Annotated in this window: 210 protein-coding genes, 7 tRNA genes and 3 rRNA genes (2 of these 220 cut by a window edge); 84 read left to right on the top strand and 136 right to left on the bottom strand. The window is 59.2% G+C overall.

All coding sequences use genetic code 11. From position 1 onward, the window contains the following. Positions 1–260 carry the 5' end (the start) of a sigma-54-dependent Fis family transcriptional regulator gene (locus ACM1ZW_RS05370; RefSeq protein WP_416740282.1) on the bottom strand. It extends 1654 nt beyond the left edge of the window, so only the first 260 of its 1914 coding nucleotides appear in the window; the start codon lies at positions 258–260; its stop codon lies off the left edge, out of view. 449 nt (positions 261–709) lie between these two features. On the opposite strand from ACM1ZW_RS05370, the gene ACM1ZW_RS05375 reads away from it, so the two are divergent. From ACM1ZW_RS05375 to ACM1ZW_RS05415, 9 genes are all read left to right on the top strand, one after another. Next, the gene (locus tag ACM1ZW_RS05375) at positions 710–2230 is read left to right on the top strand and encodes an aldehyde dehydrogenase family protein (RefSeq protein WP_017341015.1); all 1521 of its coding nucleotides are present in this window, start codon (positions 710–712) and stop codon (positions 2228–2230) included. 195 nt (positions 2231–2425) lie between these two features. After that, positions 2426–3796: an ethanolamine permease gene (eat, locus tag ACM1ZW_RS05380; RefSeq protein ID WP_253405119.1), complete on the top strand. Its 1371-nt coding sequence runs from the start codon at positions 2426–2428 to the stop codon at positions 3794–3796. Between the two features lie 198 nt (positions 3797–3994). Then, positions 3995–5389, top strand: coding sequence for an ethanolamine ammonia-lyase subunit EutB (locus ACM1ZW_RS05385; protein WP_017341017.1), 1395 nt, complete (start codon positions 3995–3997; stop codon positions 5387–5389). Positions 5390–5397: 8 nt separating this feature from the next. Continuing rightward, positions 5398–6222 (top strand): ethanolamine ammonia-lyase subunit EutC, encoded by an 825-nt coding sequence (gene eutC, locus ACM1ZW_RS05390; protein ID WP_416740283.1) that lies wholly within the window; start codon positions 5398–5400, stop codon positions 6220–6222. 114 nt (positions 6223–6336) lie between these two features. Then, positions 6337–6798, top strand: a complete 462-nt coding sequence (locus tag ACM1ZW_RS05395; RefSeq protein ID WP_017341019.1) for a GNAT family N-acetyltransferase — start codon at positions 6337–6339, stop codon at positions 6796–6798. A gap of 364 nt (positions 6799–7162) precedes the next feature. Then, a complete protein-coding gene (locus ACM1ZW_RS05400; RefSeq protein ID WP_017341020.1) occupies positions 7163–7819 on the top strand; it encodes a DedA family protein in 657 nt (218 codons plus the stop codon). A gap of 3 nt (positions 7820–7822) precedes the next feature. Next, positions 7823–8635: a zinc-dependent peptidase gene (locus ACM1ZW_RS05405; protein ID WP_414883002.1), complete on the top strand. Its 813-nt coding sequence runs from the start codon at positions 7823–7825 to the stop codon at positions 8633–8635. Between the two features lie 113 nt (positions 8636–8748). Beyond that, positions 8749–9276 (top strand): inorganic diphosphatase, encoded by a 528-nt coding sequence (gene ppa / locus ACM1ZW_RS05410; protein WP_003205933.1) that lies wholly within the window; start codon positions 8749–8751, stop codon positions 9274–9276. Positions 9277–9502: 226 nt separating this feature from the next. Continuing rightward, the gene (locus ACM1ZW_RS05415) at positions 9503–10255 is read left to right on the top strand and encodes a S24 family peptidase (protein ID WP_416740284.1); all 753 of its coding nucleotides are present in this window, start codon (positions 9503–9505) and stop codon (positions 10253–10255) included. A 434-nt stretch (positions 10256–10689) separates the two neighbouring features. Here the strand turns inward: ACM1ZW_RS05415 and ACM1ZW_RS05420 are convergent, their stop codons facing one another. From ACM1ZW_RS05420 to ACM1ZW_RS05445, 6 genes are read right to left on the bottom strand one after another with little or no spacing between them, the layout of a single operon-like run. Next, positions 10690–11505, bottom strand: a complete 816-nt coding sequence (locus ACM1ZW_RS05420) for a YfaP family protein (protein WP_416740285.1) — start codon at positions 11503–11505, stop codon at positions 10690–10692. 3 nt (positions 11506–11508) lie between these two features. Next, entirely contained in the window at positions 11509–13128 is a 1620-nt protein-coding gene (locus ACM1ZW_RS05425; protein WP_416740286.1) for a DUF2300 domain-containing protein, read from the bottom strand. Between the two features lies 1 nt (position 13129). Next, positions 13130–17695 carry an alpha-2-macroglobulin family protein gene (locus tag ACM1ZW_RS05430; protein ID WP_416740287.1) on the bottom strand — a complete coding sequence of 1522 codons (4566 nt, stop codon included), beginning with the start codon at positions 17693–17695 and terminating at the stop codon, positions 13130–13132. Next, the gene (locus tag ACM1ZW_RS05435; protein ID WP_416740801.1) at positions 17692–18342 is read right to left on the bottom strand and encodes a DUF1175 domain-containing protein; all 651 of its coding nucleotides are present in this window, start codon (positions 18340–18342) and stop codon (positions 17692–17694) included. Before ACM1ZW_RS05435 ends, ACM1ZW_RS05430 begins: the two co-directional genes overlap by 4 nt. Further along, positions 18327–20033: a DUF2138 domain-containing protein gene (locus ACM1ZW_RS05440; protein ID WP_416740288.1), complete on the bottom strand. Its 1707-nt coding sequence runs from the start codon at positions 20031–20033 to the stop codon at positions 18327–18329. Before ACM1ZW_RS05440 ends, ACM1ZW_RS05435 begins: the two co-directional genes overlap by 16 nt. A 51-nt stretch (positions 20034–20084) precedes the next feature. Then, positions 20085–20876: a YfaP family protein gene (locus tag ACM1ZW_RS05445; RefSeq protein WP_414878139.1), complete on the bottom strand. Its 792-nt coding sequence runs from the start codon at positions 20874–20876 to the stop codon at positions 20085–20087. A gap of 420 nt (positions 20877–21296) precedes the next feature. Here ACM1ZW_RS05445 and ACM1ZW_RS05450 point away from each other — a divergent pair, with 420 nt between their 5' ends. From ACM1ZW_RS05450 to ACM1ZW_RS05465, 4 genes are all read left to right on the top strand, one after another. After that, positions 21297–21539 carry an exodeoxyribonuclease VII small subunit gene (locus tag ACM1ZW_RS05450; protein WP_007894317.1) on the top strand — a complete coding sequence of 81 codons (243 nt, stop codon included), beginning with the start codon at positions 21297–21299 and terminating at the stop codon, positions 21537–21539. Beyond that, entirely contained in the window at positions 21536–22423 is an 888-nt protein-coding gene (gene ispA, locus ACM1ZW_RS05455) for a (2E,6E)-farnesyl diphosphate synthase (protein WP_017341030.1), read from the top strand. The genes ACM1ZW_RS05450 and ispA overlap by 4 nt, the downstream gene beginning before the upstream one ends. Positions 22424–22514: 91 nt before the next feature. After that, a complete protein-coding gene (gene dxs / locus ACM1ZW_RS05460) occupies positions 22515–24413 on the top strand; it encodes a 1-deoxy-D-xylulose-5-phosphate synthase (protein WP_017341031.1) in 1899 nt (632 codons plus the stop codon). 169 nt (positions 24414–24582) lie between these two features. After that, positions 24583–26466 (top strand): TonB-dependent receptor domain-containing protein, encoded by a 1884-nt coding sequence (locus ACM1ZW_RS05465; protein WP_416740289.1) that lies wholly within the window; start codon positions 24583–24585, stop codon positions 26464–26466. A gap of 151 nt (positions 26467–26617) precedes the next feature. Here ACM1ZW_RS05465 and ACM1ZW_RS05470 read toward each other — a convergent pair whose 3' ends face one another. From ACM1ZW_RS05470 to nrdR, 12 genes are all read right to left on the bottom strand, one after another. Then, positions 26618–27418, bottom strand: coding sequence for a cobalamin-binding protein (locus tag ACM1ZW_RS05470; protein WP_416740290.1), 801 nt, complete (start codon positions 27416–27418; stop codon positions 26618–26620). Then, the gene (locus ACM1ZW_RS05475) at positions 27418–27837 is read right to left on the bottom strand and encodes an MFS transporter (protein WP_414878142.1); all 420 of its coding nucleotides are present in this window, start codon (positions 27835–27837) and stop codon (positions 27418–27420) included. The genes ACM1ZW_RS05470 and ACM1ZW_RS05475 overlap by 1 nt, the downstream gene beginning before the upstream one ends. After that, a complete protein-coding gene (gene ribA, locus ACM1ZW_RS05480; RefSeq protein WP_008033730.1) occupies positions 27834–28451 on the bottom strand; it encodes a GTP cyclohydrolase II in 618 nt (205 codons plus the stop codon). Before ribA ends, ACM1ZW_RS05475 begins: the two co-directional genes overlap by 4 nt. 175 nt (positions 28452–28626) lie before the next feature. After that, positions 28627–29364, bottom strand: a complete 738-nt coding sequence (locus ACM1ZW_RS05485) for a substrate-binding periplasmic protein (RefSeq protein ID WP_416740291.1) — start codon at positions 29362–29364, stop codon at positions 28627–28629. Positions 29365–29388: 24 nt separating this feature from the next. Further along, a complete protein-coding gene (locus ACM1ZW_RS05490; protein ID WP_008033735.1) occupies positions 29389–29892 on the bottom strand; it encodes a phosphatidylglycerophosphatase A in 504 nt (167 codons plus the stop codon). Continuing rightward, a complete protein-coding gene (thiL, locus tag ACM1ZW_RS05495; RefSeq protein WP_017341036.1) occupies positions 29889–30854 on the bottom strand; it encodes a thiamine-phosphate kinase in 966 nt (321 codons plus the stop codon). The genes ACM1ZW_RS05490 and thiL overlap by 4 nt, the downstream gene beginning before the upstream one ends. Positions 30855–30872: 18 nt before the next feature. Then, complete coding sequence (nusB, locus tag ACM1ZW_RS05500; RefSeq protein WP_008033741.1) at positions 30873–31373, bottom strand: transcription antitermination factor NusB; 501 nt, start codon at positions 31371–31373, stop codon at positions 30873–30875. Continuing rightward, a complete protein-coding gene (gene ribE, locus ACM1ZW_RS05505; RefSeq protein ID WP_003228649.1) occupies positions 31370–31846 on the bottom strand; it encodes a 6,7-dimethyl-8-ribityllumazine synthase in 477 nt (158 codons plus the stop codon). The genes nusB and ribE overlap by 4 nt, the downstream gene beginning before the upstream one ends. Before the next feature lie 91 nt (positions 31847–31937). Next, a complete protein-coding gene (gene ribBA / locus ACM1ZW_RS05510) occupies positions 31938–33029 on the bottom strand; it encodes a bifunctional 3,4-dihydroxy-2-butanone-4-phosphate synthase/GTP cyclohydrolase II (protein WP_017341037.1) in 1092 nt (363 codons plus the stop codon). Positions 33030–33045: 16 nt separating this feature from the next. Further along, a complete protein-coding gene (locus ACM1ZW_RS05515; RefSeq protein WP_017341038.1) occupies positions 33046–33708 on the bottom strand; it encodes a riboflavin synthase in 663 nt (220 codons plus the stop codon). 46 nt (positions 33709–33754) lie between these two features. Continuing rightward, entirely contained in the window at positions 33755–34888 is a 1134-nt protein-coding gene (gene ribD, locus ACM1ZW_RS05520) for a bifunctional diaminohydroxyphosphoribosylaminopyrimidine deaminase/5-amino-6-(5-phosphoribosylamino)uracil reductase RibD (protein ID WP_017341039.1), read from the bottom strand. After that, on the bottom strand, positions 34885–35349 hold the full coding sequence (nrdR, locus tag ACM1ZW_RS05525; protein ID WP_003228656.1) for a transcriptional regulator NrdR: 465 nt from the start codon (positions 35347–35349) through the stop codon (positions 34885–34887). The genes ribD and nrdR overlap by 4 nt, the downstream gene beginning before the upstream one ends. A 128-nt stretch (positions 35350–35477) precedes the next feature. On the opposite strand from nrdR, the gene ACM1ZW_RS05530 reads away from it, so the two are divergent. From ACM1ZW_RS05530 to trxA, 3 genes are all read left to right on the top strand, one after another. Next, positions 35478–35942 carry a YbaY family lipoprotein gene (locus tag ACM1ZW_RS05530; RefSeq protein WP_031319153.1) on the top strand — a complete coding sequence of 155 codons (465 nt, stop codon included), beginning with the start codon at positions 35478–35480 and terminating at the stop codon, positions 35940–35942. Then, positions 35939–36595 carry a class I SAM-dependent methyltransferase gene (locus ACM1ZW_RS05535; RefSeq protein WP_416740292.1) on the top strand — a complete coding sequence of 219 codons (657 nt, stop codon included), beginning with the start codon at positions 35939–35941 and terminating at the stop codon, positions 36593–36595. Before ACM1ZW_RS05530 ends, ACM1ZW_RS05535 begins: the two co-directional genes overlap by 4 nt. Before the next feature lie 84 nt (positions 36596–36679). Beyond that, positions 36680–37552 (top strand): thioredoxin, encoded by an 873-nt coding sequence (trxA, locus tag ACM1ZW_RS05540; protein ID WP_416740293.1) that lies wholly within the window; start codon positions 36680–36682, stop codon positions 37550–37552. On the opposite strand, the gene ACM1ZW_RS05545 is transcribed toward trxA, so the two are convergent. Then, positions 37549–37896: a hypothetical protein gene (locus ACM1ZW_RS05545; RefSeq protein WP_017341044.1), complete on the bottom strand. Its 348-nt coding sequence runs from the start codon at positions 37894–37896 to the stop codon at positions 37549–37551. The two genes, trxA and ACM1ZW_RS05545, sit on opposite strands and share 4 nt — an antisense overlap. Positions 37897–38030: 134 nt before the next feature. Between ACM1ZW_RS05545 and ACM1ZW_RS05550 the strand changes: the two genes are divergently transcribed. The 4 genes from ACM1ZW_RS05550 to ACM1ZW_RS05565 all read left to right on the top strand — a co-directional run bounded on the left by ACM1ZW_RS05550 (position 38031) and on the right by ACM1ZW_RS05565 (position 41260). Continuing rightward, positions 38031–38615 carry a DUF2796 domain-containing protein gene (locus ACM1ZW_RS05550; RefSeq protein WP_017341045.1) on the top strand — a complete coding sequence of 195 codons (585 nt, stop codon included), beginning with the start codon at positions 38031–38033 and terminating at the stop codon, positions 38613–38615. A 137-nt stretch (positions 38616–38752) separates the two neighbouring features. Next, positions 38753–39463 (top strand): ABC transporter ATP-binding protein, encoded by a 711-nt coding sequence (locus ACM1ZW_RS05555; RefSeq protein ID WP_414878149.1) that lies wholly within the window; start codon positions 38753–38755, stop codon positions 39461–39463. A 1-nt stretch (position 39464) separates the two neighbouring features. After that, a complete protein-coding gene (locus ACM1ZW_RS05560; RefSeq protein WP_414883030.1) occupies positions 39465–40730 on the top strand; it encodes an ABC transporter permease in 1266 nt (421 codons plus the stop codon). An 11-nt stretch (positions 40731–40741) separates the two neighbouring features. Then, a complete protein-coding gene (locus tag ACM1ZW_RS05565; RefSeq protein WP_031319154.1) occupies positions 40742–41260 on the top strand; it encodes a DUF3299 domain-containing protein in 519 nt (172 codons plus the stop codon). 24 nt (positions 41261–41284) lie between these two features. On the opposite strand, the gene ACM1ZW_RS05570 is transcribed toward ACM1ZW_RS05565, so the two are convergent. Then, positions 41285–41458 carry a hypothetical protein gene (locus tag ACM1ZW_RS05570; RefSeq protein WP_414878151.1) on the bottom strand — a complete coding sequence of 58 codons (174 nt, stop codon included), beginning with the start codon at positions 41456–41458 and terminating at the stop codon, positions 41285–41287. A 23-nt stretch (positions 41459–41481) separates the two neighbouring features. Between ACM1ZW_RS05570 and ACM1ZW_RS05575 the strand changes: the two genes are divergently transcribed. Beyond that, complete coding sequence (locus tag ACM1ZW_RS05575) at positions 41482–42180, top strand: OmpW/AlkL family protein (protein ID WP_414878152.1); 699 nt, start codon at positions 41482–41484, stop codon at positions 42178–42180. Positions 42181–42252: 72 nt separating this feature from the next. Here the strand turns inward: ACM1ZW_RS05575 and ACM1ZW_RS05580 are convergent, their stop codons facing one another. Together ACM1ZW_RS05580 and ACM1ZW_RS05585 are read right to left on the bottom strand one after the other, a co-directional pair. Continuing rightward, entirely contained in the window at positions 42253–43182 is a 930-nt protein-coding gene (locus tag ACM1ZW_RS05580) for an NAD-dependent epimerase/dehydratase family protein (protein WP_416740294.1), read from the bottom strand. Then, complete coding sequence (locus tag ACM1ZW_RS05585; protein WP_017341052.1) at positions 43175–44059, bottom strand: sugar nucleotide-binding protein; 885 nt, start codon at positions 44057–44059, stop codon at positions 43175–43177. The genes ACM1ZW_RS05580 and ACM1ZW_RS05585 overlap by 8 nt, the downstream gene beginning before the upstream one ends. 219 nt (positions 44060–44278) lie before the next feature. Here ACM1ZW_RS05585 and ACM1ZW_RS05590 point away from each other — a divergent pair, with 219 nt between their 5' ends. Beyond that, positions 44279–48577, top strand: a complete 4299-nt coding sequence (locus tag ACM1ZW_RS05590) for a DEAD/DEAH box helicase (protein WP_416740295.1) — start codon at positions 44279–44281, stop codon at positions 48575–48577. A gap of 27 nt (positions 48578–48604) precedes the next feature. Here ACM1ZW_RS05590 and ACM1ZW_RS05595 read toward each other — a convergent pair whose 3' ends face one another. Next, positions 48605–50722, bottom strand: coding sequence for a mechanosensitive ion channel family protein (locus ACM1ZW_RS05595; protein ID WP_416740296.1), 2118 nt, complete (start codon positions 50720–50722; stop codon positions 48605–48607). Positions 50723–51033: 311 nt separating this feature from the next. Between ACM1ZW_RS05595 and ACM1ZW_RS05600 the strand changes: the two genes are divergently transcribed. The 5 genes from ACM1ZW_RS05600 (at position 51034) to ACM1ZW_RS05620 (ending at position 56378) form a co-directional block, all read left to right on the top strand. Further along, a complete protein-coding gene (locus ACM1ZW_RS05600) occupies positions 51034–52245 on the top strand; it encodes an MFS transporter (RefSeq protein WP_017341055.1) in 1212 nt (403 codons plus the stop codon). A gap of 132 nt (positions 52246–52377) precedes the next feature. Then, the gene (locus ACM1ZW_RS05605) at positions 52378–53304 is read left to right on the top strand and encodes a DUF72 domain-containing protein (RefSeq protein WP_416740297.1); all 927 of its coding nucleotides are present in this window, start codon (positions 52378–52380) and stop codon (positions 53302–53304) included. Then, positions 53301–54098, top strand: a complete 798-nt coding sequence (locus ACM1ZW_RS05610) for an endonuclease/exonuclease/phosphatase family protein (protein ID WP_416740298.1) — start codon at positions 53301–53303, stop codon at positions 54096–54098. Before ACM1ZW_RS05605 ends, ACM1ZW_RS05610 begins: the two co-directional genes overlap by 4 nt. Continuing rightward, complete coding sequence (gene clsB, locus ACM1ZW_RS05615) at positions 54095–55390, top strand: cardiolipin synthase ClsB (protein WP_414878159.1); 1296 nt, start codon at positions 54095–54097, stop codon at positions 55388–55390. Before ACM1ZW_RS05610 ends, clsB begins: the two co-directional genes overlap by 4 nt. Next, the gene (locus tag ACM1ZW_RS05620; RefSeq protein ID WP_017341059.1) at positions 55377–56378 is read left to right on the top strand and encodes a lysylphosphatidylglycerol synthase domain-containing protein; all 1002 of its coding nucleotides are present in this window, start codon (positions 55377–55379) and stop codon (positions 56376–56378) included. Before clsB ends, ACM1ZW_RS05620 begins: the two co-directional genes overlap by 14 nt. A 117-nt stretch (positions 56379–56495) precedes the next feature. Here the strand turns inward: ACM1ZW_RS05620 and ACM1ZW_RS05625 are convergent, their stop codons facing one another. From ACM1ZW_RS05625 to ACM1ZW_RS05635, 3 genes are all read right to left on the bottom strand, one after another. Further along, on the bottom strand, positions 56496–57254 hold the full coding sequence (locus ACM1ZW_RS05625; protein ID WP_017341060.1) for an alpha/beta hydrolase family protein: 759 nt from the start codon (positions 57252–57254) through the stop codon (positions 56496–56498). Next, entirely contained in the window at positions 57244–58353 is a 1110-nt protein-coding gene (locus ACM1ZW_RS05630; RefSeq protein WP_416740299.1) for a DUF3182 family protein, read from the bottom strand. Before ACM1ZW_RS05630 ends, ACM1ZW_RS05625 begins: the two co-directional genes overlap by 11 nt. A gap of 205 nt (positions 58354–58558) precedes the next feature. Beyond that, positions 58559–59554 (bottom strand): GlxA family transcriptional regulator, encoded by a 996-nt coding sequence (locus ACM1ZW_RS05635; RefSeq protein ID WP_416740300.1) that lies wholly within the window; start codon positions 59552–59554, stop codon positions 58559–58561. Positions 59555–59655: 101 nt separating this feature from the next. On the opposite strand from ACM1ZW_RS05635, the gene ACM1ZW_RS05640 reads away from it, so the two are divergent. Then, positions 59656–60210 (top strand): cysteine hydrolase family protein, encoded by a 555-nt coding sequence (locus ACM1ZW_RS05640; RefSeq protein ID WP_017341063.1) that lies wholly within the window; start codon positions 59656–59658, stop codon positions 60208–60210. A gap of 187 nt (positions 60211–60397) precedes the next feature. Then, positions 60398–62602 carry an OsmC domain/YcaO domain-containing protein gene (locus ACM1ZW_RS05645; RefSeq protein ID WP_416740301.1) on the top strand — a complete coding sequence of 735 codons (2205 nt, stop codon included), beginning with the start codon at positions 60398–60400 and terminating at the stop codon, positions 62600–62602. 70 nt (positions 62603–62672) lie between these two features. On the opposite strand, the gene ACM1ZW_RS05650 is transcribed toward ACM1ZW_RS05645, so the two are convergent. Both ACM1ZW_RS05650 and ACM1ZW_RS05655 read right to left on the bottom strand, forming a co-directional pair. Next, positions 62673–63200, bottom strand: a complete 528-nt coding sequence (locus ACM1ZW_RS05650; RefSeq protein ID WP_017341065.1) for a single-stranded DNA-binding protein — start codon at positions 63198–63200, stop codon at positions 62673–62675. A 9-nt stretch (positions 63201–63209) separates the two neighbouring features. Further along, positions 63210–64607 carry an MFS transporter gene (locus ACM1ZW_RS05655; protein WP_017341066.1) on the bottom strand — a complete coding sequence of 466 codons (1398 nt, stop codon included), beginning with the start codon at positions 64605–64607 and terminating at the stop codon, positions 63210–63212. A gap of 191 nt (positions 64608–64798) precedes the next feature. On the opposite strand from ACM1ZW_RS05655, the gene uvrA reads away from it, so the two are divergent. Next, positions 64799–67633 carry an excinuclease ABC subunit UvrA gene (uvrA, locus tag ACM1ZW_RS05660; RefSeq protein ID WP_017341067.1) on the top strand — a complete coding sequence of 945 codons (2835 nt, stop codon included), beginning with the start codon at positions 64799–64801 and terminating at the stop codon, positions 67631–67633. A gap of 66 nt (positions 67634–67699) precedes the next feature. Here the strand turns inward: uvrA and bfr are convergent, their stop codons facing one another. From bfr to tyrS, 56 genes are all read right to left on the bottom strand, one after another. Then, a complete protein-coding gene (bfr, locus tag ACM1ZW_RS05665; RefSeq protein ID WP_008030905.1) occupies positions 67700–68164 on the bottom strand; it encodes a bacterioferritin in 465 nt (154 codons plus the stop codon). A 149-nt stretch (positions 68165–68313) separates the two neighbouring features. After that, complete coding sequence (locus tag ACM1ZW_RS05670; RefSeq protein ID WP_416740302.1) at positions 68314–69768, bottom strand: catalase; 1455 nt, start codon at positions 69766–69768, stop codon at positions 68314–68316. A 202-nt stretch (positions 69769–69970) separates the two neighbouring features. Beyond that, on the bottom strand, positions 69971–70357 hold the full coding sequence (rplQ, locus tag ACM1ZW_RS05675; protein ID WP_007943777.1) for a 50S ribosomal protein L17: 387 nt from the start codon (positions 70355–70357) through the stop codon (positions 69971–69973). Positions 70358–70399: 42 nt separating this feature from the next. Beyond that, entirely contained in the window at positions 70400–71401 is a 1002-nt protein-coding gene (locus tag ACM1ZW_RS05680; RefSeq protein WP_003186012.1) for a DNA-directed RNA polymerase subunit alpha, read from the bottom strand. A gap of 22 nt (positions 71402–71423) precedes the next feature. After that, the gene (gene rpsD / locus ACM1ZW_RS05685) at positions 71424–72044 is read right to left on the bottom strand and encodes a 30S ribosomal protein S4 (protein WP_003210056.1); all 621 of its coding nucleotides are present in this window, start codon (positions 72042–72044) and stop codon (positions 71424–71426) included. A gap of 18 nt (positions 72045–72062) precedes the next feature. Then, positions 72063–72452, bottom strand: coding sequence for a 30S ribosomal protein S11 (rpsK, locus tag ACM1ZW_RS05690; protein ID WP_002555466.1), 390 nt, complete (start codon positions 72450–72452; stop codon positions 72063–72065). Between the two features lie 30 nt (positions 72453–72482). After that, positions 72483–72839 (bottom strand): 30S ribosomal protein S13, encoded by a 357-nt coding sequence (gene rpsM / locus ACM1ZW_RS05695; RefSeq protein WP_003186020.1) that lies wholly within the window; start codon positions 72837–72839, stop codon positions 72483–72485. A gap of 130 nt (positions 72840–72969) precedes the next feature. Next, complete coding sequence (rpmJ, locus tag ACM1ZW_RS05700; protein ID WP_002555468.1) at positions 72970–73086, bottom strand: 50S ribosomal protein L36; 117 nt, start codon at positions 73084–73086, stop codon at positions 72970–72972. 27 nt (positions 73087–73113) lie between these two features. Continuing rightward, positions 73114–74442: a preprotein translocase subunit SecY gene (gene secY, locus ACM1ZW_RS05705; RefSeq protein ID WP_008073883.1), complete on the bottom strand. Its 1329-nt coding sequence runs from the start codon at positions 74440–74442 to the stop codon at positions 73114–73116. Continuing rightward, entirely contained in the window at positions 74443–74880 is a 438-nt protein-coding gene (gene rplO, locus ACM1ZW_RS05710) for a 50S ribosomal protein L15 (RefSeq protein WP_007896782.1), read from the bottom strand. It lies immediately after the preceding gene. Positions 74881–74883: 3 nt separating this feature from the next. Beyond that, positions 74884–75060 carry a 50S ribosomal protein L30 gene (gene rpmD, locus ACM1ZW_RS05715; RefSeq protein WP_003186033.1) on the bottom strand — a complete coding sequence of 59 codons (177 nt, stop codon included), beginning with the start codon at positions 75058–75060 and terminating at the stop codon, positions 74884–74886. Between the two features lie 2 nt (positions 75061–75062). After that, a complete protein-coding gene (gene rpsE / locus ACM1ZW_RS05720; protein ID WP_007943782.1) occupies positions 75063–75563 on the bottom strand; it encodes a 30S ribosomal protein S5 in 501 nt (166 codons plus the stop codon). A 3-nt stretch (positions 75564–75566) separates the two neighbouring features. Continuing rightward, positions 75567–75917 (bottom strand): 50S ribosomal protein L18, encoded by a 351-nt coding sequence (rplR, locus tag ACM1ZW_RS05725; protein WP_017341069.1) that lies wholly within the window; start codon positions 75915–75917, stop codon positions 75567–75569. 10 nt (positions 75918–75927) lie between these two features. Then, on the bottom strand, positions 75928–76461 hold the full coding sequence (gene rplF, locus ACM1ZW_RS05730; protein ID WP_003176412.1) for a 50S ribosomal protein L6: 534 nt from the start codon (positions 76459–76461) through the stop codon (positions 75928–75930). A gap of 12 nt (positions 76462–76473) precedes the next feature. After that, entirely contained in the window at positions 76474–76866 is a 393-nt protein-coding gene (gene rpsH, locus ACM1ZW_RS05735; RefSeq protein ID WP_003186040.1) for a 30S ribosomal protein S8, read from the bottom strand. 210 nt (positions 76867–77076) lie between these two features. Beyond that, positions 77077–77382 carry a 30S ribosomal protein S14 gene (rpsN, locus tag ACM1ZW_RS05740; protein ID WP_003176414.1) on the bottom strand — a complete coding sequence of 102 codons (306 nt, stop codon included), beginning with the start codon at positions 77380–77382 and terminating at the stop codon, positions 77077–77079. A gap of 13 nt (positions 77383–77395) precedes the next feature. Beyond that, on the bottom strand, positions 77396–77935 hold the full coding sequence (gene rplE, locus ACM1ZW_RS05745) for a 50S ribosomal protein L5 (protein ID WP_003176415.1): 540 nt from the start codon (positions 77933–77935) through the stop codon (positions 77396–77398). Between the two features lie 22 nt (positions 77936–77957). Beyond that, on the bottom strand, positions 77958–78272 hold the full coding sequence (rplX, locus tag ACM1ZW_RS05750) for a 50S ribosomal protein L24 (RefSeq protein WP_003176416.1): 315 nt from the start codon (positions 78270–78272) through the stop codon (positions 77958–77960). 11 nt (positions 78273–78283) lie between these two features. After that, positions 78284–78652 (bottom strand): 50S ribosomal protein L14, encoded by a 369-nt coding sequence (gene rplN / locus ACM1ZW_RS05755; protein ID WP_002555479.1) that lies wholly within the window; start codon positions 78650–78652, stop codon positions 78284–78286. Between the two features lie 23 nt (positions 78653–78675). Further along, complete coding sequence (rpsQ, locus tag ACM1ZW_RS05760) at positions 78676–78942, bottom strand: 30S ribosomal protein S17 (protein WP_003176419.1); 267 nt, start codon at positions 78940–78942, stop codon at positions 78676–78678. 2 nt (positions 78943–78944) lie between these two features. Beyond that, positions 78945–79136 (bottom strand): 50S ribosomal protein L29, encoded by a 192-nt coding sequence (gene rpmC, locus ACM1ZW_RS05765; RefSeq protein WP_002555481.1) that lies wholly within the window; start codon positions 79134–79136, stop codon positions 78945–78947. Beyond that, positions 79136–79549, bottom strand: a complete 414-nt coding sequence (gene rplP, locus ACM1ZW_RS05770; RefSeq protein ID WP_007896757.1) for a 50S ribosomal protein L16 — start codon at positions 79547–79549, stop codon at positions 79136–79138. Before rplP ends, rpmC begins: the two co-directional genes overlap by 1 nt. Before the next feature lie 12 nt (positions 79550–79561). After that, on the bottom strand, positions 79562–80248 hold the full coding sequence (gene rpsC, locus ACM1ZW_RS05775) for a 30S ribosomal protein S3 (protein WP_003176422.1): 687 nt from the start codon (positions 80246–80248) through the stop codon (positions 79562–79564). Positions 80249–80261: 13 nt separating this feature from the next. After that, positions 80262–80594, bottom strand: coding sequence for a 50S ribosomal protein L22 (gene rplV / locus ACM1ZW_RS05780; RefSeq protein WP_003103908.1), 333 nt, complete (start codon positions 80592–80594; stop codon positions 80262–80264). Positions 80595–80607: 13 nt separating this feature from the next. After that, on the bottom strand, positions 80608–80883 hold the full coding sequence (gene rpsS / locus ACM1ZW_RS05785) for a 30S ribosomal protein S19 (protein ID WP_002555486.1): 276 nt from the start codon (positions 80881–80883) through the stop codon (positions 80608–80610). Between the two features lie 16 nt (positions 80884–80899). After that, a complete protein-coding gene (gene rplB, locus ACM1ZW_RS05790) occupies positions 80900–81724 on the bottom strand; it encodes a 50S ribosomal protein L2 (RefSeq protein ID WP_003210080.1) in 825 nt (274 codons plus the stop codon). 14 nt (positions 81725–81738) lie between these two features. Next, on the bottom strand, positions 81739–82038 hold the full coding sequence (gene rplW / locus ACM1ZW_RS05795; RefSeq protein ID WP_002555488.1) for a 50S ribosomal protein L23: 300 nt from the start codon (positions 82036–82038) through the stop codon (positions 81739–81741). Then, the gene (rplD, locus tag ACM1ZW_RS05800; RefSeq protein WP_007896707.1) at positions 82035–82637 is read right to left on the bottom strand and encodes a 50S ribosomal protein L4; all 603 of its coding nucleotides are present in this window, start codon (positions 82635–82637) and stop codon (positions 82035–82037) included. Before rplD ends, rplW begins: the two co-directional genes overlap by 4 nt. A 12-nt stretch (positions 82638–82649) precedes the next feature. Further along, the gene (gene rplC, locus ACM1ZW_RS05805; protein WP_003186059.1) at positions 82650–83285 is read right to left on the bottom strand and encodes a 50S ribosomal protein L3; all 636 of its coding nucleotides are present in this window, start codon (positions 83283–83285) and stop codon (positions 82650–82652) included. Between the two features lie 80 nt (positions 83286–83365). After that, entirely contained in the window at positions 83366–83677 is a 312-nt protein-coding gene (gene rpsJ / locus ACM1ZW_RS05810) for a 30S ribosomal protein S10 (RefSeq protein ID WP_003186070.1), read from the bottom strand. A gap of 156 nt (positions 83678–83833) precedes the next feature. Continuing rightward, complete coding sequence (gene tuf, locus ACM1ZW_RS05815) at positions 83834–85027, bottom strand: elongation factor Tu (RefSeq protein WP_052909674.1); 1194 nt, start codon at positions 85025–85027, stop codon at positions 83834–83836. A gap of 31 nt (positions 85028–85058) precedes the next feature. Beyond that, positions 85059–87164: an elongation factor G gene (fusA, locus tag ACM1ZW_RS05820; RefSeq protein ID WP_017341072.1), complete on the bottom strand. Its 2106-nt coding sequence runs from the start codon at positions 87162–87164 to the stop codon at positions 85059–85061. 30 nt (positions 87165–87194) lie between these two features. Next, positions 87195–87665, bottom strand: coding sequence for a 30S ribosomal protein S7 (rpsG, locus tag ACM1ZW_RS05825; RefSeq protein ID WP_002555493.1), 471 nt, complete (start codon positions 87663–87665; stop codon positions 87195–87197). 119 nt (positions 87666–87784) lie between these two features. Continuing rightward, positions 87785–88156 carry a 30S ribosomal protein S12 gene (rpsL, locus tag ACM1ZW_RS05830; RefSeq protein ID WP_002555494.1) on the bottom strand — a complete coding sequence of 124 codons (372 nt, stop codon included), beginning with the start codon at positions 88154–88156 and terminating at the stop codon, positions 87785–87787. Positions 88157–88372: 216 nt separating this feature from the next. Next, positions 88373–92572: a DNA-directed RNA polymerase subunit beta' gene (gene rpoC / locus ACM1ZW_RS05835; RefSeq protein ID WP_017341073.1), complete on the bottom strand. Its 4200-nt coding sequence runs from the start codon at positions 92570–92572 to the stop codon at positions 88373–88375. 64 nt (positions 92573–92636) lie between these two features. Then, positions 92637–96710, bottom strand: a complete 4074-nt coding sequence (rpoB, locus tag ACM1ZW_RS05840; protein ID WP_416740303.1) for a DNA-directed RNA polymerase subunit beta — start codon at positions 96708–96710, stop codon at positions 92637–92639. A 220-nt stretch (positions 96711–96930) separates the two neighbouring features. Next, positions 96931–97296: a 50S ribosomal protein L7/L12 gene (gene rplL, locus ACM1ZW_RS05845; RefSeq protein WP_017341075.1), complete on the bottom strand. Its 366-nt coding sequence runs from the start codon at positions 97294–97296 to the stop codon at positions 96931–96933. A gap of 80 nt (positions 97297–97376) precedes the next feature. After that, complete coding sequence (rplJ, locus tag ACM1ZW_RS05850) at positions 97377–97877, bottom strand: 50S ribosomal protein L10 (protein ID WP_007896629.1); 501 nt, start codon at positions 97875–97877, stop codon at positions 97377–97379. 198 nt (positions 97878–98075) lie between these two features. Next, positions 98076–98771, bottom strand: a complete 696-nt coding sequence (rplA, locus tag ACM1ZW_RS05855; RefSeq protein ID WP_003186095.1) for a 50S ribosomal protein L1 — start codon at positions 98769–98771, stop codon at positions 98076–98078. Then, the gene (gene rplK / locus ACM1ZW_RS05860; protein WP_017341076.1) at positions 98771–99202 is read right to left on the bottom strand and encodes a 50S ribosomal protein L11; all 432 of its coding nucleotides are present in this window, start codon (positions 99200–99202) and stop codon (positions 98771–98773) included. Before rplK ends, rplA begins: the two co-directional genes overlap by 1 nt. A gap of 117 nt (positions 99203–99319) precedes the next feature. Then, positions 99320–99853, bottom strand: coding sequence for a transcription termination/antitermination protein NusG (nusG, locus tag ACM1ZW_RS05865; protein ID WP_007896622.1), 534 nt, complete (start codon positions 99851–99853; stop codon positions 99320–99322). 9 nt (positions 99854–99862) lie between these two features. Continuing rightward, complete coding sequence (secE, locus tag ACM1ZW_RS05870; RefSeq protein WP_416740304.1) at positions 99863–100231, bottom strand: preprotein translocase subunit SecE; 369 nt, start codon at positions 100229–100231, stop codon at positions 99863–99865. 45 nt (positions 100232–100276) lie between these two features. Next, positions 100277–100352: transfer RNA gene (locus tag ACM1ZW_RS05875), tRNA-Trp, on the bottom strand. 53 nt (positions 100353–100405) lie between these two features. Further along, positions 100406–101599, bottom strand: a complete 1194-nt coding sequence (gene tuf / locus ACM1ZW_RS05880) for an elongation factor Tu (RefSeq protein ID WP_007896619.1) — start codon at positions 101597–101599, stop codon at positions 100406–100408. 84 nt (positions 101600–101683) lie between these two features. Next, positions 101684–101759: transfer RNA gene (locus ACM1ZW_RS05885), tRNA-Thr, on the bottom strand. A gap of 26 nt (positions 101760–101785) precedes the next feature. After that, positions 101786–101859: transfer RNA gene (locus ACM1ZW_RS05890), tRNA-Gly, on the bottom strand. 24 nt (positions 101860–101883) lie between these two features. Further along, positions 101884–101968, bottom strand: a tRNA-Tyr gene (locus ACM1ZW_RS05895). A gap of 142 nt (positions 101969–102110) precedes the next feature. Continuing rightward, a complete protein-coding gene (locus tag ACM1ZW_RS05900; RefSeq protein ID WP_017341079.1) occupies positions 102111–102551 on the bottom strand; it encodes a hypothetical protein in 441 nt (146 codons plus the stop codon). A 7-nt stretch (positions 102552–102558) separates the two neighbouring features. Further along, positions 102559–103308 carry a pantothenate kinase gene (locus ACM1ZW_RS05905; RefSeq protein WP_017341080.1) on the bottom strand — a complete coding sequence of 250 codons (750 nt, stop codon included), beginning with the start codon at positions 103306–103308 and terminating at the stop codon, positions 102559–102561. Beyond that, positions 103298–104257: a bifunctional biotin--[acetyl-CoA-carboxylase] ligase/biotin operon repressor BirA gene (birA, locus tag ACM1ZW_RS05910; protein WP_414884128.1), complete on the bottom strand. Its 960-nt coding sequence runs from the start codon at positions 104255–104257 to the stop codon at positions 103298–103300. Before birA ends, ACM1ZW_RS05905 begins: the two co-directional genes overlap by 11 nt. 134 nt (positions 104258–104391) lie before the next feature. Continuing rightward, positions 104392–104507: ribosomal RNA gene (gene rrf, locus ACM1ZW_RS05915) — 5S ribosomal RNA — on the bottom strand. A 155-nt stretch (positions 104508–104662) separates the two neighbouring features. Continuing rightward, positions 104663–107554 (bottom strand): 23S ribosomal RNA (locus ACM1ZW_RS05920). 236 nt (positions 107555–107790) lie between these two features. Continuing rightward, positions 107791–107866 (bottom strand) — tRNA-Ala (locus tag ACM1ZW_RS05925). Positions 107867–107894: 28 nt separating this feature from the next. After that, positions 107895–107971 (bottom strand) — tRNA-Ile (locus ACM1ZW_RS05930). Between the two features lie 82 nt (positions 107972–108053). Continuing rightward, positions 108054–109590: ribosomal RNA gene (locus tag ACM1ZW_RS05935) — 16S ribosomal RNA — on the bottom strand. Together the 16S, 23S and 5S rRNA genes with 2 tRNA genes alongside form the textbook arrangement of a ribosomal RNA operon. Before the next feature lie 552 nt (positions 109591–110142). Next, entirely contained in the window at positions 110143–111342 is a 1200-nt protein-coding gene (gene tyrS / locus ACM1ZW_RS05940; protein ID WP_414884048.1) for a tyrosine--tRNA ligase, read from the bottom strand. Between the two features lie 211 nt (positions 111343–111553). Between tyrS and ACM1ZW_RS05945 the strand changes: the two genes are divergently transcribed. Both ACM1ZW_RS05945 and ACM1ZW_RS05950 read left to right on the top strand, forming a co-directional pair. Further along, positions 111554–112972 carry a peptidoglycan DD-metalloendopeptidase family protein gene (locus ACM1ZW_RS05945; protein WP_414884045.1) on the top strand — a complete coding sequence of 473 codons (1419 nt, stop codon included), beginning with the start codon at positions 111554–111556 and terminating at the stop codon, positions 112970–112972. A gap of 3 nt (positions 112973–112975) precedes the next feature. Continuing rightward, positions 112976–114067: an anhydro-N-acetylmuramic acid kinase gene (locus tag ACM1ZW_RS05950; RefSeq protein ID WP_414879254.1), complete on the top strand. Its 1092-nt coding sequence runs from the start codon at positions 112976–112978 to the stop codon at positions 114065–114067. A 73-nt stretch (positions 114068–114140) separates the two neighbouring features. Here ACM1ZW_RS05950 and erpA read toward each other — a convergent pair whose 3' ends face one another. Beyond that, positions 114141–114491 (bottom strand): iron-sulfur cluster insertion protein ErpA, encoded by a 351-nt coding sequence (erpA, locus tag ACM1ZW_RS05955; protein WP_007906865.1) that lies wholly within the window; start codon positions 114489–114491, stop codon positions 114141–114143. A gap of 167 nt (positions 114492–114658) precedes the next feature. Beyond that, positions 114659–115693 (bottom strand): N-acetyl-gamma-glutamyl-phosphate reductase, encoded by a 1035-nt coding sequence (argC, locus tag ACM1ZW_RS05960; protein WP_416740305.1) that lies wholly within the window; start codon positions 115691–115693, stop codon positions 114659–114661. A gap of 135 nt (positions 115694–115828) precedes the next feature. Between argC and hemJ the strand changes: the two genes are divergently transcribed. The 6 genes from hemJ to coq7 all read left to right on the top strand — a co-directional run bounded on the left by hemJ (position 115829) and on the right by coq7 (position 120507). Then, on the top strand, positions 115829–116257 hold the full coding sequence (hemJ, locus tag ACM1ZW_RS05965) for a protoporphyrinogen oxidase HemJ (protein WP_017341087.1): 429 nt from the start codon (positions 115829–115831) through the stop codon (positions 116255–116257). A gap of 33 nt (positions 116258–116290) precedes the next feature. Beyond that, the gene (locus ACM1ZW_RS05970; RefSeq protein ID WP_017341088.1) at positions 116291–117259 is read left to right on the top strand and encodes an NAD(P)H-dependent flavin oxidoreductase; all 969 of its coding nucleotides are present in this window, start codon (positions 116291–116293) and stop codon (positions 117257–117259) included. A gap of 93 nt (positions 117260–117352) precedes the next feature. Next, the gene (locus ACM1ZW_RS05975; RefSeq protein ID WP_017341089.1) at positions 117353–118330 is read left to right on the top strand and encodes a DUF805 domain-containing protein; all 978 of its coding nucleotides are present in this window, start codon (positions 117353–117355) and stop codon (positions 118328–118330) included. 62 nt (positions 118331–118392) lie between these two features. Beyond that, positions 118393–119181 (top strand): SDR family NAD(P)-dependent oxidoreductase, encoded by a 789-nt coding sequence (locus tag ACM1ZW_RS05980; protein WP_017341090.1) that lies wholly within the window; start codon positions 118393–118395, stop codon positions 119179–119181. Between the two features lie 81 nt (positions 119182–119262). Continuing rightward, positions 119263–119601, top strand: a complete 339-nt coding sequence (locus tag ACM1ZW_RS05985) for a histidine triad nucleotide-binding protein (protein ID WP_017341091.1) — start codon at positions 119263–119265, stop codon at positions 119599–119601. Between the two features lie 258 nt (positions 119602–119859). Continuing rightward, positions 119860–120507, top strand: coding sequence for a 2-polyprenyl-3-methyl-6-methoxy-1,4-benzoquinone monooxygenase (coq7, locus tag ACM1ZW_RS05990; RefSeq protein ID WP_017341092.1), 648 nt, complete (start codon positions 119860–119862; stop codon positions 120505–120507). A gap of 100 nt (positions 120508–120607) precedes the next feature. Here coq7 and speD read toward each other — a convergent pair whose 3' ends face one another. Continuing rightward, on the bottom strand, positions 120608–121402 hold the full coding sequence (gene speD, locus ACM1ZW_RS05995) for an adenosylmethionine decarboxylase (protein ID WP_017341093.1): 795 nt from the start codon (positions 121400–121402) through the stop codon (positions 120608–120610). Between the two features lie 239 nt (positions 121403–121641). Next, entirely contained in the window at positions 121642–122064 is a 423-nt protein-coding gene (locus tag ACM1ZW_RS06000; RefSeq protein ID WP_007941657.1) for an OsmC family protein, read from the bottom strand. Positions 122065–122294: 230 nt separating this feature from the next. Between ACM1ZW_RS06000 and crp the strand changes: the two genes are divergently transcribed. Continuing rightward, positions 122295–122939 carry a cAMP-activated global transcriptional regulator CRP gene (gene crp / locus ACM1ZW_RS06005; protein WP_017341094.1) on the top strand — a complete coding sequence of 215 codons (645 nt, stop codon included), beginning with the start codon at positions 122295–122297 and terminating at the stop codon, positions 122937–122939. Here the strand turns inward: crp and ACM1ZW_RS06010 are convergent. The 14 genes from ACM1ZW_RS06010 to ACM1ZW_RS06075 all read right to left on the bottom strand — a co-directional run bounded on the left by ACM1ZW_RS06010 (position 122936) and on the right by ACM1ZW_RS06075 (position 138765). Next, a complete protein-coding gene (locus ACM1ZW_RS06010) occupies positions 122936–123637 on the bottom strand; it encodes a lipoate--protein ligase family protein (RefSeq protein WP_416740306.1) in 702 nt (233 codons plus the stop codon). The genes crp and ACM1ZW_RS06010 overlap by 4 nt on opposite strands. 154 nt (positions 123638–123791) lie before the next feature. Then, on the bottom strand, positions 123792–124628 hold the full coding sequence (gene trpC, locus ACM1ZW_RS06015; RefSeq protein ID WP_017341096.1) for an indole-3-glycerol phosphate synthase TrpC: 837 nt from the start codon (positions 124626–124628) through the stop codon (positions 123792–123794). Beyond that, on the bottom strand, positions 124625–125674 hold the full coding sequence (gene trpD, locus ACM1ZW_RS06020) for an anthranilate phosphoribosyltransferase (RefSeq protein WP_017341097.1): 1050 nt from the start codon (positions 125672–125674) through the stop codon (positions 124625–124627). Before trpD ends, trpC begins: the two co-directional genes overlap by 4 nt. Before the next feature lie 9 nt (positions 125675–125683). Further along, positions 125684–126277: an aminodeoxychorismate/anthranilate synthase component II gene (locus tag ACM1ZW_RS06025; protein WP_150634269.1), complete on the bottom strand. Its 594-nt coding sequence runs from the start codon at positions 126275–126277 to the stop codon at positions 125684–125686. 114 nt (positions 126278–126391) lie between these two features. Continuing rightward, a complete protein-coding gene (trpE, locus tag ACM1ZW_RS06030; protein WP_416740307.1) occupies positions 126392–127873 on the bottom strand; it encodes an anthranilate synthase component I in 1482 nt (493 codons plus the stop codon). Positions 127874–127944: 71 nt separating this feature from the next. Beyond that, positions 127945–128763: a phosphoglycolate phosphatase gene (locus tag ACM1ZW_RS06035; protein ID WP_017341100.1), complete on the bottom strand. Its 819-nt coding sequence runs from the start codon at positions 128761–128763 to the stop codon at positions 127945–127947. After that, on the bottom strand, positions 128760–129434 hold the full coding sequence (gene rpe, locus ACM1ZW_RS06040) for a ribulose-phosphate 3-epimerase (protein WP_008035979.1): 675 nt from the start codon (positions 129432–129434) through the stop codon (positions 128760–128762). The genes ACM1ZW_RS06035 and rpe overlap by 4 nt, the downstream gene beginning before the upstream one ends. Positions 129435–129513: 79 nt before the next feature. Continuing rightward, positions 129514–130662 (bottom strand): iron-containing alcohol dehydrogenase, encoded by a 1149-nt coding sequence (locus ACM1ZW_RS06045; RefSeq protein ID WP_416740308.1) that lies wholly within the window; start codon positions 130660–130662, stop codon positions 129514–129516. Between the two features lie 202 nt (positions 130663–130864). Continuing rightward, positions 130865–131689 (bottom strand): ABC transporter permease, encoded by an 825-nt coding sequence (locus tag ACM1ZW_RS06050; RefSeq protein ID WP_253552217.1) that lies wholly within the window; start codon positions 131687–131689, stop codon positions 130865–130867. A gap of 12 nt (positions 131690–131701) precedes the next feature. After that, positions 131702–132949: an ABC transporter permease gene (locus ACM1ZW_RS06055; protein ID WP_017341103.1), complete on the bottom strand. Its 1248-nt coding sequence runs from the start codon at positions 132947–132949 to the stop codon at positions 131702–131704. 196 nt (positions 132950–133145) lie between these two features. Further along, positions 133146–134189: an ABC transporter substrate-binding protein gene (locus ACM1ZW_RS06060; RefSeq protein ID WP_017341104.1), complete on the bottom strand. Its 1044-nt coding sequence runs from the start codon at positions 134187–134189 to the stop codon at positions 133146–133148. A gap of 44 nt (positions 134190–134233) precedes the next feature. Beyond that, a complete protein-coding gene (locus ACM1ZW_RS06065; protein ID WP_017341105.1) occupies positions 134234–135358 on the bottom strand; it encodes an ABC transporter ATP-binding protein in 1125 nt (374 codons plus the stop codon). Between the two features lie 280 nt (positions 135359–135638). Continuing rightward, positions 135639–136268, bottom strand: coding sequence for a response regulator transcription factor (locus ACM1ZW_RS06070; protein WP_017341106.1), 630 nt, complete (start codon positions 136266–136268; stop codon positions 135639–135641). 103 nt (positions 136269–136371) lie between these two features. Further along, the gene (locus ACM1ZW_RS06075; RefSeq protein WP_017341107.1) at positions 136372–138765 is read right to left on the bottom strand and encodes a PAS domain-containing sensor histidine kinase; all 2394 of its coding nucleotides are present in this window, start codon (positions 138763–138765) and stop codon (positions 136372–136374) included. A gap of 73 nt (positions 138766–138838) precedes the next feature. Between ACM1ZW_RS06075 and ACM1ZW_RS06080 the strand changes: the two genes are divergently transcribed. Beyond that, positions 138839–139828 carry an alpha/beta hydrolase family protein gene (locus ACM1ZW_RS06080; RefSeq protein WP_416740309.1) on the top strand — a complete coding sequence of 330 codons (990 nt, stop codon included), beginning with the start codon at positions 138839–138841 and terminating at the stop codon, positions 139826–139828. A gap of 69 nt (positions 139829–139897) precedes the next feature. Here ACM1ZW_RS06080 and ACM1ZW_RS06085 read toward each other — a convergent pair whose 3' ends face one another. Genes ACM1ZW_RS06085 through ACM1ZW_RS06095 form a run of 3 tightly spaced genes read right to left on the bottom strand, consistent with a single transcriptional unit; the run spans position 139898 to position 142354 of the window. After that, positions 139898–140665 carry a DnaJ domain-containing protein gene (locus ACM1ZW_RS06085; RefSeq protein WP_017341109.1) on the bottom strand — a complete coding sequence of 256 codons (768 nt, stop codon included), beginning with the start codon at positions 140663–140665 and terminating at the stop codon, positions 139898–139900. 1 nt (position 140666) lies between these two features. Next, positions 140667–141338 (bottom strand): N-acetylmuramate alpha-1-phosphate uridylyltransferase MurU, encoded by a 672-nt coding sequence (murU, locus tag ACM1ZW_RS06090; protein WP_017341110.1) that lies wholly within the window; start codon positions 141336–141338, stop codon positions 140667–140669. Continuing rightward, a complete protein-coding gene (locus ACM1ZW_RS06095; RefSeq protein WP_017341111.1) occupies positions 141335–142354 on the bottom strand; it encodes an aminoglycoside phosphotransferase family protein in 1020 nt (339 codons plus the stop codon). The genes murU and ACM1ZW_RS06095 overlap by 4 nt, the downstream gene beginning before the upstream one ends. 130 nt (positions 142355–142484) lie before the next feature. Between ACM1ZW_RS06095 and ACM1ZW_RS06100 the strand changes: the two genes are divergently transcribed. From ACM1ZW_RS06100 to ACM1ZW_RS06150, 11 genes are all read left to right on the top strand, one after another. Further along, the gene (locus tag ACM1ZW_RS06100; RefSeq protein ID WP_416740310.1) at positions 142485–145283 is read left to right on the top strand and encodes an LPS-assembly protein LptD; all 2799 of its coding nucleotides are present in this window, start codon (positions 142485–142487) and stop codon (positions 145281–145283) included. Continuing rightward, the gene (gene surA / locus ACM1ZW_RS06105) at positions 145264–146580 is read left to right on the top strand and encodes a peptidylprolyl isomerase SurA (RefSeq protein ID WP_017341113.1); all 1317 of its coding nucleotides are present in this window, start codon (positions 145264–145266) and stop codon (positions 146578–146580) included. The genes ACM1ZW_RS06100 and surA overlap by 20 nt, the downstream gene beginning before the upstream one ends. Then, positions 146577–147566, top strand: coding sequence for a 4-hydroxythreonine-4-phosphate dehydrogenase PdxA (pdxA, locus tag ACM1ZW_RS06110; RefSeq protein WP_017341114.1), 990 nt, complete (start codon positions 146577–146579; stop codon positions 147564–147566). The genes surA and pdxA overlap by 4 nt, the downstream gene beginning before the upstream one ends. After that, positions 147563–148381: a 16S rRNA (adenine(1518)-N(6)/adenine(1519)-N(6))-dimethyltransferase RsmA gene (gene rsmA, locus ACM1ZW_RS06115; protein ID WP_017341115.1), complete on the top strand. Its 819-nt coding sequence runs from the start codon at positions 147563–147565 to the stop codon at positions 148379–148381. The genes pdxA and rsmA overlap by 4 nt, the downstream gene beginning before the upstream one ends. A gap of 121 nt (positions 148382–148502) precedes the next feature. Next, positions 148503–148883 carry a Co2+/Mg2+ efflux protein ApaG gene (apaG, locus tag ACM1ZW_RS06120; RefSeq protein WP_017341116.1) on the top strand — a complete coding sequence of 127 codons (381 nt, stop codon included), beginning with the start codon at positions 148503–148505 and terminating at the stop codon, positions 148881–148883. Then, on the top strand, positions 148883–149764 hold the full coding sequence (locus tag ACM1ZW_RS06125) for a symmetrical bis(5'-nucleosyl)-tetraphosphatase (RefSeq protein WP_017341117.1): 882 nt from the start codon (positions 148883–148885) through the stop codon (positions 149762–149764). The genes apaG and ACM1ZW_RS06125 overlap by 1 nt, the downstream gene beginning before the upstream one ends. A gap of 33 nt (positions 149765–149797) precedes the next feature. Further along, positions 149798–150127, top strand: a complete 330-nt coding sequence (glpE, locus tag ACM1ZW_RS06130) for a thiosulfate sulfurtransferase GlpE (RefSeq protein WP_416740311.1) — start codon at positions 149798–149800, stop codon at positions 150125–150127. Between the two features lie 297 nt (positions 150128–150424). Continuing rightward, a complete protein-coding gene (locus ACM1ZW_RS06135; protein WP_017341119.1) occupies positions 150425–152347 on the top strand; it encodes a PrkA family serine protein kinase in 1923 nt (640 codons plus the stop codon). Positions 152348–152551: 204 nt separating this feature from the next. After that, positions 152552–153823 carry a YeaH/YhbH family protein gene (locus ACM1ZW_RS06140; protein ID WP_007980218.1) on the top strand — a complete coding sequence of 424 codons (1272 nt, stop codon included), beginning with the start codon at positions 152552–152554 and terminating at the stop codon, positions 153821–153823. Further along, positions 153820–155382, top strand: coding sequence for a SpoVR family protein (locus ACM1ZW_RS06145; protein ID WP_017341121.1), 1563 nt, complete (start codon positions 153820–153822; stop codon positions 155380–155382). The genes ACM1ZW_RS06140 and ACM1ZW_RS06145 overlap by 4 nt, the downstream gene beginning before the upstream one ends. Positions 155383–155445: 63 nt before the next feature. Then, positions 155446–156669 carry a multifunctional CCA addition/repair protein gene (locus ACM1ZW_RS06150; RefSeq protein ID WP_017341122.1) on the top strand — a complete coding sequence of 408 codons (1224 nt, stop codon included), beginning with the start codon at positions 155446–155448 and terminating at the stop codon, positions 156667–156669. Between the two features lie 90 nt (positions 156670–156759). On the opposite strand, the gene folK is transcribed toward ACM1ZW_RS06150, so the two are convergent. After that, positions 156760–157278, bottom strand: a complete 519-nt coding sequence (gene folK / locus ACM1ZW_RS06155; protein ID WP_017341123.1) for a 2-amino-4-hydroxy-6-hydroxymethyldihydropteridine diphosphokinase — start codon at positions 157276–157278, stop codon at positions 156760–156762. Continuing rightward, entirely contained in the window at positions 157269–157625 is a 357-nt protein-coding gene (gene folB, locus ACM1ZW_RS06160) for a dihydroneopterin aldolase (protein WP_008027044.1), read from the bottom strand. Before folB ends, folK begins: the two co-directional genes overlap by 10 nt. A gap of 74 nt (positions 157626–157699) precedes the next feature. Between folB and plsY the strand changes: the two genes are divergently transcribed. After that, positions 157700–158269, top strand: coding sequence for a glycerol-3-phosphate 1-O-acyltransferase PlsY (plsY, locus tag ACM1ZW_RS06165; RefSeq protein ID WP_017341125.1), 570 nt, complete (start codon positions 157700–157702; stop codon positions 158267–158269). 23 nt (positions 158270–158292) lie between these two features. Here the strand turns inward: plsY and tsaD are convergent, their stop codons facing one another. Further along, positions 158293–159318, bottom strand: a complete 1026-nt coding sequence (tsaD, locus tag ACM1ZW_RS06170) for a tRNA (adenosine(37)-N6)-threonylcarbamoyltransferase complex transferase subunit TsaD (protein WP_017341126.1) — start codon at positions 159316–159318, stop codon at positions 158293–158295. Positions 159319–159517: 199 nt separating this feature from the next. Between tsaD and rpsU the strand changes: the two genes are divergently transcribed. The 6 genes from rpsU to ACM1ZW_RS06200 all read left to right on the top strand — a co-directional run bounded on the left by rpsU (position 159518) and on the right by ACM1ZW_RS06200 (position 169024). Then, positions 159518–159733, top strand: a complete 216-nt coding sequence (gene rpsU / locus ACM1ZW_RS06175) for a 30S ribosomal protein S21 (protein ID WP_002551877.1) — start codon at positions 159518–159520, stop codon at positions 159731–159733. Positions 159734–160214: 481 nt separating this feature from the next. Then, positions 160215–162194 (top strand): DNA primase, encoded by a 1980-nt coding sequence (gene dnaG / locus ACM1ZW_RS06180; protein ID WP_017341127.1) that lies wholly within the window; start codon positions 160215–160217, stop codon positions 162192–162194. Positions 162195–162261: 67 nt separating this feature from the next. Continuing rightward, positions 162262–164109, top strand: coding sequence for an RNA polymerase sigma factor RpoD (gene rpoD, locus ACM1ZW_RS06185; RefSeq protein WP_017341128.1), 1848 nt, complete (start codon positions 162262–162264; stop codon positions 164107–164109). A gap of 121 nt (positions 164110–164230) precedes the next feature. Continuing rightward, entirely contained in the window at positions 164231–167977 is a 3747-nt protein-coding gene (locus ACM1ZW_RS06190) for a bifunctional diguanylate cyclase/phosphodiesterase (protein ID WP_414879263.1), read from the top strand. A gap of 15 nt (positions 167978–167992) precedes the next feature. Continuing rightward, a tRNA-Ile gene (locus tag ACM1ZW_RS06195) sits at positions 167993–168069 on the top strand. Positions 168070–168715: 646 nt separating this feature from the next. Beyond that, a complete protein-coding gene (locus ACM1ZW_RS06200; RefSeq protein WP_414880222.1) occupies positions 168716–169024 on the top strand; it encodes a DUF3077 domain-containing protein in 309 nt (102 codons plus the stop codon). Between the two features lie 65 nt (positions 169025–169089). Here ACM1ZW_RS06200 and ACM1ZW_RS06205 read toward each other — a convergent pair whose 3' ends face one another. Further along, positions 169090–169728 (bottom strand): peptidase M41, encoded by a 639-nt coding sequence (locus tag ACM1ZW_RS06205; RefSeq protein ID WP_416740802.1) that lies wholly within the window; start codon positions 169726–169728, stop codon positions 169090–169092. A 239-nt stretch (positions 169729–169967) separates the two neighbouring features. Here ACM1ZW_RS06205 and ACM1ZW_RS06210 point away from each other — a divergent pair, with 239 nt between their 5' ends. From ACM1ZW_RS06210 to ACM1ZW_RS06255, 10 genes are all read left to right on the top strand, one after another. Continuing rightward, a complete protein-coding gene (locus ACM1ZW_RS06210; RefSeq protein WP_031319160.1) occupies positions 169968–170429 on the top strand; it encodes an Lrp/AsnC family transcriptional regulator in 462 nt (153 codons plus the stop codon). Positions 170430–170686: 257 nt separating this feature from the next. Then, entirely contained in the window at positions 170687–172369 is a 1683-nt protein-coding gene (locus ACM1ZW_RS06215) for a flavin monoamine oxidase family protein (protein ID WP_414884032.1), read from the top strand. A 12-nt stretch (positions 172370–172381) separates the two neighbouring features. Next, a complete protein-coding gene (locus ACM1ZW_RS06220) occupies positions 172382–173176 on the top strand; it encodes a carbon-nitrogen hydrolase family protein (RefSeq protein WP_414880221.1) in 795 nt (264 codons plus the stop codon). A gap of 48 nt (positions 173177–173224) precedes the next feature. Beyond that, positions 173225–175651: a pyrroloquinoline quinone biosynthesis protein PqqF gene (pqqF, locus tag ACM1ZW_RS06225; RefSeq protein ID WP_416740312.1), complete on the top strand. Its 2427-nt coding sequence runs from the start codon at positions 173225–173227 to the stop codon at positions 175649–175651. A gap of 155 nt (positions 175652–175806) precedes the next feature. Then, a complete protein-coding gene (gene pqqA, locus ACM1ZW_RS06230; RefSeq protein WP_009045898.1) occupies positions 175807–175881 on the top strand; it encodes a pyrroloquinoline quinone precursor peptide PqqA in 75 nt (24 codons plus the stop codon). A 73-nt stretch (positions 175882–175954) separates the two neighbouring features. Continuing rightward, the gene (gene pqqB, locus ACM1ZW_RS06235) at positions 175955–176866 is read left to right on the top strand and encodes a pyrroloquinoline quinone biosynthesis protein PqqB (RefSeq protein ID WP_017341138.1); all 912 of its coding nucleotides are present in this window, start codon (positions 175955–175957) and stop codon (positions 176864–176866) included. A gap of 139 nt (positions 176867–177005) precedes the next feature. Continuing rightward, positions 177006–177758, top strand: coding sequence for a pyrroloquinoline-quinone synthase PqqC (gene pqqC, locus ACM1ZW_RS06240; RefSeq protein ID WP_017341139.1), 753 nt, complete (start codon positions 177006–177008; stop codon positions 177756–177758). After that, on the top strand, positions 177755–178030 hold the full coding sequence (gene pqqD / locus ACM1ZW_RS06245) for a pyrroloquinoline quinone biosynthesis peptide chaperone PqqD (protein WP_008024193.1): 276 nt from the start codon (positions 177755–177757) through the stop codon (positions 178028–178030). The genes pqqC and pqqD overlap by 4 nt, the downstream gene beginning before the upstream one ends. Continuing rightward, the gene (pqqE, locus tag ACM1ZW_RS06250) at positions 178002–179177 is read left to right on the top strand and encodes a pyrroloquinoline quinone biosynthesis protein PqqE (protein ID WP_416740313.1); all 1176 of its coding nucleotides are present in this window, start codon (positions 178002–178004) and stop codon (positions 179175–179177) included. Before pqqD ends, pqqE begins: the two co-directional genes overlap by 29 nt. After that, positions 179143–180969 carry a S9 family peptidase gene (locus ACM1ZW_RS06255; RefSeq protein ID WP_416740314.1) on the top strand — a complete coding sequence of 609 codons (1827 nt, stop codon included), beginning with the start codon at positions 179143–179145 and terminating at the stop codon, positions 180967–180969. The genes pqqE and ACM1ZW_RS06255 overlap by 35 nt, the downstream gene beginning before the upstream one ends. A 104-nt stretch (positions 180970–181073) precedes the next feature. Here ACM1ZW_RS06255 and ACM1ZW_RS06260 read toward each other — a convergent pair whose 3' ends face one another. Both ACM1ZW_RS06260 and ACM1ZW_RS06265 read right to left on the bottom strand, forming a co-directional pair. Further along, positions 181074–181232, bottom strand: coding sequence for a YqaE/Pmp3 family membrane protein (locus tag ACM1ZW_RS06260; RefSeq protein ID WP_007904205.1), 159 nt, complete (start codon positions 181230–181232; stop codon positions 181074–181076). A 207-nt stretch (positions 181233–181439) separates the two neighbouring features. Continuing rightward, positions 181440–182723, bottom strand: a complete 1284-nt coding sequence (locus ACM1ZW_RS06265; protein ID WP_416740315.1) for an aspartate aminotransferase family protein — start codon at positions 182721–182723, stop codon at positions 181440–181442. A gap of 169 nt (positions 182724–182892) precedes the next feature. Between ACM1ZW_RS06265 and ACM1ZW_RS06270 the strand changes: the two genes are divergently transcribed. After that, positions 182893–183813, top strand: coding sequence for a LysR family transcriptional regulator (locus ACM1ZW_RS06270; RefSeq protein ID WP_017341143.1), 921 nt, complete (start codon positions 182893–182895; stop codon positions 183811–183813). Between the two features lie 227 nt (positions 183814–184040). On the opposite strand, the gene ACM1ZW_RS06275 is transcribed toward ACM1ZW_RS06270, so the two are convergent. From ACM1ZW_RS06275 to bioB, 10 genes are all read right to left on the bottom strand, one after another. Then, positions 184041–185819 (bottom strand): acyl-CoA dehydrogenase C-terminal domain-containing protein, encoded by a 1779-nt coding sequence (locus ACM1ZW_RS06275; protein WP_017341144.1) that lies wholly within the window; start codon positions 185817–185819, stop codon positions 184041–184043. Between the two features lie 175 nt (positions 185820–185994). Next, on the bottom strand, positions 185995–187791 hold the full coding sequence (locus ACM1ZW_RS06280; RefSeq protein WP_416740316.1) for an acyl-CoA dehydrogenase C-terminal domain-containing protein: 1797 nt from the start codon (positions 187789–187791) through the stop codon (positions 185995–185997). A gap of 90 nt (positions 187792–187881) precedes the next feature. Next, a complete protein-coding gene (locus ACM1ZW_RS06285; protein WP_017341146.1) occupies positions 187882–189171 on the bottom strand; it encodes a GGDEF domain-containing protein in 1290 nt (429 codons plus the stop codon). Between the two features lie 277 nt (positions 189172–189448). Further along, complete coding sequence (locus tag ACM1ZW_RS06290; RefSeq protein WP_017341147.1) at positions 189449–191254, bottom strand: phenylacyl-CoA dehydrogenase; 1806 nt, start codon at positions 191252–191254, stop codon at positions 189449–189451. Positions 191255–191531: 277 nt separating this feature from the next. Beyond that, complete coding sequence (locus tag ACM1ZW_RS06295; RefSeq protein ID WP_416740317.1) at positions 191532–191828, bottom strand: pyrroloquinoline quinone biosynthesis protein PqqE; 297 nt, start codon at positions 191826–191828, stop codon at positions 191532–191534. A 120-nt stretch (positions 191829–191948) separates the two neighbouring features. Further along, the gene (gene bioD / locus ACM1ZW_RS06300) at positions 191949–192629 is read right to left on the bottom strand and encodes a dethiobiotin synthase (protein WP_017341149.1); all 681 of its coding nucleotides are present in this window, start codon (positions 192627–192629) and stop codon (positions 191949–191951) included. Continuing rightward, positions 192626–193450 carry a malonyl-ACP O-methyltransferase BioC gene (gene bioC, locus ACM1ZW_RS06305; protein WP_414880213.1) on the bottom strand — a complete coding sequence of 275 codons (825 nt, stop codon included), beginning with the start codon at positions 193448–193450 and terminating at the stop codon, positions 192626–192628. Before bioC ends, bioD begins: the two co-directional genes overlap by 4 nt. Further along, on the bottom strand, positions 193443–194174 hold the full coding sequence (locus ACM1ZW_RS06310) for an alpha/beta fold hydrolase (protein ID WP_017341151.1): 732 nt from the start codon (positions 194172–194174) through the stop codon (positions 193443–193445). Before ACM1ZW_RS06310 ends, bioC begins: the two co-directional genes overlap by 8 nt. Beyond that, positions 194167–195345 (bottom strand): 8-amino-7-oxononanoate synthase, encoded by a 1179-nt coding sequence (gene bioF / locus ACM1ZW_RS06315; RefSeq protein ID WP_416740318.1) that lies wholly within the window; start codon positions 195343–195345, stop codon positions 194167–194169. Before bioF ends, ACM1ZW_RS06310 begins: the two co-directional genes overlap by 8 nt. Positions 195346–195514: 169 nt before the next feature. Next, complete coding sequence (bioB, locus tag ACM1ZW_RS06320; RefSeq protein WP_416740319.1) at positions 195515–196570, bottom strand: biotin synthase BioB; 1056 nt, start codon at positions 196568–196570, stop codon at positions 195515–195517. A 90-nt stretch (positions 196571–196660) separates the two neighbouring features. On the opposite strand from bioB, the gene ACM1ZW_RS06325 reads away from it, so the two are divergent. The 5 genes from ACM1ZW_RS06325 (at position 196661) to rarD (ending at position 202477) form a co-directional block, all read left to right on the top strand. Then, positions 196661–197401 (top strand): ComF family protein, encoded by a 741-nt coding sequence (locus ACM1ZW_RS06325; RefSeq protein ID WP_416740320.1) that lies wholly within the window; start codon positions 196661–196663, stop codon positions 197399–197401. 97 nt (positions 197402–197498) lie between these two features. Further along, the gene (locus ACM1ZW_RS06330) at positions 197499–198263 is read left to right on the top strand and encodes a TOBE domain-containing protein (protein ID WP_017341155.1); all 765 of its coding nucleotides are present in this window, start codon (positions 197499–197501) and stop codon (positions 198261–198263) included. A gap of 58 nt (positions 198264–198321) precedes the next feature. Further along, on the top strand, positions 198322–200223 hold the full coding sequence (locus ACM1ZW_RS06335) for a PhoX family protein (protein ID WP_416740321.1): 1902 nt from the start codon (positions 198322–198324) through the stop codon (positions 200221–200223). 184 nt (positions 200224–200407) lie between these two features. Beyond that, positions 200408–201382, top strand: a complete 975-nt coding sequence (locus ACM1ZW_RS06340) for a serine/threonine protein kinase (RefSeq protein WP_416740322.1) — start codon at positions 200408–200410, stop codon at positions 201380–201382. Positions 201383–201589: 207 nt separating this feature from the next. Next, positions 201590–202477, top strand: coding sequence for an EamA family transporter RarD (gene rarD / locus ACM1ZW_RS06345; RefSeq protein ID WP_017341158.1), 888 nt, complete (start codon positions 201590–201592; stop codon positions 202475–202477). 215 nt (positions 202478–202692) lie between these two features. Here the strand turns inward: rarD and ACM1ZW_RS06350 are convergent, their stop codons facing one another. Continuing rightward, positions 202693–203211 carry a glycine cleavage system protein R gene (locus ACM1ZW_RS06350; protein WP_017341159.1) on the bottom strand — a complete coding sequence of 173 codons (519 nt, stop codon included), beginning with the start codon at positions 203209–203211 and terminating at the stop codon, positions 202693–202695. A 556-nt stretch (positions 203212–203767) separates the two neighbouring features. Here ACM1ZW_RS06350 and ACM1ZW_RS06355 point away from each other — a divergent pair. After that, positions 203768–205945, top strand: coding sequence for a malate synthase G (locus tag ACM1ZW_RS06355; RefSeq protein ID WP_416740323.1), 2178 nt, complete (start codon positions 203768–203770; stop codon positions 205943–205945). 161 nt (positions 205946–206106) lie between these two features. Here ACM1ZW_RS06355 and ACM1ZW_RS06360 read toward each other — a convergent pair whose 3' ends face one another. Beyond that, positions 206107–206553 carry a response regulator gene (locus tag ACM1ZW_RS06360; protein WP_414880208.1) on the bottom strand — a complete coding sequence of 149 codons (447 nt, stop codon included), beginning with the start codon at positions 206551–206553 and terminating at the stop codon, positions 206107–206109. Between the two features lie 254 nt (positions 206554–206807). Between ACM1ZW_RS06360 and ACM1ZW_RS06365 the strand changes: the two genes are divergently transcribed. The 8 genes from ACM1ZW_RS06365 to ACM1ZW_RS06400 all read left to right on the top strand — a co-directional run bounded on the left by ACM1ZW_RS06365 (position 206808) and on the right by ACM1ZW_RS06400 (position 215926). Then, positions 206808–208748, top strand: a complete 1941-nt coding sequence (locus tag ACM1ZW_RS06365) for a putative nucleotidyltransferase substrate binding domain-containing protein (RefSeq protein WP_017341162.1) — start codon at positions 206808–206810, stop codon at positions 208746–208748. Further along, positions 208745–209452, top strand: a complete 708-nt coding sequence (locus ACM1ZW_RS06370; protein WP_017341163.1) for a PolC-type DNA polymerase III — start codon at positions 208745–208747, stop codon at positions 209450–209452. Before ACM1ZW_RS06365 ends, ACM1ZW_RS06370 begins: the two co-directional genes overlap by 4 nt. 260 nt (positions 209453–209712) lie before the next feature. Next, entirely contained in the window at positions 209713–210231 is a 519-nt protein-coding gene (locus ACM1ZW_RS06375) for an RNA polymerase sigma factor (RefSeq protein ID WP_017341164.1), read from the top strand. Next, the gene (locus ACM1ZW_RS06380) at positions 210228–211199 is read left to right on the top strand and encodes a FecR domain-containing protein (RefSeq protein ID WP_416740324.1); all 972 of its coding nucleotides are present in this window, start codon (positions 210228–210230) and stop codon (positions 211197–211199) included. The genes ACM1ZW_RS06375 and ACM1ZW_RS06380 overlap by 4 nt, the downstream gene beginning before the upstream one ends. 179 nt (positions 211200–211378) lie before the next feature. After that, positions 211379–213823 (top strand): TonB-dependent siderophore receptor, encoded by a 2445-nt coding sequence (locus ACM1ZW_RS06385; RefSeq protein ID WP_416740325.1) that lies wholly within the window; start codon positions 211379–211381, stop codon positions 213821–213823. 72 nt (positions 213824–213895) lie between these two features. Further along, entirely contained in the window at positions 213896–215026 is a 1131-nt protein-coding gene (locus tag ACM1ZW_RS06390) for a PepSY-associated TM helix domain-containing protein (protein ID WP_416740326.1), read from the top strand. Continuing rightward, entirely contained in the window at positions 215023–215214 is a 192-nt protein-coding gene (locus ACM1ZW_RS06395) for a hypothetical protein (RefSeq protein ID WP_414880203.1), read from the top strand. The genes ACM1ZW_RS06390 and ACM1ZW_RS06395 overlap by 4 nt, the downstream gene beginning before the upstream one ends. A gap of 82 nt (positions 215215–215296) precedes the next feature. Further along, entirely contained in the window at positions 215297–215926 is a 630-nt protein-coding gene (locus tag ACM1ZW_RS06400) for a glutathione S-transferase (protein WP_414880202.1), read from the top strand. 211 nt (positions 215927–216137) lie between these two features. Here ACM1ZW_RS06400 and creD read toward each other — a convergent pair whose 3' ends face one another. The 4 genes from creD to ACM1ZW_RS06420 all read right to left on the bottom strand — a co-directional run bounded on the left by creD (position 216138) and on the right by ACM1ZW_RS06420 (position 220276). Then, positions 216138–217508, bottom strand: a complete 1371-nt coding sequence (gene creD / locus ACM1ZW_RS06405; RefSeq protein ID WP_416740327.1) for a cell envelope integrity protein CreD — start codon at positions 217506–217508, stop codon at positions 216138–216140. Between the two features lie 82 nt (positions 217509–217590). After that, entirely contained in the window at positions 217591–219018 is a 1428-nt protein-coding gene (creC, locus tag ACM1ZW_RS06410; RefSeq protein ID WP_416740328.1) for a two-component system sensor histidine kinase CreC, read from the bottom strand. Then, complete coding sequence (gene creB / locus ACM1ZW_RS06415; RefSeq protein ID WP_416740329.1) at positions 219018–219698, bottom strand: two-component system response regulator CreB; 681 nt, start codon at positions 219696–219698, stop codon at positions 219018–219020. Before creB ends, creC begins: the two co-directional genes overlap by 1 nt. Positions 219699–219772: 74 nt before the next feature. Further along, a complete protein-coding gene (locus ACM1ZW_RS06420; protein WP_017341175.1) occupies positions 219773–220276 on the bottom strand; it encodes an ATP-dependent zinc protease in 504 nt (167 codons plus the stop codon). A 249-nt stretch (positions 220277–220525) separates the two neighbouring features. On the opposite strand from ACM1ZW_RS06420, the gene ACM1ZW_RS06425 reads away from it, so the two are divergent. Then, positions 220526–221413, top strand: a complete 888-nt coding sequence (locus ACM1ZW_RS06425; RefSeq protein WP_017341176.1) for an acyltransferase — start codon at positions 220526–220528, stop codon at positions 221411–221413. A gap of 1 nt (position 221414) precedes the next feature. Here ACM1ZW_RS06425 and ACM1ZW_RS06430 read toward each other — a convergent pair whose 3' ends face one another. The 8 genes from ACM1ZW_RS06430 to glyA all read right to left on the bottom strand — a co-directional run. After that, positions 221415–221963 (bottom strand): DUF2780 domain-containing protein, encoded by a 549-nt coding sequence (locus ACM1ZW_RS06430; RefSeq protein WP_017341177.1) that lies wholly within the window; start codon positions 221961–221963, stop codon positions 221415–221417. Between the two features lie 169 nt (positions 221964–222132). After that, positions 222133–223332 carry a formaldehyde dehydrogenase, glutathione-independent gene (gene fdhA, locus ACM1ZW_RS06435; RefSeq protein WP_017341178.1) on the bottom strand — a complete coding sequence of 400 codons (1200 nt, stop codon included), beginning with the start codon at positions 223330–223332 and terminating at the stop codon, positions 222133–222135. A gap of 205 nt (positions 223333–223537) precedes the next feature. Further along, a complete protein-coding gene (gene purU / locus ACM1ZW_RS06440; protein WP_017341179.1) occupies positions 223538–224395 on the bottom strand; it encodes a formyltetrahydrofolate deformylase in 858 nt (285 codons plus the stop codon). A 200-nt stretch (positions 224396–224595) separates the two neighbouring features. Continuing rightward, positions 224596–225228, bottom strand: coding sequence for a sarcosine oxidase subunit gamma (locus ACM1ZW_RS06445; RefSeq protein WP_017341180.1), 633 nt, complete (start codon positions 225226–225228; stop codon positions 224596–224598). Between the two features lie 149 nt (positions 225229–225377). After that, a complete protein-coding gene (locus ACM1ZW_RS06450; protein ID WP_017341181.1) occupies positions 225378–228395 on the bottom strand; it encodes a sarcosine oxidase subunit alpha in 3018 nt (1005 codons plus the stop codon). Next, a complete protein-coding gene (locus tag ACM1ZW_RS06455) occupies positions 228392–228721 on the bottom strand; it encodes a sarcosine oxidase subunit delta (RefSeq protein ID WP_017341182.1) in 330 nt (109 codons plus the stop codon). Before ACM1ZW_RS06455 ends, ACM1ZW_RS06450 begins: the two co-directional genes overlap by 4 nt. A gap of 14 nt (positions 228722–228735) precedes the next feature. Beyond that, entirely contained in the window at positions 228736–229986 is a 1251-nt protein-coding gene (locus tag ACM1ZW_RS06460) for a sarcosine oxidase subunit beta (RefSeq protein ID WP_007947735.1), read from the bottom strand. A gap of 23 nt (positions 229987–230009) precedes the next feature. Next, on the bottom strand, positions 230010–230686 hold the 3' portion of the coding sequence (gene glyA / locus ACM1ZW_RS06465) for a serine hydroxymethyltransferase (RefSeq protein WP_416740330.1). The gene runs 577 nt beyond the window's last position; only the last 677 of its 1254 coding nucleotides appear in the window; the start codon falls outside the window, past its right edge — the gene reads right to left on this strand; its stop codon occupies positions 230010–230012.

Genomic DNA, 230686 nt, shown 5'->3' on the forward strand with positions numbered 1-230686 from the left:
GAGAGTTGCTGATGCAGGCTGCTCATTTCGTTGCCGGCGATGTGCAGCACTTGCTGCAAGCGCTCGCGGCTTTCAAGGACACGGCCATGCTCCAGCACCGTCGGCGCCATGGTCAGGGCGGGGTCGAGGTGATAGTCCTCAAGACAGCGCAGCCAGGACCGGGCGATGGACGGGTCGCTGCCGGGACCGTGCAGGTGGGATTTGCCCTGGGTCACGGTCAGCACTTGCTGGGCATGGCGACTCAAATGGTTGTCGTGCATTTCTTATTATTCTCTCCGAGAGCTGTGCTGAAACCCCACTAAGGAGCCTGGAACACATCCTGTGGCGAGGGAGCTTGCTCCCGCTCGAGTGCGAAGCGCTCGCCAAACCTGACCGGCAGACATATCCGGGGCCGCTTCGCAGCCCAGCGGGAGCAAGCCCCCTCGCCACACACGTTATCCGTGTGGCAATTGTGGTCCAGCATCCTCCAGCCATCGACCCAATGCAATGCTGGCAAGACCGCCCGGTCACAGGCTGTCCCACAAACGGCACAAAGTGTCACGGGCACCGTACCGAAAGCGTCACAGGCGCTGCCCGTCCGTCCGACAAAAATCGCGCAAAGCCTTGATTTGCCTGACCTGCAGGGCAGTGGCCCGGCCTTTGCTCTACGCTTAAAGCAAGCGCACAGGCGCTCTTCCTTACAAATACAAAAAGCCAAGGAGAAAACATCATGCGTTACGCTCACCCCGGTACTGAAGGCGCTATCGTTTCGTTCAAGAGCAAATACGGTAACTACATCGGCGGCGAGTTCGTCGCGCCTGTCAAAGGTCAGTACTTCACCAATACCTCGCCAGTGAATGGCCAACCGATTGCCGAATTCCCGCGTTCCACGGCCGAAGACATCGACAAGGCCCTGGACGCTGCCCACGCCGCTGCCGACGCCTGGGGCGCCACGTCCGCCCAGGCTCGCTCGCTGGTGCTGCTGAAAATCGCCGACCGCATCGAACAGAACCTCGAACTGCTGGCAATCACCGAATCCTGGGACAACGGCAAAGCCGTGCGTGAAACGCTCAACGCCGACATCCCGCTGGCCGCGGACCATTTCCGTTATTTCGCCGGTTGCATCCGCGCGCAGGAAGGCAGCGCTGCCGAGATCGACGGCAACACTGTGGCTTATCACATCCATGAACCACTGGGCGTTGTCGGGCAGATCATCCCGTGGAACTTCCCGATCCTGATGGCCGCCTGGAAACTCGCCCCGGCCCTGGCCGCCGGTAACTGCGTAGTGCTCAAGCCTGCCGAGCAAACCCCGCTGGGCATCACCGTGCTGATGGAGCTGATCGGCGACCTGCTGCCGCCGGGCGTGCTGAACGTGGTGCAGGGCTTCGGCAAAGAGGCCGGTGAGGCTCTGGCTACCAGCAAGCGCATTGCCAAGATCGCCTTCACCGGCTCGACCCCGGTCGGCTCGCACATCATGAAATGCGCCGCCGAAAACATCATTCCGTCCACCGTGGAGCTGGGTGGCAAGTCGCCGAACATTTTCTTCGAAGACATCATGAAGGCCGAACCGTCGTTCATCGAGAAAGCTGCCGAAGGCCTCGTGCTGGCATTCTTCAACCAGGGCGAAGTCTGCACCTGCCCGTCCCGGGCACTGGTACAAGAGTCGATCTACGACGAATTCATGAAAGTGGTCATGAACAAAGTCCTGCAAATCAAACGTGGCGACCCGCTGGACACCGACACCATGGTCGGCGCACAGGCGTCCGAGCAACAGTTCGACAAAATCCTTTCGTACCTGGAAATCGCCAAGGGCGAAGGCGCCGAACTGCTGACCGGCGGCAAGATCGAAAAACTCGAGGGCAGCCTGGCGACGGGTTATTACATCCAGCCGACCCTGCTCAAGGGCACCAACAAAATGCGTGTGTTCCAGGAAGAAATCTTTGGCCCTGTGGTGAGCATCACCACGTTCAAGGACGAAGCCGAAGCCCTGGCCATCGCCAACGACACCGAGTTCGGCCTGGGTGCCGGCCTCTGGACCCGCGACATCAACCGCGCCTATCGCATGGGCCGCGCCATCAAGGCCGGTCGCGTGTGGACCAACTGCTACCACTTGTACCCGGCGCATGCCGCGTTCGGCGGTTACAAAAAATCCGGCGTCGGTCGTGAAACCCACAAAATGATGCTCGACCACTATCAGCAGACCAAAAACCTGCTGGTGAGCTACGACATCAATCCGTTGGGGTTCTTCTAAAAACCGGGGGCGACACCGGTATTCCCGTGTCGCCCTTTCGATAGTCATCGCGGGCTTGCCCGCGATGGTGCCCTGAACGACAACATCAAATCATCGCCCTGCCGCTCTGGCACGGGCTTTGCGTGCCCGCTCTACAGGTAAATGCAGTTCCCGAAAGTCCAACAGATCAAACAATAAAAAAGACAGCGAGGACTTATGACTTCTTCCACACAGCTCAAACCCACACTCGGCACCCTGCATTTATGGGGCATTGCCGTCGGCCTGGTGATTTCCGGCGAATACTTCGGCTGGAGTTACGGCTGGGGCACCGCAGGCACCCTGGGTTTCCTCGTCACCGCACTGATGGTGGCGACGATGTACACCTGCTTTATCTTCAGCTTCACCGAATTGACCACCGCCATTCCCCATGCGGGCGGGCCGTTTGCCTACAGCCGGCGGGCCTTTGGCGAGAAAGGCGGCCTCATCGCCGGCATCGCCACCCTGATTGAGTTCGTCTTTGCGCCACCCGCCATTGCGATGGCCATCGGCGCTTATCTGAATGTGCAATACCCGGAACTTGACCCCAAGATTGCAGCCGTTGGCGCCTATTTCGTCTTCATGACCTTGAATATCCTCGGCGTCAGCATCGCCGCGACCTTCGAACTGGTGGTCACCGTTCTGGCCGTTGCCGAGTTGCTGGTGTTCATGGGCGTGGTCGCGCCGGGCTTCAGCTTCAGTAACTTCGTGCTCAACGGCTGGTCGGGCTCGAACGAGTTCACCATTGCCTCCATCCCCGGCATCTTTGCGGCGATCCCGTTTGCGATCTGGTTTTTCCTCGCCATTGAAGGCGCGGCGATGGCAGCTGAAGAAGCCAAGGACCCGAAACGCACGATTCCCAAGGCCTACGTCAGCGGCATTCTGACCCTGGTGTTCCTCGCGATCGGCGTGATGGTGATGGCGGGCGGCGTGGGCGACTGGCGTCAACTGTCGAACATCAACGACCCATTGCCCCAGGCGATGAAAGCCGTGGTCGGCAACAATTCGACCTGGATGCACATGCTGGTCTGGATCGGCCTGTTCGGGCTGGTGGCGAGCTTCCACGGAATCATTCTCGGTTACTCGCGCCAGTTCTTCGCCCTGGCCCGTGCCGGTTACCTGCCTCGCTCGCTGGCCAAACTGTCGCGCTTCCAGACCCCGCACCGGGCCATTCTGGCCGGCGGCGTGATCGGCATCGCGGCGATCTACAGCGACGGCCTGGTCAACCTGCAAGGGATGACCCTGACGGCGGCAATGATCACCATGTCGGTATTCGGCGCCATCGTGATGTACATCATCAGTATGCTGAGCCTGTTCAAACTGCGTAAAACCGAGCCGAACCTGGAGCGCTCCTTCCGCGCGCCGGGCTATCCGATCGTCCCGGGGATTGCGCTGTTCCTGGCGGTGGTGTGCCTGGTGGCGATGGCGTGGTTCAACCCGCTGATCGGCTGCGTGTTCCTCGGGTTCATGGCGGCCGGTTACCTGTATTTCCAACTGACCGCCAAGCAGCGCTTCGATGCGCCGGCGGATGCGATGCTCGAAGGCGTCTGAGTTGCACCGGCGCCGGGCCATGAGCCCGGCGCCTGCTTTATTGAAGTGCACGCAGTTCCTCAGTGGGAGCCAGCCTGCTGGCGATTGCGGCCTGACAGTCAGCATGGATTTCGACTGACACACTGCAATCGCCAGCAGGCTGGCTCCCACAAGGGTTCGGCGGTGTATTTGAGACATTTATAGAATCAGGAGGACACCGTGGCCACATTTGCCCATTCCGTCGGCGCCCAGACCTATCGCTTCGCCAGCCTGAAAGAGGTCATGGCCAAGGCCAGCCCGGCGCGTTCCGGGGACTTTCTGGCCGGCGTCGCCGCCCTCAACGATGGCGAGCGTGTGGCCGCGCAAATGGCCCTGGCCGATATCCCGCTGACTCATTTTCTGCAGGAAGTGCTGATTCCCTATGAGGCCGATGAAGTCACCCGACTGATCATCGACACCCACGACAAACAAGCCTTCGCCGCGGTCAGCCACCTGACGGTCGGCGGATTCCGCGACTGGCTGCTCAGTGACGCTGCCGACGAACAGAGCCTGCGCGCCCTCGCCCCCGGACTGACGCCGGAAATGGCCGCGGCCGTGTCGAAAATCATGCGCGTGCAGGACCTGGTGCTGGTCGCGCAGAAAATCCGCGTGGTCACGCAATTCCGCGGCACCATGGGATTGCGCGGACGCTTATCCACACGCCTGCAACCCAATCATCCCACCGACGAACCGGCGGGCATCGCCGCGAGCATTCTCGACGGTCTGTTGTACGGCAACGGCGACGCGATGATCGGCATCAACCCGGCCACCGACAGCATCGCCTCGATTTGCGCAATGCTGGAAATGCTCGACGCGATCATCCAGCGCTATGAGATTCCTACACAGGCCTGCGTGCTGACCCACGTCACCACGTCCATCGAAGCGATCAATCGCGGCGTTCCACTGGACCTGGTGTTCCAGTCGATCGCCGGCACCGAAGCGGCCAATGCCAGCTTCGGCATCAACCTGAACGTTTTGCAGGAAGGCTATGACGCCGGTTTGAGCCTGAATCGCGGCACCTTGGGGCAAAACCTCATGTATTTCGAGACCGGCCAGGGCAGCGCCCTGTCGGCCAACGCCCACCACGGCCTCGATCAACAGACCTGCGAAACCCGCGCCTACGCCGTGGCGCGACATTTCAAACCGTTTCTGGTGAACACGGTTGTAGGGTTCATCGGCCCGGAGTACCTCTACAACGGCAAACAGATCATCCGTGCCGGTCTGGAAGACCACTTCTGCGGCAAATTGCTCGGCGTGCCGATGGGCTGCGACATCTGTTACACCAATCACGCCGAAGCCGATCAAGACGACATGGACACCCTGCTGACCCTGCTGGGCGTGGCCGGGATCAACTTCATCATGGGCATCCCCGGATCCGACGACATCATGCTCAATTACCAGACCACCTCGTTCCACGACGCGCTCTATGCCCGACAAACCCTGGGCTTGAAGCCGGCTCCGGAGTTCGAACAGTGGCTGGCCAGAATGGGCATCTTCACCCAGGCAGACGGCAAGATTCATTTCGGCGACAGCCTGCCGCCCGCCTTCCGCCAGGCGTTGGGGCAACTGGGATGAGTGTCGAAATGGATAAACCGCCTGTTGATGCAGAAAATCCATTGCTGGCACTGCGGCGCCTGACCCCGGCGCGGATTGCCCTGGGCCGCACCGGCACCAGCATGCCCACCAGCGCACAGCTGGATTTTCAGTACGCCCACGCCCAGGCCCGGGACGCGGTGCACCTGCCCTTCGACCATGCCGGGCTCACCGCCCAATTGGCCGAGTGCGGATACGAAAGTGTGCTCCTGCACAGCGCCGCCGCAAACCGGGACACTTATTTGCAGCGCCCTGACCTGGGGCGGAAATTGAGCGATGAGTCGGCGCAAATCTTGCGCAATCATGCTTCAGCCCATCCCGGCGGCGTCGATCTGGTGATTGTCGTGGCCGATGGTTTGTCGGCACTGGCTGTGCACCGTCACACGGTGCCCTTCCTGGCGCGCATGCGAGAGCAGATCGAAGTCGATGGCTGGACGGTTTCTCCGGTGATTCTGGTAGAGCAAGGCCGGGTCGCGGTGTCCGATGAAATCGGTGAGCTGCTGGGCGCAAAAATGGTGGTGATCCTGATCGGCGAACGCCCTGGACTCAGCTCGCCAGACAGCCTGGGGTTATATTTCACCTACAGTCCAAAGGTCGGCCTGACTGATGCTTACCGCAACTGCATCTCCAATGTGCGACTGGAAGGCTTGAGTTATGGCATGGCGGCACACCGTTTGCTTTATTTGATGCGTGAAGCCTGTCGGCGGCAGCTGTCGGGGGTCAACCTGAAGGACGAAGCGCAGCTTCAGACGCTGGAGTCGGACGCAGGAGCGGACATCAAAGGTAATTTCCTACTGAATTCGTCGAAGGCCTGAACCGTTTCCGCATTGCGTTTCTCATTCGGTTTCAGGCAGGATCGAAACACGGCTGCCCGAGTGAGAACCGTTCGCCGTCAGAGCAAGACAGCCACTTGAAGACGAGACCTATCGATGCGGATTATTCAAGCGACCCTCGAACACCTGGACCTGCTGACCCCGTTGTTCGTCAAATATCGCGAGTTTTATGGTTCCCTGCCGTATCCGGACTCGTCTCGGGCGTTCCTCGAGAAACGTCTGCGCCGCAAGGAATCGGTGATCTACCTGGCTCTGGCCGATGACGACGACAAGAAGCTGATGGGTTTCTGTCAGCTGTACCCGAGCTTTTCGTCGCTTTCGCTCAAACGCGTGTGGATCCTCAATGATATCTACGTCGCTGAAGACGCCCGCCGTCAGTTGGTCGCCGACAATCTGATGCGCACCGCGAAAAAAATGGCCAAGGAAACCAACGCCGTGCGCATGCGCGTTTCCACCAGCAGCGACAACCAGATCGCGCAGAAAACCTACGAATCCATCGGGTTCAAGGAAGACACCGAGTTCAAGAACTACGTGTTGCCGATCAGCGACGAGCTGTAACGCCTCCACGCTGTGGCGAGCTCTTTGTGGCAAAGGAGCTCGTCGGATCGCCGCACCGTCCCGCTCGGCTGCGCAGCCGTCGTAAAATCGGCCAATGTAATTCCCTTGGCTGACCGCGAACCCAGGTTCTGGGAGTGCTTCGCCCTCCAGCGGGAGCAAGCTCCCTCGCCACAGGTGGTGTGTGCAGCCTGTCGGACTGTGATTTTCGAGACATCCCCCGCTACAAACTCGACGCGCTTTTCACTTTCCAGCCCGTATAATGCCGACCTTTCCGGCTTGTAAGAAAAACTACACCCATCTGTAGCCTTACGCGAAGTCATCCGCACAGGCCTGCCGAGTCGGGCCGTCACCACAGGTGCCCCCCATGGATTTCAACCCGCTCGACCTTATCCTGCATCTCGATGTTTACCTCGACTTGCTGGTGAACAACTACGGGCCATGGATCTACGCCATTCTGTTTCTGGTGATCTTCTGCGAAACCGGCCTGGTGGTGATGCCCTTCCTGCCGGGTGATTCCTTGCTGTTTATTGCGGGTGCCGTGGCGGCCGGTGGCGGCATGGACCCTGTGCTGCTGGGCGGTTTGCTGATGCTCGCGGCGATCCTCGGTGACAGCACCAACTACGTCATCGGACGAACGGCAGGCGAACGTCTGTTCAGCAATCCGAACTCGAAAATCTTCCGTCGCGATTACCTGCAACAAACCCACGATTTCTACGACAAGCACGGTGGCAAAACCGTGACCCTGGCGCGGTTCCTGCCGATCATCCGCACCTTCGCACCGTTCGTCGCCGGCGTGGCAAAAATGCCTTATCCGCGTTTCTTTGCCTTCAGCGTCCTCGGCACCATCCTTTGGGTGGGCGGCCTGGTGACCCTCGGTTACTTCTTCGGCAACGTTCCGTTCATCAAGCAAAACCTGTCGCTGCTGGTAGTGGCCATCATCCTGCTTTCGCTGGTGCCAATGATCATTGGCCTGGTCCGCAGCCGCTTCGGCAGCTCCGCCTCCAAAGCCGAACCCCGCTGAGCGATGTGGTCGCTCAGCGCCTGGCGTCGCCGGCGCATTCTCGCCAGACACCCGATTGCCGATGACATGTGGCAGCGGGTGCGCCATCACCTGAGTTTTCTCGACGGCATCAGCGCCGCTGAAGACCAATGGCTGCGCGAGGCCAGTGTGTTGTTCCTGGAAGACAAACACCTGACCGCCCTGCCCGGCGTCGAACTCCATCAGGAACAGCGCTTGCTGCTCGCCGCCCAGGCGCAATTGCCCTTGCTGAACCTGGGCGATCTGAACTGGTATCAGGGTTTTCACGAAATCGTCCTCTACCCCGACGACTTCCTCAGCCCCCAGCGCCATCGCGACGCCAGTGGCGTGGAGCACGAATGGGACGGCGAGCACAGCGGTGAGGCCTGGCAGCAAGGCCCGATCATCCTCGCCTGGCCCGGCGTGATGGCCAGTGGCGGCTGGGAGGGCTACAACCTGGTGATCCACGAACTCGCGCACAAACTCGACATGCTCAACGGCGACGCCAATGGCCTGCCGCCGCTGCACGCCGACATGCGCGTCAGCGACTGGGCCAGCGTCATGCAAGAGGCCTACGACGACCTCGACCGGCAACTGGAGTGCAACCCTGACGCCGAAACCGCCATCGACCCGTATGCGGCGGAAAACCCCGCCGAGTTCTTTGCGGTGACCAGCGAATACTTCTTCAGCGCTCCAGATTTGCTGCACGAGGCGTATCCTCGGGTGTATGAACAGCTGAAGCTGTTTTACCGACAGGACCCATTGGCCCGGCTGCGGCAACTTCTGGCCGAAGACCCGGTCTATCAGGCACGCGACTAAGGTCTACAAGACCCTTGGTGCATGGCATCGACGGCGGAATATGCCTATAATCGCCGCCACTTTTTGGTCAATCCGGCCAAGTGTTTTTGGTCAACTAACGGGGGCACCGCCCAATGAGCTACAGCAAGATTCCGGCTGGCAAAGACCTGCCGAACGACATCTACGTCGCGATCGAGATTCCGGCCAACCACGCGCCGATCAAATACGAAATCGACAAAGACAGCGATTGCCTGTTCGTTGACCGTTTCATGGCCACCCCGATGTTCTACCCGGCCAACTACGGTTACATCCCGAACACCCTGGCTGACGACGGTGATCCCCTCGACGTGCTGGTCGTGACCCCTTACCCGGTTGCTCCAGGCTCCGTCATCCGCGCCCGTCCGGTCGGCATCCTGAACATGACCGACGACGGCGGCGGCGATGCCAAAGTCATCGCAGTCCCGCACGACAAGCTGTCCCAGCTGTACGTCGACGTGAAGGAATACACCGACCTGCCACCCCTGCTGATTCAGCAGATCGAGCACTTCTTCGCGAACTACAAAGATCTCGAAAAAGGCAAATGGGTGAAAATCGAAGGCTGGGCCGGTGCAGACGCCGCCCGCGAAGCGATCACCAAGTCGGTTGCTGCCTATAAAGGCTGAGACGCCACTGGCCTTGCGCCACTGACGACTTGAAAAAACCCCGGTTGATCCGGGGTTTTTTGTGCGTGTTTGAATCAGCTTAAACAGCGCGTTTAACTGGCGGGTGCAGCGGTTTTTCCTTGTTTAATTCTTACCAAAGACGTCTTACATCAAGACTTAAATTTCACGTCAAATTTGAACGTTTTGTTGAATCAAAGCCTTATGCCGCGCGGCTAGACTCGTGTTTATGAAAAAGAACAAAACCTGCGGCCCACGATTCAGAATGCTCCTGAAAGAGGTCCAAATCACGACCACGAGATTTGCCGAATTCCTGGGCATTTCCGACCCTCAAACTGTCCACAACTGGTATTCCCGCGGAGTGCCCGACTACCGCATGGAGGATGTTGCCAGAAGACTCTCCGTGAACAGCGAATGGCTGAAAACCGGGGAAGGGCCAAAAGACGCCAGGGAATTACGTCTGGTCGACGACTCCGGCAACGCCTTCGACGCCCAGTCGATCCGCGGCACCTATCGGGTCATCGAACCCGTCGACATCGAACTGCCCTTTTACAAAGAAACGGCCATCACACCCGGCGCTGACAAAACCCACGTCATCAAAGACCCCAGCGAATCGATCCGCCTGCCACGCAGCGATCTCGACTCCCTGGAAATCAATCACGCCGACGCCATCTGCGCCCGGATGGTCGGCAACAGCATGGCCGAAAGAATCGAAGACGGCTCCATCGTCGCCATTGATCGCGGGCTCACGCAAATTGTCGACGGACAGATCTACGCCATCGAGCACGACGGCATGCTGCGCATCAAGTACCTGAGCCGGGTGCCGGGCAACGCGATTCGCATGCGCAGCCACAACAGCGCCGAATACCCGGACGAGGTCATCAGACCTCCGCAAATCGAAGAAGAAAACATCAGGGTGCTGGGATGGGTGTTCTGGTGGTCGACGCTAAACAAACGCAGGCCGCCGGTGCCATTCCTGTAACACTGCATTGTTTTCGTACGGATATGCTCACTTCCACTGGCATCACACGATCCCTGTGGAAGCGGGCTTGCCCGCGAAGACGGCAGAACATTCGCCTCAAACCCCGGATCAGCCACCCCATCCAAGGCATCTGGCAGCCCTGCCCCGCACACCAAGCTGGGAATTCTCCAAAAAAATCAGTATGCTGCGCCCCACATTTGCGCATCGACCCGCCCCGCGGCTCCGATCGCACCGACAAGGCAGATGATTTTCTCGCCGAGTCCCACAGCCGGACGCAAGATCCGGGTGTACGTTTTGAAGGCTGGCGCGGTTTACCAAAAATGAACCAAGCCAGTCCCCGAGAAGCCGGCCACAAGCCGGCTTTTTAATGTCCGGAAGAAAGCACGCAGCATCAATGCATGTAATGCAGAATCGGTCAGCGGCCTGCTGACCAATTATGGATAACTAAACCCCTTAACCAACGTCAACTCCCCCACCGCCCGCATCGGCACCAGAAAAGTCTCCATCTTCTCATTCGGCGTCCCCTCCTCCGTAATCACCGTCACCTGCGCCGTGGTCAGCGGTTGAACCGCATTTTCCTGCCCGTCCTCATCACTGCGATACCCGCCCCCGAAGTAATTCACATACACCAAATACTGCCCCTTGATCGGCGCTGGCATGGCAAAAATTTCCGGCCCATACCCCGTCGTCACGTCCACATCCAGCGCCGCACCATTCGGCACAACCCGGTCGCCATACCAGATGTGCGCCCCATCGGGCGTGACGAGGTGCAAGTCCAGATCCGTGCCGTCGCTGTCCCAGGCCAGCAACACGCGCAATTTCGCCGGGGTGGCGCCGCCACTGGCATTGAGAAATTGCGTGCGGTGGCGCTGCTGGCCATCGGGGCTGCGGACTTCGACGCTGTTGCTGCCGTTGGGGAAGGAGAACGGTCGATCGAAGCGGCCAGCGGAGTCGATCTTCAGCGGCATGCTGACGCCGTTGACGATCAATCGGCCGGGTTCAGTGGACTTGGGTGTGGCTTTGATCTGGCCGGTGATGCGTGCGGTGTTGGCCTGTCCTGCCGGCGTGTTCACCGAGGAAGCCGGGTAGTTGACAGTCTGGCGGAAGTTTTCGCCTTCGCCCCCGACTGCACCGGTGCGCCAGCCGCCGACGGGGGTGTCGAGTTTGGCGGCGCTTTCAGCCGCGGAAACCGTCGGCAACATGCAAACAGAACAAAGGAACAGGAAGACCTGTGGATAACGGAGTTTCATGGCCTATTCCAGCAAGAGGTGGCGGGCGAGCCCTTCAATGTAGGTTTCATCCTGGCCGTTGGGATGAGCTTCAAAAGCCAGGTGCAGGTATTCGTGGGTCAGGTCGAGGCGGTCTTGCAGCGACAGCACGCCGCGCACGTAGATGCGCTGACGCTCTCGGTCGACATAGGGGCTGCCGAAGGCGAGGCGGCAGACGGCGAACGTGCTGACTTCGTTGTAGCCGACCTCGCTGTCCAATCGCGCACGCCAGCCGCGGCGTTGGGTTTGCAGCCAGTCTTGCGCGGCGGGCAGCACGTCGCAGGAGGCGACGGGGTTGTCCCAGCGGCTGAGGCTGGCGCGCGGGTAGGCGTGCAGCAGGATGGCGTCGTAGCGTTGGCCGGCGTTGGCTTGCTCGACGGCTTGTTGCCAGGAGAGTTTGTCCGGGCCGGGTTGGTCGGAGTGGTAGGTGACGGTGCTGCCGGCGAGGACGAGGTCGCTGGTCCACGCGGCGATGTGGCGCGATTCGGCGGTGGCCGGGCGTGGTGCGACCCGCTGGCGACTGCTGCTGTCGTCGATGCTCAGGCAGTCGCCGTGGCGGGTGGCGTTTTGCAGCAGGTAGGTGCGAATGGCGACGGCCAGGGCTTTGGCGGCTTCGGCGGGTTCAGGTTTGGCTTCCCGTTGCAGCACTCGGGCGACGTATTCTTCGCGATCCAGACGGGCGACCAGATTGTCGCCCACCAAAAACAGCTCACCGTCGCTGTGAATATCCAGTTGATTGCCATTGGCGAATTCAACGCGATAGTCGCCCTGCAAAGGCCCGGAAGACACAACCCTATCCCCCGCCAGAACGCGTCCAATCGGATAACGAGAAAACAAGCCGACTTCAACGCAGCGCCCCGCATCCAACGGCCAATCAACCGGCAACACCGACGCCAACGCCTGACCGTAATTGCGCAGAACCATCTGACTGGTCCCGCGCCCACCGGCCCAGATCGGCGTGCCATCCACGGTCCAACCGGCAAACCCACCCTGACGCGACGATGGATCGTGATCACCCAACCAGCTCCAGGTTTTCACCCGCAACCGGCTACCGAGTTCGCCGACGACATTGCCGTCAGCGGCATTCAACACCACATCAAGCAACACCCGCCGCGCCTGATCCTGTGCGGGCATCACGGCCAACATTCGCAGTAGTTCCACCACCGAAACCCGCGTGGATGGCTGCAACGAAGGCAAGTCCAGCAGCCACTCGGGCGCTTTCCGTGCCTGCCAATACGTGCGCCAACCTGTGCCGGAAATACCCAACCGAGCAGGCTCAAAATACAAACCGCAGGACTTCACCAGCGCTTGATCACGTTCGATCTTGCCGCCCGCGGTGCAACAATAAACTTCTTCTTTCGACTGCCCGCGACATTCATACGCCGGCTCTCGGGCACCGGTGTCCACCAGCCAGCCGTAGACAAACAACTTCCACACACTGCCCAACGGCGTCTGCAAAGCGTCGGGCAACGGCTCGCGAGAAATCACCTGAGTCGGGCTCAGCGCCAGCAATTCACCCTTGAAGCCCAGTCGCAACGGTTCGTCCTGCGCTGTCGCCAGCGCAGGGATCAAACACAGCAGCCACCAGACCAAGCGTCGGGTCATGTCAGTTGACCGTGACCTGACCCAGCGCCGGTTTCTGTTCCAGAGCCTGATGCTGTGGCGCGTAGACCTGAGTGAAACGCACTGGCGGCAGGTTGAACTGGCCTTTCTGCGAGAAGCGCACCAGATGACGCAGACGCAACTCACCACTCAGGGCGTCCACCGGAATCGCATAAGCCATCTGACCCGGTTCGAAGCGCGCTTTCTCCAACGCGGACGGTTCGGTGCCAGCCTTGCCCATGAGTTTGATGCCCCACGTGGTGCGCTCGACATCGGCACCCGGCGGCAGCGGTACTTCGATCATCCCGTAGCGCAGTGGTTTGGCCGCTTTGCTGGTGATGATCACTTCGTCCAGATACAGGCTGTCGCTGGACAACGGCTTGCTGCCAACCACTTCGAGTTTGAAGGTGAAGGCCGCGTCACCCGGCACCAGACGCGACAGGCGACGGGTGATGGTCACGGCCATCGGATCAACCGGCGGTTGCCGGGTCTGGAAACTCAACGCTGCCCGCAACGGGCGCTCTTGCGTCCCGGTCAGCGACAACACTGCCGGTACGGGCGCAGCGCCCTGCCACGTCCAATACATCTCACCGGTATCACCGTAGTTTTTCTTCCAGCCGTCACCCGGTGCCAGTGCGATGGTCGGTGAAGCCTGCTCGATGCTGCGTTGCAACCAGGTCAGCGCCAACGCGCGCTCCAGGGTCGATTGCTGCGGCAACAGACGTTGCAACAAGGCTTGCGCGTGAGCCTGATCGAAGGCTTGCAACGACAGGTTCAACGCTTCGGCAAACGGCTGGGAACTGACCGCCAGACGCTGTTGCGCATCGGCCAATTGACGATTGAAAGCGTCAGGCAATGTCACCTTGGACTGACGAGCCAACGATGCCGTCAATGCACGCGCAGCCGCCAACCCGAGCGCCGAATCCGGATCACTCATGACGAGGCTGCCTTCGCCATCCTCCATCAGGTTCGCGGCGTTGCCCTCGCCCGCTTTCGCCAGATCATCCATCAAACCGCTGAGCAAGGTGTTCACCGGCAATTGCATCTGTTTGGCGAACGACAGGATCAACGCCCGTTGCAGCAGCGGCGTGTTTTTCGCCTGCTTCGAATACACCTCCAGCACCCGCTGCCAATGCTCCGGCGGCAGGCTCAGCTCCAGCGCTTTGCTGGCGTGCCAGTCGGCGTAGTAGGCGTACGCGGTGAGGAACGCGTCCGGCTCACCGTCCATGCCCCACCAGGTGAAGCTCGCCGAAGGCCCGGCCATTTGCACCAGGCGCAGACGGCTGTTTTGCATGATCAGACGCAAGCGATCGCGGATCTGCGGGTTCGACGACAAGGTCGGGTACGCGATGCTCAACGGCAGCAAACGACTGGCCGTCTGCTCGACGCCGCCGTACGGATAGCTCAGCAAATCGTCGAGCGCCGAGCGGAACAGCGCTTGCGGGCTGTCATCCAGACGCAGGCGAATGTCCGTTGCGTCCACCGGCAAGGTCAGCGGCGTGTCGCCGCTGGCCACGTCCAGGCTTTGGCTTTGTGTGACCTGCCAGCCTTCGCCGGTCGCGGTCAGGCGCACGGCCAGCGCGTCAGCGGTTTTGCCGTCCTGCACCAGCTCGGCGGTCCACTCGCCCGTGGCCAAGTCGAACGCCGGCAACGCGATGTAGTTGATGCCGTTGTTCAGCGTCACCGGCACCCGCTGTTCGGCACCGGCGAAATGAATCACCAGCTCAGCCTTGACCGGTTTGTCCGCCTGGCTGAAGGCGAACACACCGAGATCCGGCTTGTCGCCCGTACGGAATTTGCTCGGGCCGCTCCACTTCAGGTACAGCGGTTTTTCCGAGCGCACGAATTGCTTTTTCTGCCCGACCTGACCGTCATCGGCGATGGCTCGCGCGGTGATGCGCCAGCGGGTCAGCGAGTCCGGCATCTTGAAGGTGAAGCGGGTTTTGCCGTTGGCGTCGGTGATCAATTCCGGCTGCCATGCGGCGGTGTCGACGTCTTCACGACGTGGCCGCTCCAGCACTTTCACGCCTCGCTCGCTGCGATTGGCTTTGCCCGGCGCGCCTGGGCTGCCCGGCAACGCGACGTCGTAACTGATGAACGACAGACTGGCGCTGGTGCGCACGTTGTTGCGGCGTGGATGGTAGAAGAACTGGTCGATGGTCGGCGCGACTTCCGGTTGCAGCGCGTAGACCATTTCGTCGACCACGCTGACCGTCAGGTGCGCCGGAATCGGCTTGCCGGCGAATTGGGTGGTGAGGTCGACGGACACGGTATCGCCCGGTTGATACGCTTCTTTGTCGGTGGTGAAAGCCACGTCGATCTGCGGCGCAATCACCTTGATGCCGGCGTTCTGGAAGCTGTATTGACCGCCCTTGGTGTACAGAACCGAGAACGTCAGGTTCGGCGCGAAATTGTCCTTCACCGGGATGCGTGCTCGGTATTGGGTGTCGCTGAGTTTTTCCATCTTCAGCCAGTCACCGCCCTTGGACAGCAGCGCAGTCGCCTCGACCTTGTCCCGTTCAAGCGACAGCAGTGCATCGCTGACGGGCTCCGGGAAAGTGATCAGCGCAAGGGCTTCGTCGCCTGCCTTGTACTCGGGTTTGTCGAGGACGATTTCCACGGTGCCGGGCACGGCTTTGACGCCATCGCCGGTGACTGAATGGCCTGTGGCGCCGACCACGCGACCGTGGTCATCCTTCAAGGTCAGGTTGTAAGTGCCAGGGCGCTCGAACGCCAGCGTGAAGCCCTTATCGGATGCGGAAAGTTTGCCTTCACCGGTGCTCTGATCTTCCAGACGCACCCAGCTGTAGCCGCTCGGCGTGACCGCTTTGCTCTGCTCGCTGCCACCTTCGTTGGCGTAGCTGAAAACAACCTTGTCACCCACCGCACTGAAGCGCTGCGGCGCCCGCAGACTGAAACTCGCGGCCCCCCGGTCGATGAGGATTTCCTTGGTGGTCCTGACCCGATACGCCGCACCATCGCTGGCGAAAACGGTGAGCATGTAGCGGCTCGGTTTCTCGGCGGCGGGCAGGTCGAGGGTCGCGTTGCCTTTGGCGTCGGTGGTCAATTCGGTACTGGTCAGTTCCACCGGGAATTGCCCGAGGTATTGCAGCTCGTTATCGACCATCGACAGTTGCTGGGCGCGCAGGCTCAGGGTCAGTTTGGCATTCGCGACGGGCTTGCCGTCCGGGTACAGCAGCACCAGGCTGCCCTTGACCGGCTCGCCGGTGCGGTAATCCTGCTTGGCCAGGTTCAGCGAGATTTCGAAATGCGGCTTGATGTATTCGGCCACGCGGAAGGCGCTGCTGTAGGCCTGGTCCTTGTAGCTGAAACGCAGTTCATAACCGCCGGCCACGGCGTTATCCGGCAACTGGAATCGGCCTTGGGTGCCGGCCTTGGAATCAAGCTTCAGCGCCAGCGATTGCAGCGCCGTGCCGGTGGCATCGAGTACCGTCACGTTGACGACGGCAGCGGTCGGTGCCACGGAATCCCGGGCGTTCTTGAACTCGCGACCGACGATTTTCAGCGACACCCAATCCCCCGGCCGATACAGCGGCCGGTCGGTGAAAGCATAGAGTTTGGTGTCGTAGATTTCGCTGTCGTAATAGAAGTTCTCGGAGACAAACACCCCGCCCTCTTCGTCCTCGCCGATCACGAACGAACGCTCCGGACTGACGTGTTTCAGACGCAGCAAACCATCGGCGTCGGTGGCGCCACTGCTCATTACGCCGAGGCCATCGGTCCACAGCACATTCACCTTAGGCACCGAACTGCCTTCGTGTTTGCGCGCCGCCCAGACCAGCAGTTCATCACCGGCAATCTTGCTCACGGCCACGGTGTTGGAGACGAAGACCATGGTGGTCGCGCGGTACTTGCCGATCAGCGCTTCCACCAGATACAGCCCCGGTTTCAGGTTGCCCAACGGGATGTACACGTTGCCTGGCGCGACAGTGACGAACTCGCTGGACGAACCGGCCAGATTCACGCCTTCTGGTGGCTGGATCGGTTTGGCTTGCCACAGCGGATAACGGAACTGGCTGACCACCGGCAGGCCTGGAATCAGTGCGAACTGCGGCTGGGCGTCGTAAGGCGTTGGCGCGGCAATCGCGGTGCCCATCTTCAGTTCAGGTACTTCCTCGGTGACTTGTTTGCGCGACTCGTAGGAAAACGCCCGCTGCATCACGCGACGGGATTTGCGGTACCAGTTGTCCCACAGGTACGCGAGGGTGTTCGACAGACCTTCACCCTTGAATTGGCCGTCGCTGACCACGCGATGCAGGTTCTTCTGGCGCTTGAGGAAATCCAGCGGCTTGTCGATGCGATACACCCGAATGTCCGCGCCGCCGTAGGGCTCCATGCGGAAGCGGCGATAGTCACGGCCCGGCGCTTCGAGGCGCACCATCGCCTGCTCGTCACTGGCAAAACTGCTGTCCGCCAGCAGGAAAAAACTTTCACCGGCCACCGGCGTGTAGCCGCTCGGCTCGACGGTATCTTCGGCGTTCACTGCCGAAACAGGCAGGACCAACACCAACAATAGAGACAGAAAGCGCAGCATGCGGGCACCGGTCATAGGGAGAGAAAGTTCAGTCGATAGACGCCGATGAAGTTGGGGTTGGCTGCGTCGGGTATCCATCGGGTGTCCTTCCATGTCATGAGTTGCTGCAGGCTCGCGGATCGCATGCCGTTGTCAGTGGGGGTGGTGGTGCCGGTGTGATAGGCGATGTAGCGGCCCATCCAGATCATCAGGTGCTGGTCGTCGCCCTGATCGAAAAACATCAGGTCACCGGGTCGCGCTTGCGCCACGTCGCGGCCCACCAGATGGCTGTTGAACTGAATCAGTTTGATCGCGTTGACGTAAGGCCCGACCTTGCCGCCGCCCTGCTGCCATTGCTGGGCGAGGCCGCGTTGGGCGTCGCTCAGTTGCAGCTCCGGCGGCAGGTAGCGGTTGGACAGGCCATTGCTGCGCAGCCATTTGTCGTCATGGACTTTCAGCGCTTCGTTGGCGGCAAAACGCACCAGCCCCGCGCAGTCCTGCTGATACCAGCGCGGGCTCGGGCCTTGGGTCAGTTGCTCCTGGGCGATGCGCACGAACCAGGCGCGAAACACTTGGGATTGCTGCGGGTCGAGCGGCGCGGCGTCACTGGCAAATGCGCGACTGCCGAGCAACATCGCCAGCAGGCCGAGGCCTCGGATAAGTGCGGTCACAGGGCCTTCCATTCCAGTGGCAGCCATTGCCAGTGGCCGTCGGGCTCGCTGCCTTCCGGCAACGTCAGCGCGTATTTTCCGTAGCCACCGAGCTTGCGCAGCTTCGGGATCAGGTAAGTTTGCGCGGCGTTATAGAACACCGGTTCCATGTCCTGCGGCAGGCTGTCGAGGGTTTCCTGTTGCATCAGTTGCGCCATGGAATCCGGGCCGAAGTAGACCGGCATCAGCAGGTCTTTCGGCACCACGTCGGCCATCGGCGGGAAACGTTTGTCGAGGGTGCCGAGGGCTTTGTCCACCAGTTTGTCATCGAGGGAAAACAGCAGCGTCGAACCGTGGCGCGCCAGGCTGACTTTCATGAAGGCCTTGCCGGTGATCGCGTCCGGGTTCTCGGCATCCTTGGCTTTGTAAGGGCCGAAGTTGGAGCTGACCTGACGCTGCCACTGGTGGTGTTCACCTTCCTGTTTTTCCACCACCGGGAACGCGTGTTCTTCGACGTTGCCTTCATAGGCGCCGACCATCGAACCGAAAAGGCTGCCCAGGTCGCCGTCGAGTTTGGCGCTGTCATCATCGTTCAGGCTGGCCACCAGCAGCGGCGTGTACAGCCGCGAATCGGCGTACCAGCACAGGCCGGCAGCACCGGCCATGTGTTCGGTCAGGGCCTGGGCCACGGTTTCTTCGGCGCCGAGTTTCACCAGCAACGGTTTCTGTTGTTCGGCGGCGAGCGGTAGCGCCACACAAGCGCTGGCCCCCATCGGCATGGCTTGCCAGATCGGTTTGAAATCGAAGTCCGGCTGGTTTTCCAGTTCGTCCATGGCGAGGAAGCTGTGCCAGCCCTTGTCGTCCATATCGAAACGCAGGCCGGCGAAGTTCGGGATGAAACGCTGGTAACCCATGGCCAGGACGCTGGAATTGACCGAGAGGCGTTGTTTCACTTCAGGGGCGCGAGGTGGCAGGCCGAAGGCTTCGGGGAACAGTTTCTGCCCGCCAAGCAGTGCTTCCAGCGATTCAGTCGAGACCATGCCGGCTTCATCGACCGGACCGTGGCCGGTCTCGTAGAGTTTGGCCGGGTTGGACAGCACCACCAGTTTGTCGCCATGGGAGGCGAACAGCAGCGCTTTGCTGTGGTTGTAGGTGAGCTGATAAAGCGGCACCACATCACCGCCGACCTTGATCTCACTGAGCTGGGTCAGCTGCGAATCATCCAGCGCCACTTTCGCCAGCGGCTCCAGCACTTTGGCCAGACCACCACGATCCATCACCAACAAAAAGTCTTTCAGGCGGCCATCCGCCCCGCGCCACAGCGCTACGTCCGCCGGTTGATCGAAAAGCTGTTCAATCAGGCTGTCCTGCAACTTCAGGTCATGCTCGTAAATGATCCGGCGCAGACTGCCGATCAAGCCAAGGCGATCGGCATGGGCTTCGTAATAGAAGACGAAATCTTCGGTAAGGGTTTCCTTGAGGAACGGCACCGCCAGCAAGTCCTTGGGCAACTGGCTCAAGGAGTGGGTTTCGAGCAGACCGTCCGGGCGGCTCATGCCCAGTTTATCGCTGGCCAACTCGGCGGGCGGCGCCTTGGGTTTGTGCATGAACCAGCCAAGTCCGGCCGCCACGCCTGCCACAAGGATCAGCCCGCCCAGCAGCACAGGCCAACGCCGGGAGGGTTTGGCTGCGGGTTCGGCAGGAGAAACAGTGTTATCGCTCATGTTCACGCTCATGTTCCCAAAGCTCAGCAATTCATCCGTGGAGCGGGATGCTTAATAGTTGAAAGTCTTGACCAGCAGCAGGTCACCGATCGCGCGCAGGGGCACGATGAAGGTCTCGCGTTTTTCGTCGACGGTGTTTTCGTTGAGCACCAGATTGATCTGCGAGGTGATCACCTCGTTCTGGTTGCTGGTCTCATCGAAGTTATAGCCGCCGCTGCCGAAGTTGCCCCAATAGTTCACGTAAACCAGATAGGTGCCATGCAGCGGCGCGGTCATGGTGAACATTTCCGGGCCGGGGCCATCGACGCCGTCCGGGTCCAGGCCACCGCCGTTGCTCATCGCCGGGCGAGCCCAGAACGCATGCTGGCCGTCGGGGGTAATAATGTGCAGGTCGAGTTCAGCCTTCGGATCGTCCCAACCCAGCACCACGCGAATCCGCGCCGGGGTGCGCAGGTTATTGGCTTCGTAGAACTGAACGCGCTTGAGGGATTTGCCTTCGGCACTGCGCACTTCGACGCTATTGGAACCGGCGCCAAACGCGTACGGCCGGGCGAAACGTCCTTGGTCGTCGGTGTAGAGGTTCAATGGATTGCCGTTGACCGCCAGCGTGTGCGGCCCGCGTTGCGTGCCAATGGCCTTGAGCTGGCCCTGGATCATCGTGCGATTGCGCTGCACGCCCCGGTCGATGGGCGGCGTGGGATAGGCCACTTGTGGGTTTTCGCTGCGATCGAGCAGGCCGTTGTAGCGCCAGCCGCCCACCGGCTCCGACAGCTCGGCCGTCGGCTCGGCGCAGGCAGCCGTCGCGCAGACCCACCCCATCAGGCATAGAAAAAATGAACGCATGTGACGCCTCCTGCCATGCATAACGAAACCTTGCGCCTGATCCTCGGCGCGTTACAGATCCAAAAACTGCGTTTCGTCAGAAAGACCCGTGACTATTGGGTCGTAGAAGCCGCGAAGGTTAGCCATTTGGAGGATTTTTAACAATCGGATACATCTCGAATTGCGGGGGTTATCACGATGTTGTCAGGCGTGAGCCGAATAGCAGCCTTATTCGGCTTACAAAATGAGCCGAACAATTCTGTTCTCGCGGATGTATCCGAAACCCTGTGGGAGCTGGCTTGCCTGCGATGACGGTGTATCAGGCAGCGGGGGATTGATGGTGTACAACCAAATCCCCAGCTGACAACGGCCGCTCATTTGCCCATAACCCCCATGTCTGCTAGTGTCGCGCCGGTTTAACGTCAACCGGAAATCGCCGCCATGGCCCGTAAAAAAGCTGCACTGGATTTCGAACAATCCCTCGCCGACCTGCAAACGCTGGTGGAGCGACTGGAGAACGGCGAACTGTCGCTGGAAGACTCGCTGACCGCTTTCGAGCAGGGCATCGGTCTGACCCGCGATTGCCAGGCAGCGCTGGCCCAGGCCGAGCAAAAGGTTCAAGTGCTGCTCGAGCGTGATGGCGAGCTGGCCGAGGAACCCTTCGACGCGGATCAACCAGAATGATTGCAGCGTATTCGGCGACCAGCCAGGCCCGCGTCAATGCGGCACTGGAAACCTTGTTCAACGCGCCAAGCCCGGAACTCGCGCGGCTGTACGAAGCCATGCGCTACAGCGTGATGAACGGCGGTAAACGCGTTCGTCCATTGCTGGCCTACGCCGCGTGCGAAGCGTTGGGCGGCAAGGCTGAGCAAGCCAACGGCGCGGCCTGCGCGGTGGAGCTGATTCACGCTTATTCCCTGGTTCACGACGATCTGCCGGCGATGGACGATGACGATCTGCGGCGCGGCCAGCCAACCACCCACAAAAAATTCGATGAAGCCTGCGCGATTCTCGCCGGCGACGGTTTGCAGAGCCTGGCGTTCAGCGCCCTGCTCGACCCGCGCCTGAGCTCATCGGAGGCAGAGATTCGCCTGCAAATGGTCAGCGCTCTGGCGTTGGCGGCAGGCCCGGCGGGCATGGTCGGCGGCCAAGCCATCGACCTCGGTTCGGTGGGCTTGAAGCTCGATCAAAAAGCCCTGGAAACCATGCACCGGCACAAGACCGGCGCGCTGATCGAGGTCAGCGTCAAACTCGGCGCCCTGGCCAGCGGCCGTGCCGAGAAGGACGAACTGAAGTCCTTGAAGGCGTATGCACAGGCCATCGGCCTGGCATTTCAAGTGCAGGACGACATTCTTGACGTCGAAAGTGACACCGAGACCCTTGGCAAACGCCAGGGCGCCGACATCGCTCGCGACAAGCCGACCTACCCGGCCCTGCTCGGCCTCGATGCGGCCAAGGCCTACGCCCTGGAACTGCGCGACCAGGCCCTGCACGCGCTGCGACCGTTTGACGCGGCCGCCGAGCCGTTGCGCGACCTGGCCCGTTATATCGTCGACCGCCGCAGCTGACGGCGTATCCGCCAAAAAAGACCAACGCGTGGGCAGGGGCCGATGCATCAGGTAAACTGCCGCCTCTTCTATACCTATAACGATTCGCCTGATGCCCACGACGTTTCATGAGATTCCCCGCAAGCGCCCGACCACGCCCCTGCTCGACCGTGCCAACACGCCGGACGGCCTGCGCCGGTTAGGCGAAGCCGAGCTGGAAACCCTGGCCGATGAGTTGCGCCTGGAATTGCTCTACACGGTCGGTCAGACCGGCGGGCATTTCGGTGCAGGCCTGGGCGTCATCGAGCTGACCATCGCGTTGCATTACGTCTTCGACACCCCGGACGACCGGCTGGTGTGGGACGTGGGTCATCAGGCTTATCCGCACAAAATCCTCACCGGCCGTCGCGAGCGCATGGCCACCCTGCGCCAGAAGGACGGTGTTGCAGCCTTCCCGCGTCGTTCCGAGAGCGAGTACGACACCTTTGGCGTCGGCCACTCCAGCACCTCGATCAGCGCAGCGCTGGGCATGGCCATTGCCGCCCGCCTGCAGAACAGTGATCGCAAGGCCATTGCGGTGATCGGCGACGGCGCGTTGACCGCCGGCATGGCCTTCGAAGCGCTGAACCACGCGCCGGAAGTGAACGCCAACATGCTGGTGATCCTCAACGACAACGACATGTCGATCTCGCGCAACGTCGGTGGCTTGTCGAATTACCTGGCGAAAATCCTTTCCAGCCGCACCTACGCGAGCATGCGCGAAGGCAGCAAAAAGGTCCTGTCGCGCCTGCCCGGCGCCTGGGAAATCGCCCGCCGCACCGAAGAATACGCCAAAGGCATGCTGGTCCCCGGCACGCTGTTCGAAGAGTTGGGCTGGAACTACATCGGCCCGATCGATGGCCATGACCTGCCAACCCTGATCGCCACCCTGCGCAACATGCGCGATCTGAAAGGCCCGCAATTCCTGCACGTCGTCACCAAGAAAGGCAAAGGCTTCGCCCCGGCGGAAGTCGACCCGATCGGTTACCACGCGATCACCAAGCTCGAACCGGTCGACGCGCCGGCCGCTGCGCCGAAAAAGGCGGGCGGACCGAAGTATTCCGGTGTGTTCGGTGAATGGCTGTGCGACATGGCGGCGTCTGATCCACGCCTGGTCGGTATTACGCCGGCGATGAAGGAAGGCTCCGATCTGGTGGCGTTCAGCGAGCGTTTTCCGCTGCGTTATTTCGACGTAGCCATTGCCGAGCAACACGCCGTGACCTTCGCGGCCGGCATGGCCTGCGAAGGTGCGAAACCGGTGGTGGCGATTTACTCGACCTTCCTGCAACGCGGCTACGATCAACTGATCCACGACGTCGCGGTGCAAAACCTCGACGTGCTGTTCGCCATCGACCGCGCAGGTCTGGTGGGCGAAGACGGCCCGACGCACGCGGGCAGTTTCGATCTGTCGTTCCTGCGCTGCATCCCCGGCATGCTGGTGATGACCCCGAGCGATGAAAACGAACTGCGCAAAATGCTCACCACCGGCCACCTGTACAACGGCCCGGCAGCGGTGCGTTACCCGCGCGGCAACGGCCCGAACGCAACCATCGAAAAAGACCTGCAACCGATCGAAATCGGCAAGGGCGTGGTTCGCCGCCAGGGCAGCAAAGTTGCCCTGCTGGTGTTTGGCGTACAACTGGCCGAAGCGCTGAAAGTCGCCGAGACGCTGGATGCCACCGTGGTCGACATGCGTTTCGTCAAACCGCTGGATGAAGCGCTGGTTCGCGAGATTGCCGGCAGCCATGAGTTGCTGGTGACCATCGAAGAAAACGCGATCATGGGCGGTGCCGGTGGTGCGGTGAGCGAATTCCTCGCCCGGGAAAACATCCTCAAGTCGATGCTGCACCTGGGCTTGCCGGACAGCTATGTCGAGCACGCCAAGCCGGCGCAAATGCTGGCCGAGTGCGGGTTGGATGAAGCCGGCATTGAAGCGTCGGTGCGTGAACGCCTGGAACTGCTGAACATCTGACCCGCTGAATAAATGCAATACCTGTGGGAGCGAGCCTGCTCGCGATTGCGGTCTGTCAGTCAATGTAGATGTTGACTGAACGACCGCAATCGCGAGCAGGCTCGCTCCCACATTGGTTTTCTGTGCCCTTCAAAACTTGTATTCGCTTTAAAGCGTCAACGGACTGCCCATGAAACTCTCCCCCCTCGCCCTGACGCTGACGCTTCTGCCGTCCGGACACCTGCTGGCCGACACCTTCGAACGCGACCAGGCCCTGAAGCTGCCCGACGTGCTGATCAGCGCCAACCGCCAGGTTGAAGCCCGCAACGACAGCAGCGCCGCCAACACCGTATTCACCCGCGAAGACATCGACCGCCTGCAACCGGGCAGCGTCACCGACTTGCTGCGTAGGGTGCCGGGCGTGCAGGTCGGCCAAACCGGCGGGCGAGGCAGCCTGCCGGGGATTTACATTCGGGGGACAAAGTCGGCGCAGAGCCTGGTGCTGGTGGATGGTCAACGCATCGGCAACTCGACGTCCGGCGACAGCAACCTGCAACACCTCAACATCGAACAGATCGAGCGCGTGGAAGTGCTGCGCGGCTCCCGTTCGGTGATTTACGGCAGCGATGCGATTGGCGGGGTCATCCAGATTTTCACCCGCCGTGGCGTAGAACAAGGCCTGCAACCGCGTCTGCATATGGGTTTTGGCAGCAACCAGACGTGGGAGCGCAGCCTCGGATTATCCGGTGGCAATGAGCAAACCCGCTTCAACCTGGGCGCCAGCCTTGATGAAACCGCCGGGATCAATCGCACCCACGAGTCGTACCCGAGCGATGGCGATCACGATGAGTATCGCAACAAGTCGTTGAGCCTGAGCCTGAGTCACGCCCTCACCGATGACCTCGAAATCGGCGCCAACCTGCTGGATAACCTTGGCAAAAGCGCATTCGACAATCCGTTCGGCCGCTTTGATACCACCACGTTCAAATCGCTACAGCAGCAGCCTTACAACGAATTCACGGTGAGCAGCGTCAGCAGTTACGTCGACGCGCGCATCAACGACCTGTGGAAAACCCGCGTCGAATTCGGCCACAGCGAGAATCGCGAGAAGTCCTTCGACAAGCTCAGCGACGAACGCAGCGTGTTCAACACGTATCGCGACTCAGTGAACTGGCAGAACGACCTGACGCTGAACGAGCGCAACAGCCTGATCCTCGGCGGCGACTGGTACGAAGACCGCATCAACAGCAGTACCGCATTCGACGAGGACAGCCGCTGGAACCGTGCGGCGTTTATTCAGCATCGTTATCAGGCGGACAGCTTCTCCACGGAACTGGGCCTGCGTCGGGACCAGAACCAGCAGTTCGGCAGTCAGAACAGCTGGAGCGGCACGTTCTCCTTGCCGCTGAACCCGGACAACGACGTGCTGCTGACCTACAGCGAAGGCTTTCGCGCACCGACGTTCAATGACTTGTATTACCCGGGTTTCAGCAATCCGGACCTGAAGCCTGAAACCTCGAAAAGCTATGAGCTGCAATGGCGCAGTCAGCTGACCGATTTCAGCCGCCTCGAAGCCTCGCTGTATCGCACCGACCTCAAGGACGCGATCATCTTCGGCAGCAACGACCGCCCGCAGAACGTCGCCTCCGCGCGGATCAACGGATTTGAAGCGGCGTTGAAGCAGGAACTGTTTGGCTGGCAGAGCGCTCTTGGCGTGGCGATCATCGACCCGCGGGATCGCGACAGTGGCCACACCCTGGCGCGTCGCGCACGGCGGACGTTGAGCCTGGACCTGGATCGGCAGTTCGACCGGCTGGGTTTCGGCGCCAGTTGGCAAGCGGTGAGCAGCAGTTATGACGATGAGAACAATCAGCAGCCGTTAGGCGGGTATGCACTGCTGGGACTGCGCAGCAGTTGGGCGCTGAATCGTGAGATCAAGCTTGAGCTGAAGGTCGATAACCTGCTGGACAAGGGTTACAGCCGGGCGCTGTACAGCCATGACGGCAGCCAGTTTGGCTATCGTGAGGAAGGACGGGCGTGGATGTTTGGGGTGACGTGGACACCGGAGCTCTAAGAGCAACCCGATCACCTGTGGCGAGGGAGCTTGCTCCCGCTCGACTGCGCAGCAGTCGCAAAACAAGCTGACGCGATCCCACCTGAAGTAACGCACTGACGGATTTGGGGCCGCTTCGCAGCCCGGCGGGAGCAAGCTCCCTCGCCACAGGTCAGCGGTCCGGCGCGATGATGTGGCAAAGCTTCGCAGTCGCTTCGATCATCTGCCCACTCGGCCGTTCCAGGCCCTTGTCCAGCACCAACCGCAATTGATCCTGCGCCACCGCCGCCACCTGCGGCCAGGCCTTCCACGTCTCCAGCTGCGCCTGATCGCTGGCCAGGATCACCTCGGGATTACGCTGCAACACCGCCTCCACACTGACCTGCGGCGCGGGCAATGTCAGGTCGGCAAACACATTGCGCGCACCGCACACTTCCAGCGCATCACTGATGATCTGCCCGCCGCCGACGGTGTACAGCGGACGATCCCAGACCTGATAAAACACTCGTAACGGTTCGTCCCGTCGATAGCGCTGGCGCAGTGCATCGAGGCGCTGACGCAGATCGCTGGCCAATGAAACGCCACGCTCGGGACGGCCGAGCTGCAGGGCGATCGCCTCGATTTGCGCGGTCAGTTGTTCAAGGTTGTGCGGATCGGCGACGTAGGTCGGGATGTTCAAGCGCTTGAGTTGTTCACGCTGGGCCGGGCCGACGCTGCCGGGCCAGAGCAGCAGCAAATCAGGTTTCAGGCTGAGCAGCCGTTCCATGTCCAATTGGCCGTAGTGGCCAACGGAAGGAAGGTCCTTGAGTTCAGCAGGACGATCGCCGGCATCGAGCACACCGACCAGAAGATCGGCTGAACCCAGTTCAACAACGATTTCAGACAGAGACGGCGCGAGACTGACGACGCGTTCGATAGCAGAGGCCATGCCGCTGACGGCCAGCAGCAGAACCGCCAGCCCGATGCGGCGCATCAGCCGAGTTGACGCGGAATACGGTAGAGATAGAACAGCACCGTTGTCGACAGCGCCAACAGCACCAACGGCACCGCTTCGAGCCCGACGAACACCGCCAGAGCGCCAATCCAGGCAGGCAGGCCGGCCGCGAGAAACGCTGAACGGCGCTTAGCGGCGAGGGTAATCCAGGCGGCAGGCTCTTCAGGGGTATCGAGGGCTTTCTGGGTGACGATCAGCGCGTGTTTGTAGCCACCAAAAAACTTCAGGCTGACAAACATCGACGCCACACCGGCGATGAACAATGGCATCGCCAACACTGGCAAAAGCGCCTCGCCCTGGCCGAATACGCCGTTGATCACGAACAGCGGCACCAAGGCCAGCGCCAGGTATTGCCACCAGCTGACGGCCAGTCGCCGCCGCACCTGACCGCGGGTCACGCCCGGTCTACCTCGCCCTGATGCTCGTTGCCCATCATGTGGTCAAGCTTGCTGGCTTTGGTGGCCAGGTAGAGTTTGTTGTGCGGATTGTGGCCGGTGTGCAGCGGAACGCGCTCGGCAACCACAATGCCCATGTCGGTCAAGGCTTTGACCTTGCGTGGGTTGTTGGTCATCAGACGCAGGGATTTCACCCCCAGATGCTCGAGCATTGGCAGGCACATGGCGTAGTCGCGCTGGTCCGCGGCGAAGCCCAGACGCTCGTTGGCTTCAACGGTGTCGGCACCGCCGTCCTGCAATTCATAGGCGCGGATCTTGTTCAGCAGGCCAATGCCACGGCCTTCCTGACGCAAGTACAGCAACACGCCACGGCCTTCCCGGGCGATGGCCTGCAACGCGGCCTCGAGTTGCGAGCCGCAGTCACAGCGCTGGCTGAACAAGGCATCGCCCGTCAGGCATTCGGAGTGCAAGCGGCCGAGTACCGGGGCACCGTCGTCGAACTCACCGAGGCTCAGCACGACGTGCTCACGCCCGTTCTCTTCATCGAGAAAGCCGTGCATGGTGAATTGCGCAAAAGGCGTTGGCAGCTTGGAAGCGGCGACAAAAACGACAGGCACCGGTGTGCTCCTGATCAATAGGTACTGGAGATTCGCAGACGCGGCATTGTAACAGCACGTTCCTACAGACGCTTAGGCTGAATTATGGAGCATAACGATCTAAAAGTTTGATCCCCGCCCTGTTCTAGCCCTGTGGGAGCGAACACAGGAATCATCACCTGCGCAGGATCTTTGTTCAGTTCGAATCGAAGGGATAGGGTTGTTTCCAGCGTTCGAAGATCGGTTTCAGCCGGCCGTTTTTGACCAGCACCTCCATTCGCCGGTCGAACAGAGCCATCAACTCCCGCGCCTTGGGTGTATCGGCAAAGCACAGATACAGCGGCAATTCCGCGATGTGCGTGCGTCGGAACTGGGACGGATCCTTGGCCTGGCGGACGATGTAATCCACCTCGGTCAGCGCGTCGATGTAGAAATCGGCGCGGTCGTGGGTCAGCATCGACAGAATGCCAGTGCGCCGAACGACTTCGTTATAGCGGCTTATGTTGGGCAGGTAATTCTGGAAATCATAGCCGCGAACCCAGGCCAGTCGATAATTGCCCAGGGTCTCCGGGGTCGGCGCCGGGTTACTGGCCAGCCCCAGGGCGTAGATGTGATCGGTGTCGTAATTCCAACGCGGATACAGCAGGTCGCTGACTTCATCGCGATAGCCGCCGACACAGGCGTCCACTTCACCCCGCTGGGCCAGGCCGATGGCGCGAATGTAAGGCTCGGTGCGGATGTCCAGCTTGACCCCGGCCGGCTCGAAGACTTCACGCAGCACGTCCCAACCCAGACCATGGCCATCGGCGGCGGTGTAGTCTTCCCAGTCTTCGCTGGCCAGATGAATCACCGCTGGCGTCGTCACTGCCTCCCCCGCCAGGGCGAGGGAAGCAAACAGGGCGAAACCCGTCAGAGCCAACCAGCGTCGAGCCATCCTAGTCTCCTGCTTCGCCACTCATCAGGCGAAAATCCATACCAGCCCCTGCATCGCCAACCACGCGAACACCCCGGCCAATACGTCGTCGAGCATGATCCCGACGCCGCCGTGCACGTGCCGGTCGATCCAGTGAATCGGCCACGGCTTGAGAATGTCGAAGAAGCGGAACACCAGAAAACCCGCGAGCAACCAGTACCAGCCTTCCGGCACCAGCCAGAGAGTGATCCACATCCCGACCATTTCGTCCCAGACGATGCCTTCGTGGTCGTGCACCCGCAAATCGTCGGCCACTTTGCCGCACAGCCAGAAGCCGAACAGCATGGTGATGCCCAGCATCAGCCAGTAACCCCAGTCGGGCAGCATCTGCCACAACGGAATAAAGGGTAGCGCAACCAAGGAACCCCAGGTGCCCGGTGCCTTTGGCAAGGTGCCCGAACCGAAGCCGAACGCCAGGAAATGCCATGGATTGCGCCAGACCGACGGCGGTACGAACTCCGCCGGAACCTGTTTGGGATGATCTGTCACGGTGTCTCCCGAAAATGTTGATAGCCCCGGGTTTGCGGGGTGATGTCTTGTCCGGCAGCATCCAGCAGCACGACGCCCTGCCCCGTCACCACACGCCCGACCACATGAATTGGCCAGCCATCTGCCACCATCCGCGACAACTCGACGGACGGTAAGGTGAAGGCCAGCACGTAATCGTCTCCGCCGCTCAGGGCAGCGTGTTCGGCACCCGGTTGACCGAGGAAGGCCACTAAAGCCTTCGACAGCGGCAATCGGTCCCGTTCAACCTGAATGCCGACCTTCGACGCGAGCGCAATGTGCCCGCAATCGGCGAGCAGGCCGTCGGAGATGTCCAGCGCCGACGTCGCCTTGCCGCGCAATGCCTGACCCAACGCGAGTTGCGGTTGCGGCGACCAGTAATGCGCCAGCAACGGATCGGCGATGGCGGCTTCGGCAGTTCGCTGACCGAGCACCAGGGGCAAGGCCCCGGCGGCGTTGCCCAGCTCACCGCCGACACACAGCAAATCGCCGACCTGAGCGCCGCTGCGGGTCAGCGCCTTGCCTGCCGGCACGCGTCCGAACACTGTCATGGTCAGGCTCAACGGCCCGCGGGTGGTATCGCCGCCCACCAGCGCCACACCACAGCTCTGGGCCATGAGGCTCAAACCACGGGCATACGCTTGCAGCCAATCGGCGGTCGCCGAAGGCAAGGTCAGGGCAAGGGTAAAGGCGATGGGCGTGGCGCCCATGGCAGCCAGATCACTGACGGCTACGGCCAGCGAGCGCTGACCGAGCAGAAACGGGTCGCAAGGGTCTGCGAAATGCACACCGGCCACGAGCGTGTCGGTGGAAACAGCCAACTGCTCCCCGGCGGGAACAGCCAGCAAGGCGCAGTCATCGCCGATCCCGAGGGCAACGCCCTCACCGCCCTGCGCACAAGGCGCGGCGGCGAAGAAATTGCGGATCAGCTCAAACTCACCCATTGCGATTTCAAGCGCCGATCAGCGCTTGAACGCCTTCACTTCAGCTTCACGCAGACGCGGGGCCAGCTTGTCGAGTACACCGTTGACGAATTTGTGGCCGTCGGTGGAACCGAAGACTTTCGCCAGCTCGATACCTTCGTTGATCACAACGCGGTACGGCACATCAACGCGCTCGAGCAGTTCCCAGGTGGACAGGCGCAATACCGCCAGTTCAACCGGGTCGAGCTCTTCGATGGTCAGGTCGAGGCAAGGCTTGAGCGCGGCGTCGATCTTGTCCTTCTGCGCAGGAACCCCGTGGAGGATTTCACGGAAGTAGGCGCCGTCGACATCGCTGAAATCGTTATCGACCCGGAACTGCGCTTCGATCTCGTTCAGCGACTGCTTGGCCATGTGCCACTGGTACAGCGCCTGAGTCGCGAGCTGACGGGCTTCGCGACGCTTGACGCTTTTCGATGGCTTGCCGGCGTCCGCAGGCTTTGGATCGCGCGGGTTGAAACGATCGCTTTCGTCGCTAATCACTTGGCCTCCAACTGCGCCAGCAGGCTGACCATTTCCAGAGCGGACAGGGCAGCTTCGGCACCTTTGTTACCGGCCTTGGTGCCGGAACGTTCGATGGCTTGCTCGATGGAATCAACGGTCAGCACGCCGAAAGCGACCGGCACGCCGAACTCCATGGACACCTGGGCCAGGCCCTTGGTGCATTCGCCCGCCACGTATTCGAAGTGCGGAGTACCGCCACGAATGACCGCGCCCAGAGCGATGATGGCTGCGAACTCGCCCTTCTGAGCGACTTTCTGCGCAACCAGCGGGATTTCGAAGGCGCCAGGCGCACGGATGATGGTGATGTCGCTTTCGCTCACGCCATGGCGAACCAGGGCATCAACTGCACCGCTGACCAGGCTTTCAACGACGAAGCTGTTGAAACGGCCCACTACCAGAGCGTAGCGGCCTTTAGGGGCGATGAAGGTACCTTCGATGGTCTTCAGGGTCATTCGTTAGATCTCTTAAAGAGCCGGGACGCGTTTTCTACGCGTCCCTCAGTGATATTTGAACCGCGAATACAGGGCCGGGAACAACCGGTCATTATTCGGAGGGCACGTATTCTACAACTTCCAGATCGAAACCGGATATCGCATTAAATTTCATCGGCGCACTCATCAGGCGCATTTTGCGCACGCCCAGGTCCCGCAGGATCTGCGAACCGGCACCGACAATGCTGTAGGTGGTCGGTTTTTTCACCGGCGCGTGCTCCGCCGTTTCACGGATGTGTGCCAGCAACACGTCGCCATCGAGCGGGTGACCGAGCAACAGCACCACGCCGCTGCCGGCCTCGGCAACCGCGGCCATGGCGGCACGCAGGCTCCAGCGGCCGGGCTGCTTGACCATCAACAAATCGCGCAGCGGGTCCATGTTGTGCACGCGAACCAGGGTCGGTTCTTCGGCGCACACGTTGCCCAGGGTCAGGGCCATGTGCACGTCGCCTTCCACGGAGTCACGATAGGTCACCAGGTTGAATTGGCCCAGTTCGCTGTCCAGCGGCTGCTCGGCAATCCGCTGAACGGTACGTTCGTGGATCATCCGGTAGTGAATCAGGTCGGCGATGGTGCCGATCTTGATGTTGTGTTCTGCAGCAAAGGCTTCGAGTTCGGCGCGGCGGGACATGGTGCCGTCGTCGTTCATCACTTCGCAGATCACGCCGCTCGGCTCGAAACCGGCCATGCGTGCGAGGTCGCAGGCGGCTTCAGTGTGGCCGGCGCGAGCCAGGGTGCCACCGGCCTGGGCCATCAGCGGGAAGATGTGGCCGGGGCTGACGATGTCTTCAGCCTTGGCGTCTTTCGCGGCAGCGGCCTGCACGGTACGCGCACGGTCGGCGGCGGAGATGCCGGTAGTCACGCCAGTAGCCGCTTCGATCGATACGGTGAACTTGGTGCCGAAGCCGGAACCGTTGCGCGGTGCCATCAACGGCAGCTTCAACAGTTCGCAGCGCTCGCGGCTCATCGGCATGCAGATCAGGCCACGGGCGTGTTTGGCCATGAAGTTGATGTGTTCAGGCTGGCAGCACTCGGCGGCCATGATCAGGTCGCCTTCGTTCTCGCGGTCTTCGTCATCCATGAGGATGACCATCTTGCCTTGGCGGATGTCTTCAACCAGTTCTTCGATGCTATTGAGCGCCACAAGGCACCCCCTTGGGTCAGGATTTTAGGTAGCCGTTGGCGGCCAGAAAGCTTTCTGTGATGTTACTGGAAGTTGGCTCTGCGGCCTTGTCGCCCAACAGCAGGCGCTCCAGGTAACGGGCAAGCAAGTCGACTTCAAGGTTCACCCGGCGACCTGGCTGGTACGACGCCATGATGGTTTCGCTCAGGGTGTGCGGAATGATGGTCAGCATGAACTCGGCGCCATCGACCGCGTTCACGGTCAGGCTGGTGCCGTCGACGGTGATCGAGCCTTTATGGGCGATGTACTTGGCGAGTTCCTTCGGCGCACGAATGCGGAATTCCACGGCGCGGGCGTTCTCGGTGCGGGCAACCACTTCACCCACGCCATCGACGTGACCGCTGACCAGATGCCCGCCGAGGCGAGTGGTCGGGGTCAGGGCTTTTTCCAGGTTGACCGGGCTGCCGCTTTTCAGGTCGTTCATGGCGGTGCAGTCGAGGGTTTCGCGACTGACGTCCGCGGCAAAGCCATTGCCCGGCAGTTCAACCGCCGTCAGGCACACGCCGTTGACCGCGATGCTGTCGCCCAGCTTGACGTCGCTCAGGTCGAGCTTGCCGGTTTCTACGTGTACCCGCACATCTCCGCCTTTTGGGGTCAATGCACGAATACTGCCGATGGATTCGATGATGCCGGTAAACATGGAGTCCTCCTCGAGAACAGGGCCGTCGCGTGGCGCAGGCCGGAAATTATACGCTCGCCGCTGGCGCAGGAATGGCAATGACTCGCCAGTCATCGCCAACCGCGCGAATTTCAGTGATTTTGAGCTCGGGCGCGTCTTTCATCTGCGCCAGCGGCCAGTCCAGCAATGGACGGGCCGAAGAACCGAGGAACTTGCCGGCGATGAAGATCTGGAACTCGTCCACCAGACCTTGCTGGGCAAATGCCCCCGCCAGACGCGGGCCCGCTTCGACCAGCACTTCATTGACGCCGCGATTGGCCAGTTCGACCAGCAACTTGCGCAAGTCGACCAAACCATCGTCGCCAGCCACGATCAGGCATTCCGGACCGTTGGCGTATTGTTCTTCGATGGCCATGCAGGTGGCGACCAGCGCCGGGCCCGCCTTGAAGAACGGCGCGTCCAGCGGCACGCGCAAACGGCCGTCGATCAGCACGCGCAGCGGCGGGCGGCTCATGGCCAACGCAGTTTGCTCGGCGTCCAGCCCCAACTCATCCGCACGTACGGTCAAACGGGCCTTGTCGGCCAGCACCGTGTCGGCGCCGGTCAGCACCACGCTGGCCTGGGCGCGCAGGCGTTGAACCGCCGAGCGCGCAGCCGGGCCGGTGATCCATTGGCTTTCGCCGCTTTCCATCGCCGTGCGACCGTCGAGGCTCATGGCCAACTTGACCCGCACGAACGGCAAACCGTGTTCCATGCGTTTGAGGAAGCCTTGATTGAGCTTGCGCGCCTCGCCTTCCAGCACACCGCTTTCGATAACGATGCCGGCCTGAGCCAGACGCTGCATGCCACGACCGGCCACCGACGGGTTCGGGTCCTGCATCGCCGCGACCACGCGGGCGACGCCGGCATTCACCAGCGCATCGGCACAGGGCGGTGTATGGCCGTGGTGGCTGCACGGTTCGAGGGTCACGTAAGCGGTGGCGCCACGGGCCTTGTCGCCCGCCGCACGCAGGGCGTGGACTTCGGCGTGGGGTTCGCCGGTGCGCTCGTGCCAGCCTTCGCCGACAATTTGCCCGTCCTTCACGATCACGCAACCGACCCGAGGGTTGGGGTGTGTCGTGTAATAGCCTTTGCGCGCCAGTTCCAGGGCGCGGGCCATGTAATGGGCGTCGAGGATGGCTTGTTCTGGGGAGGAGGTCATTCTTTCACCGGCTCACGGGCCAGGCGATCGATCTCTTCGCGGAACTCGTTGAGGTCCTGGAAGCGCCGATACACGGAGGCGAAACGAATGTAGGCGACTTCGTCGAGCTTTTGCAGCTCGGCCATCACCAGTTCACCGACCACGAGGGACTTGACCTCGCGCTCGCCGGTGGCGCGCAGCTTGTGTTTGATGTGCACCAGCGACGATTCGAGGCGCTCGACACTCACCGGGCGCTTCTCCAGCGCACGCTGCATGCCGGCGCGCAGTTTTTCTTCGTCGAACGGCTGGCGGCTGCCGTCGGTTTTGATCAGGCGCGGCAACACCAGTTCAGCGGTTTCGAACGTCGTGAAACGCTCGCCGCAGGCCAGGCATTCACGCCGGCGGCGCACCTGTTCGCCCTCGGCGACCAGACGCGAGTCGATGACCTTGGTGTCGTTGGCACCGCAGAAGGGACAGTGCATGGTGGCAGGCAACAAAAAAAGGGAGGGCCATGGTAGCGCATCCCTGTGGCAAGACAAGCCATAGGGTTTGCGGTATACAGACTGGCTATAGAGAACGATCCATGGATTTCACCTTGCTGGAGCCGCAAATGTCCCTCAGACCGCTCGTATTGCTCAGCCTTTTCAGCCTGTTGGTGGCCTGCAGCAGCGATGCACCCAAGCCTCAGCCGCCGACGCCAGGGCCTGCCCCGCAGGCGGCGCAGAAGAAAGCCAAAGAGTCCGCCAACCTCGGCCCGCTGCCCGCGTATCAGCGTGAATTGAGTGGCACCCTGCAAGGTGTGCCGTCAGGCGCCGAAGTCGAGCTGGCGCTGCTGGTGATCGACGAAAAAGACCGCCCGCAGCAATTGCTCGCCAGTTCCAGCCTGATCGGCACCAATCAAGTGTTGCCGTTTCATCTGCGCTTCAACCCGGAATCTTTCCCGGTCGGCGCCCGCGTTGAACTGCGGGGTCGCGCCAGTCAGTCCGGCCAGCTGATTTTGCATCTGCCTGCGCAGGCCATCACGCAACCAACCACGCAGACATTGGGCCAGCTGCAATTCGTCAAAGCGCCATGATTGCACCGCTCGACCTGCAACAGGCATTAAGTGAATTGCTGGGTGACGCCCGGCTCGTCCCTGTCGCCTTGCCCGATACCGAGCTGAAACTCTGGCTGATCGACGGCGACAACATGGGTCGCGCCTTCAGCCCGGAAGAAACCCGGCGGATTCTGCATGAGCCGCCGTATTGGAGTTTCTGCTGGGCCAGCGGGCTCGCGGTGGCCCGTTATCTCGCCGACTTCCCCGAATGGGTCAAAGGCAAACGCGTACTGGATTTTGGTGCCGGTTCCGGAGTGGCGGGGATTGCCGCAGTCAAGGCCGGGGCGCTGGAAGTGGTGGCCTGCGACCTGGATCCGCTGGCGATTGCCGCGTGTCGGGCGAATGCCGAACTCAATGAAGTGGAATTGAGCTACTCAACGGACTTTTTCGCCGAGGCGGACCGGTTTGATCTGATTCTGGTGGCCGACGTGCTGTACGACCGGGCGAACCTGCCGCTGCTCGATGATTTTTTGAGTCGCGGACGGGAAGCGCTGGTGGCGGATTCGCGCGTGAGGGATTTTCGTCACCCGCTGTATCGACGCATCGACATACTCGAAGCGATGACCTTGCCAGACCTGGCCGAGCCTGAAGAGTTTCGGCATGTGAGCCTGTACCACGCCGCCCGAGCCTGATCGTTCCCACGCTCAGCGTTCCGACTTTCAGCAGCTCCCACCAAGCCTTATAGTGGCCCCATTCACGCTTCCAAGAGATCCCCCATGAGTCAGCAAACGCCGTACATCTTCGACGCCACGACTGCCGATTTCGACCAGTCGGTGATCGAGAACTCTTTCCACAAACCGGTGCTGGTGGATTTCTGGGCCGAATGGTGTGCGCCCTGCAAAGCGCTGATGCCGATGCTCCAGACCATTGCCGAGAGCTATCAGGGCGAGTTGTTGCTGGCCAAGGTCAACTGCGACCTCGAACAGGACATCGTTGCCCGCTTCGGCATTCGCAGCCTGCCAACCGTGGTGTTGTTCAAGGATGGCCAGCCGGTGGACGGTTTTGCCGGTGCGCAACCGGAATCCGCCGTACGGGCGATGCTTGAGCCTCACGTACAAATGCCGCCCCCCGCGGCGGCTGATCCATTCGATCAGGCCCAGGCGCTGTTTGACGAAAGTCGTTTCGCCGACGCCGAAGCCATTCTCAAAGTGCTGCTGGGCGAAGACAACACCAACGCCAAGGCACTGATTCTGTATGCCCGTTGCCTGACTGAACGCGGCGAGCTGGGTGAAGCGCAAGCCGTACTCGACGCGGTGAAAAGCGATGAACACAAGGCAGCATTGGCCGGCGCAAAAGCGCAGATCCAGTTTCTCGGCCAGGCCAAGGACTTGCCGGATGCCGCGGACCTGAAGGCGCGTCTGGCGCAGAACCCGCAGGACGATGAAACGGTGTATCAACTGGCGATCCAGCAACTGGCCCGTCAGCAGTACGACGCGGCGCTGGATGCGTTGCTCAAGCTGTTCATCCGCAACCGCAGCTACAGCGAAGGCTTGCCGCACAAGACCTTGCTGCAGGTGTTCGAACTGCTGGGCAATGATCACCCGCTCGTGACCACGTACCGTCGCAAGTTGTTTGCTGCGCTGTATTAAGCCGGGTTGATCCAGCTATAGAGCGGCGTATCCCCGCCGCTCGACACTTTCACCTCCGCGCTATGGCGTAACCGCACCAACAGGCGTTTGCCCGACGATGGGCTGCCCGTCAGTCCTTCCAGTTGCTCAAGCAAATCAGGCCCGCTCAATTGTCCGGCCTTGCGCAGCAAATCCTTTGCGATCTGCCACTGCGCATCGTCCTGATTGACCGGCTTCGCTGGCGCCACGCTGGTTTCAGGCTTGATCACCTGCAACTGTGCGCCGAGCCGCGCCCAGTCACCGTCGTCCATCTCCAGGGTCAAATCCACTGGCCAGTCGCCGATGCTTCCGCGTATTCGCAACATAAGTCTGCTCCTGCACATTTCTGACCCACATGCTCCCATGGGACTTGTGCAACGCCAAGCGGGCGGTCAAACTCTCAGCACTTTCGTTATAAGATTACATAACAGTTTATTCATTTTACTTCCGGAGACCCGCCATGCGTCGTCTGCTGCTCGCTTTGCCGTTTGCCCTGTTGCCGTTGGCTGTCGCCCATGCCGCTGATGAACATGATCATGAACATGAGCACGGCAGCCTTGGCGCCCACGAACATGGTGTCGGTCGCCTGAACGCGGCGCTGGACGGCCAGACCCTGGAGCTGGAACTGGAAAGCCCGGCGATGAACCTGGTGGGTTTCGAACACGCTGCCACCACCGACGCCGACAAGGCCAAAGTCGCCGCCGTCCGTACGCAACTGGAAAAACCGCTTACCCTGTTCAACCTGCCGAAGGCCGCCGGTTGTGTGGTGGCGACCCAGGAACTGGAAAGCCCGCTGTTTGGTGACAAACCGGATGCCGATGATGATCACGACGCCGATGCCAAAGACGAACATCACCACGATCACAGCGAAATCCACGCGCACTATCAATTCACCTGTGCGGCCCCGGGTGCCCTGAAAACCCTGGACCTGGCGAACATCTTCAACACCTTCCCGGCCACCCAGAAAATTCAGGTACAACTGATCAGCCCGAGCGGGCAGCAAGGGGTTGAAGTGACGGCCAAGGCGGCTGCCCTCAAGTTCTGACCCCAACACACATCCAAATGTAGGAGCGAGCCTGCTCGCGATAGTGGCGTAACAGTCACCATCAATGTTGAATGTCATGCCCCCATGGCGAGCAGGCTCGCTCCGACAGGGTTCACCACCAACCTGACCGGTTTCACATGACCCAAGCACTTATCGAACTGTCCGACCTGGGCTTCAGCTGGCCCGGTCACCCGCCGCTGCTGGACATCCCGGCCTTCCGCCTGGAACCCGGCCAAACCCTGTTCCTCAAAGGCCCCAGCGGCAGCGGCAAGACCACCCTGCTCGGCCTGCTTGGCGGCGTGCAGAAGCCCGATCGCGGCAGCATTCGCCTGCTCGGCCAGGAACTGACCGAACTCGGCGCCGGTGCGCGTGACCGCTTCCGCGTGGATCACACTGGCTACATTTTCCAGCAGTTCAACCTGCTGCCGTTTCTCTCGGTGCGCGAGAACGTCGAGTTGCCCTGCCACTTCTCCAGGTTGCGCGCCGAACGGGCAATCCAGCGCCACGGCAGCGTCGACCAGGCCGCTGCCACCCTGCTCGCTCACTTGGGCCTGAAGGATGAAAGCATCCTCGGCCGCCGCGCCGATTCGCTGTCCATCGGTCAGCAACAACGCGTCGCCGCCGCCCGCGCCTTGATCGGTCAGCCGGAACTGGTGATCGCCGACGAACCGACTTCCGCGCTGGATTACGACGCTCGCGAAAACTTCATTCGCCTGCTGTTCGCCGAATGCCGCGAAGCCGGGTCGAGCCTGTTGTTTGTCAGCCACGACCAAAGCCTCGCGCCGCTGTTCGATCGCCACCTGTCGCTGGCCGATCTCAATCGCGCCGCCACCCCGTCCGAGGTCTGAGATGTATTTGTTTCGTCTAGCCATGGCCAGCCTGGCAAACCGCCGCTTCACCGCGATCCTCACTGCATTCGCCATTGCCCTGTCGGTCTGCCTGCTGCTGGCTGTGGAACGGGTGCGCACTGAAGCCAAGGCCAGTTTTGCCAGCACCATCAGCGGCACAGACCTGATCGTCGGCGCCCGGTCCGGCTCGGTGAACCTGTTGCTGTACTCGGTGTTCCGCATCGGCAACGCCACCAATAACATCCGCTGGGACAGCTTCGAACACTTCGCCAACAACCCGAAAGTGAAGTGGGCGATCCCGATGTCGCTCGGCGATTCCCATCGCGGTTATCGGGTGATGGGCACCACCGAGGCGTACTTCGAGCACTACCAATACGGCCATCAGCAACACCTGGAACTGGCCGACGGCCGAGCCTTCGCCACCGACCCGTTCGAAGTGGTGCTCGGCGCCGAAGTGGCCGATGCGCTGCACTACAAACTCGGCGACAAACTGGTGCTGGCCCACGGCGTGGCGGTGATCAGCCTGGTCAAGCACGACGACAAGCCGTTCACCGTAGTCGGCATTCTGAAACGCACCGGCACCCCGGTGGACCGCACGCTGCACATCAGCCTCGGCGGCATGGAAGCGATTCACATCGACTGGCACAACGGCGTGCCGGCCCAGGGCAAAGGCCGGATCAGCGCCGATCAGGCACGCAACATGGACCTGACGCCACAAGCGATCACCGCGTTCATGCTCGGCCTCAACAACAAAATTTCGACCTTCGCGTTGCAGCGCGAAATCAACGAATTCCGCGGCGAACCCATGCTGGCGATCCTGCCGGGCGTGGCGCTGCAAGAATTGTGGAGTTTGATGAGCACGGCAGAAAAAGCCTTGTTCGTGGTCTCGCTGTTCGTGGTGCTGACCGGGTTGATCGGCATGCTCACGGCGATCCTCACCAGCCTGAATGAACGTCGGCGCGAGATGGCAATCCTGCGCTCAGTGGGCGCTCGGCCGTGGCACATCGCAACCTTGCTGGTGCTGGAGGCGTTCGCCCTGGCGCTGGCGGGCGTGATCGCTGGCGTGGCGCTACTTTATGTGGGTATCGCCGCCGCGCAGGGTTACGTGCAGGCCAATTACGGTTTGTATTTGCCACTGGCGTGGCCAAGCGAATATGAATGGACGCTGCTCGGTGGCATCCTGATCGCCGCGCTGCTGATGGGCAGCGTGCCGGCGTGGCGCGCGTATCGCCAATCCCTGGCCGATGGCCTGTCGATCCGACTATGAGGACGTTAATGATGCCCCGCGCTCTGCTTGCGCTGTTGATGCTGGTCGCCCTGCCGCTATGGGCGGCCGAGCCGAAAGAACTGACCTGGTCGGAAATGATTCCGCCGGACGCGATGCCGGAAGTACCGAACATGACACCCCTGCACGACCTGTCGCAGATGAGCAGTGCGCTGTCCGCCGAGTCGGCGCCAGCCGCCAAACAGGATATGCCGAACGCGCCGGTGGTGAAGAGCCTCGACGGCCAGAACATCCGTTTACCGGGCTATATCGTGCCGCTGGAAGTGAGTGAGGAAGGCCGTACCACGGAGTTTCTGCTGGTGCCGTATTTCGGCGCCTGCATCCATGTGCCGCCACCGCCGTCGAACCAGATTGTGCATGTGAAGAGCGAAGTCGGCGTGAAACTCGATGAGCTGTATCAGCCGTACTGGATCGAAGGAGCACTGCAGGTTAAAGCGTCGACCAGTGAGTTGGCGGATGCGGGGTATCAGATGGAGGCGGACAAGATTTATGTGTATGAATTGCCGGAGTGAGCCCGGCAGTTCTGTGTTGTCTGATCAATCGCCATCACGGGCAAGCCCGCTCCCACAGGGACCACCCAAATCCTGTGGGAGCGGGCTTGCCCGCGATGGAATGATCAAAAGTTCCACAAAAACCAACCCCATGACTGTTTCATTGAGCTGAATCAAAAGTCCGTACCAGACGGCTCCGTACCATTGGACATCGAACATTTTCAACGTCCTTTGGAGCCTCCATGCACAAGTCCTTGCTCAGCGCTTCGCTGTTTGCCCTCGCGCTCGCAACCCCACTCGCCTACGCCCACGAATCCGGTGACATCATCGTTCGTGCCGGTGCAATCACCGTCAACCCGAAAGCTGACAGCTCCAGCGTCAAGGTCGATCAAGGCCCTTTGGCCGGCACCGACCTGGGTGGCAAGGCCACCATGAGCAGCGACACGCAACTGGGTCTGAACTTCGCTTACATGCTCGACAGCCACTGGGGTATCGAACTGCTCGCCGCCTCGCCGTTCGAGCATGACGTAAAAATCAAAGGCACCGCCCTCGGCGCGGGCAACGGCAAACTCGGCACCCTGAAACACCTGCCGCCGACCTTGAGCATTGTCTACTACCCACTGGACGGCAAGTCTGCATTCCAGCCGTACGTTGGCGCCGGTATCAACTACACCTGGATTTACGACGAGCACGTCGGCAGCGAGGCCAACGCCAAGGGGTTCAGCAACTTCAAGGCGGATAACTCCTGGGGCATGGCGTTTGAGGTCGGTGCTGACTACATGATCACCGACAACGTCTTGCTCAACGCCCAAGTGCGTTACATCGACATCGATACCACCGCGACCGTGGAAAACGACGCAGTGAAACCAGGCACCCGTGCCAAGGTCGATGTGGATGTCGACCCGTTCATCTACATGGTGGGCCTCGGTTACAAGTTCTAAATCGTTCACGTGGTGGGAACGAGCTGAAAAAAAGGCGCCTTCACAGGCGCCTTTTTCATGAGGGCGAAAAACTCAGCGACCGAGCAACCGCGCCAGGCCGACAGCCATCGGTGTCTGTTCGGGGCAGGTAAACCGCTCCAGCAGACGCTGATTGTTCGCCCGCGAATGGCGGATATCACCAGAACGCGCCGGGCCGTAGCTCACGGGTGGCAGGTCACCGACCACCACTTTCAACGCTTCCAGCATTTGCTTGAGCGTGGTCGCCCGGTTCCAGCCGACGTTGACCGCACCGATTCCAACCTGCGGCTTCTCGATGGCTTGCACCAGCACGTCGACCAGGTCCTCGACGTACACGAAATCACGCGTCTGCTCGCCGTCGCCGAATACGGTGATCGGCAGGCCCTTCTGCGCCCGCTCGCTGAAAATGCTGATCACCCCGGAGTACGGCGAGGACGGATCCTGGCGTGGGCCGAAGATGTTGAAGAAGCGGAAAATCACCGGCTCCAACCCATGCTGGCGGCGGTAGAAATCGAAGTAGTGTTCGCTGGCCAACTTGTCCGACGCATACGGCGTCAACGGTGCCTTGGGCGTGTCTTCGTCGATCGACTGGCCTTCGCCATTGTTGCCGTAGACCGCAGCACTGGAGGCAAACAGCACGCGTTTGACGCCGCTCTGGCGCATGGCTTCGCAGACATTCAGCGAGCCGATGAAGTTGCTCTGGTGCGTCTTCACCGGGTCGTCCACCGAGGCTTGCACCGATGCTACCGCCGCCAGATGCGCGACCGCACTGCAACCGGCCATGGCGCGAGCGACCAGGGCCGCATCGGCGACATCACCGACGATCAGCTCGACGCGAGGATTATCCAGCGGCAGGTTGCTACGTTTGCCGGTGGACAAGTCATCGAGAATCCGCACCGTATGCCCCTTGGCGAGCAAGGCGTCGGTCAGGTGGGAGCCGATGAAACCGGCGCCGCCGGTGATTAAAACGGGGCCGTCAGCCATGGCGATAGAACCTGTCCAGTAAACTCGGGAGCGCGGCACGCCAGGCGCGGGGCTTGATCCCGAAGGTGTGGAGGATTTTCTTGCAGGCCAGCACCGCGTGTTGCGGCTCTTCGGCAGCGTCCGGGCGCGCAGCATGAGCCTGGGCGGTCGGCGCTTCGATGGCCAGCGGATGCAGCGCGCGGGCTTCAGTGAGAATGGCCTGCCCCAGCGCCAGCGGCGTGGTCGCCTCGTGTCCCGCGTAATGGTAGGTGCCCCACAGCGGCGCCGCGCAATCGAGTTGCTTGAGCACGGAAATGATCACCCGGGCCGCGTCGTCGACCGGCGTCGGGTTGCCCCGGCGATCATCGGCCATCAGCAGCTCGTCAGGTTGTTCCGCGCGGGACAGGAAACGTCCGAGGGTGCCATCGGGGCTGTCATCGAGCAGCCAGCCGAACCGCAGCAGCACGTGCTGCGGGCAAGTCGCGCGCACGCTTTGTTCGATCCGCCACAAGGCCTGACCACGCAGGCCCAAAGGCACCGGCTCGTCTTTTTCGCTGTAGGCCGTCGCCCGGGAGCCGTCAAACACGCGATAGCTCGAGGGTTGCAGAAGAACGATGTTGTGGTGCTGGCACAGTTCAGCCAGGCGCTCGATCGCACGCTCTTGCCCGGCCAGACGCGTTTCGCTGACCGTCTCCGCCTGAAACCAGTCGAAATAGTAGGCGAGGTTGATCAACGCGTCCGGCCGGGTGTCGTCGAGCAATTGCGTCAGGCTCGCGGCATCCCAGCCGTCTTGCGGTGGGCGGGGGGCGAGGAAACCGATGTCTTCCTCCGCACCGAGGCGAATCAGCGCCTGCCCAAGGGCATTTCCGCCGCCCAGTAACATAAGGCGCATTCGCATAGAGTCAGCAGGCCCAGTCTGATTGGAACAATGGCTTTATCGATACCGCTCGCGGGCGATGTCGTCGATAGTTGCCGGAATCGTTGCATTTTGCGGGTTTAGTGCGCAACCGTCATCCGTAAAGTGTAGATCCGCGGGATTTGTGGTGTTGTCACTGGCCTCACCGCGGATCCCCAGCGGTACTTGCATCTTTCCATCCCCACCCGCATAAATTGTTCCATGAATCTGCCCATTCCCACGGACGCGGCCCTGACAGGCTTCCACCCCGCCGTCAGCGCCTGGTTCAGCAGCACCTTTCCGACGGCTACCGCCGCCCAGGCCCGGGCGTGGCCGCTGATCCGCCAGCACCGTTCGACCCTGATCGCCGCGCCCACCGGCTCCGGCAAAACCCTCACCGCGTTTCTCGCCGTCATCGACGACCTGGTTCACCGTGCCCAGGAAACCGCAGGCGGTTTGCCTGACGAAACCCTGGTGGTCTACGTCTCGCCGCTCAAGGCCTTGTCCAACGACATCCAGATCAACCTGCAAAATCCGCTGACCGGCATCCGTGAACAGTTACGCGTGATGGGCTTGCCCGAGCTGCAGATCACCACCGCCGTGCGCACCGGGGACACGCCGCAAAAAGACCGCTCGGCGATGCGCAAGACCGCGCCGCACATTCTGGTCACCACCCCGGAATCCCTTTACGTGTTGCTCGGTTCCGACTCCGGCCGGCAAATGCTCGGCACCACGCGCACGGTGATCGTCGATGAAATCCATGCCATCGCCGCCAGCAAGCGTGGCAGTCATCTGGCCTTGAGCCTGGAGCGTTTGCAGGCGTTGTGCGCAACACCGCTGATGCGCATCGGGCTGTCCGCCACGCAAAAACCGATCGAAGTCGTCTCGCGCTTTTTGGTGGGACGTGATCGCGAATGCGCGATCATCGACATCGGTCACGCGCGGCCGCGGGATCTGGGCATCGAAGTACCGTCGGTGCCGTTGTCGGCCGTCATGGCCAATGATGTCTGGGAACTGGTCTACGACCGCCTCGCCGTCCTCGCCCGCGAACACCGCACCACGCTGATTTTCGTCAACACCCGACGCCTGGCCGAACGTTTGAGCCGGCATTTGAGCGAGCGTCTCGGCAAGGAAGCGGTCGCCGCCCACCATGGCAGCCTGGCCAAGGAGTTCCGCCTCGACGCCGAACAGCGGCTCAAGCGCGGCGACCTGCAAGTGCTGATCGCCACGGCTTCGCTGGAATTGGGGATCGACATCGGCGATGTCGATCTGGTATGCCAGATCTCTTCACCGCGCTCGATCGCCGGTTTTCTGCAACGGGTCGGCCGCTCCGGCCACCAGGTCGGTGGCACACCGAAAGGCCGGTTATTCGCCACCACCCGCGACGACCTGATCGAATGCACCGCCCTGCTCGACTGCGTGCGCCGGGGCGAACTCGACACGTTGAACATTCCTCAAGCTCCCCTGGATGTACTGGCCCAGCAGATCATCGCCGAGGTCAGTTGCCAGGAATGGCCGGAGCAAGCGCTGCTGGAGATGTTCCGCAAAGCCTCGCCGTACGCAGGTCTCGACGAAAAACATTATCAGGCGCTGCTGCAGATGCTCGCCGAAGGCTACAACGGTCGCCAGGGCATTCGCAGCGCGTTCCTGCACCGCGACGCCGTGACGCGCACGTTGCGTGGTCGCCGGGGCAGCAAACTGACCGCCGTGACCAGCGGCGGCACCATTCCGGACAACGCCGACTACAGCGTGCTGCTGGAACCGCAAGGGCTGAACATCGGCAGCGTCAACGAAGATTTCGCGGTGGAAAGCATTGCCGGCGACATCTTTCAGTTGGGCAATACCTCATACCGAATCCTGCGGGTCGACACCGGCAAAGTCCGGGTCGAGGACGCTCACGGGCAGCCGCCGACCATTCCGTTCTGGCTCGGTGAAGCGCCGGGGCGCAGCGCTGAATTGTCCTTCGCCGTGGCCCGCCTGCAAGCGCAACTCGATGCCCTGCTCGGCGCTACGCCCGGCAACTTGCAACCCGCCCTCGACTGGCTGACCGACACCCTCGGCCTCAACCTCGCCAGCGCCGGACAACTGGTGGACTACCTCGCCCGCGCGCGCCTGACACTGGGCGCCCTGCCGTCCCAGGACACGCTGCTGATGGAGCGTTTTTTCGACGAGTCCGGCGGCACGCAACTGATCATCCACACGCCATTCGGCAGCCGTATCAACCGCGCCTGGGGCCTGGCCCTGCGCAAGCGATTCTGCCGTACCTTCAATTTCGAATTGCAGGCCGCCGCCAGCGAAGACGCGATCGTCCTGTCGCTGTCCACCAGCCACAGTTTTGAGCTCGACGATGTCTGGCGCTACCTGCACAGCAACAGCGCCGAGCACCTGCTGATCCAAGCAGTACTCGATGCGCCGCTGTTCGGCGTGCGTTGGCGCTGGAATGCCGGGGTCGCGCTGGCGCTGCCGCGTTACACCGGCGGGCGTAAAGTCGCGCCGCAGATTCAACGAATGAAAAGCGAAGACCTGATCGCCAGTGTGTTCCCCGACCAGATTGCCTGCGTGGAAAACCTCGCCGGCGAGCGCGAGGTTCCCGACCATCCGCTGGTGGAACAAACCCTCGACGATTGCCTGCACGAAGCCATGGACTGCGAAGGCTGGCTGGCCTTGTTGCGCCGGATGGAAAACGGCGACGTTCGCCTGATCAGCCGTGACCTGCCCGCGCCCTCGCCACTGGCGGCAGAAATTCTCAGCGCCCGGCCTTACACCTTCCTTGACGACGCGCCGCTGGAAGAGCGCCGAACCCAAGCCGTGCTCAACCGGCGCTGGACCGATCCGCAGTCCACCGACGACCTCGGCGCACTGGATGCCGAGGCGATTCAAGCGGTACGCGATGAGGCCTGGCCGACGCCGACCGGCCTTGATGAAATGCATGAGGCGCTGATGAGTCTGGCGTGCATCAGCGATGCCGAGGCACAGGCCAATCCGCAGTGGCCCGAGTGGCTGAACGCACTTGCCGACAGCGGGCGCGCCAGTCGGTTGCAGGTCGATGCCGAGCGATCACTGTGGCTGGCAGTGGAACGACTGACGTGCCTGCGGGCGATGTATCCACAGACGCAGTTGTTCCCTCCGCTGGAGGCGCTGCCGGGATTCGATGAGGCCTGGGAGCCGGACGACGCGTTGCTGGAAGTCATCCGCGCGCGGCTCAGCGCTTTTGGTCCGTTGCCGCTGAGCGCGATTGCCGAACCGCTGGGATTTCCTCCGATACACATCACCAAGGCGCTGGCACAACTGGAGCGCGAAGGTTATGTGCTGCGCGGGCGATTCACCCCCGGCACCGATCAGGAGGAATGGTGCGAACGGCATTTGCTGGCGCGGATTCATCGCTACACGGTCAAGCGCCTGCGGCGGGAAATCGAACCCGTGGCGCTGCAGGATTTCATGCGTTTCCTGTTTGACTGGCAGCATCTTTCTGCGGCGACTCAGGGCCAGGGCAGCACCGTGTTGCCAGCGATTGTCAGTCAATTCGAAGGCTACCCTGCCGCTGCTTCCGCCTGGGACAGCGACATTCTGCCGGCGCGGATCAAGGATTATTCGCCAAGCTGGCTGGATGACCTGTGTCGCAGCGGCAAACTGGTCTGGACGCGCCTGACTGCAAGCAGCAAAAGCACCAGCACCGCGTTGCGCAGCACGCCCATTGTGCTGCTGCCGCGCAGTCAGGTCGGGTTGTGGAGCAGTCTGACCGAGCAGACACCCGTCAGCGAACTGTCGCCGAAAACGCAAAAGGTTCATCAAGCACTCAGTCAGCATGGCGCGCTGTTTTTCGATGAGCTGATTCACGAGGCTCATCTGCTGCGCTCGGAGCTGGAAATCGCCTTGCAGGAACTGGTCGGCGCCGGGCTGGTGAACGCCGACAGCTTTGCCGGTTTGCGGGCGCTGATTACGCCGGCGAGCAAACGCCAGGCCCGCAGCAGCCGACGCGGACGCGGGGCGTTTATCGGCGGCATGGACGATGCCGGTCGCTGGGCCTTGCTTCGACGCGGGCCACCAGCGCCGACCGTGGACAACAAACATCCAACACCGAGCGACACGCTGGAACACATCGCATTGACCTTGCTGCGCCGCTACGGCGTGGTGTTCTGGCGCCTGCTGGAACGCGAAGCAGACTGGTTGCCGAGCTGGCGCGAATTGCTGCGCACGTTCCATCGGCTGGAGGCCCGCGGCGAGATTCGTGGTGGGCGGTTCGTGAATGGCCTGGCCGGTGAGCAGTTCGCCTTGCCCGAGGCGATCCCATTGCTGCGGGAAGTTCGGCGGCGGGCACATGACGGCAGTTTGATCGCTGTGTGCGGGGTGGATCCGCTGAACCTGGCGGGCACGCTGTTACCCGGCGCGAAAGTACCGGCGTTGGCGAGCAATCGACTGGTGTATCGCGATGGTCTTCCGGTGGCTGCCGAGATCGCCGGAAAGCAGGTTTTCTGGTTGGAATCGACGATCGAAATACGCAACAAACTGATCCGGCATTGATGCTGTCCCGGCCGGTCCCAAGAAAAATCATTGAGTACGCGGCTGATCCGGCAGCAACACCGGCGAATTCTCCGGCGCTGCGCCGTCATCTTCCGGCTCCCCCATCCCCCGCTTCGGCATTAAAACCTGCTGTGGATAAGTCTGCGCGAAATGCACCCATGGGCTGTTATCCACAAGCTTCTTCAAACGCTGGTTAAACGCCCGGCTCACCGCATACTGCCCACCCGATACCGTACGGAACTGCGCCGTCAGCACCACGCCGTTGAGGTCCATTTTGTCGACACCAAACACATCCAGCGGCCCTTGCAGGTTGTACTTGAGAAATGCGTCCTCACGGATCGACTCCCCCGCCTCGCGAATCAGCTCGATGGCCTTGTCCACGTCGGTGTCGTAGGTGAACTGCACCGAGAAAAACGCATAGGCGAATTGCCGCGACTGGTTTGTCACGGCCTTGATCTGCCCGAACGGCACCGAGTGCACAAACCCTTTGCCGTCGCGCAGGCGCAAGGTGCGGATGGTCAGGCCTTCGACGGTGCCGGCATGCCCGGAATCGAGCACGACCCAGTCGCCAATCGACAGGGTGTCTTCGATGATGATGAACAGGCCGGTGATGACGTCCTGCACCAGTTGCTGCGAGCCGAAACCGATGGCCAGGCCGACCACCCCGGCACCCGCCAACAGCGGTGCGACATTGATCCCGAGGTTGGCCATGGTGGTGATTGCACAGATCACCACGAGGATGATTTTGATCGCGTTGCGCAGCAGTGGAAGAATGGTTTTTACCCGCGTACTGGGCTGTGTCGTGCGTTTATTGATCGGCGGCTTCAGCGCTTCCTGAATCGCTGTATCGAGCACCACCCACAGCAACCAGGTCACCAGGAAGATCAGGCCCATGCTGCTCAGCGACTCACTGATCGCCCGGCCCACCGAGTTGCGCTCGGCGAACTCGAACAGCGAGACGCCCCAGATACGCCCGAGAATTTCGATGAACGCCACGGCCATGACAATCCGCAGCAGTGCATGCAGCAAGCTGAGAAAGCGTTCTTTGTAGGCACTGCTGCGCTGGATCGCTTGGGCTTTTCCGGAATTGAACAGGTGCTGGAAAATCGTGCTGAGGAACACCGTGGCGATCAACAGAATGGTGGTGAACAACGCACAACGCAGGGCTTTCTGATTGTCCTCGCCGACGCCGATGAGGTTGATCGCCGACACCATCACCATCAGCAGAATCGGCCAGTACCAGAGCCGGGAAAAGATCCGCAGGGATTCCTGCAAGGAAGGCTGTTTCAAGCGCTGCGCCAGCGCCCGATTGCGGATCAGATGCGCCACCGGACGCCTCAGGCGAATCACCAGCAATCCAAAGATGATTGAAGCAAACAGCCCGGTGAACACGGCGATGCTGCTGGTGATGTTGCCGCCCAGCTGCCGGGCGATCTGCGGGCTGGTCAAGGCGTCGCTGAGCGCCGCAAGGAAGCCGATCAGGAACAGCGGTTTGGGGCAGTAATCACGAATGATCTGCACCGCACGGCGCTTGTGCCCGGTGTTGAACATGACGATCACGCACAAGAACATCGAGGTGGAGAAAATGCCGCTGCTGGTGGCGTAGGCAAAACACAGGGCCAACGCCCGGCCCACTGAGTTCGGCAGAAAATGGCTGACGTATAACGTCAGCGGCAGGCAGATCAACGCGGGAATCGTGAACGGCAGCAGGTAGCCGAGCAGGTCCTGGCTGCGTTGCCGTTTTCGAAAAAAACGCCCGGCACTCAAGCGCTTGTCCAGCAGGGCGCCGAGCACTGTGAGCAAGGCGAACACGCCGAGCCAGACGCCGGACAACAACAGGAAATCGCCGACCACGCTCATCGGTGATCGAGACGAAGGTCGATTCACCAGTTTGTCGACTTCATCCGCCGCCCGATCCGCTCGCAGGCGCCAGGCGTCGACCAGGTCTTCGTTGAGGTCGAGCTTGTCCTGAACGTCGTCGATGCTGGAACTGATCGCCCCGAGCAAGCCGCCCTGGACCAGCGGTTCAGGTTTCGCTGGCGCTTCCGCTGCGGCGGGAAGTCCCGGCAGCGTGGTGGCTTCCAGTTCGTTGCTGCCGAGAAACAGCAACGCCCCCAGTAATATCGCGGTCTTGAACTTGAGCAAAACGGGGAGCTCCTTGAAAAGGGTCTGTTAGGAACTGATTGGCAAATGCCCGGCAAGTTCGGTTCTGGCCGCGAGATAACGTTCCAGCCATTCTCCCTGTGGGAGCGAGCCTGCTCGCGATAGCGGCGGCACATCCAGCATTGATGGGGCGGAACCACCGTTATCGCGAGCAGGCTCGCTCCCACATTTAACCGTGGTGCTCTGTTGATATTTGACCTGAACGCAAATATCAAATGCCCACCCCTCTATTTTTCCGCACAACCCAAACCCGGACACTGCGCTCCATCAATCAATCCACCGGAGTTGCAGCCATGCCCATTGCCTTGCTCGCGCTGACCCTCAGCGCCTTTGCCATCGGGACGACCGAGTTCGTCATCGTTGGCCTGTTACCCACGATAGGCGCCGACCTTGGCGTCAGCCTGCCGTCTGCCGGCCTGCTGGTCAGTCTCTACGCCCTGGGCGTTGCCATCGGCGCACCGGTGCTGACCGCTCTCACCGGCAAAGTCCCGCGCAAACTGCTGCTGTTGTCGCTGATGGTGTTGTTCACCCTCGGCAACCTGCTGGCCTGGAAAGCGCCGAGCTACGAATCGCTGATCATTGCGCGAATCGTCACCGGCCTGGCCCACGGGGTGTTTTTCTCGATCGGCTCGACCATTGCCACCAGCCTGGTGCCGAAGGAAAAAGCCGCCAGTGCGATTGCGATCATGTTCACCGGCCTGACGGTCGCGCTGGTCACCGGCGTGCCGCTGGGGACGTTTATCGGTCAGCATTTCGGCTGGCGTGAAACCTTCCTCGCCGTCTCTGCGCTGGGTGTGATCGCCTTCATCGGCAGCCTGCTCTACGTGCCGAAGAACATCGCGCACAGCAAACCGGCTTCGCTGTTGCAGCAATTGCAGGTGCTCAAGCAACCGCGTCTGCTGCTGGTGTATGCCATGACGGCGGTCGGTTACGGCGGCTCGTTCATCGCGTTTACGTTCCTGGCGCCGATTCTTCAGGACATCTCCGGTTTCAGCGCCAGCACCGTCAGCCTGGTGCTGCTGGTCTACGGGATCTCGGTGGCAGTCGGCAACATCTGGGGCGGCAAACTGGCCGACAAACGCGGCCCGATCAGCGCCCTGAAAATCATCTTCGCCCTGCTCGCCGCCGTGCTGTTCGTGCTGACGTTCACCGCCGGCAACCCATGGCTGGCGCTGGCCACCGTGCTGGTCTGGGGTGCGGTTGCATTCGGCAACGTGCCGGGCTTGCAGGTGTACGTGGTGCGTCAGGCCGAACATCACACGCCGCAGGCGGTGGACGTGGCGTCTGGGCTGAACATCGCCGCGTTCAACCTCGGCATTGCCGGTGGTGCGTGGGGCGGTGGTTTGATCGTCGCTCATATGGGCTTGATCCATACCGCATGGATCGGTGGCCTGGTAGTGCTGGTGGCACTGGCGCTGACCGCGTGGAGCGGTCGTCTTGATCGTCTCGGCCCGGTGTATGCCGAACCGGCTGAAGGTTCGACCCGCGTCGTCGCCGGCCACTGATAAAGCTCGCTCCCACAGGATCCTCGGTGGTCTTTCGAGCGTTTACCGTCTGTAGCCCCGTCGAAACTTTCTCGCTTGCCCCGCAGTCATCAAAAGACAGGGGCAACCGAGGACCATCAGACGGGAGGCGACATGGCGGGGATTCACATTGGTATTTCAGGCTGGCGCTACACACCCTGGAGGGGGGATTTCTACCCGAAGGGGCTGACCCAGAAGCGCGAATTGCAGTTCGCGTCACGGTCGGTCAACAGCATCGAAATCAATGGATCGTTTTACGCCCTGCAACGGCCCGAACGGTACGCCCAGTGGTACGACGAAACCCCGGCAGACTTCGTCTTCAGTATCAAAGCCCCGCGGTTCATCACCCACATCAAACGCCTTCGAGATGTCCATAAACCCTTGGCGAATTTCTTTGCCTCCGGGGTACTGGAACTCAAGGAAAAACTCGGTCCTGTCCTCTGGCAATTCCCGCCCAGTTTCAAATTCGACGCTGAGCTGTTCGACCACTTTCTCGAGCAATTACCCCGCAACACCGAACAGGCCGCCACCCTCGCCCGCCAGCACGATTCACACGTGAACGGTCACGCCAGCATGAAGGCGTATAAGAAAAAGCCGCTGCGTCATGCCGTCGAGATCAGAAACGACACCTTCATCGACCCGGCGTTTGTCCGCCTGCTCAAACGCCACAACGTCGCCTTGGTCATTGCTGACACCGCCGGTAAATGGCCGTATCGCGAAGACATCACCAGCGACTTCGTGTACCTGCGCCTGCACGGCGCCGAAGAACTCTATGCCAGCGGTTACACCCCCGAAGCGCTGGAACGCTGGGCCGCGCGGATCGAGGCCTGGAACCACGGCCGACAACCCTCCGACGCGCATCTGATCGCACCACGGCAAAAACCCAAGGCACGCAAATCCCGGGAAGTGTTTTGCTATTTCGACAATGACATCAAAGTCCGCGCGCCCTTCGATGCCCGCCGTTTGCTCGAACATTTTCATCTCGACAAGAACCTCGCCACCGCCCCCGGCGAGCCGGCTGCCGAAGGGGTGCTGCCATGAATGGGCCCGAGCCGTTCAATGCCATCGATGACCAGCCGCCAGCCATGGCCGCCGTGCGCCGCTTCACCGTGCTGACGGTCAACACGCACAAGGGTTTTACCGCGCTGAACCGGCGTTTCATCCTGCCGGAACTGCGTGAAGCGGTGCGCAGCGTATCCGCCGATGTGGTGTTTTTGCAGGAAGTCCACGGCACCCACGAACATCATCCCCGGCGCTACAGCAACTGGCCGACAATGCCGCAATACGAATTCCTTGCCGATACGCTGTGGCCGCAGTTCGCCTACGGACGCAATGCGGTGTACCCGGCGGGCGATCACGGCAATGCGCTGCTGTCGAAATTCCAGATCATTCGCCACGACAACCTCGACGTGTCGATCAGCGGACACGAGAACCGCGGCATCCTGCATTGCGTATTGCGCCTGCCCGGCGACGGCCCGGAGGTGCACGCTATCTGCGTTCATCTGGGCCTGCGCGAAACCCATCGCAACGAACAGCTGAAGCTGCTGGCCCAGCGCCTCGACGAGTTGCCGGCTGATGCGCCGGTGATTGTCGCCGGCGACTTCAACGATTGGCGCCAGCGCGCCGATGCGCTGCTCAAACCCTGTGGGCTGCGCGAGGTGTTCGCCGAACACCACGGCAAACCGGCGCGCAGTTTTCCGGCGCGCTTGCCGGCCTTGCGCCTGGACCGCATCTACGTGCGCAACCTCAAGGCCAGCCACCCGAAAGTCCTGGCGGCACGGCCCTGGTCACACCTTTCCGACCACGCACCGCTATCGGTGGAGATCGAGCTATGAGCAGCGCACCGATGGAAAAAACCACTGCGGAACATCTGGCCACCCACCCGTCGATCCGTGAACCCGGCGTGGTCGACGTCCAATACGGCTGGCAAGGCAACAACCTGGTGGAACTGCTGGAGAACGGCGAAGCGTATTTTCCGCGGGTGTTCGAGGCCATGCGCCAGGCCAAGACTGAAATCCTCCTGGAAACCTTCATCGTGTTCGAGGACAAGGTGGGCAACGAGCTGCAGCAAGTGCTGATCGAGGCGGCGCAACGCGGCGTGCGCGTCACCGCCAGCCTCGACGGTTTTGGCTGCGGTGAGCTGACCACCGGCTATCTCGCGGCATTGAGCGAGGCCGGCGTGCGCATTCAGATATTTGACCCGGCGCCGAAACGGCTCGGCTTTCGCACCAACTGGTTTCGGCGCCTGCACCGCAAGATTGTGGTGGTCGACGGCACGATTGCGTTCATCGGCGGAATCAACTTTTCCGCCGACCATCTGGCTGACTTCGGTCCCGAGGCCAAGCAGGATTACTCGGTTGAAGTGCAAGGCCCGGCGGTGGCGGACATTCATCATTTCGCCCTGCTGCAAAGCGGCCGCCCGGCGCGGGCCAAATACTGGTGGCAGCGGCGCCGGCAGCGGCGTTCGGAACTGGCCTTCAGCGACCACGATGGCCAAGTCAGGCTGGTGTACCGCGACAACGGCGATCACCGGACCGATATCGAAGAGGTTTATCGACAGGTGCTGCGCAGTGCCCAGCGCCGCGTGGTCATCGCCAACGCCTATTTCTTCCCGGGCTATCGCCTGCTGCGCGAGATTCGCAACGCCGCTCGCCGTGGCGTCGAGGTGCGGCTGATTCTGCAAGGTCAGCCGGACATGATGGTGGCCAAACTGGCCGCGCGCATGACCTATGACTACTTGCTCAAGGCCGGCGTGCAGATTCACGAGTATTGCGAGCGGCCGCTGCATGGCAAAGTCGCATTGGTGGACGAGGACTGGAGCACCGTCGGTTCGAGCAATCTCGACCCGCTGAGCCTGTCGATGAACCTGGAAGCCAACGTGCTGATCCGCGATCGTGCCTTCAACCGCGATTTGTTCGAACGCCTCGAAATGCTGAGTAACAACCACTGCAAAGCCATGTCGGCAGATAAATCCCCGCGCGGGCGGGTCTGGCACATGACCGTCGGTTTTCTGGTGTTTCACTTTCTGCGGCACTTCCCGGCGTGGGCCGGCTGGCTGCCGGCACACAAGCCGCGCCTGAAACCCTTCACCCACGTTGCCGGGAGTGATCTTCATGGACCGCGCTGAAACACACTCGGCGCCTCACGCCGACAGCACGACACCTGCCTCGGTAAAAAAAACCCGCTGGAGTCGCTGGAAAAAACCGCTGACGATGCTGTTTTTCCTGGCACTGATCGTGTTGTTCACGATGCTGGCCCAGCGCATCGAATGGAACGAGGTGTTCGATACCCTCGCCGACTTCAAGGTGCGCACGCTGATCATTGCCTCCGGGCTGACGCTGGTGAGTTTCCTGGTGTACGCCTGCTTCGACCTGATCGGCCGCACCTACATTCGTCAGGACCTGACCTGGAAGCAGATACTGCCGGTGGGCATCATCAGCTACGCGTTCAACCTTAACCTCAGCGCCTGGGTCGGCGGCATCGCCATGCGTTATCGCTTGTATTCGCGGCTCGGCGTGAGCAAAAGCAACATCGCGAAAATCCTCGGCCTGAGCCTGGCGACCAACTGGTTCGGCTACATGGTGATTGCCGGCGCGGTGTTCAGCAGCGGACTGGTGCGCATGCCGCCCGGCTGGAAACTCAGCACTGGCGCGTTGCAAGGGGTGGGCGTTTTGTTATTGCTGGTGAGCGCGGGTTATCTGGCGGCGTGCCGGTTTTCCAAGCGGCGCGAGTGGGCCATTCGAGGCGTGGAAATCAACCTGCCTTCCTTGCGCATGGCGATCCTGCAACTGTGTCTCGGCGCGCTGAACTGGTCGCTGATGGCGGCGGTTATTTTCACTTTGCTGCCGAGCAAACTGGATTATCCGTTGGTGCTCGGGGTGTTGCTGATCAGCGCCATTGCCGGGGTCATCACCCACATTCCGGCGGGGCTCGGGGTGCTGGAAGCGGTGTTTGTGGCATTGCTGCAGCATGAGGTGTCGCGGGGGAGCCTGGTGGCGGGGTTGCTGGCGTATCGGGCGATCTATTTCATCTTGCCGTTGCTGATTACGCTGGTGATGTATCTGGTGGTCGAGGCCAAGGCCAAGTCGCTGCGGATCGCGAAAAAGCCCAAGTGATAACGGCTCTTGTGGCGAGGGTGCTTGCTCCCGCCGGGTCGCGAAGCGGCCCCCTTTATCTCTGAAAAGAAGAGGACTGCTGCGCAGTCCAGCCGGAGCAAGCTATCTCGCCACAAATCACTTGGATTGAATGATGCTCAACCGCTCACCCACCACCATCTCAGTGATCCAGTCCACCAGAATCGAGGTGTACGCCTGCTGCGAAACCGGCTCGCTCAACGCGTGATCGGCGCCGTCGATAATCCGGTGCGTCAGCGAATGCGTCTGCTGGCACGCGGCGCGGTAGCTCATGATCGTCGCGTGTGGCACCCAGTCGTCGGTCTCAGACTCCACCAACAGCACATCCCCGGTAAATTGCGAACACGCGTGCAACGCGCGATTGCTATCGGCGCGAACCAGGGTGCTGCGGTAATCACGCAAATCCATCTTGTCCAGATCGCGCTTGGGTGTATGCCATTGCTCGTCGCGATACAGCGCCGGCACCCGCAGCGCCAGCCAGCGTACCGGACGCAATGACGTCAGGATCGACGCCAAGTAACCGCCATAACTGGTACCGACCACGGCGATCGCCGAGGTATCGAGTGCCGGATGCGCAAGCAATCGGTCGTAAGCCGCCAGCAGGTCGCGCAGGTTGTCTTCTCGCGTGACCCGCGTCAGCGGAATGCCGGTGCCGCCGGTGTGCCCGCGCAAGTCGAACGTCAGGCACACGCAGCCCAGACCGGCGATGCCTTTGGCCCGTTCAAGGTCGCGTTCCTGGCTGCCACCCCAGCCGTGCACGAAGAGCACGCCGGGGACTTTCGATTTGGGGCTGAGAAAAGTCCCGCTCATCTGTTCATCGTCGATGTCGATCTGAATGGTTTCGCTTCTAGCCGTCATAGGATTGGACCGTTACGTACTTGAGAAGAAATTCACTGTCTTGCGCCGGCCCGCGGTACACCTCGATGGCGTCCGCCGGCAGCGCCTGATCGATGTAGGTTTCCACCGAAGACACGCGGATGGCGCGCATGCTCGGGTGGTTGACGAAACTCTGCAATGCCGCCACTTCCGCGCTGCTGGCGCCACCCATGCGCCAGGACTGTTCGAGCACGCCACTGCGCTGCAGGCCGTTAGCGTCAAGGCCTTGCGCGATGTCGTAGTTGCGCCGCGACGCGTAGAAGCCGGGATAGGCTTCGTCCGCGGCACTGTCGAACACCTGCGCCTGGCGGATTGCCAATCGCACCTCATCGGGCAAATCCAGCTTGAGCAAATCGTCGTAGTCACCCTGCACCACGAGCAGGTTGGACCCTCCATAAACCTGCTCGCCCTGGGCGTCGCTGGTCAAGTATTGATCACCGCAGTAGCTCAACACTTTGTCGCCGATGAAGCTTTGGCCGACGCTGTGGGTCACCACGTCGGTCAGGTCCTGTTCCAGCACCACACCTTCGGTGAACAGCGTTTGAGCATCGGGCCTGGCAAGGATTTCGTCGAACAGATCAAGGCTGTTGATCACCTCCTGACCCCGCCCGGCACAGGCATGAATCGGCTTCATGCGAATGGGGCCGCTGTAGAGCAAATGTTCCGCCGCAGGGCGCGCATCGTCGAGGGAAAACACGCTGAGGCCATCCAGCACCACACTGCGCACCCGTTCGGAAAACAGCGGCGACCAACCTTGCGGAGCGTGAGCGTTTTTATTCCGCAGGCCGTGGCTGATGGCTTTGGTGCAGATGAAATCATGCTCGACGTAGCCACCCCATAAATCCTCCGGTCCGCTGACGCCCAACTGCCGCGCGGCAGCGGCACCGACCAGGGTTTGGGTGGGCAACAGATAAAGGTCACGACCGCTGTGCAGTTCGGGATCGAAACTGCCACCGAATTTGAGCCCGAGGATCTGCGCCAGCCAACGGGCCAGCGCGCGGTTGGTTTCGACTTCATGTTGTGGCGCGTCGGGGCGCACCGAATGGGCGACTACCAGTTTCTTGCGGTTTGTTGGGGTCATGCGTCCCCCTTCAATCGGCGCTCGATGAATGTAGTGGTAGGGGTGCAGAGATCAGGCCAATCGCACCCGGTGTGAAATGAACGGCAAATCAAGAGGTTGTTGAAAAGGTGATAGCACTACGCCTGTCTTATTCTGCACGACACCTGTTTCAGTTCCGGCATTTTGCACGACCCAAGCCATGCTCAGATCCAATGTGGCGTTCGGGCTAACGAGCCACGGCTGCCGTCGGCGAAACGCCAAACCGCGACCGATAATCACTCGGAGCCAGACCCGTTATCTTCTTGAACGTCGCGCGAAAGGCGCTCGGGTCCTGATAACCCACGGTCCAGGCAATGTGATCGATGGTGCCGTTGGTGAATTCAAGCATTTCCCGGGCCTTGCCGACCCGCAGGTGCTGACAGTACTCGGTGGGTTTCAACCCGGTCGCCGCACGGAATCGGCGCAGGAACGTGCGCTCTTCCAGCCCTGCCCGTTCGGCCATCGCCGCCAGCGACACATCAGTCGCCCCGGTGCTTTGCAGCCAATGCTGTACCTTGAGAATCGAGGCGTCGCCATGGCTGAGGATCGGTGAAAAATTACTGCCGCATTCGCTCGCGCTGTCGCTGTGTTCCACCACCAGAAAACGCGCCGTGCCGGTGGCGATGCTCGGTCCCAGCAGGCGGTCGACCAGACGCAAACCCAGCTCGGACCAGGCCATTAACCCAGCCGTGGTAATCAGGTCGCCGTCGTCGACGATCGGTGTATCGGCCTTGAGTCGGATCGCCGGGTAACGCTCGGCGAACGCCTTGGCCGAGGTCCAGTGGGTGGTGGCGCTGCGGCCGTCGAGCAGGCCGCTTTCGGCCAATAGAATCGAGCCCACGCAGACGCCACCAAGGGTCGCGCCTTGTGCATGTTGCTGCCGAATCCAGCTCAGCAAGCCTTGCGGCGCCTGGCCTTCGGAAAAACCGGCAATCGACGGCGGGATCAGCACCGCCACCAATGCACCGTCCGGCGCGGGATGGCTGTCGTAGACGCGCGTGGGTGCCTGACCGCCATCGACTTGCCAATGGCTGACCCGCAACAGCGGCAACTGTGAAGCCTGATAGTCGGCAGCAATCTGGTTCGCCACTCCGAACAAGTCCGTCAGCCCGTGCACTGCCGCCATCTGCGCGCCCGGATAAATCAGCACGCCCAGCTCGGCGATTGCCCTTTGTGCGTCCATTGTCAGTTTTACCCCTTCTATTGTCGGTGCGGCCAATCCTCGGACGGCCTGCCAGAGCCGATACTTCATTCCACACCCAACACCCACTCGAGGAAACAGTCATGGCCAAGCAAGCACTCATCGTAGTCGATATCCAAAACGACTACTTCCCCCAAGGCAAGTGGCCGCTGGTCGGTGCGGATGCCGCCGCAGACAACGCCGTACGCCTGATCAAGGCCTTCCGCGATGCTGGCGATTCGGTGGTGCACATTCGCCACGAATTCACCTCCAACGACGCGCCGTTCTTCACTCCGGGCTCCGAAGGCGCGAAGCTGCACCCCAAAGTTCTCAACCGAGCCGACGAGCCGGTGGTGCTCAAGCATTTCGTGAACTCGTTCCGCGAAACCGAACTGAAGTCGATCCTCGACGAACAAGACATCAAGGAACTGGTGGTGATCGGCAGCATGAGCCACATGTGCATCGACGGCATTACCCGCGCAGCCGCCGACATGGGTTACACCGTCACGGTCATTCATGATGCCTGTGCCTCACGTGACCTGGAGTTCAACGGCCTCACCGTTCCGGCGGCCCACGTTCACGCCGCGTTCATGTCGGCCTTGGGTTTCGCCTATGCCAGCGTGGTGTCCACCGACGAGTTCCTGGCGGCGCATCACTGATCAACGCTTGCGCGTCGGGTGCTGCCACCCGACGCTCCCGAAACACAGAAAGCCCGGTGCCGTGCATCGGGCGTTTGGGGTGAAACAGGTGCAAACCTGTCTCGGGACTGGACAACCACAAGACTTACCGCCGAAAAGCCGGATAATGGCGGCCAAATCGTCTAGCCCGTTATTCTGGTAATCCCCCATGGAAATCAAGGTCAACTTTCTCGACAACCTTCGGCTTGAAGCCAAGTTCGACGACTTCACGGTGGTGGCCGATCAACCTATCCGCTACAAGGGCGATGGCTCGGCACCGGGTCCGTTCGACTACTTCCTGGCTTCGTCGGCGCTGTGTGCGGCGTACTTTGTGAAGTTGTACTGCAGCACCCGCAATATCCCCACGGATAACATCCGCCTGTCGCAGAACAACATTGTTGACCCGGAAAACCGCTACAACCAGATTTTCAAGATCCAGGTCGAGCTGCCGGCGGACATCTCCGACAAGGACCGCCAGGGCATCCTGCGCTCCATCGACCGCTGCACCGTGAAAAAAGTGGTGCAAGCCGGGCCTGAGTTTGTGATCGAAGAAGTGGACAACCTCGACGCCGATGCCCAGGCATTGTTGATGCCTGCTTCCAGTTCAGAGGCGAGCACCTATATTGCCGGCAAGGATCTGCCGCTGGAGCAAACCATCACCAACATGTCGGCCATTCTGGCAGACCTGGGGATGAAGATCGAAATCGCCTCGTGGCGCAATATCGTGCCCAATGTGTGGTCGCTGCATATCCGCGATGCGCACTCGCCGATGTGCTTTACCAACGGCAAGGGTGCAACCAAGGAAGGCGCGCTGGCCTCGGCGCTGGGCGAGTTTATCGAGCGACTGAACTGCAACTTCTTCTATAACGACCAGTTCTGGGGCGAAGACATCGCCAACGCGCCGTTTGTGCACTACCCGGACGAACGCTGGTTCCAGCCTGGCCGTAAAGATGCGTTGCCCGCCGACATTCTCGACGAGTACTGCCTGAAGATTTACAACCGCGACGGCGAGCTGCGTGGTTCTCATCTGATCGATACCAACTCGGGTAATGAAGAGCGCGGCATCTGCTCGCTACCGTATGTGCGTCAGTCGGACGGTGAAGTGGTTTATTTCCCGTCCAACCTGATTGAAAACCTGTTCCTGAGCAACGGCATGAGTGCCGGTAACACGCTGGCCGAAGCCCAGGTGCAGTGCCTGTCGGAGATCTTCGAGCGCGCGGTCAAACGCGAAATCATCGAAGGTGAATTTGCACTGCCGGATGTGCCGGCCCACGTGCTGGCGAAGTACCCCGCAATTCTGGCCGGTATTCAGGCGCTGGAAGAACAAGGGTTCCCCGTGCTGGTGAAGGATGCGTCCCTGGGGGGTGAGTTCCCGGTGATGTGCGTCACGCTGATGAACCCGCGTACCGGCGGTGTGTTTGCCTCGTTCGGCGCGCACCCGAGCCTGGAAGTGGCGCTGGAACGCAGCCTGACCGAATTGCTTCAGGGCCGCAGTTTCGAAGGCCTCAACGACTTGCCACAGCCGACGTTTGAAGGTCATGCGGTGACCGAGCCGAATAACTTCGTCGAGCACTTCATCGACTCCAGCGGCGTGGTGTCGTGGCGCTTCTTCAGCTCAAAGTCGGATTACGAATTCGTGGAGTGGGACTTCTCCGGCCAGGGTGAAAACTCGAATACCGAGGAAGCCGCAACCTTGTTCGGCATTCTCGAAGGGATGGGCAAGGAAGTGTACATGGCGGTGTACGAGCATATCGGCGCGACGGCCTGCCGCATCCTGGTGCCGGACTATTCGGAAATTTATCCGGTAGACGATCTGATCTGGGATAACACCAACAAAGCGCTGTTCTTCCGCGCCGACATCCTGAACCTGCATCGCCTGGACGAGGCCGAACTGCAGGCACTGGCAGAGCGTCTGGTGGAAAGCGAGCTGGACGACTACACCGACATCACCAGCCTGATCGGCATCGAATTTGACGATAATACCGCTTGGGGTCAGCTGACGATCCTGGAATTGAAGCTGCTGATTTATCTCGCCTTGCAGCAATTTGAAGAGGCGAAAGAAGCGGTGGAGATGTTCCTGCAGTACAACGACAACACGGTTGAGCGTGGCTTGTTCTATCAGGCCGTCAATGTGGTGCTGGAGATGAAACTGGACGAAGACCTGGAACTGGAGGACTACGAGGCCAACTTCCGCCGGATGTTCGGCAACGAGCGGATGGATGCAGCGATCGGCTCGGTGGACGGCAGCGTACGCTTCCATGGCTTGACGCCGACCAGCATGAAACTGGAGGGGCTCGACCGGCACCTGCGGTTGATCGACAGCTACAAAAAGCTGCACACGGCGCGGGCCAATGTGACCCCTTTATCCCGCTAACAGCGTCCACAAAAAAGCGAAGCCAGATCACTGGCTTCGCTTTTTTTGTTACTGACTGAATAGCCGCTCCTCAGAACGGGATATCGTCATCAAAGCTGTCGAAATCCGGAGCCGGCTGAGGAGCGGCCTGCTGCTGTGGAGCCGGACGCGACTGTTGAGGTGCCGACGACTGTTGCGGACGCGGAGCCTGCTGGCGTGGAGCCGGGGCGGACTGCTGATAGTTGTTGCCCCCGCCTTGTTGGTCGCCCTGCTGTGGACGGCCACCGAGCAGTTGCATGGTGCCTTGCATGTCGACCACGATTTCAGTGGTGTAACGCTTGATACCGTCTTTTTCCCACTCGCGGGTCTGCAGCTTGCCTTCGATGTAGACCTGCGAACCTTTACGCAGGTACTCGCCGGCGATTTCCGCTACCTTGCCGAACATCGACACACGGTGCCATTCAGTCTTCTCGACTTTCTGGCCGGTTTGCTTGTCGGTCCACTGTTCGCTGGTCGCCAGACTCAGGTTGGTCACGGCGTTACCGTTAGGCAAGTAGCGAACTTCGGGATCCTGGCCGCAAGTGCCGACCAATATGACTTTGTTAACCCCACGGGCCATAACGTTCTCCTAGGCTACGCACGCTGCCCCGGCCGGGTTGTTCACCAGGCGCTCAAGGGTGGTGCGATCCAATAGTTCGGTGTCCAATTTTATGTAAATCGCCGCTTCATCTTCGACGATTACTGCATCTGTTACCCCTACGACGGCCTTCAGGCGCTCGACCAGACCCGCTTCGCGGATCGCCTCGGGCGACAACGGCAAGCGCAGGCTCGTCACGTAAGGTGGTTCGCGCATGGTAACAGCAAAGGCCAGCCAGAGGGCAGCCAGGCCGGCGCATCCGAGGAATACCGCCGACAAACCGCCGTGCTGGAACATCCAGCCGCCGAGGATCCCGCCCAGCGCCGAACCGAGGAACTGGCTGGTGGAATAAACCCCCATCGCCGTGCCCTTGCCGCCCGCCGGTGAAACCTTGCTGATCAGCGATGGCAACGAAGCTTCCAGCAGATTGAACGCGGTAAAGAACACCACCGTCCCGATCACCAGAGCCCGCAAGCTATCGCCGAACTGCCAGAAGAATAGCTCAGTGAGCATCAGCGTCAGCACCGCGCCCAATAAAACTCGTTTCATTTTGCGTTTCTTCTCGCCGTAGATAATGAACGGGATCATGGCGAAGAAAGAAATCAGCAGCGCAGTCAAATAGACCCACCAGTGCTGCTCTTTGGGCAGCCCGGCTTTTTCGACCAGGGCCAGTGGCAACGCCACGAAGCTCGACATCAACATCGCGTGCAACACAAAAATGCCCAGGTCCAGGCGCAGCAGGTCCGGGTGCTTGAGCGTCGGCATCAGCGCCTGACGCGCGACGCCGGACTCGCGATGCTGCAACGGCCCGGTGGAGCGCGGCACCATGAACATCACGATCACGATGCCAAACAGCGCCATGCCACCGGTGGCGAAAAACAATCCGGACAGGCCGAAAGCGCGGGTCAGCAACGGTCCTACCACCATGGCGACCGCGAACGACAGACCGATCGTCATGCCGATCATGGCCATGGCTTTGGTCCGATGCTGTTCGCGGGTCAGGTCTGACAGCAACGCCATCACGGCCGCGGAAATGGCCCCGGCGCCTTGCAGGATTCGTCCGGCGATAACGCCCCAGATCGAATCGGCATTGGCCGCCAGCACGCTGCCGAGGGCGAAGACGATCAGCCCCAGGTAAATCACCGGGCGACGCCCGATGCGGTCGGAAATGAAACCGAAAGGGATCTGGAAAATCGCCTGGGTCAGGCCGTAAGCGCCAATCGCCAGCCCGATCAGGGCCGGGGTCGCTCCCGCCAGATCCATCCCATAGGTCGCCAATACCGGCAACACCATGAACATGCCAAGCATACGGAAGGCGAACACAAGGGCCAGACCGCTTGCTGCGCGGGTCTCACTGCCACTCATGCGTTCGCTGTGGGGATCGTGCATGGAAAAACCTCATGTGAACCGGCGGCGATTCTACCAGTCCCATCGATTGACAGGGTATATCGCGACGCTTTGACGCGCTCCGCTGACAGACTCTTCATGTACGACAGTCATCCACTCGTTTGATAGTGTGCATCCATCCAGTATTTGGCCGTATACTCCTACGTTTTCGACGCCCGCCGAGCGAGGCCACTTTGGACAAGATCCTGATTCGTGGGGCCCGAACCCACAACCTGAAGAACATCGACCTGACCCTGCCGCGGGACAAACTGATCGTCATCACCGGCCTGTCCGGATCCGGCAAATCGTCCCTGGCATTCGACACGCTGTACGCCGAAGGCCAGCGCCGCTATGTCGAATCGCTGTCGGCCTATGCCCGGCAGTTTTTGTCGATGATGGAAAAACCGGACGTCGACACCATTGAAGGCCTGTCGCCAGCCATTTCCATCGAACAGAAGTCGACTTCGCATAACCCGCGTTCGACCGTCGGCACCATCACCGAAATCTACGACTACCTGCGCCTGCTTTACGCTCGCGTGGGTATTCCGCGTTGCCCGGATCACGACATTCCGTTGGAAGCACAGACGGTCAGCCAGATGGTTGACCTGGTCCTCGCGCAGCCGGAGGGCAGCAAGCTGATGCTGCTGGCGCCGGTGATTCGCGAGCGCAAAGGTGAACATCTTTCAGTGTTCGAAGAACTGCGTGCCCAAGGCTTTGTGCGGGCCAGGGTCAACGGCAGGATCTGCGAACTGGATGAGCTGCCGAAGCTGGATAAACAAAAGAAGCATTCGATTGATGTCATAGTCGACCGCTTCAAAGTCCGCGCCGACCTGCAACAGCGCCTCGCCGAATCGTTCGAGACCGCGCTGAAGCTGGCGGACGGCATTGCGCTGGTTGCGCCGATGGACGATGAGCCGGGTGAAGAAATCATCTTCTCCGCGCGCTTCGCCTGCCCGATTTGCGGCCACGCCATCAGCGAGCTGGAACCCAAACTGTTCTCCTTCAACAACCCGGCCGGCGCCTGTCCGACGTGCGACGGCTTGGGCGTGAAGCAGTTCTTCGACATCAAGCGACTGGTCAATGGTGAACTGACCCTGGCCGAGGGCGCGATTCGCGGCTGGGACAGGCGCAACGTCTATTACTTCCAGATGCTCGGGTCGCTGGCGTCGCACTACAAGTTCAGCCTCGAAGTGCCGTTCAATGAACTGCCCGCCGATCAGCAAAAGTTCATCCTGCACGGCAGTGGCTCGCAGAACGTCGACTTCAAGTACCTGAACGACCGTGGCGACATCGTCAAACGTTCGCACCCGTTCGAAGGCATCGTACCGAACCTGGAGCGTCGCTACCGCGAAACCGAATCGGCCTCCGTGCGCGAGGAACTGGCCAAGTTCCTCAGTACCCAGCCGTGCCCGGATTGCCGTGGCACCCGCCTGCGTCGTGAGGCACGACACGTCTGGGTCGGCGAGAAGACTTTGCCGGCCGTCACCAATCTGCCGATTGGCGATGCGTGCGAATACTTCGGTGTGCTGAAACTGACCGGGCGTCGCGGCGAAATTGCCGACAAGATCCTCAAGGAAATCCGTGAGCGCCTGCAGTTCCTGGTCAACGTCGGTCTCGACTACCTGTCGCTGGATCGCAGTGCCGACACGTTGTCTGGCGGTGAAGCTCAGCGGATTCGCCTGGCCAGTCAGATCGGTGCCGGTCTGGTTGGCGTTCTGTACATCCTCGATGAACCGTCGATTGGTCTGCATCAGCGCGACAACGATCGGCTGCTGGGCACGCTCAAGCACCTGCGCGATATCGGTAACACGGTGATCGTGGTCGAGCACGATGAAGATGCGATTCGCCTGGCTGACTATGTGGTGGATATCGGTCCGGGTGCTGGCGTGCATGGCGGGCATATCGTCGCCGAAGGCACGCCGGCCGAGGTCATGGCTCACCCTGATTCGTTGACCGGCAAATACTTGTCCGGCCGGGTGAAAATCGCCGTACCGGCCAAACGCACACCGCGCAACAAGAAGTTGTCGTTGTCCCTCAAGGGGGCGCGCGGCAACAACCTGCGTAACGTCGATCTGGACATTCCGATCGGTCTGCTGACCTGTGTCACCGGCGTGTCTGGCTCGGGTAAATCGACGCTGATCAACAACACACTGTTTCCTTTGAGCGCGACGGCACTCAACGGTGCAACGACGCTTGAGGCTGCGGCTCACGACAGCATCAAAGGGCTGGAGCATCTGGACAAGGTCGTCGACATCGACCAAAGCCCGATTGGCCGCACCCCACGTTCCAACCCGGCGACGTACACCGGGTTATTCACACCGATTCGCGAACTGTTCGCCGGCGTGCCGGAATCCCGTTCGCGCGGTTACGGGCCGGGGCGTTTCTCCTTCAACGTGAAGGGCGGACGCTGCGAGGCCTGTCAGGGCGACGGCTTGATCAAGGTTGAAATGCACTTCCTGCCGGACATCTATGTCCCATGCGATGTCTGCAAGAGCAAGCGCTACAACCGTGAAACGCTTGAGATCAAGTACAAGGGCAAGAGCATCCATGAAACCCTTGAGATGACCATCGAAGAAGCTCGGGTGTTTTTTGACGCAGTTCCGGCACTGGCGCGCAAGCTTCAGACACTGATGGATGTCGGCCTGTCGTACATCAAGCTCGGGCAATCGGCGACCACGCTGTCCGGTGGTGAAGCGCAGCGGGTGAAACTGTCCCGCGAACTGTCCAAGCGCGATACCGGCAAGACGCTGTATATCCTCGATGAACCGACTACCGGTTTGCACTTCGCGGATATCCAGCAACTGCTCGACGTGTTGCATCGACTGCGCGACCACGGCAACACCGTGGTGGTGATCGAGCACAACCTGGACGTGATCAAGACGGCTGACTGGCTGGTGGATCTTGGACCGGAAGGGGGCTCCAAAGGCGGGCAGATCATTGCGGTCGGCACGCCAGAGGAAGTCTCCGAGATGAAGCAGTCTCACACCGGTTTCTACCTCAAGCCATTGCTGGCTCGCGACAAGGCCTGAATCAGGCCCATGAAAAAGCCCCTGTCACTTTGTCGGTGACAGGGGCTTTTTTGTGTCCGGATGCAATCAGGTGTGAGATTGCAGGTAATTCTCAAGACCGATCAACTTGATCAGACCCAACTGCTTCTCGAGCCAGTAGGTGTGATCTTCTTCGGTATCGTTCAACTGAATGCGCAGCATCTCGCGGCTGACGTAGTCTTTGTGCTGCTCGCAGAGTTCGATGCCCTTGCAGAGTGCGGCGCGGACTTTGTATTCCAGACGCAGATCGGCAGCGAGCATGTCCGGTACCGTGGTGCCGACATCGAGATCGTCCGGACGCATGCGTGGCGTGCCTTCCAGCATCAGGATCCGTCGCATCAGGGCATCGGCATGCCCTGCTTCCTCTTCCATCTCGTGGTTGATTCGTTCGTAGAGCTTGGTGAATCCCCAGTCCTCATACATCCGCGAGTGAACGAAATATTGATCACGGGCGGCCAGTTCGCCGGTCAGCAACGTGTTGAGGTAATCGATTACGTCTGGGTGGCCTTGCATCGCCCTACATCTCCCTGCTTGAAAGTCTGTAGTTTGAACCACAGCGACTGTTTGGTCACTGTGTTAGCGCGATAAAAGCGAAGATATTCTGAGAAAAGTGGTTTAAATAGCGCAAAAACCGCCCAGATGAGGGCGGTTCTGCTTCTCGTTTAGACTTCGTTAAGCTGTACGTTAAGAGCCTTTGCGATTGCTTCTCCATACGCCGGGTCGGCCTTGAAGAAATGCTGCAATTGGCGATCAACCACATCGCTTGAAACACCAGACATCGCCCCGGCAATGTTGTTGACCAAGAGCGCCTTCTGTTCATCATTCATGAGCCGGAACAGCGCACCGGCATGGCTGTAGTAGTCGTTGTCTTCGCGATGATCGTAACGATCAGCCGCGCCATTCAATGCCAGAGCTGGCTCAGCATAGCGAGACGCTTGTTTTGGCGAATCGACGTAGCTGTTCGGCTCATAGTTCGGCGTAGCGCCGCCATTGCTGCCAAACGCCATGGAACCATCACGCTGGTAGCCGTTGACCGGGCTGCGAGGCGCATTCACCGGCAGCTGCTGGTGGTTGGTGCCTACACGGTAGCGGTGCGCATCTGCATAAGCGAACACGCGGCCTTGCAGCATGCGGTCTGGCGACAGGCCGACACCCGGCACCATGTTGCTCGGACCGAACGCCGCCTGCTCGACTTCAGCGAAGTAGTTCAGCGGATTACGGTTGAGCTCCAGCTCCCCGACTTCGATCAGTGGAAACTCTTTCTGCGACCAGGTCTTGGTCACGTCGAAAGGGTTCTCGTGGTGCGCCGCAGCCTGGGCCTCAGTCATGATCTGAATGCATACGCGCCATTTCGGGAAATCACCGCGCTCAATTGCACCAAACAAGTCGCGCTGAGCGTAATCCGGATCGGTACCCGCCAGGCGTGCAGCCTCTGCCGGCGCCAGATTCTTGATACCTTGCTGGGTCTTGTAGTGCCACTTCACCCAGTGACGCTCGCCGCTGGCGTTGATCAGGCTGTAGGTGTGGCTGCCGAACCCGTGCATGTGACGGTAGCCGTCAGGAATGCCACGGTCCGAAAACAGGATGGTGACCTGGTGCAGCGCCTCAGGCGAGTGCGACCAGAAGTCCCACATCATCTGCGCGCTTTTCAGGTTGCTCTGAGGCAGGCGTTTTTGAGTGTGGATAAAGTCCGGAAATTTGAGCGGATCGCGAATGAAGAACACCGGCGTGTTGTTGCCTACGATGTCCCAGTTGCCTTCCTCGGTGTAGAACTTCAGGGCGAAGCCACGTGGATCCCGCTCTGTATCGGCCGAACCGCGCTCACCGCCTACGGTGGAAAACCGCAGGAACGTTGGAGTTTGCTTGCCAACCGATTCAAACAGCTTGGCACTGGTGTACTCGGTGATGTCACGCGTGACGGTGAACGTACCGTAAGCACCCGAGCCTTTGGCGTGCACGCGGCGCTCCGGGATGTTTTCACGGTTGAAGTGCGCAAGCTTCTCGATCAGGTGGAAGTCGTCGAGGAGCAATGGGCCACGAGGGCCGGCGGAACGAGAATTCTGATTGTCGGCGACAGGAGCGCCACTGGCGGTCGTAAGTATTTTATTTTGGCTCATGCGATCTCTTCCTCTGTCAGTCTTTAACTGCCGGCTAATCGGCTGAAAGGGAGTATCGATCAGAAACGTTACACCTACTAATTCATTAACCTGCAGGCTTCGATAGAAAATAACTAACGAAGCGAGCCGTTAAGGGCAAAACTTTTCAATCGCCCACAAAAAACCGGGCACAGGGCCCGGTTTTTCGTTTCAGACTGACGTCTTACTCAGCGGATACAGCTTCACCGCCGGTAGCACGATCAACCAACTCGACGTACGCCATAGGCGCGTTGTCGCCAGTGCGGAAACCGCACTTGAGGATGCGCAGGTAGCCACCCTCACGGGTAGCGTAACGCTTGCCCAGGTCGTTGAAGAGCTTACCAACGATAGCTTTCGAACGAGTACGGTCGAAAGCCAGACGGCGGTTAGCCAGGCTGTCTGTCTTGGCCAAAGTGATCAGCGGCTCAGCAACGCGACGCAGTTCTTTAGCTTTCGGCAGTGTAGTTTTGATCAGCTCGTGCTCGAACAGCGACACTGCCATGTTTTGAAACATGGCCTTGCGGTGCGAGCTAGTGCGGCTCAGGTGACGACCACTTTTACGATGACGCATGGTTCATTCCTTACCAAACACGACGTTCGGTGATTACGACGATCAGGCAGTCGCCTTGTCGTCCTTCTTAAGACTTGCAGGCGGCCAGTTGTCTAGGCGCATGCCGAGGGACAGACCGCGGGAGGCCAGAACGTCCTTGATTTCAGTCAAGGATTTCTTGCCAAGGTTCGGAGTCTTCAACAGCTCTACTTCGGTACGCTGAATCAGGTCACCGATGTAGTAGATGTTTTCCGCCTTAAGGCAGTTAGCCGAACGTACAGTCAGTTCCAGATCGTCAACCGGGCGAAGCAGGATCGGATCGATCTCGTCTTCCTGCTCGACAACCACAGGCTCACTGTCACCTTTAAGGTCGACGAACGCAGCCAACTGCTGTTGCAGGATGGTTGCAGCGCGGCGAATAGCCTCTTCAGGATCCAGGGTACCGTTGGTTTCCAGATCAATAACCAGCTTGTCCAGGTTAGTACGCTGCTCGACACGGGCGTTTTCCACCACGTATGCGATACGGCGAACCGGGCTGAACGAAGAGTCAAGCTGCAAGCGACCGATGCTGCGGCTTTCGTCTTCATCGCTCTGACGCGAGTCTGCCGGTTCATAACCACGACCACGAGCTACGGTGAGCTTCATGTTCAGGGCGCCGTTAGACGCCAGGTTAGCGATTACGTGATCGGGGTTAACGATCTCGACATCATGATCCAGCTGAATATCGGCAGCGGTAACCACCCCCGAACCCTTCTTCGACAAGGTCAGCGTAACTTCGTCACGACCGTGCAGCTTGATAGCCAGACCTTTAAGGTTCAACAGGATTTCAATTACGTCTTCCTGTACGCCTTCGATGGCGCTGTACTCATGGAGTACACCGTCAATCTCGGCCTCGACTACTGCACAGCCGGGCATTGAGGACAACAGGATGCGTCGCAGCGCGTTGCCCAGGGTGTGGCCGAAACCACGCTCGAGAGGCTCGAGAGTGATCTTGGCGCGGGTTGGACTGACAACCTGCACATCAATATGGCGGGGTGTCAGGAACTCATTTACCGAAATCTGCATGGATGCACCTATTTTCTAGCCCTTACTTGGAGTAGAGCTCGACAATCAGGCTTTCGTTGATGTCGGCGGACAGATCACTGCGAGCTGGAACGTTCTTGAAAACGCCCGACTTCTTCTCAGTGTCTACTTCTACCCATTCTACGCGGCCACGTTGGGCACACAGATCGAGAGCTTGGACAATGCGAAGTTGGTTCTTTGCTTTCTCGCGAATCGCGACCACGTCACCAGCACGAACCTGGTACGACGGCACGTTTACGGTCTGACCGTTAACGCTGACGGATTTGTGCGATACCAGCTGACGGGATTCGGCACGAGTAGAGCCAAAACCCATACGGTATACAACGTTGTCCAGACGGCATTCGAGCAGTTGCAGCAGGTTCTCACCAGTTGCACCTTTCTTGCCAGCAGCTTCTTTGTAGTAGCCGCTGAATTGACGCTCGAGAACGCCGTAGATACGACGGACCTTCTGCTTTTCACGCAGTTGGGTGCCGTAATCGGACTGGCGACCGCGGCGTTGGCCGTGGATACCAGGTGCTGCTTCAATGTTGCACTTCGATTCGATCGCGCGCACGCCGCTCTTCAGAAAGAGATCGGTGCCTTCGCGACGAGCGAGTTTGCATTTTGGACCAATGTAACGAGCCATTCTTTACAATCTCCTGGATTACACGCGGCGCTTCTTCGGCGGACGGCACCCGTTGTGCGGGATTGGCGTCACGTCGGTGATGCTGGCGATCTTGTAGCCACAGCCGTTCAAAGCGCGGACTGCAGATTCACGACCTGGGCCTGGACCTTTGACGTTAACGTCGAGGTTTTTCAGACCGTATTCCAGCGCAGCTTGACCAGCACGTTCAGCAGCTACTTGAGCAGCAAACGGGGTGGACTTGCGGGAACCGCGGAAACCCGAACCACCGGAGGTAGCCCAGGAAAGAGCGTTGCCTTGACGGTCGGTGATGGTCACGATTGTGTTGTTAAAAGAAGCATGGATGTGGGCGATGCCATCAACCACTGTCTTTTTAACTTTTTTACGAGGACGAGCAGCAGGTTTAGCCATGATTAATTTCCTGTCGATTCGCTGGGGCGATTACTTGCGGATCGGCTTACGCGGACCTTTACGGGTACGCGCGTTAGTCTTGGTACGCTGACCGCGCACTGGAAGACCACGACGATGACGCAGACCGCGATAGCAACCGAGGTCCATCAAACGCTTGATTTTCATGTTGATTTCGCGACGCAGGTCACCTTCAGTGGTGAACTTCGCCACTTCGCCACGCAGCTGCTCAATCTGCTCGTCGCTCAGATCCTTGATCTTTGCGGCTGGGTTTACCCCAGTCACTGCACAGATCTTCTGTGCAGTAGTGCGACCAACACCATAGATGTAGGTCAGCGAGATAACAGTATGCTTGTTATCTGGAATGTTAACGCCTGCAATACGGGCCATTCAGTGGGACTCCAATTGACAGCTACCTACGCCCCGGAAGCCAAGAAATAGGGCGCGAGATAATATCGCTGTAATAACAAATAATCAACCCGGTAGCGCACTAGCTACCGGGCTTGAAGCACAATCACACTCAGCCTTGGCGCTGTTTGTGACGCGGTTCCGCGCTGCAAATTACTCGAACAACACCTTCGCGGCGAATAATCTTGCAGTTACGGCACAGCTTTTTCACCGATGCACGAACTTTCATCACCAACTCCTCGAACCTTATGGGTACTCAGCGCAACATGCCGCTGCCGTAACCCTTCAGGTTGGCTTTCTTCATCAGGGATTCGTACTGGTGCGAAACGAGGTGCGATTGTACTTGGGACATGAAGTCCATCACAACCACGACGACGATCAGCAACGAGGTCCCGCCAAGGTAGAACGGTACGTTTGCCGCAACCACCAGGAACTGGGGAAGCAGACACACGGCCGTCATATATAGAGCACCGAACAGGGTCAAACGAGTCAGAACGCCATCAATGTAGCGTGCCGACTGCTCACCTGGACGGATGCCCGGAATAAAGGCACCGGACTTCTTCAGGTTTTCCGCTACGTCTTTCGGATTGAACATCAACGCCGTATAGAAGAAGCAGAAGAAAATAATCCCTGCACTAAACAGCAGAATATTCAACGGCTGACCAGGAGCGATCGACTGCGAGATGTCCTGCAACCAGCCCATACCTTCAGACTGACCGAACCAGGTACCCAACGAAGCCGGGAACAGCAAAATGCTGCTCGCGAAAATAGCCGGAATAACACCGGCCATGTTCACCTTCAGCGGCAAGTGGCTAGTCTGCGCAGCGAAGACCTTCCGGCCCTGCTGACGCTTGGCGTAGTGAACAGCAATACGACGCTGGCCACGCTCAATGAACACCACAAAACCGATAATCGCTACTGCCAGCAAACCGATGGCAACCAGGGCAAAAATGTTGATATCACCCTGACGTGCAGACTCGAAAGACTGCCCGATCGCTCTCGGAAGACCGGCGACGATACCTGCGAAAATCAACATCGAGATACCGTTGCCAACACCACGCTCAGTAATCTGCTCACCCAGCCACATCATGAACATCGCACCAGCCACAAAAGTGGATACCGCGACGAAATGGAAGCCAAAGTCACCAGTGAACGATACGCCCTGCCCCGCCAGACCAATGGACATGCCAATTGCCTGAACGAGAGCGAGGACGACAGTGCCGTAGCGGGTGTACTGGGCAATCTTGCGACGCCCAGCTTCACCTTCCTTCTTCAACTGCTCCAGCTGCGGGCTGACGGCTGTCATCAGTTGCATGATGATCGATGCCGAGATGTACGGCATGATCCCCAGTGCAAAGATGCTCATCCGCTCCAGCGCGCCGCCGGAAAACATGTTGAACAAGCTAAGAATGGTCCCCTCATTCTGTCGAAACAGGTCCGCGAGTCGGTCCGGGTTGATACCTGGAACCGGGATGTGTGCGCCTATTCGGTAGACGATAATCGCCAGGAACAGAAAACGCAGACGAGCCCAGAGTTCAGACATACCGCCTTTGCCGAGCGCAGAGAGAGCACCTTGCTTAGCCATTTATTCCTCGAACTTGCCGCCAGCTGCTTCGATAGCCGCACGCGCACCTTTGGTGGCGCCGATTCCCTTTCCGATGGTAACAGCGCGAGTCACTTCGCCGGACAGCATGATTTTCACACGCTGTACGTTGACGTTGATCACGTTGGCATCTTTCAAGGACTGCACGGTGACGATGTCGCCTTCCACTTTAGCCAGCTCGGACAAACGCACTTCTGCGCGATCCATGGCTTTCAGGGAAACGAAACCGAACTTCGGCAGGCGACGATGCAGCGGCTGTTGACCGCCTTCAAAGCCTGGAGCAATGGTGCCACCGGAGCGGGAGGACTGACCTTTGTGGCCACGGCCACCGGTCTTGCCCAAACCACTACCGATACCACGGCCCGGACGATGCTTTTCGCGACGGGAACCCGGCGCTGGACTCAGATCATTGAGTTTCATCGATTAACCCTCGACACGCAGCATGTAGTAAGCCTTGTTGATCATCCCGCGATTCTCGGGAGTATCAAGTACTTCTACAGTGTGACCGATGCGACGCAGACCCAGACCCTTAACGCACAGTTTGTGGTTAGGGATGCGGCCGGTCATGCTTTTGATCAGCGTAACTTTAACGGTAGCCATGATCAGAAGATCTCCTTGACGCTTTTGCCACGCTTGGCGGCAATGGATTCAGGAGACTGCATAGCTTTCAAACCTTTGAAAGTGGCGTGAACCACGTTTACCGGGTTAGTCGAGCCGTAGCACTTGGCCAGAACGTTCTGAACGCCAGCAACTTCGAGGACAGCACGCATAGCGCCGCCAGCGATGATACCGGTACCTTCAGATGCAGGCTGCATGTACACCTTCGAAGCGCCGTGACCGGACTTCATTGCGTACTGCAGAGTGGTGCCGTTCAGATCAACTTGGATCATGTTGCGACGAGCAGCTTCCATTGCCTTCTGGATCGCAGCAGGCACTTCACGTGACTTGCCACGGCCGAAGCCAACACGCCCTTTACCATCACCAACCACGGTCAACGCGGTGAAAGTGAAGATACGGCCGCCTTTAACGGTTTTGGCTACGCGGTTAACTTGAACCAGCTTCTCGATGTAGCCTTCGTCGCGCTTTTGGTCGTTATTTGACATAACTTAGAACTCCAGCCCAGCTTCACGAGCAGCATCAGCCAGCGCTTTAACGCGGCCGTGGTACTTGAAGCCAGAGCGGTCGAAAGCCACTTGCGAGACGCCAGCGGCCTTAGCACGCGTAGCGACCAGCTGGCCAACCTTAGTGGCCGCGTCGATGTTGCCAGTAGCACCATCACGCAGTTCTTTATCCAAAGTCGAGGCAGATGCCAGAACTTTGGCGCCGTCGGCCGAAATGACCTGGGCGTAGATGTGCTGCGACGAGCGGAACACGCAGAGACGCACGACTTCGAGTTCGTGCATTTTCAGGCGTGCTTTGCGAGCGCGACGCAGTCGAGTAACTTTTTTGTCGGTCATTTGCTATGCCCTACTTCTTCTTGGCTTCTTTACGACGGACGACTTCGTCCGCGTAGCGCACACCTTTGCCTTTGTACGGCTCTGGTGGACGGAAGTCGCGGATCTCGGCGGCCACTTGACCTACCAGCTGCTTATCGATGCCCTTGATCAGGATATCGGTCTGGCTAGGAGTCTCAGCGGTGATGCCTTCCGGCAGTTCATAATCCACTGGGTGCGAGAAGCCAAGAGCCAGGTTCAGCACTGTGCCTTTTGCTTGCGCTTTGTAACCAACACCGACCAGCTGGAGCTTACGCTCGAAGCCTTGGCTTACGCCTTGGACCATGTTGTTTACCAACGCACGAGTGGTACCAGCCATTGCGCGAGTTTGTTGATCGCCATTGCGAGCAGCGAAACGCAGCTCACCAGCTTCTTCAACGATCTCAACGGACGAATGGATGTTCAGTTCGAGAGTGCCCTTGGCACCCTTCACCGAAAGCTGTTGGCCTGCGAATTTGACTTCGACACCGGCTGGCAGCTTAACGGGGTTCTTAGCGACGCGTGACATGCTTATCCCCCCTTAGAACACAGTGCAAAGAACTTCGCCGCCGACACCGGCAGCGCGCGCAGCACGATCCGTCATCACACCTTTGTTGGTGGAGACGATAGACACACCGAGACCGCCACGAACTTTTGGCAGATCATCGACGGACTTGTACTGACGCAGGCCTGGACGGCTAACGCGCTTCACTTCCTCGATGACCGGACGGCCTTCGAAGTACTTCAGCTCGATGGACAGCAGTGGCTTGATTTCGCTGCTGATCTGATAACCCGCAATGTAACCTTCGTCCTTCAGGACTTTGGCAACAGCTACCTTCAAAGTAGAAGATGGCATGCTTACGACGGACTTTTCAGCCATCTGGGCATTACGGATTCGAGTTAGCATGTCCGCTAACGGGTCCTGCATACTCATGGGCTAGACGCTCCTAATACACAAAAAATTAGCCTTGCGGCTACTACGTGTCGCCGAGTACATCCGCGCGAAAAAAGCACGGGCTCAGGCGAGCCGGGTATTCTAGACACACCCCACAAATGAATCAAGCCCCAAAAGGGGCTTGATTCAAGTTCAAGGTCACCGGCGGTCAGGATCTTGCGATCCCGAACACCGAGACTTTGACAGTGCTTACCAGCTGGCTTTAACCAGACCAGGTACGTCACCACGCATGGCCGCTTCACGCAGTTTGTTACGGCCGAGGCCGAACTTGCGGTAAACGCCGTGTGGACGACCGGTCAGGCGGCAGCGGTTACGCATGCGCGAAGCGCTTGCGTCACGTGGCTGCTTCTGCAGAGCGACTGTAGCTTCCCAACGTGCCTCTGGACTTGCGTTCAGATCAACGATGATAGCTTTCAGTGCTGCACGCTTTTTGGCGTACTTGGCAACCGTGAGCTGACGCTTCAGCTCGCGGTTTTTCATGCTCATCTTGGCCATTTTCCTACTCCAATCAGTTGCGGAACGGGAATTTGAAAGCACGCAACAGGGCGCGACCTTCGTCATCGTTCTTGGCAGTGGTGGTCAGGGTAATGTCCAGACCGCGGAGAGCATCGATCTTGTCGTAGTCGATTTCCGGGAAGATGATCTGCTCTTTAACGCCCATGCTGTAGTTACCACGACCATCGAAGGACTTGGCATTCAGGCCGCGGAAGTCGCGAACCCGAGGCAGGGAGATCGACAGCAGACGATCCAGGAATTCATACATACGCTCACGGCGCAGGGTCACTTTGACGCCGATCGGCCAACCTTCACGGACTTTAAAGCCAGCGATGGATTTCCGAGCGTAGGTCACAACGACTTTCTGGCCGGTGATCTTTTCCAGGTCAGCAACAGCGTGCTCGATGACTTTTTTGTCACCGACCGCTTCGCCCAGACCCATGTTCAGGGTGATTTTTGTAACGCGTGGAACTTCCATCACGTTCGAAAGCTTAAGTTCTTCCTTAAGCTTCGGTGCGATTTCCTTCCAGTAAATCTCTTTTAGTCGTGCCATGGTCTCATCTACCTAGCAGTGTTCAAGCATCAACCGCTTTTTGGGTCGACTTGAAGACACGAATTTTCTTGCCGTCTTCTACTTTAAAACCAACGCGATCAGCCTTGTTGGTTTCGCCGTTGAAAATGGCGACGTTAGAAGCATCCAGTGGAGCTTCTTTTTCGACGATACCGCCTTGCACGCCCGACATAGGGTTAGGCTTGGTATGACGCTTTACCAGGTTCAGACCGCCAATAACCAGACGGTTGTTAGCGAGAACCTTAAGCACCTTACCGCGCTTACCTTTGTCTTTGCCGGCGATCACGATGATCTCGTCGTCACGACGAATCTTTTGCATGTCGGATCTCCTTACAGCACTTCTGGGGCGAGCGAGACGATCTTCATGAACTTCTCTGTACGAAGTTCACGGGTCACTGGCCCAAAGATACGGGTGCCGATCGGCTCTTGCTTGTTGTTCAGAAGAACAGCAGCGTTGCCATCAAAGCGGATAATGGAGCCATCAGCACGGCGAACGCCGTGGCGAGTGCGGACTACTACAGCAGTCATCACTTGGCCTTTTTTCACTTTACCGCGAGGAATTGCTTCCTTCACGGTAACTTTGATGATGTCACCGATACCAGCGTAACGACGATGGGAGCCACCCAGCACCTTGATGCACATAACACGGCGAGCGCCGCTGTTATCGGCCACATCGAGCATGGATTGAGTCTGAATCATATAATTTCTCCGACCCCTAGTCCTTAGACTTCCACAGCGCGTTCGAGAACATCAACCAGCGCCCAAGACTTGGTCTTGGCCAAAGGACGAGTTTCACGAATAGTGACTTTGTCGCCGATGTGGCACTGATTGGTTTCGTCGTGCGCGTGCAGCTTAGTCGAACGCTTAACGTATTTACCGTAGATCGGGTGCTTAACGCGACGCTCGATCAGAACGGTGATGGTTTTGTCCATCTTGTCGCTGACAACACGGCCAGTCAGCGTACGGACAGTTTTTTCGGCTTCAGCCATGATTACTTACCTGCCTGCTGGTTGAGCACAGTCTTCACGCGAGCGATGTCACGCTTAACTTGCGAGAGCAGATGAGACTGCCCCAACTGGCCAGTTGCTTTCTGCATACGCAGATTGAACTGGTCGCGCAGCAAGCCGAGCAGTTGCTCGTTCAGCTGCTGTGCGGATTTTTCACGAAGTTCATTCGCTTTCATCACATCACCGTCCGTTTAACAAAGGCGGTGGCGAGCGGCAGCTTTGCAGCAGCCAGGGCAAAAGCCTCACGCGCCAGCTCTTCAGAAACACCCTCGATTTCATACAGGACTTTGCCTGGCTGAATCTGGGCAACCCAGTACTCCACACTACCCTTACCTTTACCCATCCGAACTTCGAGTGGCTTTTTGGAAATAGGCTTGTCCGGGAATACACGGATCCAGATCTTGCCGCCACGTTTAACGTGACGGGTCAGAGCACGACGCGCTGACTCGATCTGACGAGCGGTGAGACGACCACGAGCTACAGACTTCAGCGCGAACTCGCCGAAGCTGACTTTGCTACCGCGCTGAGCCAGACCACGGTTGTGGCCTGTCATCTGCTTGCGGAACTTCGTACGCTTTGGTTGCAACATTTGGCGTACCCCTTACTTAGCAGCTTTTTTACGAGGCGCTGGTGCTTGTGGTTTCAGTTCTTCTTGGCGACCACCAATTACTTCGCCTTTGAAGATCCAAACCTTTACACCGATCACACCGTAAGTGGTGTGAGCTTCGTAGTTGGCATAGTCGATGTCGGCACGCAGGGTGTGCAGTGGCACACGACCTTCGCGATACCATTCAGTACGTGCGATTTCAGCACCGCCGAGACGACCGCTCACTTGGATTTTGATGCCTTTGGCACCAATGCGCATGGCGTTCTGAACAGCGCGCTTCATAGCGCGACGGAACATTACGCGACGCTCCAGCTGCTGAGCTACGCTCTGCGCAACCAGCATACCGTCGAGCTCCGGCTTGCGGATCTCTTCGATATTGATGTGCACAGGCACACCCATTTGCTTGGTCAGGTCCTGACGCAGTTTCTCAACATCTTCACCTTTCTTCCCGATAACGATACCTGGACGAGCGGTGTGGATGGTGATACGTGCAGTCTGAGCCGGACGATGGATATCGATACGGCTTACGGACGCGCTTTTTAGTTTGTCTTGGAGATACTCACGCACCTTCAGATCAGCGAACAAATAGTCCGCATAAGTCCGACCGTCTGCGTACCAGACGGAGGTGTGCTCCTTGACGATTCCCAGGCGAATGCCAATGGGATGTACTTTCTGACCCATCTCTTCGACTCCGTTACTTGTCAGCAACCTTGACAGTGATATGGCAAGACCGCTTGACGATGCGATCAGCACGGCCTTTGGCACGTGGCATGATTCGCTTCAGCGAACGCCCTTCGTTGACGAAAACGGTGCTGACTTTAAGGTCATCAACGTCTGCGCCTTCGTTATGCTCGGCGTTGGCTACGGCCGACTCCAGCACTTTCTTCATGATCTCGGCGGCTTTCTTACTGCTGAAAGCCAACAGGTTGAGCGCTTCGCCCACCTTCTTCCCGCGGATCTGGTCGGCGACCAAGCGGGCTTTCTGGGCGGAGATTCGAGCGCCCGACAACTTAGCGGCTACTTCCATCGTTCCTTACCCCTTAACGCTTGGCTTTCTTGTCTGCCACGTGCCCACGATATGTGCGGGTACCGGCAAACTCGCCCAGTTTGTGGCCGACCATGTCTTCGTTCACGAGAACTGGAACATGTTGACGACCGTTATGCACTGCAATGGTCAGACCGACCATTTGTGGCAGGATCATCGAACGACGCGACCAGGTTTTAACTGGTTTGCGATCGTTCTTTTCCGCCGCCACTTCGATCTTCTTCAGTAGGTGAAGATCAATAAAAGGACCTTTTTTCAGAGAACGTGGCACTGTCGTATCCCTCTATTTACTTGCGACGACGGACGATCATTTTGTCGGTACGCTTATTACCACGAGTCTTCGCGCCCTTAGTCGGGAAGCCCCATGGCGATACCGGATGACGACCACCAGAGGTACGACCTTCACCACCACCATGTGGGTGGTCAACCGGGTTCATGGCAACACCACGAACGGTTGGGCGAACGCCACGCCAGCGTTTGGCACCAGCTTTACCCAGCGAACGCAGGCTGTGCTCGGAGTTCGAGACTTCACCCAGGGTCGCGCGGCATTCAGCCAGCACTTTACGCATCTCACCAGAACGCAGACGCAGGGTCACGTAGACACCTTCACGAGCGATCAGCTGAGCCGAAGCACCAGCGGAACGAGCGATTTGCGCGCCTTTACCTGGCTTCAATTCGATGCCGTGTACGGTGCTACCAACTGGAATGTTACGCAGTTGCAGAGCGTTGCCCGGCTTGATCGGTGCCAGAGCACCTGCGATCAGCTGATCGCCAGCACTCACGCCTTTAGGGGCGATGATGTAGCGACGCTCGCCATCTGCGTACAGCAGCAGAGCGATGTGAGCAGTACGGTTTGGATCGTATTCGATACGCTCGACAGTGGCAGCGATGCCATCTTTGTCGTTGCGACGGAAATCGACCAGACGATAATGCTGCTTATGGCCACCACCGATGTGACGAGTGGTAATACGACCATTGTTGTTACGACCACCAGTCTTCGATTTTTTCTCGAGCAGCGGTGCGTGAGGAGCGCCTTTATGCAGCTCCTGGTTGACCACCTTGACCACAAAACGGCGGCCAGGGGAAGTCGGTTTGCATTTAACGATTGCCATGATGCACCCCTTCCTTACTCAGCACTGCTGCTGAAATCGAGATCTTGGCCTGGCTGAAGGGAGATAACTGCCTTCTTCCAGTCATTACGCTTGCCCAGACCGCGAGCAGTGCGCTTGCTCTTACCCAGAACATTCAGGGTAGTAACACGCTCTACTTTCACGCTGAACAGGCTTTCGACGGCCTTCTTGATTTCCAGCTTGGTTGCGTCAGTTGCAACCTTGAAAACGAACTGGCCTTTCTTGTCAGCCAGAACCGTAGCCTTCTCGGAAACGTGCGGGCCAAGCAGAACTTTAAATACGCGTTCCTGGTTCATCCCAGCAGCTCCTCGAATTTCTTCACGGCCGACACGGTGATCAACACCTTGTCGTATGCGATCAGACTAACTGGATCGGAACCTTGCACGTCACGTACATCAACGTGTGGCAGGTTACGAGCAGCCAGGTACAGGTTCTGATCAACTACTTCAGACACGATCAAGACGTCAGTCAGGCCCATGCCGGTCAGTTTGTTCAGCAGATCTTTGGTCTTCGGTGCATCAACAGCGAAGTCCTGAACCACAACCAGACGATCAGTACGCACCAGCTCAGCAAGGATGGAGCGCATTGCTGCGCGATACATCTTCTTGTTCAGCTTCTGGGTGTGATCCTGAGGACGAGCTGCGAAAGTGGTACCGCCGCCACGCCAGATTGGGCTACGGATAGTACCGGCACGAGCACGGCCAGTACCTTTCTGACGCCATGGGCGCTTACCGCCACCACGAACGTCGGAACGGGTCTTTTGCTGCTTGCTACCTTGACGGCCGCCAGCCATGTAGGCCACGACTGCTTGGTGAACCAGCGTCTCGTTGAATTCGCCGCCAAATGTCAGTTCGGAAACTTCGATCGCTTGAGCGTCATTTACATTTAATTGCATGTCAGCTTCCCCTTAACCGCGAGCCTTGGCTGCTGGACGTACAACCAAGTTGCCGCCAGTAGCGCCAGGAACAGCACCCTTGACCAACAACAGATTGCGTTCAGCGTCCACGCGCACTACTTCGAGGGACTGCACGGTCACGCGCTCAGCGCCCATATGACCGGACATTTTTTTGCCCTTGAATACACGACCAGGAGTCTGGCACTGGCCGATAGAGCCTGGAACGCGGTGGGACACGGAGTTACCGTGGGTATTATCTTGCCCGCGGAAGTTCCAACGCTTGATCGTACCCTGGAAGCCTTTACCCTTGGACTGACCGGTTACATCAACCAGTTGACCAGCGGCGAAGATTTCAGCGTTGATCAGATCGCCGGCCTGGTACTCGCCTTCTTCAAGACGGAATTCCATTACGGTACGACCAGCGGCTACGTTCGCCTTAGCGAAGTGGCCAGCCTGAGCAGCTGTTACACGCGAAGCACGACGCTCGCCTACAGTGACTTGCACTGCACGATAGCCATCGGTCTCTTCAGTTTTGAACTGGGTGACGCGATTCGGCTCGATCTCAATGACCGTGACCGGAATGGAGACACCTTCTTCGGTGAAAATACGGGTCATACCGCATTTACGACCGACTACACCAATAGTCATGTTGTAAACCTCATGAGTGTACGGGGCTTTCACCCGCTATGGCCGCCCATTTCAGAGCGTTACACGACTAAGACCGAGTCTTAGCCGAGGCTGATCTGCACTTCCACACCGGCCGCAAGATCAAGCTTCATAAGAGCATCAACGGTTTTATCCGTTGGCTGGACGATGTCCAGAACACGCTTATGAGTACGGATCTCGTACTGGTCACGCGCGTCTTTGTTGACGTGCGGGGAGACCAGAACGGTGAACCGCTCTTTACGGGTAGGCAGTGGAATTGGACCACGCACTTGAGCACCAGTACGTTTCGCGGTTTCCACGATTTCCTGGGTGGATTGGTCGATCAGGCGATGGTCAAAAGCCTTCAACCTGATACGGATTTGCTGATTTTGCATTGGATTTCAGACTCCGGCTGCTATTCCCACCGGGCGCAATACGCCCGTTAAAAGGAGGCGCAATTCTATAGACGCCCCAGATAGGTGTCAACCCAATAAAAAAGCCCCCGCTAAGCGGGGGCTTTTTCAACTCATCAAAGCTTACTCAAAAAGAGCTTACTCGATGATTTTGGCTACGACGCCAGCGCCGACGGTACGACCGCCTTCACGGATAGCGAAACGCAGACCGTCTTCCATTGCGATGGTCTTGATCAGGGTGACAACCATTTTGATGTTGTCGCCTGGCATTACCATTTCAACGCCTTCCGGCAGTTCGCAGTTACCAGTCACGTCAGTAGTACGGAAGTAGAACTGTGGACGGTAGCCTTTGAAGAACGGAGTATGACGACCGCCTTCTTCCTTGCTCAGAACGTAGACTTCAGCTTCGAACTTGGTGTGCGGCTTAACCGAACCTGGCTTAACCAGAACCTGGCCACGCTCAACGTCGTCACGCTTGGTACCACGCAGCAGAACGCCGCAGTTCTCGCCAGCACGACCTTCGTCGAGCAGCTTACGGAACATTTCAACACCGGTGCAGGTGGTGACGGTAGTGTCACGCAGACCAACGATTTCCAGTGGATCCTGAACCTTGACGATACCGCGCTCGATACGACCAGTTACAACAGTACCGCGACCGGAGATCGAGAATACGTCCTCGATTGGCATCAGGAACGGCTTGTCGATAACACGAACTGGATCCGGAATGTAGCTGTCCAGAGTCTCAACCAGTTTACGAACGGCAGTGGTGCCCATTTCGTTGTCGTCTTGGCCGTTCAGAGCCATCAGAGCCGAACCGATGATGATCGGAGTGTCGTCACCTGGGAAGTCGTAAGTGCTCAGCAGGTCGCGCACTTCCATCTCAACCAGTTCCAGCAGCTCAGCGTCGTCAACCATGTCAGCCTTGTTCAGGAAGACAACGATGTACGGAACGCCAACCTGGCGGGACAGCAGGATGTGCTCACGGGTTTGTGGCATCGGACCATCAGCGGCCGAGCAAACCAGGATAGCGCCGTCCATCTGAGCAGCACCGGTGATCATGTTCTTCACATAGTCAGCGTGACCTGGGCAGTCAACGTGAGCGTAGTGACGGATCAGCGAGTTGTATTCAACGTGCGCGGTGTTGATGGTGATACCACGAGCCTTTTCTTCTGGAGCGCTGTCGATTTTGTCGAAAGCAACAACAGCCGAACCGAAAACTTCGGAGCAGACGCGAGTCAGAGCAGCAGTCAGAGTGGTTTTACCATGGTCAACGTGACCGATGGTGCCAACGTTGACGTGCGGTAGGGAACGATCAAATTTTTCTTTAGCCACGACAATTAACTCCTAGCCTAAAGGGGCTGAATCAGCCTTGTTTTTTGGTAACGGTTTCGACGATGTGCGACGGAGCCGTATTGTATTTTTTGAATTCCATAGAGTAGCTTGCGCGACCTTGGGACATGGAACGGACGTCGGTCGCATAACCGAACATCTCACCCAGCGGAACTTCAGCACGAATTACTTTGCCGGAGACCGTGTCTTCCATACCCAGGATCATGCCGCGACGACGGTTAAGGTCGCCCATCACGTCACCCATATAGTCTTCAGGCGTAACAACCTCTACCGCCATGATCGGCTCAAGCAACTCACCACCGCCCTTCTGGGCCAGTTGCTTGGTCGCCATGGAAGCAGCCACCTTAAACGCCATCTCGTTGGAGTCGACGTCGTGGTAGGAACCATCAAACACGGTAGCCTTCAGGCCGATCAGCGGATAGCCGGCAACTACGCCGTTCTTCATCTGCTCTTCGATACCCTTCTGGATAGCCGGGATGTATTCCTTAGGAACCACACCACCCACTACTTCGTTCAGGAATTGCAGACCTTCCTGACCTTCGTCAGCAGGAGCAAAACGAATCCAGCAGTGACCGAACTGGCCACGACCGCCGGACTGACGAACGAACTTGCCTTCAATTTCGCAGCTCTTCGTGATGCGCTCACGGTACGAAACTTGAGGCTTACCGATGTTGGCTTCGACGTTGAACTCACGGCGCATCCGGTCTACCAGGATGTCCAGGTGCAACTCGCCCATGCCGGAGATGATCGTTTGACCAGTCTCTTCATCAGTCTTGACGCGGAAAGATGGATCTTCCTGAGCAAGTTTGCCCAGAGCGATACCCATTTTTTCCTGGTCGTCCTTGGTCTTAGGCTCAACGGCAACCGAAATAACCGGCTCCGGGAAGTCCATGCGAACCAGGATGATTGGCTTGTCAGCGTTGCACAAAGTTTCACCCGTGGTGACGTCCTTCATGCCGATCAAGGCCGCGATGTCACCAGCGCGTACTTCCTTGATTTCTTCACGGGCGTTTGCGTGCATTTGCACCATACGACCCACGCGCTCTTTCTTGCCTTTAACCGAGTTGATCACGCCGTCGCCGGAGGCCAACACGCCCGAGTAAACGCGGACGAAGGTCAAGGTACCCACGAATGGGTCGGTAGCGATCTTGAACGCCAGAGCCGAGAACGGCTCGCTGTCGTCTGCGTGACGCTCCATTTCCTTGGTCTCGTCATCCGGGTCAGTACCCTTGATGGCAGGAATGTCGGTAGGAGCAGGCAGGTAGTCGATAACGGCGTCGAGAACCAGGGGAACACCCTTGTTCTTGAAGGAAGAACCGCAAACAGCCAGAACGATCTCGCCAGCGATAGTACGCTGACGCAGAGCGGCCTTGATTTCCGCGTTAGTGAGTTCTTCACCTTCGAGGTACTTGTTCATCAGCTCTTCGCTGGCTTCGGCTGCAGCTTCAATCATGTTGCCGCGCCATTCGTCAGCCAGTTCCTGCAATTCAGCAGGGATAGGCTTGCGAACAGGAACCATGCCTTTGTCGGAGTCATTCCAGTAAACAGCTTCCATGGCCATCAGATCGATCTGACCCTGGAAATTGTCTTCGGAACCGATAGCCAGCTGGATTGGCACCGGGGTGTGACCCAGACGCTGCTTGATCTGACCGATCACGCGCAGGAAGTTCGCACCAGCACGGTCCATCTTGTTTACGTAAACAAGACGTGGAACGCCGTATTTGTTGGCCTGACGCCATACGGTTTCCGACTGAGGCTCAACACCCGAGGTACCGCAGAACACAACAACCGCGCCGTCGAGAACACGCAGGGAACGTTCAACTTCAATAGTGAAGTCAACGTGGCCCGGGGTGTCGATGACGTTGAAGCGGTATTGGTCTTTGTGCTGCTTCTCGGAACCCTGCCAGAAGGCGGTAATGGCAGCAGAAGTAATGGTAATACCACGCTCCTGCTCCTGCACCATCCAGTCGGTGGTCGCGGCGCCGTCATGCACCTCGCCCATTTTGTGACTTTTGCCAGTGTAAAAAAGGACGCGCTCGGTGGTGGTGGTTTTACCAGCATCCACGTGAGCTACGATACCAATGTTACGGTAGCGATTAATCGGTGTTGTACGAGCCATAAAGCCCTCGCAAAATTAGTGACGCTAAAATTAGAAGCGGTAGTGCGAGAAAGCCTTGTTGGCTTCAGCCATACGGTGCACGTCTTCACGCTTCTTAACTGCAGCACCTTTACCTTCAGCAGCGTCCAACAGTTCGCCAGCCAAACGCAGAGCCATAGACTTCTCGCCGCGCTTACGGGCGAAGTCTACCAACCAGCGCATTGCCAGAGCGTTACGACGGGACGGACGAACTTCGACCGGAACCTGGTAAGTAGCACCGCCTACACGGCGCGACTTTACTTCGACCAGCGGAGCGATGGCGTCGAGAGCTTTCTCGAAGATTTCCAGGGGGTCGCTGTTCTTGCGTTCTTTAACCTTTTCCAGCGCGCCATAAACGATACGCTCGGCAACGGCTTTCTTGCCGCTTTCCATCACGTGGTTCATGAACTTGGCCAGGATCTGGCTGCCGTATTTTGGATCGTCAAGCACTTCGCGCTTGGCTGCTACGCGTCTTCTTGGCATGGATAAGCCCTCAAACGGTCTTCAGGTTCGCTCGGAATCGGTGCCCTTTCGGGACGCCTCCGACCTTACTCTTATCGACTCAGAAAAATAGATGATTCAGTTTTTACAAAAAGCCACTACTACTTAGGCTTCTTGGTACCGTACTTCGAACGACCCTGGTTACGACCTTTAACGCCGGAAGTATCCAAAGAACCGCGAACGGTGTGGTAACGAACACCTGGCAAGTCTTTTACACGGCCGCCACGAATCAGTACGACGCTGTGCTCTTGCAGGTTGTGGCCTTCACCGCCGATGTACGAGGAAACCTCGAAACCGTTGGTCAGACGCACACGGCATACTTTACGCAGTGCCGAGTTAGGTTTTTTCGGCGTAGTGGTATACACACGGGTGCATACGCCACGACGTTGCGGGCAGTTCTGCAGCGCAGGCACGTCGGATTTCTCGACGATACGCTTACGCGGCTGACGTACCAGCTGGTTGATAGTTGCCATCTACTAGCTCCACTGTTGTCTTGCGACGCTATTGTCTTGCAAGAAAAGCAAAATGGCAGGAACGAATTCCCGCCAAATTTAGGGGTACAAGAGTCTAAAGAGGATCTTGCCCCCAGTCAAGGCAAGGCCCCGACCTCCCCGCTCATCCAACCTCGACAATTTGTCTCGATTCGATGAACGGAATGGCCAGGGCCTCACACTCATTTATCGCAGAACTCAGTTACCGCTCGAGTTCAGCGCTTCGGTCAGTGCAGCTTCCACTTCACTGGCGCTTACGCGCAACGGTTTGTCAGCATCACGGCGGCGCTTACGCTCGCTGTGATAAGCCAGACCGGTACCCGCCGGGATCAGACGACCCACGACGACGTTTTCTTTCAGGCCGCGCAGGTAGTCGCGTTTGCCGGTTACCGCCGCTTCGGTCAGTACGCGAGTGGTTTCCTGGAAGGAAGCCGCCGAGATGAACGATTCGGTGGACAGCGATGCCTTGGTGATACCCAACAGTACACGAGTGAACTTGGAAACGAATTTCTCGTCGCCAGCCAGACGCTCGTTCTCTACCAGAACGTGAGTCAATTCCATCTGGTCGCCCTTGATGAAACTGGAATCGCCGGATTCAGCGATCTCAACTTTACGCAGCATCTGACGCAGGATGGTCTCGATGTGCTTGTCGTTGATCTTCACGCCTTGCAGACGATAAACGTCCTGGATCTCGTTCACGATGTACTTGGCCAGCGCACTCACACCCAGCAGACGCAGGATGTCGTGTGGATCGCTCGGGCCGTCGGAGATAACTTCGCCGCGGTTTACCTGTTCGCCTTCGAAGACGTTCAGGTGGCGCCACTTCGGAATCAGCTCTTCGTACGGATCGCTACCGTCGTTCGGGGTGATAACCAGACGGCGCTTGCCTTTGGTCTCTTTACCGAACGCGATGGTGCCGCTGACTTCAGCCAGAATCGAGGCTTCTTTCGGACGACGGGCTTCGAACAAGTCGGCAACACGCGGCAGACCACCGGTGATGTCGCGGGTCTTCGAAGTCTCTTGCGGAATACGAGCGATAACATCACCGATCGCGATTTTCGCACCGTCCGCCACACCGACAAGGGCGTTGGCAGGCAGGAAGTACTGAGCAATTACATCGGTACCCGGCAGCAAGAGATCCTTGCCGTTGTCATCAACCATCTTCACAGCAGGACGGATATCTTTACCGGCAGCTGGACGGTCTTTGGCGTCGAGTACTTCAATGTTGGTCATACCGGTCAATTCGTCAGTCTGACGCTTGATCGTGATGCCTTCTTCCATGCCCACGTAGGTCACGGTACCTTTCATTTCGGTAACGATTGGGTGAGTGTGCGGATCCCACTTGGCCACGATTGCGCCAGCGTCGACCTTGTCACCTTCCTTAACCGAAATCACAGCACCGTACGGCAGCTTGTAGCGCTCGCGCTCACGACCGAAGTCATCAGCGATTGCCAGCTCACCGGAACGGGATACAGCTACCAGGCAGCCATCCACTCGCTCAACGTGTTTCAGGTTGTGCAGACGGACGGTACCGCCATTCTTCACCTGAACGCTGTCGGCTGCGGAGGTCCGGCTTGCCGCACCACCGATGTGGAACGTACGCATGGTCAGCTGGGTACCCGGCTCACCAATGGACTGGGCAGCGATAACGCCGACCGCTTCACCGATGTTCACCTGGTGACCACGAGCCAAGTCACGGCCATAGCACTTGGCGCAGATGCCGTAGCGGGTTTCGCAGCTGATCGGCGAACGCACGATCACTTCGTCGATGCTGTTCAGCTCGATGAACTCGACCCACTTCTCGTCTACCAGCGTGCCGGCAGGAACGATAACTTCTTCGGTACCTGGCTTGAATACGTCACGGGCAATGACACGACCCAATACGCGCTCACCCAATGGCTCAACAACGTCACCGCCTTCAATGTGCGGAGTCATTACCAGGCCATGCTCGGTGCCGCAATCGATCTCGGTCACAACCAGATCCTGCGCCACGTCTACCAGACGACGAGTCAGGTAACCGGAGTTCGCAGTTTTCAACGCGGTATCCGCCAGACCTTTACGAGCACCGTGAGTCGAGATGAAGTACTGAAGTACGCTCAAACCTTCACGGAAGTTCGCAGTAATCGGCGTTTCGATGATGGAACCGTCCGGCTTGGCCATCAGGCCACGCATACCGGCCAGCTGACGGATCTGCGCAGCAGAACCCCGTGCACCCGAGTCGGCCATCATGTACATCGAGTTGAAAGACTCTTGGTCGACTTCGACGCCATGACGGTCGATGACTTTCTCTTTCGAGAGGTTGGCCATCATCGCCTTGGAAACTTCGTCGTTAGCCTTGGACCAAAGGTCGATCACTTTGTTGTACTTCTCGCCCTGGGTTACCAGGCCGGAGGCGTACTGACTTTCGATCTCTTTCACTTCGTCGGTGGCAGCACCGATGATGCGGGCTTTTTCATCCGGGATAACGAAGTCGTTAACACCGATGGAAACGCCGGAAATGGTCGAATAAGCAAAACCGGTGTACATCAACTGGTCAGCGAAGATCACGGTCTCTTTCAAACCAACCACGCGATAGCATTGGTTGATCAGCTTGGAGATCGCCTTTTTCTTCATCGGCTGGTTGACGACGTCGTACGACAGGCCAGGTGGAACAACCTGGAACAACAGCGCACGGCCGACAGTGGTGTCGACGATACGGGTGTTCTTGACGCTGCCACCGTCACGATCGTTAACGGTTTCGTTGATCCGCACTTTGACCTTGGCGTGCAGTGCGGCTTCGCCGGCACGGAACACACGGTCAACTTCCTGCAGATCCGCGAACACACGACCTTCGCCCTTGGCGTTGATCGCTTCACGAGTCATGTAGTACAGACCCAATACAACGTCCTGCGAAGGAACGATGATTGGCTCACCATTGGCTGGCGACAGAATGTTGTTGGTCGACATCATCAACGCACGCGCTTCCAGCTGGGCTTCCAGCGTCAGCGGTACGTGCACGGCCATTTGGTCGCCGTCGAAGTCGGCGTTGTACGCAGCACAGACCAGAGGGTGCAGCTGGATAGCCTTACCTTCGATCAGTACTGGTTCAAACGCCTGGATACCCAGACGGTGAAGGGTCGGTGCACGGTTGAGGAGAACCGGGTGTTCACGGATCACTTCAGCGAGAACGTCCCAAACTTCCGGCAGCTCGCGCTCGACCATCTTCTTGGCTGCTTTGATGGTGGTCGCGAGACCACGCATTTCCAGCTTGCCGAAAATGAACGGCTTGAACAGCTCGAGAGCCATTTTCTTCGGCAGACCGCACTGGTGCAGACGCAGGGTCGGACCTACGGTAATTACCGAACGGCCGGAGTAGTCAACACGCTTACCGAGCAAGTTCTGACGGAAACGACCCTGCTTACCCTTGATCATGTCAGCCAGGGATTTCAGAGGACGCTTGTTCGAACCGGTGATGGCGCGACCACGACGACCGTTGTCGAGCAGTGCGTCGACAGCTTCCTGCAACATACGCTTTTCGTTGCGCACGATGATGTCCGGAGCGGACAGATCCAGCAGGCGCTTCAAGCGGTTGTTACGGTTGATCACTCGACGATAAAGATCGTTGAGGTCGGAAGTCGCGAAGCGACCGCCATCCAGCGGGACCAGTGGACGCAGATCTGGCGGCAGAACCGGCAGAACGGTCAGCACCATCCATTCTGGAAGGTTGCCGGAACCCTGGAAGGCTTCCATCAACTTCAGACGCTTGGACAGCTTCTTGATTTTGGTTTCGGAGTTGGTTTGCGGAATTTCTTCACGCAGACGGCCAATCTCGTGTTCCAGGTCGATAGCGTGCAGCAGTTCGCGGACAGCTTCGGCACCCATGCGGGCATCGAAATCGTCGCCGAACTCTTCCAGCGCTTCGAAATACTGCTCGTCGTTCAGCAGCTGACCCTTTTCAAGGGTGGTCATGCCTGGATCGATAACGACATAGCTCTCGAAGTAGAGAACGCGCTCGATATCACGCAGGGTCATGTCCATCAGCAAACCGATACGCGACGGCAGCGATTTCAGGAACCAGATGTGGGCAACTGGCGAGGCCAGTTCGATGTGCGCCATGCGCTCACGACGAACTTTAGCCAGCGCGACTTCAACGCCGCACTTCTCGCAGATCACACCACGATGCTTCAAGCGCTTGTACTTACCGCACAGGCACTCGTAATCCTTTACCGGGCCAAAGATCTTGGCGCAGAACAGGCCGTCACGCTCAGGTTTGAACGTACGGTAGTTGATGGTTTCCGGCTTTTTAACTTCACCGAACGACCACGAACGGATCATCTCAGGCGATGCCAATCCAATACGGATGGCGTCGAACTCTTCGACTTGACCCTGGTTTTTCAGCAAATTCAGTAGGTCTTTCAAGGCCTTTCCTCCTGGCGGAGCAGAGAGCGGGCAATCCTGCCCCGCTCTCGATTCGCGTCACGTGTTATTCGGTTTCCAGATCGATATCGATGCCGAGGGAACGAATTTCCTTGATCAACACGTTGAAGGACTCGGGCATGCCCGGCTCCATACGGTGATCGCCATCCACGATGTTTTTGTACATCTTGGTACGGCCGTTCACATCGTCCGACTTCACTGTGAGCATTTCTTGCAGAGTGTAAGCAGCACCGTATGCTTCCAGTGCCCAGACCTCCATCTCCCCGAAACGCTGACCACCGAACTGCGCCTTACCACCCAGCGGCTGCTGGGTAACCAGGCTGTACGAACCGGTAGAACGAGCGTGCATCTTGTCGTCTACCAAGTGGTTCAGCTTCAGCATGTACATATAGCCAACAGTAACCGGGCGCTCGAACTTGTTGCCGGTACGGCCGTCGGTCAGCTGCATCTGGCCGCTTTCTGGCAGGTCTGCCAGTTTCAGCATGGCCTTGATTTCGCTTTCCTTGGCACCGTCGAACACTGGAGTGGCCATTGGAACGCCGCCACGCAGGTTCTTCGCCAGATCCAGGATTTCCTGGTCGGAGAAGCTATCCAGATCTTCGTTACGGCCGCCGATCTGGTTGTAGATCTCGTCGAGGAATTTACGAAGCTCGGCGACTTTGCGCTGCTCTTCGATCATCCGGTTGATCTTCTCGCCCAGACCTTTGGCCGCGAGGCCGAGGTGGGTTTCAAGGATCTGACCAACGTTCATACGCGAAGGTACGCCCAACGGGTTGAGGACGACGTCGACCGGGGTGCCATTGGCATCGTGCGGCATGTCTTCAACCGGCATGATCACGGAGACCACACCTTTGTTACCGTGACGACCGGCCATCTTGTCGCCCGGCTGGATGCGACGACGGATTGCCAGGTAAACCTTGACGATTTTCAGCACGCCTGGAGCCAGGTCATCGCCCTGCTGCAGTTTGCGCTTCTTGTCTTCGAACTTGTCGTCCAGCAGACGGCGGCGATCAACGATATAGGCCTGAGCCTTCTCGAGCTGCTCGTTCAGAGCATCTTCAGCCATGCGCAGTTTGAACCACTGACCATGCTCAAGACCGTCGAGAACTTCGTCGGTGATGTCCTGACCTTTCTTCAGACCGGCGCCGCCTTCGGCTTTGTGGCCGACCAAAGCGGAACGCAGACGTTCGAAAGTGGCGCCTTCAACGATACGGAACTCTTCGTTCAGATCCTTGCGGATCTCGTCGAGTTGAGTCTTCTCGATCGACAGTGCACGAGCATCACGCTCAACGCCGTCGCGGGTGAAGACCTGTACGTCGATGACAGTGCCCTTGGTGCCGGTAGGCACGCGCAGGGAGGTGTCTTTAACGTCGCTGGCTTTTTCACCGAAGATGGCACGCAGCAGTTTTTCTTCCGGAGTCAGCTGGGTCTCGCCTTTCGGAGTGACCTTACCAACCAGGATGTCGCCTGCGCCAACTTCAGCACCTACGTAAACGATACCGGCTTCGTCCAGCTTGTTCAGTGCAGCTTCACCCACGTTCGGGATGTCTGCAGTGATTTCCTCTGGCCCAAGCTTGGTGTCACGTGCCACACAGGTCAGTTCCTGAATGTGGATCGTGGTGAAGCGATCTTCCTGAACCACACGCTCGGACAGGCAGATGGAGTCTTCGAAGTTGAAGCCGTTCCATGCCATGAACGCGATGCGCATGTTCTGACCCAGCGCCAGTTCACCCATATCGGTGGACGGACCGTCGGCCATGATGTCGCTACGCTGAACCCGATCACCCTTACGCACCAGCGGACGCTGGTTAATGCAGGTGTTCTGGTTGGAGCGGGTGTACTTGGTCAGGTTGTAGATGTCGACACCAGCTTCGCCGGTTTCAACTTCGTCATCAGCAACACGAACCACGATACGGCTGGCATCGACGGAATCGATAACGCCGCCACGACGAGCCACGACGCAAACGCCGGAGTCACGAGCTACGTTACGCTCCATGCCAGTACCTACCAGCGGCTTGTCAGCGCGCAGGGTTGGTACAGCTTGACGCTGCATGTTCGAACCCATCAACGCACGGTTGGCGTCGTCGTGCTCGAGGAACGGGATCAGCGACGCTGCAACCGAAACTACCTGCTTCGGCGATACGTCCATCAAGGTGACGTCTTCCGGCGCCTTGACGGTGAACTCGTTCAAGTGACGAACAGCTACCAGCTCGTCGATCAGGACTTTCTTGTCGTTCATCGTGGCCGAAGCCTGAGCGATCACGTGATCAGCTTCTTCGATGGCAGACAGGAATACGATCTCGTCGGTGACCAGAGCGTCTTTCACCACGCGGTACGGGCTCTCGAGGAAGCCGTACTGGTTGGTGCGCGCATAAGCGGCCAGGGAGTTGATCAGACCGATGTTCGGACCTTCCGGCGTTTCAATCGGGCATACACGACCGTAGTGAGTCGGGTGTACGTCACGCACTTCAAAGCCAGCACGCTCACGGGTCAAACCGCCAGGGCCGAGTGCAGACACACGACGCTTGTGGGTGATCTCGGACAGCGGATTGTTCTGGTCCATGAACTGGGACAGCTGGCTGGAACCGAAGAACTCTTTCACCGCCGCAGCCACTGGCTTGGCGTTGATCAGGTCTTGCGGCATCAGGCCTTCGCTTTCAGCCATCGACAGACGCTCTTTGACCGCACGCTCAACACGTACCAGGCCAACGCGGAACTGGTTCTCGGCCATTTCGCCTACGCAGCGAACACGACGGTTACCCAGGTGGTCGATGTCATCGACGATGCCTTTACCGTTACGGATGTCGACCAGAGTCTTCAGTACCGCGACGATGTCTTCTTTGCACAACACGCCCGAACCTTCGATCTCGGTACGACCGATACGACGGTTGAACTTCATCCGGCCGACCGCAGACAGGTCATAGCGCTCAGGGCTGAAGAACAGGTTGTTGAACAGGGTCTCGGCAGCGTCTTTGGTTGGCGGCTCGCCTGGACGCATCATGCGATAGATCTCGACCAGCGCTTCCAATTGGTTGCTGGTGGAGTCGATCTTCAGGGTGTCGGAGACGAACGGACCGCAGTCGATATCGTTGGTGTACAGAGTCTCGATGCGAACAACCTGGGCCTTGGCGATTTTTGCCAGGATCTCGGTGTTCAGCTCGGTGTTGCACTCTGCCAGGATTTCGCCGGTTGCCGGATGCACGATGGCCTTGGCGGTAGTGCGACCCAGGACGTAGTCCAGAGGCACTTCCAGGGTCTTGAGACCGGCTTTTTCGATCTGGTTGATGTGGCGCGCAGTAATACGGCGACCAGCCTCAACGATGACCTTGCCCTTCTCGTCCTGAATATCAAGAACAGCGATTTCACCACGCAGACGCGAAGCAATCAGTTCCAGACTGAGGGTTTCGCCGTTCAGGTGGAAAACGTTGGTGGTGTAGAACGCGTCGAGCACTTCTTCAGTGGTATAGCCGAGCGCGCGCAGCAGTACCGATGCAGGCAGCTTGCGACGACGGTCGATACGCACGAATACGCAGTCTTTCGGGTCGAACTCGAAGTCCAGCCACGAACCGCGGTAAGGAATGATGCGCGCGGAGTACAGCAGTTTGCCGGAGCTATGCGTCTTGCCGCGGTCGTGGTCGAAGAACACGCCCGGGGAACGGTGCAGCTGGGAAACGATTACTCGCTCGGTACCGTTGATTACGAAGGTACCGTTTTCAGTCATCAGGGGGATTTCACCCATGTAGACTTCTTGCTCTTTGATGTCCTTGATCGCTTTGTTCGACGATTCTTTGTCGAAAATGATCAGGCGCACTTTTACCCGCAAAGGTACGGCGTAAGTTACACCGCGCAATACGCATTCTTTGACATCAAATGCCGGTTCGCCCAGGCGATAACCGACGTACTCCAGCGCAGCATTGCCGGAGTAGCTGATGATCGGGAAAACGGATTTGAAGGCCGCATGCAGGCCCACGTCGCGGAACTGATCTTTAGTCGCTCCCGCCTGCAAGAATTCACGATACGAATCCAGCTGGATTGCCAGGAGATACGGCACATCCATGACGTCCGGCAACTTGCTAAAGTCCTTGCGGATACGTTTTTTCTCAGTATATGAGTAAGCCATCAGCGTTCCCCAGCTTGGTCACCTGCTTGTTTGGCCCCTCCCGACGGGAGCAGCCAGAAAATCGTGCAAACCCCATGGTTTGCGCCACCGCATCGGGTGGTTACAGCTCGTTACCAGCACCGACCCAGTCGGTTGCCAATAACGGAAAAAGGCCGGTGGCAAGAGCCACCAGCCATCAGCCTTTCGCTTAACGCTCGGGCTGGAGGAGCAAAGTCGATGCTTACTTCAGCTCGACTTTAGCGCCTGCTTCTTCCAGAGTAGCTTTGGCTTTGTCAGCTGCGTCTTTGGCAACAGCTTCCAGAACCATGGCAGGAGCGCCGTCAACTACAGCCTTGGCTTCTTTCAGGCCCAGACCGGTCAGTTCACGTACTGCCTTGATCACGTTAACTTTCTTCTCGCCAGCTTCGGTCAGCATGACGTTGAATTCAGTTTGTTCTTCAACAACGGCAGCAACAGCGGCTGGACCAGCGGAAGCAGCGGCAGCGGAAACGCCGAACTTCTCTTCCATGGCCTTGATCAGCTCAACGATTTCCAGAACGGATTTTTCGCCGATTGCTTCGATGATTTGGTCGTTAGTCAGAGACATGACTATAAATTCCTGTATTGGGGTGACAGCCTACGCGGCCATCGAAATAAACAATAAACGCTGAAAGGAGTCGCTCAGCCTTAGGCTGCGGCAGCTTCTTTCTGGTCGCGAAGGGCCGCCAGAGTACGAGCCAATTTGCTGGTTGCGCCTTGAATCACGCTCATCAGCTGAGAAATTGCTTCGTCACGGGTCGGCAGACTTGCCAGTACGTCGATCTGATTAGCTGCGAGGAACTTGCCCTCGAACGCAGCTGCCTTGATCTCGAACTTATCCTGACCTTTTGCGAATTCTTTGAAGATACGAGCAGCAGCGCCCGGATGTTCTTTAGAGAATGCAATCAAGGTCGGGCCAGTGAACACGTCGTTGAGCACGTCATATTGAGTGCCGGCAACGGCGCGCTTGAGCAGGGTGTTACGTACAACACGTACGTAAACGCCAGCTTCACGAGCCTCTTTACGGAGTCCGGTCATAGCGCCTACTGTCACACCGCGGGCATCAGCCACAACAGCAGACAGGGCAACATTGGCAGCCTCGTTGACTTCAGCGACGATGGCCTTCTTGTCTTCGAGTTTAATTGCCACGGGTTTAACTCCTGCTTGTTACCGTTTCATCCAACCGAAGCCGGATGTCGTTTTGGTGTCTGATTCGGTAAGGAACCGGGAGCACCATCTGCGTAGGCTTGAGGTTTAAGACTTGCGTCGCCTACGGTCTTGGATAGCCCCCGCCAGGCAGGGACCCCAATCTTTCAATTGGCGCAATCGCTTGCGCCAACCTGTGTCTTACGCGTCGAGCGAGCTTTGGTCGATGACCAGACCTGGGCCCATAGTGGTGCTCAGGGTAACGCGCTTGACGTAAATGCCTTTCGAGGAAGCTGGCTTGATACGCTTCAGATCAGCGATCAGGGCCTCAACGTTTTCCTTCAGCTTGACGGCGTCGAAGCCGATCTTGCCAACGGAAGTGTGGATGATGCCGTTTTTGTCGGTGCGATAACGAACCTGACCAGCCTTGGCGTTCTTAACCGCGGTAGCTACGTCTGGGGTTACGGTGCCGACTTTAGGGTTAGGCATCAGGCCACGTGGACCGAGGATCTGACCCAACTGACCTACAACGCGCATTGCATCCGGGGATGCGATAACTACGTCATAGTTCAGGTCGCCGCCTTTCATTTCGGCAGCCAGGTCGTCCATGCCTACACGGTCAGCGCCGGCAGCCAGAGCGGCCTCAGCAGCTGGACCTTGGGTGAACACAGCAACGCGAACAGTCTTGCCAGTGCCGTGTGGCAGCACAGTAGCGCTACGAACGACCTGGTCGGATTTACGCGGGTCAACACCCAGGTTCACAGCAACGTCGAACGACTCGCTGAACTTGACAGTCGACAGCTCAGCCAGCAGGGCAGCAGCGTCTACAAAGTTGTAGGCCTTGCCTGCTTCGATTTTGCCGGCGATAGCCTTTTGACGCTTGGTCAACTTAGCCATTACACACCCTCCACGTTAAGGCCCATGCTACGAGCAGAACCGGCGATGGTGCGCACGGCTGCTTCCATATCAGCTGCAGTCAGATCCGCGTTTTTAACTTTCGCGATATCTTCCAGCTGAGCACGAGTTACGGTGCCAACCTTAACGGTGTTCGGACGAGCGGAACCGCTAGTCAGACCGGCCGCCTTCTTCAGCAGAACCGAAGCAGGGGTGGATTTGGTTTCGAAAGTGAAGCTACGGTCGCTGTAGACAGTGATGATCACTGGAGTAGGCAGACCTGGCTCAATACCCTGAGTACGGGCGTTGAAGGCCTTGCAGAATTCCATGATGTTCACGCCGTGCTGACCCAGAGCAGGACCAACAGGTGGGCTTGGGTTAGCCTGAGCGGCCTTCACTTGCAGCTTGATGTAAGCGGTAATCTTCTTGGCCATGAGGCACTCCAATTACGGGTTCGAACGCCTCGAAAGGCTCCCCGGTTACTTGCGCGTTTATCCCAGTGACGACAAAACCCCACAGCCTAGGGCTGCGGGGTTGGGATGCTTGCCCAGCTAGACCTTTTCGACCTGGCTGAACTCGAGCTCTACCGGAGTAGAGCGACCGAAAATGAGCACTGCCACTTGGATCCGGCTCTTCTCGTAGTTAACTTCTTCAACCGTGCCGGTAAAATCGGCAAACGGCCCGTCGTTGACACGTACCGACTCGCCCGGCTCGAACAACGTCTTCGGCTTCGGCTTGTCACTACCATCAGCAACACGACGCAGAATCGCTTCTGCCTCTTTATCTGTGATCGGTGCAGGCTTATCAGCAGTACCGCCGATGAAACCCATCACCCGAGGAGTATCCTTGACCAAGTGCCAAGTACCCTCGTTCATGTCCATCTGAACCAGCACATAACCTGGGAAGAACTTGCGCTCGCTTTTGCGCTTCTGGCCATTACGCATTTCAACCACTTCTTCAGTGGGAACCAGAATTTCGCCAAAGCCATCTTCCATGCCAGCCAGCTTTACGCGCTCTACTAACGAGCGCATGACATGCTTCTCGTAACCGGAGTAAGCATGCACAACGTACCAACGCTTAGCCACGGGACACCCTTAGCCGACAATCAAGGAAACAAGCCAGCCGAGCAGGGAATCAAGCCCCCACAACAGCAACGCCATAACCAGAACAACAGCCACAACAATCAACGTGGTCTGCGTGGTTTCTTGGCGAGTTGGCCATACGACTTTACGAATCTCGGTGCGAGCTTCCTTAACCAGTACGAAGAAAGACTTGCCCTTGACCGTCTGCAGGCCTACAAAGGCAGCTACAGCGGCAATGACAAGCAATGCAAGTACGCGGTACAGGATCGGCCAAGCAGAGTAATACTGATTGCCAACAACGCCAACAACCACCAAAGCGACTACTACTAGCCACTTGAGCAGATCGAAGCGAGAGCCTTGAGCTTCAGCTTTAGGAGTCATCTATGAAGATCCTGTGAAAAGAAAGCCAGACACACCAAGTGAATCTGGCAGGTCAGGAGGGAATCGAACCCCCAACCTACGGTTTTGGAGACCGTCGCTCTGCCAATTGAGCTACTGACCTAAAACAAAATCAGGCCGACCATTATGCCGGCCCGAAAAAGACATTACAACAACTTACTCGATGACTTTGGCCACAACACCAGCGCCGACGGTACGACCGCCTTCACGGATGGCAAAACGCAGACCATCTTCCATCGCAATGGTTTTGATCAGTGTAACGGTCATCTGAACGTTATCACCCGGCATCACCATCTCAACACCTTCTGGCAGCTCGCAGTTACCAGTCACATCAGTCGTACGGAAGTAGAACTGCGGACGATAACCCTTGAAGAATGGCGTATGACGACCACCCTCCTCCTTGCTCAGAACGTAAACCTCAGCAGTGAACTTGGTATGCGGCTTGACGGTGCCCGGCTTGACCAGAACCTGGCCACGCTCAACATCATCACGCTTGGTACCACGCAGCAAAACGCCGCAGTTCTCGCCAGCGCGACCTTCGTCGAGCAGCTTGCGGAACATCTCAACACCAGTACAAGTAGTTTTGACAGTGTCACGAAGACCAACAATCTCAACTTCTTCCTGAATGCGGACAATGCCACGCTCAACACGACCAGTCACAACAGTACCGCGACCGGAGATCGAGAACACATCCTCGATCGGCATCAGGAACGGCTTGTCGATAGCACGCTCAGGCTGCGGAATGTAGCTATCCAGAGTCTCGACCAACTTTTTGACGGCAGTGGTACCCATCTCATTGTCATCTTGACCGTTCAACGCCATCAGCGCAGAACCAATGATGATCGGAGTGTCATCACCTGGGAAATCGTAGGTGCTCAACAGGTCGCGCACTTCCATCTCAACCAGTTCCAGCAGCTCGGCGTCGTCAACCATGTCAGCCTTGTTCAGGAAGACAACGATGTACGGAACGCCAACCTGGCGGGACAACAGGATGTGCTCACGGGTTTGAGGCATCGGACCATCAGCGGCCGAGCAAACCAGAATCGCACCATCCATCTGAGCTGCACCGGTGATCATGTTTTTTACGTAGTCGGCGTGACCAGGGCAGTCAACGTGTGCGTAGTGACGCACGGCCGAATCATATTCAACGTGAGCGGTGTTGATGGTGATACCACGAGCTTTTTCTTCAGGGGCGCTATCGATCTTGTCGAAGTCAACCTTTGCCGAGCCGAAAACTTCGGAGCAGACGCGGGTCAAGGCTGCAGTCAAAGTAGTTTTACCGTGGTCGACGTGACCAATGGTACCCACGTTGACGTGCGGCTTATTACGTTCGAACTTTTCCTTAGCCATCAAAATCACCCCTAGGAGAAGAATTGAGCAGGTCAAACAAGCCATTAAAACAAAGGCAGATATTTTCATATCTGCCTTGTTATATGGAGCTCTTGAGCGGATTTGAACCGCTGACCTCACCCTTACCAAGGGTGTGCTCTACCAACTGAGCTACAAGAGCGTAACACTGTGCAGGATCTGCAAACTTGGAGCGGGTAGCGGGAATCGAACCCGCATCATCAGCTTGGAAGGCTGAGGTTCTACCACTAAACTATACCCGCGGAGCTTGCAGCTCTCGCTAAAAATGGTGGAGGGGGAAGGATTCGAACCTTCGAAGTCGTAGACGTCAGATTTACAGTCTGATCCCTTTGGCCGCTCGGGAACCCCTCCTAAGCGAGCCGGCATTCTATATCATGCCAGCCTTCTGTCAAGCATTTTCTCATTAAAAACCTGAGGTTAGCTGCGTTGACCTCGCTTTGCACCGTAGACCTTTAAAGGTCTTCACTGCGAAGCGGGCGCCATTCTATGCAAACTATTCAGCGGGTGCAACCCCCTCGCATGGCATTATTTTATGTTTTAACTCATTGAATTCTCTAGAAAGGTTTTGCAGCTGCAGATCATCCAGCCATCGCCGACTTTCTGGGGCCACACGCACCCAGTAACCAGCAAATTCGGGGAGATCCTTTGGCAGGGGCTGATATTTGATCTCCATGCCATTCAAGCGTCGCTCAACAGCCTGAAGGGCCTCTGGGCGAACAAAACCACCCAAATACAAACAGCTATTGTCCGCCTGAGCAGCCTTTCCTTTGTCCCTGGATGCATCAGCCGCCTCGCTCAACAAGCGAATATCCTGCTGAGCCCCCCGGTACAAACTCAAGGGGGTGACATCCTTCGCGCGCAGAGGAGCCTCTTGTTGGTGCCAGATGTAATAGAAGACGTTGAGCACAAGCAGCAGCAGGAACAACCAACGCATACGAACCTCAGGACAAAGGACATGCCATAGCCAAACCTACAAATACCAGATCCGGAACCACCCTGGCTTCAGGCACGATCTCGGAAACCAGCCCCGCATCCCCCCCGGTAAGGAATACAGAAAAATCTGCCCCCCAGTAACTACGCGCAAGCTCTAACTGAGTCAGAACAAACCCCCTGAGCATGAGCAAACACCCCCGCTCAACTGCTTCGACGGTTGTCCGCCCAGGAACGAGACTTTCCAGAGCGCGCTCTGCAGCGAGATCGCCATAACGAATTTTACGTGTATGGGTACGCAACTGATTCCGCATCAACGGCATACCTGGACAAATGAATCCTCCGAGATGCTCTCCATCACCGGCGACGTAATCCGCAGTGACAGCAGTACCGAAATCCAGCACCAGGCAAGCACGCGATGCCAAATGGAATCCTCCAAGCATCGCCAACCAACGATCTAGCCCCAGGCGCTCGAACTCTTCATAGCCATTGCGAACCCCCAACATTTCGCGAGCGGGCGTCGCGCAAGCTACCGACACTCCAAAAGTCTCTGTCAGCAGAGAAACCAACGCACCGGTTTCCTCTGCCGTTCTGACACTAACCAGCCGACAGAACTTGAGAGCCAGCCCCTTGAGCGCATTCAAACTCTCCAGCAATGCGAGATTCGAATCGACGACTCCTTCACCGACCGCCTGACAGGCATCCGCGCCAAGTACTCGCCACTTAATGAAACTGTTTCCGCAGTCGAGCTCAAGAATCATCACGCAACCTCAAGCTGAGCTCACCACCGCTAAATACTTTTTCCACACCACCCACCTTCAAGCGCAGAGCCCCTTGCCTATCGATACCCAGCACTTCGCCATCTATCTGGTTAACGCCAGCGATCAACGACACCGCCCGCCCCTGCCATAGATGATTCTGCTCCCACTCAGCTTGAATAGCAGGAAATCCGTCGACCTGATGCCGCCCCAAATACACCTGGAGCATCTGGCCCAGCCGAGCGACCAGATGATTACGATCAAATGCGCGCCCCGACTCGAGCCGCATGGACGTCCACTGCTGATCAACCTCATCGGTCATCTGCATATTCACATTAATTCCAACACCCAGCACCACGTGACACACATCAGCGGGATCCCCGACCAGTTCGAGTAATATTCCCGCGATTTTTTTCTGACCCACCAGAACATCGTTCGGCCACTTCAAGCCCGCATCTGAGACACCCAGCTCTTTCAAGGTTTGCATGACGGCAAGCCCGACAACAAGGCTCAAGCCTTCGAGCTGGCGCAGACCACCATCAATACGCAGCACCAGACTGTAATAGACATTTTCCGCGAAAGGACTCACCCACTTACGCCCACGGCGCCCACGTCCAGACGTCTGCCGCTCGGCAAGCACAAGAAATGGCGCTGCCTGGCCACGATCAATTGCACGTAACGCTTCAGCATTAGTGGAGTCAATTGAGTCGAAAACAAGAATGGGCCAATCACAAGAAGGGGCTTGCTCTGCAATCGCGACAGAATCAAGCAGCGTCAACGGCGAAGCCAGTTGATAACCGCGCCCTCGCACCTTGTGGATGGACAAGCCAAGCTCAGCTTCTAAAAGCTGAAGCTGTTTCCATACAGCGCTACGACTGACACCCAAAGCGGCGCCCAGGGCCTGACCTGAATGAAATCGGCCATCCTTCAGAAGCTTTAACAATGTCAGCATGCAAGTCCCGCCTCACAATGAGGCCCGCATGATAGCTACGCCTTGAGTTGTTGCATAGAAACCGTACCAGGCAGATTTTCCTGCGGGCAAAACAAAACCCCAACTGCTTTCGCAATTGGGGTTTCGGAATTTAATCTTGACGATGACCTACTCTCACATGGGGAAACCCCACACTACCATCGGCGATGCATCGTTTCACTGCTGAGTTCGGGATGGGATCAGGTGGTTCCAATGCTCTATGGTCGTCAAGAAATTCGGTAGCCAGGTCGTGGGCCTTTTCAGGTTCACGCTCCAGCGAATGGGTATGCGATAGTTTGTGTGTTTGTTCTCGAACTTTCGGTTCGTTTCGTCTTCACACACCGCAATCTGGTGCTCTTTCGAGTCAGCAAATTGCTTGGGTGTTATATGGTCAAGCCTCACGGGCAATTAGTATTGGTTAGCTCAACGCCTCACAGCGCTTACACACCCAACCTATCAACGTCGTAGTCTTCGACGGCCCTTCAGGGGACTCAAGGTCCCAGTGAGATCTCATCTTGAGGCTAGTTTCCCGCTTAGATGCTTTCAGCGGTTATCTATTCCGAACATAGCTACCCGGCAATGCCACTGGCGTGACAACCGGAACACCAGAGGTTCGTCCACTCCGGTCCTCTCGTACTAGGAGCAGCCCCTCTCAAATCTCAAACGTCCACGGCAGATAGGGACCGAACTGTCTCACGACGTTCTAAACCCAGCTCGCGTACCACTTTAAATGGCGAACAGCCATACCCTTGGGACCGGCTTCAGCCCCAGGATGTGATGAGCCGACATCGAGGTGCCAAACACCGCCGTCGATATGAACTCTTGGGCGGTATCAGCCTGTTATCCCCGGAGTACCTTTTATCCGTTGAGCGATGGCCCTTCCATACAGAACCACCGGATCACTAAGACCTACTTTCGTACCTGCTCGACGTGTCTGTCTCGCAGTCAAGCGCGCTTTTGCCTTTATACTCTACGACCGATTTCCGACCGGTCTGAGCGCACCTTCGTACTCCTCCGTTACTCTTTAGGAGGAGACCGCCCCAGTCAAACTACCCACCATACACTGTCCTCGATCCGGATAACGGACCTGAGTTAGAACCTCAAAGTTGCCAGGGTGGTATTTCAAGGTTGGCTCCACGCGAACTGGCGTCCACGCTTCAAAGCCTCCCACCTATCCTACACAAGCAAATTCAAAGTCCAGTGCAAAGCTATAGTAAAGGTTCACGGGGTCTTTCCGTCTAGCCGCGGATACACTGCATCTTCACAGCGATTTCAATTTCACTGAGTCTCGGGTGGAGACAGCGCCGCCATCGTTACGCCATTCGTGCAGGTCGGAACTTACCCGACAAGGAATTTCGCTACCTTAGGACCGTTATAGTTACGGCCGCCGTTTACCGGGGCTTCGATCAAGAGCTTCGCGTTAGCTAACCCCATCAATTAACCTTCCGGCACCGGGCAGGCGTCACACCCTATACGTCCACTTTCGTGTTTGCAGAGTGCTGTGTTTTTAATAAACAGTCGCAGCGGCCTGGTATCTTCGACCGGCATGAGCTTACGGAGCAAGTCCTTCACCCTCACCGGCGCACCTTCTCCCGAAGTTACGGTGCCATTTTGCCTAGTTCCTTCACCCGAGTTCTCTCAAGCGCCTTGGTATTCTCTACCCAACCACCTGTGTCGGTTTGGGGTACGGTTCCTGGTTACCTGAAGCTTAGAAGCTTTTCTTGGAAGCATGGCATCAACCACTTCGTGTTCTAAAAGAACACTCGTCATCAGCTCTCGGCCTTAGAATCCCGGATTTACCTAAGATTCCAGCCTACCACCTTAAACTTGGACAACCAACGCCAAGCTGGCCTAGCCTTCTCCGTCCCTCCATCGCAATAACCAGAAGTACAGGAATATTAACCTGTTTTCCATCGACTACGCTTTTCAGCCTCGCCTTAGGGACCGACTAACCCTGCGTCGATTAACGTTGCGCAGGAAACCTTGGTCTTTCGGCGTGGGTGTTTTTCACACCCATTGTCGTTACTCATGTCAGCATTCGCACTTCTGATACCTCCAGCAAGCTTCTCAACTCACCTTCACAGGCTTACAGAACGCTCCTCTACCGCATCACCTAAGTGATACCCGTAGCTTCGGTGTATGGTTTGAGCCCCGTTACATCTTCCGCGCAGGCCGACTCGACTAGTGAGCTATTACGCTTTCTTTAAAGGGTGGCTGCTTCTAAGCCAACCTCCTAGCTGTCTAAGCCTTCCCACATCGTTTCCCACTTAACCATAACTTTGGGACCTTAGCTGACGGTCTGGGTTGTTTCCCTTTTCACGACGGACGTTAGCACCCGCCGTGTGTCTCCCATGCTCGGCACTTGTAGGTATTCGGAGTTTGCATCGGTTTGGTAAGTCGGGATGACCCCCTAGCCGAAACAGTGCTCTACCCCCTACAGTGATACATGAGGCGCTACCTAAATAGCTTTCGAGGAGAACCAGCTATCTCCGAGCTTGATTAGCCTTTCACTCCGATCCACAGGTCATCCGCTAACTTTTCAACGGTAGTCGGTTCGGTCCTCCAGTTAGTGTTACCCAACCTTCAACCTGCCCATGGATAGATCGCCCGGTTTCGGGTCTATTCCCAGCGACTAGACGCCCTATTAAGACTCGCTTTCGCTACGCCTCCCCTATTCGGTTAAGCTCGCCACTGAAAATAAGTCGCTGACCCATTATACAAAAGGTACGCAGTCACCCAACAAAGTGGGCTCCCACTGCTTGTACGCATACGGTTTCAGGATCTATTTCACTCCCCTCTCCGGGGTTCTTTTCGCCTTTCCCTCACGGTACTAGTTCACTATCGGTCAGTCAGTAGTATTTAGCCTTGGAGGATGGTCCCCCCATATTCAGACAAAGTTTCTCGTGCTCCGTCCTACTCGATTTCATGACTAAGAGATTTTCGCGTACAGGGCTATCACCCACTATGGCCGCACTTTCCAGAGCGTTCCGCTAATCTCAAAGCCACTTAAGGGCTAGTCCCCGTTCGCTCGCCACTACTAAGGGAATCTCGGTTGATTTCTTTTCCTCAGGGTACTTAGATGTTTCAGTTCCCCTGGTTCGCTTCTTAAGCCTATGTATTCAGCTTAAGATACCTAACTTATGTTAGGTGGGTTCCCCCATTCAGACATCTCCGGATCAAAGTCTGTTTGCCGACTCCCCGAAGCTTTTCGCAGGCTACCACGTCTTTCATCGCCTCTGACTGCCAAGGCATCCACCGTATGCGCTTCTTCACTTGACCATATAACCCCAAGCAATCTGGTTATACTGTGAAGACGACATTCGCCGAAAATTCGCGATTAAACTCACAAATTTTACCTTAGCCTGATCCGTTACCAGTGAAAGTAACGTTCAGTCTATCTTTCTATCACATACCCAAATTTTTAAAGAACGATCTAGCCAAAGACTAGAAATCAACATTCACCACCATCACGATGGAATGCTCATTTCTAAGCTTTATACAATCAGAAGCAGTAGTGGTGGAGCCAAACGGGATCGAACCGTTGACCTCCTGCGTGCAAGGCAGGCGCTCTCCCAGCTGAGCTATGGCCCCGTATTGCTACAGGATCCCACACAAAAATTGGTGGGTCTGGGCAGATTCGAACTGCCGACCTCACCCTTATCAGGGGTGCGCTCTAACCAACTGAGCTACAGACCCAATTTCGGGCTGCTTCTTATCGTCTTCTTCAATGAATCAAGCAATTCGTGTGGGAACTTATGGAGCAGCTGATGTCGTCGATTAAGGAGGTGATCCAGCCGCAGGTTCCCCTACGGCTACCTTGTTACGACTTCACCCCAGTCATGAATCACACCGTGGTAACCGTCCTCCCGAAGGTTAGACTAGCTACTTCTGGTGCAACCCACTCCCATGGTGTGACGGGCGGTGTGTACAAGGCCCGGGAACGTATTCACCGCGACATTCTGATTCGCGATTACTAGCGATTCCGACTTCACGCAGTCGAGTTGCAGACTGCGATCCGGACTACGATCGGTTTTATGGGATTAGCTCCACCTCGCGGCTTGGCAACCCTCTGTACCGACCATTGTAGCACGTGTGTAGCCCAGGCCGTAAGGGCCATGATGACTTGACGTCATCCCCACCTTCCTCCGGTTTGTCACCGGCAGTCTCCTTAGAGTGCCCACCTTAACGTGCTGGTAACTAAGGACAAGGGTTGCGCTCGTTACGGGACTTAACCCAACATCTCACGACACGAGCTGACGACAGCCATGCAGCACCTGTCTCAATGTTCCCGAAGGCACCAATCCATCTCTGGAAAGTTCATTGGATGTCAAGGCCTGGTAAGGTTCTTCGCGTTGCTTCGAATTAAACCACATGCTCCACCGCTTGTGCGGGCCCCCGTCAATTCATTTGAGTTTTAACCTTGCGGCCGTACTCCCCAGGCGGTCAACTTAATGCGTTAGCTGCGCCACTAAGAGCTCAAGGCTCCCAACGGCTAGTTGACATCGTTTACGGCGTGGACTACCAGGGTATCTAATCCTGTTTGCTCCCCACGCTTTCGCACCTCAGTGTCAGTATCAGTCCAGGTGGTCGCCTTCGCCACTGGTGTTCCTTCCTATATCTACGCATTTCACCGCTACACAGGAAATTCCACCACCCTCTACCATACTCTAGCTCGTCAGTTTTGAATGCAGTTCCCAGGTTGAGCCCGGGGATTTCACATCCAACTTAACGAACCACCTACGCGCGCTTTACGCCCAGTAATTCCGATTAACGCTTGCACCCTCTGTATTACCGCGGCTGCTGGCACAGAGTTAGCCGGTGCTTATTCTGTCGGTAACGTCAAGACACCAACGTATTAGGTTAATGCCCTTCCTCCCAACTTAAAGTGCTTTACAATCCGAAGACCTTCTTCACACACGCGGCATGGCTGGATCAGGCTTTCGCCCATTGTCCAATATTCCCCACTGCTGCCTCCCGTAGGAGTCTGGACCGTGTCTCAGTTCCAGTGTGACTGATCATCCTCTCAGACCAGTTACGGATCGTCGCCTTGGTGAGCCATTACCTCACCAACTAGCTAATCCGACCTAGGCTCATCTGATAGCGCAAGGCCCGAAGGTCCCCTGCTTTCTCCCGTAGGACGTATGCGGTATTAGCGTCCGTTTCCGAGCGTTATCCCCCACTACCAGGCAGATTCCTAGGCATTACTCACCCGTCCGCCGCTCTCAAGAGAAGCAAGCTTCTCTCTACCGCTCGACTTGCATGTGTTAGGCCTGCCGCCAGCGTTCAATCTGAGCCATGATCAAACTCTTCAGTTCAAACATCTTTGGGTTTTTAAGAAACCCTAAACTTGGCTCAGCAATCGTTGGTTACATCTTTGATTTCTCGCGGAGTAACTTGTGATGCTGATAATCTTGTTGACTATCAGTCTGACTCCACAAGCACCCACACGAATTGCTTGATTCAGTTGTTAAAGAGCGGTTGGTTAAGATCTTTCGTCTCAACCGAGGCGCGCATTCTACAGCGTCCTCTGTATCTGTCAAGCGGTTATTTTCAGAAGTTTTCAAAGTTTCCTTTGCAACTTCAACCACTTGCGCTTCCGATCTCTCGTTAGCGGGAGGCGAATTCTACAGCGTTGTCCGCTGCTGTCAACACCTCTTTTTCTCCGCTTTCGACCGAGAAGATCGAACCATCAATCAAGCGACAACACACTGCCTGACCAACTCCTTCTGGGCTTCGATGAACCGAAGCAACTCGCTGTCGAAAACTGCATAACTCTTTGTTTACCAAGGAGTTTTCCGTTTCGACTGCGCCGGAAGTGGGGCGAATTATAGACTTCCAGAATCTGCCGTCAACCCCTTATTTCAGCCTTATTCGGATTTAAGCGAAATCCGCGCAAATGCCTTCTTCCCGGCCTGGCAAACATGGGTAGCGCCCAGTACATATATAAAGGTGCGATCGACAACCTCACCATCTATACGAACACCGCCAGAATTCAGGAGATCACGCGCCATCGCCGAGTTCTTCACGAGGCCGGCTTTATTAAGGACAGCCGCGATCGGCATATCTTCGGTAGCAGTCAATTCGATTTCCGGCAGATCGTCCGGCAGCTCCCCGTCCTTCATACGGTTACCCGCCGCACGGTGAGCATTGGCTGCTGCCTCCTCACCATGGAAGCGTGCAACGATCTCTTCGGCCAGCTTGATCTTGATGTCACGCGGATTGGCACCCGCCTCGACATCAGCACGGAATGCATTGATCTCGTCCATAGAGCGGAAGCTGAGCAATTCGAAGTAACGCCACATCAGCGCATCCGGAATGGAAACCAGCTTGCCGTACATCACACCCGGCGCTTCCTGAATACCGACGTAGTTGCCCAACGATTTGGACATCTTCTTTACGCCATCCAGGCCTTCGAGCAACGGCATGGTCAGAATGCACTGAGCTTCCTGACCATAAGCACGTTGCAGCTCACGCCCCATCAGCAGGTTGAATTTCTGGTCGGTGCCGCCCAGCTCGACATCCGCGCGCAAGGCGACCGAGTCGTAACCCTGAACCAGCGGATAAAGGAACTCATGAATGGCAATGGGTTGATTGGTCGTATAGCGCTTATCGAAGTCGTCACGCTCGAGCATGCGCGCAACGGTGTACTGCGATGTCAGGCGAATGAAGTCGGCCGGCCCCATCTGGTCCATCCAGGTGGAGTTGAACGCCACTTCGGTTTTCGCCGGATCAAGAATCTTGAAGACTTGAGTCTTGTAGGTCTCGGCATTCTCGAGAACCTGCTCACGGGTAAGTGGTGGACGCGTTGCGCTCTTGCCGCTTGGATCACCGATCATCCCGGTGAAGTCACCTATAAGGAAGATCACCTGATGCCCCAGCTCCTGGAACTGACGCAGCTTATTAATAAGCACAGTGTGACCCAGGTGCAAATCCGGCGCGGTCGGATCGAAGCCTGCCTTAATACGCAGCGGCTGGCCACGCTTGAGCTTTTCGATCAGCTCGGACTCGACCAACAGTTCTTCCGCACCACGTTTGATCAGCGCTAGCTGCTCTTCAACCGACTTCATAACAGACCCGCAAGGCTCGAATTCAAAGGGAACCAACCATACAAGATCGCGCGTCAAATACAAAGTTTGGCCGGCGCAATGACGCCAATCCGCTGGCAGAGTGACCACGGACTTGCTTCAGAGATGATTTGGTTATATTTTATACAGTTATTTCATCTTCATCATGTCATTCATCTTTTCCAATTCATCTTTTTCAAAGTCAAAATTACCTATGACCAAAGAATCGTCTAAAGCGCCACCGCTTTACCCGAAGACCCACCTGCTCGCAGCAAGTGGCATCGCCGCCCTTCTGAGCCTGGCGCTTCTGGTATTTCCTTCCAGTGATGTAGAAGCCAAAAAGACGACTCTGAGTCTTGAACTGGAAAGCCCTGCTGAACAACTGACACAAGATCAAGACGCCGCCGAAGCGGCCCAAGCCACAAATGAGTCCGCAACGTCCCCTTTCGCGCAAATCGAAAACAGCGCCGAAGACACCCCGGAAACCGCTCAGGCCGCACCTGTGCCAGTGGTCGAGGAAAAGAAGGCACCCAACCACAGGGAAGTGATCGTCGCCAAAGGCGATACGCTTTCTACGCTGTTCGAAAAAGTCGGACTTCCAGCTGCGTCGGTGCATGAAGTACTGGCCAGCGACAAGCAAGCCAAGCAGTTCAGCCAGCTGAAACATGGCCAGAAACTCGAATTCGAATTGAGCCCTGAAGGCCAGCTGACCAACCTGCACAGCAAGGTCAGCGACCTCGAAAGCATCACGCTGACCAAGAATGACAAGGGTTACGTATTCAACAGAATCACCGCCAAGCCTACCGTGCGCTCAGCCTACGTTCATGGTGTGATCAACAGCTCGCTGTCACAATCTGCCGCTCGCGCCGGCCTGTCGCACAGCCTGACCATGGACATGGCCAGCGTGTTTGGCTATGACGTCGACTTCGCCCAGGATATTCGCCAGGGTGACGAGTTCGACGTGATCTACGAACAAAAGGTTGTCAACGGCAAGGCCGTCGGTAACGGGCCGATCCTCTCAGCGCGCTTCACCAACCGCGGCAAGACCTACACCGCCGTGCGCTACACCAACAAACAAGGCAACAGCAGCTACTACACTGCTGACGGCAACAGCATGCGCAAGGCGTTTATTCGTACACCGGTAGATTTCGCTCGCATCAGTTCCAAGTTTTCCATGGGTCGCAAGCACCCGATCCTGAACAAGATCCGCGCCCACAAAGGTGTCGACTACGCAGCTCCTCGCGGTACGCCAATCAAGGCTGCCGGCGACGGCAAAGTGTTGTTGGCCGGTCGCCGCGGCGGCTACGGCAACACCGTGATCATTCAGCACGGCAACACCTATCGCACACTGTATGGTCACATGCAGGGATTTGCCAAAGGCGTCCGGACTGGTAGTTCTGTAAAGCAGGGCCAAGTGATTGGATACATCGGTACCACCGGCCTGTCTACTGGCCCTCATTTGCACTACGAGTTCCAGGTCAATGGTGTGCACGTTGATCCGCTGGGTCAAAAGGTGGCGATGGCCGATCCGATTTCCAAAGCGGAACGCGCTCGCTTCCTCGCGCAGAGTCAGCCGCTGATGGCGCGCATGGACCAAGAGAAGTCCACCCAACTGGCTTCGAGCAAGCGCTAAGCCATGACGCTCTATATAGGTGTGATGTCCGGGACCAGCCTCGACGGCCTGGATATCGCACTGGTCGAGATAGCGCCAGCGATCAAGCTGATCGCCACGCACTACATTCCCATGCCTGACTCCCTGCGCAGCGAGCTGCTTGGCTTGTGCGCCAGTGGCCCGGACGAAATTGCCCGCTCAGCCATTGCCCAGCAGAATTGGGTAAAGCTGGCGGCGCAGGGCATTCATACCCTTCTTGATGAACAGAACCTGAAACCCGAAGACATTCGCGCGATTGGCAGCCACGGCCAGACCATTCGCCACGAACCGTCGCGCGGCTTCACGGTGCAAATCGGCAACCCCGCCCTGCTGACAGAATTGACCGGTATCACGGTAGTCAGCGACTTCCGCAGCCGCGATGTGGCGGCCGGCGGTCAAGGCGCCCCGCTGGTTCCGGCCTTCCACGAAGCCTTGTTTGAAGAACAGGCCGGCAACCGCGCGGTATTGAATGTTGGCGGTTTCAGCAACCTCAGCCTGATCGAGCCCGGCAAACCTGTGGCGGGCTTCGACTGCGGCCCGGGGAATGTGTTGCTGGACGCCTGGATTCATCAGCAACGTGGCGAAAACTTTGATCGCGACGGCCAATGGGCCGCCAGCGGCGAGATCGAACCTGTTCTGCTGAAAGCGCTGCTTGACGATCCGTTCTTCCTGACCAAAGGCCCGAAAAGCACGGGTCGCGAAGTGTTCAACCTGCCTTGGCTGACACAGCATTTATCAAAGCTGCCGCCCTTCGCCGCCGAAGACGTGCAAGCAACGCTGCTTGAACTGACCGCACTGACCATTACCGAATCGCTGCAAAGCGCTCAATCGGATACCCGGGAGTTGCTGGTTTGTGGCGGCGGCGCACACAACACCACATTGATGAAGCGGCTGGCCAGCCTGCTGCCTGACGCGACAGTCAGCAGCACAGCCACTCACGGCGTTGACCCCGACTGGGTAGAGGCCATGGCCTTCGCCTGGCTGGCCCACTGCTGCCTCGAAGGCATCGCCGCCAACCGCCCAAGCGTCACCGGTGCCCGCGGCCTGCGCATACTCGGCGCCATCTACCCCGCCTGAAGCAGAACCCCGGACAGCAAAACGCCGCATGACCCTGAGGTCATGCGGCGTTTGTTCATGCGGTGAAGCGCGATCAGATCGAGAACGAAGAGCCGCAGCCACACGTGGTGGTGGCGTTCGGGTTCTTGATGACGAAACGCGAACCTTCCAGACCTTCCTGGTAATCCACCTCGGCGCCTGCCAGGTACTGGAAGCTCATCGGATCGACGACCAGACTCACACCCTCGCGCTCGACGATGGTGTCGTCATCGGCCACTTCTTCATCGAAGGTAAAGCCGTACTGAAAACCTGAACAACCGCCGCCCGTAACAAATACGCGCAGCTTCAAGCGATCATTCCCCTCTTCATCGACCAGGCTCTTCACCTTGTGCGCGGCACCGTGGGTGAATTGCAAAGCCGTGGGGGTGAAGGATTCGACGCTCATGCTAACTATCTCCCGGCGTTACGCCGCCATAATGCGTGATGACGCGCATTATCCGCTTCTCCTAGAAAATTGGTCAACTATTGTTACGGTATATCAATAAACCCGATTGCCGGCAGGAAATGCAAAAAGGCCCGTTCGACGGGCCTTTTTACTGAGCGGGATAAACCTTACGGCAACATGCCGGCGTGGGACAGGCCCAGACGCTCATCCAGTCCAAACAGGATGTTCAGGTTCTGCACTGCCTGACCCGACGCGCCTTTGACCAGGTTATCGATTACCGACAACACCACCACCAGATCACCGTCCTGCGGACGATGCACGGCGATACGGCAGACGTTGGCACCGCGTACGCTGCGGGTTTCCGGATGGCTGCCTGCCGGCATCACATCAACGAACGGCTCGTTGGCATAACGCTTTTCAAACAGCGCCTGCAGATCCACCGAGCGATCCACGACCGTCGCATAGAGTGTCGAGTGGATGCCGCGAATCATCGGGGTCAGGTGCGGAACGAAAGTCAGCCCGACGTCCTTGCTTGCTGCGCGACGCAGACCCTGGCGAATTTCCGGCAAGTGACGGTGACCTTTGACGGCGTAGGCCTTCATGCTTTCCGATGTCTCGGAGTACAGCGAACCTACGGAAGCGCCACGACCGGCACCGCTGACGCCGGATTTGCAGTCAGCGATCAAGCGAGTGGTATCGGCCAGGCCGGCTTCGAGCAATGGCAGGAAGCCCAGTTGCGTAGCGGTCGGGTAGCAACCTGGCACGGCGATCAGGCGCGCCTGTTTGATTTGCTCGCGATTGACTTCCGGCAAGCCGTAGACCGCTTCTTCCAGCAGCTGCGGCGCACCGTGCGGCTGGCCGTACCACTTGGCCCATTCGTCAGCGTCTTGCAGACGGAAGTCTGCCGACAGGTCGATGACCTTGGTCCCGGCCGCCAGCAGTTCACCGGCCAGCGCATGGGCGACACCGTGAGGCGTGGCGAAGAACACCACGTCGCAGGCGCCCAGGGTCTTGATGTCCGGAACGCTGAAGGCCAGGCCATCGTAATGACCGCGCAGGTTCGGGTACATGTCAGCCACGGCCAGACCGGCCTCGGATCGGGAAGTGATCACCACCACTTCTGCCTGCGGATGCTGCGCCAACAGACGCAGCAGTTCGACACCGGTGTAACCCGTGCCGCCGACGATACCGACCTTGACCATAAACCTGCCCTCAACGAACCCACTGGAAAGCCGTCGATAATAGGGCCCGTATCGTCCTGCGACAACCGGCAAGGTGACGTGCGGACGCTCTACCCTCTACTATCTTCGCTACCGTGAACCTGGGAATAACTAAAAATGCTTTATCTGTGGCTCAAAGCGCTTCACATCATCAGCATGGTCTGCTGGTTTGCCGGCCTGTTTTACTTGCCGCGCCTGTTCGTCTATCACGCCCAAAGCGAAGACGCTGTCAGCAAAGAACGCTTCAGCCTGATGGAGCGCAAGCTGTACCGCGGCATCATGGGCCCGGCGATGATCGCCACGCTGATTTTCGGTATTGCACTGATTGCGCTGAACCCAAGCATATTCAGTCAAGGCGCCTGGATTCACGCCAAATTGACGCTGGTGGTCATCCTGATCGGCTACCACCACATGTGCGGCGCGCAGGTGAAACGTTTTGCCCGTGGCGAGAACACCCGCAGCCATGTCTTTTATCGCTGGTTCAATGAAGTGCCGGTTCTGATATTGCTGGCTATCGTAATTCTGGTCGTCGTTCGGCCGTTCTAACTTCAATCGGCACCACTCACCGGGGTACTTCCAATGTCGCTGCCCGCTTTGCTCGAACAACGTTTGCGCCTGCCCGTCGTGGCAGCGCCGATGTTCCTGATTTCCAATCCACAACTGGTACTCGCCTGCTGCCGTAATGGCGTAGTGGGCAGCTTTCCCGCGCTGAACCAGCGCGAGAGCAGCGGTTTCAAAGCCTGGCTGGAAGAAATCGAGGCTGGCCTGGCGACACTGGACAACCCCGCGCCCTATGCCGTGAACCTGATCGTCCACAACAGTAATCCGCGGCTGCAGGCGGACCTGGACATCTGCATCGAGCACAAGGTGCCGATCGTGATCACCAGCCTCGGCGCCGTGAAAGAACTGGTCGATGCCGTCCACGGTTATGGAGGCCTGGTCTTCCATGACGTAACGACCCGACGCCACGCAGAGAAAGCCGCCGAAGCGGGCGTTGATGGCTTGATTGCCGTGGCCGCGGGCGCCGGCGGACACGCGGGAACCTGGAGCCCGTTTTCGCTGATTGCCGAAATCCGCCAGTTCTTCGACAAGACGCTGCTGCTGGCCGGCTGCCTCAACCATGGCCACGAGATACTCGCGGCACAATTGCTCGGTGCGGATCTGGCCTACTTCGGTACACGATTTATCGGCACCGCTGAAAGTCATGCGCCTGACGCCTACAAAGAGATGCTGCTGAACGCCAGAGCGGCAGACATCATCCATACACCGGCCGTGTCGGGCGTACCGGCGAGTTTTATGCGTCAGAGCCTGGAAGCGGCCGGTTTCGACATGGCGGCGCTGCAAAACAAGGGCGAGGTCAATTTCGGCTCCAAGCTCAAGCCATTGAGCGATGAAGCCAAGGCCTGGAAAACCGTGTGGTCCGCCGGCCAGGGCGTCGGAGAAATCGATGATTTGCCGAGCGTGGATCAATTGGTCGCCCGGCTGGACGCTGAATACCGCAAGGCGCTGGAACTGGCGGCACAACTGCCGAAACGCTGGCCACGCTGACAGGAAAATTTGGCCAGCCATCCGCGGCTGGCCTTACACTCCGTGATCGCAGCACCTTAACTATTCAAACACTCGCGACAAGGATGCCTCGCAATGAGCGACAACCGTTTCAAGATCGTATTCGACGGCGCTCTGCTGCCGGGCGTTGAGATCACCACCGCCAAACTCAATCTGGCGGCGTTGTACAAAAGCGAAGTGGCGGCCATCGAACGGCTGTTCACCGGGCAGACCGTAACGCTCAAGCAAAACCTGTCGCAGACAGAGGCGCAAACCTACCTTCAGGCGCTGACGAAAACCGGCATCGATGCCCGTATCGAAGCCGAACCCTCGATTGAACTGAACCTGGACGATGTTCAACACCACGCCGCCGTAAGCAGCCAACCAGTATTCGCAGACCCCGAGTCTCCCTACGCACCGCCGCGGGCCACCGTTGGTGAAAGCTTGCCGCAGTTCGCCACGCTCAAGCCATTCAGCGTCGAAGGACGCATCGGCCGTTTGCGTTATCTTGCCTGGACCATGGTCCTGACGCTGGTCATGCTCGGTATCGGGTCGGTCGTGGCGATTTTCGCCATCGCCCTGATCAGCAGCGATTCCACCGCAGGCCTGATTGTCGGAGGCCTGGTGGCATTTTTCCTGTGCATCGCCATCGCAGTCGTCAGCATTCAGATCAGCGTTCAACGGCTGCACGACATTGGCTGGTCCGGCTGGCTCTGGTTGCTGAATCTCGTGCCATTCGTGGGCAGTTTCTTTCCGTTCGTGATCATGTGCGTGCCAGGCACCAACATCGCCAATCGCTACGGCCCTCCACCACCGCCGAACACCACGGCAGTCAAAGTGCTGTCTTCGCTGTGGGTCGTGGTCATTGCCCTCGGCTTTGTTGGTCTGTTGGCGGGTGGCTTCAGTGCAATCCAGCAAGAATACGAAAACGCGGCCGAAACCAGCTATGACAGCGGCTCGGTAACCACCGACGAAGTGGAAGCCGAGCCCGCCGAAGAGGCGGAACAAGTACCGGATTCCACAGACGATGAAGCCGAAGAAGCCCCGGCCCCTGTAGACTCTGCGAAAGAATGAACAGCGCTCCCCGCCCGTGACACCTGCGTCGCCGGCGCGGAGCCGTTGCGATGGAGAACTGCATGACCCGTTACGCTCTGATCACTGGCGCTTCCAGCGGCATCGGCCTGGCGATGGCCGAAGCGCTGGCCCGCCGTGGCCGCAGCCTGATTCTGGTGGCCCGACAACGTGATCAGCTGGAAAGTATTGCAATTGAACTGACCCAACGTTTTGGCGTGGAGGTGTTATTCCGCGCCTGCGACCTCGGCGAGCCACTGCGCCTGTCCGGGTTTCTGCTGGAACTGGAAGAAGGTGACCGGCAGATCGACCTGCTGGTGAACTGCGCCGGCATCGGCACCTGCGGCCCTTTCCTGGCGCAGGACTGGATGACCGAGCAAGACCTGATCGAAGTGAACATCCTGGCCCTGACCCGCCTGTGTCATGCCATCGGTAACAGCATGGCGTTGCAGGGTGGCGGACAGATCCTGAATGTCGCTTCGGTCGCGGCCTTCCATCCCGGCCCCTGGATGAGCACTTACTACGCCAGCAAAGCCTATGTGCTGCACTTCTCCGAAGGGTTGCGCGTCGAGCTGAAGAAATGCGCGGTCAAGGTTTCCGTACTCTGCCCCGGTCCGACCCGCACCGCGTTTTTCCGCACCGCGCAGTTGGACAGCGACAAACTGGTCCGAAGCAAACTGTTGATGAGCCCCGAGGAAGTCGCGCTGTATACGGTGCGGGCTCTGGAAAAGAATCGCGCCATCATTATTCCGGGCCGGCTGAACCGCTGGCTCGCTTTCCTGCCACGGCTTGGCTCACGCTGGTTGATCAGGACCCTCACAGGCATGGTCAACAAGGCCTATTGCCCGCGCTGATCAAGCTTCAGGGCAAAAGGCTGGGCGCGGGGATCACCCATGAGTACACTCAGGCCAGACCAAATAACGGAGAAAACAGCTGTGGATACTCTGTTCACCAAGATCATCAACCGGGAAATCCCGGCGAAGATCATTTACGAGGACGACCAGGTACTGGCCTTCCACGACATCGCCCCACAGGCACCGGTGCATTTTCTGGTGATCCCGAAGAAACCGGTGCGCACCCTCAACGACCTCACCGAGGACGACAAGGCATTGGCCGGGCATATCCTGTTCACTGCCCAGCGCCTGGCAAAGGAACTGGGTTGCGAGAAAGGTTTTCGCGTTGTCATGAACTGCAATGAAGAAGGCGGACAGACTGTTTACCACATTCATATGCACGTACTGGGTCAACGCCAGATGCATTGGCCGCCGGGTTGATTGCAGCTCTGCGGGTGTTTGTGGTGAGGGAGCTTTTGCTCCCGCGGGGCTGCGTAGCGGCCCTGAAACCTGAGCCCCCGACTTATCAGGAAAAACAAATCAGCCTTCATTGCGACTGCTTCGCAGTCGGACGGGAGCAAGTTCTCTCGCCACAGAAACCTGTCCCGCCACGCCCTTCATCCCGGCTCATGACCCAGCGCAAACCTTCCCTGGCCGATTGGGGTAAACTGGCCGCCGAGATTCTTCCCGGAGGTCAGCATGACTACCCAACGTCACTACTCGCCGATTGACCGTCTTCTGCTGCAAGCCGATGCTGCGATGCGTACCCTGCTGCCCTTCAGTGGCCAGCCGTACCGTCCGTCTCCCGCGATCGTGCAGCCGGAAACGCAAATGAGCGACGAAGACACCCGGCACGTTGCCGGTTTGATGCGTATCAACCACACCGGCGAAGTCTGCGCCCAGGCGCTGTATCAGGGTCAGGCCCTGACCGCCAAGTTGCCGCAGGTGCGCGCGGCCATGGAACATGCCGCTGAAGAAGAAATTGACCACCTGGTCTGGTGCGAGCAACGCATCAAGCAGTTGGGCAGCCACACCAGCATTCTCAATCCGCTGTTCTATGGCATGTCATTCGGGATTGGTGCGGTAGCCGGGTTGATCAGCGACAAGGTCAGCCTGGGGTTCGTTGCGGCAACGGAGCATCAGGTATGCAAGCATTTGAATGAACATCTTGAGCAGTTGCCGGCCGAGGACGAAAAGTCCCGGGCGATACTTGAGCAAATGCGGATTGATGAAGAGCACCATGCCGAAAGTGCGTTGGAGGCTGGGGGCTTTCGTTTTCCGGCGCCGGTGAAGTTCGGGATGAGCTTGATGGCCAAGGTGATGACCAAGAGTACTTATCGGATCTGATTTCAGATTTTTTGTAGGCGCAAGCTTGTTGCTCCTACAGGGGCAAGACACAAAAAAGGCGACTGCCGTGAGGTAGTCGCCTTTTTTTGTGTTCAAAGTCTTAGGTCGGCATGTTGCGCGCGTAGAAGATTTCGAGCATTTCGTGTTTCACACGGTCGGTCACTTGAGCACGCTGCTCAGGGGACAGGCTGTTGGTCGCATCACCGAACAGGTAGTTATCCAGTTCGAAGTTCTTCAACAGCATTTTGGTGTGGAACAGGTTTTCCTGGTACACGTTCACGTCGGTCATCTGGTACGCGTCGCGGGTGTCGTCGGAGAGGTAGTTCTGAATCGAGTTGATCTCGTGATCGATGAAGTGCTTGTTGCCTTCGACGTCACGGGTGAAACCGCGCACACGATAATCCACGGTCACAATGTCCGAATCGAACTGGTGAATCAGGAAGTTGAGCGCTTTGAGCGGTGAAATGACGCCACAGGTCGACACGTCAATGTCCACACGGAAGGTTGCAATGCCGTCGTCCGGATGGATTTCCGGGTAGGTGTGCACCGTGATGTGGCTCTTGTCGAGGTGGGCCAGGATAATCTCGGGCAACGGGCCCGGGGATTCTTCGATCTGGCTGTCGGTCGGGGTCACCGGCTCTTCAGAGATCAGAATCGTGACGCTGGCGCCTTGCGGATCGTAGTCCTGACTGGCGATGTTCAGGATGTTGGCACCAATGATATCGACAACTTCCGTGAGGATCTGCGTCAGGCGTTTCGCGTTGTACTCTTCATTGATGTACTCGACGTAAGCCTGCTGGTCTTGCGGGGTTTCCGCGTAGCAGATGTCATAGATGTTGAAGCTCAAGGTCTTTGTCAGGTTATTGAACCCGTGGAGCTTGAGTTTGCTTTTCACCGTTAAAAACTCTCTATGTATTGCGGCCCGGGCCGCGTGATCAAGCATGCCCGTCAGATGCGAACGACGCACCTGCGTAGGACGGTTAACACCTCTTCGCGATGGCGATTTTGGTTGTCTGTTCGGGCGAGCGGCCGGTCGGCTGACGGACCACTACCCTGAAAAAAGTGGCGCATTATGCAGACGTCAGCTTGGGATCGCCAGAGTCTGCACTGCTTTTATGATAGTTGAATGTCGATTCAACCGAGTTCGATGATTTCGTAGTCGTGGGTAATCGCAACACCGGCCGCGCCGAGCATGATCGACGCCGAGCAATACTTCTCGGCAGACAACTCGATGGCGCGTTTGACCTGGGCTTCTTTCAGCCCGCGGCCCTTGACCACGAAATGCATGTGGATCTTGGTGAAGACCTTCGGGTCCTCGGTCGCACGCTCGGCTTCGAGGAAGGCTTCGCAGCTTTCGACGGCCTGACGGGACTTCTTGAGAATGCTGACCACATCGAAATTGCTGCAACCGCCGACACCCAGCAGGAGCATTTCCATCGGCCGGACACCCAGGTTACGACCACCGGCATCGGGCGGACCGTCCATGACCACGACATGACCGCTGCCGGATTCGCCGAGGAACATGGCTTCGCCAGCCCATTGGATGCGTGCCTTCATCACCAAGACTCCACTGTCTAAAAAAGGGTCGCCAGCTTAGCACAGGGCCTTGGATTGACAGCGCTCGCCGTCCTAAGACATAACCACCGGCTTTGTAGGTAAATTCTCGAATATTGCAGGAAGTGTCTGGTAAGCTGGCGCCAATTCGCTGGCGCATAGCCAGCTTCGCTCCGACCTCAGTGCCTCATAAAAAAACCAAACACACCGTGCAGTCTTTTCGGGATACAACCATGGTTGCTATTGCCCCTACACCCAAAATCAAGAACGTCGACAAGCTGTTGATGCATTGCCAGCGCCGTCGTTATGCGGCCAAGAGCAACATCATTTGCGCCGGTGATCGCTCGGAGACGCTGTTCTTCATCATCAAAGGCTCGGTCACCATTCTGATCGAGGATGACGACGGCCGTGAAATGATCATCGCCTACCTGAACGCCGGGGACTTTTTCGGGGAGCTGGGTCTGTTTGAACAGGCCGGCCTGGAACAGGAGCGCAGCGCCTGGGTGCGCGCCAAGATCGAGTGCGAAGTCGCGGAAATCAGCTACGCGAAATTTCGCGAGTTGTCCCAGCAGGATCCAGACATTCTTTACGTACTCAGCGGACAAATCGCACAGCGCCTGCGCAACACCACACGCAAGGTCGGCGACCTCGCATTTTTCGACGTGACTGGCCGCGTTGCCCGTTGCCTGCTGGAATTGTGCAAACAGCCCGATGCGATGACCCACCCTGATGGCATGCAGATCAAGGTGACTCGTCAGGAAATCGGGCGGATTGTCGGGTGTTCCCGGGAAATGGTCGGTCGCGTGCTCAAAGACCTGGAAGAGCGCAACCTGGTCGACGTCAAAGGCAAGACCATGGTGGTCTTCGGTACGCGCTAAACCTTGAACATGTCTGCCAGCAACTGGCGATAGAGCGCGTCGATACGTTCCAATGCATCGGGCGCCGCAAACTTTTCATGCAAGGCGATGTGGCTCTCGGCACGAACCCGCTGTTCCAGACCGCACGCCTCGTTGAAGCGATTGACCGCCGCGACCATCGATTCGCGCTCGTTATCCAGCAACAAGGCGCCGTGCACCAACCCGACCGGTCGTGAACCACCCTTGCTCTGGCGCCAGCGCTGTGCGGTGCCGACCATCTTGCGTCCGTCGAGGTTGACGTTGAAGCGTCCGTCGCAAAACGCGCCGTCCACTTCGCCCAACGACGAAACGCCGCCCAGTTCATCCAGCAACTGACAGATCGGGCCGCAGAGTCGGCGATAGGCGCTTTCGATACGATTCTGGTCGCCCTCCCTGCGTGGCGGCGCGTAGACCAGCGCGATGTTGATGGTTGATGCCGATTGCGGCACTGGCTCGCCGCCGGTTTCGCGCAACAGTACTGGCCAGCCTGCAGCGGCAGATACCTCGCAGGCGGCTTCGAAGTTGGGCAGACGATTCAAGCGGCGTGGCATGACCAGCGCTTTGTCACTTGGCTGCCAGAACAGCAGACCGAATTCCGAGTCGCCGGTGCAGACTGAGGCCAATAGATCCTGTTCGGCCAGGAGACCAGCCTCGACAGTCAGTGAAGTCGGTTTGAACATGAACAACTCCTTAAGACATGAAGTCGTGGGGAATTGGAGCTCCCTTCGCGAGCAAGCCCGCTCTCACATTAGATCGGCGTTGTCTGTACGGCGCGGTCTGATGTGGGGGGCGGGCTTGCTCGCGAAAGGGGCGCCGCGGCTTGTCTATCTGTACTCAGTCGAGTGTAGAACCACTCACCGCCGTACCACGCTCTGGGAAGAACAGACGCTGCAGCTCGGTGCCCGGGCTTTCGGCGCGCATGAACGCTTCGCCCACCAGGAACGCATACACGTCGCTGATTTCCATCAGTTCGACATCGGCCCGATTGAGGATGCCGCTCTCAGTGATCACCAAACGATCGCGCGGAATCCGCGGCAACAGGTCCAGGGTGGTTTCGAGGCTGACGTCGAAGGTGTGCAGGTTGCGGTTGTTCACGCCGACCAGCGGCGTGTCGAGGGTTTTCAAGGCCCGCTCCAGCTCGTCGCCATCGTGGACTTCCACCAGCACATCGAGGCCGACGCTTTTCGCCACCGCCGCCAGCTCGGCCATCTTCACGTCGTCCAGCGCGGAAACGATCAACAGCACGCAGTCAGCGCCCAATGCACGGGCTTCGACGATCTGGTACGGATCGATCATGAAATCCTTGCGGATCACCGGCAGTTTGCACGCCGCCCGGGCCTGCTGCAGATACGCATCGGCGCCCTGGAAATAATCGATATCGGTGAGCACCGAGAGGCAGGTTGCGCCGCCCTTCTCGTAGCTTTTGGCGATGTCGGCAGGAACGAAGTTCTCGCGAATAACGCCTTTGCTTGGCGAAGCTTTCTTGATTTCAGCAATGACCGCCGGCTGTTTCAGCTTGGCCTGCGCGATCAATGCCTTGGCAAAACCACGGGGTGCATCGGCCGCCTTGGCCAGACTTTCCAGCTCCGCCAGACTCACGCGAGCGCTACGCTCGGCGACTTCCTGGACTTTGCGCGCCAGAATGTTTTCCAGAACCGTCGGTACACTCATCCCTCATTCTCCACTTTGAATACCGCGGTAAATGCACCCAACTCCTCAAGTTTTTCCCGGGCGAGGCCTGTGTGCAGCGCATCGTGCGCCAGGGCAACGCCTTCTTTCAAACTGCTTGCCAGGTCAGCGGCGTATAGCGCGGCACCGGCATTGAGCACGATCATCTCGGCAGCCTTCTGACCGCTCTCGGTCTTGCGTTTGCCGAGGGCATCGCGAATCAGCTCGAGCGAAGCGGCCGGGCTTTCCACCGCCAGGCCGTGCAGGCTCTGACTCTTCATGCCCAAATCTTCGGGTTCGACCCAATACTCGGTGATCTGGTCATTCTTCAATTCCGCCACGTAGGTCGGCGCGGCCAGGCTGAACTCGTCCAGGCCATCCTTCGAGTGCACCACCAACACGTGCTTGCTGCCCAAACGCTGCAAGACTTCAGCCAACGGCCGGCACAGCGCCTGGCTGAACACGCCCACCACCTGATGTTTCACGCCGGCCGGATTCGTAAGCGGGCCAAGCATGTTGAACAGGGTACGCAAACCAAGATCCTTGCGCGGACCGGCGGCGTACTTCATGGCACTGTGATGAGTCTGGGCAAACATGAAGCCGATGCCGACGTTGTCGATGCAGCGCGCTACCTGAACCGGGGTCAGGTTCAGGTAGATGCCCGCTGCTTCCAGCAGATCGGCGCTGCCGCTTTTGCCCGACACCGCACGGTTACCGTGCTTGGCCACGGTGCAACCGGCCGCGGCCACCACGAAGGAAGACGCCGTCGAGACGTTGAAAATGTTGGCCCCGTCACCGCCGGTGCCGACCACATCGACGACGCCGTCGAGGGTCTTGAGGTCGACCTTGTCCGCCAGCTCGCGCATGACCGACACGGCGCCGACGATCTCGTCGATGCTTTCGCTCTTCATGCGCATGGCCATCATGAACGCGCCGATCTGCGCATCCGAACACTGCCCGGTCATGATTTCGCGCATCACATCGCGCATCTCTTCGGTGCTGAGGTCGAGGTGATCGACGATTCGGCTCAGGGCTGTCTTGATATTCATGGGAAGTCCTTAGCGCGTGCCGCCGGTTTGTTTGAGGAAGTTGGCGAACAGCTCGTGGCCCTGCTCAGTCAGGATAGACTCAGGGTGGAACTGCACACCTTCGATGTTCAACGTCTTGTGACGCAGGCCCATGATTTCGTCGACCGAGCCGTCTTCAAGCTGGGTCCAGGCGGTCAGTTCCAGACAATCCGGCAGGGTTTCGCGCTTGACGATCAACGAGTGATAGCGCGTAACCGTCAGCGGATGATTCAGGCCTTCGAACACACCTTTGTCTTCGTGGAAAACCGGGCTGGTCTTGCCGTGCATCACCTGACGGGCGCGGACTACGTCGCCACCAAACGCCTGGCCGATGGACTGATGGCCGAGGCACACACCCAGAATCGGCAATTTGCCGCCAAAATGCTTGATCACGTCAATCGAGACACCGGCTTCGGTCGGCGTGCAAGGACCCGGTGAAACCACGATCCGCTCAGGATTGAGGGCTTCGATTTCGGCAATGGTGAGTTCATCGTTGCGCACGACTTTGACCTCGGCCCCGAGCTCGCCCAGGTACTGCACAACGTTGTAAGTAAAAGAGTCGTAGTTATCGATCATCAGCAACATGGCTTGAGAACCTCTTGAATTCACTGACTATAAAGACTGCCTTCGAATGAGCGACCCGCAGCGTCCAGCGCTTTGTCAGGCAAAGCGGCATGGCATACGGGGCACGTTCATCGGTCAGCTTTCCGGGGTTTGTTCAGCCAGGGCGACTGCACGGAACATTGCACGGCGCTTGTTCAGGGTTTCTTCCCATTCCAGCGCCGGCACCGAGTCGGCGACGATGCCGCCACCGGCCTGCACGTGCAGTTCGCCGTTCTTGATCACCGCGGTGCGAATGGCAATCGCGGTGTCCATGTTGCCGTTCCAGGCGAAGTAACCGACCGCGCCGCCGTAGACGCCACGCTTGACCGGTTCCAGTTCGTCGATGATTTCCATCGCGCGAATCTTCGGCGCGCCGGACAAGGTGCCCGCCGGCAGGATTGCCCGCAATGCGTCCATCGCCGTCAGCCCGGCCTTCAGTTGGCCAGTGACGTTGGACACGATGTGCATCACGTTGGAATAACGCTCGATGACCATTTTCTCGGTGAGTTTCACAGAACCGATTTCCGAGACGCGACCGGTGTCGTTACGACCCAGGTCGATCAGCATCAAGTGCTCGGCAATTTCCTTGTCGTCGGACAGCAGGTCTTTTTCCAGTGCAAGATCGGCTTCTTCGTTGGCCCCGCGCGGACGCGTGCCGGCGATCGGGCGCACGGTGATCAGGTTGTCCTCGACCCGCACCAGCACTTCCGGCGAACTGCCGACGACGTGGAAGTCGCCGAAGTTGAAGAAGTACATGTAAGGCGTCGGGTTGAAGCAGCGCAGCGCCCGGTACAAATCAATCGGCGCAGCCTTGAAGTCGATCGACATGCGCTGGGACGGCACGACCTGCATGCAGTCACCGGCCAGGATGTATTCCTTGATGGTGTCGACGGCTTTTTCGTAATCGTCCTGGGTGAAACTGGAGCGGAACACTGGATCAGCCGATTGCTGCTTGCTGAAATCCAGGCCGCGGCGTGGGGTGATCGGCTGGCGGAGTTTTTCCAGCAGCTCTTCCAGGCGCGCCTGACCTTGCTCGAAGGCATCGTCCTGCGACGGGTCGGCCAGGACAATCGCGTGCATCTTGCCGGCGAGGTTGTCGAACACCACCACCGCATCGGACACCATCAGCAGAATGTCCGGTACGCCCAGCGGATCCGGGTTCGGGCACTTGCCCAGACGCTTCTCCACATAACGCACGCAGTCGTAGCCGAAGTAACCCACCAGGCCACCGTTGAAGCGCGGCAGGCCGGCGATGGTCGGTACGTTGTAGCGGTCCTTGAACTCTTCAACGAAGGCCAGCGGATCTTCCGCCTCATGGCTTTCGATCTCGACGCCATCATGGGTCACGCTGACGTGATGGTCATGAACCCGCAGCACGGTGCGGCACGGCAGGCCGATGATCGAGTAACGGCCCCATTTCTCCCCGCCCTGCACCGATTCGAGCAGGTAGGAATTGGGTTCGTCAGCCAGTTTCAGGTAGATCGACAGCGGCGTGTCGAAGTCGGCCAGGGTTTCGCAGGCAAGCGGGATGCGGTTATAGCCAGCAGCGGCCAAACGCAGGAATTCTTCGCGGATCATGGGGTAGCCTCGTGGCTTGAGGTGCTAACAGTCAGGTATGCAAACGCGCCGGTAAACCGGCCAGGAACAAGTCAGGCGCGCCAACGCCAGCGGGCCAGGGCCTTGATGACTTTCATCCAGAGTTTGCGAGTGACCACCACGATGGCGTTTCCAGAAGGGGGTTGAACAGCGTCGGCCAACGTTATCTCAGCGGCCGGATCCAGGCAACCGGGAATTAGCTTGCGCAGGTCGTCGATGACCAGCGCCGGTGACTCTTCGGCAATCGGCCGGCCATGGTTGTAGCCGTAACTGAGCGCCACACATTTGACCCCCGCCGCTTTCGCCGCCAGCACATCGCTGCGCGAGTCACCGACGAACAACGATTGCGACGCCGGAATGTTGGCCATTTTCATCACGAAAAACAGCGCGGCCGGGTCGGGTTTCTTCTGCGGCAGGGTGTCGCCGCCGATGATCCATTTGAAATAGCGGCCGATCTTCATCTGATCCAGCAACGGCGCGACGAAGCGCTCCGGCTTGTTGGTGATCAGGGCCATTTCCACGCCTTGTTTGTTCAGCCACTTGAGGGTGTCACGCACGCCGGGGTAAACCACCGTCAGGTCGTGACCGTCCTCATAAAAGCCGTTGAACAATTCCAGGGCATGTTCGGCTTCGACCTCATCGACACCCTCGGCGTCGATGTGATTGGCCAGGGCCCGGCGCACCAGCATCTGCACGCCGTTACCGACCCAGTCACGCACCGATTCGATGCCGACAGGCCGACGCCCGAGATTGAGCAGCATGTTATCCACCGCCGCGGCGAGGTCTGGGACCGAATCGACCAGCGTGCCGTCCAGATCGAACATCACCAGCCGTGGCAGACGCCCCGGGAACAGCTGCTCAAAGCCGCTCATGGGCGGGCCAGCGCCAGTTCGGAACGCATCTTCTCGATGACTTCCTGGTAGTTCGGCGCATTGAAGATCGCCGAGCCGGCCACGAAGGTGTCAGCGCCAGCCGCCGCGATTTCACGAATGTTGTTCACGTTCACGCCGCCGTCGATTTCCAGGCGGATGTCACGGCCCGAGGCATCGATCAATGCACGAGCTTCGCGCAGTTTGTCGAGGGTGCCGGGGATGAATTTCTGCCCGCCGAAGCCCGGGTTGACGCTCATCAGCAGAATCATGTCGACCTTGTCCATCACGTACTTGAGCACGTCCAGCGGGGTCGCCGGGTTGAACACCAGGCCCGACTTGCAGCCGCCCTCGCGGATCAGTTGCAGGGAACGGTCGACGTGCTGCGTCGCCTCCGGGTGGAAGGTGATGTAGGTCGCGCCGGCTTCGATGAAGTCACCGACGATGCGGTCCACCGGGCTGACCATCAGGTGCGCGTCGATCGGCGCGGTCACGCCGTACTTGCGCAGTGCGGCGCAGACCATCGGGCCGATGGTCAGGTTCGGCACGTAGTGGTTGTCCATGACATCGAAGTGCACGAAGTCGGCGCCGGCGGCCAGAACGTTGTCCACTTCCTCCCCCAGGCGGGCGAAGTCGGCGGAGAGAATCGACGGAGCAATTACGAAGGGCTGCATGACGCACCTTTTCTGAGCAGAATCACGATGGCGCGCATTGTATACCTCATGCTTTGACGCGCGCACCGTGACGCGATAATCAGTAAGCCGCGCGGTAGATCTTCTCGATATCAATCGCGCTAAATTTGCGCGGATTATTGCGCATCAGCCGCTCGATCCCCGCCGCTTCCACGGCCATGGCCGGGATCGCATCCTCGGGGACGCCGAAACTGCGCAGGCCCGGCGGGATTTCCACGGCGGCGCACAATGCGGTCATCGCCTCGACGGCTTTGTCCGCGGCGTCATTGGCGCTCAGATGAGCGGTCTTCACCCCCATGGCTTCGGCAATATCCTGCATGCGCTCGACGCAGGCCATTTTGTTCCAGGTCATGACATACGGCAGCAACAAGGCGTTACTGACACCGTGGGCGATGTTGAAACGACCGCCCAGCGGATACGCCAGCGCATGCACCGCGCCGACGCCGGCATTGCCGAATGCCATCCCCGCCATCAGGCTGGCGGTGGCCATGTCCTCGCGCGCCTGCAGATTGGAGGGGTTCGCGTAGGCCTTGGGTAACGCTTTGGTGATCAACTTGATCGCGCCGATGGCCAGTGCGTCGGTAATGGCTGAAGCATTGAGGGACAAATAAGACTCGATGGCGTGCACCAGCGCGTCGACGCCACTGGCGGCGGTGACGCTGCGCGGGCATGTCAGGGTCATTTGCGGGCTGACCAGCGCCACGTCCGGCAACAGATAGTCGCTGACGATGCCCTTTTTCAACTGCGCAACCTTGTCGGAAAGGATCGCGACGTTGGTCACTTCCGAGCCGGTGCCGGCGGTAGTCGGGATGGCGATCAGCGGTGGGCCTTTGCGTGGCACCTGGTCGATGCCGAACAGATCTTCCAGCTCGCCGTGGTAACCGGCGTAGGCCGCGACGCTTTTGGCAATGTCGATCGCACTGCCGCCGCCCAGACCGATCAGCCCGTCATGCCCGCCTTCACGGTAAACGCGCATGCAGTCTTCGACGATGGCGATTTCCGGGTCCGGCAACACACGGTCGAAAATCTCGTAGCTCCGATCACCCAGCTGGGCCAGCGCCAGCGCGACCGTACCGGACTTGACGAGCGCGGCGTCGGTGACGATCAGCGGGTTGTCGATATCCAGGCGCGTGAGTTCGGCGGACAGTTGCTCGATGGCAGCCGCGCCGGTGATCAGTTTGTGGGCGATTTTGAAAGAGGAAAGACTCATCGTGCGCAGCCTCTTATAGATAGGGGAGCTGGGCACAATAGTAGCTGGGGATTGGGGTTTGTCTGCTATTCAGCAGATGAATGAATAGAGATCCCGAAACCATACAAATCAAACCGTAGGAGCTGCCGCAGGCTGCGATCTTTTGACTTTGATGTTCAAGATCAAAAGATCGCAGTCTACGGCAGCTCCTACACGGGCCGCGTCAGACCTGCGCGGTACGCAGTTTTTCGCTGCGGCCACGCAGCCATTCCAGGGTCAGCAGCAGGATCACCGAGAACGCAATCAGCAGCGTTGCCGCGGCGGCAATGGTCGGGCTGAGGTTTTCGCGGATACCGCTGAACATCTGCCGTGGCAAGGTTGCCTGCTCGGGACCGGCGAGAAACAGCGTCACCACCACCTCATCGAACGAGGTCGCAAAGGCAAACAGCGCGCCGGAGATCACGCCGGGCGCAATCAGCGGCAAGGTCACGCGACGGAACGCGGTCAGCGGCGACGCCCCCAGACTTGCGGCGGCCCGCACCAGGTTCTGGTTGAAACCCTGCAACGTCGCCGACACCGTGATAATCACGAACGGCACACCCAGCACCGCGTGCACCACGATCAGCGAGAAGAAGCTGTTGCCCAGACCCAGCGGTGCAAAGAACAAATAGCTGGCCACACCAATGATCACCACCGGCACCACCATCGGCGAAATCACCAGCGCCATCACCAGCGGCTTGCCCGGGAAGTCGCCGCGGGTCAAGCCAATCGCCGCCAGCGTACCGAAGATCATCGCCAGCACGGTCGCTGCCGGGGCGACGATGATGCTGTTCTTCAATGCGCGCATCCATTCCGCCGAGGCGAAGAAATCCTGATACCAGTGCAACGAGAATCCTTGCAGCGGGTACACCAGGAAACTGCCCGAGTTGAACGACAGCGGAATGATCACCAGCACCGGCAGAATCAGGAACAACAGAATCAAGCCGCAGAGAATCCGCAAGCTGTAGAACCACACCCGTTCGATGGGCGACATATAAGGACTCAGCATTTCATTCTCCCCTTAGCTCAGGCGCAGGCGACTGGCGCCCACCAGCCAGCTGTAAATCAGATAAAGCACCACGGTCGCCAACAGCAACAGCCCACCGAGCGCAGTCGCCATGCCCCAGTTGATGCTGGTGTTGGTGTAGAAGGCGACGAAATAGCTGACCATCTGATCGTTCGGGCTGCCCAGCAACGCCGGGGTGATGTAGTAGCCGATGGCGAGGATGAACACCAACAGGCAACCGGCACCGACACCCGCATAGGTCTGCGGGAAGTAGACCCGCCAGAAGCTGGCGAACGGGTGGCAGCCGAGGGAAATCGCGGCGCGCATGTAGGTCGGCGAGATGCCTTTCATGACGCTGTAGATCGGCAGAATCATGAACGGCAGCAGGATGTGCACCATCGAGATGTAGACCCCGGTGCGGTTGAACACCAGCTCCAGCGGTTTATCGATGATGCCCATGGCCATCAGGCCGCTATTGATCAAACCGCCTGATTGCAGCAGCACGATCCACGCGGCAACCCGCACCAGAATCGAGGTCCAGAACGGCAGCAGCACCAGGATCATCAGCAGGTTGCTTTGGCGCGATGGCAGGTTTGCCAACAGGTAGGCCAATGGATAGGCGAGTACCAGGCAAATGGTGGTGATGATCAGGCCCATCCAGAAGGTCCGGGCGAAGATGTCGAGGTAGATTGCCTGATCGGGCGTGGCCGGGGCGATTTCGCCGAGGTCGTCGATGCGGTGATCGACCGCTGCCAGCAGGTAGTACGGCGTGATATTGCTGGTGTTGCGACGAACCGCTTGCCAGTAGGCCGGGTCGCCCCAGCGTTCGTCGAGACCTTCCAGCGCTTCTTTATAAGAGGCCGGTTCGGTGGCGAACGGCAAGGCGCGGGCGGTTTTGGTCAGCAGGCTGCGGTAGCCGGCCAACTCCATGTTCAAGCGCTTGGACAGGTCGCCCAAGGTCTGATTCTTGCGTGCTTCAGCGAGGTCTTCGCTGGCCGCTTTGTACACCGGTTCAGCGGGCAGGCCGCGGCCGTCCCAACCGGCAATGGCCGCCACGGTGCGCGGCATGCCGCCGACCACTTCCGGGTTGCCCACGCTTTTGTAGAGCAGCGCCACGATCGGCACCAGGAACACCAGCAACAGAAACAGCACCAGCGGCGCGATCAAGGCCTGGGCCTTCCAGCGATTGATCCGCTCGGCGTGCTTGAGCCGCTGCTTCAAGGTGGGGTCAGTGCCCGCGTTCAGGGGAATGGCGGTGGCCATGGCGTACTCCGGAAATCTTTGATCATTCGTTGAAGTGGGAGCGAACTGGTGTGGCGAGCGAGCTTGCTCGCGCTGGGCTGCGAAGCGGCCCCAAAATTCTGCTGAAAACGGCTAATTCTGTGAGTGCTGCGCACTCAAGCGGGAGCAAGCTCCCTCGCCACAAAAGCTCGCCCTCACAGGAGGGCGAGCCCTCTGCTTACTTCGCAGCCCAGGAATTGAAGCGCTGTTCCAGTTGCTCGCCGTTGTCAGCCCAGAAGCTGACGTCGATCTGCACCTGGTTGGCGATGTTTTCCGGAGTGGTAGGCATGTCTTTCAGGACATCCTTGGCCAGCAACGGAACAGCCTGGGTGTTGGCCGGGCCGTAAGCGATGTTTTCCGAATAAGTCTTCTGCTGCTGTGGTTGTACCGAGAACGCGATGAATTTCTTCGCCGCTTCAGCACGTGCCTTGTCCAGGCCTTTTGGAATCGCCCATGCGTCGAAGTCGTAGATACCGCCGTTCCACACGACTTTCAGATTGCTTTCTTTCTGTACCGCTGCAATCCGTCCGTTGTAGGCCGAGCTCATGACCACGTCACCGGAAGCGAGGTACTGCGGCGGTTGTGCGCCAGCTTCCCACCACTGAATGCTTGGTTTGAGCTCATCGAGCTTTTTGAACGCGCGGTCCTGACCGTCTTTGCCGGCCAGCACTTTGTAGACGTCCTTCGGCGCAACGCCGTCGGCCATCAGAGCAAATTCCAGGGTGTACTTGGCGCCTTTACGCAGGCCACGCTTGCCCGGGAATTTCTTGGTGTCCCAGAAATCCACCCAGCTGGTTGGTGCGCTTTTCAGCTTGTCGGCGTTGTAGGCCAACACGGTCGACCACACGAAGAAACCCACGCCGCAAGGCTGGATAGCGCCTTTGACGTAATCTTCGGTCTTACCGAACAGCGCCGGGTCGAGTTGCTCGAACATGTCTTCGTCGCAACCACGGGACAATTCTGGCGATTCAACTTCCACCAGGTCCCAGGACACGCTCTTGGTGTCGACCATGGCTTTGACCTTGGCCATCTCGCCGTTGTACTCGCCGGCGACAATCTTGCCGTTACCCGCCGCTTCCCACGGTGCGTAGAAGGCTTTGACCTGCGCAGCCTTGTTCGCCCCGCCAAAGGACACCACGGTCAGGTCCGGGCCCGCCGCCATCGCGTGTGCCGCACCCATCATGCCCATGACCAGGGCGGTGAATTTCAGGGATCTCAACATTTATTGTTCTCTCCACGTGCAGGGTTGGTTGAAGCAGGGGGCGATCAGTTCGCCTCTAAAAGTGGGTCGAGCGCGCGAACGTGTTCGACTTGCCAGCCAAGCGGTACCACGTCGCCAACAGCGAGCGCGGGATCGAGCTCGGCAATCGGTTGTTTCACGAAGAAGTCGGTCTTGCCACAGACTTCCAGGCGAACCCGGACGTGGTCGCCCAGATAGATGAATTCCGCCACCCTCCCTGAGAAGCGGTTGACGCAGGACTCGCTCGAACCATTGAGGCTCACGCGTTCCGGACGAATCGACAGCGTGACGGGTTCGCCGGTCTTGCCGACGTTGACCGCCAGCGCTTCAACCTTTTCACCGCGACCGAGCTCGACCACGCAACGGTCGCCGGTCTGGCTGTGCAGACGGCCATTGAGACGGTTGTTCTCGCCGATGAAGTTGGCGACGAAGGTGTTCTTCGGTTCTTCGTAGAGGCTGCGTGGCGGGGCGATCTGCTGGATTTCGCCCTGATGGAACACGGCCACGCGGTCGGACATGGTCAACGCTTCGCCCTGATCGTGGGTCACGTAGACCACGGTCACGCCGAGGCGCTGGTGCAGGTGTTTGATTTCCATCTGCATGTGTTCGCGCAGTTGTTTGTCGAGTGCGCCGAGGGGTTCGTCCATCAACACCAGTTGCGGCTCGAACACCAGCGCACGGGCCAAAGCCACACGCTGTTGCTGACCGCCGGACAGTTGCGCCGGATAGCGCTGGGCGAAGGTGTCGAGCTGAACCATGCTCAGGACACGTTTGACCCGGTCACTGACATCGCTCTTGTTCAAGCCGCGCACGGTCAGCGGAAACGCGAGGTTCTCGGCGACGGTCATGTGCGGGAACAATGCGTAGTTCTGGAACACCATGCCGATGTCGCGCTTGTGCGGCGGCACGTTGTTGATGGCACGCCCGGCCAGGAGAATTTCGCCGGCGGTTGGCGTTTCGAAACCGGCGAGCATCATCAGGCTGGTGGTCTTGCCCGAGCCGGACGGCCCTAGCAAGGTGAGGAACTCGCCTTTGCGAATATCCAGGTTGAGGTCTTTGACGATCAGGTTCTCGCCGTCGTAGCTCTTCTGCACTCCACGAAAGCTGACCAGAATGTCGCTGGCCCCTGCGTTTGAATCGACCTGGCTCATACCCACACCTTTGTTGTTGATGACTGCTGTGGGCTAAGCCTAGTGGACGCTGGTGACCACGCAAATCGGGGCGCAGGAGAGAATCGCCTCAGCCGGATGGAAGGTTGGGGGTAGGGATTGCCCTACAAGGATGGCGGGGATGGATATGTCGATTCGGGATAGCGACAGGCGGTGAGCTGCAAACCGCAAGAACCGGTAAAAGCGGCGCTGGAGGCATGTCGCAAATGGACATGCCGACATAGTCCCTTCGACAGCTCCTGCGGGTGATCGCGAACAGTTTTCAGAGGAGCTTGTGCTCCATCGCGTACTTCACCAGTTCGGCCAAGGAGGTGATGTTGAGTTTCTGCATCAGCCGCGCCTTGTGGGTGCTGATGGTCTTGCTGCTCAAGGCCAGTTGCTGGGCGATTTCGTTGACGTTGGCGCCCTGGGCCAGGCGTTCGAACACCGAGAATTCACGCTCCGACAACAATGAATGCAGCGGCCGCGAATCGGTCAGGCCGACTTCGAAGACCATGCGGTCGGCCAGCTCCGGGTCGATGTAACGCCCGCCCGCCGCGACTTTGCGGATCGCCGTCAGCAGCAGCGCGGGGTCGCTGTCCTTGGTTGCGTAGCCTGCAGCACCGACCTTCAAGGCCCGCGCAGCCATTTGCGCCTCGTCGTGCATCGACAACACCAGGATTGCGGGCGGATTGTTCAACGCACGGATCCGTGGGATTGCTTCCAGGCCATTGACCCCAGGCATGGAGATATCCAGCAACACCACTTCGCAGGGAACATGGCGCAAGGTCTCGAGCAACTGCTCACCATTGCTCGCCTCCCCCACTACCAGCAAATCCTTGGCCAGGCCGATCAATTGTTTAATGCCTTCGCGAACGATGGTGTGGTCTTCGGCTACCAGTACACGGATCACTTGCCTCTCCTCAATAATTGCCTTGTCGCCAAAAGATCCCAGCCTTCGACAGCTCCTACAGGGGTAGGCGCTCAGCGCAGGAGCTGCCGAAGGCTGCAATCTTTTAGCGGTCCAGCGGCACGCGCACACTCAGGGTCGTGCCCTCACCCGGCTCACTTTCAAGCGACAACTGCCCACCCATGATCAACACCCGCTCGCGCATACCGACAACCCCAAAGGATGTCGGCCTTCCGCTAGCAGGGACAAATCCTACGCCATCATCGCTGACGGTCAGGCACAACTCGTCACCTTCCAGCGCCAACGTCAGTTCGACAGTATGCGCCTGGGCATGGCGCATGACATTGGTCAGCGCCTCCTGAAGGATCCGGAACAGGCCAATCGCCTTGGCATCACTGAGCACCGGCAAGTTGTCCGGCACCTGCACCAGACATGGAATCTGCGTGCGCGCCTCGAAGCGTCGGGCCTGCCATTCGATGGCCGAGGCAATGCCGGCATCGAGAATCGGTGGGCGCAGCGCCGTAGCAACATCGCGCACCAGCTGGAACAGCTGAGCGATCAAGCGCTTCATGCTATTCAATCGTTCGTTCAGACCAGGGTCGAGCTGGGCGTAGGCCAATTCGCACATGGACGTTTCCAGCTTCAACACGGTCAACATCTGACCCAGCTCGTCGTGAACTTCCCGGGCGATACGGCCCTTTTCCTCTTCCCGCACGCTCTCCAAATGCGCCGACAACTCACGCAGTTGCTCGCGGGAGCTGGCCAGTTCCAGTTCGATACGCTTGCTCTCGCTGATGTCCCAGACGATGCCGTCCCAGACATAGGCGCCATCTTCGAGACGTCGAGTGATGGCTTTGATCTCGGCCCAGCGCTGCTCGCCCTGACGCGTGAGAATCCGCCCCTGCCAGGACCAGTCGCTGTCAGTGTCCAGGGCGTGATCCTGCGTCCGGTGGTAGCTGGCCTTGTCGTCCGGGTGCACCAGGCTGCGCAGCCCCTTGTCGCGATGGGCCAGGGTCGCCGGCGAATAACCCACCAGGCTCTCGCTGCCTTCGCTGATGTAGGCAAAGTCGATTTGCCCCGTCACCGGCGCCCGCTCCAGGCGAAAGACCAATCCCGGCACGTTGGCGGCGATCCCTTGCAGGCGTGCCTCGCTTTCCTGCAACGCGGCCAGGGCGCGACGGCGCTCCGTCACGTCATTGAGGTAGACCACCAGGTATTCGCCGTCGCGAAAACGCAAGAAGCTCAACGACACATCCGTCGGCAAAAGGCTGCCATCGGCCCGCAGGCAATTGGTTTCGAAACTTTGCGGGCCTTCTTCGCTGGCGCGGGCGCGTTTCCACAGGTTCAGCCAGCGGTCCATGTGCAGACCGGGCTCGAAGTCGATCAGCGGTCGGTCAATAATGCCGCCCGCCGGATAGCCGAGCATGGTTTCGGCGGCCCGGTTGGCATAGCGCACATGGCTGTCCCAGTTGACCCAGAGAATGCCGACGGTGCTCTGATCGATGGAAAACTGCGTGAGGCGCAACGCTTCCTCACTGGCGGCTCGCAAGGCAATGTCTTCCCGCGCCGCTAACAGACGATGCTCCAGGCTGTGCTGCTGCCGACGCTGCCAGAACACGATCGCCATACAGCTCAGCATCAGCACCGCCAACAGCAGACTGAGGTTCTGCCAGAAACCCGGGGACTCCGTCAGTCGCGGGTACTTGGGTTGCAGCCATTGATTGTGCAGTTGCTCCAGATCCTTGGCCGGGATCGCTCGCAGCGCGCTTTCGACAATGCCGGCGAGTTCCGGCCAGTCCCGCCGCGTGGCCACGCGCAGCAATTGCGGCAGACCGATGTCGCCGACCACTACCAGCCCGGAGAACTCCGGCTCGACAGACAGCCGCCCCAACTGTGCTTCGTCGACCACGGCGTAACTGGCCTGCTGACTCAGCAACAGTTGCAAGGCCTGGCGTTCGATCGGGACGCCCTGGAGGTTCAGGTGCGGGTAATTACTGCGCAGGTAATCGGCGGTGGCGCTGGGCATGCGCACGGCAACGCGGGTCTGGCTGTCGAGTTTTTCCAGCTCCACCCCGCCGGCCGTCTTCTGGTCGCTGACCACCAGTTGCGGCACCCGCATGTAAGGGTCGGAAAACTGCCACAGGCGCAGGCCACCGGGGGTTTGCGCCAGCCCCGGCGCGAGGTCGATTTCACCTTCACGGGCGGCGGCCTCCAGCTGCGCGAGGTCGGGAAAGTTGCGCCAGCTGAGCTCGACCTTGAGCGACTTCGCCAGCCACTTCATCAACTCGACGTTGACCCCGGACAGCCGCTGCAAGCGGCGATCGTATTGCGCATAGGGCACTTGCAACACCAGTCCGACGCGCAATTCACCATGCTGCGCCAACCACTCCTGCTGACGTGCGGACAATTGTGCGACGTGGGTCGGTGGCGCAGGCGCCGCCCAGCCCATCAAGGGAAACCACAAACAGCCGATAACCCACAGGCAGCGAAAACGCTTCATCGAAGTCTCACACACTGACAAATACTGACCAACCCATTAGGCTGCCGGAATAACTTCTGGCCTGGAATATCCGATGCCCCCTGTCTACCGCCTGGCACTGCCAGCATTGTGCCTGTCGCTGATCCTGCCTTGCGCCTTTTCCGTCCAGGCCGCCGATCCCGCACCCGCCGCCGCGGAAAAATCCGCAGAGGAAAAACCGGTCGAACGTCAGCCGTTGCTTGAGCGTAGTCAGGAAGAAGCAACAGCACTTGAGCGAAAAATTCCCGCTCAGGAACAACAACAGCTACAGGCCGGCAGCGACACTTTTCTGGCCTTGTGGAAGCCGGCCAATACCGCTGACCCCAAGGGTGCGGTGATTATCATCCCGGGCGCAGGCGAAACCGTTGACTGGCCTCAAGCAATCAGCCCCCTGCGACGCAAACTGCCCGACGCCGAGTGGAGCAGCCTGAGTATCACCTTGCTCGACCTGCAAAGCGATGCCATTGCGCCACGTACCGTCGAAGTCGCGCCAACACCCAAGGCGCCTGACGTCGGCAGCAAGGACTCGACAACCGCCGCCCCTATCGAGCAAGCGGCTGGCGGTGAGGCGGAAGTCGTCGACAAGGCCATCGCCGAAACCGGCGACGAGCAGGCCAAGGCCGACGCCGAGCGAATCTTCGCACGCATTGATGCGGCCATTGCCTACGCCGAACAACAGAGCGCTCGCCGCATTGTGGTGCTCGGGCATGGCACCGGCGCGTACTGGGCCGCACGTTACCTGAGTGAGAAGCAGCCCTCGCAAGTCGAGAAATTCGCGATGGTCGCCGCCCAGACGCCCGTTGCGGCAAAGCCCGAACTGGCTGAATTGACGCCGACCCTTAAATTGCCGACGGCCGACATCTTCTACATGGACAAGCCGCTGGACCGCAACGCGGCGCTGGAACGCTTGCAGGCCAGCAAGCGTCTGAAGGCTTCGGCGTTCAGTCAGGTATCACTCAAGGCGTTGCCGGGGAATAGCAAGGCTGAGCAGGAGCAGTTGGTGCGGCGGGTGCGGGGTTGGTTGAATCCTCAGCCGGCGGACTGATAAACCGCGGTGCGCCTTTCGCGAGCAAGCCCGCGAAGGCGTCAGTGCTGTCGATACAGAACTCACCGGCTAGCGAAAATCCCGCCGCTGACGGATCAACGTGTAGGCGGTATGCAATTCGCGCGTCTTGTCTGTTGCTTCGCGCACCTGCAACGCCGACGCCCCGCTGCCGGCAATCTTGTCTGGATGATGGCGACTCAGCAGACGTCGATAAGCGCGTTTGATCTGCGCCGGCTCGGTGGTGGCGGACACGCCCAGTATCAGCAGCGCTTGCTGATAAGTGATGGCATTGCTGACTTGCGCTTGCTTATGCGGCTCATAATCCGCCGCCAATGCCTGCACCTGATACGACCTCCAGCCCAACCATTTACCCCATTGGGCAATCAGCTCGCGCTCGGCATGACCGGCGTGGCCATCGGCCCAGATCATCCGCCAGCAGGCGCGCAACACACCTTCCGCCGCATGGGGCTGTGCACTCAAGCGCCGCAGATAGCCGCGCAACCGGTCATGCCCCGACTTGCCGCGGTTGAATGCCATAATCGCCCGGCGTTTTGCCACCTCGCTCATTTCCAGCGCCTGCATTTCCTGACGCGCCTGCTGAATATGACCTTCGACTACCCGCCCGTCACACTTGGCCAACCGCCCCAGCAACACGAAAAGCAGTTCATCGTTACGCAGCACCGGACGGCCACCGAGCGCTTCGCGCAAATGCCCCCAGCTCTGCAGTTTCAAACGCCGATCCAGCGCCTGCCCCAACAACGCGCCGAGCATGGCCCCCGGAATGCTGGCGATGGCAAAGCCCGCTCCGGCTCCAATCAGAGTCCCTGGCCACAGCATGTCAGCGACTCGCTTCAATCAGCGTTTCGACTTCAGCCAGACGCTCGTGAGTGCCGACATCCACCCAACGACCATTCAACCGCTCACCCGTCACCTGTCCGTCAGCCATGGCTTTTCGCAACAGCGGTGCAAGCTTGAAAGCGCCGGCCGAGCAGCCGTCGAACAACTGCGGATGCAACACCGCGATGCCGCTGTAAGTCAGGGTCGGTGTTTCAGGCTGGCCATCGTGCACTTGCCCGTCGACCAGAGTGAAATCGCCCGCCGGATGGTGGTTCGGGTTATCCGCCAGCACCAGATGAGCAAGGCCGTTGATAGGCTGATGCAGCACGCTGAAGTCGTAGTCGGTCCAGATGTCACCGTTGACCACCACAAACGCCTCATCACCCAGCAACGGCAACGCACGGAATATCCCGCCACCGGTTTCCAGTGGCTCACCTTCCGGCGAGTACTGAATGCTCACGCCATAGGGCGAGCCATCACCCAGATAGTCTTCGATCTGCTGACCCAACCATGCATGGTTGATCACGATCTCGGTAAAACCGGCGGCGGCCAGCGCACGCAAGTGGTACTCGATCAATGGCACGCCGCCGGCACGAACCAGCGGTTTGGGCGTCGTCAGGGTCAACGGGCGCATGCGTTCGCCCTTGCCCGCGGCCAGAATCATTGCCTTCATGCAGTCGCTCCAGCACGCAGACTGAGGAGCAGCACATCCAGCTCAGCCAACTCAGGGCGGCGGGCGATCACGGCGTCTATATAAGCAAAGAACCGCGGCACGTCGGCCAGGTAACGCGGTTTGCCGTCGCGGTGACAGATGCGCGCGAAGATGCCGATGACTTTCAGGTGACGCTGCACGCCCATCAGGTCACTGGCGCGCAAGAAGTCTTCGAAGTCCGGCTGAACCGGGATGTCCAGGGCGCCCGCTTGCTGCCAGTAATCTTCCAGCCAGCCGCGCACACGTTCCTCGGGCCAGCTCAGGAAAGCGTCCTTGAACAGGCAGGTCACGTCGTAGGTCACCGGGCCGTAGACCGCGTCCTGGAAATCCAGCACACCGGGATTCGGCTCGCTCAGCATCAGGTTGCGCGGCATGTAGTCGCGATGCACCAGCACTTTGGGTTGCGCCAGCGCACTGTCGATCAACAGCTCGGTCACGTTCTTCCAGAGTATTTGTTGCGCAGCGTCGAACTCGATGCCCAACTCACGCTTCACGTACCACTCAGGAAACAATTCCAGCTCGCGACGCAACAGCGCCACGTCGTAACTCGGCAGCGGTGCAACCATCGGCAATTGCTGAAAAGCGAGCAGTGCCTGCAAGGCATCCTTGAACAAATCGTCGGCATTTTCGCTGTCGATGACATCCAGATACGTCTGGTTGCCGAGGTCGTTGAGCAAAAGAAAACCGCGTTCGAGGTCTTCGGCATAAATTTTCGGCACATTTATTCCGGATTTCGCCAGTAAAAAAGCGATATCCACGAAGGGTTTGCAGTTTTCCTGGGGCGGTGGCGCGTCCATTACGACGAAACTTCTGCCTGCGCCTTCCCAGCGAAAATAGCGCCGAAAACTCGCATCACTGCTGGCCGCGGTCAACGTGGCCGGGGGTACGGCGCCCCAACCTTGCTCTGCAAAGAGGGTCGCCAACTGCTCATCGAGCCAAACTTTCAGGTGTTGCAAACGTACATCTTGGTCAGGCATTGCAAGGGTCTCCGACGGCGCTAGCCGTCAAGCGGGTCATGCTTTATTATCCAGCATCTTTTTCAGACCATCGAGAGGCGTGCGGCCCACACCGCGGGCAGATGGCACGCAGGAAGCCCGGACTAATAAGATGGCATTGAAATCCCCCGCGTTTCGTAAAAAATTTCCGTTGTTGGTTACCGGCAGTCTGCTGGCCCTGCAACCTCTAGCCACTTCATTCGTGGTCGCCGCGGAACAGTATGACTGCTCAGTCTCTGCTTCGGGTGCCTGGGACTGTGCGCCAAAGACGCCGGCGGCTGCATTGCCACCGCGTCCCGTCCATGACGGCAGCGCAGTCTCCGCGACCGGTGAAGCACCGGCCGAGAGCGGCGCCAGTGAAGACACTGGCCCCAAGACTGCGCTGGTCACCGAAGCCAAAGGCCGCGGTCTCAAGTCACGTAGCGAAGACTACAGTCACCTCGACTGGGTTCCGCGCGAGAAGCTCACTGCAGCGCAATTGGCCGAAACCGGTCCTTATTGCTCTGGTTCCTATATCGAACCGATTCGTCCTGGCATGAATGACAAGACGAATAAAAGTGACGCTCCGACCTTTGTCGGCGCCAAGGCCTCCCGCTATAAGCAGGACGAGCAGATTGCCACCCTGGCGGGCGACGTGGTCTTGCGTCAGGGCAGCATGCAGGCTGAAGCCGACGAAGCGAACCTCTATCAGGCCGAGAGCCGTGGCGAGCTGGACGGCAACGTACGCATTCGCGACAACGGCGCGCTGATCGTCGGCGACCACGCCGAAGTACAGCTCGACACCGGGGAAGCCAAGGTCGACAACGCCGAATACGTGATGCACAAATCCCGTATCCGCGGTAACGCGCTGTACGCCAAACGTGCCGAGAACGCGATCATCCGCCTCAAGGATGGTACGTACACCACGTGCGAACCGAACAGCAACGCCTGGCAGCTCAAGGGCAACAACATTACCTTGAACCCGGCCACCGGTTTCGGTACCGCCACCAACGTGACGCTGCGGGTCAAGGACATTCCGGTTCTGTACACGCCGTACATCTATTTCCCGATCGACGACCGTCGTCAGTCCGGCTTCCTGCCGCCGACCATCGGCACTGGCAGCGATACCGGCTTCCTGCTCGTCACGCCGTACTACTTCAACCTGGCACCGAACTACGATGCCACGTTGTACCCGCGCTACATGAGCAAGCGCGGCCTGTTGATGGAAGGCGAATTCCGTTACCTGACCAAATCCAGCGAAGGTCAGTTCGGCGCCGCGTACCTCAATGATGACAACACCGATCGCAGTCAGCAGACCGACTACGAAAAAACCCGCTACATGTACAACTGGCAACACAAGGGCGGTCTTGACTCTCGCGTTTTCACCCAGGTCGATTACACCAAGATCAGCGATCCGTATTACTTCCAGGATCTGCAGACCGATCAGATTGGCGTGAAAGCCGACGATTACGTCAACCAGCAAGGTTCCGTCACCTACCGTGGCGACAGCTACACCGCTCGTTTGAACGCCCAGGCGTATCAGCTTGCAACCGTTTCGAACATCACGCCGTATGATCGTTTGCCGCAGCTCACCTTCAATGGTCAGTTGCCGGTACATCCGCAAGGCTTGAATTTCGACTACGAAACAGAAATCGTGCGGTTTGAGCGGGATCTGGAAACAGGTCAGTTTTCCGATGAAAACGGCGTCCTGTCGCCTCGCCTGGACACCAACGTGACGGGCCTGGCGCGCGCCAACGGTAATCGTCTGAACCTCAAGCCAGGTGTGAGCCTGCCTTTGGATTGGACGTATGGTTTCGTGAAGCCATCGCTCAAGTATCAGTACACTCAGTACGACCTTGATCTTGATGGCACCGGCAAGAACGATCTCCTGACGAATCGCAATAACGCCTCGGCCCTCGGCGAGTCGTTCAGCAGTTCGCAAAACCGTGGCGTCCCGATTGCGAGCATTGACAGCGGCCTGTATTTCGACCGCGACACCACCTGGTTCGGTAAAAACTATCGCCAAACCCTGGAACCTCGCCTGTTCTACCTCTATGTACCTGAGGAAGACCAGAAGGACATCCCGGTCTTCGACACCGGCGAATACACCTTCAACTATGCGTCTCTGTTCCGCGACAACCGCTTCTCCGGCTCCGACCGCGTCGGCGACGAGAACAAACTGTCGCTGGGTGTGACCAACCGCTGGATCGAGGAAGACGGCTTCGAGCGCCAACGCATCAGCGTCGGCCAGGCCTTGTATTTCAAGGATCGCGAAGTCCAGTTGCCGGGTATCGATGCAAAAACCCGCGACGATGCAAATGCCAATGTTTCACCGTATGCGCTGGAATACGAATACCGCTGGAACCGCGATTGGCGCACAACCGCCGATTACAACTGGGACCCGGACAGCCACAGCCCTCGCTCGGGCAGCGCGATGTTCCACTACCAGCCTGAAGACAACCCGAACAAGGTCATCAACGCCGGCTATCGCTATCGTAATGACCAGGTCCGTTACGACCAGAACACCGGCAAGTGGTCGGTGGGCGGTGGTGACTACGGCACTCCGGGCACCCCGGGCTACGTGAAGGACTACTACAAGATCCAACAGCACGATTTCTCGGTGATCTGGCCGATCGTGCCGCAGTGGAACGCCATCAGTCGCTGGCAGTATGACTACAACCGCAACCGTACCCTGGAAGCCTTCGGTGGTTTCGAGTACGACAACTGCTGCTGGAAACTGCGCCTGATCAATCGGTACTGGGTGTCGTATGACGAGTTCAGTCAGAACGCCCCGGAAAACGAAAAAGGCGACCATGGCATCTTCCTACAAATCGTTCTGAAAGGTCTCGGCGGCCTCACCGGCGCCAAAGTAGAGAGCTTCCTCGACAAAGGCATCCAAGGTTATCGTGAACGTGAAGACCAAGCTTTCTGATTGTCTGCGCCCGCTCGTGCTGGGCGCGCTGTTCCTGGGTACTGCGGCGAATGCCGCGGTACAGTCCATCGATAGAGTGGTGGCCATTGTCGATAACGACGTGGTCATGCAGAGCCAACTGGACCAGCGCGTTCATGAAGTTCAGCAAACCATCGCCAAACGCGGCGCTTCCGCGCCGCCGGCCAGCGTGCTGGACCAGCAGGTGCTTGAGCGTCTGATCGTCGAGAACCTGCAACTGCAGATCGGCGAACGCTCCGGCATTCGCATTACCGATGAAGAGCTGAACCAGGCCGTCGGCACCATTGCCCAGCGCAATAACATGTCGATTGAACAATTCCGTGCCGCCCTGACTCGCGACGGTCTGTCCTACGACGACGCCCGTGAGCAGATTCGCCGCGAAATGATCATCAGCCGTGTGCGTCAACGCCGTGTGGCCGAACGCATCCAGGTCTCCGAGCAGGAGGTGAAGAACTTCCTCGCTTCCGATCTTGGCAAGATGCAGCTGTCCGAAGAATTCCGTCTGGCCAACATCCTGATTCCTACGCCGGAAAGTGCCAATTCCGAAGCGATTCAGAATGCGGCGAAACAGGCTGATGCGGTTTACCAGCAGCTCAAGCAAGGCGCTGACTTCGGTCAGTTGGCAATCGCCAAATCCGCCAGCGAAACCGCACTGGAAGGCGGCGATATGGGCTGGCGTAAAGCCGCTCAATTGCCACCTCCGTTCGATCGTATGCTGAGCACCATGGCGGTTGGCGACGTTACCCAGCCAATGCGCACGCCGGGCGGCTTCATCATCCTGAAGATCCTCGACAAGCGTGGTGGCGAGACCCAGACACGTGACGAAGTGCACGTGCGTCATATCCTGGTCAAACCAAGTCCGATCCGCGACGAAGCAAAAACCAAAGCCTTGGCGCAATCGCTCTATAGCCGTATCGAAGCGGGCGAAGATTTCGGCGAACTGGCGAAAAACTACTCGGAAGATCCGGGTTCCGCCCTCAACGGTGGCGACCTGAACTGGATCGATCCGAATGCATTGGTGCCTGAATTCCGCGAAGTGATGGCCAACACCCCGCAAGGTCAGCTGTCCAAGCCGTTCCAGACTCAATATGGCTGGCACGTTCTGGAAGTCCTTGGCCGTCGCGCCACCGACAGCACCACCCAGGCCCGTGAACAGCAAGCCATGACCGTACTGCGTAACCGCAAATACGACGAAGAGCTGCAAACCTGGCTGCGTCAGATCCGTGACGAAGCGTACGTAGAGATCAAACTTCCTGGTGCAGACCAGGCAGCGCAGTGAAACCCAAGCGTTTCGCGCTGACACCCGGTGAACCGGCCGGCATAGGTCCTGACCTGTGCCTGCTGCTCGCCTCGCAAGCCCAGCCACACCCCCTGATTGCCATTACCAGTCGCGACCTGCTCACAGAGCGGGCCGCGCAGCTCGGTGTGGTTGTCGATTTGCTGCCAGTCACGCCTGGTGCCTGGCCGGATGTACCCGCACCAGCCAACAGCCTGTATGTCTGGGATACGCCGCTTAGTGCGCCAGTCATTGCCGGTCAACTCGACAAAGCCAATGCGGCTTTCGTTCTGGAAACCCTGACCCGCGCGGGTCAGGGCTGCCTGGACGGGCATTTTGCCGGGATGATTACCGCCCCTGTGCACAAGGGTGTGATCAATGAATCAGGCATCGCCTTTTCCGGTCATACGGAATTTCTCGCTGACCTGACGCATACCGCACAGGTGGTGATGATGCTCGCGACTCGCGGATTGCGCGTAGCCCTGGTCACCACTCACCTGCCCCTTCGCGAGATCGCCGATGCAATCACGCCGGAGCGTCTGGAACGGGTCACGCGGATTCTGTACGCCGACCTGCAAGAAAAATTCGGCATCGCCCGGCCACGCATCCTGGTCTGCGGGCTCAACCCGCACGCCGGTGAAGGTGGACACCTGGGCCATGAAGAAATCGACATCATCGAACCTACATTAGAGCGCCTGCGCGGCGAGGGCATGGACCTTCGCGGCCCCCTGCCCGCCGACACTCTGTTTACCCCCAAATATCTGGAGCACTGCGACGCGGTGCTGGCGATGTACCACGACCAGGGCTTGCCCGTGCTGAAATACAAAGGCTTCGGCGCGGCAGTCAACGTGACCCTCGGCTTGCCGATCATCCGCACCTCGGTCGACCACGGCACTGCCCTGGACCTGGCCGGCAGCGGTAAAATCGACACCGGCAGCCTGCAAGTCGCCCTGGAAACCGCCTACCAGATGGCCGAGACCCGTTTATGACCGAGCATTACCAACACCGGGCGCGCAAGCGTTTCGGCCAGAACTTCCTGCATGATGCCGGCGTTATCGACCGCATCCTGCGCTCCATCCATGCCAAACCCGAAGACCGCCTGCTGGAAATCGGCCCTGGCCAGGGTGCGCTGACTCAAGGCCTGCTGAACAGCGGTGCCCAGTTGGACGTGGTGGAGCTGGACAAAGACCTGATCCCGATCCTCAACCAACAGTTCGCCGGCAAGAGCAACTTCAACCTGCATCAGGGTGACGCGCTGAAGTTCGACTTCAACAGCCTGAACGCCGCACCGAACAGCCTGCGCGTGGTTGGCAACCTGCCGTACAACATCTCTACGCCGCTGATTTTTCACCTGCTGAACAACGCGGGCATCATTCGCGACATGCACTTCATGCTGCAGAAAGAAGTGGTCGAGCGTCTGGCGGCAGGCCCTGGCGGCGGTGACTGGGGTCGCCTGTCGATCATGGTCCAGTACCACTGCCGCGTAGAGCACCTGTTCAACGTTGGCCCGGGCGCGTTCAACCCGCCGCCTAAAGTCGATTCGGCCATCGTACGCCTGGTGCCTCACGCAGTACTGCCACACCCGGCCAAGGATCACCGCCTGCTGGAGCGCGTCGTGCGCGAAGCCTTCAACCAGCGCCGCAAGACCCTGCGCAACACCCTGAAATTGCTGCTGAGCAACGACGAAATCACCGCCGCCGGTGTCGACGGCAGCCTGCGTCCTGAACAGCTCGATCTGGCCGCCTTTGTGCGCCTGGCCGACAAGCTCAGCGAACAAGTCCTACAGAAGCCCGCCGCCGACTGACAGGCAACAAGCGTTATCGGGTAGGACACCAGCCCCCATGTCTGGTTTACTACCCGATACTTGGCCTAGACTGAGACATCAGCTACGCCCCGCGTCCCGCTTCGTTTTTAAGGCCTCTTGCATGTCCGATTCTCGTTATCAGGTCGACGTCAGCGTCGTCACCCGCTATCTGGCAGAACAATCGCAACCCGAGCAAAACCGCTTTGCCTTCGCTTACACCATTACCGTGCACAACAGTGGCGAGTTACCAGCCAAGCTGTTGTCCCGGCACTGGGTCATCACCGATGGCGACGGACATGTCGAAGAGGTTCGCGGTGCCGGCGTCGTGGGTTTGCAACCGCTGATCCTGGCCGGCGGCGACCACACCTACAGCAGTGGCACAGTGATGACGACCAAGGTCGGCACCATGCAAGGCAGCTATCAAATGATTGCCGAGGACGGTAAGCATTTCGACGCCATCATCGCCCCATTCCGCCTGGCGGTGCCTGGGGCCCTGCACTGATGGCGACGTATGCCGTAGGCGACCTGCAAGGGTGCCTCGACCCCCTGAAATGCCTGCTTGAGCAAGTCGCCTTCGACCCTGCCCGGGACAAACTGTGGCTGGTCGGCGATCTGGTCAACCGTGGTCCGCAATCGCTGGAAACCTTGCGCTTCCTTTATAGCCTGCGCGAGTCACTGGTATGCGTACTGGGCAACCACGACTTGCACTTGCTGGCTGCTGGCCACAACATCGAACGCCTGAAGAAAGCCGACACCCTGCGCGAGATTCTTGAAGCGCCAGATAGCGCGGAACTGCTGGAGTGGGTGCGCCAGCAAAAGCTCATGCATTACGACGAACAGCGCAACATCGCCCTGGTCCACGCCGGCATACCGCCACAATGGTCGCTGCGCAAAGCCTTGAAGTACGCCGCCGAGGTCGAAGAGGCGCTGCGCGACGACAACCGTTTTGCGCCTTACCTCGATGGCATGTACGGCAACGAGCCGTTGAAGTGGGACAGTGATCTCAAAGGCGTAACCCGCCTGCGCGTGATCACCAACTATTTCACCCGCATGCGTTTCTGCACCAGCGAAGGCAAGCTGGACCTCAAGAGCAAGGAAGGTCTCGACACTGCACCGGAGGGTTACAAACCCTGGTTCCAGTTCAAGGAGCGCAAGACCAAGGGCGTGAAGATCATCTTCGGCCACTGGGCAGCACTTGAGGGCCAGTGCAACGAGCCGGGCATCTTAGCCCTCGACACCGGTTGCGTCTGGGGTGGTTCGATGACCCTGATGAACGTCGACACCTTTGAACGCCTGCAGTGCAAATGCGACGAGCATGGCCATGCCCTGCCGCCAGTCGCCTCCCCTATTCCCGAACAAACGTCAGCCAGCGCCCAGCGCTAGACTGCGCTTTCAGCCGAGCCACAGGAGCCCGCCATGAGCGAATTCAAACGCATCCCCCCAGAACAGGCCCAGGCCCTGCGCGAACAAGGCGCGGTGGTGGTCGATGTTCGAGATCCTGCAACATATGCCGCGCTGCATATCGCCGGCTCGAAGCATCTGGACAACGTCTCCATCTCGGATTTCATCCGCGCCGCCGATCTTGATGCACCGACGGTCGTGGTCTGTTATCACGGCAATTCCAGCCAGAACGCGGCGGCTTACCTGATCAGCCAGGGTTTCTCCGACGTCTACAGCATGGATGGCGGTTTTGAGCTGTGGCGTACGACTTATCCTTCGGAAACAGCACAAGGCTCTTCCGAATAATTTTTTTGTAACACGCAAGCCCCCGGCTCCCGCGGGCTAGCGCCGTGGCAGACGAACGGTCAGCCACAACTAATTACGTATCCGCCCTTTACCTCCTGAATTCCCAACTATCCTTAAGCGCAGGCCATCCAAAACAGGGGAGAGCCGGTACACCGGCGCGCGGATCATCGGGAGTAGCTTTCGGAGTCGTCAGCTTCGAGAGAGTTCTGGGGGGTAAACAGCAACTGCCTGTTCGGTTGCTGCCAGCATCGACTGAATGATCCGGCGTCGGCTCCACGTATCGAGCGAGGTGACGTCATGAGTATCTTTAGCCACTTCCAACAACGCTTCGAGTCCACACGCCAGGAAGAACTCTCGCTACAAGAGTACCTGGAGCTGTGCAAAAACGACCGCAGCGCCTACGCTTCCGCCGCCGAGCGTCTCTTGCTGGCCATCGGAGAACCGGAGCTGCTCGACACCTCGACCAACTCGAGGCTTTCGCGAATCTTTTCCAACAAGGTAATCCGTCGCTATCCGGCCTTTGAAGACTTCCACGGGATGGAAGAATGCATCGACCAGATCGTCTCGTATTTCCGCCACGCCGCTCAGGGCCTGGAAGAGAAGAAACAGATCCTCTATCTGCTCGGTCCTGTCGGTGGCGGTAAATCGTCCCTGGCCGAGAAGCTGAAACAGCTGATCGAGAAGGTGCCTTTCTACGCGATCAAAGGCTCGCCGGTTTTCGAATCGCCCCTGGGTCTGTTCAACGCCACTGAAGATGGCGCGATCCTTGAGGAAGACTTCGGCATTCCGCGACGCTATCTCAACACCATCATGTCGCCATGGGCCACTAAACGCCTGGCCGAATTCGGTGGCGACATCAGCCAGTTCCGCGTGGTGAAACTCTATCCGTCGATCCTCAACCAGATCGCCGTGGCCAAAACCGAGCCGGGAGATGAAAACAACCAGGACATCTCGGCACTGGTGGGCAAGGTCGATATCCGCAAACTGGAAGAGTTCCCGCAGAACGACGCCGACGCCTACAGCTACTCGGGCGCACTGTGCCGGGCCAACCAGGGCCTGATGGAATTCGTCGAGATGTTCAAGGCGCCGATCAAGGTGCTGCACCCATTGCTGACCGCCACCCAGGAAGGCAACTACAACAGTACCGAAGGCCTGGGGGCGATTCCGTTTACCGGGATCCTGCTGGCCCACTCCAACGAATCGGAATGGCACACCTTCCGCAACAACAAGAATAACGAAGCCTTCATCGACCGGATCTACATCGTCAAAGTGCCGTACTGCCTGCGGGTCAGCGACGAAGTGAAGATCTACGACAAGCTTCTGTTCAACAGTTCGCTGGCCAAGGCGCATTGCGCGCCGGACACCCTGAAAATGCTGGCCCAGTTCACCGTGCTTTCACGCCTGAAGGAGCCGGAAAACTCCAACATCTATTCCAAGATGCGGGTGTATGACGGTGAAAACCTCAAGGACACCGATCCAAAGGCCAAGTCGATCCAGGAATACCGCGACAATGCGGGTGTCGACGAAGGCATGAACGGCCTGTCGACGCGCTTCGCGTTCAAGATTCTGTCGAAGGTCTTCAACTTCGATCCGCACGAAATCGCCGCCAACCCGGTGCACTTGCTCTACGTGCTGGAACAACAGATTGAACAGGAGCAATTCCAGGCCGAAACCCGTGAACGCTACCTGCGGTTCCTCAAGGAATACCTGGCGCCGCGTTATATCGAGTTCATCGGCAAGGAAATCCAGACCGCCTACCTCGAGTCTTACAGCGAGTACGGCCAGAACATCTTCGATCGTTACGTGCTGTATGCCGACTTCTGGATCCAGGACCAGGAGTATCGCGACCCGGAAACCGGCGAGATTCTCAACCGCGTGGCACTGAACGAAGAACTGGAGAAAATCGAAAAACCGGCCGGCATCAGCAATCCGAAGGATTTCCGCAACGAAATCGTCAACTTTGTGCTGCGCGCCCGAGCCAACAACAACGGCAAGAACCCGACCTGGCTCAGCTACGAAAAACTGCGGGTGGTCATCGAGAAGAAAATGTTCTCCAACACCGAGGACCTCCTGCCGGTCATCAGCTTCAACGCCAAGGCCAGCAAAGAGGACCAGCAGAAGCACAACGACTTCGTCACACGGATGGTCGAGCGGGGCTACACCGACAAACAGGTACGACTGCTGTCCGAGTGGTACTTGCGGGTCAGAAAATCACAATAACCCGCTGCCGGTCAGACCGGTTGTCGTCAGCCAGAGACCTGTGTGCGCATTTTCTGTTACACAGGCCTCTGGAAGGTGTTCGAAAGTCGGTAGCGAGTTCAGGCAGCATCCAAAGCGCTTGGGGGAGCGTTGAATATCCCTTGGCTCCCGGTCCGATGCTGCATCACCGCTCGCCCCTTTCAGGACAGCTTCTAAGGAGCAGTCATGAGCTATGTGATCGACCGACGTCTCAATGGCAAGAACAAGAGCACGGTGAACCGCCAGCGGTTTCTGCGGCGTTACCGTGATCACATCAAGAAGGCTGTCGAAGAGGCAGTCAGCCGGCGTTCCATTACCGATATGGAACACGGCGAGCAGATCAGCATTCCCGGCCGCGACATCGACGAGCCGGTGCTTCACCACGGTCGCGGTGGCAAGCAGACCGTCGTACACCCAGGCAACAAGGAATTCACCAGCGGCGAGCACATCGCCCGTCCACCCGGAGGCGGCGGTGGCAGAGGCCCGGGCAAGGCCGGCAACTCCGGTGAAGGAATGGACGAATTCGTCTTTCAGATCACCCAGGAAGAATTCCTCGAGTTCATGTTCGAGGACCTTGAGCTGCCGAACCTGGTCAAGCGTAACCTGACCGGCACCGATACCTTCAAGACCGTACGCGCCGGGATCAGTAACGAAGGCAACCCGTCGCGGATCAACATCATCCGCACCTTGCGTTCGGCCCATGCACGGCGCATTGCCCTGTCCGGCAGCAGCCGGGCGAAACTGCGTGAAGCCAAAGAGGAATTGCTGCGGCTGAAGCAGGAAGAACCGGACAACTTCGGCGATATTCAGGAAATCGAGGCAGAAATCGAAAAACTCAGTGCGCGCATTCATCGCGTACCGTTCCTCGATACCTTCGACCTCAAGTACAACCTACTGATCAAGCAACCCAACCCCAGCTCGAAGGCCGTGATGTTCTGCCTGATGGACGTGTCCGGCTCCATGACCCAGGCAACCAAAGACATCGCCAAGCGCTTCTTTATCCTGCTGTACCTGTTCCTCAAGCGTAACTACGACAAGATCGACGTCGTGTTCATCCGCCATCACACCAGCGCCAGGGAGGTCGATGAGGAAGAGTTTTTCTACTCCCGCGAAACCGGCGGCACCATCGTTTCCAGCGCGTTGAAACTGATGCAGGAGATCATGGCCGAACGCTATCCGAGCAACGAGTGGAACATCTATGCCGCGCAAGCCTCCGATGGCGACAACTGGAATGACGACTCGCCAATCTGCCGTGACATCCTGATCAACCAGATCATGCCGTTTGTGCAGTACTACACTTACGTTGAGATCACCCCGCGTGAACACCAGGCCTTGTGGTTCGAATACGAACGCATCGCCGAAGCCTTTTCTGACACTTTTGCCCAGCAACAACTGGTCTCGGCCGGGGATATCTATCCGGTCTTCCGTGAACTCTTCCAGCGCAGGTTAGTGACATGACCGCCAAAGAGCAGAAGCGCCAACCCATTTCCACCGGCTCAGAATGGACGTTCGAGCTGATCCAGGCCTATGACCGCGAAATCAGCCGTATCGCGGCTCGCTACGCCCTCGATACCTACCCCAACCAGATCGAAGTGATCACAGCCGAGCAGATGATGGACGCCTACGCCTCTGTGGGCATGCCACTGGGGTATCACCACTGGTCCTACGGCAAACACTTCCTCAGCACCGAGAAATCCTACTCTCGCGGCCAGATGGGGCTGGCCTACGAGATCGTGATCAACTCTGACCCGTGCATTGCCTATCTGATGGAAGAAAACACCATCTGCATGCAGGCCCTGGTAGTGGCCCATGCCTGCTACGGGCACAACAGTTTCTTCAAAGGCAATTACCTGTTCCGCACCTGGACCGACGCCAGTTCGATCATCGATTATCTGGTGTTCGCCAAGCAGTACATCATGCAATGCGAAGAGCGCCACGGCATCGATGCGGTCGAGGACCTGCTGGACTCCTGCCATGCGCTGATGAACTACGGGGTAGACCGCTACAAACGCCCTTACCCGATATCCGCCGAAGAGGAACGTCGTCGGCAAAAGGATCGGGAAGAGCATTTGCAGAAGCAGATCAACGATCTGTGGCGCACCATTCCAAAAGGCGCGGACAAGTACAGCGACAAGGACAACGCGCGCTTCCCCGCCGAACCTCAGGAAAACATCCTGTACTTCATCGAAAAACATGCGCCGCTGCTGGAACCGTGGCAGCGCGAGATCGTACGCATCGTGCGCAAGATCGCGCAGTACTTCTATCCACAACGCCAGACCCAGGTGATGAACGAAGGCTGGGCCACGTTCTGGCATTACACCTTGATGAACGATCTGTACGACGAGGGCCTGGTCACCGACGGTTTCATGATGGAGTTCCTGACGTCCCACACCAGCGTGGTCTTTCAGCCGGGTTTCGACAGCCCGTACTACAACGGCATCAACCCCTACACCCTGGGCTTTGCGATGTACCGGGACATCCGGCGCATGTGTGAACACCCGACCGAAGAGGATTACCGCTGGTTCCCGGAAATCGCCGGTACCGATTGGCTATCGAGCATCAAGTTCGCCATGAGCAGCTTCAAGGATGAGAGTTTCATCCTGCAGTACCTTTCACCCAAGGTCATCCGCGACCTGAAGTTGTTCAGCATTCTCGATGACGACCAGAAGGACGATCTACTGGTGCCGGCCATTCACGATGAAGACGGCTACCGCACTATCCGTGAAACCCTGGCAGCGCAGTACAACCTGGGCAATCGCGAGCCCAACATCCAGATCTACAGCATCGACCGCCGTGGCGACCGTTCCCTGACCCTTCGTCACCAGCAACACGACCGCAAACCGCTGGGCGAGTCTACCGAGGAAGTGCTCAAGCACTTGCACCGTCTCTGGGGCTTCGACATTCACCTGGAAACCCTGCAAGGGGATCAGGTGATGAAAACCCACCATGTTCCGCCCAGAAGCGAGCACAACGAAGGCGATTACGGCCGGCTGGACCTGGCTGTCATCCATCTTTGATCCGGTTTCTGCCTCCGGAAGTTCGACGCAACGGTTATTCTGTCGAGCTAACGGAGGTTTTTTATGCAGATTTATAAAGTCGGCGGTGCGGTTCGTGATCGGCTGCTGGGCAAGCCTGTCACCGATATCGACTGGGTCGTGGTCGGGGCCACCACTGAAGAAATGCTCGCCAAGGGCTTTCGCCCGGTAGGAGCGGACTTCCCGGTGTTTCTTCATCCGAAAAGCGGTGAGGAATACGCCCTCGCCCGGACCGAACGTAAAAGCGGACGCGGCTATGGCGGCTTCACCTTTCACGCCAGCCCCGAAGTGACGCTTGAAGAAGACCTGATCCGTCGTGACCTGACAATCAACGCCATGGCCGAAGACGATCAGCAGAAGCTGACAGACCCCTATCATGGCCAACGCGACCTCGAGGCTCGCTTGCTTCGTCACGTTTCCCCCGCGTTTGCCGAAGATCCCCTCCGTGTTCTGCGTGTTGCGCGCTTCGCCGCACGATATGCCGAGCTCGGCTTTACCGTTGCACCAGAGACGCTGGAGCTGATGCGTGAGCTCAGCGAGTCAGGAGAACTCGAAGCGCTGACAGCAGAACGCAGCTGGAAGGAAATTTCCCGCGCACTGATGGAAGATCAGCCACAAGTGTTCATCCAGGTACTGCGCGACTGCGCCGCGCTGAAGGTGCTGATGCCGGAAGTCGACGCACTGTTCGGTGTCCCGCAGCCCGAAGCCCACCACCCGGAAATCGACACGGGCGCCCACACCTTGAGCGTGCTCGAACAAGCTGCACTGCACAAACAGCCGCTGACTGTGCGCTGGGCCTGCCTGCTGCATGACCTGGGGAAAGGACTGACGCCGGAAGAAGAATGGCCCCGGCACATCGCACACGAACACAAGGGCCTGAAGCTGATCAAAGCAGTCAATGAACGCTTCAAGGCGCCGAAGGACTGTCAGGAGCTGGCGCTGCTGGTGGGCCAATTTCACACTCACGGGCATCGCGCTCTTGAGCTAAAGCCTTCGACCTTGCTGGAGTTGTTGCAGAGTTTCGATGTTTACCGTCGGCCACAGCGGTTTGAAGAGTTTATTGCGGCGTGTGAAATGGACGCACGTGGGCGCAAAGGGCTGGAGCAGAGAAGTTATCCACAGGCGGATTATTTGCGTGGAGCGGCGAATGCTGCGCGAAGCGTGGCGGTTCAGCCGTTGCTGGAGAAGGGATTCAAGGGGCCGGAGCTGGGTGAGGCGATCAAGCGCGAGCGGCTCAAGGCGCTGAAAGCCTACAAGGAACAAATCTAAGCAAGATCAAGAGATCGCAGCCTTCGGCAGCTCCTACACAGGGAATATGCGTTTCTCTGTAGGAGCTGCCGGAGGCTGCGATCTTTTGCCTTAAAGGAAACTGGACGGGGTCAGCTGCACGCCGCGCCACTCAAACGCCACTGGTGCCAACACTTGATCAATCTGCGCTTCACTCCACAACGTCGCGAAGCTTTTGCCCACACCCGGATGCACACGATCCGGGGCAATCAGCGACAACGGCCACAGCACAAAGGCATTTTTCAGAATCTCGGCACGCGGCAGAATCAAACCATCGAAATTGCCCACCAGGTCGCCGAACAGCAACACGTCGATATCCAGTGGCAAACCCTTGCGGTCCGGCGCATAGCGGCCATTGTCCGCCTCAATGAATTTCAACCGGCGGTCCAACTCCATCAGCGGCAGATCGGTGTAAGCCGAAACCACAAAATTGAAGAACGGCCCGCTCTTGATCCCCACGGGCTGGCTTTCGAACACCGCCGAGCAGCGTATATCCACCAGAAAACCCGCCAGGGCTTCCAGGCCAGCCTGCAAATGGGTTTCGCGCTCGATATTGCTACCGAGCCCGAGATACACCTGAGTCAGCGACATCCGCGCTCGATCTCCACGCCCACACCACCGGTGGCCGCCGGGACGGCGCCTGGCTTGGTCAACTTGAGGCGCATCCAGGTGATGTTGAATTCGCTCATCAGCACTTCCACCAGTCGCTCGGCAAAGGTCTCGACCAGCTGGAACTGCGCCTGCTCGGCAAAGGCCTGGATGCGCGACGAAACGCTCGCGTAATCGAGCGCCAGGGTCAGGTCGTCACCGGCCGCGGCCGGGCGATTATCCCAGGCGAAGCTCAGATCAAGACGCAGGCACTGTCGGATGCCACGCTCCCAGTCGTAGGCACCAATCACGGTGTCGACTTCCAGGCCCTCGATAAACACTCTGTCCAAGCACTCTTCTCCGCTGCACGACAAGGGCGCAATGCGCCGTTAGAATCAGGGCGTCCTCGCCCGGAATAGTTAGCATGTTTTGGTTACTGGCGACCTTCGCCTACCTGCTCGGCTCTCTGTCCTTCGCCATTTTGCTCAGCCGCCTGACCGGTAACCCCGATCCGCGAATGAGTGGCTCGGGCAATGCCGGCGCCACCAACATGTTGCGCCTGGCCGGCAAGAAACTCGCCATCCTGACCCTCATCGGCGACCTCTGCAAAGGCCTGCTGCCGGTGTTGATCGCAGGCATTGCGGGCCTTTCGCTGCAAGAACAGGCCTGGATCGGCGTTTGCGCCGTCATCGGTCACCTGTTCCCCCTGTACTTTCGCTTTCGCGGCGGCAAGGGCGTCGCCACCGCCGCTGGCATGTTGCTGGGCCTTTACCCGCCTGCGGCCCTGCTGGCGGTCTGCGCGTGGCTGCTGACGTTCTTCCTGACCCGCACCAGCTCACTCGCCGCCCTGATCGCCACACCACTTACCCTGCCGCTGCTGGCCTGGCAAGAACCGGCGGCATTGCTGCCCATGAGCGCACTTACGGGGCTGATCGTCTGGCGTCATCGCGGCAATCTACGCGACCTGTTTGCCGGGCGCGAACGGCATTTTTAGATACCGCACGTGAACGCCGCTCATCACAGCCCCGACAATTGTTCCATCGGCCAGCGCGCCTGAACGCTGATCGCCAGGCTTTCATGCTGACCGGCCTGCAAACGCTGGCAGCCAGCGAACGCGATCATCGCGCCATTGTCGGTGCAGAACTCCGGACGGGCGTAAAAGACGTCGCCCTTCAGGTCGCCGAGCATTTTCTCCAGAGAAGAACGCAGCGCCTTGTTCGCGCTGACGCCGCCAGCGATCACCAGACGCTTCATACCCGCCTGTTTCAGGGCACGCTTGCACTTGATGGTCAAAGTCTCCACCACGGCCTGCTGGAACGCCAGCGCGATGTCGCAACGGGCTTGCTCGCTGTCGTCCCCGGCGTTGACGCTCTGCTGCCAGGTGTTCAGGGCAAATGTCTTCAGGCCGCTGAAGCTGAATGCCAGCCCCGGGCGGTCGCACATCGGACGCGGAAAGGTGAAACGCCCTGCAACGCCCTGTTCCGCCAGGCGAGCGATTTCCGGACCGCCCGGATAATTCAGCCCCATCATCTTTGCCGTCTTGTCGAACGCTTCACCGGCCGCATCATCAAGGGTCTCGCCCAAGAGCGTGTATTGACCGATCCCGTCGACCTGAACCAGCTGCGTATGACCGCCGGACACCAACAAAGCGACGAACGGGAACTCTGGTGGTTTCGACTCCAGCATTGGTGCCAGCAAGTGGCCTTCCATGTGGTGCACGCCAAGGGCCGGAATGCCCCAGGCAAAGGCCAGCGCCTGAGCGCAGGAAGCCCCCACCAGCAGCGCACCAACCAGCCCGGGACCCGCGGTGTAAGCAATCGCATCGATCTCGGTCGGCACACAGTCAGCTTCAGCCAACACCTGACGAATCAAGGGCAGCATGCGTTTGACGTGATCGCGCGACGCCAGCTCCGGCACCACGCCACCATAGGCGCGATGCAGGTCGATCTGGCTGAACAACGCATCGGCCAGCAGGCCGCGTTCACTGTCGTATAATGCGACACCTGTCTCGTCGCAAGAGGTTTCTAAGCCCAGTACTAGCATGGGTTTGCGCCCTGTTTAGGCTGAATTCGAAGGCGCGCATAATAGTCGCCACGGGATGCGCCGACTAGCGGTTTTCGATCAGAGGCTTTGCATTCCGGTCGATGAGGGGTTAACATCCGCAACCCTTAAAAACCGACGTCTTCAAGTGCTCTTTTGCCGCGAGGATGTTGACCCCGGTAATGAATGAAGGTAGCTCTGGATGCCAGCCGTCAAAGTAAAAGAGAACGAACCCTTCGACGTAGCTCTGCGTCGTTTCAAGCGCTCCTGCGAAAAAGCCGGTGTACTGGCTGAAGTTCGTAGCCGCGAATTTTACGAGAAGCCAACTTCTGAGCGTAAGCGCAAAGCAGCAGCCGCTGTTAAGCGTCACGCCAAGAAAGTTCAGCGCGAACAGCGCCGCGCCGTTCGTCTGTACTAATACACAGACGATCGTAGCAAGCTTCTGCCAAGCCCGGCCCTCAGCCGGGCTTATGGCATTTGCGGAAATCGCTTGATGCTTCACCGTCAAAGCCGCACATGCGACCGAGACAAACCCGCTTCACAGCGTCAGACCTGGCTCTTTTGCCAGCGGTGCACGTCTTTTCTGACGAGCCTTCCAAGGCTACTGACGAGCACACCCACTGATTCCTCTCACGACGATCAGCCCAAGGCACCTTCTTGCGTGCCCGCTTATGAGCTATCCGAGGCCATCGACTGGCCGCAGCGGATTCAGCGAAACACTTTCAAATAGTCGAATACTGATTGGCATTAACGTCAGTGGATTTTCGGCAGATACACTTCCCGACAGCGATTACGCAGACGACACTGGTCGAGCCGCACATTTTGCGCGCCTCAAACTACGACCTGTATTCGGCCGCCCTTCGTTTCGGGTCCATTTCAGCGCAGATGACGAGAACGCCATGGCCGGGCTAATTCCCCAGAGCTTCATTGACGACCTTCTGAACCGCACCGACATCGTCGATGTGGTCAGCTCGCGCCTGCAACTGAAAAAGGCCGGCAAGAACTACACTGCCTGCTGCCCGTTCCACAAAGAGAAAACCCCCTCCTTCAGCGTCAGTCCCGACAAGCAGTTCTATTACTGCTTCGGCTGCGGCGCTGGCGGAAACGCCCTCGGCTTCATGATGGACCACGACAACCTGGACTTCATCCAGGCTGTCGAAGAACTGGCCAAAGCCGCCGGCATGGAAATCCCCCGCGAAGAAAGCGGCCGGCCGCACAAACCGCGGCAGCCGACCGATTCGCCGCTATACCCGCTTCTCACCGCCGCCGCCGATTTCTACCGCCAGGCACTGAAAAGCCATCCATCGCGTAAAGCCGCTGTGGATTACCTGAAGGGTCGCGGACTGACCGGCGAGATTGCCCGGGATTTTGGCCTCGGTTTCGCCCCGCCTGGCTGGGACAATCTGTTCAAGCACTTGAGCAGCGACACCCTGCAACAGAAAGCCATGGTCGATGCCGGCCTGCTGATCGAAAACGCCGAAACCGGCAAACGCTATGACCGCTTCCGCGATCGCGTGATGTTTCCGATCCGCGACAGCCGCGGGCGCATCATCGCTTTCGGCGGCCGGGTACTGGGCGATGACAAACCGAAATACCTGAACTCACCGGAAACCCCGGTATTCCATAAGGGCCAGGAACTCTACGGCCTTTATGAAGCACGCAAAAACAACCGCAATCTCGATGAAATCATCGTCGTCGAAGGCTACATGGATGTCATAGCCCTCGCCCAACAAGGCTTGCGCAATGCCGTCGCCACGCTGGGCACCGCCACCAGCGAAGAGCATTTGAAACGACTGTTTCGCGTTGTGCCCAACGTGTTGTTCTGCTTCGACGGCGACCAGGCTGGCCGTAACGCCGCGTGGCGAGCGCTGGAGGCCACCCTGCCCTGCCTGCAAGACGGGCGCCGTGCACGTTTCCTGTTCCTGCCTGAGGGCGAGGACCCGGACACGCTGGTCCGCTCCGAAGGCACTGACGCGTTCCGCGCGCGAATCAATCAGCACGCACAGCCACTGGCAGATTATTTCTTTCAGCAGCTGACCGAGGAATCCGATCCGCGCTCGCTCGAAGGCAAGGCCCACATGGCCACCCTCGCCGCGCCGCTGATCGACAAGGTCCCGGGTGCGAACCTGCGCATCCTGATGCGTCAGCGCCTGACCGAAATCACCGGCCTCAGCGGCGAGGCCGTGAGCCAACTGGTACAAAGCGCGCCTCAAGACGCGCCACCGGCCTACGACCCGGGCATCGATTACGACGCCATGCCGGACTACAGCGACTACCATCAGCCGCAGGCACAAGAGATGTATGTGCCGCAGCAGGAATGGACGCCGAAGAAACCCGGTGCCGGCGGCAAGAAATGGGACAAGAAACCCTGGGACAAGAATGGCAAGCGTGGCGGTGATCGCGATCAACCGAGCGCTCCGCGCACACCGATTGCCGTGGAAGCCCCGACACTGATTGCACTTCGCACGCTCATTCATCACCCGGAACTGGCCGGCAAGGTAGAAACCGCCGATCACTTCGCCAATGAGAGCAACACCTACGCACAACTGCTGGTGGCCCTCATCGAGGCGGTGCAAAAAAATCCTAAGCTAAACTCAATTCAGTTAATGGCCCGCTGGCACGGGACTGAACAGGGTCGTCTGCTCAAAGCATTGGCGGAAAAGGAATGGCTGATTAAGGGCGATAACCTTGAACAACAGTTTTTAGACACCATTACTAGGCTATCAGCCGGTCAACACACCGATAGCCTTGAAGCACTTATCAGAAAAGCAAGGCAGCCAGGATTGACCGCAGAGGAAGCAAATCAGATCGCAAATCAGATGCGCGACCTATTAAAACGCAATATGGCTACACCAAACCCGACCTCAACTGGCGCGTGAGGTCATAGCTCAGGTATAATCCTCGGCTTGTTTTTTGCCCGCCAAGACCTTCAGTGGATAGGGTGTTATGTCCGGAAAAGCGCAACAGCAGTCTCGTATCAAAGAGTTGATCACACTTGGTCGTGAGCAGGGCTACCTGACTTACGCGGAGGTCAACGACCACCTGCCGGAGGATATTTCAGATCCGGAACAGGTGGAAGACATCATCCGCATGATCAATGACATGGGGATCAACGTATTCGAGGTTGCGCCAGATAAGGATTCCCTTATGCTGGCCGACGCCGATACCGACGAAGCCGCGGCCGAAGAGGCAGCAGCAGCGTTGGCAGCGGTCGAGACCGACATTGGTCGCACCACCGACCCAGTGCGCATGTACATGCGCGAAATGGGTACGGTAGAGCTCCTCACACGTGAAGGCGAAATCGAAATCGCCAAACGTATTGAAGAGGGCATCCGCGAAGTGATGGGCGCAATCGCGCACTTCCCTGGCACGGTTGACCATATTCTCTCCGAGTACACTCGCGTCACCACCGAAGGTGGCCGCCTGTCCGACGTCCTGAGCGGTTATATCGACCCGGACGACGGCATTGCGCCGCCTGCTGCAGAAGTGCCGCCGCCAGTCGATCCGAAAGCCGTGAAAGCGGACGACGACACCGACGACGATGACGCCGAAGCAACGGATGACGAAGAAGAAGCCGAAAGCGGTCCGGATCCGGTCATCGCGGCACAGCGTTTTGGCGCTGTCTCCGATCAGATGGAAATCACCCGCAAGGCGCTGAAAAAGCACGGTCGCAACAACAAGGCGGCGATTGCCGAACTGTTGCTGCTGGCTGAGCTGTTCATGCCGATCAAACTGGTGCCGAAGCAATTCGAAGGCCTGGTCGAGCGTGTTCGCAGTGCCCTGGATCGTCTGCGTCAGCAAGAGCGCGCGATCATGCAGCTGTGCGTTCGTGATGCCCGCATGCCGCGTGCCGATTTCCTGCGCCAGTTCCCGGGCAATGAAGTCGACGAAAGCTGGACCGATGCACTGGCCAAAGGCAAAAGCAAATACGCTGAAGCCATTGGTCGCCTGCAGCCGGACATCATTCGTTGCCAGCAGAAGCTGACCGCGCTGGAAACCGAAACCGGTTTGACGATCGCCGAGATCAAGGACATCAACCGTCGCATGTCGATCGGTGAGGCCAAGGCCCGCCGCGCGAAGAAAGAGATGGTTGAAGCGAACTTGCGTCTGGTGATCTCCATCGCCAAGAAGTACACCAACCGTGGCCTGCAATTCCTCGATCTGATCCAGGAAGGCAACATCGGTCTGATGAAAGCGGTAGACAAGTTCGAATACCGCCGCGGCTACAAATTCTCGACTTATGCCACCTGGTGGATCCGTCAGGCGATCACTCGCTCGATCGCCGACCAGGCCCGCACCATCCGTATTCCGGTGCACATGATCGAGACGATCAACAAGCTCAACCGTATTTCCCGGCAGATGTTGCAGGAAATGGGTCGCGAACCGACCCCGGAAGAGCTGGGCGAACGCATGGAAATGCCTGAGGACAAGATCCGCAAGGTATTGAAGATCGCTAAAGAGCCGATCTCCATGGAAACCCCGATCGGTGATGACGAAGACTCCCATCTGGGTGACTTCATCGAAGACTCGACCATGCAGTCGCCAATCGATGTTGCTACCGTTGAGAGCCTTAAAGAAGCGACTCGCGAAGTCCTGTCCGGCCTCACTGCCCGTGAAGCCAAGGTTCTGCGCATGCGCTTCGGTATCGATATGAATACCGACCACACCCTCGAGGAGGTTGGTAAACAGTTCGACGTGACCCGTGAACGGATTCGCCAGATCGAAGCCAAGGCGCTGCGCAAGCTGCGCCACCCGACGAGAAGCGAGCATTTGCGCTCCTTCCTCGACGAGTGATCACAAAACCCCCGGCCCAGGCCGGGGGTTTTGCTTTGTGCAGATAAAATCCCTCGCACCTCCCTCCCGCCGAATAGCCCGTCTACACTCGAAGCATTCCCCGAGCCATAACGAGACCGTTATGCCCAGACTGCCGACCGTGCTTTTTTTGCTGTCGCTGATGACCTGGACCGCAACGGCTGGCGCGCTGACTCTGACCGACGAAGAACGTAGCTGGCTGGCGGCCCACCCGGACTTGCGCCTGGGTGTGGATGCGTCATGGCCACCCTTCGAGTTTCGCGATGATCAGGGCCGCTATCAGGGCCTTGCGGCGGACTACATCGACCTGATCCGCCAACGCCTGGCTATCAAGCTCACGCCCATCGAACCCGTGAGCTGGACGGTTGTTCTCGAACAGGCCAAGCAAGCCAAACTGGACCTGTTACCGGGCATCATGTCGACCCCGGAACGCCAGGCATACCTGTCATTTACGCGTCCCTACCTCGACTTTCCAATTGTCATACTTGCCCACGTCGGCGGCGCGCAACCGCGCAAACTCGAAGACCTGTACGGCCTGAAAATCGCCGTGGTGGAAAACTACGCGCCCCATGAACTGCTGCGCACTCAGCATCCCGATCTGAACCTGGTCGGATTGCCCAACGTCAGCTCAGCCTTGCAGGCACTGGCGACCGATGAAGTGGACGCGGTGGTCGGCGATCTCGCCTCCAGTGTCTGGAGCCTGCGACAGCTCAAACTCGACGGACTGTATGTCAGCGGCGAAACGCCCTATCGCTATCAACTGGCCATGGGTGTGCCCCGGGAAAACAAGATTCTGGTCGGTATCCTCGACAAAGTCCTGGCAGACATGACCCCGGCTGAAATCAGCTCCATTCAGGAGCATTGGGTCGGCAATGTTCTCGATCATCGAACATTCTGGTCCGATCTGCTGGTGTACGGCCTGCCGGGACTGCTGCTACTGATGACGGTGCTGGCGGTCGTGATTCGGATCAACCGCCGCCTCAGTTCGGAAATCGCCCGCCGCGTCGACCTGGAACAGGAGCTGCGCAGCAGCGAATACCATTACCGCGGGCTGGTGGAGAGTCTTTCGGCCATTGCCTGGGAGGCGCGGATCACCGATTTCACCTACAGCTATGTGTCGCCCCACGCCGAAGAATTGCTCGGCTACCCCTTGGCCCATTGGCTGATTCCAGGCTTCTGGCGCAACATCATCCACCCCGCCGACCTGACCCGTGCCCAGACCTTCTGCGATCAGGAAGTGCTGGCCGGGCGCGATCACAGCCTCGATTACCGGGTCATCACTGCCGATGGACGCTGCATATGGGTACGCGACATCGTCAGCCTGATCGAGCACGGTCATGAGCCGGTGATGCGCGGCCTGATGATCGACATCAGCGAGGCCAAGCGCACCGAAGAGGCGCTGCGCCTGTCGGAACAGAAGTTCGCCTCGGTCTTCCAGCAATGCCCGGACATCCTGGTCATTGCGCGTCTTTCCGACGGCTGCCTGCTGGAGGTCAACGAAGCGTTTGAAGAACAGATCGGCCTCAAGGCAGAAGACGTCATCGGCCAGACGGCCACCGACCTCAATATCTGGGGCGTCCCCGGCGTCGGGCCGGGCTTGCTGCAACGCTTGCAGGCCGGCAGCATCCGTAACCTGGAAATGCCCTTTCGCCGCAACAATGGCCAGGTTTTTACCGGCCTGATCTCTGCCGAACCCTTCGACCTCGACACCACCCCGGCGCTGGTGGTGGTCGTGCGGGATATCAGCCAGCTCAAGGAAACCCAGCAACAGCTGCAAACCTCCGAAGAAAAATTCGCCAAGGCTTTCCACGCCTCGCCTGACGGTTTGTTGCTGTCCCGGCAGAGCGACGGTTTGCTGCTGGAGGTCAACGAGGGTTTCAGCCGCATTACCGGCTTCAATAGCGCGATGTCCGTGGACCGCTCGGCGTTGGAGTTGGGAATCTGGGTCAATCTCAACGAACGCAAACAGATGCTCGACCTGCTGCATCGGGACGGTTTCGTCCGCGACTTCAGTTGCCATATCCGTCGCAGCGACGGGCAGATCCGCCTCTGCGAAGTGTCGAGCCGTCCGCTGCCGATTGGCGACGAAGATTGCATGCTGACCATCGCGAGGGACATCACCGAGCGCCACCTGATGCAGGAAAAACTGCAACAGGCGGCGACCGTGTTCGAGAGCACCGCCGAGGGTGTGTTGATCACCGACACCCAGCAGCACATCAGCGCGGTCAACCGCGCGTTTACCGAAATCACCGGTTACAGCGAAAGCGAGGCCCTCGGCCACACCCCGCGCCTGCTCGCCTCGGGCCTGCATGACAGCGCTTTCTACGCGGCCATGTGGCATCAACTGACGGCCGAAGGCCATTGGCAGGGCGAGATTTCCAACCGGCGCAAGAACGGAGAGCTCTATCCGAGCTGGCTGACCATCAGCGCCGTGCGCAACCGCGACAAGTTCATCACCCACTTTGTCGCCGTATTCGCGGACATTTCCAGCCTCAAGCACGCGCAGGCCAAACTCGATTACCAGGCGCACCACGACCCGCTGACGGGCTTGCCGAACCGCACGCTGTTCGAGAGCCGACTGCTGACTGCACTCAACAATCAGCAGGAAAACGGCGGCCAGGGCGCCGTGTTGTTCCTCGATCTTGACCGCTTCAAACACATCAACGACAGCCTCGGCCACCCGGTCGGCGACCTGCTGCTCAAGGGCATCGCCGTGCGCCTCAAGGACCAGTTGCGCGACATCGATACCGTGGCGCGCCTCGGTGGTGACGAATTCATCATCCTGCTGCCCGGCCTGCAACAGTCGAGCGACGCCGACAACATCGCAACCAAGTTGCTCAACTGCTTCTCTGCGCCATTCCAGGCGGGCGAGCACGAGTTCTTCATCAGCGCCAGCATTGGCACCAGCCTCTACCCCAAGGACGGTTGCGACGTCGCCACACTGGTCAAGAACGCCGACGCGGCGATGTACCGCTCCAAAGCCAAGGGCCGCAACCGGGTCGAGAGCTATACCCGTGACCTGACCGCTCAGGCCAGCGAGCGGGTCGCACTGGAACACGAACTGCGCCGTGCCATCGAGCGCAATGAACTGTCGCTGCATTACCAGCCGAAAATCAGCCTGGACGACAATCGCCTGGTGGGGGCAGAAGCCCTCATCCGCTGGCATCACCCGACTTTCGGCGCCGTGCCGCCGGAGCACTTCATTCCCTTGGCCGAAGAGAACGGGATGATTCTGCAGATCGGCGACTGGGTGCTCGAGACCGCATGCCGGCAGATGTACGAATGGAATCTGACTTATGAATGCCTCGGCCCATTGTCAGTCAACCTCGCCGGCGCGCAGTTGCGCCAGCCCAACCTGCTCGGCCGGATCGAACAACTGCTCAAGGACAACCGTCTTCAGCCCGGATTATTGCAACTGGAAATTACCGAAAACTTCATCATGAGCCAGGCCGAGGAAGCGCTGGCGGTGCTGCATCAACTCAAACACCTGGGCGTGCAACTGGCCATCGATGACTTCGGAACCGGCTATTCATCCCTGAGTTACCTCAAGCGCCTGCCGCTGGACATCCTCAAGATCGACCAGTCGTTCGTCCGCGGCCTGCCGGATGACCCCCATGACGCGGCCATTGTTCGCGCGATCATCGCGCTGGGGCGCAGCATGCAATTCACCGTCATAGCCGAGGGCGTCGAGACGTTCGCGCAGCAGCAATTCCTCGCGGAGGAAGGCTGCGAACAGATTCAGGGCTACATCGTCAGCCTGCCCTTGCCGGCGGACGAATTCGCCGCGACGTTTCTTCGTATAGCCGTATCGGATTTTTCGGATAGCACAGCCGAGAAACCGTCGCTATAATCCGCGGCCTACTGAGGGCCTATAGCTCAGTTGGTTAGAGCAGAGGACTCATAATCCTTTGGTCCACGGTTCAAGTCCGTGTGGGCCCACCAAACAAAAAAGCCGCGCTGAATGCGCGGCTTTTTCGTGTCTGAATGACTGGTTTTTTTAGAACTGGTTCTTAAGTCGCTCAGCTTGCAAAGTTTTCGATCTTTACCTGCCCCTCAGGAAAGGTCGCGATGATTTCCAGTTCGCCGCCTCTTTTGAAACTTAGGAGAGCGCCTTCCAACCAGTGCGTTCAGCGTTTTTCTAATCGTTCGAGAGGAAAAAAGGCAAGGTGGGTATATGCGTTTGGCTCACCCATCCAACACTTCATCAATTGTGAAATCGCTCGCCGAGCCTGCTTTTGTTTACTTCTGGTGTCGGAATATCGGATGACGTCCGCAGACCTTGTAGGCAAACTCCGAATCGTCCTTTTTGGGCACTTTGATGCCTTGTTGCGCTTTTCTTCGACGGGATAGTCTCCGGACGTCGCTGACCATTCAGTGATCGGGCTTGGAAACCCGTCGAGCGTATGACAACAACGTGCCCAACATGACCGCAGACGTTTACGCCTGCAATCCTGTGTCATGGCGGCTGTGCGTGGGACGTCTTCGGACGTGCCGGTTTCCTAGGCTCCCGGTTTTCCAACCTGCGCACGGCCGCCACCCATTCGCTTGGAAACGAACATGGCGGCTCCTCAAGCTTAGGAGATAAACCATGAACAAATCAGATTCACCTCCGCCCTCAGAACTGAAAACCATCGGCCTCACCCCCTTCATCTACTGCTCGAACCAACCGCTGTTCCATGTCACGCGAGACGTTCCCCTCAGTGATGCGTTAGCCATGGCCTCCGATTTTCTGTTCCTTTCCAAGGAACTGACCAGAGACGCTGCCTTTAACCGCGATACCGACCGACATATCTGGGCCGCGCATTATTTGACGGCGATGAGCAAGGCAGTGATTGATGATGCGGTGAAGGTGCTGGAGCGAGTGCCCGATCGGACCGAGGCGAAGCCCAAAAAATAGCGACGAATTGGCCGTGGAATGAGCCCCGAGAATTCGGGGCTTTCACATCAGGATCGACCGGTGCGCTAAGCCCAGACACCCAACGCGGGAATGGCTTGCACTGGCCCCAACCGCTCAATCATTTCCCGGGTAAAAACGACCTCATACGTATCCGCCGCCCTGCCCCATTGCTCTACGATGACCATGCTGTCGACCAGCACGCTTCCCAATTCGGTAATCGTATCCGCCAGATCCTCGACGACTTCCTGAGTTCGACTCCATACACGATCCGTCATCGCTTTAAGCTCAGCCGAAATACGCTCAGATGACGCAGGTTCCGTTTCGGGACAGGTGATATTGCGCAGCAAATGCTGCAACTCTTTTACTTTGGCGTAATCCTGCTCCGCCCCCTGAGCGCCTTTCAGGATGGCAACGGCTTTCGACTTGTCGACGCGCTTCCCGGATGAAGACAATGTCTGCCCCATAGCGCCGGCCAACAGGACCATCATCCGCGCTTCCAAATGCGCTTTCATTGCTTCCATCGACGAAATCGGGCGCGCCAGGGTAATGGCGGCGCCCCCTTGATGCCGCAAGTCCATGGTCACCGACAGGGTCACGCCGCCCGTTGCAAACCCCAATGCGCGGGCCACGACGTAGTGGCCCATTTCGTGATGGGCGATCTGTAATGCGTGATCCCGTACAACGGAAGGCATCCTGTTCGTCATGTCCATCGCCTCACATCCCTCGATAGCCCATTCGACTATGCCTGACGGTTTGCGTCCACCCTCCCAGCGTTGCGCGCCGGTGTCGGTGTCCAGTGCGAAGACTTTGCCGTAGACGGTGCAGGTGTAGGCCGTCTCGCAAGTGAAAATGCCTGAACGGTACTGAGGCTAGACCAAACATCCTGCATGCGATTGGTGCTGTAACATGCGGACCCATTGATGTGTGTTGCTGGAGACAACCTTTGCCTGACACTCGCCCGCCTGTGCTTGACGAAATCGACCGCCAATTGATCGCGGCCCTGCAGCTCAATGCCCGCGAAAGCGTGGCCATGCTCGCCCGGCAGCTGGGCATCGCTCGTACCACCGTGACGTCACGGCTGGCGCGGCTGGAAAAAGCCAAGGTCATCACCGGGTATGGCGTGAGGTTGGGTCAACGGGTGGTGGACGGCGGCTTGCAGGCGTACGTCGGGATCACGGTGCAACCGCGCTCGGGCAAGGAAGTGTTGCGGCGGTTGAGTGCGATGGCACAGGTGCAGCAGTTGTGTGCGGTCAGTGGTGAATTTGATTATGTGGCGTGGTTAAGGACCGATTCGCCGGAGCAGCTGGATCAGTTGCTGGATCAGATCGGGAGCGTGGATGGGGTGGAGAAGACGACCACGTCGATCATTTTGAGCAGCAAGATTGATCGCGGGCAGCCGGTTTAAACGATTCCCTGTGGGAGCGAGCCTGCTCGCGATAGCGGTGTGCCACTGAAAATAAAACTAACTGACACACCGCTATCGCGAGCAGGCTCGCTCCCACATTGATCAGTGTGTATCGCCAGATCGTCACTTTGATCAATTAATTAGCAAAACGACGACACATTGCGTCTTATTAACGTGTTCTACGCTCTCTAGAATGGCTGCCATCTTTTCCTATACTCAGACGCGCATCCCGCGTCCGGTCGCCAGCAAGGTCAGCCATGAACAAGAACAATCGCCATCCTGCAGACGGTAAGAAACCAGTCACCATTTTCGGTCCGGACTTTCCATTTGGCTTCGACGACTGGATCGAGCACCCGGCCGGCCTCGGCAGTATTCCCGAGCACAACCACGGCGCCGAAGTGGCGATTGTCGGCGCAGGCATTGCCGGATTGGTCGCTGCCTATGAACTGATGAAACTGGGCCTCAAGCCCGTCGTCTACGAAGCCTCTAAATTGGGCGGCCGCCTGCGTTCCCAGGCGTTCAACGGGACCGATGGCATCGTCGCCGAACTGGGCGGCATGCGCTTCCCGGTGTCGTCCACGGCGTTTTACCACTATGTCGACAAGCTCGGTCTCGAGACCAAACCCTTTCCCAATCCGCTGACGCCGGCCTCTGGCAGCACCGTGATCGACCTGGAAGGCAAAACCCACTACGCACAGAAGCTGGCCGATCTTCCTGCATTGTTCCAGGAAGTGGCTGACGCCTGGGCCGACGCCCTGGAAGCCGGCTCGCAGTTCTCCGATATCCAGCAAGCGATCCGCGAACGTGACGTGCCGCGCCTCAAAGAGCTCTGGAACACCCTGGTCCCGCTGTGGGACGACCGCACGTTCTACGACTTTGTCGCCACCTCGGAAGCCTTCGCCAAGCTCTCGTTCCATCACCGCGAAGTGTTCGGCCAGGTCGGTTTCGGCACCGGCGGCTGGGACTCGGACTTCCCGAACTCGATGCTGGAAATCTTCCGCGTCGTGATGACCAACTGCGACGATCACCAACATCTGGTCGTCGGCGGCGTCGAACAAGTGCCGCAAGGCATCTGGCGCCATGTGCCGGAGCGTTGCGTGCACTGGCCCGCAGGCACCAGCCTCAAGTCGCTGCACCGAGGCGCGCCACGCTCCGGGGTTAAAAAAATCGCTCACGCCCCGGACGGTCGTTTTGCGGTCACCGATAACAACGGCGACACCCGCGAGTACGCCGCAGTACTGACCACCTGCCAGAGCTGGCTGCTGACCACGCAGATCGAATGCGACGAAACCCTGTTCTCGCAAAAGATGTGGATGGCCCTCGACCGCACCCGCTACATGCAGTCGTCGAAAACCTTCGTGATGGTTGACCGCCCGTTCTGGAAGGACAAGGATCCGGAAACAGGTCGCGACCTGATGAGCATGACCCTCACCGATCGCCTGACCCGTGGCACTTACCTGTTCGACAACGGTGACGACAAGCCCGGGGTAATCTGCCTGTCGTACTCGTGGATGAGTGACGCGCTGAAAATGCTGCCGCACCCGGTGGAAAAACGCGTCGAACTGGCCTTGAACGCGCTGAAAAAGATCTACCCGAAAGTCGATATTGCGGCGCGAATCATCGGCGATCCGATCACCGTATCGTGGGAAGCCGACCCGCATTTCCTCGGGGCTTTCAAAGGCGCACTGCCCGGCCACTATCGCTACAACCAGCGCATGTATGCTCACTTCATGCAGGACGACATGCCGGCCGAACAACGCGGGATTTTCATCGCTGGCGACGACGTTTCGTGGACGCCGGCGTGGGTCGAAGGCGCGGTGCAGACCTCGCTCAATGCGGTGTGGGGCATCATGAAACACTTCGGCGGTGAAACTCACGCCGAGAACCCGGGTCCAGGAGATGTGTTCAACGAGATCGGTCCGATCGCCCTGCCCGAGTAAAAGGAGTTCCAAATGCGCGTAGCCCTTTACCAATGTCCGCCGCTGCCCCTGGACGTCGCCGGCAACCTGCAACGCCTGCATCAACTGGCGCTGGAGGCCAAAGGTGCCGACTTGCTGGTGCTGCCGGAGATGTTTTTGACCGGTTACAACATCGGCGTCGATGCCGTCAGCGTCCTGGCGGAGGTGCACAACGGTGAGTCGGCACAGCAGATCGCGCGCATTGCCAAAACGGCAGGGATTGCCATTTTGTACGGCTATCCCGAGCGCACTGCGGACGGGCAGATCTACAACGCCGTGCAATTGATCGACGCCAACGGCGAGCGCCTGTGCAACTACCGCAAGACTCACCTGTACGGCGACCTCGATCACTCGATGTTCAGCGCCGGGCAGGGTGATTTTCCGCTGGTGGAGCTCAACGGCTGGAAGCTGGGTTTCCTGATCTGCTACGACGTTGAGTTTCCGGAAAATGCGCGGCGGCTGGCCCTGGCCGGCGCCGAGCTGATTCTGGTACCGACAGCGAACATGATTCCTTACGACTTCGTCGCCGACGTCACCGTGCGCGCCCGCGCCTTCGAAAACCAGTGTTACGTGGCGTATGCCAATTACTGCGGAAACGAAGGCGACATCCACTACTGCGGCCAAAGCAGCATCGCCGCACCGGATGGCAGCCGCATCGCTCAGGCGGGCCTTGATGAAGCGCTGATTGTCGGTGAGCTGGATCGTCAGTTGATGGTCGATTCCCGCGCCGCCAACCGCTACTTCCTCGATCGCCGCCCGGAGCTTTACGGCGAGCTTAACAAGCGCTGATCGACCGTTATCCGCTAGCATTAGCGCTTCCCTGTTCTGGAAGTGCTCATGCCTGCGCTGAATCCCCCTCGCCCTCACACTGAAACCCTGGCCAACGGTCTGCGGGTGACGCTGCGTCATGCCCCGAATCTGAAGCGTTGTGCGGCCGCGTTACGGGTTGCTGCAGGCAGTCACGACGTGCCGCTGGCTTGGCCCGGCCTGGCGCATTTTCTTGAACATCTGTTGTTTCTCGGTACCGCGCGTTTTCCTGCGGAACAAGGCCTGATGGCCTACGTGCAAGGTCACGGCGGGCAGGTGAATGCACGGACCAGCGAGCGCACCACGGACTTCTTTTTCGAACTGCCGCCACAGGCGTTTAGCGGTGGGCTGGAACGTCTGTCGGACATGCTCGCTCATCCGCGCATGAATCCGGAGGATCAGCAGCGGGAGCGGGAAGTGTTGCAGGCAGAGTTTGTCGCCTGGTCGCAGGACGCGACGGCGCAACAGCGCCAGGCGCTGTTCGATGGACTTTCACCGACTCATCCGTTGCGCGGCTTTCATGCCGGCAACCGCGACAGCCTGCCGGTGCCGAAGCCAGAATTTCAGAATGCGTTGAAAGATTTCCATCAACGGTTTTATCAGACCGGGCAGATGACGCTGAGCCTGGCCGGCCCGCAAAGTATCGAAGAGCTCAAGCAAATGGCGCTGAGTTTCGGCGCGGCGATTCCCGTGGGAGCAGTCGTCCCGCAACAGGCTCCTGTGCCGCTGATGGAATCTTCGGAGGCAAGTTATCAACAGGTGAACGAGCGCAGGCTTGATCTGCTGTTTACCTTCGAATCGCTGCCCACTTCATCGACCGAAGCCTTGGCGTTTCTGTGCCATTGTTTGAACGCTTCGAAGCCCGGCGGGCTGCTGGCCGAATTGCGCGCACGTGGTTTGGCTGAGCACTTGAACGCCGAGCCGCTGTACCAATTTGCCGGACAAGCCGTGCTGCACGTTGAACTCACAACAACCGCGCCGGCGAGCGTCCTGCACGAGAAGCTGCTGGATTGGCTGGGCTTTTTTGCCTCGCAGCAAGACTGGGCCGCTCTGCGTGAAGAGTACGCGGTCGTGATTCAGCGTCAGCAACTCGTCAGCGGCGCGCTGCAACTCGCCCGACTCGACAGCGAACAGTTGGAAACCAGCCTGTCCGAGCACGGCGTTGCAGCGCTCAAGAGCATCCTGAAGAAAATCGGCGCTGTGGATAACTTCAGCGGCGAATGGCAACTGCCAACACCGAATCCATTCTTGCGCACCGAAGCGCCGCCCCAAAACGCCGGGTTGATTCGCGGGCAAACCAGCAAGCACCGTGGCTTGCGCACATTCGCCCAGGACCGTTCACGCAGCCGTCGTGAACATTCTCCCATGCAGTTCAGCCAGGCCTTGCCGGATAACACCGCGGAAGGCGCCATTTATTTGCGCTGGCGGCTCGAGGCCGAACCTCATCCCCGCCTTCAGCAGCGCCTGGAAAACAACCTGCAGCCACTGCGCGAGGATGCACGCCAGGCAGGTGTCGATTTTTCCTTCAGCGCGTCGGGCAACGAATGGCTGCTGAAGGTGACCGGACTGCAGGAACCGATGCCGAGCGTTCTCGAACATGCACTGAAAGAGCTGACACAACCTGCCAGCGATTTCTCACAGGAAGAATCGAGAAGCCCTGCGCTGATCCCGATCAAACAACTGCTCAAGGCGTTGCCCAATCTTCTCGTTGATCACAGCGGTGTCTCTGAAGACCTGCAGCAGTTATGGTCAAGTGCGCGCTGGGAAGGTCTGGCGACAGGCCTTTCAGCACCCACTCAAGCAGCAATGGGCCTGGCCCTGAGCCGGGTGCCAGGCGTTGCGGACACCCAACCGTCCACGCCGATCTCGATCAACTCACAGCGCCTCTGGACAACGCTCGACAGCGACTCCAGCGAACACGCGTTGTTGCTGTTCTGTCCGACAGCTACCCAGGACATCGGCGATGAAGCCGCCTGGCGTTTGTTGGCGCTTGTCTGTCAGACGCCGATCTATCAGCGCCTGCGCGTGGAGCTGCAATTGGGTTACGCGGTGTTCAGCGCACTGCGTCAGATCCATGGGCAGACCGGAATCCTGCTTGGCGTGCAGTCGCCCGGCACCTCGCCATTGAAGTTGCTGGAACACATGGAGTGCTTCCTGAGCGACCTGCCCGGGTTGGTCGAGGGGATCGACGAGGCGGCTTTCATCGCCCAGCGCCAGGCGTTGGCCGATCAATTCGACATCGCGGCCTTACCCTTGGCCCAGGCTGCCGAACTGCTCTGGCAAGGCAAGCTGGCAGGCCGCTCGTCGGATTACCTGACGCAGCTGACCTTGTCGATTCTGGCCACCGACCGCCCCGCGCTGATCGCCGCCGCCCATCGACTGAACAACGCCGAGGGTGGCTGGCGCTGCCTGGCCAGCAGTTCGGAACCGGAAGCGCCTTGGCAAGTGACGAAATGATCATTACCGCTGGTGCAATTAGCTTTTTCCGAGAATGCAGGCCTTTCGCTCTGTAATTTTGAGTAACATAGCCACCTAACTATCTGAACATCTCCGGCTGGAGGTGGACTATATGTATAGATCTCAACTGTCCCATCACCTGAAGGAGCGCTCCCATGTCCTGGTCCAAACCTGCTTACACCGACCTGCGTATCGGCTTTGAAGTCACCATGTACTTCGCAAGCCGCTAAGTTTGTCTTGCAGTTCAGCGCCTCGGTTTGCCGAGGCGTTTTTATTTTCAGCGTTGAAATTGATGGAGCGGCCATGTTTGTCCAGATTCTAGGTTCCGCCGCCGGCGGCGGTTTCCCGCAGTGGAACTGCAACTGCGTGAACTGCGCGGGTTTTCGCGACGGGAGCCTGAACGCCAAGGCGCGGACCCAGTCGTCCATCGCGATTTCTGATGATGGCGTGAACTGGGTACTGTGCAATGCCTCGCCGGACATCCGTGCCCAGCTCCAGAGTTTCACCCCGATGCAACCGGGGCGCGCCCTGCGCGATACCGGCATCAGCGCGATCATCCTGATGGACAGCCAGATTGATCACACCACCGGCCTGCTCAGCCTGCGCGAGGGTTGCCCGCACAACGTCTGGTGCACGGACATGGTCCATGAAGACCTGAGCACCGGTTTCCCGCTGTTCACCATGCTGACCCACTGGAACGGCGGGCTGAACTGGAACCGCATCGAACTCGACTGCAGCTTCACCATCCCGGCGTGCCCGAGTCTGCGCTTCACCCCGTTGCCACTGCGCAGCGCTGCGCCGCCTTACTCGCCGCACCGCTTCGACCCGCATCCGGGCGACAACATCGGACTGATCGTCGAAGACCTGAACACCGGCGGCAAGCTGTTCTACGCGCCGGGCCTGGGCAAGGTCGACGCACCGCTGCTGGAGATCATGGCCGGCAGCGACTGCCTGCTGGTGGACGGCACGATGTGGGACGATGACGAAATGCAGCGCCGTGGCGTCGGCACCCGAACTGGCCGGGAAATGGGTCACCTGGCGCAAAACGGCCCCGGCGGCATGCTGGAAGTGCTGGAAAAACTGCCCAGGCAGCGCAAGGTGCTTATCCATATCAACAATACCAACCCGATCCTCGATGAGGATTCGCCGGAGCGTGCCGAGCTGGTTCGGCGCGATGTTGAAGTGGCGTATGACGGCATGAGTATTGTGTTGTAGGGCATCGAGACCGCTGCGCGGTCTATCGCCAGCAGGCTGGCTCCCACAGGGGAATGCGATCAACTGTGGGAGCCGGCCTGCTGGCGATGAGGCCGGTCCAGACACTAAAGAATCCACCGGTCTTCCCCGGAGAACCGAAATGACTGACACCCCACTGTCCCCCACCGAATTCGAAGCGGCCCTGCGCGCCAAGGGCGCCTACTACCACATCCATCACCCGTACCACGTGGCGATGTATGAAGGTCGGGCGACCCGCGAGCAGATCCAGGGTTGGGTTGCCAACCGGTTTTACTATCAGGTGAACATCCCCCTGAAGGACGCCGCCATCCTGGCCAATTGCCCGGACCGCGAGATCCGTCGCGAGTGGATTCAACGTCTGCTGGACCATGATGGCGCCCCCGGTGAAGACGGCGGCATCGAAGCCTGGCTGCGTCTGGGTCAAGCCGTCGGCCTCGACCCGGACCAACTGCGCTCCCAGGAACTGGTGCTGCCCGGCGTACGTTTTGCCGTGGACGCCTACGTCAACTTCGCCCGCCGGGCCAGTTGGCAGGAAGCCGCCAGCAGTTCGCTGACCGAGCTGTTCGCGCCGCAGATCCACCAATCGCGTCTCGACAGCTGGCCGCAGCATTACCCGTGGATCGACCCGGCCGGCTATGAGTATTTCCGCACCCGACTGGGCCAGGCGCGGCGCGATGTGGAACATGGTCTGGCGATCACGTTGCAGCACTACACGACGCGAGAAGGCCAGGAGCGCATGCTGGAAATTCTCCAGTTCAAACTGGACATACTTTGGAGCATGCTCGATGCCATGAGCATGGCCTACGAACTGAAACGCCCGCCGTATCACAGCGTGACCGAGCAACGGGTCTGGCACAAAGGAATCACCTTATGAGTTTCGATCGCAGCAAGACCCCGACCTGGCGTCCCGGCTACCGCTTTCAGTACGAACCGGCGCAGAAAGGCCATGTGCTGCTCTACCCGGAAGGCATGATCAAACTCAATGAAAGCGCCGCGCTGATCGGTGGTTTGATCGACGGCGAACGCGATGTCGCGGCGATCATCGCCGAACTGGACGCGCAGTTCCCCGGCGTGCCGGAGCTCGGTGATGACATCGAGCAGTTCATGGAGGTCGCCCGTGCTCAGCACTGGATCGAACTTGCCTGATTCCGTGTCGGACAAGTTACCGCCCAAACCGGAAATCGGTCTGCCGCTGTGGCTGCTGGCCGAGCTGACCTATCGCTGCCCGCTGCAATGTCCCTACTGCTCCAATCCGCTGGACTTCGCCGAGCAGGGCAAAGAGCTGAGCACCGAGCAGTGGATCAAGGTGTTCCGCGAAGCGCGGGAAATGGGCGCCGCGCAGCTGGGCTTTTCTGGCGGCGAACCGCTGGTGCGCCAGGACCTCGCCGAGCTGATTGCCGAAGCGCGCAAGTTGGGTTTCTACACCAACCTGATCACCTCCGGCATCGGCCTCACCGAGCAGAAAATCAGCGACTTCAAGAAAGCCGGTCTGGACCACATCCAGATCAGCTTCCAGGCCAGTGACGAGCAAGTGAACAACTTACTGGCCGGCTCGAAAAAGGCCTTCGCGCAGAAGCTGGAAATGGCTCGCGCAGTAAAGGCTCACGGCTATCCGATGGTGCTGAATTTCGTCACTCACCGGCACAACATCGACAAGATCGACCGGATCATCGAGCTGTGCATTGCCCTTGAGGCGGACTTCGTCGAACTCGCCACTTGCCAGTTTTACGGTTGGGCGCAGCTCAATCGGGTCGGACTGTTGCCGACCAAGGAACAACTGGTCCGCGCCGAACGCATCACCAACGAATACCGCGCCAGACTCGAAGCCGAAGAGCATCCGTGCAAGCTGATTTTCGTCACGCCGGACTACTACGAAGAACGCCCGAAAGCCTGTATGAATGGCTGGGGCAGTATTTTTCTGACAGTGACCCCGGACGGAACCGCCCTGCCCTGTCATGGCGCCCGACAGATGCCGGTGCAGTTTCCCAACGTGCGTGACCACAGCATGCAGCACATCTGGTACGACTCATTCGGCTTCAACCGCTTTCGCGGCTACGACTGGATGCCCGAGCCGTGCCGCTCCTGCGATGAGAAAGAAAAGGATTTCGGCGGCTGCCGCTGCCAGGCATTCATGCTCACGGGTGACGCGAGCAATGCCGACCCGGTATGCAGCAAATCGGAACATCACGGCGTGATTCTCAAGGCCCGCGAAGAAGCCGAGCACGCGACCCAGACCATCGAACAACTGGCCTTTCGCAATGAACGAAACTCACGAATCATCGCCAAAAGCTGAACCTTTCAGCGCTGCCAAAGCGGTCGCTGCCGGGGTCGACTTTGCCGAATTGCAGGTTGGCCGGCATGGCCTGTTCTGGAATGAATACCGCCCCGAGGACGCCGCTTGCCGCATCTGGCATTGGCGGGATGGTCAGGCACATTGCCTGACGCCAGCGGGTTTTAGTGTGCGCAGTCGGGTGTACGAATATGGCGGTGGGGCGTTTTGCCTGACAGATGACGGGGTGGTTTTCGTCAACGAGGCGGATCAGCAGCTGTACCGCCAATCGCTGGCAGGCGAAACGCCCGAAGTGCTGACATCTGGCGAATGCCGCTATGGCGACCTGCAGTTTGCGCACGGGCAGGTGCTGGCGGTTGAAGAGCATCGAGACCGGCATCGTCTGGTGGCCATCGATCTGGCGGACGGCGCGCGTCACCTGCTGGTCGAAGGTGCGGACTTTTATGCCGCGCCGACGTTGAGCCCTGACGCTCAACGGTTGGCCTGGGTCGAGTGGAGTCGCCCGGACCAGCCATGGACCGCAACTCGCCTGATGGTTGCCGACCGCCAGGACGACAGCCGTTTCGCTCAGGCACGTTGCCTGGCGGGCGATGGTGTTCAGGAGTCGTTGCAACAGCCGCGCTTCGACGACAGTGGTCGCCTGTTTTGTCTGACGGATCGTGGCGGCTACTGGCAGCCGTGGGTCGAGTCTTCCAATGCTTTGCGTCCGCTGCCCAGCGCTGCGGCTGATCATGGGCCCGCGCCTTGGCAGTTGGGTGGTTGCACCTGGCTGCCCTTGAGTGAAAACAGCTATCTGGCCAGTTGGACCGAAGACGGATTCGGCCGACTGGGCATTGGTGGTGACACTACAGAAGATTTCACCGGGGACTACAGCCGTTTCCGACACCTCGCACTGGATGACCAATTCATCTACTGCATCGCTGCCTCGCCAGTCAGTTCGTCCGCCGTGATCGCCATCGACCGAAAAACCCGACAGGTCAAGGTGTTGGCCGGGGGAATGGCACCGTTGCCCGCCGGGCAAATCAGCGTCCCGCAAACCCTGCGCTACCCGAGCGGTTCAGGCGAGGCTCACGGTTTTTTCTACCCGGCGATGACTGGCGACACAAAGCCGCCGCTGGTGGTGTTCATCCACGGGGGCCCGACATCGGCGTGCTACCCGATGCTCGATCCGCGCATTCAGTACTGGACGCAACGCGGCTTCGCCGTGGCCGACCTCAACTACCGTGGCAGCAGCGGCTACGGCCGCGCTTACCGCCAGGCGCTGCATTTGAGTTGGGGTGAGGTGGATGTGGAGGACGCCTGCGCGGTGGTCGGCCATCTCGCCGTGCGCGGACTGATCGACGGCGACCAGGCGTTTGTTCGCGGTGGCAGTGCCGGCGGCTATACCACGCTGTGCGCGTTGGCGTTTCAGCAGGTCTTCCGCGCGGGCGCCAGCCTCTACGGCGTCAGCGATCCCGTTGCACTGGGCCGCGCGACCCACAAGTTTGAAGGCGATTATCTGGATTGGCTGATTGGTGATCCTGAACAGGATGCCGAGCGCTACGCCGCGCGCACGCCATTGCAGCATGCGAGCAACATCAGCGTGCCAGTGATTTTCTTTCAGGGCGAACTGGACGCCGTGGTCGTGCCGCAACAGACCCGCGACATGGTCGAGGCGCTGCAGCAAAACGGCATTCTGGTTGAAGCACATTATTACGCAGACGAACGTCACGGCTTCCGCAAGGCCGGCAATCAGGCCCACGCGCTGGAACAGGAATGGTTGTTTTATCGGCGGGTGATGGCGCTGGAAAGCTGAAACCGCGTCGCTTCAATCGCCGGCAAGCCGCCGCCTCCAGGATCGGTGAAATCCCCGCGGGAGCTGGCTTGCCGGCGAAAGCGATCTATCTGACACCGTGAAACTCAACGTTTGGCGATGATGTAGACCGCATGCACGATCCCAGGAATGTAACCGCACAACGTCAGCAGAATATTCAGCCAGAACGCGCCGGCGAAACCGACCTGCAGAAACACACCCAGTGGCGGCAATAGAATGGCGATGATGATGCGAATGAAATCCATGGGGCAGCTCCTGATTTGAAGAGGGCTCATGTGAGCCTTACTGCTAATCGACCAACACCGTTCGTCAGGGTTCAGTGCGAATACTGGCTGAATACCGATACCCAAATGAATCTGCGAACAAAAAAACGCCCCACGTCAAAAGAATCAGACGTGGGGCGATGCGTTATACCGCGAGACGGTTCGGGAATTCGTGTAGGGCGGTTGTGATCAGACGGCAATCCCTTTGCGGCATTGCAGTTGTGCGGTACGCACCCGGGAAAAGGCGCGGGCCAGGCGCAGGAGCATTTCGTCGACATTGGCCTTGCTGACCGTGAGCGCCGGGGTGAAGCGCAGGCAGTCGGCTTGTGGGGCGTCGAGCAACAAGCCCTCGTACAGCGCTGCTTTGACGACGGCGGCAGCCGAATCGTCGGACAGCGTAAGACCCCAGAGCAATCCCTGACCGCGCAGTTCGCCATGACCATAGCGATGAGCCAGACGCGCCAGGCCTTCGCGCAAGTGCTGGCCGGTTTCCCGGACATGCTCGAGAAAACCCTTGTCCTGCACGTTATCGAGTACAGCCAGACCCGCAGCGGTCATCAGCGCGTTGCCATGATGGGTGCCCGTCAGCTCGCCGACATCGAAACAGCAGGCCCTGCCTCGAGCCAGCAGCGCCGCCAGAGGCACACCCCCGCCCAGCCCTTTGCCAAGGACAACGATATCTGCCCGCACACCGTAGCGTTGTTCCGCGAGCAATGTCCCGAGGCGACCGACACCGGTCTGCACTTCGTCGAAGATCAACAGAATGCCGAGCTCACGACACAGGCGTTCGACACCCTCGAGGTAAAGCTCGGTGGCGGGGATCACCCCGGCTTCGCTCTGAATCGGTTCGAGCATGATTGCCACGGTCCGTGCATCAACCGCTGCATTCAAGGCTGCAAGATCGTTGAACGGCACGTGGCTGAAGCCGGGGAGTTGCGGTTCGAAGCGGTTGGTCAGCGTGGAACTGTCCGACGCTGGAATCGTTCCGAGACTACGGCCATGGCATCCCTGCCTGGCCACGATGATCCGCGAAGCACCACCGCGATAACGCTGACCCCATTTGCGCGCCAGCTTGATCGCCGCTTCACAGGCTTCGCTGCCACTGTTGAGCAGGTACGCCTGATCACTGCCGGTGCTCATGCAGAGCCGCTCGGCGAGGTTGAGCATGCCGCGGTTATGCAGGCCGAAACCGGGATTGATCAGTGACTGAGCCTGCGCCGTAATCGCATTGACCAGTACAGAAGGGCTATGTCCGAGGCTATTGGCCCCGCCACCCTGTGAAAAATCCAGATAGGCACGGTCATCGCTGTCCCACAACCAGGAGCCCTGGCCGCGCACAAAAATCTGTTTCGGCCGCTCGACACTGGGCATCAGGTACTCGCTGGAAAGATTGTCACTGCTGGCCGGCAGGAAACTGTCCGCGGCCAGATCATCAAGGCTGGGAGCGCTTCGCCGTAAATTGAACAAGTTCATCGGAAAAAACCTCGGTTGAGATTTTTTGCCTTACCTATGCAAACAACCTCGGCGTAAACGATATTCATCGCGCTCTATGGCCCTGTAAGCCTTGTGAATGCGGTTAGACTAGGCTCAGACAAGGCCGTGAGCCATTTCGATTTCCCAGTATTTTCGATAAGCAAATCTTATGGATTTCAAACAACTGCGTTATTTCGTCGCGGTCTACGAAGAGGGCCATGTCGGCCGGGCCGCCGAGCGACTCTCGATCTCTCAGCCTGCCCTGTCCCAACAGATCCGCCACCTCGAACAAAACCTTGATGTCAGTCTGTTCGAGCGCAGCAGTAAACGCCTGCTGCCTACCCTGGCCGCCCACACGTTGTACAACCACGCCTTGCCCTTGCTGGATGGTTTGCAACGGGCACGTGAAGCGCTGGGCAATTTCAAGGGACAAGCGCTGCGCACGCTGGCCATTGGCGTGTTGCAAACCGTCCACACCAGTCTCGTGCCGCAAATGCTCGAACGCCTGCGCAAGGCGCAGCCGCACCTGGTGGTGCAAATCTATGAACTGACCGGGTTGGAGATCGAGCGGCGGCTGCTCAACGGCGCTCTGGACATCGGCATCAGTTACCTGCCGCCCCGACAGCCAGGGTTGCACGGCGTGATGCTGTACGAAGATGAACTGACGCTCGTCATCCCGGCGGATCACCCGTTGCGCGAATTCAAGAAAGTCTCCATGAGTCAGGCTGCCGAGTTGCCGATGTTGCTGCTGGGTGAAGAGTTTCAGGTGCGACAGATCTGGCAGACGCAACTGGCCAACCTGGGGCGGCGCCCGCAGGTGCAGGCGGAACTGAACAATATGGCGGGGATTCTCGACAGTCTGCCCCATACCCGGCTCGCGACCGTGCTTCCGGGGCGCTCGCAGAAAGCGCTCGACAACCACGAACTGCTCTGGAAACCGCTGACTGAACCGCGGGTGCCACTGAAAGTCGGGTTGGTGTGTCGGGATGTGCAGCGGCAACAAGCCTCGCTGGCCTTATTGCGAACCTTGCTGGAAGAGGTGATGAATGGACCGGATGAGCGCTCGGCAACCCTGGATGGGTTGAGCTGACTACTTTTCTGCGGACAAAAGAAAACCCCGCCGAAGCGGGGCTTTGCAGACTGTTTCCCTGACATCCATTTCACTCCGCCGTCCTGGCAGAATCCTACGTGTCCGTGTTGTTGCTTTGCGCTTCCTGCGCGACGTCCATGAGAAGTAGATTAGCTGTGGATCCAATCTGTATCTATGGGAGAAAAGCAGCACGTCATGTAAGCAAATACTTACATGACGTCACATTGTCAGAACTGCGCTGCGTCCAGCAGGAACAACGATTCGCTCCCGGCCTTCACCGACGCGCTCAACGAGTGAATACGCGGCAGCAGGCGTGCGAAATAGAACCGCGCGGTACCCAGCTTGCTCGCGTAGAAATCGTCCTGCGCTTCTTTGCCCGAGGCCGCCTTGGCCATCAGTGCCCACATGTAGGCGTAGGCCACATAACCGAAGGTTTGCAGGTACTCGACCGAGGCCGCGCCGATTTCGTTCGGGTTGTTTTTTGCCCGGTCCAGCAACCATGCGGTCAATTCGTCGAGGGTGGTCACGGCATCGTTCAGCGGCTTGGTGAACTCGGCCAGGTCAGCGCTGGCCGTCGCGGTGAAATGACGGATCTCGTCGGCAAACAGGTTGTAGAACGCCCCGCCGCTGCCGACGATTTTGCGTCCGACCAAGTCCAGCGCCTGAATGCCGTTGGTGCCTTCGTAGATCTGGGTGATGCGCACGTCGCGGACCAGTTGCTCCTGGCCCCATTCACGAATGTAACCGTGGCCGCCGAACACCTGCTGGCCGTGAATGGTGGTCTCCAGACCGAGGTCCGTCAGGAACGCCTTGGCCACCGGGGTCAGCAGCGCCACCAGGTCTTCCGCGCGTTTGCGGGTGGTGGCGTCTTCGCTGAACTTGGCGGTGTCCAGTTGCATGGCCACGTACGTCGAGAATGCACGGCCGCCTTCGTTCGAGGCTTTCATGGTCAGCAGCATGCGACGCACGTCCGGGTGGACAATGATCGGGTCCGCCACTTTGTCCTTGTTCTGCGCGCCCGTCGGCGAGCGGCTTTGCAGACGGTCGCGGGCGTATTCGATGGCGTTCTGGTAAGAGCGCTCGCCAGAGGCCAGGCCCTGAATGCCGACGCCCAGACGTTCGTAGTTCATCATGGTGAACATCGCCGCCAGGCCTTTGTTCGGCTCGCCGACAAGATAGCCCACGGCTTCGTCGAAGTTCATCACGCAGGTTGCGGACGCCTGAATGCCCATCTTGTGTTCGATCGAACCGCAGGTCGCCGGGTTGCGTGCACCCAGGCTGCCATCGGCATTGACCATGAACTTCGGCACCAGGAACAGCGAAATGCCTTTCGGCCCCGCTGGCGCATCCGGTAACTTGGCCAGCACCAGATGGATGATGTTCTCGGTCAGGTCGTGTTCGCCGCCGGTGATGAAAATCTTGGTGCCGCTGACTTTGTAGGAACCGTCGGCCTGAGGTTCGGCCTTGGTGCGGATGATCCCCAGGTCAGTGCCGGCGTGCGGCTCGGTCAGGCACATCGAACCGGCCCAGACGCCGGCGTACATGTTCGGCAGGTACGCGGCTTTCAGTTCTTCGCTGGCGTGCGCGTTGATCGACAGGCAGGCGCCGGCAGTCAGCATCGGGTACAGACCGAAGGACAGGCTCGCGGAGTTGACCATTTCTTCGACCTGAGCCGAAACCGCCTTGGGCATGCCCATGCCGCCGTAGGTCGGATCGCCACCGACGCCCACCCAACCGCCTTCGGCATAAGTCTGATAAGCCTGTGGGAAACCTGCCGGCGTGGTGACAGCACCGTCCGCCCAATGGCAACCTTCTTCATCAGCCGAACGACTCAGGGGCGCGATGCTTTTGCTGGTGACCTTGCCGGCTTCTTCAAGAATGGCTTCAACGGTTTCCGCATCGACGGTCTCGGCCAGCGCAGGCAACTCGGCCCAGAGTTTGGCGACCTCGAAAACTTCATTGAGGACGAAGCGCATATCGCGCAGGGGCGCTTTGTAGTCAGCCATGGCAAACCTCGCAGGATCTTTACAGGTGATTCGTAGGAAGAATGTTTTCGTGGGGTCCGAGTGTAACCCAACAACTTTTGCGACACATAGGGTCAGCTAGTGACCATTTTGTAATTTTTAGTCATCAACAAAAAAGCCCGCACGAGGCGGGCTTCCGTCAAGCGTGACTGAATAACTACAGCGCAAACAACTCCGCCGGCAGCTTCATCAGGCAATCGCTACCCGCTTCAATGGCCGCGCGATGAGCGGCGGTGCGCGGGAGCAAGCGCTTGAAGTAAAACTCGCTGGTCGCCAGTTTGGCCCGGCAGTAATCGGCATCGCCGCTGCCCGCATCCAGTTGTGACTGAGCCACCAGAGCCATGCGCAGCCACAAATAGCCAAGGATGATGTAACCGCTGTACATCAGGTAATCCACTGACGCGGCGCCCACTTCGTCCGGATTCTTCATCGCAGCCATGCCGACCTGGGTGGTCAGCTCGCCCCACTGCTGATTCAACCCATTGAGTTGCGCCACATAACTGGCCAGTTGCGGATGCCCGGCGTTCGCCGCGCAAAACCTGTGGACGATTTTGGTAAAGCCGCGCAGCAGCTTGCCTTGACTGCCGAGCACTTTGCGCCCCAGTAAATCCAGCGCCTGAATGCCGTTGGTGCCTTCGTAGATCGGTGCGATCCGGCAATCGCGAACCAGTTGCTCCATGCCCCACTCACGAATGAACCCGTGACCGCCAAATACTTGCATGCCGAGGTTGGTCACTTCCAGCCCGGTGTCGGTCATGAAGGCTTTGCAGATCGGCGTCAGGAAGGCCAACAGGTCTTCGGCGTCCTGCCGCGCGGTTTCATCCGGGCTCAGGTGCGCAGCGTCCAGCAATTGCGCGGTGAAGTACGTCAACGCACGATTGCCTTCGTTGAAGGCTTTCATGGTCAGCAACATCCGGCGCACATCAGGGTGAACGATGATCGGGTCGGCGACTTTTTCCGGCGCTTTCGGACCGGTCAGCGAGCGCATCTGCAGACGATCGTTGGCGTACTTGATCGCGCCCTGGAAGCTCGCTTCGCCCAGACACAAACCCTGCATCCCGGTGCCAAGGCGCGCATGGTTCATCATGGTGAACATGCAGTTCAGGCCCTTGTTCGGTTCACCGATCAGGAAGCCCTTGGCCTCGTCGAAGTTCAGCACGCAGGTGGCCGAAGCCTTGATGCCCATCTTGTGCTCGATCGAGCCGCAGGAAACGCCGTTGCGCTCTCCTGCTTCGCCTTCTGCATTGGGTAGGAATTTGGGAACGATGAACAACGAAATGCCCTTGGTTCCTGCAGGAGCATCCGGCAGTTTCGCCAGCACCAGGTGAATGATGTTGTCACTCATGTCGTGTTCGCCGGCGGAAATGAAGATCTTGCTGCCGGAGATCGCGTAGCTGCCGTCCGCTGCAGGCACGGCGCGGGTCTTGATGATGCCCAGGTCGGTGCCGCAATGGGCTTCGGTCAGGCACATGGTGCCGGTCCATTGGCCAGCGGTGAGTTTGCTCAGGTAGGTCTGCTTTTGTTCCTCGGTGCCGTGAGCATGGATCGCCGACATCGCGCCGTGCGTCAGGCCCGGGTACATCCCCCAAGAGGTGTTGCTGGACCCGACCATCTCGCTGATGACCAGCCCCAGAGAACTCGGCAAGCCTTGGCCGCCGTAAGCGGGATCAGCCGCCAGACCATGCCAGCCACCGTCCACGTATTGCGCGAAGGCTTGCTTGAAGCCTGCAGGCGTTGTCACCACGCCATTGTCAAAATGGCAGCCTTCTTCGTCGCCGCTGCGATTGAGCGGTGCCAGCACGTTCTCGCAGAATTTCGCACCTTCTTCGAGGATCGCATTGACCATGTCCGGGCTGGCCTCGGTGGCACCCAGCGCCTCGTAGTTGCTGTGAAAATCGAAGACGTGGTCGATCAGAAAGCGCATGTCGCGCAGAGGAGCTTTGTACTCGGGCATGGTCATTTCTCCGGCAGCAGATTCCTTAAACCTACTGCCGCCGGACACGCCTCACAATCACAGTCCAGACGCTGAATGCGCCATCATCACTCAACCCGCAGCAGCGTCCATGCGCACCGCGCCACGACGGTTTTGCCCGTAAGCCACCACGCAGTTTCGTCCGGCACCTTTAGCAGCGTAGAGCGCCTCATCGGCAGACTTGAGCACTTTTTCGGGGTTACGTTGATCCACCCGCTCGGCGACGCCGATGCTGACGGTGACCGACACACTCGTGGCCGCGGAACCGGAACGACGCTGACGCCCCTGCTGATCGTCTTGAGGACGACTGTCCTGGTTACGCAGTTGAATGTTGTAGGTCTCGATCGATTCGCGGATGACTTCCAGGTGCGGCATGCACTCCTCGAGTGTCTTGCCCGCAAACACCAGTGCAAATTCCTCACCGCCATAGCGATAAGCCCTACCTCCACCGCCGATTTTCGACAACTTGCTGGCCACCAGGCGCAGCACCTGATCACCGACATCGTGGCCGTGGGTGTCGTTGAATTTCTTGAAGTGGTCGACGTCGCTCATGGCCAGTACGTAATTGCGCCCCAGGCGCTGCATGCGCTCGTTCAAGGCGCGACGCCCGGGCAGACCGGTGAGCTCATCGCGAAAAGCCATTTGATAGGCTTCATGGGCAACCGCCGCGGCAATCATCAACATTACCTGGCTGCACATGATGTTCAGGGTGAACGGCAGGATGAAGGTTTTCGGTAACGCCCAGAACAACCCGAGCAAACCCACCAGTTGTGCCGCGTGCAAGGGTCTCGGATTACGCCAGTATTGCCAGCTCAGCAGCAGGAACGAGGCGATGAATACCGGGTAGGACAGCTGGATCAGGCTCATCCAGGCACCATGCAGCGCGGGCCAGCGGATTTCCGACAGCCACATCAGCAACGCCTGCGGGTAACTTTGTTCCAGTCCCAGCGCCACACTGCCAACGGCCAGCAACACCGCGAAACGGGCGACCATGTCCTGGAACAGATGGGTGCGTTCCTGCCACGCCGCGAACACACCAAACAGCAGCGGAAGCAGTAAACAACACAGGTGAAAAACCACAGCCGCGTCTTCGCGCACCTTACCGTTGTCGCGGTAATAGTCGGTCTGGGTATCAAGCAGGTAGTAGGCGATGTACACCGTGACCATCAGGAACAGTTCGCGCTGACGTCGATAAACCGCGCAGTAAGCGCCGCCGAGCAACAAAACGAGGGTCGGCAAGACGTTGAACAGCGACGTGAAGAAGACGTTCAGATCCTTGACATAGGCAGCCGCCAACCCCGCAATCAACAGCAGAAGTGACGGTAGGAAATGGCTGAAACGTACAGCGGAAGAACGCGGCAAGGGTAAAGCTCCGACCCGTCATGTCTATAGATGGCATTGTGCCCACTACTTTAACGGCAGTACCCCTGATTTTCTGAGTGATTTGATAAGGTTTTTTTGACGCCGCGTTAATGACTTCTATCCGGGCACCCAGTCATGCGCGGTTCCCCCATCAAGGGTCGTGTAAAAGACAGGGAAACGGCCTCGACCACGGTTCTTTTTCCACCCGAGCCGATTTCAAAAAAAAACCGCCACTCCCGAAGGAGCAGCGGTTTTTTTTAGAAGGGCGCGTTAAGGCTTAGTAGCCCAGTGCGAAGTCTTCTTCTTTCATGTCCATCAGGTTGTTGGCGCCCGACAGCATGGTTGCAACGTGCGTGCGGGTACGCGGCAGGATGCGCTGGAAGTAGAAGCGCGCGGTCTGCAGCTTGGCGGTGTAGAACGCCGTTTCGCTGGTGCCGGCCGCCAGTTTCTCGGCTGCCAGACGCGCCATGTCTGCCCAGAAGTAAGCCAGGCAGGCGTAACCGGAGTACATCAGGTAGTCCACGGAGGCCGCGCCGACTTCTTCGCGGTCTTTCATGGCCGCCATACCGACCTTCATGGTCAGCTCGCCCCATTCCTTGTTGATTGCAGCCAGCGGTGTGACGAATTCCTGAACGGCTTCGTTGCCTTCGTTGGTCTGGCAGAACTTGTGGACGATCTTGGTGAAGCCTTTCAGGGCCTCGCCTTGAGTCATCAGCACTTTACGGCCCAGCAGGTCGAGTGCCTGGATGCCGGTGGTGCCTTCGTACAGCATCGAAATGCGGCTGTCGCGAACGTTCTGCTCCATGCCCCACTCGGCGATGAAGCCGTGGCCGCCGTAGATTTGCACGCCGTGGTTGGCGGATTCGAAACCGACTTCGGTCATGAAGGCTTTGGCGATTGGCGTCATGAACGCCAGCAGCGCGTCGGCTTTCTTCTTCTCTTCTTCGTCCACACCGTACTTGACGATGTCGACTTGCTTGGCGGTGAAGTAAACCATTGCGCGGTTGCCTTCGGCGAACGCTTTCATGGTCAACAGCATGCGGCGTACGTCAGGGTGCACGATGATCGGGTCAGCGGCTTTTTCCGGCGCTTTCGGGCCAGTCAGGGAGCGCATTTGCAGACGATCGCGAGCGTATTTCAGGCCGCCCTGGAAGCCGATCTCGGCGTGGGCCAGACCTTGCAGCGCGGTGCCCAGACGTGCGGTGTTCATGAAGGTGAACATGCAGTTCAGGCCTTTGTTCGCCGGGCCGATCAGGAAACCGGTGGCCGCGTCGAAGTTCATCACGCAAGTGGCGTTGCCGTGGATGCCCATTTTGTGTTCCAGGGAACCACAGGATACGGCGTTACGCGCACCGATCGAGCCGTCTTCGTTGGGCAGGAACTTCGGCACGATGAACAGCGAAATGCCTTTGGTGCCAGCCGGTGCATCCGGCAGGCGGGCCAGCACGATGTGGACAATGTTATCGGCCATGTCGTGTTCGCCGGCCGAGATGAAGATCTTGGTGCCGGAGACTTTGTAGGAACCGTCGGCCTGAGGTTCGGCCTTGGTGCGCAGCATGCCCAGGTCGGTGCCGCAATGCGGTTCGGTCAGGCACATGGTGCCGGTCCATTCGCCAGATACCAGTTTGGTCAGGTAGGCGTGTTGTTGCTCAGGCGTGCCGTGCTCGGAGATGGTGTTCATCGCGCCGTGCGACAGGCCTGGGTACATGCCCCACGACCAGTTGGCTTCGCCGACCATTTCGCTGACAGCCAGACCCAGAGACTCTGGCAGGCCCTGGCCGCCGTGCTCTACGTCGTGGGCCAGGCTCGGCCAGCCGCCTTCGACGAATTGTTTGTAGGCCTCTTTGAAACCAGTCGGGGTTTTAACACCGGACTCGCTCCAAGTGCAGCCTTCGGTGTCACCCACGCGGTTCAGCGGAGCCAGCACCTGCTCACAAAACTTGGCGCCTTCTTCGAGAATGGCGTCAACCATGTCCGGAGTTGCGTCTGCACAAGCCGGAAGGCTCTGATAGTGCGCTTCGTAGCCGAGCAGTTCGTCACGAACGAAGCGAATATCACGCAAGGGGGCCTTGTAGTCAGGCATAGCGATAAACCTCTGCTGATGTAACCGGGAATGAACGACCGTGGTTATTTGTTGTGACGGTCAAACAGTTGTTTGAAACATACGTTTACGCCCAAATCTTGTCAAGCATCGATCTTTTGCCGTTCGTCATCGCTCTGCGCAAATCCCGGGCGCACAGCAACCACGCGCCGTTGCCCAAGCAACACGCCGTATTTGAAAGTTTAGTTAGGGGAGAAGGACTTACGCACAAAAACGCCGCGAAAGGTCGCGGCGTTGGACAGGCTTATTCAGCGGGTGATCAGGCGAAGGTATCGATCAACGTACCGAGCATTTCATCGGAAGCCTTGGCGACTGCCACGCCCGCCTCGACCTGAAACTTGCCCTGCGCCATCTCGACCATGTTGCTGGCGAGGTCAGACTCTTGACTGCGATCGACCGAACGCAGGCGATTGACCTGAGCCTCGGAGGATTGACTGGTCACCGAGCGTTCGATTGTAGTGTTGGCGATTTGCCCGGAAGCCTGATCGACACGGTTCTGCCCTGTCTGAATAGTGCTCAGACCGGCATAAAAAGCGGTATTTCCTGAGATTTCCATGGGAGAACTCGTCCTACGAAGGATCAACAGCGGCCATTGAAACAGACGCACGTGCAAAACACCCGACAAAAACACTAATGGCACAGTGCCTTGTCATAGGCAAAACCATTGCATGAAACCTCAGTCCAGCAAATCCAGCTGAAGGTGTTCCGCCACCGCCTCCGCTGTCACCAGCTTGAGTTTCGGCACTCGCCCCAGACACGGTGCAGGGATACGCTCGGCAAGTGTGGCAAGGTTTTCTTCAAGGCGCGCTGTCTTGGCATCGATGATGTTGGCCACCCAACCCGCCAGCTGTAAACCGTCCTGCGCGATCGCCTCGGCTGTCAGCAACGCGTGGTTGATGCACCCCAATCGCACGCCGACCACCAGTATCACCGGCAGATCCAGCGCCCTGGCCAGGTCCGACAGGTTGTCCTGATCCGCCAACGGCACGCGCCACCCACCAGCGCCTTCGATCAGGGTGAAATCCGCCCGCATTTCCAGAATCTTCTGCATCGGTGCCAACAAGGATTGCACCGTCAACGCCACACCCGCCTCGCGCGCCGCCAGATGCGGTGCGATGGCCGGTTCGAACGCCACCGGGTTGACCTGTGCATACGTCAGCGGCACCGAGCATTCCGCCAGCAACGCCAACGCATCGGCGTTGCGCAACCCCTTGGGCGTCACGTCGCATCCCGAAGCAACCGGTTTCCCCGCCGCCGTACTCAGGCCCGCCGACCGCGCGGCATGCAGCAAACCCGCCGCCACAGTGGTCTTGCCGACATCGGTGTCAGTACCGGTGATGAAATAAGCTGCGCTCATAAGGGTTTCTCCAAAACGGCATACACCACTTGATAAGTCGCCGGCAGTCCTTCGGCCTGACGAAACTGCTCATAAGCCTCGACCAGGCCGAGAATCCGCGCCCTGCCGGTCAAACCGCCCGGCCGCCCGGGATTCAGGTTGTGCGCACCCAGCGCCTTGAGTTCGTGGGTCAGGCTGCGCACATCCGGATAATGCAGCACATGAGGACGGGTTTGCAGACTCGCGACCTTCAAGCCGCTGGCCGCGCACAGCTGTTGATAAGCCCCGAACTCCCGGAAGCGGTTGACGTGCACCATGCCATCCACGCGCCTCCAACTGTCACGCAGCTCTGACAGTGTTCCCACGCAAAGACTAGCAAATGCAATCTTTCCACCCGGTTTCAGCACCCGATGGGCTTCACTGAGCACCGAAGCGAAGTCCGCGCACCACTGTACCGCCAGGCTGGAGAAGATCAGATCGCAGGTCGAATCCTGCAAGGGCAGTCGTTCCGCATCGCCGGCGATGAAATGCGTGGCCCCACCCAACGGGCGCGCGTGATTGAGCATACCTTCGGCGATGTCCAGTGCCACGCCGTGACTGGCAGGGAAACGCTCACTCAGTACACGACTGAAATACCCGGTGCCACACCCAAGATCGAGCCACCGACCGGGCACAAAATCGGCCGGCAAACGGCTCAACAGCTGGCTGCCGACATCACGCTGCAATTCGGCAACGCTGTCATAGCTGGCCGCCGCCCGGGAAAAGGACGCCGCCACCTGGCGTTTGTCCGGCAAGTCGCCGGGCTGCTTTGGAAGGGGAAGCGGGAGGGATAAATCAGTCATCACCGGACTCATGCAAAAAGGCCTGGATCGCACCCGCCACTCCGTGCGGGTCCTCCAGAAGAAATGCGTGGCTGGCCTGTTCAATCAGGCCGATTTCGACATCCGGCAACAGCGCCAGCAAATCCCCTGCGGCCTCGGCCGGCACCAGCCCGTCGAGACCGGCGAACAAATGCAGTTGCGGGCCGCGGAATGCTTGCAAAGCCTGACGGGTATCCAGTTGCGCAAGCAGCTCCAGGCCGTTCATCAATACAGAAGCAGAGGTGTGGGGCGCGCCACCGAGCAAAAGCCGCGACAATCCGCGCGGGTCTTCGGCGCCTTGAGCGCAGAGCAGCGAAAAGCGCTTCAGCGTCATGCGCGGATCGGCGCTGCATCCGGCCAGAAACGCGTCGAAGGTCTCACCGGGCATGGCGCTCGGCCATTGCTCATGGGCGACAAACGAAGGATTGCTCGCCAGGGTCAGCAAGCCGCAGCAACGATCGCCGCGTCGGGCCGCCAACTCGGCAGCGAGCATGCCGCCGAGGGACCAACCGCCAAGCCAGGCGTCTTGCGGGATTGTCGAATCCAGTTCATCAAGCCATTCTTCAAGGTCGCTGGATTCCAGCTCCGGCAGTGGCTCGATCTCGACGCGCAGATGTTCGTCCAGCCCTTGCAACGCAGCGGCCAACGGCTCCATCGGTGAAATCCCGAGCCCCCAGCCAGGTAGCAGAATCAGACGATCACGCATGGCTTGGCTCCGGTCCCAGTTGTGCAAAACAATCGGCCAGTCCCTTTAACAATAGCTGTACCTGCGCTTCGCTGTGCGCGGCGGTCAGGGTCACACGCAGTCGGGCGCTGCCGGCGGGCACGGTCGGTGGGCGGATCGCGGTCACCATCAATCCGCGTTCGCGCAGCATTTGCGACAGACGCACCGCACGCCCGGCGTCGCCGATCATGATCGGCTGGATCGGCGTGAAGCTGTCCATAAGCTCCAGGCCGATCTGCTCGGCGCCTTGCCGGAACTGACGAATCAGGACGTTCAGATGTTCACGACGCCAATGCTCGGTGCGCAGCAGTTCCAGGCTTTTCAGCGTTGCGCAGGCCAGGGCAGGCGGTTGGCTGGTGGTGTAAATGTACGGACGAGCGAACTGGATCAAACTCTCGATCAGTTCTTCGCTGCCGGCAACAAAAGCGCCTGCGGTGCCGAACGCTTTGCCGAGGGTGCCCACCAGCACCGGCACGTCTTCCTGGCTCAGGCCGAAATGCTCGACGATCCCGCCACCGTTGGCGCCCAGCGGGCCAAAACCGTGGGCATCATCGACCATCAGCCACGCGCCTTTGGCCTTCGCTTCCCGGGCCAGTGCTGGCAGGTCGGCGATGTCGCCGTCCATGCTGAACACGCCGTCGGTGACCACCAGCGTGTTGCCGGTGGCTTTCTCGAGACGACTGGCCAGGCTCGCGGCGTCGTTGTGCAGATAACGATTGAAACGCGCGCCGGACAACAGGCCGGCATCGAGCAACGAGGCGTGATTGAGGCGGTCTTCAAGCACCGTATCGCCCTGCCCCACCAGCGCGGTCACCGCGCCGAGGTTGGCCATGTAACCGGTGGTGAACAGCAACGCACGCGGGCGGCCAGTCAAGTCAGCCAACGCTTCTTCCAACTCATGATGTGGCGTGCTGTGGCCAATGACCAAGTGCGAAGCACCGCCGCCGACACCCCAACGGGACGCCCCGACGCGCCAGGCTTCGATCACTTGCGGGTGATTGGCCAGGCCCAGGTAATCGTTGTTGCAGAACGCCAGCAACGGCTGGCCATCGACCACCACTTCCGGGCCTTGAGGGCTTTGGAGCAATGGGCGTTGGCGGTAGAGATTTTCGGCACGACGGGCAGCAAGGCGTGCGGCGAGATCGAACGACATGCAGGCCTCGCGATTAGGAAGTCAGATGTTGTATCGCAGAACCTGTGGGAGCGGGCTTGCCCGCGATGATGGCATCCGATTCAACATAGATGTCGACTGATGAATCGCTATCGCGGGCAAGCCCGCTCCCACAGGTTGTTGCATTCTTTCAAAAGGTTTCGGTGAAGCCTCAAACAGCAGCGTTGTAAAACATCTCGCTACTCTTCTGCTCCACTAGCGCCTGCTCGATGGCCGCCTGATGCACTTCGTCCGCATGCTCTTCACGCGCTTCCGGCAGGATGCCCAGGCGCGAGAACAGTTGCATGTCCTTGTCGGCCTGGGGGTTGGCGGTGGTCAGCAGTTTATCGCCATAGAAAATCGAGTTCGCACCGGCGAAGAACGCCAGGGCCTGCATCTGCTCGTTCATGGCTTCGCGGCCAGCGGACAGGCGCACGTGGGATTGCGGCATCAGGATGCGCGCGACGGCGAGCATGCGGATGAAATCGAACGGGTCGATGTCTTCGGCGTTTTCCAGCGGCGTACCGGCGACTTTCACCAGCATGTTGATCGGCACCGATTCCGGGTGCTCCGGCAAATTGGCCAGCTGGATCAGCAAGTTGGCGCGGTCATCGAGGGTTTCGCCCATGCCGAGGATGCCACCGGAGCAGATCTTCATCCCCGAGTCACGAACGTAAGCCAGGGTTTGCAGGCGCTCGCTGTAAGTGCGGGTGGTGATGATGCTGGTGTAGAAATCCGGTGAGGTATCGAGGTTGTGGTTGTAGTAGTCGAGGCCGGCCTTGGCCAGCGCTTCGGTCTGGTCCTGATCCAGACGGCCGAGGGTCATGCAGGTTTCCAGGCCCATGGCTTTCACGCCCTTGACCATCTCCAGCACGTACGGCATGTCTTTGGCCGACGGGTGTTTCCACGCCGCGCCCATGCAGAAACGGGTCGAACCGATGGACTTGGCGCGAGCGGCCTCTTCGAGGACCTTCTGCACTTCCATCAGTTTTTCTTTTTCCAGGCCGGTGTTGTAGTGACCGGACTGCGGACAATATTTGCAATCTTCCGGGCAGGCGCCGGTCTTGATCGACAGCAGCGTCGAAACTTGTACCCGGTTGGCGTCGAAATGCGCGCGGTGCACGGTCTGCGCCTGGAACAGCAGGTCGTTGAATGGCTGAACGAAGAGTGCTTTGACTTCGGCCAAAGACCAGTCATGACGCAGAGTTGCAGAGGTGCTGGCGCTCATGGGCGTTTCCTTGATTATGCTTGGCAAGCGACTGGGGACTGGAATACCCACAGACGCGACACGGATGTTCGGCATATTTAAGGAAGAGCGATGCGCTGTCAACCACGATACAAAGGACCGGTTTACATCTGGTTAAAAAACAGACAAAACTGTTTACTCTGCAGCGAGACGGCGGATGAAGCGACGCCGATCTGCATGGCGTGTGAAACCGACCTGCCGTGGCTTGGCGATCACTGCCAGACCTGCGCCCTGCCCTTGCCCGCGGCGGGAATGACCTGCGGCCAGTGTTTGAAGGCGCCGCCCTCCTTCGAACAGGTGATCGCCCCGTGGACCTACAGCTTTCCAGTCGACAGCCTGATCACCCGTTTCAAACACAGCGCGAAGTGGCCGTTTGGCAACCTGCTTGGCGAACTTTTCGCTCAATTCCTGCAACATCGCTTCGATGAAGCGCTGGAGCGGCCAGATGCGCTGGTCCCGGTTCCGCTGGCAACCAAGCGCCTGCGTCAAAGGGGTTTCAATCAGGCCGCAATGCTGGCCCGCTGGTTGAGCGCGAGCCTGGATATCCCCTGCGACGAGCAACTGCTCAAGAGGATTCAGGACACCAGCGCGCAACAAGACCTGAAAGCCGAGGCTCGCAAAAAGAACCTGCGTAACGCCTTTGCCCTGATGCCCAAAGCGGTGGTCAAGGGGCGTCACGTGGCGCTGGTCGATGACGTACTGACCACCGGCGCCACTGCCCAGGCCCTGGCACGCCTGCTGATGGATGCGGGCGCCTCGCGGGTCGATGTCTATTGCCTGGCACGCACGCCCAGACCCGGCGACGCGGTTTGACTCAAGAACACAAACCCTGCGGGAGCGAGACCGACTTGACTCCCACAGCCCAAGCCGCCAACGTCCTAGCCACGTTACCAGCCAAAGCGCCCCCGTCATGTCCCTGCCCACGTTGTTGTCCCAGCACATTGTCCGTCGCCCGCAGCGCATCGCGTTGCTGCAGCACATCGCAGAACAAGGCTCGATCACTCGCGCCGCGAAAAGCGCGGGCCTGAGTTACAAAGCCGCGTGGGACGCCATCGACGAGTTGAACAACCTGGCGCAGAAACCACTGGTGGAGCGCAGTGTCGGCGGCAAGGGCGGCGGTGGCGCGAAGCTATCCAGCGAAGGCCAACGCGTATTGCGCCTGTATCAAAAACTGCAAACGCTGCAGGCTCAGGTGCTGGAAGCCGCCGAAGACGCCAGCGACCTGGACCTGCTCGGCCGCCTGATGCTCAGAACCAGTGCACGCAATCAATTGCACGGCAAGGTCGTGGCGATCGAAGCTCAGGGGCGCAACGACCTGATTCGTCTTGAACTGGCCGAAGGCCTGGCCATCGATACACAGATCACCCACGACAGCACCGTGCGCCTGGAGCTGGAACCCGGCACCGAAGTCGTCGCCCTGATCAAGGCGGGCTGGCTCGACTTGCTGGCCATCGAAGACACTGCAACGCCAGGACACAATGACCTGACCGGCATCATCGAAGAAATCCTCGATGCCGAAGACGGCCCCAGCGAAGTGCGCATCGGCCTGCCCAATGGCCAGACGTTGTGCGCACTGGCCGAGCCGCTGCACCTGAAAACCCTCGGTCTCGCCACCGATAAACCGGTACGGGTGCAATTTGCGCCATCAAACGTTTTGCTCGGTACACCGCTTTGAAACACAAGCGTCATTAATGCTCTTTAAGGTGACTGCAAAAACCCGCAGGGAGCCTGATGTGAGCCTATTAGAAGACAATCAAAACACCGACCTCGAGAACATGGTCGGCCTCAGCCGTCGTGGCTTCATCAGCGCGGGCGCCCTGTGCGGCGCAGCCATGTTCCTCGGCGGCAACCTGCTGAGTCGCAGCGTGCTCGCGGCCAGCGTCAGCGCCGGCACCAGCAAACTGTTGGGTTTCGACAGCATCCCCGCCGCCACCAGCGATGCCATTACCCTGCCGCCGGGCTACAAGTCTTCGGTGCTGATCAGCTGGGGCCAGCCGCTGCAAAAGAACGGTCCGGCATTCGACCCGAGCGGTAACGGCAGCGCCGAGCAGCAGGAAGTGCAGTTCGGCGACAACAATGACGGCATGAGCCTGTTCGAGTTTCCGGGTGAGAAAGACCGGGCGTTGATGGCGATCAACAACGAATACACCAACTACCGCTACCTCTACCCGCACGGCGGCATGCCGCAATCGAAGGAAGAAGTACGCAAGGCGCTGGCCTGCGAAGGTGTGTCGGTGATCGAAGTGCAGCGCAAGAACGGCCAATGGCAATTCGTCCAGGGCTCGCGCTACAACCGGCGCATTCACGGCAATGCACCGATCACCCTCAGCGGTCCCGCTGCCGGTCATGACCTGTTGAAAACCAGCGCCGACCCACACGGCAAGAATGTGCTCGGCACCTTCCAGAACTGCGCCAACGGCAAGACGCCGTGGGGCACGTACCTGACCTGTGAAGAGAACTTCACCGACTGCTTCGGCAGCAGCAACGCCGAACAGAAGTTCGACGCCGCGCAGAAACGCTACGGTGTGGTAGCCGCCAGTAAAGAGATCAACTGGCACCCGCACGACGAGCGTTTCGACCTGGCAAAAAACCCCAACGAACTCAACCGTCACGGCTGGGTAGTGGAAATCGACCCTTTCGATCCGCAATCGACCCCGGTCAAGCGCACCGCACTCGGCCGTTTCAAACATGAAAACGCTGCCCTGGCTGAAACCCATGACGGCCACGCCGTGGTGTACATGGGCGACGACGAGCGCGGCGAGTTCATCTACAAGTTCGTCAGCCGCGACAAGATCAACCACAAAAACCCGAAAGCCAATCGCGACCTGCTGGACCACGGCACCTTGTTCGTGGCGCACTTCGACGCAGGCGACGGCAATGCCGATCACCCGAAAGGCCAAGGCGAGTGGATCGAGCTGACCCACGGCAAAAACGGCATCGACGCCAGCAGCGGTTTTGCCGATCAGGCAGAGGTGCTGATTCACGCGCGCCTCGCGGCCACGGTGGTGAAAGCCACGCGCATGGACCGTCCGGAATGGATCGTCGTCAGCCCTATGGATGGCCAGGTCTATTGCACACTGACCAACAACGCCAAGCGCGGCGAAGACGGTCAACCGGTGGGCGGGCCCAACCCTCGCGAGAAGAACGTGTACGGGCAGATTCTGCGCTGGCGCACCGACCGTGATGATCACGGTTCAAAAAGCTTTGCCTGGGATCTGTTTGTGGTCGCCGGCAACCCGGGTGTCCACGCCGGCACGCCGAAGGGCGGTTCGTCGAACATCACGCCACAGAACATGTTCAACAGCCCGGATGGCCTGGGTTTCGACAAGGCTGGGCGGTTGTGGATTCTGACCGATGGCGATTCGAGCAATACCGGTGATTTTGCCGGCATGGGCAATAACCAGATGCTGTGTGCCGACCCGGTGACCGGGGAGATTCGTCGGTTCATGGTCGGGCCGATTGGTTGCGAGGTGACGGGGATCAGCTTTTCACCGGATCAAAAAACCCTGTTTGTAGGGATTCAACATCCGGGAGAAAACGGTGGATCGACGTTCCCTGAGCATTTGCCGAATGGCAAGCCGCGGTCTTCGGTGATGGCGATTTCCCGTGAGGATGGCGGGATCGTCGGCGCCTGACCGGGCCCTATCGCTAGCAGGCAGCTAGCTCCCACAGGGGACTTGCGAAGTGTCGCAGATCCAGTGTGGGGCTAGCCTGCTAGCGATGGCAACACCACTCATCTCAAGCCTTAACACTAAAGTAAGCCCGTCTGCGCTACCATGCTTGGCCGGACGCGGCAGCCTGCTGCGCGCAGGAGTCAGCATGGCCCACCCGTTTGCAACCCTCACCCCAGACCTCGTGCTCGATGCCGTCGAAAGCATCGGCTTTCTCAGCGACGCGCGCATCCTGGCGCTCAACAGCTACGAAAACCGCGTCTATCAGGTCGGCATCGAAGACTCCGAGCCACTGATCGCCAAGTTCTACCGCCCGCAACGCTGGACCAACGAAGCGATTCTCGAAGAACACCAGTTCACCTTCGAACTCGCCGCGTGCGACGTGCCGGTGGTGGCGCCGATGATTCACAACGGCGCCAGCCTGCACGAACACCACGGCTTCCGTTTCACCCTGTTTCCCCGCCGTGGCGGGCGCGCCCCGGAGCCGGGCAATCTCGATCAGCTGTATCGGCTGGGCCAATTGCTCGGCCGCCTGCACGCCGTGGGTTCGACAAAACCCTTCGAACACCGCGAAGCACTGGGCGTGAAGAACTTTGGTCACGATTCGCTGACGACGCTGCTCGAAGGCAATTTCATCCCCAAAAGCCTGCTGCCGGCCTACGAATCTGTGGCCCGCGACCTGCTCAAGCGCGTCGAAGAGGTCTACAAAGCCACGCCGCACCAGAACATCCGCATGCACGGCGATTGCCACCCCGGCAACATGATGTGCCGCGACGAGATGTTCCACATCGTTGACCTCGACGACTGCCGCATGGGCCCGGCGGTGCAAGACATCTGGATGATGCTGGCCGGCGATCGTCAGGAATGTCTCGTTCAGTTGTCGGAATTGATGGACGGTTACAACGAATTTCACGACTTCGACCCACGAGAACTTGCGTTGATCGAGCCGCTGCGCGCGTTACGCCTGATGCACTACAGCGCCTGGCTGGCGCGTCGCTGGGACGACCCGGCGTTCCCGCACAGTTTTCCGTGGTTTGGCACCGAACGATATTGGGGCGATCAGGTGTTGGCGTTGCGTGAGCAACTCGCCGCCCTCAACGAAGAACCCCTCAAACTCTTCTGACACACCAAAAATCCCTGTGGGAGCTAGCCTGCTAGCGATGACGGCAGCACATGCAACACCGATGCAAGCTGATACACCGCCATCGCGAGCAAGCTCCCTCCCACAGGGATTGTGTTCACAATTGCCCGACGTTTTCGGACGGGACATTCGTAGACAAATCTCCTTACAATCCCCTTCTTTAGTTAGCTGCCTAAGCAAGGATTCTGCATGCAAGCCGCCAACCCGCGTCGCGGGTACATCCTGGGCCTGAGTGCCTACATCATCTGGGGCCTGTTCCCGATCTACTTCAAAGCCATCGCCAACGTGCCCGCCGTGGAGATCATCATCCATCGCGTGCTCTGGTCTGCGCTGTTCGGCGCCTTGCTGCTGATGGTATGGAAGCATCCGGGCTGGTGGCGCGAGCTGCGTGAAAACCCGAAACGGCTGGCGATCCTCGCGCTGAGCGGCACGCTGATCGCGGCCAACTGGCTGACGTATGTCTGGTCGGTGAACAACGGGCGCATGCTCGAAGCCAGCCTCGGTTACTACATCAACCCGTTGGTGAACGTGCTGCTCGGCATGTTGATCCTCGGCGAACGGCTGCGGCGCATGCAATGGATCGCCGTGGGGCTGGCCGCAGTCGGTGTGGCGCAACAGGTATGGCAAGTCGGCAGCCTGCCATGGGTATCGCTGGTGCTGGCGTTGACGTTTGGTTTCTACGGGTTGATCCGCAAGCAGGCGCCAGTCAAAGCCCTGCCCGGTCTGGTGGTGGAAACCTGGATGCTGGTGCCGATTGCCATTGCCTGGCTGTTATTCAATCAGACGGCCATGAGCGCTCAGCCCGAGTTCTGGACGACTAGCGAAGCCTGGTGGCTGGTTGCCGCCGGGCCGGTAACCCTTGTGCCGCTGGTGTGTTTCAACGCCGCCGCACGGCATTTGCCCTACACAACGCTGGGATTCCTCCAGTACCTGGCGCCGACATTGGTGCTGCTGCAAGCCGTACTGCTGTTTGGCGAACACTTGTCGTCCAGCACGCTGGTGGCGTTTATCTTTATCTGGGCCGGGCTTGCGGTTTATAGCGTCGATGCGTGGATAAGTTTGCGCCGTCGCAGCTGATCAAAAAACGTACGAACTTCTACAGGCCACGTATTTCGCGGCCTGCATCGATCCTTCCCAAGGTTATCCACAGCGTGATCCCCGGCGTTTGTGTGCAACTCGTTGAATCTGATGGTTTTTTGATCAGTTCCTGAAGACGCCCGGCCGGCGTGGGCTGGCGGGGTGTCTCTACAGGTTATCCACAGGCAGGTGCACGTATAACTTGGATAACCCTGTCAGGGTTCGCTGCGCAGGACCAATTCCACCATCAAATCGTCCGCCAGGGTTTCCAGGCGCGACTGCAACACATCCAGAGAAAGCGTCAGCGGCACGGCGAGAATCGCTTCAGCGTGGAACAGCGGCTCGCTGCTCATCGGCGCCGGGCGCACTTCCGTAACCAGTCGTTCCAGGTTGACCCCCTGCTCACTCAACAGACGCGTGATGTCGCGCACGATCCCCGGGCGGTCGTTGCCCACCAGCTCCATGGCAATCGGTTTCCAGGTGCAGGATTGTTCGATGCCGCTTTCGGCAATCAGCACGCGAATGCCATGGGCCGACAACGCCTGCAGGGCATCGACCAATTTCTCGTAGGCCTCGGCCGGCACGCCTACCCGAAGAATCCCGGCAAACTGCCCGGCCATGCGTGACATACGGCTTTCCAGCCAGTTACCGCCGTGCTCGGCAATGCACTGGGCGATGCGCTCGACCTGCCCAGGTTTGTCCGGCGCGAAAACAGTGAGTACGAGGTGGTCCATGGCGCAGCCCTCTGGTCATGACTTTTGTTATAGAAAGGCAAGTATAGGCAACGGTTGACCGATGCTTTGGGCAGACCCGGATTCAGCATCGTGCGGATCCGCCTCATCGCGGGCAAGGTTATGCACAATCCTGTGAAAGCGGGCTTGCCCGCGATGAATTCACCACCGGGCCCGACGCCCACACATAAATCGTGTACAACTTCTTATATTTAACTGGAACAATCTCATACTTTTTTGAGAACATCCCCATCCCCGACGTGACTGCAATGCGTCACGGGGTCGCAGAACGACGTAATTAGTCTAATTTTCACAACCGCAATTCATCATGTAGTATGCCGCAGCGCGCACTACATAACGTTGGATCGATGTCTGCCACAGGCGCGGTCGCAGCCCTGAAAGCCCTATCAGCAAGGCCTCAACGCCGTTGATCGGTTCCATCCCAGCCGCCCGAAATGGCATGTACTGGTGGAAGGGGTTTGTGGTTTAAATAGCCAGAGGCTTCATTGTTAATTTGAAGAGCTGAAAAGCGAAATAGCTGAGCAGAGTGAGGCAAGCAATGACTGAACACGTTCAAGTCGGTGGCCTGCAGGTCGCCAAAGTCCTGTTCGACTTCGTGAACAACGAAGCCATTCCCGGAACCGGCCTCACCGCCGACAAATTCTGGGCCGGTGCCGACAAGGTCATTCACGACCTGGCGCCGAAGAACAAAGCCCTACTCGCCAAACGCGATGATATCCAGGCTCGTATCGATGGCTGGCACCAAGCACGTGCCGGGCAGGCGCACGACGCCGTGGCTTATAAAGCCTTCCTGCAAGACATCGGTTATCTGCTGCCAGAAGCGGCCGATTTCCAGGCAACGACGCAAAATGTCGATGACGAAATCGCCCGCATGGCCGGCCCGCAGCTCGTGGTGCCGGTGATGAACGCCCGCTTCGCGCTCAATGCTTCGAACGCCCGCTGGGGCTCGCTGTACGACGCGCTCTACGGCACCGACGCGATCAGCGAAGCTGACGGCGCGGAAAAAGGCAAAGGCTACAACAAGGTTCGTGGCGACAAGGTGATTGCCTTCGCCCGCGCCTTCCTCGACGAAGCCGCGCCTTTGGCCGCCGGCTCCCACGTCGATTCCACCGGCTACAAGATCGTTGACGGCAAACTGGTGGTCGCCCTGAAAGGCGGCAGCAACAGCGGCCTGCGCAACGACGCGCAGTTGATCGGTTTTCACGGCGATGCAGCGGCACCCACCGCGATCCTGCTGAAGAACAACGGCCTGCACTTCGAAATCCAGGTCGACGCCAGCACCCCGGTCGGCCAGACCGACGCGGCCGGCGTCAAAGACATCCTGATGGAAGCCGCGCTGACCACCATCATGGACTGCGAAGACTCCGTCGCCGCCGTCGATGCCGATGACAAAGTGGTGATCTACCGCAACTGGCTCGGCCTGATGAAGGGCGACCTGTCGGAAGAAGTCTCCAAGGGTGGCAAGACCTTTACCCGCACCATGAACGCCGACCGCACCTACACCGGCGTTGATGGCAAGGAACTGAGCCTGCACGGTCGCTCGCTGCTGTTCGTGCGCAACGTTGGTCACCTGATGACCATCGACGCGATCCTCGACAAAGACGGCAACGAAGTGCCGGAAGGCATTCTCGACGGTCTGATCACCAGCCTGGCGGCGATCCACAGCCTCAACGGCAACAGCTCGCGCAAGAACAGCCGCACCGGCTCGGTCTACATCGTGAAGCCGAAGATGCACGGCCCGGAAGAAGCCGCGTTCACCAACGAGCTGTTCGGTCGCATCGAAGACGTACTCGGTCTGCCGCGCAACACGCTGAAAGTCGGGATCATGGACGAGGAGCGCCGCACCACGGTCAACCTCAAGGCGTGCATCAAGGCGGCCAGCGAGCGCGTGGTGTTCATCAACACCGGTTTCCTTGACCGCACGGGCGATGAAATCCACACCTCCATGGAAGCCGGCCCGATGGTGCGCAAGGCGGACATGAAGGCTGAGAAGTGGATCGGCGCTTACGAGAACTGGAACGTCGATATCGGTTTGAGCACCGGCCTGCAAGGTCGCGCGCAGATCGGTAAAGGCATGTGGGCCATGCCGGACCTGATGGCAGCGATGCTCGAACAGAAAATCGCTCACCCGCTGGCCGGTGCCAACACCGCCTGGGTTCCCTCGCCAACGGCGGCTGCGCTGCATGCGCTGCATTATCACAAGGTCGACGTGTTCGCCCGTCAGGCGGAACTGGCCAAACGTGCCCGCGCTTCGGTGGACGACATCCTGACCATCCCGCTGGCGGTAAACCCGCAGTGGACCGCGGAACAGATCAAGAACGAACTGGACAACAACGCCCAAGGCATTCTCGGTTACGTGGTGCGCTGGATCGACCAGGGCGTGGGCTGCTCGAAAGTGCCGGACATCAACGATGTCGGCCTGATGGAAGACCGCGCCACGCTGCGGATTTCCAGCCAGCACATCGCCAACTGGCTGCGTCACGGTATCGTCACCGAAGAGCAGGTGATGGAAAGCCTCAAGCGCATGGCGCCGGTGGTTGACCGTCAGAACGCCAATGACGCGCTGTACCGTCCGCTGGCGCCGGATTTCGACAGCAACATCGCCTTCCAGGCGGCGGTCGAGCTGGTGGTTGAAGGCACCAAACAGCCGAACGGCTACACCGAGCCGGTCCTGCACCGTCGTCGTCGCGAGTTCAAGGCTGCCAATGGCCTGTAACTGAGCGGTGATACCGGATAATGAAAAAGCCCTGATCGAAAGATCAGGGCTTTTTTGTTTAAAGCAAAGTCAAAAGATCGCAGCCTTCGGCAGCCCCTACAGGTGTACTCAGTCCCCTGTAGGAGCTGCCCAAGGCTGCGATCTTTTGATCCTCTAACAATTCACGAATCCATCCCCAACTCATGCTTGACCAACCCCAGCAATTTGCCGGTATCGATGGGCTTGAGCAGAAAATCCACCACGCTCAAATGCATCGCAGCAATTGCGTCCTTCACGTCGGCATCGCCCGAAACGATGATGATCGGCATGGCTGCCCGTACTGACTCACGCACCTGACGAACCAACTCCAGGCCATCAACCTGGCCCATCCGCAGATCAGTGATCACCAAACCAATGGAGGGCTTCTCGCTCAACATCTTGAGGGCTGTCTCGCCGCTGGCCGCAGTCATGCAACGAATGCCATCCAGACCCAGGATTTCCGAGAGCAGCTCCCGGGCGTCCTTGTCATCATCGACGATCAGCACCCGCTGCGGTGGCAAGTCGGGTTCCAGCATGACGGCACTCAGCGCCTCGCGCTCGGCGTCACTCAAAATATCGTGGTCGGACATGGCTTACTCTACGTTTTCATTTCTATTCCCTAGCACATCCGTCAGACATCGCTAAGTGGCGCAACAATGTGCACTTCGTCGGATTTATTTCCTATAGATGAAAGGATAGATTCTTCCCAAGATTGCGTAAGGTATTTCCGAAATTTCATCACCGGAAGGCCCGACCTAGACTTACGTCCAATGGGCACCTCGCGCTCCGGGGCCGACCATGGCCGAGTCATCCGACAACAACAATTCGAAAAAAGACTGCGGTAATGGTTATGAGTAAAGCGGACGCCTTCACACAGGCAGGAAAAACCGCGGTGTTGCAAAACATCCAGGGCACTTTGCAATTTCTGCAGCGTTTCCCGCCCTTCAATCAAATGGAACACGCTCACCTGGCGTACCTGGTGGAGCAATGTCAGCTGCGTTTTTATGCGCCCGGCGAAAGCATCATCAAGCCCGCCGATGGCCCGGTTGAGCATTTCTACATCGTCAAACAGGGCCGCGTCGTGGGTGAACGCCCCCACACGGCCAAGGGCGGCACGGAAACCACCTTCGAAATCACCACCGGCGAGTGCTTCCCCCTCGCCGCGCTGCTGGGTGAACGTGCGACGCGCACCGAACATCTGGCAGCCGAAGACACCTTTTGCCTACAGCTGAACAAGCTGGCGTTTATTAAACTGTTCGCGCTTTCCAATGCCTTTCGCGACTTTGCCCTACGCGGTGTCAGCAGTCTGCTGGATCAGGTCAACCAGCAAGTCCAGCAAAAAGCCGTGGAGACCCTCGGCACTCAATATTCTCTGAATACCCGCCTTGGCGAATTGGCCATGCGCCATCCGGTGACGTGCAGCCCGATTACGCCGTTGCGCGAAGCCGTGACCCTGATGCACGAGCAGCAGGTCGGCAGCATTGTGGTGGTCGATGAACACAAGGCGCCGCTGGGCATTTTCACCCTGCGCGACCTGCGTCACGTGGTGGCCGAAGGCACCAACGACTTCAACGAAGCCATCGAATTGCACATGACCCACGCGCCGTTTTTCCTGACGCCGGACCACAGTGCCTTCGATGCGGCGATTGCCATGACCGAGCGGCATATTGCCCACGTTTGCCTGGTCAAGGACCAGCGCCTGTGCGGCGTGGTCTCGGAACGTGACCTGTTTTCCCTGCAACGGGTCGATCTTGTGCACCTGGCGCGGACCATCCGCAGCGCCCAGAAGGTGGAAAACCTGGTGGCGATGCGCGGTGAGATCGGTCAATTGGTGGAACGCATGTTGGCCCATGGCGCGTCGTCGACCCAGATCACCCACATCATCACCCTGCTCAACGACCACACCGTGTGCCGGGTGATAGAACTGACTCTCGCCGAGAAAGGCGACCCCGGTGTGCCGTTCAGTTGGCTGTGTTTCGGCAGCGAAGGCCGCCGCGAACAGACGCTGCATACCGATCAGGACAACGGCATTCTGTTCGAAGCCCGGGACGCCGCGCATGCCGCCGAGATTCGCGGCAAGTTGCTGCCTATCGCTCAACAGATCAACCAGAGCCTGGCGCTGTGCGGGTTCACCCTGTGCAAGGGCAACATCATGGCCGGCAACCCTGAGCTGTGTTTGTCCCGGGCCGAATGGGCGCGGCGTTTTGCGGCGTTCATTCGTGAAGCGACGCCGGAGAACCTGCTGGGTTCGAGCATCTATTTCGACCTGCGCGTGGTTTGGGGCGACGAGCAAAGCTGCGAGCAACTGCGTCGGGGCATTCTCGATCAAGTCGCTGACAACCGGCTGTTCCAGCGGATGATGGCCGAAAACGCCCTGCGCAACCGCCCGCCCGTAGGCCGTTTCCGCGAGTTTGTGCTGGCGCGCAAGAATGGCGAGAAGGCGACGCTGGACCTGAAAGTCCAGGGTCTGACGCCCTTTGTCGACGGCGCCCGATTGCTGGCGCTAGCCCACGGCATCGAGGCCAACAATACGCTGGAGCGCTTTCGCCAACTGGTCGAAAAAGAAGTCATCGAACGGCTGGACGGTGCAGCGTATGAAGAGGCGTATCACTTCATCCAGCAAACCCGCATGCAGCAACATCAGCTACAGACCCGGGAGAACCTGCCCTACTCCAACCGGGTCGATCCCGACAGTCTCAATCACCTGGACCGAAGGATCCTGCGCGAATCCCTGCGTCAGGCCCAGCGCCTGCAAAGCAGCCTGACATTGCGGTATCAGCTATGAGCCTGTTTTCGTGGTTGCGCCCGGTGGGGCCGATGCTGTCCGTGGAATTGCAGCAACGTCTGCAACGCTTGCCGGCGGGCGCCGAGCTCAGAGAATGCAGCCTGCGCGAACAGCGCTGGGTGGTGCTGGACCTGGAAACCACCGGGTTGAATATGAACAAGGATCGGGTGCTGTCCATCGGCGCGGTGGTGATTGAAGACGGGGCGATCGACTTCAGCCAGCAGTTCGAACGCACCCTCCAATGCACGGATATGAAATTGGCGCCCAGTGTGTTGATCCATGGCTTGGGCCCCAGCGCGATCGCTGCCGGCAGTGATCCGGCGCAGGCCCTGCTCGAGTTCATGGAATTTGTGGGCGACAGTCCGGTGCTGGCGTTTCATGCGCCGTTTGATCAGCACATGCTCGGGCGCGCGTTGAAGGATCATCTGGGTTACAAGCTGCAGCATCCGTTTCTGGATGTGGCCGATATCGCCCCGCTGCTGTGCCCACAGGCGCACATTCGCGAGGCGGGGCTGGACGAGTGGATCGACTGGTTCAAGCTCGAAGTGTTCGAGCGTCATAACGCCAGTGCCGATGCGCTGGCGACTGCGGAACTGGCGTTGATCCTGTTCAGCCGGGCGCGGCAGCAGCAGATTCATAGTCCGTTGAATTTGCAGCAGCGGGTGAGTCAGTGGAAACGCAGGCAGCGAACGCCTTCTTTTTAGACTTCCTGCCTATCTCTGTGGCGAGGGAGCTTGCTCCCGCCGGGATGCGAAGCAGCCCCCCCTGCCTTCTCCAGTCAAATCGCGTTCGCAGGTTTTGCGACTGCTGCGCAGCCGAGCGGGAGCAAGCTCCCTCGCCACAGGTTTACTTTGCGCAATGCTCTGAAACCCACCTGACCAGTGGCCAATTGCTTACCTCCCCCGCCTCTGCCACAATCGCGAATAATTCTCGTTAGTTAACACTTCCCAATCGGTGATGCCGCGTGTCGTCAGTCCAAAGCCCCCACAGTGAGCTCGTCGGTGCGTTATATCGTGACCATCGCAGCTGGCTATTGGCCTGGCTTCGACGCAATGTCGCTTGCCCGCAACGGGCAGAGGACCTGAGTCAGGACACCTTCGTGCGGTTGCTGGGCCGTGATCAACTGAACGAACCGCGCGAACCTCGGGCGTTTCTGGTGGCGATCGCCAAGGGTCTGCTGTTTGACTACTTCCGGCGTGCCGCGCTGGAACAGGCTTACCTCACCGAACTGATGCTGATCCCCGAAGGCGAACAGCCATCGGTGGAAGAACAGCAACTGATCCTCGAAGACCTGAAAAACATCGACCGCCTGCTCGGCAAACTCTCCAGCAAAGCCCGGGCAGCGTTTCTCTACAACCGTCTCGACGGCCTCGGCCACGCGGAAATCGCCCAGCGCCTGGGCGTATCGGTGCCGCGGGTGCGTCAATACCTGGCCCAGGGCATTCGTCAGTGCTATATCGCGCTGTACGGTGAGCCGATATGAGCGCGATCAGTTCCAAACCGGTGTCGGCGCAGGTGCTGGACGCGGCGATTGCCTGGCAATTGTCGCTGGATTCCGGCAACCCGGTGGAGCGCGAAGAGTTCGCCAAATGGCACGCCGCCCACGAAGAACACGCCCGCGCCTGGCGCCAGTTGGGCATGCTCGACCAGCGTTTCAGCGTGGCCAGCGGCCCGGCCCGCACCGCATTGCTGCAATCGCGCGAAAGCATTCGCCGACGTGTGCGCAAACTGGGCAGCGGCGTGGCGAGCATCGTGGCGGTGATTGGTTTGGCGCTGTTCGCCGGTGAGCGTTATCTGCCGGTTGACTATTGGCTGGCCGATCAGCGCACCGCCACCGGCGAGCAACGCACTTTGCGCCTGAGCGACGGCACAGTGATCAACCTCAACACCCACAGTGCCGTGGACGTGCGCTTTGATGAGAAGCAGCGCCGGGTGATTCTTCAGGACGGGGAAATCCTCGTCGAAACCGGTCATGGCGATGCGCGGCCGTTTATCGTCGAAACCCGCGAAGGCAGCATGCGCGCACTCGGCACGCGTTTCCTGGTCAAGCGCGAGGAAGAAGGCACGCGCCTGAGCGTGTTGCAGTCCGCCGTCGCCGCCCATCCCGAGTCGAGTCCTGAAGAACAGATTCTGCGCGAAGGCCAGCAGGTGCTGATGCGCAGCAACGGCCTTGGGCCGATCATCGCGCTCAACCTCGGTGCCGATGCCTGGACCCGCGGCATGCTGGTGGTGGATAACGCGCGTCTGGAAGATCTGGTCCACGAACTCGGTCGTTATCGCCGCGGGCATCTGGGCGTTGCGCCAGAGGTGGCCGACCTGCGGATTACCGGCAGTTTCCCGTTGCACGATACCGATCTGGCGTTGAGCGCCCTGCTGCCGACCTTGCCGGTGCAGATCGAACAGCACACGGAATGGTGGGTAACGGTGGCGAAGGCTGAAGCCAAGCCTTGAGGCAGACTATTTGTGGCGAGGGAGCTTGCTCCCTCGCCACAGGGTTGGGTCCATGCCTCAAGGCTGATGCGTACAGATTCACTAGCTGAATCGAAATTATTTTCATCCAGCCCTATCACTTCTGGTTTTTCGTTCGGCACCTAGGCAATTGAGAAGTATTCCCTTTCAGGAGCCGCCGTATGTCCCGTTCGCTAGACACCTTGTTGCGCCCCAGTTTGCTGGCGGTCGCCATTGCCCTCTGCACACCTCTGGCCAGCAACCAACTGATCGCAGCTGAACAGGCGTCCAGCGTTCGCGCCTACACTCTTCCGGCTGCGCCATTGGCCAGCACGTTGAACCAGATCGCCAGCCAGTCCGGCCTGGCGTTGTCGCTGGATCCGGCGCTGGCAGCGGGCAAGATGTCGGCACCGGTCAATGGCCAGTACGATGCCACCGGCGCCCTGCGCGCGGCCTTGAATGGCACCGGCCTGCAACTGGAACAGAGCAGCACCGGCACCTACAGCCTTGTGGCCGCGCCTGAAGGTGTGATGGCCCTGCCAGAAACCGCCATCATCGGCGTTGAAAACACTGAAAGTGCCTGGGGCCCGGTGGAGGGTTACCTGGCCAAGCGCACCGCCGCCGGCACCAAGACCGACACCGCGCTGGTTGAAGCGCCGCGTTCGATTTCGATCGCCACCCGCGAACAAATGGACGACCGTAGCGTGCACAGCCTCGATGACGCCGTGCGCTACATGCCGGGCATCACCGCCAGCAGTTTCGGCAGCGACACCCGCACCGACTGGCTGCGCGTGCGAGGCTTCGAACCGACCCAGTTCCTCGACGGCTTGCCGTTGCCCAAAGGCGTGTATGCCAACCCGAAACCGGAAACCTGGAACCTCGACCGCCTCGCCCTGCTGCGCGGCCCGGCTTCGTCGGTCTATGGCCAGACCCCGCCGGGCGGTTTGCTGGACATGGTCAGCCGTCGTCCCAGCGCCGAGTCGAGCCATGAAATCCAGGTGCAATACGGCAGTGACAATCACCGCCAGATCAACTTCGCCAGCACCGGCAAGATCGACGACGAAGGCCAGTTCCTCTACGGCGTCAGCGGCGTGGTTCGCGACAGCGGGACGCAGATCGACCACATCGACAACAAGCGCTACAACATTGCGCCGAGCCTGACCTGGAACATTGACGACGACACCAAATTCACCCTGCTCACGCAGTTCACCCGTGACGATACCGGCATCACCAGCCAGTTCCATTCGATCCAGGGCACCAAAATCGACATGCCGTTCGGCGATATTTCCCACCACAAGAACCTGGGAGATCCGAACTACGAGTACTACGACCGCACCTACTACGCGCTGGGCTATGCCTTCGAACATCGTCTGAACGACGTCTGGCAGTTCCGTCAGAACCTGCGCTACACCAAGTCCGACCTGTCGTTCCAGGCCATTACCGTCAACGCCTACAACCCGGCGTTTGCCGCGTTCGGATTTGTCGTCGACGATCAGGGCAACACAGGGCGCGGTACCACCAATGTGGAAGAAGACATCAGCCAGTTCGCGGTGGACAACAACTTCCAGGGCGACTTCTCCACCGGCGATGTCCGTCATACGCTGTTGATCGGGCTGGACCACCAACGCAACAACACCAACTACCTGTCGATCTTCGGGACCGCGCCGCGCATCAACGTCAACACCCCGCAATACGGCCTGCCGATCACTCGTCCACCGCGCTCCGATGCGTTCTATGACCAGGATCAGAAGACCTATCAGACCGGTTTGTACGTCCAGGACCAGATGGCCCTCGACCAATGGCGCCTGACATTGGGTGGCCGTGAAGACTGGGTCCATACCGGCACCAAGTTCTTCAATGACGAGAACGCGACTAACACCGAACGGGACAAGAAATTCAGCGGTAACGCGGCGATCAGCTACGTGTTCGATTCGGGCTTTGTGCCTTATCTTTCCTACGCCGAGTCATTCCAACCCACCAGCAACGCCACCGCATCGGCTACCGAGTCGTTCAAACCGACCGAAGGCCAGCAATGGGAGCTGGGCATCAAATACCAACCACCGGGCAGCAATACCTTGCTCAGCGCAGCGGTGTATGACCTGACCCAGAAAAACGTCTCTGTCACCACCACCGTCGGCAACGTGCCGATCACCAGCCAGACCGGGGAAGTGAAAGTCAAAGGCCTGGAGCTGGAAGCGGTCTCCGACGTCACCGACAACCTGAAAATCATCGCCGCCTACACCCTGGCCAAATCCGAAGTGCAGAAAGGCGATTTCAAAGGCAACCGACTGCAACTGATGCCCAACCAGCAGGCTTCGCTGTGGGCCGATTACACCTGGCACAACGGCGTGCTGGATGGCTTCGGCATTGGCGCCGGCGCCCGGTACACCGGCAATACTTACGGCGACCAGGGCAACACCACGCTGGGCAAGGCTGACGCCTACACCGTGTTCGACGCGGCGGTTCACTACGACCTGGGTCGTCTGGACAACAGCTTGAAAGGTGCCTCGCTGGCCGTGAACGCGACCAACCTGCTCAACAAGGATTACATCTCCACCTGTGACGGCTTCTACTGCTATTACGGCGACCTGCGCAGTGTCGTCGCCAGTGCCACGTACAAGTGGTAAACGCTTGATTTGATACGTGCTGTAACCAGGCCGTCCTTCGAGGACGGCTTTGGTATTTCTGAAGGCTGAGAAATGAAAAGCAAAACCATTCGCCGCTGGTCCTTCGTCCACACCTGGACCAGCCTGATCTGCACGGTCTTCCTGCTGATGCTGGCGCTGACCGGCTTGCCATTGATTTTCCATCACGAGATCGACCACTTGCTGGGCGATGCCGCCGAGTTGAAGGCAATGCCGGCCGATACCCCGCAGCTGAATTTGCAGCAACTGGTGCAGGCCGCGGAAAAACATCGTCCCGGCGAAGTCATGCAGTATTTCGGCTTCGACGAAGACGAACCCAACGCCGCGATCGCGATCATGGCGGCCACCGCCGGCACGGAACCGAATTCGTCCCACACCTTCATGCTGGACGCCCGAACCGGCGAAGCGCTGGAGATGCCGTCGGCCAATGGCGGCTTCATGATGGTCATGCTGCGTCTGCATGTGGACATGTTCGCTGGCCTGCCGGGCAAGTTGTTGCTGGCGTTCATGGGGTTGATGTTTGTCGTGGCCATTATTTCCGGAACGGTGCTGTACCTGCCGTTCATGCGCAGGCTGACATTCGCCACCGTGCGCCAGGACAAATCCACCCGCCTGCGCTGGCTAGACCTGCACAACCTGATCGGTGTCGTCACCCTGACCTGGGCGCTGGTGGTCGGTGTCACCGGCGTCATCAGTGCCTGCGCCGACCTGTTGATCGCCGCGTGGCGCAACGACAGCCTGAGCGCGATGGTCGCGCCGTACCGCGACGCACCACCATTGACTCAGCTGGCGCCGGCCACTCGCCTGCTCGACATCGCCAAGGAAGTCGCGCCCGGCATGCAGCCGGACTTCATCGCCTTCCCCGGCACGCGATTTTCCAGCGAACACCATTACGCGGTGTTCATGAAGGGCAGCACGCACCTGACTTCGCATTTGCTGACGCCGGTGTTGATCGATGCCAACACCCTGCAAGTCACCGCTGTGGCCGAACGACCGTGGTACATGGACGCCATGGGCATGTCACAGCCGCTGCACTTCGGCGATTACGGTGGCATGCCGATGAAAATCCTCTGGGCGACACTGGATGTGCTGACCATCATCGTGCTCGGCAGCGGGGCTTACCTGTGGGTGGTGCGGCGCAAAGCCGCAAAACCCGTCATGGAAAAAGCGGAGAGCGTGGCATGAAACCCCGACAGTCAAACTTCTGGAAGGTCTTCGCCACGCCCACCGTTATCGCCCTTCTGAGCGCGACGGGGTTGTTTGCCGCGTTGCTGGGGGATGGCGTTTGGGATGCTCTGAGCTGGCTTGGATTAGGCATTCCAGCCGTCCTCGCCCTGCGCGGCCTCCTGCAACGCCGCTCCCGCAGGTTTTAGATATTGACCTCTCTTCGAGCCTCTTGAGCTGTCGGCCCAACGCGCTATGCTCCCGACACTGTCCACCGCCCGAGATCCCGCCATGTCCGCCCCGAGCATGACCCTCTACCACAACCCGTTGTCGCCCTTCGTTCGCAAAGTCATGGTGCTGCTGCACGAAACCGGTCAGCAAGACCGCGTCGCCCTGCAAAACTGTGTGCTGACCCCAGTCGCCCCGGACCTGCCGCTTATCGACGACAACCCGCTGAGCAAAATCCCGGCCCTGCGCCTGGCGGACGGCAACGTCATCCATGACAGCCGGGTGATCCTCGATTACCTCGACCACCAGCACGTCGGAAACCCGCTGATCCCCCGTGAAGGCTCGGCCCGTTGGCGTCGTCTGACCCTGGCCTCCCTGGCCGACGGGATCATGGACGCCGCGGTGCTGGTGCGTTACGAAGTCGCCCTGCGCGCCCCGGAAAAACATTGGGACGAATGGCTCGATGGCCAGCGGGACAAGATCCGCCGCGCCTTGGCGTTGCTGGAAAAAGATGCGATTGCCGAGCTGACCAGCCATTTCGATGTGGCGGCAATCAGTGTGGCGTGTGCGTTGGGTTACCTCGACCTGCGCCATCCGGACCTGGAATGGCGCGAGTCGAATCCGCAGTTGGCCGCGTGGTATTTCGAGGTGAGTCAGCGGCCTTCGATGCTGGCGACGATGCCTAAGGTTTAGATTTTCGCTGGCTGGAACGGCCTCATCGCGAGCAAGCTCGTCCCCACATTTTGATCCGTGGTGTACATGCATTTTGTGTTCACTGAAGATCCCTTGTGGGAGCGAGCCTGCTCGCGAATGCACCACACCGGATCTACCGGAAACAACCCGAATATCAGCGTCGCCAACACCTCCCCCACCCGCTGATCCTCACGCAACCCCAACGACCGGCTCATTCCACCACCCCGATATCAAACGCCAGCGGCTTGGCGGCTTTCTGCCCGATCCCGTACCAGTCCAGTTTCCGTGTCAGCACCATGAACACGCCGAGCAAGCCGAACAGCAGCAACGAGCCCATCAGCAGCGCGTAATCCTCGGCACTCAACAAGCCGTAGAGCAAGCCGTACAACGCGGCCAATCCCGCCGAAAAACTCAAGCCGTGACGCACGCTGCGCAGCACGTGGCAGACATAGAAGCCGATCAACAACACACAACCGCTGGCCGACAACAGATACGCCAGGGCAAAGCCGATGTGTTCGGACAACGACAGTAACAACAGGTAGAAAAATGCCAGTGCCACGCCCACCAGCGCGTATTGCACCGGGTGCACGGCCAGGCTTTTCAGGACTTCGAAGAGGAAGAAACCGGCGAAAGTCAGGACGATGAACAGCAGTGCATATTTGATGGCCCGGTCGCTTTTCAAATACTGGTCCACGGGGTCGATGAAGCTCACGCCAAAGCTGCGCCCGTTGAACGCGTCACAGTCGTTGCCGGATACGCAACTGCTCAGGGCTTCTTGCAGGTTGGTGGAGAAGAACGTCGTCTGCCAGTTGGCGGTGAAGCCCTGATCGGAGACTTCGCGCTGGGCCGGCAGGTAGTTGCCGATGAAGCTCGGATGCGGCCAGTTGGCGGCCAGCGACACCCTGCTCGTCTTGCCCACCGGGAGGATTTGCAGTTGACCGGTGCCTTGCAAACGCAGGTCGAAACCGAAGGCCAGTTCTGTGGGTTGCGTGGTGTTCAGCGCTGGCAACGTCACATGCACGCCCTCGCCCAGCCAGCCCACCTGACTGCCCGGCACGAAGTCCAGGCGCAGGTCATTGAGTTCCAGTTTCAACGCATTCTCGATGCCACGAATGTCGCTGATCCCGACCGCGAGAAACGGCAGGTCGAACTGGTAATCCGCGAAGTCTTCCTTGATGCCCAGTTGCGCCGGAACCGAGAAGTGCCCGCTGATGCGGTTGTCGGCGTGGAACAAGCGCGCCTCGTAAATGCCCCGGGAACGCAGTTCGGTCTGGACCTGTCCGTCGAGCTCGAAACGCTCCGGCAGGAAATACAAACGACCGCGTTCTTCTCCGACTTCCTGATAACGCTCGTTGGTTTTTTCGTTGAGTTTCCAGGTGCGCACCACTTTGCGATAGGGCACCACCATCAACGGTCCGCTCAGCCGCTGGCTGTAGCTGGAGCTGCGCGCGATGTCTTCGAGCACACCGTCGCGCAGTTGCTGACGGTCCTGGATCACGCCGTTGATCATCAGCAACGGGATCAGCAACAACAGAATCAGCAGGGCAATGGCCCCGAGTTTTAAGGTCAGATTTCGGTTCATGGGACTCTCCCTGTTTGGATGGGAAGAGTCTGGGATTGGTGTGTGGGGGTTTTGTGGGGGGAATGTGGAGACTTTGTGATCTTTAGCGGTCTGAAGGCAAATGCAGAGTCACTTCAACCCCGCCTTGGACATTGCCGACGTGCAATGCCCCACCATGCAACTTCACCACTTCTTCAACGAAGTTGAGCCCAAGTCCGGTGCTCTTGCGCCCGCTCTCCGGACGCGGCAAGGAATAGAAACGCTCACTCAATCGCGGCAACGCGTAGTCGGGAATGGCCTCGGCCTGGTTGAACAGTCTGAATTCAATCTGCTCCCCGATCTGCTTCGCGCTGAATCGCAGCACACCCTTCGCCGGCGTGAAATCCAACGCATTTTCCAGCAGATTGCCCAGCGCCTGACGCAATAGAAACGGCTCGCCAGTGATCGCCAGATCCGCTGGAATCGCCTGTTCCACCCGCAACTGCTTGCCTTCGATACGCGCGGCCTGGGCATTCAGCAACTCATTGACCAGCCCCGCCAACGGCACGGCCACTCGCTCTTCCAGCCCTTGGCGCTGCTCGACCTGAGCCAGATTCAACAGCCGCTCGATCAACTGCTGCATCCGCACGCTTTCACTGTCGATGTTGCTGACGAAACGCTGTTGTTGAGCCAACGGCATCTCGCCCTGCAGCAACTCCGCTGCGCCACGAATCGCCGCCAGCGGGCTTTTCAGTTCATGGGTCAGCGTGTGCACATAACGCTCGACGTAGGCTTTGCCTTCGAGCTGCGTGCGCATCTGCTCCACGGCGGTCGCCAGTTGCTCCATTTCGCCGCCGCGATAATGCGGAACCTCGACCCGGCGGCCTTCACTCACGGCTTTCGCATAAGCGGTCAAGCGCCGCAACGCTGCACTCAGCCACCACGACAGCAGCGCGCCGAACAACAGACCGAGGCCGATCAGCCCGGCGCCATACGCGAGCAGTCGACGCTCCGTGCGATCGACGTAAGGCTGCAACGAGCTGTTGGGTTTGGCCACGGTGACCACGCCAATGATCCGGCCGTTATCGCGAATCGGCGCACCAACGTGCATCACCGAAGAGCTGGCATCGTTCGGGTCGCTGCGACTGGAGCGAGCGCCGTACTCGCCGCGCAGGGTCAGCAAAACATCGTTCCATCGCGAGTAATCCTGGCCTACCGCCACGCCGCTGGAGTCCAGGACCACAATGCCCTTAGCGTCAGTGACGTAGATCCGGTGGTTGACCTGATTCTTCGGCAGCCCCCAGATACTGGCGTTTGGCTGCCGCTCGCCATAGGCCCTGAGCAGTTCCGGCCAGCGGTTCTGGTTGAGCGTGCCGGCCTTGAAGTCGTCGCGCAGGATTTCGGCCATCAGGTTGGCGGTGTCGACCAGGGTTTCTTCGGTGGACTGACGTACGCCGGGGCGGATTTCTTCCATTACCGTGCTGAGCACGAAGTAACCCGTCAGGCCGATGAACAGCACATACACCAGGAAAATCCGGATCCCCAATGGCATCAGCTGTGGCCCGGGCTGTAGCTGTAGCCGAGGCCGCGATGGGTCTGGATCGGCTCGGCCTCGGCCTTCACCTGGCGCAATTTGGCGCGCACGCTCTTGATGTGGCTGTCGACGCTACGCTCGTACCCGGCATCGGCGGCGACGCCCAGCGCATCGAGCAATTGCTCGCGGCTGAAGACGCGCTCAGGTTGTTCGAGCAGGCATTGCAGCAGACGGAACTCGTGGCGAGTCAGGGTCAGCAACTGGCCGCGATAGCTGATCTGAACGCGCTCGCTGTCGATGCGAAACAGTGTCGGTGCGACCTCGGCCACCGCACGTGGCGCCATGCGCTTGAGGATGGCCCGCACGCGCGCCGCCACTTCCCGTGGGCTGAACGGCTTGACCACGTAATCGTCGGCACCGATTTCCAGGCCCACGACCCGATCGATTTCCGCATCGCGGGCACTGAGGAAAATCACCGGCACCTCGCTGAAACGCCGCAGTTGCTTGCAGGTTTCGAAGCCACTGATGTCGGGCAGGCCAATGTCCAGAATGATCAGATCGGCCGGGGTCTGCCGCTGAAGCTCCAGCGCGGCGGCACCCAGGCTCAGCCAGGTGGTGGTGAACCCTTCGCCCTGCAAGGCGAAAATCAGGGTGTCGGCAATCGCCGCTTCGTCTTCGACAATCAGGATATGAGGCATGGCGTCCGAGCCCGGCAGTTGGGTGGGCGAACGGTGCCCCAAGCCTCACCTCACGTCAATGAGACCACTTGAAATCAGCAGTCGGGCTTGTCGGCGGTGAAACGTCGCGCCGGGTTCACGGCCGCGCCAAATTCACGCAGGGCTTTGGCGCCGATCAGCAGCGGGTAGTTGAAGCTGCTGCGGTCGGTCAGGTTGACCTCGACGGTGCGCTTGACGTTACCCAGGCACAGTTCCAGATCGACCACCGGACGTTTGGTGGGCGCCGCGGCATCTTCATCCTCGTCTTCTTCGGAGCGGGTCTTGATCTTGCTGATCCGCGCGACCTTGTGCTCGTAGACCTTGTTGCTGGCGTCTTTGGTCGCGAGGCGGAAACGCACCCACTCATCGCCGTCGCGGGTGAAGGTTTCGATGTCCTTGGCCGACAGCGACGCGGTCAGGGCGCCAGTGTCCATTTTCGCCTTGAGGACTTCGCCGCCGATTTCCGGCAGCGCAATGTATTCGTAGCGCCCGTACAGGGTCGGCTCGGCGGCCAGGACCGGCAGGGCCACGAGGGAAAGCAGTGCGAGGAGGGATTTCACGTGATGGATGTCCTTTTTTGAAAATAGGAGCGCAGAGTCCGAATTCTAGACCGCAAAAAACAACGATAGTTGGAAGACCACACACTTCTGTGGCGAGGGAGCTTGCTCCCGCTGGGCTGCGAAGCGAGCAAGTGCTCTCACAAAGCCGCAAGCATACGGCCAAGAAGGTGAAACATTCGTCACCGCCGATTTGGCCTGTCGCCCGAAGCTGCTTATCATGGCGCGCCCAAACGCTTTCAAGAGTTACTTATGCGCCGCCTGCTCACCGGCTGTTTCGTTACCCTGCTGCTGTTACTCAACACCCTGGTCCTGTTCGGGCCACTGATGGTGTTTGCCCTGTTCAAACTGGTCCTGTCCGGCCGCTGGCGTGATTACGCATCAACAGCGGTGATGTGGATCGCCGAGACCTGGGCCGAGATCGACAAGCTGATCTTCCGTCTGTGCATCCCCACGCAGTGGGACATTCGCGGCGGCGATGACTTGCGCCGCGACACCTCTTATCTGGTCATCAGCAACCATCAATCCTGGGTCGATATCCCGGCGCTGATCCAGACACTCAACCGGCGCACGCCGTTTTTCAAATTCTTCCTCAAGAAAGAACTGATCTGGGTACCGTTCCTGGGCCTGGCGTGGTGGGCGCTGGATTACCCGTTCATGAAGCGCTACACCAAGGCCTTTCTGGCGAAAAACCCGACGCTGGCGGGCAAGGATCTGGAGATTACCAAAGCGGCGTGCGAGCTGTTCAAGCGCCAGCCGGTGACCGTGGTCAATTACCTGGAAGGCACCCGCTACACCTCGGCAAAAAGCGCTCAGCAACAGTCACCGTTCACGCATCTGCTCAAGCCCAAGGCTGGCGGCGTGGCGTTTGTGCTGGCAGCGATGGGTGAACAGCTGGACGCCATTCTCGATGTGACGGTGGTATATCCGCAGCAGAAGATCCCGGGGTTCTGGGATTTGATCAGCGGCAACGTGCCGAGGGTCATCATCGACATCAACACCCGCGAACTCGACCCCGCGCTGTGGCAGGGCGATTACGAGAATGATGCGGCGTTTCGCGAGACCGTCCAGAACTGGGTGAACCAGCTCTGGATCGAGAAGGACCGGCGCATCGACGCCTTGCGCGCCGAGCGCCGCTGAATCAGCTGCCGGCGCCCCAGATTCCGCCCAGGCTCTGCAGCAGCGAACCGCCCACGCCCTGTTGACCGAAGTATTGAAGAATCAGTGGGGCAAACTGGCCGATCATGCCGCTGTCCATGCCCAATGCGCTGAACGCGTTGTTCAGGTCGTTGGTGTCCTTGACGTTGCCCAGCGCGTTATCCAGGCCGGCCGCCTTACCGCTCGAACCGAGCAACCCGGCGAGGACGCCCAGTTCACCACCGCCGGACAACATGTCGATGCCCGGAACGCTCTTGGCCAGTTCCGAGTAGTCGGTCGAACTCAATTGATTCTTGGCCAGACCGAGCATCGCTCCGGTGCCGCCAACGACTTGCTGTGGTGTCAGGTTCAATTGGCTGAGCGCACCCAGCAGACCTGCCGTTTCAGAGGTCGGCGCTGCCGCTGTGGCAGCGTTATCGCCCTTCATGCCGGAAATGGCATTGGCCGCATCGCTCAGGCTGAACTGAGCAAAGACCGGGCTGGCCCCCAGGGTCATGAGCGATGCCAGTGCAAAACCGCGTGAAATCTTCATCCAGACATCCTCTTGTGCCATGAAAACCGCCCGGTAACAGGCGGAAAAGCTGCCGTTTTGACCGGTCTTGCGTCGGCATGTTCCTCAGCGCCACGTCCATTTTCTACCCGCTCGTCGACTCAAACAAAAACGGCGACCCGAAGGTCGCCGTTCTGTATTGCGTGATGCCTTACGCCGCGCTGAACAGCTTGTGCGGATCGATCACAAACTTCTTCGGCACGCCCGCATCGAACTCGCCGTAGCCTTGCGGTGCCTGATCCAGGCTGATCACCTGAACGCCCACCACTTCGGCGATGTTGATGCGATCCCACATGATCGCCTGCATCAGCTGGCGGTTGTACTTCATCACCGGCGTCTGGCCAGTGTGGAAGCTGTGGGACTTGGCCCAGCCCAGACCGAAGCGAATGCTCAGGCTGCCCATTTTCGCGGCCGCGTCCACGGCACCCGGATCTTCGGTCACGTACAGGCCAGGGATACCGATTTTGCCAGCCACCCGAACCACACCCATCAGCGAGTTGAGCACGGTGGCCGGAGCCTCGTGTTTCACGCCGTCATGGCCGTGACCGCGCGCTTCGAAGCCCACGGCGTCGACGGCGCAATCCACTTCGGGTTCACCCAGCAGCGCAGCGATCTGTTCGTGCAGCGGGGTGTCCAGGGACAGGTCGGCAATTTCGAAACCCTGCGCCTTGGCGTGTGCCAGGCGAACAGTGTTGACGTCGCCGATGATCACCACCGCCGCGCCCAACAGGCGAGCGGAAGCGGCAGCCGCCAGACCGACCGGACCGGCACCGGCGATGTACACGGTGCTGCCCGGGCCAACGCCGGCCGTCACTGCGCCGTGGTAACCGGTCGGCAGGATGTCGGAGAGGCAGGTCAGGTCGCGGATTTTTTCCATCGCGCGATCGCGATCAGGCAGTTTCAGCAGGTTGAAGTCGGCGTACGGCACCATCGCGTATTCAGCCTGGCCGCCGGTCCAGTCGCCCATGTCGACGTAACCGTAAGCACCGCCCGGACGCGCCGGGTTCACGCTGAGGCAAACGCCAGTGTGCATTTCCTTGCAGGAACGGCAGCGCCCGCAAGCCACGTTGAACGGTACGGACACCAGGTCGCCGATTTGCAGGTTTTCGACGTCGCTGCCCTTCTCGATCACTTCGCCAGTGATCTCGTGGCCCAGCACCAGACCGGTCTGAGCGGTGGTACGGCCGCGCACCATGTGCTGGTCGGAACCACAGATGTTGGTGGAAACCACGCGCAGGATGACAGCGTGATTAATCTTCCTGCCACGCGGGTCCTGCATTTTCGGATAGTCGATTTTCTGTACTTCGACCTTGCCAGCGCCGAGATACACCACACCACGATTGCCAGACATGCTTTCACCTCGCTGTTGTTTTTATGTAGCGGTCGCGTCGCCACGGATCGGCGGCGCGTTGATTGCTCTGGTTGTTGCCTGTGTGTCTTGTGTTGTTTGTCAGGGCCTCATCGCTAGCAGGCTAGCTCCCACAGGGTTTTGGGTTGTTCAAAAATCCTGTGTTCACCCGAATCACTGTGGGAGCTAGCCTGCTAGCGATGGCGATCTACAGAACGACCGTGCGATTGGCGTTCAAAAACACCCGTCGTTCAATGTGATAACCCACGGCGCGAGCCAGGGTCAGCCCTTCGATATCCCGCCCCTTGGCGATCAGGTCTTCCGGATAATGGCTGTGATCCACCACCTCCACGCCCTGGGCGATGATCGGTCCCTCGTCCAGGTCGTTGTTGATGTAGTGCGCCGTGGCGCCGACCAGCTTCACCCCTTTGTTGTAGGCCTGGTGATAAGGCTTGGCGCCCTTGAACCCCGGCAGCAGGGAGTGATGGATGTTGATCGCCTTGCCGTCGAGCTTGCGGCACAGCTCCGGTGACAAAACCTGCATGTAGCGCGCAAGGATCACCAGTTCGGCGCCGGAGTCTTCGATCACCTGCAACACCTGACGCTCCTGCGACGGCTTGTCGTTGGGGTCGAGCGGGAAGTGGTAGTACGGAATCTGGTGCCAGTCGGCCAACGGCTTGAGGTCCGGATGGTTGGAGATCACGGCGGCGACGTCCATCGACAACTGGCCGATGCGCTGGCGGTAGAGCAAATCGTTGAGGCAGTGATCGGCCTTGGAGACCATGATCACCACTTTCGGCCGGTAGTTCGGCGGGGTCAGTTCGAAGATCATGCCGAAGGCTTTACCACGCTCTTCCAACCCGGCGCGGAAGGCTTGTTCGTCAAAGCCGTCGGGTTGACGGAATTCCACGCGAATGAAGAAACGACCCGAGAGACGGTCATCGAACGAATGGTGCTCGGTAACGTAGCAGCCCTGCTCGAACAGAAATCGGGTCACCGCGTCCACGGTGCCGAGGACGCTGGGGCAGTCGGCGGTCAGAATCCATGTGTCTGGGGCGCGGCTCATAGTGCGGTGACTCCTGCTACAAATTAGGTGGTCGCAGAGACCCCTGTGGCGAGGGGATTTATCCCCGTTCGGCTGCGAAGCAGTCGTAAAACCAGTCAACTCAATTTGGCTGGGATACCGAGTTGTGAGGTTTCAGGGCTGCTGCGCAGCCCAACGGGGATAAATCCCCTCGCCACAAAGCCCATCACCACAAACGATCATTAAGCCTGAACGCTCAGGCCGTACTCGGCCGCTGCATCCTGCAGCCACAACCACCAGTAATCCGAGAAGCTGCGGCGGATCAGCAGTTCCCAGGTGTCTTCGGCGGTGTGGCGGATCACCAGTTGCGACTTGGCGAACACGGTGCCCACTGCCTTGCCGACCGGGAAGCTGTTCGGGTGTACGTCGTAGCTGGTGGATTTCATCAGCACCTGGCGCACGTTAGGGCCGCTCAGTTCGAGGATCTGCTGGCCACCGCTGACGTTGACGATCTGGATGTGCAGATCGCCCAGCGCTTCACGCAGTTTCTGCTCGGCGGCGAACTCTTCACCGGTCGGCACGATCAACAGCCACTCATCCGGCCCCATCCATTGCAGGCTGGTTTCACCCTTGACGATGACCGTCAGCGCGCCTGGCAATTCGATGCCAAGGGCCTTGTGCACGCCAGCACTGAACGCCGCATCGTGGCCGTCGCCACGAATGGTCAGGTGGCCGAGGAGTTTCTTCTCACGCACGATCACGCCGGCGTTTTTGCGACCCTTGCCGACCAGGCTGGCGAGGTCGGCATGATGCAGCGACGACTCGGCCTTGGCCCCGGTGGTTGGGCGTTGTTGGTAAACATTGGCTACGGTCATAAAGCACCTTTCCTGAATTCTGTTGGTTCCTGTGGTGGCGGCACTGCCGTCATCGCCAGCAGGCCAGCTCCCACATTCAACCGCGTTCCCCGGTGGGAGCTAGCCTGCTAGCGATTGCGGTAGCAGACTCTCCACAGGACCCGAGGCCACTAGATGTTCTGGCGATCACCTTTCGGATCGAAGAACACCGAAGAAACGATTTCCGCCTCGATCACGCTGCCATCCGCCAGCGGTGCGAACACCCGTTCGCCGATACGCTTCAAACCGCCTTTCACTACGCCCATGGCAAACGAATAGCCCAGGGAGTTGTGCAGGTAGCTGGAAGTGACGTGACCGACCATCGTCATCGGGATCGTCTGCTTGGTGTTGAACACCAGTTGCGCACCTTCCGGCAGCCATTTGGTCGGATCGATCGGCTTCAGGCCCACCAGCTGTTTACGTTGATCACGTACGCAGTCTTCGCGGTTCATGCCACGCCAGCCGATCCACGAGAACGGTTTGGTGCGACCGACACACCAGCCCATGTTCAAATCGTCCGGGGTCATCGAGCCGTCGGTGTCCTGACCGACGATGATGAAGCCCTTCTCGGCCCGCAGGATGTGCATGGTTTCGGTGCCGTACGGGGTCAGGTTGTACTGTTTGCCGGCCTCGACGATTTTCTCGAGCACGCCCATGGCGTAGTCGGCCTGCACGTTGACTTCGTACGACAGCTCACCGGTAAACGAAATCCGGAACACCCGCGCCGGCACACCGCCGACCAGGCCTTCTTTCCAGGTCATGAACGGGAAGGCTTCGTTGCTCAGGTCGATGTCGGTGACTTCGCTGAGCAGCTTGCGGCTGTTCGGCCCGGACAGGGTCATGGTTGCCCAGTGATCCGTCACGGAAGTGAAATACACCTTCAGGTCTGGCCATTCGGTCTGTTGGTAGATTTCCAGCCATTGCAGCACGCGTGCAGCGCCGCCGGTGGTGGTGGTCATCACGAAGTGGTTGTCGGCGAGGCAAGCGGTGACGCCGTCGTCGAAGACCATGCCGTCTTCTTTGCACATCAGGCCGTAACGGGCCTTGCCCACGTCGAGCTTGGTCCAGGCGTTGGTGTAGATGCGGTTGAGGAACTCGCGCGCATCCGGGCCTTGAATGTCGATCTTGCCGAGGGTCGAGGCGTCCAGCAGGCCGACGCTGTCGCGCACGGCTTTGCATTCGCGTTTCACTGCGGCGTGAATGTCTTCACCGTTTTTCGGGAAGTACCACGGACGTTTCCACTGACCGACGTCCTCGAACTCGGCGCCATTCTTCACGTGCCAGTGATGCAGCGCGGTGAAGCGGACAGGTTCGAAGATGTGCCCGCAGTGACGGCCGGCCACGGCGCCGAAGGTCACCGGCGTGTAGTTCGGACGGAACATGGTGGTGCCCATCTGCGGGATGGTCACGTTCAACGAACGGGCGGCGATGGCCAGGCCGTTGACGTTGCCGAGCTTGCCCTGGTCAGTACCGAAGCCCAGTGCGGTGTAGCGTTTGACGTGCTCGACCGATTCGAAGCCTTCGCGGGTCGCCAGTTCGATGGCGGCAGCGGTGACGTCGTTTTGCAGGTCGACGAATTGCTTCGGCGCCCGTGCGGTGTTCTTTTCGTGCGGCACCTGGAACAGCGCCAGGGTGGGCTCTTCCAGACGGCTCAGGGCTTTCGGCAAAGTACCTTCGACCACGCTGAAACCGGCTTCACTGGCTGCGCGAGCGCCGCCTTCAAAACCATCGGCCAGGGAATCGCCGAGGCCGTAGACGCCGTTGATGCCACCGACGCACACGCGTTTCTGCGGTGCTTCGCCCGGTACGAAACCGAGGATGTCTTCACGCCAGATCGGCTTGCCACCCAAGTGCGACGCCAGGTGAACCACCGGGCTGTAACCGCCGGAACTGGCGATCAAATCGCAATCGAGCCATTCGCCAGGACTGGTCACGGCGTGCGCCTTGACATCGATCGCGGCGACGCGAGCGGCGGTCACGTGCTTGCTGCCACGGGCCTCGATCACGGCGCTGCCGGTCAGGATGCGAATGCCTTTGGCGCGCGCTTCTTCAACCAATGCACCGCGCGGATTGCTACGGGCGTCGGCGATGGCCACCACTTGCAGGCTGGCATCGAGCCAATCCAGGGCAACGCGGTAGGCGTGATCGTTGTTGGTCGACAGCACCAGTTTCTTGCCCGGTGCCACGCCGTAACGGCGAACGTAAGTCGAGACAGCGCCGGCGAGCATGTTGCCCGGCACGTCGTTGTTGCCATACACCAGTGGACGTTCGTGAGCACCGGTCGCCAGGACCACGCGCTTGGCGCGAACCCGGTGGATGCGCTGACGCACCTGGCCGATCGGGGCGCGGTCGCCGAGGTGATCGGTCAGGCGCTCGTGAATGGTCAGGAAGTTATGGTCGTGGTAACCGTTGACCGTGGCGCGCGGCAACAGCAGCACGTCCGGGGTGTCCTTCAGCTCGGCGATGACGCTGGCGACCCACTCGGTGGCTGGCTTGCCGTCGAGGCTTTCGCGGGAATCGAGCAGGCTGCCGCCGAACTCTTCCTGCTCATCGGCGAGGATCACGCGAGCACCGCTGCGCGCAGCCGCCAGTGCAGCGGCCAGGCCGGCAGGGCCACCGCCGACGATCAGCACGTCGCAGTGCTGGTTCATGTAGTCGTAGGTGTCCGGATCGTTCTCGGTCGGCGAGCGGCCAAGGCCGGCGGCCTTACGGATGTACTTCTCGTACGTCATCCAGAACGATTGCGGGTACATGAAGGTTTTGTAGTAGAAGCCCGGAGGCATCAGCTTGCCGCCGACCTTGCCGAGAATCCCCATCATGTCGTTGTTCACGCTTGGCCAGCCGTTGGTGCTGGTGGCGACCAGGCCTTGATACAGCGCCTGTTGCGTGGCACGCACGTTAGGGATCTGCGTGGCTTCGGTCGCGCCGATCTGCAGCACGGCGTTCGGCTCTTCAGCGCCGGCCGCGAAGATGCCGCGCGGACGGGAGTACTTGAAGCTGCGACCGATGATGTCGACACCGTTGGCCAGCAGGGCTGCGGCCAGGGAATCGCCTTCAAAGCCTTTGTAGACCTGGCCGTTGAAGGTGAAGCTCAGCACTTTGTTGCGGTCGATCCGTCCGCCGTTGGACAGGCGATTGATCTGGCTCATACCTTCTCTCCCAGAGCCGTGGTGGCCGCTTTCGGGCTATCGGTCTTGTCGGTGAATTGTGGCTTGGTGCCGATCTTGTAGGTCTCGAGAATCTCGTAGGTCACGGTGTCGCGGGTGGCGTTGAAGTACTGACGGCAACCGGCGGCGTGAATCCACAGTTCATGGTGCAGACCGCGAGGGTTGTCGCGGAAGAACATGTAGTCGCCCCACTCCTCGTCGGTGCAGGTGTTCGGGTCCAGTGGACGCGGGATGTGCGCCTGGCCGGATGCGTGGAATTCCTCTTCGGAGCGCAGTTCGCCGCAGTGAGGACAGAAGATATGCAACATGGGGATTTCTCCTGTTAGTGGGCAACCGCAGCAGCGCCGTGTTCGTCGATCAACGCACCGTTGTGGAAACGGTCGATGGAGAAAGGTGCAGCCAATGGGTGCATTTCACCCTTGGCCAGGCTTGCGGCAAACACGTTGCCCGAGCCAGGTGTGGCCTTGAAGCCACCGGTGCCCCAACCGCAGTTGAAGAACATGTTCGGGACCGGGGTTTTCGAAATGATCGGGCAGGCATCCGGCGTGGTGTCGACGATGCCGCCCCACTGACGGTTCATGCGTACGCGGGACAGCACCGGGAACATCTCGACGATGGCCTGGATGGTGTGCTCGATCACCGGGTACGAACCACGCTGGCCGTAGCCGTTGTAGCCGTCGATGCCGGCGCCGATCACCAGGTCGCCCTTGTCGGACTGGCTGATGTAGCCGTGCACGGCGTTGGACATGATCACGCTGTCGATAATCGGTTTGATCGGCTCGGACACCAACGCTTGCAGCGGGTGGGATTCGATCGGCAGACGGAAACCGGCCAGCTTGGCCATGTGCCCGGAGTTACCGGCCGTGACCACACCGACGCGCTTGGCGCCAATGAAGCCCTTGTTGGTTTCGACACCGATGCACACGCCGTTTTCCTTGCGGAAGCCGATCACCTCGGTCTGCTGGATCAGGTCCACGCCCAGTGCGTCGGCGGCACGGGCAAAGCCCCACGCCACGGCATCGTGACGGGCCACGCCGCCGCGACGCTGAACGGTTGCGCCCATCACCGGGTAGCGAGTGTTCTTCGAGCAGTCGAGGTACGGGATCTCGTCGGCCACTTGCTTGGCATCGAGCAGTTCACCGTCCACGCCGTTGAGGCGGTTGGCGCTGACCCGACGCTCGGAATCACGGATGTCCTGCAGGGTGTGGCACAGGTTGTAGACGCCACGCTGGGAGAACATCACGTTGTAGTTCAGGTCCTGGGAAAGGCCTTCCCACAATTTCATTGCGTGTTCGTACAGGTGAGCCGACTCGTCCCACAGGTAGTTGGAGCGAACGATGGTGGTGTTGCGCGCGGTGTTACCGCCGCCCAGCCAGCCTTTTTCGACCACGGCCACGTTGGTGATGCCGTGCTCCTTGGCCAGGTAGTAAGCCGTGGCGAGACCATGCCCGCCACCGCCGACGATGACCACGTCATAGACCTTTTTAGGGGTCGGCGTGCGCCACATCTTCTGCCAGTTTTCGTGATGGCTGAGGGAGTGTTTGAAGAGGCCGAAGCCCGAATAGCGTTGCATAGTCATTTACTCCAAAACCGCGCTCAGCGATAAACCGGGAAATCTGCGCACAGGGCCGACACTTGCTGCGCGACATTGGCCTCGACATCGGTGTCGCCGAGGTTGTCGAGGATGTCGCAGATCCAGCCGGCCAGCGTGACGCACTGGGTCACCTTGAAGCCGCGCGTGGTCACCGCCGGGGTGCCGATGCGCAGGCCGGACGTGACGAACGGCGACTGTGGATCATTCGGGACAGCGTTCTTGTTCACGGTGATGTGGGCGCGACCGAGTGCTGCATCCGCCTCTTTGCCGGTGAGGCCCTGACGGATCAGGCTGACCAGGAACAGGTGGTTATCGGTGCCGCCGGACACTACATCGTAGCCGCGTTTGATAAACACGCCGGCCATGGCCTGGGCGTTGTCGATCACTTGTTGCTGGTAAGCCTTGAAACCGGGCTCCAGCGCTTCCTTGAAGCACACGGCCTTACCGGCGATCACGTGCATCAGCGGGCCGCCCTGGGCACCCGGGAAGACTGCCGCGTTGAGTTTCTTCTCGATTTCTTCGTTGGCCTTGCACAGGATCAGGCCGCCACGCGGACCGCGCAGGGTCTTGTGGGTGGTGGTGGTGACCACGTCGGCGTAAGGCAGCGGATTCGGGTACAGGCCGGCAGCGACCAGGCCGGCGACGTGGGCCATGTCGACGAACAGCAGCGCACCAACCT

Origin of the sequence: Pseudomonas sp. NFX71 (genome assembly GCF_048079215.1) — a bacterium.
In the GTDB taxonomy this organism is placed as follows: Bacteria; Pseudomonadota; Gammaproteobacteria; order Pseudomonadales; family Pseudomonadaceae; genus Aquipseudomonas; species Aquipseudomonas fluorescens_B.

What these genes read in the sequence shown, in the direction of transcription:
- ACM1ZW_RS05375 (WP_017341015.1), top strand. Translation starts at nt 710, where the DNA reads ATGCGTTACGCTCACCCCGGTACTGAAGGCGCTATCGTTTCGTTCAAG.
- eat (WP_253405119.1), top strand. Translation starts at nt 2,426, where the DNA reads ATGACTTCTTCCACACAGCTCAAACCCACACTCGGCACCCTGCATTTA.
- eutC (WP_416740283.1), top strand. Translation starts at nt 5,398, where the DNA reads ATGGATAAACCGCCTGTTGATGCAGAAAATCCATTGCTGGCACTGCGG.
- ACM1ZW_RS05395 (WP_017341019.1), top strand. Translation starts at nt 6,337, where the DNA reads ATGCGGATTATTCAAGCGACCCTCGAACACCTGGACCTGCTGACCCCG.
- ACM1ZW_RS05400 (WP_017341020.1), top strand. Translation starts at nt 7,163, where the DNA reads ATGGATTTCAACCCGCTCGACCTTATCCTGCATCTCGATGTTTACCTC.
- ACM1ZW_RS05405 (WP_414883002.1), top strand. Translation starts at nt 7,823, where the DNA reads ATGTGGTCGCTCAGCGCCTGGCGTCGCCGGCGCATTCTCGCCAGACAC.
- ppa (WP_003205933.1), top strand. Translation starts at nt 8,749, where the DNA reads ATGAGCTACAGCAAGATTCCGGCTGGCAAAGACCTGCCGAACGACATC.
- ACM1ZW_RS05415 (WP_416740284.1), top strand. Translation starts at nt 9,503, where the DNA reads ATGAAAAAGAACAAAACCTGCGGCCCACGATTCAGAATGCTCCTGAAA.
- ACM1ZW_RS05420 (WP_416740285.1), bottom strand. Translation starts at nt 11,505, where the DNA reads ATGAAACTCCGTTATCCACAGGTCTTCCTGTTCCTTTGTTCTGTTTGC.
- ACM1ZW_RS05425 (WP_416740286.1), bottom strand. Translation starts at nt 13,128, where the DNA reads ATGACCCGACGCTTGGTCTGGTGGCTGCTGTGTTTGATCCCTGCGCTG.
- ACM1ZW_RS05430 (WP_416740287.1), bottom strand. Translation starts at nt 17,695, where the DNA reads ATGACCGGTGCCCGCATGCTGCGCTTTCTGTCTCTATTGTTGGTGTTG.
- ACM1ZW_RS05435 (WP_416740801.1), bottom strand. Translation starts at nt 18,342, where the DNA reads ATGGAAGGCCCTGTGACCGCACTTATCCGAGGCCTCGGCCTGCTGGCG.
- ACM1ZW_RS05440 (WP_416740288.1), bottom strand. Translation starts at nt 20,033, where the DNA reads ATGAGCGATAACACTGTTTCTCCTGCCGAACCCGCAGCCAAACCCTCC.
- ACM1ZW_RS05445 (WP_414878139.1), bottom strand. Translation starts at nt 20,876, where the DNA reads ATGCGTTCATTTTTTCTATGCCTGATGGGGTGGGTCTGCGCGACGGCT.
- ACM1ZW_RS05450 (WP_007894317.1), top strand. Translation starts at nt 21,297, where the DNA reads ATGGCCCGTAAAAAAGCTGCACTGGATTTCGAACAATCCCTCGCCGAC.
- ispA (WP_017341030.1), top strand. Translation starts at nt 21,536, where the DNA reads ATGATTGCAGCGTATTCGGCGACCAGCCAGGCCCGCGTCAATGCGGCA.
- dxs (WP_017341031.1), top strand. Translation starts at nt 22,515, where the DNA reads ATGCCCACGACGTTTCATGAGATTCCCCGCAAGCGCCCGACCACGCCC.
- ACM1ZW_RS05465 (WP_416740289.1), top strand. Translation starts at nt 24,583, where the DNA reads ATGAAACTCTCCCCCCTCGCCCTGACGCTGACGCTTCTGCCGTCCGGA.
- ACM1ZW_RS05470 (WP_416740290.1), bottom strand. Translation starts at nt 27,418, where the DNA reads ATGCGCCGCATCGGGCTGGCGGTTCTGCTGCTGGCCGTCAGCGGCATG.
- ACM1ZW_RS05485 (WP_416740291.1), bottom strand. Translation starts at nt 29,364, where the DNA reads ATGGCTCGACGCTGGTTGGCTCTGACGGGTTTCGCCCTGTTTGCTTCC.
- thiL (WP_017341036.1), bottom strand. Translation starts at nt 30,854, where the DNA reads ATGGGTGAGTTTGAGCTGATCCGCAATTTCTTCGCCGCCGCGCCTTGT.
- ribE (WP_003228649.1), bottom strand. Translation starts at nt 31,846, where the DNA reads ATGACCCTGAAGACCATCGAAGGTACCTTCATCGCCCCTAAAGGCCGC.
- ACM1ZW_RS05515 (WP_017341038.1), bottom strand. Translation starts at nt 33,708, where the DNA reads ATGTTTACCGGCATCATCGAATCCATCGGCAGTATTCGTGCATTGACC.
- ribD (WP_017341039.1), bottom strand. Translation starts at nt 34,888, where the DNA reads ATGACCTCCTCCCCAGAACAAGCCATCCTCGACGCCCATTACATGGCC.
- nrdR (WP_003228656.1), bottom strand. Translation starts at nt 35,349, where the DNA reads ATGCACTGTCCCTTCTGCGGTGCCAACGACACCAAGGTCATCGACTCG.
- ACM1ZW_RS05530 (WP_031319153.1), top strand. Translation starts at nt 35,478, where the DNA reads ATGTCCCTCAGACCGCTCGTATTGCTCAGCCTTTTCAGCCTGTTGGTG.
- ACM1ZW_RS05535 (WP_416740292.1), top strand. Translation starts at nt 35,939, where the DNA reads ATGATTGCACCGCTCGACCTGCAACAGGCATTAAGTGAATTGCTGGGT.
- trxA (WP_416740293.1), top strand. Translation starts at nt 36,680, where the DNA reads ATGAGTCAGCAAACGCCGTACATCTTCGACGCCACGACTGCCGATTTC.
- ACM1ZW_RS05545 (WP_017341044.1), bottom strand. Translation starts at nt 37,896, where the DNA reads ATGTTGCGAATACGCGGAAGCATCGGCGACTGGCCAGTGGATTTGACC.
- ACM1ZW_RS05550 (WP_017341045.1), top strand. Translation starts at nt 38,031, where the DNA reads ATGCGTCGTCTGCTGCTCGCTTTGCCGTTTGCCCTGTTGCCGTTGGCT.
- ACM1ZW_RS05555 (WP_414878149.1), top strand. Translation starts at nt 38,753, where the DNA reads ATGACCCAAGCACTTATCGAACTGTCCGACCTGGGCTTCAGCTGGCCC.
- ACM1ZW_RS05560 (WP_414883030.1), top strand. Translation starts at nt 39,465, where the DNA reads ATGTATTTGTTTCGTCTAGCCATGGCCAGCCTGGCAAACCGCCGCTTC.
- ACM1ZW_RS05565 (WP_031319154.1), top strand. Translation starts at nt 40,742, where the DNA reads ATGCCCCGCGCTCTGCTTGCGCTGTTGATGCTGGTCGCCCTGCCGCTA.
- ACM1ZW_RS05570 (WP_414878151.1), bottom strand. Translation starts at nt 41,458, where the DNA reads ATGTTCGATGTCCAATGGTACGGAGCCGTCTGGTACGGACTTTTGATT.
- ACM1ZW_RS05575 (WP_414878152.1), top strand. Translation starts at nt 41,482, where the DNA reads ATGCACAAGTCCTTGCTCAGCGCTTCGCTGTTTGCCCTCGCGCTCGCA.
- ACM1ZW_RS05580 (WP_416740294.1), bottom strand. Translation starts at nt 43,182, where the DNA reads ATGGCTGACGGCCCCGTTTTAATCACCGGCGGCGCCGGTTTCATCGGC.
- ACM1ZW_RS05585 (WP_017341052.1), bottom strand. Translation starts at nt 44,059, where the DNA reads ATGCGAATGCGCCTTATGTTACTGGGCGGCGGAAATGCCCTTGGGCAG.
- ACM1ZW_RS05590 (WP_416740295.1), top strand. Translation starts at nt 44,279, where the DNA reads ATGAATCTGCCCATTCCCACGGACGCGGCCCTGACAGGCTTCCACCCC.
- ACM1ZW_RS05600 (WP_017341055.1), top strand. Translation starts at nt 51,034, where the DNA reads ATGCCCATTGCCTTGCTCGCGCTGACCCTCAGCGCCTTTGCCATCGGG.
- ACM1ZW_RS05605 (WP_416740297.1), top strand. Translation starts at nt 52,378, where the DNA reads ATGGCGGGGATTCACATTGGTATTTCAGGCTGGCGCTACACACCCTGG.
- ACM1ZW_RS05610 (WP_416740298.1), top strand. Translation starts at nt 53,301, where the DNA reads ATGAATGGGCCCGAGCCGTTCAATGCCATCGATGACCAGCCGCCAGCC.
- clsB (WP_414878159.1), top strand. Translation starts at nt 54,095, where the DNA reads ATGAGCAGCGCACCGATGGAAAAAACCACTGCGGAACATCTGGCCACC.
- ACM1ZW_RS05620 (WP_017341059.1), top strand. Translation starts at nt 55,377, where the DNA reads ATGGACCGCGCTGAAACACACTCGGCGCCTCACGCCGACAGCACGACA.
- ACM1ZW_RS05625 (WP_017341060.1), bottom strand. Translation starts at nt 57,254, where the DNA reads ATGACGGCTAGAAGCGAAACCATTCAGATCGACATCGACGATGAACAG.
- ACM1ZW_RS05630 (WP_416740299.1), bottom strand. Translation starts at nt 58,353, where the DNA reads ATGACCCCAACAAACCGCAAGAAACTGGTAGTCGCCCATTCGGTGCGC.
- ACM1ZW_RS05635 (WP_416740300.1), bottom strand. Translation starts at nt 59,554, where the DNA reads ATGGACGCACAAAGGGCAATCGCCGAGCTGGGCGTGCTGATTTATCCG.
- ACM1ZW_RS05640 (WP_017341063.1), top strand. Translation starts at nt 59,656, where the DNA reads ATGGCCAAGCAAGCACTCATCGTAGTCGATATCCAAAACGACTACTTC.
- ACM1ZW_RS05645 (WP_416740301.1), top strand. Translation starts at nt 60,398, where the DNA reads ATGGAAATCAAGGTCAACTTTCTCGACAACCTTCGGCTTGAAGCCAAG.
- ACM1ZW_RS05650 (WP_017341065.1), bottom strand. Translation starts at nt 63,200, where the DNA reads ATGGCCCGTGGGGTTAACAAAGTCATATTGGTCGGCACTTGCGGCCAG.
- ACM1ZW_RS05655 (WP_017341066.1), bottom strand. Translation starts at nt 64,607, where the DNA reads ATGCACGATCCCCACAGCGAACGCATGAGTGGCAGTGAGACCCGCGCA.
- bfr (WP_008030905.1), bottom strand. Translation starts at nt 68,164, where the DNA reads ATGCAAGGCCACCCAGACGTAATCGATTACCTCAACACGTTGCTGACC.
- ACM1ZW_RS05670 (WP_416740302.1), bottom strand. Translation starts at nt 69,768, where the DNA reads ATGAGCCAAAATAAAATACTTACGACCGCCAGTGGCGCTCCTGTCGCC.
- rplQ (WP_007943777.1), bottom strand. Translation starts at nt 70,357, where the DNA reads ATGCGTCATCGTAAAAGTGGTCGTCACCTGAGCCGCACTAGCTCGCAC.
- ACM1ZW_RS05680 (WP_003186012.1), bottom strand. Translation starts at nt 71,401, where the DNA reads ATGCAGATTTCGGTAAATGAGTTCCTGACACCCCGCCATATTGATGTG.
- rpsD (WP_003210056.1), bottom strand. Translation starts at nt 72,044, where the DNA reads ATGGCTCGTTACATTGGTCCAAAATGCAAACTCGCTCGTCGCGAAGGC.
- rpsK (WP_002555466.1), bottom strand. Translation starts at nt 72,452, where the DNA reads ATGGCTAAACCTGCTGCTCGTCCTCGTAAAAAAGTTAAAAAGACAGTG.
- rpsM (WP_003186020.1), bottom strand. Translation starts at nt 72,839, where the DNA reads ATGGCCCGTATTGCAGGCGTTAACATTCCAGATAACAAGCATACTGTT.
- rpmJ (WP_002555468.1), bottom strand. Translation starts at nt 73,086, where the DNA reads ATGAAAGTTCGTGCATCGGTGAAAAAGCTGTGCCGTAACTGCAAGATT.
- secY (WP_008073883.1), bottom strand. Translation starts at nt 74,442, where the DNA reads ATGGCTAAGCAAGGTGCTCTCTCTGCGCTCGGCAAAGGCGGTATGTCT.
- rplO (WP_007896782.1), bottom strand. Translation starts at nt 74,880, where the DNA reads ATGAAACTCAATGATCTGAGTCCAGCGCCGGGTTCCCGTCGCGAAAAG.
- rpmD (WP_003186033.1), bottom strand. Translation starts at nt 75,060, where the DNA reads ATGGCTACCGTTAAAGTTACGCTGATCAAAAGCATGACCGGCCGCATC.
- rpsE (WP_007943782.1), bottom strand. Translation starts at nt 75,563, where the DNA reads ATGTCAAATAACGACCAAAAGCGCGACGAAGGCTACATCGAGAAGCTG.
- rplR (WP_017341069.1), bottom strand. Translation starts at nt 75,917, where the DNA reads ATGACCGACAAAAAAGTTACTCGACTGCGTCGCGCTCGCAAAGCACGC.
- rplF (WP_003176412.1), bottom strand. Translation starts at nt 76,461, where the DNA reads ATGTCACGCGTCGCTAAGAACCCCGTTAAGCTGCCAGCCGGTGTCGAA.
- rpsH (WP_003186040.1), bottom strand. Translation starts at nt 76,866, where the DNA reads ATGAGTATGCAGGACCCGTTAGCGGACATGCTAACTCGAATCCGTAAT.
- rpsN (WP_003176414.1), bottom strand. Translation starts at nt 77,382, where the DNA reads ATGGCCAAGATGAGCATGAAAAACCGCGAGCTGAAGCGTCAGCTCACG.
- rplE (WP_003176415.1), bottom strand. Translation starts at nt 77,935, where the DNA reads ATGGCACGACTAAAAGAGATTTACTGGAAGGAAATCGCACCGAAGCTT.
- rplX (WP_003176416.1), bottom strand. Translation starts at nt 78,272, where the DNA reads ATGCAAAAGATTCGTCGTGACGACGAGATCATCGTGATCGCCGGCAAA.
- rplN (WP_002555479.1), bottom strand. Translation starts at nt 78,652, where the DNA reads ATGATTCAGACTCAATCCATGCTCGATGTGGCCGATAACAGCGGCGCT.
- rpsQ (WP_003176419.1), bottom strand. Translation starts at nt 78,942, where the DNA reads ATGGCTGAAGCCGAAAAAACTGTCCGTACGCTGACTGGCCGTGTTGTC.
- rpmC (WP_002555481.1), bottom strand. Translation starts at nt 79,136, where the DNA reads ATGAAAGCGAATGAACTTCGTGAAAAATCCGCACAGCAGCTGAACGAG.
- rplP (WP_007896757.1), bottom strand. Translation starts at nt 79,549, where the DNA reads ATGTTGCAACCAAAGCGTACGAAGTTCCGCAAGCAGATGACAGGCCAC.
- rpsC (WP_003176422.1), bottom strand. Translation starts at nt 80,248, where the DNA reads ATGGGTCAGAAAGTACATCCCATTGGCATTCGCCTGGGAATCGTCAAG.
- rplV (WP_003103908.1), bottom strand. Translation starts at nt 80,594, where the DNA reads ATGGAAGTAGCCGCTAAGTTGTCGGGCGCTCGAATCTCCGCCCAGAAA.
- rplB (WP_003210080.1), bottom strand. Translation starts at nt 81,724, where the DNA reads ATGGCAATCGTTAAATGCAAACCGACTTCCCCTGGCCGCCGTTTTGTG.
- rplW (WP_002555488.1), bottom strand. Translation starts at nt 82,038, where the DNA reads ATGAACCAGGAACGCGTATTTAAAGTTCTGCTTGGCCCGCACGTTTCC.
- rplD (WP_007896707.1), bottom strand. Translation starts at nt 82,637, where the DNA reads ATGCAATTAAATGTAAATGACGCTCAAGCGATCGAAGTTTCCGAACTG.
- rplC (WP_003186059.1), bottom strand. Translation starts at nt 83,285, where the DNA reads ATGACTATTGGTGTAGTCGGTCGTAAATGCGGTATGACCCGTATTTTC.
- rpsJ (WP_003186070.1), bottom strand. Translation starts at nt 83,677, where the DNA reads ATGCAAAATCAGCAAATCCGTATCAGGTTGAAGGCTTTTGACCATCGC.
- fusA (WP_017341072.1), bottom strand. Translation starts at nt 87,164, where the DNA reads ATGGCTCGTACAACACCGATTAATCGCTACCGTAACATTGGTATCGTA.
- rpsG (WP_002555493.1), bottom strand. Translation starts at nt 87,665, where the DNA reads ATGCCAAGAAGACGCGTAGCAGCCAAGCGCGAAGTGCTTGACGATCCA.
- rpsL (WP_002555494.1), bottom strand. Translation starts at nt 88,156, where the DNA reads ATGGCAACTATCAACCAGCTGGTACGTCAGCCGCGTAAGCGTATCGTC.
- rpoB (WP_416740303.1), bottom strand. Translation starts at nt 96,710, where the DNA reads ATGGCTTACTCATATACTGAGAAAAAACGTATCCGCAAGGACTTTAGC.
- rplL (WP_017341075.1), bottom strand. Translation starts at nt 97,296, where the DNA reads ATGTCTCTGACTAACGACCAAATCATCGAAGCAATCGGCGAAAAATCC.
- rplA (WP_003186095.1), bottom strand. Translation starts at nt 98,771, where the DNA reads ATGGCTAAGTTGACCAAGCGTCAAAAGGCTATCGCCGGCAAAATCGAA.
- rplK (WP_017341076.1), bottom strand. Translation starts at nt 99,202, where the DNA reads ATGGCCAAGAAGATTACCGCTTACATCAAGCTGCAAGTGAAGGCCGCT.
- secE (WP_416740304.1), bottom strand. Translation starts at nt 100,231, where the DNA reads ATGACTCCTAAAGCTGAAGCTCAAGGCTCTCGCTTCGATCTGCTCAAG.
- tuf (WP_007896619.1), bottom strand. Translation starts at nt 101,599, where the DNA reads ATGGCTAAGGAAAAGTTCGAACGTAATAAGCCGCACGTCAACGTGGGT.
- ACM1ZW_RS05900 (WP_017341079.1), bottom strand. Translation starts at nt 102,551, where the DNA reads ATGCGTTGGTTGTTCCTGCTGCTGCTTGTGCTCAACGTCTTCTATTAC.
- ACM1ZW_RS05905 (WP_017341080.1), bottom strand. Translation starts at nt 103,308, where the DNA reads ATGATTCTTGAGCTCGACTGCGGAAACAGTTTCATTAAGTGGCGAGTA.
- birA (WP_414884128.1), bottom strand. Translation starts at nt 104,257, where the DNA reads ATGCTGACATTGTTAAAGCTTCTGAAGGATGGCCGATTTCATTCAGGT.
- tyrS (WP_414884048.1), bottom strand. Translation starts at nt 111,342, where the DNA reads ATGAAGTCGGTTGAAGAGCAGCTAGCGCTGATCAAACGTGGTGCGGAA.
- ACM1ZW_RS05945 (WP_414884045.1), top strand. Translation starts at nt 111,554, where the DNA reads ATGACCAAAGAATCGTCTAAAGCGCCACCGCTTTACCCGAAGACCCAC.
- ACM1ZW_RS05950 (WP_414879254.1), top strand. Translation starts at nt 112,976, where the DNA reads ATGACGCTCTATATAGGTGTGATGTCCGGGACCAGCCTCGACGGCCTG.
- erpA (WP_007906865.1), bottom strand. Translation starts at nt 114,491, where the DNA reads ATGAGCGTCGAATCCTTCACCCCCACGGCTTTGCAATTCACCCACGGT.
- argC (WP_416740305.1), bottom strand. Translation starts at nt 115,693, where the DNA reads ATGGTCAAGGTCGGTATCGTCGGCGGCACGGGTTACACCGGTGTCGAA.
- hemJ (WP_017341087.1), top strand. Translation starts at nt 115,829, where the DNA reads ATGCTTTATCTGTGGCTCAAAGCGCTTCACATCATCAGCATGGTCTGC.
- ACM1ZW_RS05970 (WP_017341088.1), top strand. Translation starts at nt 116,291, where the DNA reads ATGTCGCTGCCCGCTTTGCTCGAACAACGTTTGCGCCTGCCCGTCGTG.
- ACM1ZW_RS05975 (WP_017341089.1), top strand. Translation starts at nt 117,353, where the DNA reads ATGAGCGACAACCGTTTCAAGATCGTATTCGACGGCGCTCTGCTGCCG.
- ACM1ZW_RS05980 (WP_017341090.1), top strand. Translation starts at nt 118,393, where the DNA reads ATGACCCGTTACGCTCTGATCACTGGCGCTTCCAGCGGCATCGGCCTG.
- coq7 (WP_017341092.1), top strand. Translation starts at nt 119,860, where the DNA reads ATGACTACCCAACGTCACTACTCGCCGATTGACCGTCTTCTGCTGCAA.
- ACM1ZW_RS06000 (WP_007941657.1), bottom strand. Translation starts at nt 122,064, where the DNA reads ATGAAGGCACGCATCCAATGGGCTGGCGAAGCCATGTTCCTCGGCGAA.
- crp (WP_017341094.1), top strand. Translation starts at nt 122,295, where the DNA reads ATGGTTGCTATTGCCCCTACACCCAAAATCAAGAACGTCGACAAGCTG.
- ACM1ZW_RS06010 (WP_416740306.1), bottom strand. Translation starts at nt 123,637, where the DNA reads ATGTTCAAACCGACTTCACTGACTGTCGAGGCTGGTCTCCTGGCCGAA.
- trpC (WP_017341096.1), bottom strand. Translation starts at nt 124,628, where the DNA reads ATGAGTGTACCGACGGTTCTGGAAAACATTCTGGCGCGCAAAGTCCAG.
- trpD (WP_017341097.1), bottom strand. Translation starts at nt 125,674, where the DNA reads ATGAATATCAAGACAGCCCTGAGCCGAATCGTCGATCACCTCGACCTC.
- ACM1ZW_RS06025 (WP_150634269.1), bottom strand. Translation starts at nt 126,277, where the DNA reads ATGTTGCTGATGATCGATAACTACGACTCTTTTACTTACAACGTTGTG.
- trpE (WP_416740307.1), bottom strand. Translation starts at nt 127,873, where the DNA reads ATGATCCGCGAAGAATTCCTGCGTTTGGCCGCTGCTGGCTATAACCGC.
- ACM1ZW_RS06035 (WP_017341100.1), bottom strand. Translation starts at nt 128,763, where the DNA reads ATGAGCGGCTTTGAGCAGCTGTTCCCGGGGCGTCTGCCACGGCTGGTG.
- rpe (WP_008035979.1), bottom strand. Translation starts at nt 129,434, where the DNA reads ATGCAGCCCTTCGTAATTGCTCCGTCGATTCTCTCCGCCGACTTCGCC.
- ACM1ZW_RS06045 (WP_416740308.1), bottom strand. Translation starts at nt 130,662, where the DNA reads ATGAGTCTTTCCTCTTTCAAAATCGCCCACAAACTGATCACCGGCGCG.
- ACM1ZW_RS06050 (WP_253552217.1), bottom strand. Translation starts at nt 131,689, where the DNA reads ATGCTGAGTCCTTATATGTCGCCCATCGAACGGGTGTGGTTCTACAGC.
- ACM1ZW_RS06055 (WP_017341103.1), bottom strand. Translation starts at nt 132,949, where the DNA reads ATGGCCACCGCCATTCCCCTGAACGCGGGCACTGACCCCACCTTGAAG.
- ACM1ZW_RS06060 (WP_017341104.1), bottom strand. Translation starts at nt 134,189, where the DNA reads ATGTTGAGATCCCTGAAATTCACCGCCCTGGTCATGGGCATGATGGGT.
- ACM1ZW_RS06065 (WP_017341105.1), bottom strand. Translation starts at nt 135,358, where the DNA reads ATGAGCCAGGTCGATTCAAACGCAGGGGCCAGCGACATTCTGGTCAGC.
- ACM1ZW_RS06075 (WP_017341107.1), bottom strand. Translation starts at nt 138,765, where the DNA reads ATGAAGCGTTTTCGCTGCCTGTGGGTTATCGGCTGTTTGTGGTTTCCC.
- ACM1ZW_RS06080 (WP_416740309.1), top strand. Translation starts at nt 138,839, where the DNA reads ATGCCCCCTGTCTACCGCCTGGCACTGCCAGCATTGTGCCTGTCGCTG.
- ACM1ZW_RS06085 (WP_017341109.1), bottom strand. Translation starts at nt 140,665, where the DNA reads ATGCTGTGGCCAGGGACTCTGATTGGAGCCGGAGCGGGCTTTGCCATC.
- murU (WP_017341110.1), bottom strand. Translation starts at nt 141,338, where the DNA reads ATGAAGGCAATGATTCTGGCCGCGGGCAAGGGCGAACGCATGCGCCCG.
- ACM1ZW_RS06095 (WP_017341111.1), bottom strand. Translation starts at nt 142,354, where the DNA reads ATGCCTGACCAAGATGTACGTTTGCAACACCTGAAAGTTTGGCTCGAT.
- ACM1ZW_RS06100 (WP_416740310.1), top strand. Translation starts at nt 142,485, where the DNA reads ATGGCATTGAAATCCCCCGCGTTTCGTAAAAAATTTCCGTTGTTGGTT.
- rsmA (WP_017341115.1), top strand. Translation starts at nt 147,563, where the DNA reads ATGACCGAGCATTACCAACACCGGGCGCGCAAGCGTTTCGGCCAGAAC.
- apaG (WP_017341116.1), top strand. Translation starts at nt 148,503, where the DNA reads ATGTCCGATTCTCGTTATCAGGTCGACGTCAGCGTCGTCACCCGCTAT.
- ACM1ZW_RS06125 (WP_017341117.1), top strand. Translation starts at nt 148,883, where the DNA reads ATGGCGACGTATGCCGTAGGCGACCTGCAAGGGTGCCTCGACCCCCTG.
- glpE (WP_416740311.1), top strand. Translation starts at nt 149,798, where the DNA reads ATGAGCGAATTCAAACGCATCCCCCCAGAACAGGCCCAGGCCCTGCGC.
- ACM1ZW_RS06135 (WP_017341119.1), top strand. Translation starts at nt 150,425, where the DNA reads ATGAGTATCTTTAGCCACTTCCAACAACGCTTCGAGTCCACACGCCAG.
- ACM1ZW_RS06140 (WP_007980218.1), top strand. Translation starts at nt 152,552, where the DNA reads ATGAGCTATGTGATCGACCGACGTCTCAATGGCAAGAACAAGAGCACG.
- ACM1ZW_RS06145 (WP_017341121.1), top strand. Translation starts at nt 153,820, where the DNA reads ATGACCGCCAAAGAGCAGAAGCGCCAACCCATTTCCACCGGCTCAGAA.
- ACM1ZW_RS06150 (WP_017341122.1), top strand. Translation starts at nt 155,446, where the DNA reads ATGCAGATTTATAAAGTCGGCGGTGCGGTTCGTGATCGGCTGCTGGGC.
- folK (WP_017341123.1), bottom strand. Translation starts at nt 157,278, where the DNA reads ATGTCGCTGACTCAGGTGTATCTCGGGCTCGGTAGCAATATCGAGCGC.
- plsY (WP_017341125.1), top strand. Translation starts at nt 157,700, where the DNA reads ATGTTTTGGTTACTGGCGACCTTCGCCTACCTGCTCGGCTCTCTGTCC.
- tsaD (WP_017341126.1), bottom strand. Translation starts at nt 159,318, where the DNA reads ATGCTAGTACTGGGCTTAGAAACCTCTTGCGACGAGACAGGTGTCGCA.
- rpsU (WP_002551877.1), top strand. Translation starts at nt 159,518, where the DNA reads ATGCCAGCCGTCAAAGTAAAAGAGAACGAACCCTTCGACGTAGCTCTG.
- dnaG (WP_017341127.1), top strand. Translation starts at nt 160,215, where the DNA reads ATGGCCGGGCTAATTCCCCAGAGCTTCATTGACGACCTTCTGAACCGC.
- rpoD (WP_017341128.1), top strand. Translation starts at nt 162,262, where the DNA reads ATGTCCGGAAAAGCGCAACAGCAGTCTCGTATCAAAGAGTTGATCACA.
- ACM1ZW_RS06190 (WP_414879263.1), top strand. Translation starts at nt 164,231, where the DNA reads ATGCCCAGACTGCCGACCGTGCTTTTTTTGCTGTCGCTGATGACCTGG.
- ACM1ZW_RS06200 (WP_414880222.1), top strand. Translation starts at nt 168,716, where the DNA reads ATGAACAAATCAGATTCACCTCCGCCCTCAGAACTGAAAACCATCGGC.
- ACM1ZW_RS06205 (WP_416740802.1), bottom strand. Translation starts at nt 169,728, where the DNA reads ATGACGAACAGGATGCCTTCCGTTGTACGGGATCACGCATTACAGATC.
- ACM1ZW_RS06215 (WP_414884032.1), top strand. Translation starts at nt 170,687, where the DNA reads ATGAACAAGAACAATCGCCATCCTGCAGACGGTAAGAAACCAGTCACC.
- ACM1ZW_RS06220 (WP_414880221.1), top strand. Translation starts at nt 172,382, where the DNA reads ATGCGCGTAGCCCTTTACCAATGTCCGCCGCTGCCCCTGGACGTCGCC.
- pqqF (WP_416740312.1), top strand. Translation starts at nt 173,225, where the DNA reads ATGCCTGCGCTGAATCCCCCTCGCCCTCACACTGAAACCCTGGCCAAC.
- pqqB (WP_017341138.1), top strand. Translation starts at nt 175,955, where the DNA reads ATGTTTGTCCAGATTCTAGGTTCCGCCGCCGGCGGCGGTTTCCCGCAG.
- pqqC (WP_017341139.1), top strand. Translation starts at nt 177,006, where the DNA reads ATGACTGACACCCCACTGTCCCCCACCGAATTCGAAGCGGCCCTGCGC.
- pqqD (WP_008024193.1), top strand. Translation starts at nt 177,755, where the DNA reads ATGAGTTTCGATCGCAGCAAGACCCCGACCTGGCGTCCCGGCTACCGC.
- ACM1ZW_RS06255 (WP_416740314.1), top strand. Translation starts at nt 179,143, where the DNA reads ATGAACGAAACTCACGAATCATCGCCAAAAGCTGAACCTTTCAGCGCT.
- ACM1ZW_RS06260 (WP_007904205.1), bottom strand. Translation starts at nt 181,232, where the DNA reads ATGGATTTCATTCGCATCATCATCGCCATTCTATTGCCGCCACTGGGT.
- ACM1ZW_RS06265 (WP_416740315.1), bottom strand. Translation starts at nt 182,723, where the DNA reads ATGAACTTGTTCAATTTACGGCGAAGCGCTCCCAGCCTTGATGATCTG.
- ACM1ZW_RS06270 (WP_017341143.1), top strand. Translation starts at nt 182,893, where the DNA reads ATGGATTTCAAACAACTGCGTTATTTCGTCGCGGTCTACGAAGAGGGC.
- ACM1ZW_RS06275 (WP_017341144.1), bottom strand. Translation starts at nt 185,819, where the DNA reads ATGGCTGACTACAAAGCGCCCCTGCGCGATATGCGCTTCGTCCTCAAT.
- ACM1ZW_RS06280 (WP_416740316.1), bottom strand. Translation starts at nt 187,791, where the DNA reads ATGCCCGAGTACAAAGCTCCTCTGCGCGACATGCGCTTTCTGATCGAC.
- ACM1ZW_RS06290 (WP_017341147.1), bottom strand. Translation starts at nt 191,254, where the DNA reads ATGCCTGACTACAAGGCCCCCTTGCGTGATATTCGCTTCGTTCGTGAC.
- ACM1ZW_RS06295 (WP_416740317.1), bottom strand. Translation starts at nt 191,828, where the DNA reads ATGGAAATCTCAGGAAATACCGCTTTTTATGCCGGTCTGAGCACTATT.
- bioD (WP_017341149.1), bottom strand. Translation starts at nt 192,629, where the DNA reads ATGAGCGCAGCTTATTTCATCACCGGTACTGACACCGATGTCGGCAAG.
- bioC (WP_414880213.1), bottom strand. Translation starts at nt 193,450, where the DNA reads ATGACTGATTTATCCCTCCCGCTTCCCCTTCCAAAGCAGCCCGGCGAC.
- ACM1ZW_RS06310 (WP_017341151.1), bottom strand. Translation starts at nt 194,174, where the DNA reads ATGCGTGATCGTCTGATTCTGCTACCTGGCTGGGGGCTCGGGATTTCA.
- bioF (WP_416740318.1), bottom strand. Translation starts at nt 195,345, where the DNA reads ATGTCGTTCGATCTCGCCGCACGCCTTGCTGCCCGTCGTGCCGAAAAT.
- bioB (WP_416740319.1), bottom strand. Translation starts at nt 196,570, where the DNA reads ATGAGCGCCAGCACCTCTGCAACTCTGCGTCATGACTGGTCTTTGGCC.
- ACM1ZW_RS06325 (WP_416740320.1), top strand. Translation starts at nt 196,661, where the DNA reads ATGCGCTGTCAACCACGATACAAAGGACCGGTTTACATCTGGTTAAAA.
- ACM1ZW_RS06330 (WP_017341155.1), top strand. Translation starts at nt 197,499, where the DNA reads ATGTCCCTGCCCACGTTGTTGTCCCAGCACATTGTCCGTCGCCCGCAG.
- ACM1ZW_RS06340 (WP_416740322.1), top strand. Translation starts at nt 200,408, where the DNA reads ATGGCCCACCCGTTTGCAACCCTCACCCCAGACCTCGTGCTCGATGCC.
- rarD (WP_017341158.1), top strand. Translation starts at nt 201,590, where the DNA reads ATGCAAGCCGCCAACCCGCGTCGCGGGTACATCCTGGGCCTGAGTGCC.
- ACM1ZW_RS06350 (WP_017341159.1), bottom strand. Translation starts at nt 203,211, where the DNA reads ATGGACCACCTCGTACTCACTGTTTTCGCGCCGGACAAACCTGGGCAG.
- ACM1ZW_RS06355 (WP_416740323.1), top strand. Translation starts at nt 203,768, where the DNA reads ATGACTGAACACGTTCAAGTCGGTGGCCTGCAGGTCGCCAAAGTCCTG.
- ACM1ZW_RS06360 (WP_414880208.1), bottom strand. Translation starts at nt 206,553, where the DNA reads ATGTCCGACCACGATATTTTGAGTGACGCCGAGCGCGAGGCGCTGAGT.
- ACM1ZW_RS06365 (WP_017341162.1), top strand. Translation starts at nt 206,808, where the DNA reads ATGGTTATGAGTAAAGCGGACGCCTTCACACAGGCAGGAAAAACCGCG.
- ACM1ZW_RS06370 (WP_017341163.1), top strand. Translation starts at nt 208,745, where the DNA reads ATGAGCCTGTTTTCGTGGTTGCGCCCGGTGGGGCCGATGCTGTCCGTG.
- ACM1ZW_RS06380 (WP_416740324.1), top strand. Translation starts at nt 210,228, where the DNA reads ATGAGCGCGATCAGTTCCAAACCGGTGTCGGCGCAGGTGCTGGACGCG.
- ACM1ZW_RS06385 (WP_416740325.1), top strand. Translation starts at nt 211,379, where the DNA reads ATGTCCCGTTCGCTAGACACCTTGTTGCGCCCCAGTTTGCTGGCGGTC.
- ACM1ZW_RS06390 (WP_416740326.1), top strand. Translation starts at nt 213,896, where the DNA reads ATGAAAAGCAAAACCATTCGCCGCTGGTCCTTCGTCCACACCTGGACC.
- ACM1ZW_RS06395 (WP_414880203.1), top strand. Translation starts at nt 215,023, where the DNA reads ATGAAACCCCGACAGTCAAACTTCTGGAAGGTCTTCGCCACGCCCACC.
- ACM1ZW_RS06400 (WP_414880202.1), top strand. Translation starts at nt 215,297, where the DNA reads ATGTCCGCCCCGAGCATGACCCTCTACCACAACCCGTTGTCGCCCTTC.
- creD (WP_416740327.1), bottom strand. Translation starts at nt 217,508, where the DNA reads ATGAACCGAAATCTGACCTTAAAACTCGGGGCCATTGCCCTGCTGATT.
- creC (WP_416740328.1), bottom strand. Translation starts at nt 219,018, where the DNA reads ATGCCATTGGGGATCCGGATTTTCCTGGTGTATGTGCTGTTCATCGGC.
- creB (WP_416740329.1), bottom strand. Translation starts at nt 219,698, where the DNA reads ATGCCTCATATCCTGATTGTCGAAGACGAAGCGGCGATTGCCGACACC.
- ACM1ZW_RS06425 (WP_017341176.1), top strand. Translation starts at nt 220,526, where the DNA reads ATGCGCCGCCTGCTCACCGGCTGTTTCGTTACCCTGCTGCTGTTACTC.
- ACM1ZW_RS06430 (WP_017341177.1), bottom strand. Translation starts at nt 221,963, where the DNA reads ATGAAGATTTCACGCGGTTTTGCACTGGCATCGCTCATGACCCTGGGG.
- fdhA (WP_017341178.1), bottom strand. Translation starts at nt 223,332, where the DNA reads ATGTCTGGCAATCGTGGTGTGGTGTATCTCGGCGCTGGCAAGGTCGAA.
- purU (WP_017341179.1), bottom strand. Translation starts at nt 224,395, where the DNA reads ATGAGCCGCGCCCCAGACACATGGATTCTGACCGCCGACTGCCCCAGC.
- ACM1ZW_RS06445 (WP_017341180.1), bottom strand. Translation starts at nt 225,228, where the DNA reads ATGACCGTAGCCAATGTTTACCAACAACGCCCAACCACCGGGGCCAAG.
- ACM1ZW_RS06450 (WP_017341181.1), bottom strand. Translation starts at nt 228,395, where the DNA reads ATGAGCCAGATCAATCGCCTGTCCAACGGCGGACGGATCGACCGCAAC.
- ACM1ZW_RS06455 (WP_017341182.1), bottom strand. Translation starts at nt 228,721, where the DNA reads ATGTTGCATATCTTCTGTCCTCACTGCGGCGAACTGCGCTCCGAAGAG.
- ACM1ZW_RS06460 (WP_007947735.1), bottom strand. Translation starts at nt 229,986, where the DNA reads ATGCAACGCTATTCGGGCTTCGGCCTCTTCAAACACTCCCTCAGCCAT.